Origin of the sequence: Pseudoxanthomonas sp. UTMC 1351 (assembly GCF_040948865.1) — a bacterium.
Classification (GTDB): Bacteria; Pseudomonadota; Gammaproteobacteria; order Xanthomonadales; family Xanthomonadaceae; genus Pseudoxanthomonas_A.
In genome coordinates, this window is record NZ_JAVGJT010000017.1 from 1 (window position 1) to 205912 (window position 205912).

163 protein-coding genes, 1 pseudogene and 1 riboswitch are annotated in these 205912 nt (G+C 62.2%); of the genes and pseudogenes, 71 read left to right on the top strand and 93 right to left on the bottom strand.

Annotated elements, in window-relative coordinates; all coding sequences use genetic code 11:
* Positions 1-161: 161 nt before the first annotated feature.
* The 3 genes from AB6O04_RS12185 to AB6O04_RS12195 form a co-directional block, all read right to left on the bottom strand.
* Positions 162-839: a type 1 glutamine amidotransferase domain-containing protein gene (locus AB6O04_RS12185; RefSeq protein WP_368564236.1), complete on the bottom strand. Its 678-nt coding sequence runs from the start codon at positions 837-839 to the stop codon at positions 162-164.
* A gap of 237 nt (positions 840-1076) precedes the next feature.
* Complete coding sequence (gene gnd / locus AB6O04_RS12190) at positions 1077-1982, bottom strand: phosphogluconate dehydrogenase (NAD(+)-dependent, decarboxylating) (protein ID WP_368564237.1); 906 nt, start codon at positions 1980-1982, stop codon at positions 1077-1079.
* Positions 1983-2032: 50 nt separating this feature from the next.
* Entirely contained in the window at positions 2033-2737 is a 705-nt protein-coding gene (locus AB6O04_RS12195; protein WP_368564239.1) for an alpha/beta fold hydrolase, read from the bottom strand.
* Positions 2738-2910: 173 nt separating this feature from the next.
* Here AB6O04_RS12195 and AB6O04_RS12200 point away from each other — a divergent pair, with 173 nt between their 5' ends.
* Together AB6O04_RS12200 and AB6O04_RS12205 are read left to right on the top strand one after the other, a co-directional pair.
* Entirely contained in the window at positions 2911-3795 is an 885-nt protein-coding gene (locus tag AB6O04_RS12200; RefSeq protein WP_368564240.1) for a TIGR01777 family oxidoreductase, read from the top strand.
* A gap of 378 nt (positions 3796-4173) precedes the next feature.
* Positions 4174-5034 carry an SDR family oxidoreductase gene (locus AB6O04_RS12205; protein ID WP_368564241.1) on the top strand — a complete coding sequence of 287 codons (861 nt, stop codon included), beginning with the start codon at positions 4174-4176 and terminating at the stop codon, positions 5032-5034.
* Positions 5035-5172: 138 nt separating this feature from the next.
* Here AB6O04_RS12205 and AB6O04_RS12210 read toward each other — a convergent pair whose 3' ends face one another.
* Together AB6O04_RS12210 and AB6O04_RS12215 are read right to left on the bottom strand one after the other, a co-directional pair.
* Positions 5173-5574 (bottom strand): low affinity iron permease family protein, encoded by a 402-nt coding sequence (locus AB6O04_RS12210; protein ID WP_368564242.1) that lies wholly within the window; start codon positions 5572-5574, stop codon positions 5173-5175.
* A 106-nt stretch (positions 5575-5680) separates the two neighbouring features.
* On the bottom strand, positions 5681-6295 hold the full coding sequence (locus AB6O04_RS12215; protein WP_368564244.1) for a DUF892 family protein: 615 nt from the start codon (positions 6293-6295) through the stop codon (positions 5681-5683).
* A 170-nt stretch (positions 6296-6465) separates the two neighbouring features.
* Between AB6O04_RS12215 and AB6O04_RS12220 the strand changes: the two genes are divergently transcribed.
* The 5 genes from AB6O04_RS12220 to AB6O04_RS12240 all read left to right on the top strand — a co-directional run bounded on the left by AB6O04_RS12220 (position 6466) and on the right by AB6O04_RS12240 (position 10121).
* Positions 6466-6852, top strand: a complete 387-nt coding sequence (locus AB6O04_RS12220) for an MmcQ/YjbR family DNA-binding protein (protein ID WP_368564246.1) — start codon at positions 6466-6468, stop codon at positions 6850-6852.
* A gap of 433 nt (positions 6853-7285) precedes the next feature.
* On the top strand, positions 7286-7708 hold the full coding sequence (locus tag AB6O04_RS12225; RefSeq protein ID WP_368564247.1) for a YciI family protein: 423 nt from the start codon (positions 7286-7288) through the stop codon (positions 7706-7708).
* A 62-nt stretch (positions 7709-7770) separates the two neighbouring features.
* Positions 7771-8184, top strand: coding sequence for a VOC family protein (locus tag AB6O04_RS12230; RefSeq protein ID WP_368564249.1), 414 nt, complete (start codon positions 7771-7773; stop codon positions 8182-8184).
* Positions 8185-8284: 100 nt separating this feature from the next.
* Positions 8285-8704 carry a YciI family protein gene (locus AB6O04_RS12235; protein WP_368564250.1) on the top strand — a complete coding sequence of 140 codons (420 nt, stop codon included), beginning with the start codon at positions 8285-8287 and terminating at the stop codon, positions 8702-8704.
* Between the two features lie 142 nt (positions 8705-8846).
* On the top strand, positions 8847-10121 hold the full coding sequence (locus tag AB6O04_RS12240; RefSeq protein ID WP_368564251.1) for an RNA polymerase sigma factor: 1275 nt from the start codon (positions 8847-8849) through the stop codon (positions 10119-10121).
* A 387-nt stretch (positions 10122-10508) separates the two neighbouring features.
* Here the strand turns inward: AB6O04_RS12240 and AB6O04_RS12245 are convergent, their stop codons facing one another.
* Positions 10509-11024: a DUF1993 family protein gene (locus tag AB6O04_RS12245; RefSeq protein ID WP_368564252.1), complete on the bottom strand. Its 516-nt coding sequence runs from the start codon at positions 11022-11024 to the stop codon at positions 10509-10511.
* Positions 11025-11342: 318 nt separating this feature from the next.
* Here AB6O04_RS12245 and AB6O04_RS12250 point away from each other — a divergent pair, with 318 nt between their 5' ends.
* Both AB6O04_RS12250 and AB6O04_RS12255 read left to right on the top strand, forming a co-directional pair.
* Positions 11343-11876, top strand: a complete 534-nt coding sequence (locus AB6O04_RS12250) for an outer membrane beta-barrel protein (protein WP_368564253.1) — start codon at positions 11343-11345, stop codon at positions 11874-11876.
* Positions 11877-12157: 281 nt separating this feature from the next.
* A complete protein-coding gene (locus AB6O04_RS12255; RefSeq protein ID WP_368564254.1) occupies positions 12158-12676 on the top strand; it encodes an adenine phosphoribosyltransferase in 519 nt (172 codons plus the stop codon).
* A gap of 119 nt (positions 12677-12795) precedes the next feature.
* Here AB6O04_RS12255 and AB6O04_RS12260 read toward each other — a convergent pair whose 3' ends face one another.
* Both AB6O04_RS12260 and AB6O04_RS12265 read right to left on the bottom strand, forming a co-directional pair.
* Positions 12796-13014 (bottom strand): hypothetical protein, encoded by a 219-nt coding sequence (locus AB6O04_RS12260; RefSeq protein WP_368564256.1) that lies wholly within the window; start codon positions 13012-13014, stop codon positions 12796-12798.
* A 282-nt stretch (positions 13015-13296) separates the two neighbouring features.
* On the bottom strand, positions 13297-13722 hold the full coding sequence (locus AB6O04_RS12265; RefSeq protein ID WP_368564257.1) for a thioesterase family protein: 426 nt from the start codon (positions 13720-13722) through the stop codon (positions 13297-13299).
* Between the two features lie 265 nt (positions 13723-13987).
* Between AB6O04_RS12265 and AB6O04_RS12270 the strand changes: the two genes are divergently transcribed.
* A complete protein-coding gene (locus AB6O04_RS12270; RefSeq protein ID WP_368564258.1) occupies positions 13988-14881 on the top strand; it encodes an endonuclease/exonuclease/phosphatase family protein in 894 nt (297 codons plus the stop codon).
* A gap of 208 nt (positions 14882-15089) precedes the next feature.
* On the opposite strand, the gene AB6O04_RS12275 is transcribed toward AB6O04_RS12270, so the two are convergent.
* Entirely contained in the window at positions 15090-15461 is a 372-nt protein-coding gene (locus AB6O04_RS12275) for a glycine zipper 2TM domain-containing protein (protein WP_368564259.1), read from the bottom strand.
* Between the two features lie 313 nt (positions 15462-15774).
* On the opposite strand from AB6O04_RS12275, the gene AB6O04_RS12280 reads away from it, so the two are divergent.
* Positions 15775-16251, top strand: a complete 477-nt coding sequence (locus tag AB6O04_RS12280) for a VOC family protein (RefSeq protein ID WP_368564260.1) — start codon at positions 15775-15777, stop codon at positions 16249-16251.
* A gap of 57 nt (positions 16252-16308) precedes the next feature.
* Here AB6O04_RS12280 and AB6O04_RS12285 read toward each other — a convergent pair whose 3' ends face one another.
* The 7 genes from AB6O04_RS12285 to AB6O04_RS12315 form a co-directional block, all read right to left on the bottom strand.
* Entirely contained in the window at positions 16309-16518 is a 210-nt protein-coding gene (locus AB6O04_RS12285) for a hypothetical protein (protein WP_368564262.1), read from the bottom strand.
* Between the two features lie 152 nt (positions 16519-16670).
* On the bottom strand, positions 16671-20774 hold the full coding sequence (locus AB6O04_RS12290; RefSeq protein WP_368564263.1) for a CheR family methyltransferase: 4104 nt from the start codon (positions 20772-20774) through the stop codon (positions 16671-16673).
* A gap of 450 nt (positions 20775-21224) precedes the next feature.
* The gene (locus tag AB6O04_RS12295; RefSeq protein ID WP_368564265.1) at positions 21225-22391 is read right to left on the bottom strand and encodes a response regulator; all 1167 of its coding nucleotides are present in this window, start codon (positions 22389-22391) and stop codon (positions 21225-21227) included.
* Entirely contained in the window at positions 22388-23494 is a 1107-nt protein-coding gene (locus AB6O04_RS12300) for an HDOD domain-containing protein (protein ID WP_368564266.1), read from the bottom strand. Before AB6O04_RS12300 ends, AB6O04_RS12295 begins: the two co-directional genes overlap by 4 nt.
* Before the next feature lie 5 nt (positions 23495-23499).
* Entirely contained in the window at positions 23500-24654 is a 1155-nt protein-coding gene (locus tag AB6O04_RS12305) for a sensor histidine kinase (RefSeq protein WP_368564267.1), read from the bottom strand.
* Between the two features lies 1 nt (position 24655).
* Positions 24656-25768: an FIST N-terminal domain-containing protein gene (locus AB6O04_RS12310; RefSeq protein WP_368564268.1), complete on the bottom strand. Its 1113-nt coding sequence runs from the start codon at positions 25766-25768 to the stop codon at positions 24656-24658.
* A gap of 357 nt (positions 25769-26125) precedes the next feature.
* Positions 26126-26449: a thioredoxin family protein gene (locus AB6O04_RS12315; protein WP_368564269.1), complete on the bottom strand. Its 324-nt coding sequence runs from the start codon at positions 26447-26449 to the stop codon at positions 26126-26128.
* Between the two features lie 125 nt (positions 26450-26574).
* Between AB6O04_RS12315 and AB6O04_RS12320 the strand changes: the two genes are divergently transcribed.
* Together AB6O04_RS12320 and AB6O04_RS12325 are read left to right on the top strand one after the other, a co-directional pair.
* Entirely contained in the window at positions 26575-26748 is a 174-nt protein-coding gene (locus AB6O04_RS12320) for a hypothetical protein (RefSeq protein WP_368564270.1), read from the top strand.
* A 334-nt stretch (positions 26749-27082) separates the two neighbouring features.
* The gene (locus AB6O04_RS12325; protein WP_368564271.1) at positions 27083-27526 is read left to right on the top strand and encodes a hypothetical protein; all 444 of its coding nucleotides are present in this window, start codon (positions 27083-27085) and stop codon (positions 27524-27526) included.
* Here the strand turns inward: AB6O04_RS12325 and AB6O04_RS12330 are convergent.
* The 4 genes from AB6O04_RS12330 to AB6O04_RS12345 form a co-directional block, all read right to left on the bottom strand.
* Entirely contained in the window at positions 27471-27833 is a 363-nt protein-coding gene (locus AB6O04_RS12330; protein ID WP_368564272.1) for a hypothetical protein, read from the bottom strand. The two genes, AB6O04_RS12325 and AB6O04_RS12330, sit on opposite strands and share 56 nt — an antisense overlap.
* 232 nt (positions 27834-28065) lie before the next feature.
* Positions 28066-28671, bottom strand: a complete 606-nt coding sequence (locus AB6O04_RS12335) for an HD family hydrolase (protein ID WP_368564273.1) — start codon at positions 28669-28671, stop codon at positions 28066-28068.
* 25 nt (positions 28672-28696) lie between these two features.
* Positions 28697-30067 (bottom strand): FAD-containing oxidoreductase, encoded by a 1371-nt coding sequence (locus AB6O04_RS12340; protein ID WP_368564275.1) that lies wholly within the window; start codon positions 30065-30067, stop codon positions 28697-28699.
* On the bottom strand, positions 30064-30525 hold the full coding sequence (locus tag AB6O04_RS12345; RefSeq protein WP_368564277.1) for a DUF4126 family protein: 462 nt from the start codon (positions 30523-30525) through the stop codon (positions 30064-30066). Before AB6O04_RS12345 ends, AB6O04_RS12340 begins: the two co-directional genes overlap by 4 nt.
* A gap of 245 nt (positions 30526-30770) precedes the next feature.
* Between AB6O04_RS12345 and AB6O04_RS12350 the strand changes: the two genes are divergently transcribed.
* The gene (locus AB6O04_RS12350; RefSeq protein WP_368564278.1) at positions 30771-31736 is read left to right on the top strand and encodes a S41 family peptidase; all 966 of its coding nucleotides are present in this window, start codon (positions 30771-30773) and stop codon (positions 31734-31736) included.
* Between the two features lie 180 nt (positions 31737-31916).
* Here AB6O04_RS12350 and AB6O04_RS12355 read toward each other — a convergent pair whose 3' ends face one another.
* A complete protein-coding gene (locus AB6O04_RS12355) occupies positions 31917-32906 on the bottom strand; it encodes an alpha/beta fold hydrolase (RefSeq protein ID WP_368564279.1) in 990 nt (329 codons plus the stop codon).
* Between the two features lie 173 nt (positions 32907-33079).
* Here AB6O04_RS12355 and AB6O04_RS12360 point away from each other — a divergent pair, with 173 nt between their 5' ends.
* Entirely contained in the window at positions 33080-33880 is an 801-nt protein-coding gene (locus tag AB6O04_RS12360) for a helix-turn-helix domain-containing protein (protein ID WP_368564426.1), read from the top strand.
* A gap of 69 nt (positions 33881-33949) precedes the next feature.
* Here the strand turns inward: AB6O04_RS12360 and AB6O04_RS12365 are convergent, their stop codons facing one another.
* The 11 genes from AB6O04_RS12365 to AB6O04_RS12415 form a co-directional block, all read right to left on the bottom strand.
* A complete protein-coding gene (locus AB6O04_RS12365; RefSeq protein ID WP_368564280.1) occupies positions 33950-34435 on the bottom strand; it encodes a heme-binding protein in 486 nt (161 codons plus the stop codon).
* 463 nt (positions 34436-34898) lie between these two features.
* Positions 34899-35531, bottom strand: a complete 633-nt coding sequence (locus AB6O04_RS12370) for a hypothetical protein (protein ID WP_368564282.1) — start codon at positions 35529-35531, stop codon at positions 34899-34901.
* 334 nt (positions 35532-35865) lie between these two features.
* Positions 35866-36426 carry a molybdenum cofactor guanylyltransferase gene (locus AB6O04_RS12375; RefSeq protein ID WP_368564283.1) on the bottom strand — a complete coding sequence of 187 codons (561 nt, stop codon included), beginning with the start codon at positions 36424-36426 and terminating at the stop codon, positions 35866-35868.
* A gap of 2 nt (positions 36427-36428) precedes the next feature.
* Entirely contained in the window at positions 36429-37682 is a 1254-nt protein-coding gene (locus AB6O04_RS12380; protein ID WP_368564284.1) for a molybdopterin molybdotransferase MoeA, read from the bottom strand.
* Between the two features lie 40 nt (positions 37683-37722).
* On the bottom strand, positions 37723-38514 hold the full coding sequence (gene cobA, locus AB6O04_RS12385; protein ID WP_368564285.1) for a uroporphyrinogen-III C-methyltransferase: 792 nt from the start codon (positions 38512-38514) through the stop codon (positions 37723-37725).
* 152 nt (positions 38515-38666) lie between these two features.
* Positions 38667-41438 carry a molybdopterin-dependent oxidoreductase gene (locus AB6O04_RS12390; protein ID WP_368564286.1) on the bottom strand — a complete coding sequence of 924 codons (2772 nt, stop codon included), beginning with the start codon at positions 41436-41438 and terminating at the stop codon, positions 38667-38669.
* Positions 41438-41797 carry a nitrite reductase small subunit NirD gene (gene nirD / locus AB6O04_RS12395; protein ID WP_368564287.1) on the bottom strand — a complete coding sequence of 120 codons (360 nt, stop codon included), beginning with the start codon at positions 41795-41797 and terminating at the stop codon, positions 41438-41440. Before nirD ends, AB6O04_RS12390 begins: the two co-directional genes overlap by 1 nt.
* Positions 41798-41813: 16 nt before the next feature.
* The gene (nirB, locus tag AB6O04_RS12400; RefSeq protein ID WP_368564288.1) at positions 41814-44270 is read right to left on the bottom strand and encodes a nitrite reductase large subunit NirB; all 2457 of its coding nucleotides are present in this window, start codon (positions 44268-44270) and stop codon (positions 41814-41816) included.
* Between the two features lie 32 nt (positions 44271-44302).
* Positions 44303-45472 carry a nitrate/nitrite transporter gene (locus tag AB6O04_RS12405; protein ID WP_368564427.1) on the bottom strand — a complete coding sequence of 390 codons (1170 nt, stop codon included), beginning with the start codon at positions 45470-45472 and terminating at the stop codon, positions 44303-44305.
* Positions 45473-46090: 618 nt separating this feature from the next.
* Complete coding sequence (locus tag AB6O04_RS12410; protein ID WP_368564290.1) at positions 46091-47167, bottom strand: CmpA/NrtA family ABC transporter substrate-binding protein; 1077 nt, start codon at positions 47165-47167, stop codon at positions 46091-46093.
* 7 nt (positions 47168-47174) lie between these two features.
* Positions 47175-47747 carry an ANTAR domain-containing response regulator gene (locus AB6O04_RS12415; RefSeq protein ID WP_368564429.1) on the bottom strand — a complete coding sequence of 191 codons (573 nt, stop codon included), beginning with the start codon at positions 47745-47747 and terminating at the stop codon, positions 47175-47177.
* A 103-nt stretch (positions 47748-47850) separates the two neighbouring features.
* Between AB6O04_RS12415 and AB6O04_RS12420 the strand changes: the two genes are divergently transcribed.
* The 5 genes from AB6O04_RS12420 (at position 47851) to AB6O04_RS12440 (ending at position 51355) form a co-directional block, all read left to right on the top strand.
* Positions 47851-48843 (top strand): NAD(P)-dependent oxidoreductase, encoded by a 993-nt coding sequence (locus AB6O04_RS12420; RefSeq protein WP_368564291.1) that lies wholly within the window; start codon positions 47851-47853, stop codon positions 48841-48843.
* A gap of 140 nt (positions 48844-48983) precedes the next feature.
* Entirely contained in the window at positions 48984-49457 is a 474-nt protein-coding gene (locus AB6O04_RS12425; RefSeq protein ID WP_368564292.1) for a DUF1456 family protein, read from the top strand.
* A gap of 333 nt (positions 49458-49790) precedes the next feature.
* Positions 49791-50168: a VOC family protein gene (locus tag AB6O04_RS12430; protein WP_368564293.1), complete on the top strand. Its 378-nt coding sequence runs from the start codon at positions 49791-49793 to the stop codon at positions 50166-50168.
* Between the two features lie 366 nt (positions 50169-50534).
* Positions 50535-50732: a hypothetical protein gene (locus AB6O04_RS12435; RefSeq protein WP_368564294.1), complete on the top strand. Its 198-nt coding sequence runs from the start codon at positions 50535-50537 to the stop codon at positions 50730-50732.
* A 332-nt stretch (positions 50733-51064) separates the two neighbouring features.
* On the top strand, positions 51065-51355 hold the full coding sequence (locus tag AB6O04_RS12440; RefSeq protein ID WP_368564295.1) for a hypothetical protein: 291 nt from the start codon (positions 51065-51067) through the stop codon (positions 51353-51355).
* A gap of 50 nt (positions 51356-51405) precedes the next feature.
* On the opposite strand, the gene AB6O04_RS12445 is transcribed toward AB6O04_RS12440, so the two are convergent.
* Positions 51406-51738: a hypothetical protein gene (locus AB6O04_RS12445; protein WP_368564296.1), complete on the bottom strand. Its 333-nt coding sequence runs from the start codon at positions 51736-51738 to the stop codon at positions 51406-51408.
* 192 nt (positions 51739-51930) lie between these two features.
* Entirely contained in the window at positions 51931-52671 is a 741-nt protein-coding gene (locus AB6O04_RS12450; protein ID WP_368564297.1) for a 3-oxoacyl-ACP reductase family protein, read from the bottom strand.
* 97 nt (positions 52672-52768) lie between these two features.
* Here AB6O04_RS12450 and AB6O04_RS12455 point away from each other — a divergent pair, with 97 nt between their 5' ends.
* Together AB6O04_RS12455 and AB6O04_RS12460 are read left to right on the top strand one after the other, a co-directional pair.
* Positions 52769-53434, top strand: a complete 666-nt coding sequence (locus tag AB6O04_RS12455) for a TetR/AcrR family transcriptional regulator (RefSeq protein ID WP_368564299.1) — start codon at positions 52769-52771, stop codon at positions 53432-53434.
* Between the two features lie 235 nt (positions 53435-53669).
* Positions 53670-56006 (top strand): winged helix-turn-helix domain-containing protein, encoded by a 2337-nt coding sequence (locus AB6O04_RS12460; RefSeq protein ID WP_368564300.1) that lies wholly within the window; start codon positions 53670-53672, stop codon positions 56004-56006.
* A 761-nt stretch (positions 56007-56767) separates the two neighbouring features.
* On the opposite strand, the gene AB6O04_RS12465 is transcribed toward AB6O04_RS12460, so the two are convergent.
* Complete coding sequence (locus AB6O04_RS12465; protein ID WP_368564301.1) at positions 56768-57664, bottom strand: LysR substrate-binding domain-containing protein; 897 nt, start codon at positions 57662-57664, stop codon at positions 56768-56770.
* A gap of 170 nt (positions 57665-57834) precedes the next feature.
* Between AB6O04_RS12465 and AB6O04_RS12470 the strand changes: the two genes are divergently transcribed.
* Positions 57835-58674: an N-acyl homoserine lactonase family protein gene (locus AB6O04_RS12470; protein WP_368564302.1), complete on the top strand. Its 840-nt coding sequence runs from the start codon at positions 57835-57837 to the stop codon at positions 58672-58674.
* A gap of 444 nt (positions 58675-59118) precedes the next feature.
* Positions 59119-62493, top strand: coding sequence for an autotransporter outer membrane beta-barrel domain-containing protein (locus tag AB6O04_RS12475; RefSeq protein WP_368564303.1), 3375 nt, complete (start codon positions 59119-59121; stop codon positions 62491-62493).
* Positions 62494-62611: 118 nt separating this feature from the next.
* Here the strand turns inward: AB6O04_RS12475 and AB6O04_RS12480 are convergent, their stop codons facing one another.
* Together AB6O04_RS12480 and AB6O04_RS12485 are read right to left on the bottom strand one after the other, a co-directional pair.
* The gene (locus AB6O04_RS12480) at positions 62612-63151 is read right to left on the bottom strand and encodes a DUF2867 domain-containing protein (RefSeq protein ID WP_368564304.1); all 540 of its coding nucleotides are present in this window, start codon (positions 63149-63151) and stop codon (positions 62612-62614) included.
* Positions 63152-63174: 23 nt separating this feature from the next.
* Positions 63175-64644, bottom strand: a complete 1470-nt coding sequence (locus tag AB6O04_RS12485) for a phytoene desaturase family protein (RefSeq protein WP_368564305.1) — start codon at positions 64642-64644, stop codon at positions 63175-63177.
* A 104-nt stretch (positions 64645-64748) separates the two neighbouring features.
* Here AB6O04_RS12485 and AB6O04_RS12490 point away from each other — a divergent pair, with 104 nt between their 5' ends.
* Together AB6O04_RS12490 and AB6O04_RS12495 are read left to right on the top strand one after the other, a co-directional pair.
* Positions 64749-65351, top strand: a complete 603-nt coding sequence (locus AB6O04_RS12490) for a TetR/AcrR family transcriptional regulator (RefSeq protein WP_368564306.1) — start codon at positions 64749-64751, stop codon at positions 65349-65351.
* 99 nt (positions 65352-65450) lie between these two features.
* A complete protein-coding gene (locus tag AB6O04_RS12495) occupies positions 65451-65888 on the top strand; it encodes a hypothetical protein (RefSeq protein ID WP_368564308.1) in 438 nt (145 codons plus the stop codon).
* Positions 65889-66374: 486 nt separating this feature from the next.
* Here AB6O04_RS12495 and AB6O04_RS12500 read toward each other — a convergent pair whose 3' ends face one another.
* A complete protein-coding gene (locus AB6O04_RS12500; protein ID WP_368564309.1) occupies positions 66375-67799 on the bottom strand; it encodes a nicotinate phosphoribosyltransferase in 1425 nt (474 codons plus the stop codon).
* A 194-nt stretch (positions 67800-67993) separates the two neighbouring features.
* Positions 67994-69091, bottom strand: coding sequence for a LacI family DNA-binding transcriptional regulator (locus tag AB6O04_RS12505; RefSeq protein ID WP_368564310.1), 1098 nt, complete (start codon positions 69089-69091; stop codon positions 67994-67996).
* Positions 69092-69520: 429 nt separating this feature from the next.
* On the opposite strand from AB6O04_RS12505, the gene glk reads away from it, so the two are divergent.
* Together glk and AB6O04_RS12515 are read left to right on the top strand one after the other, a co-directional pair.
* Positions 69521-70522, top strand: coding sequence for a glucokinase (gene glk / locus AB6O04_RS12510; RefSeq protein WP_368564312.1), 1002 nt, complete (start codon positions 69521-69523; stop codon positions 70520-70522).
* 145 nt (positions 70523-70667) lie between these two features.
* Positions 70668-73235: a TonB-dependent receptor gene (locus AB6O04_RS12515; protein WP_368564313.1), complete on the top strand. Its 2568-nt coding sequence runs from the start codon at positions 70668-70670 to the stop codon at positions 73233-73235.
* On the opposite strand, the gene AB6O04_RS12520 is transcribed toward AB6O04_RS12515, so the two are convergent.
* A complete protein-coding gene (locus AB6O04_RS12520) occupies positions 73225-73488 on the bottom strand; it encodes a hypothetical protein (RefSeq protein ID WP_368564314.1) in 264 nt (87 codons plus the stop codon). The two genes, AB6O04_RS12515 and AB6O04_RS12520, sit on opposite strands and share 11 nt — an antisense overlap.
* 75 nt (positions 73489-73563) lie before the next feature.
* Here AB6O04_RS12520 and AB6O04_RS12525 point away from each other — a divergent pair, with 75 nt between their 5' ends.
* From AB6O04_RS12525 to AB6O04_RS12570, 10 genes are all read left to right on the top strand, one after another.
* Positions 73564-75978, top strand: a complete 2415-nt coding sequence (locus tag AB6O04_RS12525; RefSeq protein ID WP_368564315.1) for a beta-N-acetylhexosaminidase — start codon at positions 73564-73566, stop codon at positions 75976-75978.
* Between the two features lie 12 nt (positions 75979-75990).
* Positions 75991-78675 (top strand): glycoside hydrolase family 2 protein, encoded by a 2685-nt coding sequence (locus AB6O04_RS12530; protein ID WP_368564316.1) that lies wholly within the window; start codon positions 75991-75993, stop codon positions 78673-78675.
* Between the two features lie 116 nt (positions 78676-78791).
* On the top strand, positions 78792-81383 hold the full coding sequence (locus AB6O04_RS12535; RefSeq protein ID WP_368564317.1) for a glycoside hydrolase family 3 C-terminal domain-containing protein: 2592 nt from the start codon (positions 78792-78794) through the stop codon (positions 81381-81383).
* 117 nt (positions 81384-81500) lie between these two features.
* Positions 81501-82949, top strand: a complete 1449-nt coding sequence (locus tag AB6O04_RS12540) for a glycoside hydrolase family 125 protein (RefSeq protein ID WP_368564318.1) — start codon at positions 81501-81503, stop codon at positions 82947-82949.
* Positions 82950-83070: 121 nt separating this feature from the next.
* Positions 83071-85413, top strand: a complete 2343-nt coding sequence (locus tag AB6O04_RS12545) for a GH92 family glycosyl hydrolase (RefSeq protein ID WP_368564319.1) — start codon at positions 83071-83073, stop codon at positions 85411-85413.
* A gap of 230 nt (positions 85414-85643) precedes the next feature.
* Positions 85644-87479, top strand: coding sequence for a beta-galactosidase family protein (locus AB6O04_RS12550; RefSeq protein WP_368564320.1), 1836 nt, complete (start codon positions 85644-85646; stop codon positions 87477-87479).
* Between the two features lie 203 nt (positions 87480-87682).
* A complete protein-coding gene (locus AB6O04_RS12555) occupies positions 87683-89047 on the top strand; it encodes an alpha-L-fucosidase (RefSeq protein WP_368564321.1) in 1365 nt (454 codons plus the stop codon).
* A 157-nt stretch (positions 89048-89204) separates the two neighbouring features.
* Positions 89205-90290 carry an exo-alpha-sialidase gene (locus AB6O04_RS12560; protein ID WP_368564322.1) on the top strand — a complete coding sequence of 362 codons (1086 nt, stop codon included), beginning with the start codon at positions 89205-89207 and terminating at the stop codon, positions 90288-90290.
* Positions 90291-90662: 372 nt separating this feature from the next.
* The gene (locus tag AB6O04_RS12565) at positions 90663-91703 is read left to right on the top strand and encodes a LacI family DNA-binding transcriptional regulator (protein ID WP_368564323.1); all 1041 of its coding nucleotides are present in this window, start codon (positions 90663-90665) and stop codon (positions 91701-91703) included.
* A gap of 36 nt (positions 91704-91739) precedes the next feature.
* Positions 91740-92735 (top strand): carbohydrate kinase, encoded by a 996-nt coding sequence (locus AB6O04_RS12570; RefSeq protein WP_368564324.1) that lies wholly within the window; start codon positions 91740-91742, stop codon positions 92733-92735.
* A gap of 91 nt (positions 92736-92826) precedes the next feature.
* Here AB6O04_RS12570 and AB6O04_RS12575 read toward each other — a convergent pair whose 3' ends face one another.
* Complete coding sequence (locus tag AB6O04_RS12575) at positions 92827-93573, bottom strand: copper homeostasis protein CutC (RefSeq protein WP_368564325.1); 747 nt, start codon at positions 93571-93573, stop codon at positions 92827-92829.
* Between the two features lie 277 nt (positions 93574-93850).
* On the opposite strand from AB6O04_RS12575, the gene AB6O04_RS12580 reads away from it, so the two are divergent.
* The gene (locus AB6O04_RS12580; protein ID WP_368564326.1) at positions 93851-95290 is read left to right on the top strand and encodes an alpha-L-fucosidase; all 1440 of its coding nucleotides are present in this window, start codon (positions 93851-93853) and stop codon (positions 95288-95290) included.
* A gap of 275 nt (positions 95291-95565) precedes the next feature.
* On the opposite strand, the gene AB6O04_RS12585 is transcribed toward AB6O04_RS12580, so the two are convergent.
* The 4 genes from AB6O04_RS12585 to AB6O04_RS12600 form a co-directional block, all read right to left on the bottom strand.
* On the bottom strand, positions 95566-96204 hold the full coding sequence (locus AB6O04_RS12585; protein ID WP_368564327.1) for a hypothetical protein: 639 nt from the start codon (positions 96202-96204) through the stop codon (positions 95566-95568).
* A gap of 122 nt (positions 96205-96326) precedes the next feature.
* Positions 96327-96869, bottom strand: coding sequence for a hypothetical protein (locus AB6O04_RS12590; RefSeq protein ID WP_368564329.1), 543 nt, complete (start codon positions 96867-96869; stop codon positions 96327-96329).
* 240 nt (positions 96870-97109) lie between these two features.
* Positions 97110-100049 (bottom strand): TonB-dependent receptor, encoded by a 2940-nt coding sequence (locus AB6O04_RS12595; RefSeq protein WP_368564330.1) that lies wholly within the window; start codon positions 100047-100049, stop codon positions 97110-97112.
* Positions 100050-100914: 865 nt separating this feature from the next.
* Positions 100915-101910 carry a N(4)-(beta-N-acetylglucosaminyl)-L-asparaginase gene (locus AB6O04_RS12600; RefSeq protein WP_368564331.1) on the bottom strand — a complete coding sequence of 332 codons (996 nt, stop codon included), beginning with the start codon at positions 101908-101910 and terminating at the stop codon, positions 100915-100917.
* Between the two features lie 204 nt (positions 101911-102114).
* Here AB6O04_RS12600 and AB6O04_RS12605 point away from each other — a divergent pair, with 204 nt between their 5' ends.
* A complete protein-coding gene (locus AB6O04_RS12605; protein ID WP_368564332.1) occupies positions 102115-102483 on the top strand; it encodes an L-rhamnose mutarotase in 369 nt (122 codons plus the stop codon).
* Positions 102484-102660: 177 nt separating this feature from the next.
* On the opposite strand, the gene AB6O04_RS12610 is transcribed toward AB6O04_RS12605, so the two are convergent.
* From AB6O04_RS12610 to AB6O04_RS12655, 10 genes are all read right to left on the bottom strand, one after another.
* Positions 102661-103875: a CaiB/BaiF CoA transferase family protein gene (locus AB6O04_RS12610; RefSeq protein WP_368564333.1), complete on the bottom strand. Its 1215-nt coding sequence runs from the start codon at positions 103873-103875 to the stop codon at positions 102661-102663.
* A gap of 195 nt (positions 103876-104070) precedes the next feature.
* Positions 104071-105963 carry a glycoside hydrolase family 127 protein gene (locus tag AB6O04_RS12615; RefSeq protein WP_368564334.1) on the bottom strand — a complete coding sequence of 631 codons (1893 nt, stop codon included), beginning with the start codon at positions 105961-105963 and terminating at the stop codon, positions 104071-104073.
* Positions 105960-108140, bottom strand: a complete 2181-nt coding sequence (locus AB6O04_RS12620) for a formylglycine-generating enzyme family protein (RefSeq protein ID WP_368564335.1) — start codon at positions 108138-108140, stop codon at positions 105960-105962. Before AB6O04_RS12620 ends, AB6O04_RS12615 begins: the two co-directional genes overlap by 4 nt.
* 43 nt (positions 108141-108183) lie before the next feature.
* Positions 108184-109143 (bottom strand): ribokinase, encoded by a 960-nt coding sequence (locus AB6O04_RS12625; protein ID WP_368564336.1) that lies wholly within the window; start codon positions 109141-109143, stop codon positions 108184-108186.
* A complete protein-coding gene (locus tag AB6O04_RS12630) occupies positions 109140-110375 on the bottom strand; it encodes a serine hydrolase domain-containing protein (RefSeq protein ID WP_368564337.1) in 1236 nt (411 codons plus the stop codon). Before AB6O04_RS12630 ends, AB6O04_RS12625 begins: the two co-directional genes overlap by 4 nt.
* Before the next feature lie 128 nt (positions 110376-110503).
* Complete coding sequence (locus tag AB6O04_RS12635) at positions 110504-112741, bottom strand: TonB-dependent receptor (RefSeq protein WP_368564339.1); 2238 nt, start codon at positions 112739-112741, stop codon at positions 110504-110506.
* A gap of 283 nt (positions 112742-113024) precedes the next feature.
* The gene (locus AB6O04_RS12640) at positions 113025-113924 is read right to left on the bottom strand and encodes a LysR substrate-binding domain-containing protein (RefSeq protein ID WP_368564341.1); all 900 of its coding nucleotides are present in this window, start codon (positions 113922-113924) and stop codon (positions 113025-113027) included.
* Between the two features lie 185 nt (positions 113925-114109).
* The gene (locus AB6O04_RS12645; protein WP_368564342.1) at positions 114110-116497 is read right to left on the bottom strand and encodes a sodium:solute symporter; all 2388 of its coding nucleotides are present in this window, start codon (positions 116495-116497) and stop codon (positions 114110-114112) included.
* Between the two features lie 181 nt (positions 116498-116678).
* On the bottom strand, positions 116679-117575 hold the full coding sequence (locus AB6O04_RS12650; RefSeq protein WP_368564344.1) for a CoA ester lyase: 897 nt from the start codon (positions 117573-117575) through the stop codon (positions 116679-116681).
* Between the two features lie 617 nt (positions 117576-118192).
* Positions 118193-119212: a sugar kinase gene (locus AB6O04_RS12655; RefSeq protein ID WP_368564345.1), complete on the bottom strand. Its 1020-nt coding sequence runs from the start codon at positions 119210-119212 to the stop codon at positions 118193-118195.
* Positions 119213-119452: 240 nt separating this feature from the next.
* Between AB6O04_RS12655 and AB6O04_RS12660 the strand changes: the two genes are divergently transcribed.
* From AB6O04_RS12660 to AB6O04_RS12675, 4 genes are all read left to right on the top strand, one after another.
* The gene (locus tag AB6O04_RS12660) at positions 119453-122251 is read left to right on the top strand and encodes a TonB-dependent receptor (RefSeq protein WP_368564346.1); all 2799 of its coding nucleotides are present in this window, start codon (positions 119453-119455) and stop codon (positions 122249-122251) included.
* A 166-nt stretch (positions 122252-122417) separates the two neighbouring features.
* Positions 122418-123773, top strand: a complete 1356-nt coding sequence (locus tag AB6O04_RS12665; protein ID WP_368564348.1) for a polysaccharide lyase family 1 protein — start codon at positions 122418-122420, stop codon at positions 123771-123773.
* Positions 123774-124063: 290 nt separating this feature from the next.
* Complete coding sequence (locus AB6O04_RS12670) at positions 124064-127261, top strand: TonB-dependent receptor (RefSeq protein WP_368564349.1); 3198 nt, start codon at positions 124064-124066, stop codon at positions 127259-127261.
* 178 nt (positions 127262-127439) lie between these two features.
* On the top strand, positions 127440-129602 hold the full coding sequence (locus tag AB6O04_RS12675; protein WP_368564350.1) for a hypothetical protein: 2163 nt from the start codon (positions 127440-127442) through the stop codon (positions 129600-129602).
* A 189-nt stretch (positions 129603-129791) separates the two neighbouring features.
* Here the strand turns inward: AB6O04_RS12675 and AB6O04_RS12680 are convergent, their stop codons facing one another.
* From AB6O04_RS12680 to AB6O04_RS12690, 3 genes are all read right to left on the bottom strand, one after another.
* Complete coding sequence (locus tag AB6O04_RS12680) at positions 129792-130694, bottom strand: rhamnogalacturonan acetylesterase (RefSeq protein WP_368564351.1); 903 nt, start codon at positions 130692-130694, stop codon at positions 129792-129794.
* Positions 130695-131025: 331 nt separating this feature from the next.
* Entirely contained in the window at positions 131026-132030 is a 1005-nt protein-coding gene (locus tag AB6O04_RS12685; RefSeq protein ID WP_368564352.1) for an alpha/beta hydrolase, read from the bottom strand.
* Between the two features lie 10 nt (positions 132031-132040).
* Positions 132041-133339, bottom strand: coding sequence for a polysaccharide lyase family 1 protein (locus AB6O04_RS12690; RefSeq protein ID WP_368564354.1), 1299 nt, complete (start codon positions 133337-133339; stop codon positions 132041-132043).
* 389 nt (positions 133340-133728) lie between these two features.
* Between AB6O04_RS12690 and AB6O04_RS12695 the strand changes: the two genes are divergently transcribed.
* From AB6O04_RS12695 to AB6O04_RS12740, 10 genes and pseudogenes are all read left to right on the top strand, one after another.
* Positions 133729-134580, top strand: a complete 852-nt coding sequence (locus AB6O04_RS12695; protein WP_368564430.1) for a 2-keto-4-pentenoate hydratase — start codon at positions 133729-133731, stop codon at positions 134578-134580.
* The gene (locus tag AB6O04_RS12700) at positions 134577-135572 is read left to right on the top strand and encodes a TRAP transporter substrate-binding protein (protein WP_368564355.1); all 996 of its coding nucleotides are present in this window, start codon (positions 134577-134579) and stop codon (positions 135570-135572) included. The genes AB6O04_RS12695 and AB6O04_RS12700 overlap by 4 nt, the downstream gene beginning before the upstream one ends.
* A gap of 10 nt (positions 135573-135582) precedes the next feature.
* Positions 135583-136104, top strand: coding sequence for a TRAP transporter small permease (locus tag AB6O04_RS12705; protein WP_368564356.1), 522 nt, complete (start codon positions 135583-135585; stop codon positions 136102-136104).
* A gap of 3 nt (positions 136105-136107) precedes the next feature.
* Positions 136108-137388: a TRAP transporter large permease gene (locus AB6O04_RS12710; RefSeq protein WP_368564358.1), complete on the top strand. Its 1281-nt coding sequence runs from the start codon at positions 136108-136110 to the stop codon at positions 137386-137388.
* Positions 137385-138530 carry a pectate lyase gene (pelA, locus tag AB6O04_RS12715; protein ID WP_368564359.1) on the top strand — a complete coding sequence of 382 codons (1146 nt, stop codon included), beginning with the start codon at positions 137385-137387 and terminating at the stop codon, positions 138528-138530. Before AB6O04_RS12710 ends, pelA begins: the two co-directional genes overlap by 4 nt.
* Positions 138531-138677: 147 nt before the next feature.
* A pseudogene (locus tag AB6O04_RS12720) lies at positions 138678-140177 on the top strand (family 43 glycosylhydrolase); the annotation flags it as partial.
* A gap of 55 nt (positions 140178-140232) precedes the next feature.
* The gene (locus tag AB6O04_RS12725) at positions 140233-141291 is read left to right on the top strand and encodes a LacI family DNA-binding transcriptional regulator (protein ID WP_368564360.1); all 1059 of its coding nucleotides are present in this window, start codon (positions 140233-140235) and stop codon (positions 141289-141291) included.
* Between the two features lie 239 nt (positions 141292-141530).
* On the top strand, positions 141531-142379 hold the full coding sequence (gene kduI / locus AB6O04_RS12730) for a 5-dehydro-4-deoxy-D-glucuronate isomerase (RefSeq protein ID WP_368564361.1): 849 nt from the start codon (positions 141531-141533) through the stop codon (positions 142377-142379).
* A 143-nt stretch (positions 142380-142522) separates the two neighbouring features.
* Complete coding sequence (gene kduD, locus AB6O04_RS12735; protein ID WP_368564362.1) at positions 142523-143281, top strand: 2-dehydro-3-deoxy-D-gluconate 5-dehydrogenase KduD; 759 nt, start codon at positions 142523-142525, stop codon at positions 143279-143281.
* 317 nt (positions 143282-143598) lie between these two features.
* On the top strand, positions 143599-144690 hold the full coding sequence (locus AB6O04_RS12740) for a cupin domain-containing protein (protein ID WP_368564431.1): 1092 nt from the start codon (positions 143599-143601) through the stop codon (positions 144688-144690).
* Between the two features lie 163 nt (positions 144691-144853).
* Here AB6O04_RS12740 and AB6O04_RS12745 read toward each other — a convergent pair whose 3' ends face one another.
* From AB6O04_RS12745 to AB6O04_RS12790, 10 genes are all read right to left on the bottom strand, one after another.
* The gene (locus AB6O04_RS12745; protein WP_368564363.1) at positions 144854-145333 is read right to left on the bottom strand and encodes a hypothetical protein; all 480 of its coding nucleotides are present in this window, start codon (positions 145331-145333) and stop codon (positions 144854-144856) included.
* Between the two features lie 208 nt (positions 145334-145541).
* Positions 145542-145994 (bottom strand): hypothetical protein, encoded by a 453-nt coding sequence (locus AB6O04_RS12750; RefSeq protein WP_368564365.1) that lies wholly within the window; start codon positions 145992-145994, stop codon positions 145542-145544.
* Positions 145995-146331: 337 nt separating this feature from the next.
* Entirely contained in the window at positions 146332-147069 is a 738-nt protein-coding gene (locus AB6O04_RS12755) for an HAD family hydrolase (RefSeq protein WP_368564366.1), read from the bottom strand.
* Positions 147070-147205: 136 nt separating this feature from the next.
* On the bottom strand, positions 147206-147538 hold the full coding sequence (locus tag AB6O04_RS12760) for a hypothetical protein (RefSeq protein WP_368564367.1): 333 nt from the start codon (positions 147536-147538) through the stop codon (positions 147206-147208).
* 124 nt (positions 147539-147662) lie between these two features.
* Entirely contained in the window at positions 147663-147980 is a 318-nt protein-coding gene (locus AB6O04_RS12765; protein WP_368564369.1) for a hypothetical protein, read from the bottom strand.
* A gap of 106 nt (positions 147981-148086) precedes the next feature.
* Positions 148087-148500: an EF-hand domain-containing protein gene (locus AB6O04_RS12770; protein WP_368564370.1), complete on the bottom strand. Its 414-nt coding sequence runs from the start codon at positions 148498-148500 to the stop codon at positions 148087-148089.
* A 206-nt stretch (positions 148501-148706) separates the two neighbouring features.
* Positions 148707-149102 carry a hypothetical protein gene (locus AB6O04_RS12775; protein ID WP_368564371.1) on the bottom strand — a complete coding sequence of 132 codons (396 nt, stop codon included), beginning with the start codon at positions 149100-149102 and terminating at the stop codon, positions 148707-148709.
* Positions 149099-150112, bottom strand: a complete 1014-nt coding sequence (locus tag AB6O04_RS12780) for a cysteine synthase A (protein WP_368564372.1) — start codon at positions 150110-150112, stop codon at positions 149099-149101. Before AB6O04_RS12780 ends, AB6O04_RS12775 begins: the two co-directional genes overlap by 4 nt.
* A 336-nt stretch (positions 150113-150448) precedes the next feature.
* A complete protein-coding gene (locus AB6O04_RS12785) occupies positions 150449-150952 on the bottom strand; it encodes a hypothetical protein (RefSeq protein ID WP_368564374.1) in 504 nt (167 codons plus the stop codon).
* 115 nt (positions 150953-151067) lie between these two features.
* Entirely contained in the window at positions 151068-151853 is a 786-nt protein-coding gene (locus AB6O04_RS12790; RefSeq protein WP_368564376.1) for a lytic transglycosylase domain-containing protein, read from the bottom strand.
* Positions 151854-152037: 184 nt separating this feature from the next.
* Here AB6O04_RS12790 and ppa point away from each other — a divergent pair, with 184 nt between their 5' ends.
* Positions 152038-152571 (top strand): inorganic diphosphatase, encoded by a 534-nt coding sequence (gene ppa, locus AB6O04_RS12795; protein ID WP_368564378.1) that lies wholly within the window; start codon positions 152038-152040, stop codon positions 152569-152571.
* A gap of 358 nt (positions 152572-152929) precedes the next feature.
* On the opposite strand, the gene AB6O04_RS12800 is transcribed toward ppa, so the two are convergent.
* The 9 genes from AB6O04_RS12800 to AB6O04_RS12840 form a co-directional block, all read right to left on the bottom strand.
* Positions 152930-153790 carry a sulfotransferase gene (locus tag AB6O04_RS12800; protein ID WP_368564379.1) on the bottom strand — a complete coding sequence of 287 codons (861 nt, stop codon included), beginning with the start codon at positions 153788-153790 and terminating at the stop codon, positions 152930-152932.
* Complete coding sequence (locus AB6O04_RS12805; protein ID WP_368564380.1) at positions 153787-154806, bottom strand: aspartyl/asparaginyl beta-hydroxylase domain-containing protein; 1020 nt, start codon at positions 154804-154806, stop codon at positions 153787-153789. The genes AB6O04_RS12800 and AB6O04_RS12805 overlap by 4 nt, the downstream gene beginning before the upstream one ends.
* Positions 154807-155037: 231 nt before the next feature.
* Positions 155038-157971, bottom strand: coding sequence for a TonB-dependent receptor plug domain-containing protein (locus AB6O04_RS12810; RefSeq protein ID WP_368564381.1), 2934 nt, complete (start codon positions 157969-157971; stop codon positions 155038-155040).
* A gap of 53 nt (positions 157972-158024) precedes the next feature.
* Complete coding sequence (locus AB6O04_RS12815; protein ID WP_368564382.1) at positions 158025-158942, bottom strand: helix-turn-helix domain-containing protein; 918 nt, start codon at positions 158940-158942, stop codon at positions 158025-158027.
* 132 nt (positions 158943-159074) lie between these two features.
* Positions 159075-161414, bottom strand: coding sequence for a winged helix-turn-helix domain-containing protein (locus tag AB6O04_RS12820; RefSeq protein WP_368564383.1), 2340 nt, complete (start codon positions 161412-161414; stop codon positions 159075-159077).
* 324 nt (positions 161415-161738) lie between these two features.
* Complete coding sequence (locus AB6O04_RS12825; protein WP_368564384.1) at positions 161739-161909, bottom strand: hypothetical protein; 171 nt, start codon at positions 161907-161909, stop codon at positions 161739-161741.
* Positions 161906-162505, bottom strand: coding sequence for a DUF4136 domain-containing protein (locus AB6O04_RS12830; RefSeq protein ID WP_368564385.1), 600 nt, complete (start codon positions 162503-162505; stop codon positions 161906-161908). Before AB6O04_RS12830 ends, AB6O04_RS12825 begins: the two co-directional genes overlap by 4 nt.
* Before the next feature lie 102 nt (positions 162506-162607).
* Complete coding sequence (thiC, locus tag AB6O04_RS12835) at positions 162608-164485, bottom strand: phosphomethylpyrimidine synthase ThiC (RefSeq protein WP_368564387.1); 1878 nt, start codon at positions 164483-164485, stop codon at positions 162608-162610.
* A 98-nt stretch (positions 164486-164583) separates the two neighbouring features.
* A riboswitch (TPP riboswitch) is annotated at positions 164584-164683 on the bottom strand.
* Between the two features lie 123 nt (positions 164684-164806).
* Positions 164807-166642 carry a methyl-accepting chemotaxis protein gene (locus AB6O04_RS12840; RefSeq protein WP_368564433.1) on the bottom strand — a complete coding sequence of 612 codons (1836 nt, stop codon included), beginning with the start codon at positions 166640-166642 and terminating at the stop codon, positions 164807-164809.
* A gap of 141 nt (positions 166643-166783) precedes the next feature.
* Between AB6O04_RS12840 and AB6O04_RS12845 the strand changes: the two genes are divergently transcribed.
* The gene (locus tag AB6O04_RS12845; protein WP_368564388.1) at positions 166784-167332 is read left to right on the top strand and encodes a hypothetical protein; all 549 of its coding nucleotides are present in this window, start codon (positions 166784-166786) and stop codon (positions 167330-167332) included.
* A gap of 288 nt (positions 167333-167620) precedes the next feature.
* On the opposite strand, the gene ilvD is transcribed toward AB6O04_RS12845, so the two are convergent.
* The gene (gene ilvD, locus AB6O04_RS12850; RefSeq protein WP_368564389.1) at positions 167621-169462 is read right to left on the bottom strand and encodes a dihydroxy-acid dehydratase; all 1842 of its coding nucleotides are present in this window, start codon (positions 169460-169462) and stop codon (positions 167621-167623) included.
* A gap of 427 nt (positions 169463-169889) precedes the next feature.
* Here ilvD and ilvC point away from each other — a divergent pair, with 427 nt between their 5' ends.
* The 8 genes from ilvC to leuB all read left to right on the top strand — a co-directional run bounded on the left by ilvC (position 169890) and on the right by leuB (position 178883).
* Complete coding sequence (gene ilvC / locus AB6O04_RS12855) at positions 169890-170915, top strand: ketol-acid reductoisomerase (protein WP_368564390.1); 1026 nt, start codon at positions 169890-169892, stop codon at positions 170913-170915.
* Positions 170912-172642 (top strand): acetolactate synthase 2 catalytic subunit, encoded by a 1731-nt coding sequence (gene ilvG / locus AB6O04_RS12860; RefSeq protein WP_368564392.1) that lies wholly within the window; start codon positions 170912-170914, stop codon positions 172640-172642. The genes ilvC and ilvG overlap by 4 nt, the downstream gene beginning before the upstream one ends.
* Positions 172626-172880 carry an ACT domain-containing protein gene (locus AB6O04_RS12865; RefSeq protein WP_368564393.1) on the top strand — a complete coding sequence of 85 codons (255 nt, stop codon included), beginning with the start codon at positions 172626-172628 and terminating at the stop codon, positions 172878-172880. Before ilvG ends, AB6O04_RS12865 begins: the two co-directional genes overlap by 17 nt.
* Positions 172881-173072: 192 nt before the next feature.
* On the top strand, positions 173073-174194 hold the full coding sequence (locus AB6O04_RS12870) for a threonine dehydratase (protein WP_368564394.1): 1122 nt from the start codon (positions 173073-173075) through the stop codon (positions 174192-174194).
* A complete protein-coding gene (locus AB6O04_RS12875) occupies positions 174191-175747 on the top strand; it encodes a 2-isopropylmalate synthase (protein ID WP_368564396.1) in 1557 nt (518 codons plus the stop codon). Before AB6O04_RS12870 ends, AB6O04_RS12875 begins: the two co-directional genes overlap by 4 nt.
* Positions 175748-175799: 52 nt before the next feature.
* Complete coding sequence (leuC, locus tag AB6O04_RS12880) at positions 175800-177224, top strand: 3-isopropylmalate dehydratase large subunit (protein ID WP_368564397.1); 1425 nt, start codon at positions 175800-175802, stop codon at positions 177222-177224.
* Positions 177224-177805: a 3-isopropylmalate dehydratase small subunit gene (leuD, locus tag AB6O04_RS12885; protein ID WP_368564398.1), complete on the top strand. Its 582-nt coding sequence runs from the start codon at positions 177224-177226 to the stop codon at positions 177803-177805. Before leuC ends, leuD begins: the two co-directional genes overlap by 1 nt.
* Positions 177795-178883, top strand: a complete 1089-nt coding sequence (gene leuB, locus AB6O04_RS12890; protein WP_368564400.1) for a 3-isopropylmalate dehydrogenase — start codon at positions 177795-177797, stop codon at positions 178881-178883. The genes leuD and leuB overlap by 11 nt, the downstream gene beginning before the upstream one ends.
* Before the next feature lie 222 nt (positions 178884-179105).
* Here the strand turns inward: leuB and AB6O04_RS12895 are convergent, their stop codons facing one another.
* Positions 179106-182270 (bottom strand): efflux RND transporter permease subunit, encoded by a 3165-nt coding sequence (locus AB6O04_RS12895; protein WP_368564401.1) that lies wholly within the window; start codon positions 182268-182270, stop codon positions 179106-179108.
* 3 nt (positions 182271-182273) lie between these two features.
* The gene (locus AB6O04_RS12900) at positions 182274-183410 is read right to left on the bottom strand and encodes an efflux RND transporter periplasmic adaptor subunit (RefSeq protein ID WP_368564403.1); all 1137 of its coding nucleotides are present in this window, start codon (positions 183408-183410) and stop codon (positions 182274-182276) included.
* A gap of 81 nt (positions 183411-183491) precedes the next feature.
* Between AB6O04_RS12900 and AB6O04_RS12905 the strand changes: the two genes are divergently transcribed.
* From AB6O04_RS12905 to AB6O04_RS12915, 3 genes are all read left to right on the top strand, one after another.
* Complete coding sequence (locus AB6O04_RS12905; protein ID WP_368564404.1) at positions 183492-184157, top strand: TetR/AcrR family transcriptional regulator; 666 nt, start codon at positions 183492-183494, stop codon at positions 184155-184157.
* A 165-nt stretch (positions 184158-184322) separates the two neighbouring features.
* Positions 184323-184979 carry a protein-L-isoaspartate O-methyltransferase gene (locus AB6O04_RS12910; protein ID WP_368564406.1) on the top strand — a complete coding sequence of 219 codons (657 nt, stop codon included), beginning with the start codon at positions 184323-184325 and terminating at the stop codon, positions 184977-184979.
* Positions 184980-184999: 20 nt separating this feature from the next.
* Positions 185000-186355 carry a TolC family outer membrane protein gene (locus AB6O04_RS12915; RefSeq protein WP_368564407.1) on the top strand — a complete coding sequence of 452 codons (1356 nt, stop codon included), beginning with the start codon at positions 185000-185002 and terminating at the stop codon, positions 186353-186355.
* Positions 186356-186568: 213 nt separating this feature from the next.
* Here the strand turns inward: AB6O04_RS12915 and waaA are convergent, their stop codons facing one another.
* Positions 186569-187858 (bottom strand): lipid IV(A) 3-deoxy-D-manno-octulosonic acid transferase, encoded by a 1290-nt coding sequence (waaA, locus tag AB6O04_RS12920; RefSeq protein ID WP_368564434.1) that lies wholly within the window; start codon positions 187856-187858, stop codon positions 186569-186571.
* Between the two features lie 180 nt (positions 187859-188038).
* Here waaA and AB6O04_RS12925 point away from each other — a divergent pair, with 180 nt between their 5' ends.
* Positions 188039-188953 (top strand): LpxL/LpxP family Kdo(2)-lipid IV(A) lauroyl/palmitoleoyl acyltransferase, encoded by a 915-nt coding sequence (locus AB6O04_RS12925; protein ID WP_368564409.1) that lies wholly within the window; start codon positions 188039-188041, stop codon positions 188951-188953.
* On the opposite strand, the gene AB6O04_RS12930 is transcribed toward AB6O04_RS12925, so the two are convergent.
* The 5 genes from AB6O04_RS12930 to AB6O04_RS12950 form a co-directional block, all read right to left on the bottom strand.
* Entirely contained in the window at positions 188944-190305 is a 1362-nt protein-coding gene (locus tag AB6O04_RS12930) for an O-antigen ligase family protein (protein WP_368564410.1), read from the bottom strand. The two genes, AB6O04_RS12925 and AB6O04_RS12930, sit on opposite strands and share 10 nt — an antisense overlap.
* Positions 190277-191416, bottom strand: a complete 1140-nt coding sequence (locus AB6O04_RS12935) for a glycosyltransferase (protein WP_368564412.1) — start codon at positions 191414-191416, stop codon at positions 190277-190279. Before AB6O04_RS12935 ends, AB6O04_RS12930 begins: the two co-directional genes overlap by 29 nt.
* 68 nt (positions 191417-191484) lie before the next feature.
* Complete coding sequence (locus tag AB6O04_RS12940; RefSeq protein WP_368564413.1) at positions 191485-191682, bottom strand: zinc-finger domain-containing protein; 198 nt, start codon at positions 191680-191682, stop codon at positions 191485-191487.
* Between the two features lie 157 nt (positions 191683-191839).
* Entirely contained in the window at positions 191840-192418 is a 579-nt protein-coding gene (locus AB6O04_RS12945) for a YceI family protein (RefSeq protein WP_368564414.1), read from the bottom strand.
* 36 nt (positions 192419-192454) lie between these two features.
* Positions 192455-193048, bottom strand: coding sequence for a malonic semialdehyde reductase (locus AB6O04_RS12950; protein ID WP_368564415.1), 594 nt, complete (start codon positions 193046-193048; stop codon positions 192455-192457).
* Between the two features lie 123 nt (positions 193049-193171).
* Between AB6O04_RS12950 and AB6O04_RS12955 the strand changes: the two genes are divergently transcribed.
* Positions 193172-194149, top strand: a complete 978-nt coding sequence (locus AB6O04_RS12955; protein WP_368564416.1) for a mitochondrial fission ELM1 family protein — start codon at positions 193172-193174, stop codon at positions 194147-194149.
* A 147-nt stretch (positions 194150-194296) separates the two neighbouring features.
* Here the strand turns inward: AB6O04_RS12955 and glnE are convergent, their stop codons facing one another.
* The 3 genes from glnE to AB6O04_RS12970 form a co-directional block, all read right to left on the bottom strand.
* Positions 194297-197110 (bottom strand): bifunctional [glutamate--ammonia ligase]-adenylyl-L-tyrosine phosphorylase/[glutamate--ammonia-ligase] adenylyltransferase, encoded by a 2814-nt coding sequence (glnE, locus tag AB6O04_RS12960; protein WP_368564435.1) that lies wholly within the window; start codon positions 197108-197110, stop codon positions 194297-194299.
* 206 nt (positions 197111-197316) lie between these two features.
* Positions 197317-197973 (bottom strand): lipoyl(octanoyl) transferase LipB, encoded by a 657-nt coding sequence (gene lipB, locus AB6O04_RS12965; RefSeq protein WP_368564417.1) that lies wholly within the window; start codon positions 197971-197973, stop codon positions 197317-197319.
* A complete protein-coding gene (locus AB6O04_RS12970; protein WP_368564418.1) occupies positions 197970-198248 on the bottom strand; it encodes a DUF493 family protein in 279 nt (92 codons plus the stop codon). Before AB6O04_RS12970 ends, lipB begins: the two co-directional genes overlap by 4 nt.
* Before the next feature lie 129 nt (positions 198249-198377).
* Here AB6O04_RS12970 and AB6O04_RS12975 point away from each other — a divergent pair, with 129 nt between their 5' ends.
* Together AB6O04_RS12975 and AB6O04_RS12980 are read left to right on the top strand one after the other, a co-directional pair.
* On the top strand, positions 198378-199319 hold the full coding sequence (locus AB6O04_RS12975; RefSeq protein WP_368564420.1) for a CsgG/HfaB family protein: 942 nt from the start codon (positions 198378-198380) through the stop codon (positions 199317-199319).
* A gap of 211 nt (positions 199320-199530) precedes the next feature.
* Positions 199531-200400, top strand: a complete 870-nt coding sequence (locus AB6O04_RS12980; RefSeq protein ID WP_368564421.1) for an EamA/RhaT family transporter — start codon at positions 199531-199533, stop codon at positions 200398-200400.
* A 235-nt stretch (positions 200401-200635) separates the two neighbouring features.
* Here AB6O04_RS12980 and AB6O04_RS12985 read toward each other — a convergent pair whose 3' ends face one another.
* From AB6O04_RS12985 to rodA, 4 genes are all read right to left on the bottom strand, one after another.
* Complete coding sequence (locus tag AB6O04_RS12985; protein ID WP_368564423.1) at positions 200636-201835, bottom strand: D-alanyl-D-alanine carboxypeptidase family protein; 1200 nt, start codon at positions 201833-201835, stop codon at positions 200636-200638.
* Between the two features lie 116 nt (positions 201836-201951).
* Positions 201952-203220 carry a septal ring lytic transglycosylase RlpA family protein gene (locus tag AB6O04_RS12990; protein ID WP_368564424.1) on the bottom strand — a complete coding sequence of 423 codons (1269 nt, stop codon included), beginning with the start codon at positions 203218-203220 and terminating at the stop codon, positions 201952-201954.
* A complete protein-coding gene (mltB, locus tag AB6O04_RS12995) occupies positions 203217-204377 on the bottom strand; it encodes a lytic murein transglycosylase B (RefSeq protein WP_368564436.1) in 1161 nt (386 codons plus the stop codon). The genes AB6O04_RS12990 and mltB overlap by 4 nt, the downstream gene beginning before the upstream one ends.
* A gap of 244 nt (positions 204378-204621) precedes the next feature.
* Positions 204622-205740 (bottom strand): rod shape-determining protein RodA, encoded by a 1119-nt coding sequence (rodA, locus tag AB6O04_RS13000; RefSeq protein ID WP_368564425.1) that lies wholly within the window; start codon positions 205738-205740, stop codon positions 204622-204624.
* Positions 205741-205912 lie beyond the last annotated feature (172 nt).

Sequence of the window (205912 nt, forward strand, 5' to 3'; positions counted from 1 at the left end):
CATCGCGACTCACGTCGCTCCTACAAGGGTTGATCCGCGCTCCTCGTAGAGCCGAGCTTGCTCGGCTGAATGCTTCCGAAGATCCGTAAGCCTTATTGCCATTGGCTGTGGGCTATCGCGGGGCGCAGCTCCGCTCTACATTGTGATCCTGGATACGTGGATCATTTCAACAACGCCAACACCGCATGCGCGGCAGCTTCTGACGATGCGGGGTTCTGCCCGGTCACCAGATAACCATCAGTGACCACATGGCTCTGCCAATCCGCGCCACGGGTGTATTGGCCGCCATTAGCCTTCAGCACGTCCTCCAACGAGAACGGCACGACATCGGTCAGGCCTACCGCCGCTTCCTCGCTATTGCTGAAGCCGGTTACCCGCTTGTCCTTCACCAGGGACTCGCCAAGCGCTCCCTTGGCGTGGCGAAGCGCCGCCGGACCATGGCAGACGGCAGCCACCGGCTTGCCGGCGGCGAATGTATTTTCGATCAGCCGAATCGAATGTTCGTCCTCGCTCAAATCCCACATTGGCCCATGGCCGCCGGGATAGAACACCGCGCCCACGTCTTCATCGATCACATCGGCCAGCTTGCGCGTTTGCGCCAACGCTGCAATGGCATCGGCATCGCCGTTGAAGCGCACGGTGGCTGCGGTCTGTGCGTCGGGGGCGTCGCTCTTGGGGTCCAGTGGCGGCTGTCCGCCTTTGGGCGATGCCAGCACGATCTGCGCACCGGCATCCTTGAATACGTAGTACGGCGCAGCGAACTCTTCCAGCCAAAAGCCTGTTTTCTTGCCGCTGTCGCCCAAGCGGTCGTGCGACGTCAATACCATCATGATCTTCATGCATCGGCTCCTGCGTGGGACGCGGAATCTAGCAGGCTGGCTGCTAAATTTCGGTGATATGTCTGCATTCAAAGTCTGTCGTTCGCCATCCGGTCGCGCTGCGGCGCGTTCTTTGATTGCGCGCCCTGAACAACTATCGGGGCGCGGAGCGGCGTCCCGCCGCGAGCTCTTCCCCCAGATCGCGATAGAAGCGAAGAGCTCGCGCCGGGACGGCGCTCCTACAAGAGCAATGGTTTCTTAATCCGTCTTGATGCGGTGCCCGCCGAATTCATTGCGCATGGCCGCCAGCAGCTTGTCGGCAAAGGAATCGTCGTCGCGTGAGCGCAGACGTTCCAGCAGCGACAGGGTGATGACCGGTGCGGCGACGTTGAGGTCGATGGCCTCGGCCACGGTCCAGCGGCCTTCACCGGAATCCTCGACGTAGGGCGCGATGCCCGCCATCGTGGGATTTTTCTTCAATGCATCCGCGGTCAGATCCAGCAGCCACGAACGCACCACGCTGCCGTCGCGCCAGATATCGGCGATCTGGTGCAGGTCCAGGCCGAACTCGGTCTTGTGCTGCAGGATGGCGAAGCCTTCGGCGTAGGCCTGCATCATTCCGTACTCAATGCCGTTGTGGACCATCTTGCTGAAGTGACCGGCACCGCTGGGCCCTACCCGCCCCCAGCCCTTGTCCTTGGCAGGCGCCAAGGTCGCGAAGATCGGCTGCAGGCGCTCCACGGTGGCGGCTTCTCCACCAATCATCAAACTGTAGCCTTCCGCCAATCCCCACACGCCGCCGCTGGTGCCGCAATCAACATAGTGGATGCCGTTTTCCGTCAGTTGAGCGGCGCGCCGCGTCGTGTCTTTGTAGAACGAATTTCCGCCGTCGATCACAGTGTCGCCAGGCGACAGCAGCGGCACTAATGCCGCCAAGGTTTGGTCGACGATGGTGCCCGCGGGCACCATCATCCAGAGCACGCGCGGTGCCGGCAGCGCACCCACCAGCTCCGCCAGCGAAGCCGCAGGATGAATGCCGCGCGATGCGGCCGCCTCGCGCGCGGGCCCACCCGGATCGTAACCGGCGACGCGGTGCCCACCTTTCGCCAGGCGCTCCGCCATGTTGGCGCCCATACGTCCCAGTCCGATCATTCCCAATTCCATACCTAGATCCTCACTGTTGAATGCGATATCGCCGCGCGTCGACTGGCTTCTTAATCAGTCAACCAATCGCGCAGCATGGCTGTGGTTTCCTGCGGCAGTTCCATCGCCGGCAAGTGGCCGCACTGGCGGAACACATGCAGACGGGCGTTTGGGATCGCGGCATGCAGAATGCGCGATTCCTCCGGCGGCGTCATTCTGTCGTCATCGCCCACCGCGATCACCGTCGGTTGATCGATGGCGGGCAATAACGGCAACGAATCCGGCCGCTCAAGGATGGCACGCTGCTGGCGAATGAAGGCTTCACGGCCGACACGCGCCGCCATGGTCATCACCTCCTCGCCAATGGGCAAGCCGACCCGGCTTTCATGGATCAGTTGCGGCAGCAGCTTGTTGGTGACGCCGGCAAAGCGGCCGCGTTCGGCCAGCGCCAACCCGGCACGCCGCACGGCCGCCCGTTTGGGTTCGTCCTGGCGAGCACTGGTGTCCAACAGCGCGAGCCGCATTACGCGTTCTGGCGCCTGCCGCAATATCTCGAACGCCACGTACCCGCCCATCGACAATCCCGCCAGCGCGAATCGTGGCGGCGCGGTGGCCAATGTGCGCGTCGCCATCGCTGAAACGCTGTCATCGAGGGTCAGATCCGGCACCTGGATAGCGGCGATTCCCTCCAGCCCCACGATCTGGTCTCGCCACAGCCGTCCATCGCACAGCAGTCCTGGCAGCAACAACAACGGAATACGGTCATCCGGTGTCATGCGGGACTGCTGAAAACGGTGCGTATTCTGATCATGGAAAAATGCCATTGGCGCCGGCGGATTGGCGCAAGTTTAATAGCCGGTAACCCGAATCGCCGAACACGGTCTGTTCCACAAGCAGGACACGGTGTGAGGCGTACACTGCCGCTCCCTCGGCAAGACGCATCCATCCAATGCATGTGCTGATCACCGGCGGCTCCGGCTTCATTGGGCGGGCGCTATGCCAGCGGCTTTTGCAGGTCGGCCACACGCTCAGCGTGGTGACGCGTCACCGGGAACGCACCGCAGCGCTGCTACCGGCGGTGCGTGTGCTGGGCGACATCAGCGAGGCGTTCGATGTGGAAGCGGTCGTCAATCTGGCCGGGGAACCCTTGATGGAAGGCCGCTGGAATGCGCGGCGCAAGCAGTTGATCCGTGAGTCTCGGCTGGGGACCACCCAGCGCCTGGTGGCCTGGATGGCCACGCAACTGGTTCGGCCCCGCGTGCTGGTTTCCGGTTCCGCTGTCGGCTACTACGGTCCGCGCGACGACACGCCGTTGGATGAATCCGCCGCCGCCGGCGACGACTTCGCTTCCCACCTGTGCCGCGATTGGGAGACCGAAGCACTCGAGGCCGAAGCCCTCGGGGTGCGGGTTTGCCGCCTGCGTACCGGCATTGTCCTGGGCCCTGACGGTGGCGCGCTGGCCAAGCTGCTGCTGCCCTTCAAGTTGGGTTTGGGCGGCCCCATCGGCGATGGCCGGCAATGGTTGAGCTGGGTGCACCGCGCGGATCTGGTTTGCCTGATCGAATGGCTGTTGGAAAACGACGCCGCCGGGGGCGCCTACAACGGCACTGCTCCGGAACCGGTCACCCAACGCGAATTCGCCCGTACGCTGGGACGTGTGCTGCATCGCCCGGCAAAGCTGCCCACGCCGGCTTTCGCGATGAAGCTGATGTTCGGAGAGATGTCGAAACTGTTGCTGACCGGACAACGCGTGCTTCCGACGCATGCTTCCACGGAAGGTTTCAAGTTCCAATATCCCGAACTCGAAGGTGCGCTGGAGAATCTGTTGAGTTGATGGTGGTAGCTGTTCGTAGAATCGAGATCCCATGTTGGCGGGCAACCCGACATGGCGACGGCATCGACATAGCCAACCTTGTGGGAGCGACGTGAGTCGCGACCGGAAACAACAACGTCGCGACTCACGTCGCTCCCACAAGGAATTCATCCGTGCTTTCGTGGAGCCGAGCTGCGCCCCTCGATAGACCCGAGCCGGTAGCAATATGGCCGATGTTCTTAGCACCTCGTGACTTCTGTAGAGCGGAGCTCGCTCCGCTCCACGCGGTATACGATTGCAGACGGTTTCCCGCGAGGGCCGCGGCTTCATCCAGTGAGCACGTATGCATAACGCTTGAAGCCTTACTTTTTCCGGATGCGACCGCTGATGGAGCGAGACATGGCAAGCAAGAAACCCGTCAATCCGCCGCAGAAACAGGAGCGGCAACCCGGCCGGCAGAAGTTGATGCATCCGGAACCGGTCACCATTCGCGATGATTATCGTGGCAGCGGAAAACTGCAGGACAAAGTCGCGCTGATTACCGGCGGCGACAGCGGCATCGGCCGCGCGGTGGCGGTGCATTTCGCCCGCGAGGGTGCGAAGGTCGCCATCGCCTATCTTTCGGAAGACACGGATGCGGCGGAAACACAGCGACTGGTGGAAGCCGAAGGCGCAGTTTGCCTCACGGTACGCACCGATCTTTCATCGGCCGCCAACTGCCGCAAGCTGGTGGAAAAGGTGGCGGCGAAGCTAGGCGCCTTGGACGTGCTGGTCAATAACCACGCCCAGCAATACCCAGTCGAAGAAGCGGAGGAACTCACCCCCGCTCGCGTGCGCAAGACTTTCGAGAACAACCTGTTTTCGTTCTTCTATCTGACCGATGCCGCGCTTGAACATCTGCCAAAAGGTGGATGCATCATCAATACCGGCTCGGTCACCGGCGCGCGCGGACATCGCACGTTGCTGGATTACGCCTCCACCAAGGGCGCCATCCACGCCATGACGTTCTCGTTGGCGCAGTCCTTGGCCGAGCGCGGAATCCGCGTGAATGCGGTGGCACCTGGTCCCATCTGGACACCGCTGATTCCGGCATCATTCGACAGCAAGCAAGTGGCGGAATTCGGATCCGATACGCTGCTGAAACGCCCAGGGCAGCCGGCCGAAGTCGCGCCGGCCTATGTGTTTCTTGCCAGTCAGGATGGCAGCTTCATCACCGGTCAGCTGATACACATCAATGGCGGCGGGTATATCTCGGCGTAGGGCGGGCCCGGGCCCGCCATTGCCATCTCAACGCGTGCACAGACAACTATCGAAAGCGCGTTGCGTGTTGCATGTCGGCCCCATTGGTTGTCGTCGTGTGTTCATGCATGGCAATGGTGGGCCGGGGCCCACCCTACGTCATCTAGATGTTTGCGGCGCGTTCTTTTTCCCATTTTTGGCCCGGCGCGCGATCTCTTCGTAATGCCGGCGGAGTTCGTTGAGATCCGTTTCCTCCATATCCTCCAGGTCCAGCAACTGATTGTTGGCACGGCGGGTGACATGGATCAGCTCGTCCAGCTTGATATGCATCGCCTCGGTGTCTCGATTCTGCGTGTTCTGGATCAGGAACACCATCAGGAACGTCACGATGGTGGTGCCGGTATTGATCACCAACTGCCAGGTATTGCTGAATCCGAACAGCGGTCCACTGATAGCCCATGCCACCACGGTCAACACGGCCAACGAGAAGCACAGCGGCCGCCCGGTGAAGCTGGAGGCGGCTTTTGCCATACGGGTAAAAGCGTTCGGCGAGGTGGACATGACGCAGCTCCTTTTGTGGAATGGCGACTGACTAGGAATTCGAAGCGCAACGTGAAGACAGCGCCCGTAGGCGCTGTCGTTTCGTTGGCCGCGATGCTCCGCGCATTTACATCATGCGCTCGCGTGCCTGTTCGGCGCGAGCGGCCTCCATCTTTGATTCGACGTTCTTGATCTCTTCCGGTGGCGGCAGCATCGCGGGGAAGCCCAGCGACTGTATCCACAGTTCGCGCGTCCAACCGGTGGTGTGGTACAGGTGATGGTCTTCGTCCTTTTCCACAGCCTCGTAGGCGGACTTCAGCACCTTGGCCGAGTCGGTATTGGAGTGGTTGGCGACATGGCCGATCAACTCCCAGTTAAGGTGATCCTTGGTTTCCGCCAGCACCACGCACTCGCCCGCGACCAGTTCGGCGGCGGCTGCATCCGCGTTCTCACGTGCCATCTGCATGGCCATGACCAGGGACTCGCCCAGATGGGCGACCACTTGGCGGCCAGGGCTGGTCATCTCGGTATCGATCTCCAACAGTTCGAAGACGCGCGTCAGCACTTCTTCGTGCTTGCGCGTTTCCTGCAGGTATTCGTTCCATTCCTTTTTTAGGTCAGGATTCACCGCGCATTGGATGGCGTTCTCGTAAATCTTGATGCCGCCGCGCTCGGTCTCCAATGCCTGCAGCAGCAATTCACGGACCTGCGTTGCGTCGTACTCTTGCGCTTTTCTAGCCATCGTTTTGTCCTTTTGGCGAAGTTGCAATTACCTTGCGCGTGGCAGCGTTCAACAGTGGTGAAGCGGCGGTTAACCTCGCCATCACGGCGTTTCGAATGCGCGTGCTGTCAAGCAGTGGTTATCTTTGTCGCCGGCGAGCAACGGCTCGCGCCGACGGTTACGATGCCACCATGAATACGGAACAACTCAAGGATTTCTGCCAGCGTCTGCCGGGTGCGGAAGCGGTGCTGCATGGACCGCCCGCCAACATCCTGACGTATGCGGTGGGTGGCAAGCGCTTCGCCCACTTCAAGACCAGCCAGCCCGAACGTTGGCGTTTCAGTATCAAGGTCACGCCGGAGCGCTTTGTGGAACTGACGGATGTCCCTGGCATCAAGCCGGCACGCTGGCTGGGACGTTACCGCTGGATCACGATCGTTGACGTGGCCAGCGTGCCTACCGCCTATTTGTCCGAACTGGTCCGCTGGTCCTACGATCACGCATTGGCTACGCTCAGCAAGGCGCGCCGGGCGGAAGCGTTGAAGGCCTCGGCGCCGCAACATCACACCGTCCGCTGACAAGCGCACGGGATCAGGTAGGAGCGCCTCGCCTTTGTAGGAGCGCCGTCTCGGCGCGAGCTCTCCGCTTCTATCCCGATCTGACAGAAAGAGCTCGCGGCGGGACGCCGCTCCGCGCCCCGATTGCCCCTTAGTACGCGCGATCAAGAACGCGCCGCAGCGCGTCCGGGTGGCGAACAGACGGCTTCGATTGCTCTTGGCTTCTATCCCAATCTGACGGGAGAGCTCGCGGCGGGACGCCGCTCCCACAACCGCGAACACGGTCTGCGGTTCGCTTGGGAACGTATGGATTCGTGCCGGAACCGGGCCATGAAAAATCTCTTCCGCCCTGTCGATTTCCTCGTCCCCGGTTCGTCGTACGGGTAAGAGCACGCTTTCGGCCGCTATTCCAGGCCGGTACGCGCTTGAACTCCATTTACCAAGAGCACAGCCCATGCGATTCATGATCCTGCTGAAGTCCGACGTCACGGCCGAGGCCGGTGCGGCACCGGACAAGACGTTGCTGGCGGAGATGTGCCACTACCACCAGGCCCTGGCGAAAGCCGGCGTGCTGCTGGCGGCCGAAGGGCTGCACCCCAGCGTCCACGGCGCGCGCGTCCGCTTCAATGGCCATCAGCGTACGGTGACCGAAGGACCCTTCACCGATAGCCAGACACTGATTGCCGGATTCTGGCTGATCCAGGCCAAGTCTCGCGAAGAGGCCATCGAATGGGTGAAGCGTTGCCCGAACACCGGCGATGCCGAAAGGGAAATCGAAATCCGCCAGGTATTCGAGGCGGCCGATTTCTGCGACGCATTCACGTCCGAACCGATGGAACCGGAACTTCTACGCACGCGGTCCGGCACTTCGCATTGACCCGCTCTGCCAACACGTCATCCATCCAAGCGGCACTCGGACACACTTCCAAGAGAGCAATGATGATCATCAATCCATACCTGATATTCGATGGCCGCTGCGAAGAGGCCTTCAAGTTCTACGCGCAGCGCCTGGGTGGCGCATTGGAAATGATGATGCCGTTCGGTGACTCCCCGGCATGCGACTCCATTCCAGTGGACCATCGCGACAAGATCATGCATGCCCGACTGGTGGTGAATGGACAGGCGCTGATGGCGTCCGACAATCATCCGGATTACCCCTACGAGGGTGTCAAGGGTTGCTCGATTTCGTTGAACGTGGACAGCATTGCCGAGGCTGATCGTATTTTCGTCGGGTTATCCGACGGCGGCAACGTGCAGATGCCGCTGGAGAAGACGTTCTGGGCCGCCCGTTTCGGTATGTTGACCGACCGCTTCGGCGTGCCGTGGATGATCAACTGCGAGCACGACCGGTGAACGCGGGTTATTCAAAGATCAGAGCGATGCCGGAGAACGAGCTATTCATTGGCACCGCGAAAATTGCTGCAAAGCCACTGTGATCAGGAGGAAAACCACCATGCGATTCATGATGCTGATGCTCCCCAAGGGCTACGAAAGCGCCGCGCCGGGCACCATGCCCGAGGCCGACGCCGTGGCCGCGATGATGAAATACAACGAGGAGCTGCAGAAAGCCGGCGTGCTGATCGCGCTGGATGGCCTGCACCCGCCATCGATGGGCGCCCGTGTGTCGTTCGAAGGCGGTAAACCGAAGGTAACGGACGGTCCCTTCGCGGAGGCCAAGGAAGTGCTGGGTGGCTACTGGATGATCCGGGTTAACTCCCGCGAGGAAGCCATCGAATGGGCCAAGCGATGCCCAGGGTCCGACAACGAAACCATCGAAATCCGGCAGGTGATGGAGTTCGAGGACTTCCCCGTCGATGTGCAGCAGGCGGTCGGGGACGATTTCCGCCAGATGCAGGGCACGACCGCCCGCTGAGCGCCGGCCCCCCTGAATAGGTCATACCGCGATGCTCTCACCCACCACTTTCGACACCGCCTCCTCTGACGCTGGCTATCTGGCCGGCACTGGGCCGGGCCAGCCACTTCCTTCCTCCGCGCCCTCGTGGTTTGATGCGCGGATGACTGATTCGGCCACGCACCGCGCCATCGATGCTGTCTGGCGCATCGAATCCGCCCGTCTGATCGCCGGCCTGGCGCGCATGGTCCGCGGCGACGTGGGCCTGGCGGAAGAACTGGCACAGGACGCGCTGGTCGCCGCGCTGGAAACCTGGCCCGACAACGGCGTACCCGACAATCCCGGCGCATGGCTGATGGCGACTGCCAAGCGCCGCGCCATCGACCGCCTTCGCCGGCATACGCTGCAAGCGCGCAAGCACGAGGAAATCGCGCGCGAACTGGAAGAAGTGCAGGCCGACACCGCGCTGGCGCCGGAAGCGGCGGCCGACGACGATATCGGCGACGACCTGCTGCGGCTGGTCTTCGTCGCCTGCCATCCTGTGTTGTCGATGGAGGCACGGGTGGCATTGACGCTGCGCCTGCTGGGCGGCCTAACCACCGATGAGATCGCGCGGGCGTTCCTGGTGCCGGAACCGACCGTGGCGCAGCGCATCGTCCGCGCCAAACGCACCCTGGCCGACGCGCAGGTGCCCTTCGAAGTGCCGCGCAAGGAGGAGTTGGCCGAGCGCCTGACCGCCGTGCTGGGCGTGGTCTACCTGATCTTCAACGAAGGCTATTCAGCTACCGCCGGCGACGACTGGATGCGTCCGGCGCTGTGCGAAGAAGCTCTGCGCCTGGGCCGCGTGCTGGCCGAGCTGACGCCTGCCGAGCCGGAAGTGCACGGGCTGGTGGCGCTGATGGAAATCCAGGCCTCGCGGGCGGCCGCGCGTACAGGGCCTTCCGGAGAACCGGTGCTGCTGCTGGAACAGGATCGCGCGCGCTGGGACCAACTGTTGATCCACCGAGGCTTGGCGGCACTGGAACGTGCGGAAAAGCTGGGTGGTGCGTTCGGTCCCTATGCCTTGCAGGCCGCTATCGCCGCCTGCCATGCGCGTGCGCGCACCGCGGAAGCAACGGATTGGACGCGCATCGCCGCGCTGTACGAAGCGTTGTCGCAGCTGACCCCATCGCCGGTGGTGGAGTTGAACCGCGCAGTGGCACTGTCGATGGCATTCGGCCCTGCGACTGGATTGCAGCTAGTGGACCAATTGACTGGTGAAACCAGCCTGCAGCGCTATCACCTGCTGCCTAGTGTGCGCGGCGACTTGCTCTACAAGCTGGGCCGAATGGAAGAAGCCCGCGAAGAGTTCCTCCGCGCTGCAACACTGACCCGCAACGAACGCGAAAAAACCCTATTGCAGGAGCGCGCCGCAGCGTGCGCGGCGAACGTCAACTGACGTAGAGCGGAGCTTGCTCCGCTGCTTTTGCTTCATGCACGTGGAACGAAGAGCAGCCGAGCAAGCTCGGCTCTACGAGAAGCGCCTTACGTGGTTATTCGCTATCCCCTACCGTTGCGACGGCCATATTGCTACTAACTCGGCACCATCGCGAGGCGCAGGTCCGCTCTACGTAGAGCGGAGCTTGCTCCGCTGCTTTTGCTTCATGCACGTGGAACGAAGAGCAGCCGAGCAAGCTCGGCTCTACGACGAGCGCGGATAGCTATGTCGGCACCATCGTCATGAAGGATTGACAGCCAACATAGGATCTCGGCTCTACGAGTCCCCAAGGAACGGGAAACCAGCTCCGCTATCTTGATTGAACTTCGGCCAACATCGACCTCCCGCTCAATTACCGCTCAGATAATCCGGCTTGCCCAACGGCACGCCGTTGTGGCGCAGGATGGCGTACGTGGTGGTGACGTGGAAATACACGTTGGGTGCGGCAAAGCCGAGCAGGTAGCCGCGGCCGTCGAACTCCAGGTCGCCACGGTTGCGGGTCGGCACTTTAATTGCGCGGCCTTCGCTGCCGTCGATCTGTTCCGGCGTGAATGTACCCAGGTATTCGATGGCCCGATCAAGTCTTGCGTACAGCTCGGCGTACTCGTTCTCGTTGTCTTCGAAGCGCAATGCTTCCACGCCAGCCAAACGCGCGGCGGCATTCTTGGCCAGATCGGTAGCGATCTGCACCTGCCGCAGCAGCGGCAACATGTCCGGGTACAGCCGTGCTTGCAGCAGCACACCCGCATCGTAACCCTGTGCTTCTGCGTGCGTTTCGCTCTTTTTCAGTATGTGCTTCAGGCTGCGCAGCGCCCGCACGAACACGGGGACAGACGCTTGGTACATCGAGATCGAATCGCTCATGGGCTTGGGTTCGCAAGGAAAGTGGGCTCAGCTTAGCCGCACTGGGCGCGTTCGATTAGATGGCTGTGGCGGGAGAAACTATCCCGAATAACGCACTGTCGCTCCGGCGCCGAGACGCCTTGTCTTCATCAAACGGAAAACGCCATGACGCGCGTTCCACTGATAGGAAGCTGCGTCGCTGCTTTCCCCATTTGATCCGCGCAAGCCGTTCCCATCTTGGTACCACGACGATGGCCGTCCAAGCATTTCGCCGGGGCCCATCGTCAATTGCATCGCCGCTCCCTCCCCCTTGCGCGGTGCCTATAGGAGTCATGACGCATGAAGAAGAACAAGATACTGGTCCATACCCTTTCAGCCGTATTGTTCGGCGCCGCCGCGTTCGGTGCGCAAGCTCAGGAAAACAAGGGCTTCTACGCCGGCGCCGGCGTTGGCCAGTCCTACGTTGATGAAGCGACATACGATGACGAAGACACTGCTTTTTCGGTGTTCGGCGGTTATCAGTTCAACAAGTACTTTGGCCTGGAAGCCGGCTACGTGGATTTTGGCAAGCTGGAATCCGACGGTGTAGGCCGCGACCTGGAAGCCAATTCTGCCTACTTGACCGCTGTGGGTAGCGTGCCTTTTACCGATAAATTTTCCGGATACGCCAAGGCCGGCTTCCAGCGTTGGGACCTGGACACACCCATCGCCGCCACCGGTACCCGGGACGACACCGGCACCGATCCCACGTACGGCGTAGGCGTGCAGTACCAGTTCACCGACGCCTTCGCCTTGCGCGGCGAATACAGCCGGTTCGAAGTGGAAGATGCGGATCTTGACTTGGCACAGGTGCAGGTCCGCTACAACTTCTAAGAACCTTAAGACGCAGGAAGTGTATGGAAAGCCGCCAAAGAGATTCGGCGGCTTTCCTGTTTGGTATCAATAAGAATCCGTCGTCCCGACGCAGGCTGAGAGAGCGGCTTTTAAGCGCCGCATAGCGGGTCATCCGGCGACTTCATCAGCTCGCTACTATCTGGACTGCACGGCACTGGGTCCCGGCCTGCGCCGGGATGACGATAAATCATCTGTCCCGGCAACTCGCTGACGCAAAAACGATTTAGGATCATCGCAACGACCCATACAACGCACTCACCATGGCCGACTGGCACACCCTGATCCGCGACGTACCCGACTTTCCCAGACCGGGCATCCTCTTCAAGGACATTACTCCCTTGCTGGCCGACGCTGACGGTTTCGCTGCCGCGATCGATGCCATGGCCGCACCTTGGCGAGGCATTCGGCTGGATGCGGTGGTGGGCGTCGAATCGCGGGGTTTCATCCTGGGTGCGGCGTTGGCACATGCGCTGGGCACCGGCTTCGTGCCCGCACGCAAACCCGGCAAACTGCCGGCACGCACGCTGGCGCTCGAGTATGCGTTGGAATACGGCAGCGACCGTCTCGAAATCCACGCCGACGCGCTACCCGCCAATGCGCGAGTGATCGTCGTCGACGACGTACTGGCGACCGGCGGCACGCTGAGGACCGCCCTGGCATTGACGCGCGCGCAAGGCGCCCAGGTATTGGGCGCCGTGGTGCTGGTGGAACTGGGGTTCCTCAGCGCGCGCGAGCGCTGGGATGACCCGGCACCGCTGGTCGCGTCAGTGGCGTACTAACGTCAATATGCCCGCGGACATAATCGAATGGGCATGGGACTCGAATAGCGCAACACGCACACGGCGGGCAGAATCACGGCATGTCGCCGCCACGCGCCCCCGTATTGGTTATCGCGATCTCAGTCGCGCACCAACGTGACATAGGCGCCGGTGGGAACGACTTGGAACGTCTCCATATCCACACGACGGACCCGACTGCCGTCTTCGAGCGCGTAGATCGGTGCGATATCGCGGTCGTTTGCCCCGTTCTGCTTCGCGCCTTCCGTCGGTCCGCGAAACACATTGATCTTGCAACGGTTTCCCGCTTCGTCCTGGGCGAAGAAGCAATATGTGCTCATGACTTTCCTCCTGTGCCGAGTCCGCGTGAGCCTACGCCTGCCGATGTTAAGCAGGCCGTAGCGAAACCTTAAATTTATTAGTGGCCTGATAGTGGAGCATCGCACCGCGATAGCCCGCTTCTCGTAGAGCGGAGCTTGCTCCGCTGCTTTTGGGCCTCACCCGCATCGAAGAGCAGCCGAGCGAGCTCGGCTCTACAAAAGCACGGATCAATTCCGCGTCCCGTAGAACTGAGCAGCCTTGGGCTACCGCAGGGCAGGGCTTCGTCGCAGGCCGGAGACCGGTTATCGGGTATATCGTGTTTCCAGCCGGGACATGAACTTCGCCACATCGATCAGCGCGCGCCGATGCAGCCCGCCGCCGATCACGCCGGCATCATCACTGGCTTCCACTGCGAACGTGAGCATGCGTGCTTCGACAGCGATCAGTTCAACCTTGGCCTTGACTTGGCGGCCAGCGGCAGTCGGCGCATCGTGCGACATCGCGATCTCGGTGCCAACGCTGTGCTGCCCGGGAAGATAGTACGGGCGCAGCAGCTCGATACAGGTTTGCTCTATGAAGCCCACCAACATGGCCGTGGCGAATACTGGCGGCATATCCGCAAAGCCCGGCCATCCGGATCCTACCGAAGGCACCAAGTGGCGCGTTTCCACCGTCATCGCCGCCTCATGCGTCAGACCTACTGCAAGCTTGCTCAATGCACTGGACATGGTAACCCTCTCGCCTGTCGCGACTAACGATGGAAGCGTAGCGCAGCCGATTAGCTCAGCGCCGTTAGCCATTCGTCTATGCTTGGTGCAATGGCGAATCGCCTGCGGCCGCTCGCCAGACCCCGGGAAATCCCGCGCACCCACGGGTGCTTGCTCTTACCGAGCCATGGAATCGCATTCACTTACTGAGAGCCCAGCCGCAGACACAATCCCGCAATCGGCCGACGACTACACTGCTCGTCCGAACACAAACAAAGATTCGTCGATGTCCTTGCTCCGTTCACTGCTACTGGCCTTCTTCCTGATCGCTACGCCCTTCTCCGCTTCGTCCGCGGAGACGCAAACGCTGCGCGTAATGTCGTTCAACGTACGGCTACCGGCCCAAAGCGATGGTCCCGACTACTGGGAACTACGCCGCGAACAGGTAGTACGGATGCTGCACGAACAGGACGCCGACGTAATCGGCACACAGGAACTGTTTGCCGAGCAAGGCGAGTATCTGGCTGCGCAGATGCCGGAATATGCTTGGTTCGGGCGCGGCCGTGAGGACAATGGCGGCGGTGAGCACATGGGCGTGTTCTATCGCCGCGACCGCCTGCGGGTGATCGAATCCGGGGATTTCTGGCTGTCCGACACGCCGGAAATACCAGGCAGCATCACGTGGGGCCATCCGCACCCACGCATGGTTACCTGGGCGTTGTTCGAAACACTGGCGGATGGACGACGATTCTATCTGCTCAACACTCACCTGCCGTATCGCGGCGAAGACGAGGATGCGCGCCTGCGTGGCTCACAAGCGATTGCACGGCGGCTACGCACGTTGCCGGACGATGTGCCGGTGGTGCTGACCGGCGACTTCAACACTACGCCCAATAGCCCGGCCTATGCGGAGTTCAAGGGGATTCTTCATGATGCCTGGACTGCCGCAGCGCAGCGCAAAGGGCCGGAAGGCACCTTCCATGGCTTTACCGGTCAGCCGCAAAAGCGGATCGACTGGATTCTCGTCCGCGGCTTGGAGGTGGCGCGGATGCGTGTCGTGGACAGCCAGGAGAATGGTCGATACCCATCGGATCATTTTCCATTGGTGGTCGAGTTGAGTTGGCCGGTGGCTGCTGGACGGCTCGGCAAGAATTCTGCTGTCGAGCGAGCGCGGCGTTAGAGCACCTCGTATCGACTCTTTTGATAGCGCACTCGGAAAACTGGAAGTACCTCCAATCGCTCTCGTAGTAACTCGGTCGTCATCCCGGCGTACGCCGGGACCCAGTGCCTTTTCCTCTGGACGGCGGAAGTCGCTGGGTCCCGGCGTACGCCGGGATGACGAGCCGCGAAGATATCCGGCAGTATCTATCGGACCGTGCAATCCGCCATCAGCGCCATACCCGTTCGCATTGACGCTCGACAATACGTTCGCCACGATCTTCCTGGCGGTTGCCTTGCACGTTGCGGCCTATCGCGCCGCCGGCGATGGCGCCGCCCACGGTGGCCGCTTTGCGACCGGAGCCGCTGCCGACCTGGTTCCCCAACAAGCCGCCGATCACTGCGCCGGTTGCGGTGCCGGCGATGCGGTTGGGGTCTTTTGTGCCGCGTTGCACTTCCACGTCCTTGCAGACCACTCGGCTGCCATCTTCAAAGCGGCGGCCTTCGTCCTCCGGGCCATATACGCGATCGCTGGATTGCGCGGCGGCGGCGCCAGCCGCCATTAGCGTGCTTAGGCATAGGAATGTACGGATCGCCTTCATGATGCGTCCTCCGTTTGTGGGACGCGTCGATTATCCGTGCACGTTGCGAATGCCCGGTGAAACACGGTGGCCGGGTATGACGCCGGGCTGAAGATTTATCTTTGGTATAGGAGAATCAAAATGGTAATCCTTCCTTGTGGGAGCGACGTGAGTCGCGACGTTGATGTCTCCGGTCGCGACTCACGTCGCTCCCACACGGTGAAGTTCCCAAGCCCGCTCGCTGTTCTTCTGCATTTTTTTACAAGACGCCATCGCTCTTCTGTCCGACACTTTCCGCGTCCGGTGAAGCCAATGCCGCCAGCAGGAGAAATCAATGAAGCAGAATTCCATTACCAATACAGTCCACGAGGTCTTCCCCTATCTACGCGTACGCGATGCCGCGCGGGCTATCGATTATTACCGCGATGTATTCGGAGCCGAACTGCGGTTGCGGCTGGATGAGAAAGGCACCGGCCGCATTGGCCATGCCGAACTTGTCATTGGCCCGGCCGTGGTGATGGTGTCCGATGAGTATCCGGAGTGCGGCATCCTGGGGCCGCAGTCGCTCGGCGGCACCAGCACAAGCGTGCACCTGCACGTGGACGATGCGGATGCACTGCTGGCGCGGGCGGTCGACGCAGGTGGCACGCTGTTGCGGCCGGCCAGCGATGCTTTCTATGGAGAGCGCTCAGGCACGGTGCGCGATCCTTTCGGCCATGAGTGGTTGATCGGCCACAGCATTGAAGAGGTCTCAGCGCAGGAGATGCAGCGGCGTTACGACGCATTGATGGATGCGGCGACGACCGACTAAGTCTTAAGCGCTGGCACTTCGGGAACTGGACACCCTGCCGAATTCGACGGCCATTGCTCAGCGAATATTTGCGGCATGCACGCTATCCGCGTCGCGGGCGGATTCGATCAGGGCGTTACAGCGTTCGCAGGCCGCAGTGATCTTCGCAAGATTATGAAGCACCACATCGGTGGCTCCCCTTCGACTCGCGCGTTCGGCCATGTCTCTGGCCAACGAAATGACGTTAAGTTCGTTCTTGACGTCGTGGAGCAGCCCCAGAGTATCCATCCCGACCATCCTCTTCGGCGGATGAGTTTCTATTTATACCTCATTAATATCTCCGGGGGCGTTAAATCTCGGCCCCAGGCTTTTCTCCAAGGGAAGCGCCTTCTTGCCCCTTTTGGAATGGAGGGAAAGTCCGCTTAGTCCGGAGCAATGGTTCAGCCTGAAGCAGCCGTCGGCACCAGCAGCTTGCGGATCGTCTCCACCAATCCCGCCCAAGAAACGGGCTTGCTGATGTGCGCAGTAAAGCCGGCTGCCAGGGCATTTTCGATATCCCGGCTGGAGCCGTAGCCGGTCAGCGCAATGGAGGGGGTGTCCGCGTAGGCGGGGCGCTGCCGCAACGCTCTCATGAAGTCGCGGCCGTCCATCCCGGGCATCCCGATATCCGATACCACCAGGTCGAATTGCCGGCGTTCCGTCAGGTCCAGCGCTTCCTGCCCACTGCTGGCGGCCATGACCTGCGCGCCTTCCAGTTCCAGCAGTGCCTGCAACGCCTCGACGGTGTCGGTGGTGTCGTCCACCAGCAGCACCTTCAGGCCCGTCAGCAGATGGTTCTGTTCCTCAGCCTCATTCTCCTTGGGCTTCTCGACGAACAGCGGGAGCCAGACCGAGAACGTGCTGCCGCAGCCGATGCCGCGCGAGGCCACTTCCACCTTGCCGGAGTGATGGTTGACCAGCTTGCGCACCAGCGCCAGGCCGATCCCCAGGCCGGTCTGTTTGCTGGCCGCACGCGCGGCCGCCTGGCCGAACATGTCGAACACCCGCGGCAGGAAGTCGGGATCGATGCCCTGCCCCGAATCCTTGACGGTCAACCGGCCGAATTCGCCTTCCGGCGCGACCCGCACGACGATGTGGCCGGATCCCGGTGTGAACTTGATGGCGTTGCTGAGCAGGTTCCAGACAATCTGCTCGATCCTGTGCACGTCGCCACGGACCACGACCGGACCGTCGGATACGAATTCGATGTTCAGCTCGGCGGCGGAAATGTCGGCACGCGCGCTTTCCACGATGGCCTCGACCAACGAACTCAAATTGACCGGCGCCATGTTCAACCGCAGCTTGCCCGTGCGCATGCGGGAAAGATCCAGCAAGTCATCGATGATCTGCGATTGCCCCTTGATGGCCCGGCGCAGGGTCGACACGATGCGGGCGATGTCGTCGGAAGCCCGCACCTGCGGCATGCGCGCCAGCAACTCGGTGTTCACGCTGATCAGATTGAGCGGGTGCTTGAGTTCGTGCGACATCACCGCCAGGAATTCATCGCGCAACGCGTTGGCGGCCTGCGCATCGGCACGGTGGCTGCGCTCTTCGGATTTGACCTGCTCCGCCGATTCCTGGCGCTGCCAGAGAATCAGCACGAAACCATCCTCGCCGTGCCCGATGGGAGTAGTGAAGGAGTAGCCGAGAAAGCGGCTGCCGTCCTTGCGTGTGTACCACCGTTCGGAGATATCGGTTTCCTTGAGTGCCTGATGGCCCAAGCCGCCAACCGTGCCGAAATCCTGGAATTCCTCCACCGAACAGATCGTGTCCAGGGTCCGTCCCGCCATCTCGCTCTCTTCGAAACCCAGCAGGCGCAGAGCACCCGAGCTCCAACTGCTGACCCTTCCCTGTTTGTCCAACAGGATCACACCCCAGTCGGAACTGTCGCGCGAGGCCAGCTCGATAGGCACCGTATGCGACCTGGCTTGCGCCTCGGCCTGGCGCAGCATGGTGACGTCGACGAAGGTCAGCACCGCGCCGTCGATGCGGTTTTCTGCGGTCCGGTAAGGCAGTACGCGGGAAATGAAGACCCGGCCGTCTGACGCGCGCACTTCGCGCTCGCGTACCTGCAACAGACTGAAGGCCGAAGCTGCGTCATCGGCCAATTCCGGATAGTGCAGGCGATGAGTGATGTCCAGCAGCCGCCGCCCGATGTCGGTCGGAATGATGCTGAAAATATCCTCGGCACGTGGCGTGTAGCGTTTTATCCGCAGATCGGCGTCGATGAAGATCGTCGCGATCTCGGTGGAGGCGATGAAGTTGCGCAGATCGTCGTTGACTTGCGCGGTCTCTTCGACTTTCGCTTTGAGTTCGTGATTGACCGTGGTGAGCTCTTCATTGACCGATTGCAGCTCTTCCTTGCTGGTTTCCAGTTCCTCGGTCGCCGATCTCAATTCCTCATTGATCGCCTGCAGCTCTTCGTTGGACGCCTTCAACTCCTCGGTCGATATCTCCGATTGTTCGACGGTCGACTGCAGCCGCTCCTTGGTGCGCTGCAACTCGTCCTCCAGGTTCATCAGCACCTGGTCCTTCACCACCATCTGCTCACCCTTGGCCAGCGGCGCCGTGGGATGCTCGGTTTCGTCGAACACCACCAGCACGAACTCCGCATCCGCCTGCGCATCCCTGAAGGGACGCGCGGTGATGCTGATATGCACCGCTTCGCCGTCTCTTTCGAAACGGATGTCCTTGGCTTCCACACTCTTCTTGCTGTTCACCGCCTGGATCAGCACGCTGCGCAGCTCCAGGCGCAACTCCGGGTCGATCACCTTCAACAGGTTGTAACTCGGCTCCCCGCCCGTAAAGCGCAAGTAGCGGCCCACCTGTTCCGATGCGTGCACCACGTTGTACTCCGCGTCCACCACCACGCTGGGTGGCGCGTACAGTTCCAGAACGCGCTGGTGAATATCCGCGAACGAAAATCCCTTGCGGCGGCGCGGCGGCGGCGCGGGCGGACTTACCACACTGGGGCGCAGCGGCAACGTGGGCACCTGGACCGACGCGCGCGACTGCGAGCGGGCGCGGAAAATGCGGTTCTTCTTGTCGACCACATCGAAATACCGCGTTGCGGTTTCCGCCGATTCCGAATGGCCCAGGAACAGGTACCCGCCCGGCCGCAATGCGAAATGGAACATCTGCAGCAGCCGCCCCTGGATGTCGCGATCCAGGTAGATCAGCAGATTGCGGCAGCTGATCAGGTCCATTCGCGAGAACGGCGGATCCCGCAGTACGTTGTGCATGGCGAACAGCACCTTGTCGCGCAGGCTTTTCTTCACCCGGTATTGCTGCTGTTCCTTGGAGAAGTACTCGCGCAGGCGGCTGGGCGGTACGTCGGTAACGACCGACGCCGGATACAGGCCGGTGCGTGCGCGGGCGATCGCGCGTTCGTCGATGTCGGTGGCGAAGACCTGCAGCGGGGGCGGCTCGGCCATCCGGTCCGCTTCGTCGCAGAGCAGCATGGCTAGCGAATAGGCCTCTTCGCCCGTCGCGCAGCCTGCCGCCCAAACGCGCACCGGCTCCGTACTGGAACGGGCGGCGAACAGTGTGGGCACGATTTCGCGTTCCAGTGTTTCGAACGCTTCGCGGTCGCGGAAGAAGTTGGTGACGCTGATCAACAGATCGCTGAGTAGCGCTTCGGTTTCGCTATCCGACGCCTCCAGGAAGCTGCGATAGGCTTGCACGTCCCGAAGCAGATTGACCTGCAGCCGGCGCTCGATGCGGCGCAGGATGGTGGCTTTTTTGTAGTGATGGAAATCGTGGCCAGTGCGTTCGCTGAGTATCCGCAGGATGTCCCGGACCGCGTCTTCATCCTCACGGCCGGAACTGATCACCTTGGTGATCGTCGGTTCCGCATCCTCGCCCGCGATGGGCAGCCGTATCTCTAGCGCGTTGAGCGAAAGTTGCACCAGCTTCTGCGGTATCTCCACCGCTGGCAGCACGAAATCGACGTTACCCGTCGCGATGGCGCTGCGCGGCATGTCATCGTACTCGGCGTCCTCTGGCAGCTGGACGATGGTGACGCCGCCCTGCTCCTTCAGTTTGGACACGCCCACTGAACCATCCGAGCCGGTGCCGGAAAGAATGACACCGATCGACCGGTCGCGATGAGTTTCGGCCAGCGTTCGCAGGAACTTGTCGATGGCAACGTGGCGACCGCGCGGCCGTGTGGCCGGTTGCACCTGCAGCCAGCCGTCCACCATCGCAAGATCCACGGAAGGCGATATCACGTAGACGTGGTTCGCCTCGATCCTGGTCGGGTGGGAGACCTGGATCACCGGCATCCGGGTCGAACGCTGGAGCAGCTTGTCGGCACTGCTGTCGTGCTTGGGGGACAAGTGCAGGATCACCACGTAAGCCATGCTGGTGTCAGCGGGCAGGTGATCAAGAAACGTGGATAGCGCCGCCAGCCCTCCCGCGGACGCGCCGATTCCCACTACCGCCAGCTCTTCTTTCTTCTGACGCGAGCGATTCGAGCGGGTCTGGCTAGGGCGGTCGTCGTTCATGAACCGGCGGCTGACTTGAGACGCGACATGCTAGCACCGCGCCCCTTTGCAGACTGTCGTTTTTTGCTTTCCCTTCTCCCTCCGGGAGACAAATCGGCAGGACTGCCGATTTGCACGGCAAAGCCGCCCGAAGGGCGAGCCGCATGGATGTGGCGAGTGCCCGAAGGGTCTGCCCAGTACTTGATACGGGGCGGATGAGGGAATGGCAGTGACTCGCCATCCGAATTTCCTACAAGCGGACACCCCATGCCCTCGTCCGTCGCTGCGCGCCACCCCGTATCAAGTACGGGGCAGGCTCTCGCTTCGCGCCCCGCCCCGCGTAGCACGCAGGGCAATCAGGCATGCACGAGCCGATGGCTCGTAAGCCGCATGCCTTCATCCCGGAGGGAGAAGGAAAAAACCCCGCACCGGCTACTTCAGGCAAAAAGGAGGTTTTGCTAGTCCGCTGCTTCAAGTGCCTACCGTCACCGAAGCTTCCCCACCCCCCGCCTCCATCCCAAAACTAACCAGCAGCGGCTCGCTGATAGCGCCCGTCGCATGCAGATTCCGTAGTGCGACGATCGCGGTGACGCTGAGTTCGCTGCCTTGCGCCAGCAGCATCATGCCGCGCTTGGTGACAACGTCTTGCTCGATCCGCCAACCGGGTATCAGCTCGCGAACGCGCGCCTTGCGCGTGCCGCTGTCGACGCTGAGGCGAAGATCGCCAAGGGCTTCGACAATCTCGTAGGACACGGCCGGGTTGAGCGTCTTCAAGCCTTGGATGGCCTGGGCCATGGGTTGCTTCCGTGCCAGGCAGCGGATCAGGTACTGCGACGCGCGCAGCAGTTGCGCACCACGAGCCACATCGGCCGATGCGTCCGCTGGCGCCGGACGTGCCTGGTACCGGACCATTTCGGCGACGGCTTCCAGGCGCGGAATCGCGGTCAGCAAACGATGCGCCACTTCCGGATGGGCATCGACCAGCTTGCGCTCGTCATCGGATAGTTCGCCGTCGGCGAGATCACGCTGGATGACATCACCGGGCACGCTGACACAGCCGATGTGGCTGAGCGCCGCTGCCGCTTGCACCTCCCAGCGATTCGGCCATGCCAGTTTCTGGGTCGCATGGCGCACGCAGGTTTGCAGCATCGCCGAACGCTGGAAAGCCCAGGGCGCGACCATCGACAACACTTCGCTCAGCATCTTGATGGTGCTGGCGAGCGTGGTGGACAGCAGCTCACGCTCCAGCAGTGTCCGGCGGTGCAGTTCCACCGCCTGTTGCAGCGTGGCGACCAGCTCCTCGGTGGGACACGGCTTGCTCAGGAAGCGAAAAATGGCGCCTTGATTGATTGCGGCAATGGCGGATTCCGCATCCGCTTGGCCGGTCAACAGAATGCGTACCGTATCCGGCGCCCGCTCGCGCGCTAGCGCCAGGAACGCGGCGCCGTCCATGCCGGGCATGCGCATATCCGAGACGATGACGTCGAACGGCGCGCCTTCCGCCATGGCCGCCAATCCCGCTTCTCCGCCATTGGCGGTGGTGACGTCGAACTGATCGAACAAGTTGCGTTCCAATGCCGCCAGCAGATTGGGCTCGTCGTCCACGCAGAGAATGCGGGGCAGTTCCGTCTCGCTCATAGATCGTTCTCGATCAAGTGGTCGGCCTCGCAGGCCGCTTTCCAGCGGGGAAGCTGGTCCGCGACACCCAACCTGCTCAGGTAGTCATGATCCGGCTCGATTCCTTTGGACAACGCCACCGCGACATGGACCACACCGATCGCATCGAAGCTTCTGTGGCTGACACGCTGCGGACAATGGTGATGCGCGACCGCCTCCACGATGGTGCCCGGCAGCCCCCACATTCCCAGCAGGTACGCGCCGACTTCGGCATGCGAAGGAAAGCCCTTGCCTTCGGTGTCCACTTCGCTGCACAGGCGACGGACATCCGGCAATAGCAAACCGATATCCGCGAGCAGCGCCGCCGTGGTGACCGTCTCGCGCGGCGAGTACGGTTTACCTATTTCGCCAGCTAGCCGGGACGCGCGCACGGCGCGGACCCGCATCGCATCGACTTCCACGCAGGCACCGCCGCGGAATACTTCGCTTGCCAGCACCAGGATCCGCAAGGTGTTCAAGCCGATATGGACGACCGCCTCGTTGATGGCGGTGACGTCGTGACCGATGCGGAAGAATGCGCAATTGGCCAGCTGCAGGACCTTGGCAGCCAGCGCCGGATCGCCCTGGATAATCGCGGCGACCTGGCCGATATCCGCCGAACCGTCGAACAACAGGCGATTGAGTTGTTCGTACATGCGCGGCGCCGCCGGAAGGCTACCGATACGTCCCACCACATCCTGGATAGCCCTGTCCCGCAGCAGCGTCTGCAAACCGACGGCGCGGTCGATCGACTGGATGAGCGCGTCGCCTTCGCATGGCTTGGCGAGGAACTGGTGCGCCACATCCAATGAGCGCAATGCCGATTCCTGTTCGGTATGCCCGGAAAGAATGATGCGGATGGCGGAAGGCCAGGTATCACGCACCCGCCGCAACAGTTCCGCGCCGTCCATCAGCGGCATGCGCATGTCCGAGACCACCACGTCCGCCGGTTGCGATGCCAGCCTGTCCAAGGCTTCCGCTCCGCTGGTGGCGAATGCCACGTCCCAATCACGGTCGGCCATGAACACGGTGCGTTCGATCCCGGCCAATACTCTTTCTTCGTCGTCGACGAACAGCACGCGCATGTCGTTCAATTTCCCGTTGTGGCGGTCGCTGGAGCGGCGATCGGCAGGCGCACCACGAAGGTGGTGCCGGCGCCGGCTTGTGTCTCGAAGAAGATCTTGCCCTTGTGCTTTTCGACCACCGTCGTATAGGCGATGGCCAGCCCCTGCCCGGTGCCTTTGCCGACACCCTTGGTGGTGAAGAACGGGTCGAAAACCTTGGTACGGATGGCTTCGGGTATGCCCGCGCCATCGTCGCTGACGCGCAGGTCGACGGCATTCTGGCCGGCCCGTCTCAGTGAGACCACGATCCTGCCTTTTTCCCGTTCGCCGGGAACCAACGTTTCAGTAATGGCATGCGCGGCGTTGACCACCAGGTTCAACAGCACCTGGCCGATCTCATCGCGCAGACAGGCGACTTGCGGCAGGCCCTCTTCGAAATCGGTCTCCAGCACCGACACGTACTTCCATTCGTTGCGGGCCACGGTGACCGTGGTGTTGACCAGCGCGCGCAGGTCCACGGGCTCTTTTTCGCCCGCCGACGGATGCGAGAACTCCTTCATGGCACCAACGATCTTCGATATGCGGTCCAGGCCTTCCAGCGATTGTTCCAAGGCTTCCGGCATTTGCTTGCGCACGTAGTCGAACTTGGCGCGGCGGGTGGCGGCATCGAATTCCGCCAACGGCTCATCCAGTCCGCCCTGAGCACGCGCGGCGGTGATCACGTCGAAGGCCTTGCCCAGCACTTCTTCCAGCAGCGTCATGCCTTTCTGCACGAAGGCCACGTTGTCACGCACGTACTGGGTGGGCGTGTTGATCTCGTGCGCCACGCCCGCGGCCAGGTGGCCGATGGATTCCATTTTCTGCGCCTGCAACAGCATCGCCTGTGCGCGGCCAAGCTCGCCCAGTGCGTGCTCCAGTTCGTGCCGCTCCTCGCTGAGCTCGCGCGTTTTCATCGCGACGATTTTCCCCAGCGCGATGTTCTGCTGCAGGATCGCCAGGGGCGACGCGGCGGTGTCGTCGCGCGACATCACTCGCTTCTTCAGCACCGCGATCACTTTGTCGCGCGCGGCGAGCTTACGCTCCAGTTCCGCCACAGCCGTTGCGCCTGCTCCGGCGGAAACAGCCTCCATTGCGTCGTCTGCCGCGCCGTCTTCTACGGTACCGAGTGATTCGCCGACCATCTCATCCCCCTATCGCCACACCGGTGAACGTCTGGTTCACGTGCAGGCCGTTGAATTGTTCGCCATAGGTCGAAAAGCCGAAGACGCGGTGATGGGCCATGAAGGCGCCTACCTTCACGTCCATGTCGGTCTGTTCGAACTCGACCCGCCGCAGGATGCAGTCGCAACCGATGATCAGCGCCGGGTCCGACACGGCTTTGCGCACGTCGGCAAAACCGTTCTCGAGGGTCTCCATGACGTCGACCGCCTTGCCCACCGACACCACCATGGCCTCGTCCACCGCGCAGTAGCAGGTCAGCGACAGGTCTTCGTTGACCCGCAGGATCGAGCGCACGTACGGCTCCCCCGCGATACTCAGCAACAACGGATAGGTGGAGAACACGGTTGGATTCAAGTCCTCCAGCGTCATGCCGATCGCCTCGGCGTACGCCAACGCCGCTGGCTCGCCATTCATTTCGCGGATCAGGCGCTTGTCCGGATCGGCATCGGTGACCACCAGTTCCACCTCGCTGGCCACGAAATGCTGCAGCTTGAAGGTGTGGAAAGACGTGGCGCATTCGAACAGCGCCAGCACTGCGGCATCGGTCAGGAACTGGCCGTCGTGATAGACGTGGGTGCGCTGGAAGTGCAGGTTATCGCCGGCGGAACCGCCGACCAGCGGGATGTTGCCAGTCATCTGGTACAGCGCGGCGGCCAGGTATTCCTCACGCGTGGACAAACCGTCCACCAGCAGCAGGCCGAAAAAGCGATTGGATGGAGAAGCGGCGGTGACCGATTGCACCGCGTCGGCGGCGATCGCCGCCTGCGCCTGTAAGTCGCTGAGTGGTGCGATCAGGAACGGATTCACCCGCAAAGCACCGCCGCGGATGCCGGCCGCCAGGATGCCGCTGGCCTGGAAACCTTGCTCCCCGATCTGGCCAGAGGAAGTACACCCCACCACGGGGCAGGCGAATGCCGCCTTGATCGCGGGGCCTAGTCGATCGAGGTCGTAGTCCGGGTCGCAGAACAGCAGGACAGCGTCGAGTTCTGAATGCCCCAGTTGCTCCACCAGTTCACGTACGGCGGTGTCGATGTCTCGCGAAGAAGTTTCCGCATGTGTCACGTGAAGCGCCATGTTCGCCATCCCTGTGTGTCCTGACTCCTCTATCGGCCGGCAGGAACGGGCATTGAGCGGCAGCGCGACGGTGTGTGATGGGGTTTGCTAATCGACGTTGCTGAATAGGAAGTGGTCGTACTCAAGCTATTCCTTCTCCCCTCGGGAGAAGGTGCCCGAAGGGCGGATGAGGGAACGGCAGTGACTCGCCATTAAGTTCGCACCAAGCGGAAATGTCATGCCCTCATCCGTCGCTGCGCGCCACCTAGCTATTCGCCCCGGCCCTGCGCAGCACGCAGGGCGTTCAAGCATGCACGAGCCGGTGGCTCGTAAGCCGCATGCTTTCACCCCGGTGGGAGAGGGGAAAACAAGGGCCACTCACCCCAACACCGCCAACGCACGTTCAATCTCCTCAGCGCTCGAAGGCCTCACTACCCGCGCGAGTTCTTCGCCGTCGCGCACGACCACAAGGGTCGGCCAGAGCTTGATCCGGAACGATCGTCCCAGCGGCTGCCCTTTTCCATCCTCCACTTTGATGTGGCGAAGGTCGGTGCGGCTCGCCATGGCGTTCGCCAACAGCGGCTGTGCCGCCATGCAATAACCGCACCACGGCGCACCGAATTCCAGCAGTGTGTCCCCGGGCGAGACGTCGATATCCGACCGGGTCGGTTCCTGCGCCATGTAGTTGCTAGTGAAAGCCATCGCACTCTTCCTCGCTGCCAAGGTCGAGGACCGAGCCTACGCTTTTTTGATGATGGAATCCCCAACGGTGATGACGAGTGGGGCGCTCCACACGCTGTTAGTGACACAGGGCGTACGGTGCCGCCATGGACGGCAATCCCGGTGAGCATGCGTGCTATGTGGCCAGCCGCACGCCCCCGATCGGCGTGCCGCTGGCCATCTATGCGCGGTCGACGGATGGATTTTCGGAATGGTTCGAAGGCGATTTCGATAGATCGCATTGGCGCACACACGATCTACCCCCGCGACCGCCGGAGTAGCGAACGGTCAGTGCCACCACCCTGGGAGCGGCGTCCCCGCCGCGAGCTCTTTTTGTCAGGTCGCGATAAAAGCGAAGAGCTCGCGGCGGGACGCCGCTCCGCGCCATGGTGACCGTTCATTGCGCACGATCAGGAACGCACCGCAGCGCGCCAAGATGGGGAACGGGCGGGCTTCAATCGCTCTTGGCTTTATCGCAGAGCTCGCGGCGGGACGCCGCTCCTACAACGATTTGCGAAGCGAACGCTCACCAATCCCCTGTCATATTTATTTCACATACCGTTCCCCCCGGCTCCGTAGGCTTGCTGGTAGTGCTTCTCGCCAGGGCCGGTGTCTATGCGCCACTATCACGTTCTTGTCGAATTTTCCGAACCTGTTGGTCATGCGCGGGCGTTCGCCCACATTAGCGAATCGCAGGTCAGGCACAATTTCATTTTTCCCTGGACAACAGGCAACCTGCCGATCGGTCCGGATCGCGATGTCATGGCCAGTCAGGTGTCGCGCCTGCGGGTCTTCCGCGCGGCGGGACCAGAGGAACTGGGATCAGTGGACAACGCCACCATGAGAGCCGTGGGCCGTGATGTGACCGATCGTTTCCTGTCGGAACTGGGCATCCGAGCCAAGTCGCCCACGACGGGCCGGCCGCTGTTGTACGTCATGGCAGCCGCCGTGGTCGCCGGCACGCGGGCGCTGCTTCATCTACGAAAATCAGATGCGGCGAATGTCAGCCGGCGTGACGTAAGCGGCTCGCCGAGCCAGCCTCGCGTATCGCACGTATGACGCTGGCGATGCGTGCGCCACCCCGCTGTTCGGCATGCGGTGCCGCGACACCGGCTTCGCGGGTCTCGAATTTGCTAGGGCGTTCGCGGAAGCCGTTGCGGCGCGCATAAAGCGCGCATAGGCGCGCGAAGACATAAGGTTCGTCTTCCGGCAAGGCTCGTGCGCGGATGGCGGCACCACGTACGCCAAATTCGCGGCAACGCGTCTCGGCCTCCGCATAGTGCTGATAAAACGAACGCGTTTCCCGCTCCAACTGCGCAATCAGCCTATCCAGTTCCGCTCTGGGCAGGGGCGTCTCGTCTTTCATGTGGCTCCTCCTGCGACTCCGGGGGAAGGAAGCATCGCAGTGCCGGGTTCCCCGTTGAACCGGCTTGAGAAGAAGGGGAATGTGGAACATATCCCTTTGCTGTCAACGTGATGTCAACGGCGCGATGCAGGCCAGGACACGGGATTGCCGGACCACCATCCGCCCGTGAAAACCGGTGTCATCGGTGAGCTCACCGTGTCGGAGCCGAGCCGCCTGCATCTTGTCAGCCCATTTATGCGCCAAACCAACCTTGCCTGCGCGCCTCTTCCAGCCGGGTTTCTAGGTATTTCCACATGGCCGGACAGCCAGCCTGAATAGGCGGGCCGATCCGGCCGACCACGCGCTCATGGCTGATCCCGTTCTCGCGCCAGCTCTGGCCATTGTTGGCCAAGTTGAGCAGCACGGGCATGGCGCGGTCGGCGGCGTGCGCGAAGCGGGCTTCCGCCGATTTGCCTTCATCGAACTCCCGCCATAGCGCCAGGAACATCGCACTCTGCGGTTCCGGCAGCACGCCAAAGATTCGTTCCACCGCAATCTGTTCGGCCGCCTTGCGTTCGTCCCAACCGCTTTCAGCAAACACCATCGTATCGCCGGTATCGATCTCGCCGATGTCGTGCACCAGCAGCATGGCGATGACGCGATTGATGTCGATGGCCGGCTCTGCGAACGGCGCCAATGACGCTGCCAGCATGGCGATTTGCCAACTGTGCTCGGCCGAATTCTCGTAGCGGTCCAGCCCCAGCGGACGCACCTTGCGCGTCACGCCCTTCAGTTTGTCCAATTCCAGAATGAAATCGACGATCTGCTGCATGCCGGTGTTCGCGTGCAAAGAAGGCATTCTATCGGCACTGGCACCCTGCCAGTCATGCATCGACAGGGTGCAGCCCGGACAACAGTGTCGGGATCAGTTCCGATACGGTCGGGTGGACGGGAACGGCCCATGTCATTTGCGCGACCGTCGCACCGACGCTCATCATGTCGATGATGCCGTGGATCGCTTCGTCGCCACCGGTGCCGAGGATGGCGGCACCGAGAATCTCGCCGCTTTTTGCATCGGCGACCACCTTCATGAAGCCTTGGGTTTCGTCCTTTTCCACCGCCCGGCCCACCCGCGTCATCGGTCGCTTGTTGACCAGCACGGATTTTCCACTGGCCGACGCTTGATGTTCACTCATTCCTACCCGTCCCAACGGCGGATCGATATACAGCGCGTATCCCGCGATGCGGTCGTCCACGCTTCTGGATTCGCCGTCCAACAGATTGGCGGCGACGATCTCGTAGTCGTTGTACGCCGTATGAGTAAACGCGCCTCGGCCATTGCAGTCGCCCAGCGCCCAGATGCCCGGGGCACTGGTGCCCAGCTGGCCGTCCACCTGGATGTAGCCGCGCGAATCGGTCGCCACCCCTGCACGTTCCAGTCCCAGGTCGCTGGTGTTGGGAACACGGCCCACCGCCAGCAGCACGTGACTGCACGCGATGTTGTTCTGATCGACTTGGACGGTAATGCCGTCGCCCGCCTTGGCGAAGCCGATTTCGCGGACGTGGGTGTGAATATGGATGCCTTCGGCTTCGAGTATGTCGCGCACTGCCGCGGAGACATCTTCATCCTCGCGCCCGATCAGCGCGGGACCTTTTTCGATGACAGTGACCTGGGTACCGAAGCGCCGGTACATCTGCGCGAATTCCAGCCCGACATAGCTGCCGCCGATGATTACCAAGTGCGCCGGCAACGTATCCAACTGCAAGATCGACGTGTTGGTCAGGTAGGGAATATCGCGCACGCCGGGCAATTCGGGAACCAGCGCTCTACCGCCGACATTGAGGAATATCCAATCGGCCGCCAGCGTTTCCTCGCCGACACGAACCATCCCGTTGCCTTCCAGGCGCGCGTGGCCGCGGATGACCGTACAGCCCGGCATGCCGTCGAGCCAGGTGGTCACGTTCTGGCGCGCGTTGCCGGAAATAGTGGCGGCACGCGCTTTAACCTGCGTCATGTCCACCGATACCGGGCCGACGCCGCGCACCCCGAACTCGCCGGCACGACGCGCCACGTGGGCGACCCGCGCAATCGCCACCAGCGCCTTGGTCGGCATGCAGCCGGTGTTGACGCAAGTGCCGCCCAACCATTTCCGTTCGATCATCGCGACGGTCTTGCCGCTCTTGGTCAGCCGATCCGCCAACGCGGGGCCGGCTTGACCGGCGCCGATGATGATCGCGTCGAACCGGCGGGTCATCGCAGCACCGCCAGCACCAGCAACGCAAGAACGAAAGCCAGGCCGTCCTCGATCAGGGCCGCGGGCAGGTCACGGCCGAAGCGGCGTGCCAGCGATGCTCTGGCCGTGTGGCCTCCCAAGGTACCCGCCACCGCACCCAACAGGCCCACGATCAAACCGATAAGCCATTGGCCGTTAGCCAGCGTCAATGCGATGCCGCATACCGCCCCCATCAGCAGGCGCGTGCCGAACTGGATCGGCACTTTGCGGCTTGGGGTTTTGGGTAGCTGATCGGCGATCAGTTCACCGATGGCTAGCGCTGTCAGTATCCAAGGGGTGTAGGGGTACGCCAGAAAGGCCAGGAAGGTTCCTTCCAGCGAAATCCACCCCGCGTACGCTGCCCAGCTCACCGCTGCCGGCGCCATCATGGCTCGCAGCCCTGCCACCACCGCAATCAGGAACGCACACAAATAAATCATGCTTGCCTCCACGTCGGCTATCCCGAGTGAGAAGATCCCCGCCGGTAGCGATGGTACCGCGTGCCGGCAGGGAAACGGATCGATTCGGGCAATCCCGCACGCAGGTACCAAAGCGAACGTCTCACGCCCTTTCCCAGGCCAGGCGGTTGAGCGGGAAGTCTCCCTTCTCGGCGGGCCCGCGGCACTGCGACGCATTCGACGCTTACCGCATCCTAGGAAGAACTCGCCTTTTTTCCGGAGTTTTCATGCGCGCTCTTTTCCGTATCGCCCTGGTGTGCCTGCTGCCGGGGATCGCTCTCGCCGCGCCGGCGCAAACGAGCCATCAGACCGCGGTCGATGGCATCGCACAGACCATCCAGGATCATTATTTCGATGCTGATCGTGGCCGTAAGATCGCCGCCGATCTGCGTGCTTCAACTAAGCAAGGGGAATTCGACGCGTTGCCGGACCAGACAGCGCTGGCAACCGCACTGACAAAAAAGCTCAAGCCGCTGGATGGGCATTTCCGCGTGCACTGGTCGACGGATGCCGTCGCTTCCGGTGATGCGGGACCCGTGCCACGTCCGCGACGTCCATCCGCGCCGCGAGCAGGAGACGCCGCCAACGATCACGGCATCTGCGACGTGCAAGTGCTCCCGGACAACCTCGGCTATCTCAGCCTGGGCCAGTTCATGCATTTCGAATTCGGCAGTGACAAACAGCCGGCACGGCAAGCCATCGATGCCGCGCTGCAGCGGCTTTCAGGAACCCGCGCGATGATCATCGACCTGCGCGGCAACCGCGGCGGGTCGCCGCACATGGTCGGCTATCTGGTCAGTGCCTTCACCCCGCCTGGTGCCAATATCTACAACACCTTCCATTCGCGTGAAAGCACGCTCAGCGAAGCGCCGCAAGAGCGATATGCCAATCCGCGTCTGGAAGTACCGCTCTACGTGCTGATCGATGCCCGCACCGGATCGGCTGCCGAATCGTTCGCCTATACCCTCAAGAATGCCAAGCGCGCCACCGTGGTGGGAGAAGCCAGCGGCGGCGCGGCCAACCCTGGTGGCGAAATGGCGGCAGGCTCGGGTTTCTTTGTCTTCGTCCCCACAGGCTCTCCGGTGAGTCCGATCACTGGCACCAACTGGGAAGGCACCGGCGTGCTGCCCGATGTGCGCGCGTCGTCGCCCATGGCGCTGGAGGTGGCACTTGGATTGGCCAAGGCGCGCTAAAAGATCCTGTAGGAGCGACGTAAGTCGCGACCAGAAATCCAAAGCCGTAGACACGGATTAACACGGAAAAGGCGGATAAAGAAATGTAAGTTTTCATCCGTGTTTATCTGCGTTGATCCGTGTCTAAAAGCTCTAAGTTTCCGGTCGCGACCCACGTCGCTCCTACAACGGCAAGGTCCTCTACACACCCCACAGCCGCCGGGCCTCTTCCGCGATCAGGTCTGGGAACTCCTCCGGAAAGAACAGCTTCGCGTCCGGCACGCGGCGAACGCCTTGCGAGTTTCCGAAGGTCTTGTCCAGGTAACCGGGACTTTCCGCGGAAAAGATGGTGTCGCCGGTTCCCCAGATGATCCGTGTCGGAGTGTTGCGCTGCTTCAGCGTCGCCTCCACACCGGCCAACACATTGGCGTCCAGGCCCAAGGCATAGGCGTGCGTCTGGTCCGGGTGCTCGACCAGCGGCCGCAAGTACATGTCGATAGCCTCGCCGCTGGGATTCTGCGGATAGGTGAAGGTCATGCCGCCTAGTCCCTGCGGTGACCGTGCCAGCACGTGATCAGCCAACCATGGCGTCAGCCACTGCGCGACGAACTGACCCTTGCGCGCCAGTTCAATCACTGGCTTCAATGCCGGCGGCGGACAGTCGATCTCGGCATCGCAATTGGTCAGCAACAACGTGCGCACACGTTGCGGGTAGCGGACCAGCAGCAGCTGCGCGACTGCTCCACCGCTGTCGTTGGCGACCACGTCCACCTGCCCAATGTCCAGCGTATCCAGGAACGCAATCAGCATTTCCACTTGCGCATCCGGCGCCGCACTCTGGCCTTCGGTTACCTGGGTATAGCCGAGCCCGAGGAAGTCCGGCGCCATGCAACGCCGATAAGGCGACAGCCGCTCCAGCGCCCCGCGCCACTGGAATCCGTTCAATGGGAATCCATGCAGAAACAATGCCACCGCACCTGCCCCTCGCTCCACGTAGGCGATGCGACCTTGCGGCAGCTTCAGGTAACGCCGCGCGGCATGCCATGCCACGGCATCGAGTGGCGTATCGATAACCATGGCCGCAGCTGCCTCTGCATCGGCTTTTGCTTCCGCCACATCCGGCCTTAGGCCAGCCAATACACCCGTCGCCAACGTGCCAATCGTCAGTTTCAGCCATTCTCTGCGTTGCATGGTGTGCCCTCATAGGCCCGTCGTCAGTGGGCGCCATGATTCGCATTCGTCCGGCTGGTCTCAATAACCTGGGAGGTCATGGCGGCACTAACCGGGCGAACGGTATTCTCTGCCGCATGGCAACGCTCGGATCCAGCACGAAACCCTCTCCAGCCCCTGCCAGTGTCGGTGCAATGTTGCGCGAGTGGCGGTTGACGCGCCGCCTTAGCCAACTGGACCTGGCATTGGCGGCCGAGGTCTCGACACGGCATATCAGCTACGTGGAAACTGGCAAGGCGCAGCCCAGCCGCGAGATGGTGGCGCGCTTGGCCGACACGCTGGAGATGCCATTGCGCGAACGCAATGCACTGCTGATCGCCGCCGGCTACGCCCCGCAATATCCGGAAACCGCCTTGGCGGCACCGGAGTTGGCACGCATTCACCGCGCCATCGATTTCATGCTGGCGCAACAGGAGCCCTATCCTGCATTCGTGCTTGATCGCCATTGGAACATCCTGATGGCGAATCGCGCTGCGCAGCGTGTCAACCATTTCTTGCTGGGAGGCCGCGCCAGCCCACATGCCAACATGCTGCGGCATGTGTTCGATCCCGATGATCTGCGCGCGGTGCTGGTCAACTGGGAAGAAGTAGCCGGTGATCTGATCCGCCACTTGCACAACGAAATTGCCGCGGCGCCCACCGACGCCACGGCTCGGGCTCTGTTGGACGAAGCATTAGCCTACCCCGATGTACCGCAACGCTGGCGCACACGCGAATTGGCTACGGCGCCATCACCTTTGCTGACCACTGCGTTCCGCCGAGACGGGCAAGACTTGCGCTTCTTCTCCAGCATCACCATCTTCGCCGCGCCGCGTGACATCACCCTGGACGAACTGCGCATCGAGTGTTGCTTTCCCATGGACGATGCCACGGCCGCTTTCTGTCGAAAGCGGCAACAGGAGGATTCCGGCGAAGCATCGATTTCAATGCCATGACAGATGCCTATCCGGCGATGTAGCCTGGATGCAGGTACGCGTGGTCGACCCAGGCAAAACTCCGTTGGTCTATTTTCCCAACAGATCCGCAGCGGCTTTGGCGATCTGGCCATCTTGGCTTGAACGTACACCGGATACACCAATGCCGCCGATGGTTCTGTCCCCCACCATCAACTGCAATCCGCCTTCGATAGGCATGCTGTCCGGGAGTGCCAATATCACGTTGTTGCCCTTCTCCAGTAGCTCCTGGTGAAAGATCGTCGGACGCCGATAGTTGGCGGCGTGGCGCGCCTTGGCCATGGCCACATCCACGCTGCTGTTGCCGCTACCGTCCATGCGTTGGAAGTAGAGCAAGCGACCGGCGTCATCGACGATGGCGATCGATACGTTCCAGTTGTTCCGCTTCGCCTCGGCTTCCGCGGCTGCCATCAACTCCTTGGCCACTGCCAGCGTCAATACCGGCTTGGTGTCCAGCTTTGCCGCCAGCGGCGTTTGCGCCAGGCTCGTCCAAGACAAGGTAACGGCCAACAGTACCGTCCATTTCAGTCGCTTCATGGAATCTATCCCTTCAAAGAATTGGAGTCGCGGCATTCGGCAGCCGCCAACGGCACAAGTAATCTCGTTGTTTCGTTTGACGCTTTCGTTACGATTTTCCAGCCCGGCACTCGGCCACAACATCCTCTGGACTAGGATTGACCTTGGCGCGCGCGGACGAAAACCACCGGAATGCCGCCTTCCATGACTGACGTCAGCTGTTTATCTTCCTCCTGCGACCTAACGTTCATTCCCCTGATCCTTACGTATTAGACAACTCTTTCTTACGGCGTCCCGTGCGATCACTGTAGATGGATCGTCATGCCTCGCGGCTTCTTCCACACGCGGCACAAGCGCCAGGGTAGAAGGTAGGATGCGATAAGCCAAAGGCGCACCGCATCATTCGTGCGTTGACGCTCGCGATCGATGCGGTTCGCCACGCTCACCGCATCCTACAGGCTACGGGCATGTGCCGATCTGCGCTTTACTTTGCTACGAACTTCAGCGGGCCGCTGTAATTTGGCCATGCAATCGAACGCTCTCCACGGACATTAAGGGCCTTTTCCTCCGCCGGTCCCGAATCGCTCGCAATGCTGGCCATCAATGTAGGCATCCAGAAATTGACGACGAACGCGTTGTCGCGCTTGATAGCCGGATCAATGGTAATCGTGGTGGTTTTCCCCTGCTCTACCCGAAACGCGGCAACGTCCTCATTAACGAAAGCGCCGCGATCGAGAATCTTTTGCACGTTGAAGCCGGCGGTCATTTCCAAGCCGATACCGGTGATCCGGTACTCGCCAGCCGGCAGCGTCAGCGACTCGCTTTGACCATAACGGGTCATATGGTTGATCGGAAAATCGATGAACTGCTTGTTCACCATGGTAAAGACAATCAGGCCGTCCCGGATTCCCCATTCCAGGCCGCCATTCTTCAGCTGCTTGTCCACTTTCTTCGGAAGCTCCTTCTCACTGGAGAAAGGCTTGATATCCACCACAAGCGTACCCGTGCCAGTCGCGGCAACGGCCTCTGCAGGTGCGGCGACCTGTTCTTGTGCCGACGCTGCAGGTGCCCATGTGACGACGAGCGACAATGCAATGCTCCCCAACAGATTTCTCATATTGTTTTCCATCCCCAGAGTGAAAACGTGCGGCCGCCGCATCCTCCTAGCGGATAAAGCGGCGATCCGATTGTGATGATTCATCATTACAGGCGGGCAGACGAACGCCACCAAAACAGTTTTTGGGTAACGCCAAACCCACCATTCCATATTCCCGCGCGGTCCAGCCCATGGATCTCACGGCCCCAGGACAATCTCCCACGTCTGCCCTGACCGGTGCAAGCGGCGTCGCAATGGAAAGTGGAATACGGCAGGCCAACGCGGCACGTCTTGTCGTCGCGGACCTCTCGCGACCGAAGCGGTTGGCTGTGCTCACCGCATCCTGCGAGTAGTACTAGGTACCCGCTATCGCGCGCCAATCGGCGGGCGTATCGGTATCTTGCAGCTGCGCCTGCCATTGAATGGGTAGCGCCAAGCGTTCGCCATGCAAAGCGGCGTGCAGCGCGCGCAATGACCGGCCCGATGCGGACCCTTCTAGCAATGCCGCCAATACCTGACGCGACGACGCATCCAGACGAAAACGCAACGGCAGCGGTTGACCCTGGAAACAAACACAGTCTGCGGCCGGCGATGCGCGCAAGTGCCGCAGCACTTCGGCGCTGATCAAAGGCATGTCCACGGGCACGACCAGCAGGACCGTGTCCGGCAATGCAGCCGCGACGCTGGCCAGGCCACCCAGTGGCCCCAGATCGGCGAATCGATCAGGCACCGCTTCGCAATCCGGATACGCACCGCTAACGATCACCCGCGATACGCCCGACGAGCGCAAGCACCTCTGCATATGTGCCAGCAGCGTGTCGCCGCGCCAGGACAACATAGCCTTGTCCCGGCCCATGCGGCTGGAACGACCGCCGGCCAGCACCACTCCCACCACCGCTTCGTCTGCTCCAGTCACGGCTAGGCATCCGTACCGATCAACGGCTGCTCGTGGCCCAGGCTGTAGACCTGTGCCGGGTCGCCAGCTTGAAAGGCATCTTGCCCCTCTGGCAACACCAGCCAGGCGTTGGCTTGCGCAAGCGGCAGGATGCGGAAGGACTCCTGCCCCGGCAGCGCCGAAACAACGCAGCGCCCGCCGCCGTCCAACGCCACTCTTCCTTTGAGGTAGTGGCGGAAAGCAGGACGATGATTGCGGGTGGCCGATGACAGCGGCAACCAGCACGGCGTCTCGGCTGGCATGCCCAGCATGGCGCGCAATGCAGTCTCCACGAAGAAACGGAATCCCACTGCACACGCCACCGGATTGCCGGGCAGGCCGAAATACAAGGTGCCGTTGGGAAGACGAGCAAACAACACCGGCTTGCCTGGCCGGATCGCAACCTTGTGGAACAGGATCTGCGCGCCCTGCTCCGCCAATGCGGCAGGAACGAAATCATGCCGGCCCATCGACACTCCGCCGGTAGTGACGATCACTTCGGCACCGGCATCCAAGGCGCGCCGAAGTGCCGCGCGCCAATTCTCGACATCATCGTCGACCGTATCGGCACGGACCAGTTCGGCGCCGGCCGCAGCTACCCGCGCGCACAGGTAAGGGCGATTGGCGTTGCGTATCTGCGCCTCACGCAGCGCTTGCGCGGGGTCGTCGACCAGCTCTTGGCCGGTGCTGATCACCGCCACTTTTGGACGCCGCGCCACGGTGGCGGTAACCACGCCCAACGCAGACAGCAGCATCAGCTGCGGTGCGCGCAGCCAAGTGGTGGCGTCCAGAACCGCCTGCCCGGCGGCGACGTCCTCACCGATACAGCGCACGTGTTGGGCATGGCGTGCCGACGCACGCAAACGGATGCGCGCGGGTTCGCCAGCGGGATCGTGCGACACCACCTCGACCTGCTCCACGGGCACGACGGTCGACAAGACACCGGGGATACATGCGCCGGTAGTCACTTCCCAGGCGGTATCTGGACTTGCCTCGGTTCCACGTTCGCCGGCGGCCTGCCTGCCTTCGACCGCGAATTCCGTCCCAACCGGAAAGTCCCCGGCCGGCAGCGCATATCCATCGAGTGCCGCATTGTTGAACGATGGCAGCGCTTGGGGACTGAAGACCGGAGCGGCCAATACCCGCCCCACTGATTGCGAAGCTGCGCAACGTTCCGGAATGGCTGCGGGTGAAGCCTGCAGAATCAGTTCCAGCGCTTGCGCATAAGAGATCGGCACTGGGAAGTCATCATCGGATGCGGATAACCAACAGCATAGATCAAGCTTGCGTCACGGCCCGTATTGGCGCATCGGCGGGCGCGGCCGACAGCGTCGCCGTGGCCAAGGCAGCGCCTACCAGGATCACACCCGGGCTTCCCAGGCCCGTGCGCTGCGCGTCGGCGGTGAGCCGGCCGAGCGTGGTGAGCAATTGCGCTTGGTCAGGCTGGCTGGCCGATTGCACGATGGCGGCCGGCGTGTCTGCCGGCAGGTGCGCCAGCAACGAGGTCGCCAGCGACGCCATCCGGTTCATGCCCATGTAGATCGCTAGCGTGGTCCCGGTGGCGGCCAGCGCCCCCCAATCCGGTTCGCCATGATCGTGAGTGTGTGCGGTGACGAAGGTGATGCCATGGCAGTGGTCGCGATGGGTCAACGAAACGCCCAGGCTGGCAGCAGCGGCGAAGCCGGCGCTGATGCCGTTGATGATGCGCACCGGGATGCCGGACTGGCGCAGGAACTCGATTTCTTCGCCAGCACGGCCGAACAGCAGCGCATCGCCACCTTTCACCCGTACCACGCGCGCGCCTTGCAGCGCGTAGCGGCGCATCAGGCGGCAGATGAATGCCTGCGGCGTGGAACGGCAGCCACCGCGTTTGCCCACTCGTATCACGCGCGCCAACGGTGCCAATTCCACGATCTGCGGATTGACCAGTTCGTCCAGCAGCAAAATCTCGGCCGCCGCCAGCGCTTTGGCTGCCTTGATGGTGAGCAGTTCCAGATCGCCCGGGCCGGCCGACAGCAGTACGACTTCGCTAGGAGCGCGGCGCGATTTTGTGTTTGATTCGCTATACATGGATGCCTCGCTCAAAAGTTGCTGTTTGTGGAACCGAGCTTGCTCGGCTGCCTTTGCCTTGCCTTTGTAGAGCCGAGCTTGCTCGGCTGCTCTTGCACCGGTGGGTAAAAGCAGCGGAGCAAGCTCCGCTCTACGTCTTTCCCATCTTCCCGTCACGCCCGCTGCGGTTGCCGGCACAACTGCGCCAACTGCGGCAAACACGATCCGCAGACCGTGCCGCAACCCAGGCGTTCTTTCAGTTCGACCACTCCGGCGCCCTGCGCCACCTGGGTGCGAATTTGCGACTCGCGGATTCCCATGCAGTTGCAGACGACGGCATCGCGTGCACCGCCGCTGCCGGAGTGCGCGAATACCGCCAGGCGCGAACCGCTCCACACGCGGCCTGCCAAGGCGGTATCCAGCAACGACTCGCTATTGGGGTCGCGTTGCGCATCCGTAAGCAGCAGGCCGTCGATATGGCTGCCATCGGCGTCCGTGCGCCAGCCCACGCGCTTGAGCAAGCCGCGGCGAGCATCGCGGTATTCCAGCGTGTCTTGACCAGCCGCCAAGTCCAGCGCTTCCACCAGCGTCTCCAGCCATGTTTCCGCGGGCGCAGTTTCCGCGGCGGCGCGCAACACCAGCCATGCTTTACCCGCCGGAGCATCGGTTTCGCCGTACAAGCCGATCGCGGCGAAACCGCAGTCTTTAAGCAACGGCTGCACCGCGGCTTGCAATGCGAGCACATCGCCGCGCCGGGCCGCCAGCAGATGCCAACCGAACTCGGCTTTCTCCACCCGCACGGCCGCGTGCTTGAGCTCCGGCTGCTGCGACCGCGCATCCACCGCCGGCTGACTGACTTCATTGATGCCGCCGCTGGAAAGGAACTGCCCACTCCAATGCATCGCCGCGAACACGGTGCCGGAATTCACTTCGTCCGACAGTTCCAACGGCAGCACCAGCTCGCCGCGTTTACTGATCACGCGCACCAGTTCGCCGGCCACCAGACCGCGGCGTGCGGCGTCTTCCGGTTGCATGCGCAAGCCAGGTTCTGGACTGTTCGCGAACAAGCCGGGCACCCGACCCGTACGTGTCATGCCGTGCCACTGATCGCGCAGGCGGCCGGTGAGCAGGCGAAGCGGAAAGCGCGCGGAGGTCGGTTCGGCGACAGGCTTGTACGGCGTGATGTGGAAACGCGCCTTGCCATTGGCGGTGGCGAATACACCGTCGCCGTAGCGGCGTGCCTGGCCCTGCGTATCGCCTGCACGCAGCGGCCATTGCTGCGGCCCTTGGTTTTCCAGCTTGGCATAGTCGATGCCGCCGATATCCAGATCGCGGCCGATTGTCAGGCTTCTATGCTCATCGAAGATAGCGGATGGCGCCTTGAACTCGAACATCGGCGCGACGCCCGGCGGCGCTAGCCGCGCTTCGATGCGGCGTGCGACTTCGTTGGCGATCCACCAATCCGGCCGTGCCTGTCCGGGCGCCGGTACTGCTTGGCGTACGCGCGAGATGCGCCGTTCGGAATTGGTAACCGTGCCTTCTTTCTCGCCCCAGGTGGCGGCCGGCAGCAGCACGTCGGCGTAAGGCACGGTGTCGGTATTGCGGAAGGCTTCCTGCACGATCACGTATTCGGCGTGCTGCAGGGCTTCGCGTACGCGGCCGATGTCAGGCATCGAGTGCACGGGATTGGTGCAGGCAATCCACACTGCCTTGACCTTGCCGCTGCGCAGCGCGTCGAACAGCGGTACCGCCGACAGGCCGGGCTTGGGCGACAGCGTATTCGCCGGCAGGCCCCATAGTTGTTCCACTTCGGCGCGGTGCTGGTCATCGGCGATTTCGCGGTGCGCTGCCAGCATGGTGGCCATGCCGCCGACTTCGCGCCCGCCCATCGCGTTGGGCTGGCCGGTCAGTGAGAAAGGCCCCGCACCCGGTTTGCCGATCTGGCCGGTGGCCAGGTGCAGATGGATCAGTGCAAGGTTCTTGTCGGTGCCGTGCACGGACTGATTCAAGCCCATGCAGTACAACGAAAGCGCCGCCGGGCTGCGCCCGAACCATTCTGCAGCCTGGATCAGATCTGCGACCGGAATGCCGCACAGGTCCGCGGCCATCCGAGGCGTGTAGTCGCGCACCAGTTGCTTGAGTTCGGCGAAGCCTTCGGTGTTGTTCGCAATGAAAGCCGAATCGATCAGGCCTTCCCAGATCAGGTGATGCAGCATGCCGTTGAACAGCGCCACATCGGTGCCCGGCTGGATCGCCAGATGCAGATCGGACATCACCGCGGTATCCGTGCGGCGAGGATCGATCACGACCCAGCGTATGTCCGGATCGCGTTCGCGAGCATCTTCCAAGCGGCGGAAAAGCACCGGATGCGCATAGGCCATGTTGCTGCCGGCGAACAGCACCGTCTTGGCCAGTTCCAGATCTTCGTAGCAGGTAGGCGGACCATCGGCGCCCAACGCCAGCTTGTAGCCGGTCACCGCGCTGGACATGCACAGGCGCGAATTGGTGTCGATGTTGTTGGTGCCGATCAACCCTTTCGCCAACTTGTTGAAGACGTAATAGTCCTCGGTCAGCAGTTGCCCGGATACGTAGAACGCCACCGCGTCCGGTCCATGTTGCTGGACGATGCCGGCCAAGCGGTCGGCCACGGTATCCAGCGCCACCGCCCAGTCCACCGGATGGCGGGGTTCGTTGCGCAGCCGGCGCAATTCCGGGTGCGTGAGGCGACCCGTCAGTTCGGCGCTGGTCTGCGGCAGCGTACGGCCCTTGGTGCACAGGCGGCCGTAGTTGGCGGGATGTTCCGGATCGCCCTCGATGCCGACGATGCGACTGCCGGCGCCTTCAACATGCTCGGCGTCGATCAGCACACCGCAGCCCACGCCGCAGTAGCAACACGTCGAACGTGTGCGGGTGCGTCGTACGACCGGGGCGCCGGCGCCATCCATCAATCCATGCTCCCAGCGGGCAGATCATCCAGCGACAACCAGACTTCGCCGGCTTCCACGCGCGCCGGATATTTGCGCACGCAGCCCACATCCGGCGCGCAGGCTTCGCCGGTCGCCAAGGCAATGTTCCAGCTGTGAAGCGGACAGGTAACGGTCTCCCCGGCCACGATGCCTTGCGACAAAGGTCCGCCTTTGTGCGGGCAGCGATCGAGTACGGCGTACACCTTGTCGGTCGCGGTGCGGAACAGCGCGATGTTGTCCTGGTCCGCGCGTTCCAGCACGCGCGCACCCAGCGCAGGGATGTCATCCAGCCGGCAGATGCGCACCCAGGTGTCTTTCTCCTCGATGACATTACTCATGGCAGCAGCACTCATCTCAGCCCTCCACTTCGGCGGGGATGCGTTTGTCCAGACGCAACGGCTGGTACTCGCGCGGCTTCTCGCCGGCGATGCGCGCGGCCCACGGATCGGGCAGGCCTTCCAGTGCGAATAACAAACGCTCGAACAAGGCCTGGCGAGTTTCCGCATCGTCGACCACGCGCTTGCGGATGTAGTCCATGCCCACGCGATCGATGTAGTGCACGGTGCGGTCCAGGTAATACGCCTCTTCCCTATACAACTGCAGGAAGGCGCCGGTGTACTGCTTCACCTCGTCGCTGGTCTTCACCTTGACCAGGAACTTCGCGACCTCGGTCTTGATGCCGCCGTTGCCGCCGATGTGGATTTCCCAGCCCGAATCTACGGCGATGATGCCCACATCCTTGATGCCGGATTCGGCGCAGTTGCGTGGGCAGCCGGACACCGCCAGCTTGACCTTGTGCGGGCTCCACATGTTGGCCAGCATGGTTTCCAGATCGATGCCCATCTGCGTGCTGTTTTGCGTGCCGAAGCGGCAGAACTCGCTGCCCACGCAGGTCTTAACGGTGCGGATCGATTTGCCATAGGCATGACCCGACTTCATGCCTAGATCTTTCCAGACGTCGACCAGGTCTTCCTTCTTCACGCCCAGCAGATCGATGCGCTGGCCACCGGTCACCTTGACCATCGGCACGGCGTACTTGTCGGCGACATCGGCAATGCGGCGCAATTCGGAGGCATTGGTCACGCCGCCTTTCATCTGCGGTATCACCGAGAACGTGCCGTCCTTCTGGATGTTGGCGTGCGCACGTTCGTTGATGAAACGCGACTGCGGATCGTCCACGGCTTCGCGTGGCCAGGTGGAAATCAGGTAGTAGTTGATGGCCGGCCGGCAGGTCGCGCAACCATTGGGGCTACGCCATTCCAGGAACGAGTACACGGCCTGGTGGGTCAGCAGCTTGTGCTCGCGGATCGCCTGCCGCACTTCTCCATGAGTGCGATCGGTGCAGCCGCAGACCGCCTTGGTTTTGGGTGTTTCCTGGAAGTTGGAACCCAGGCTGTTCATCAGTATCTGTTCGACCAGACCGGTACACGAACCGCAGGAACTCGCCGCCTTGGTGTGCTTCTTGACGTCGTCGATGGTGAACAGGCCTTGCTCGTTGATGGCCTTGACGATGGTCCCCTTGCACACGCCATTGCAACCACAGACCTCGTCGCTGTCGCTCATCGCGCTGGCGCGGTCCTGTCCGGCCGTGCCGGAATCGCCCAGTGCTTTTTCGCCGAACATCAATTGATCGCGACGCTCATCAACGCGGGCGCCGTCCTTGAGCAGCTTGAAGTACCAACCGCCGTCACCGGTATCGCCGTACAGGCACGCACCAATCAGCTTGTCGTCCTTGATCACCAGTTTCTTGTAGACGCCACCAGCCGGGTCCGACAACACGATTTCCTCGCTGCCATCGCCGCCCATGAAATTGCCGGCGGAAAACAGATCGATGCCGGTTACTTTCAGCTTGGTCGAAGATACCGAGCCGCTATAGATGCCGATGCCATAACTGGCCAAGTGGTTTGCACAGATCTTGGCTTGTTCGAACAACGGTGCGACCAGGCCATAGGCGATGCCGCGGTGGCTGGCGCACTCACCCACGGCGTATACGCGCGGGTCGAAGGTCTGCAGCGTGTCGCTGACCACGATGCCGCGTGTGCAATGGATACCCGCCGCCTGCGCGAGCTGCGTGTTGGGGCGAATGCCCGCGGCCATCACCACCAGATCGGCAGGCTCTTCGCTGCCGTCCGAGAACTTCACCGCTCGCACTTCGCCATTCTCGTTGCCCAGCAGTTCGGTCGTGGACGTGTTGAGACGGAACTTCAGGCCGCGATCGGTCAATGAGCGCTCCAGCAGCTGCCCGGCCACGGGATCCAGTTGGCGCTCCAGCAACCACCCGGCCAGATGCACCACGGTGACGTCCATGCCACGCAGCTTCAAACCATTGGCGGCCTCCAGGCCCAACAGGCCGCCGCCGATCACCACCGCATGCCGCTTGGTCTTGGCGGTTTCGATCATGGTTTGCGTGTCGTAGATATCGCGATAGCCGATGACGCCTTTCAGCTCCTTGCCAGGCACCGGCAGAATGATCGGCAGCGAACCGGTCGCCAGCAGCAGGCGGTCGTATTCGGCCTCGGTGCCGTCAGCGGCGATCACTCGCCGCTGCACGCGGTCGATCTTGGTTACCTCCTTGCCCAGATGCAGACGGATGCCATTTTCGGCATACCAGTCCAGCGAGTTCAGCACGATGTCGTCGAAGGTCTGTTCGCCGGCCAGTACCGGCGACAGCAGGATGCGGTTGTAGTTGGGATGCGGTTCGGCGCCGAAGACCGTGATGTCGTACATGTCCGGTGCCAGCTTCAGCAGTTCTTCCAACGTGCGGATGCCCGCCATGCCGTTGCCCACTACGACCAATCTTGGCTTCTTCATCGTTTTGCTCCGGGCAGATGGTGTTTCAAATTTCAGACGCGCGCGGCGCTGACGGCCGACCATTTGTTGCGCCATTGGTGCTTGATGCCGGACAGGAATCCCCATGCCAGCAATGCGACGCCGGCAAACAGCCACAGGCCCAGCGAGTAGCTGCCGGTGTGCTGCTTCACCACGCCCATGCCTGCCGCCAGCAGGAAGCCACCGATGCCGCCGGCCATGCCGATCAGTCCTGTCATCAATCCGATGTCGGTACCAAAGCGCTGCGGCACCAGTTGGAACACCGCGCCATTACCTGCACCCAGGCACAGCAGCGTCAGCACGAACAGCGACACGGTGGCGACCGATCCGCCGATGCCCATGCCCGCCGTCGCCACCAGCACCGCCACCGCCAGATACACCGCCAGCAACGTGCGGGTGCCGCCGATGCGATCAGCGATGACACCGCCGATCGGGCGCATCACGGAACCGGCGAGCACGCAGGCAGCGGTCGCCCAGCCCGCGATCTTGGGATCGAAGCCGAACTGGTCGTGGAAGTAACCCGGCAACGCACTGGCGAAACCGGCGAAGCCGCCGAAGGTTATGGCGTAGAAGAACATGAACCACCATGAGTCGCGATTACCCAGCAACACGCGTCCGTAGTCGGACAGATGCTTGCGTGGTGTGGTCACCGGTGCATCCTTGGCGAAGACGGCGAACACCAGCAACGTCAGCACCAGCGGAATGCAGGCCAAGCCGAACACCGCCTGATAGCCGAACGCCATCGCCAGCATCGGCGCGAACAAAGCAGCGAACACCGTGCCCGAATTGCCGGCGCCGGCAATGCCCATCGCCGTGCCCTGGTGTTCCGGCGGATACCAGCGCGAGGCCAGCGGCAGCGCCACCGCGAACGAGGCGCCCGCCACACCCAGCATCAGGCCCAGCAGCAACACCTGTCCAAAGCTCTGCACGCCCAGCTGCCATGCCACCGCCAGGGCAGCGATCACCAACGCTTGCGCCAGCAAGCCGGTACGTTTGGCACCGATGCGGTCGGCCAGCATGCCCAGGAACAGCCGCAGTACCGCGCCGCACAAGATCGGCACCGCCACCATCATCGCCCGCTGCTGCGTATCCAGTTGCAAGGCCGCAGCCAACTGCACCTGCATGGGACCCAGCAGGTACCACACCATGAAACTCAGATCGAAATACAAAAACGCCGACAACAGCGTGGGCGTGTGTCCGGCTTGCCAGAAAGATCGGTTCATCCGCGCAGTCTCCGAAGGGTTACCGCTGCAACATGCGATCCATCGCGGGCCACGGCGGCTAGTGAGGGGGGAGAAACGAAAAACGGCGTCATCCGATTCGCACCGGAAAGACGCCGTTGTCTTGGTGTTGCCTTGGTAACGCTTGGCGAGCCGCCGTTGGCTTGCCTACAGAATGATTTTTATGGGCACGCCGTTGTGCCCACGAGTTATGGATAGCAATCGCCGTGCCAACTGTTGGCGGCTGCGTCACCGCTCGATCATTGATAACGAATTCAATGGCTTGGGTGAGAAGCGCGGAGTTCAGGGCGAGTCGAACAGCCCATGCGCGCACGCTGCTTGCACAAGCAGCGTGCGTGATTGCACTTTAGTTGTGCGTTGCATCAATGCGGCGCAGAAGACGCTTCTCGTAGAGCCGAGCTTGCTCGGCTGCTCTTCTATCCGAGTGCAGATGGCTTAAAGCAGCGGAGCAAGCTCCGCTCTATAACGCCTCGCCAGGGGACGCTCCTGGTAGAGCCGAGCTTGCTCGGCTGCTCTTCTATCCGAGTGCAAACGGCTTAAAGCAGCGGAGCAAGCTCCGCTCTACGAGGAGCGATCGCCGTCGAACAGAAGATTGGGACGGGTATCGGCGCCCGGCAACGGTACGCCCACCTGCTCCGCCGCTTGGCGGTACGTATCCAAACGGTGCACATTCGCAAGCAATGCATCGTCTTCGCCGGAATCATCCGTCAACCAACCCCAACGCCGGAACTGCTGCAAGAACCAACGGCCATCCGATAGCCAGGGGAAATTGACCTGGCCATTCGCATGGAATCGCAAGCGATGTTCCGCATTGCCGCCGTCGGCCGGCAGCAAGCAGGCGGCAATGCGTTCGGCGGGCAACCCGATCACGTCCGGGTCGGCCAGCCACGCCACCGCTTGCTTTCGGTTTTCAGGTTCATCCAACCAGCGGCACGCCTCCAGCAGCGTGGCCGTCAGGGCGACCGCCAAGTCCGGTTGAAGGGCCGCGAATTCACGCCGGCAGGCCAGCACTTTTTCCGGATGCCCCGGCCAGATCTGTCCGCTACGTATCACGCGTGCGCCAGCGCCCAGCGCTTCGGCCTGCACCGCCCAGGGCTCGCCTGCGCAATAGCCATCCAGTTCGCCACGCGCCAACGCATTGGGCATTTGCGGCGGCGGCAGCGTCACGCCCTGGATCGACGTCATCGGGTCTACACCCTGCGCCGCCAGCCAGTAATACAGCCACATGGCGTGGGTGCCGGTGGGAAAGGTCTGCGCGAACACCGGTCGGCGCGGCAGTGCCGCCAACAGCTCCGGCAACGGCGTGCCCCGTTCCAGTCCCTGCACCAACGGCGGCGACAGCACGATCGCCTGCCCATTCTGATTGAGCGTCAGCAAGATGGCCAACTCGGCTTGCGGTCCGCCAATGCCGGCTTCCACGCCGTAGACCAGACCCGCCAACGCGTGCACCGCATCCAGTTCCCCCGACAGCAGCTTGTCGCGGATCGCCGCCCATGAGGCCTGGCGATGCAACTGCAACTGCAAGCCATGGCGGCGATCCAATCCCAGACGTACCGCCGCGATCAGCGGCGCGCAGTCGATCAACGGCATGAACCCTACTTGCAGGGTTCGCAGTTCACTGTTTTCTTGTCGGGTCATGCGCGTCTCATCCCAGCAGGTCGGCCATGGCGATGATTCGGCGCGCCACGTCCGCCAGCTTCAATCCCTGTTTCATTGCCTGCTGCCGCAGCGCTGCATAGGCTTCGTTTTCGCTCATGCCGCGTTTCTCCATCAGCAGGCCTTTCGCCTGATCGATCAGCTTGCGATCGCCCAGCTGCTGCTGCACTTCGTCCAGCCGACGGCGCATATTCGATTGCTGTTCGAACCGGGCCAGCGCCACCTGGATGATGGGCGACAAGCGCCCGGGCGCCAGACCGTCCACCACATAAGCGGTCACCCCGGCCCCGACTACGGACCGGATCAGCTGGTCGTCGCTGTCGGCCGAGAACATCACCACCGGCCGCGGTGCGTGGTCGTGCATCACCGCCAGTTGCTCCAGCGTGTCGCGCGAAGGTGAGTCGACGTCGATGATCACCACGTCCGGCTGCTGCGATTCCACGACCTTGAGCAAGGTGCTGGCCGAAGCGACTTCCGGCAACACGTCATAGCCGGCCGCCAGCAGCGCTTCGCGCAACTCGCCGATCGGCTTTTCGGTATCGTTGACCAACAGGACGCGCAGCATTGCCAAGGGGGACCAGAACAGGAGTTCGCTCCATGTTGCCATGCAGCATCCCCCGGTGGCGAGCCACCCCTCCCAGTCCCTCAACCGCTCAGGAGCCTTCATGCCGCTGTTTCCGTTGTTCGCCGATCTCTCCGGCCGCGAAGTGCTGGTGGTGGGCGGTGGCGAGGTCGCTCAGCGCAAGATCGAAGCGTTGCTGCATGCGGGTGCGCAAGTACAGGTTCACGCCCATGCGCTGACCGACACCCTGGCGCAATGGCTGGCGCAAGGCCGGCTGCGCCGCCGCGAAGGCGCTTTCGACCCGGCGTGGCTGGGCGAGGTCTGGTTGCTGGTCGCCGCCACCGACGACCACGCCTTCAATGCCACGCTGGCCTCCGAAGCCGGGCAACGCCGACTCCTGGCGAACGTCGTCGACGATGCCGAACTCTCCACCTTCCAGATTCCCGCCGTCGTCGACCGCGAACCCTTGCTGGTGGCGATCTCCTCCGGTGGCGCGGCCCCTATGCTGGCGCGCCATTTGCGCGAGCAGTTGGAAACCCAATTCGATCATTCCCTGGGCGACTTCGCGCGCCTGTTCGCGCGCCACCGCGCGGATATTCGCCGCGCGTTGCCGCAACTGGCGCAACGCAGGCGCTGGTTCGAACGCGTCATCGACGGCCCAGTGCTGCAACTTCTTCGGACTGGACAACCGGAAGCGGCCGAACAGGCTTTCCAATCCGCCCTTCATAGCAGCCAGGACACACCGGCCGCCGGCAGCGTGATGCTGGTGGGCGCTGGCCCCGGCGATCCGGGACTGCTGACACTGAAGGCACTTCGAGCTTTGAACCAAGCCGATCTGTTGGTCTGCGATGCCGCCGTCGGCGACGCCGTGCTCACGCTGGCGCGGCGCGATGCGACGCGGATACCGATGCCGGCTGATGAAGAAACACGGCGAGCTCTGTTGATCCACCACGCCAATGCCGGTCAGCGCGTGGTCTGCTTGAAACCGGGCAATGCCTTTCAGCACGCCCCCAATGATCGCCTGCCACGCGAGCTAGTGGCGCAAGGCATCGCTTGCGAGGTGATCCCCGGCGTTGAAATGGCGGAGCGTAGGTAGCGTGCGCTGTGCGCACGACTGGCATCGAACGCGATCGGCTTCGTGCGCACAGCGCACGCTACTTTCTGACGCACTGCCGGGAAGGACGCGATAAAGTAGTCGCCGGTCGATCAACGAATCGACAGCAGAGAAGAACAACAATGATCAACAACGATGTCATGCGCAGCATTCGCTACATGCTGGACCTGAGCGACAACAAGATTGTCGAGATAACCCAGCTGGTCGATCCGGAATTTCCCATCGACAGAGCGGATGTTCCGGCGTACTTGAAGAAGGAAGAAGAGCCGGGTTTCATCCCCTGTAGCGATCGCGTGCTCGCGCATTTCCTGGATGGACTGGTCATCCACTATCGCGGCAAGGACGAAAGTCTGCCGCAGCGTCCGGTGGAAGACCGCATCACCAACAATGTCGTCCTGAAGAAACTCCGCGTTGCCTTCCAGCTGAAAGACGTGGACATGCATCAGATCTTCGAGGATGCCGGCTTTCCCGTTTCCAAACCGGAATTGTCCGCGTTGTTCCGCCAACCCGGCCACAAGAACTACCGCCCCTGTGGCGACCAGATGCTGCGCAATTTCCTGAAAGGATTGACGCTACGTTTTCGCGGAAACAGCTGAGCAGAAGGGTACTAACCCACCAACGATCCATTGCAAGCGTCGCTCAGGCGCTGCTCGATAGCAAATATGGCGATTACGCCATGGCCAGGAACGACGCGAACCGAAGCCCAAACAGCAACCCGGCGCCGCTCTTCTTTCTCAGACTTACCTTCCATCGGCCTTGTCTTGCAGATGCGCCGGCAGGCGGCAAACCTCGGCCGAACCCGGCGACTTTGCACTGATCACAGCTCGGATTCATGACGAAAGATTTCCTATCGGTGGAGTACAACCCAAGTGTCGGCTGGGTCGCTCCGAGCCATCCGTTCATGTTCATGCCGACGAAAGGAGTTCGCCATGCTGCAGAACCATCCTCTCTACGCTTATCTGCCTGCGAGCGACGTTGCCAGGGCCCGCCGGTTCTATGAGGACACGCTGGGATTCACGCCGGGCGAGGAGCAAGCCGGCGGCGTGACTTACCATTTCGGGGTCGGCACTGCCTGCTTCCTGTACCCCACGCCCAACGCGGGCACATCGCAAGCCAGCCAGGCGTTCTGGCAGGTCGAGGACATCGAGCACGAAGTCGCGGACTTGAAGAAACGCGGCGTGACCCTTGAGCATTACGACATGCCGGGAGCGACCCCGGACAGCGATATCGTGACGGCCGGCGGCGCCAAGGCCGCCTGGTTCAAGGACAGCGAAGGCAACATCCTGGCAGTGATCCAGCAACTCTAGGTGAGGCATGCCTCGGCCGCGCGGGTCGAGCTACGCAATTTCCGCTCCGTAGTTGTCTCGCGAGCTTTCGCCATCTGGAGTGCAAGGCGCTGGGCGCTGGGCCCCGGCCCCCGGCCCCCGACTACGGCATTCGAGGGCAAGCTCTACGCCGGGGTGACGATGGGTTTATTCCGAATAACCCAATCGGTGCGCAATGCCCGAGTTCCCGTTCACTTTACCGTGATCTCGACTCTCGATCCCCGACTCTCGGTTCCCGGCTTTTTCACCGGCGTTTCGCGCCCGCCGCGTAGAGTCGAGGCTCCTCTCTCCAAAGGAGCCCATCATGTCGTTCACTTTCACAGAAGCGCGGTCTGGCGCGTTGCCCTCATGACGCCGCTGGACAAGCCGCTGCGCCGCGAAATCGTCGTTGGCGACATTCACTACACCCTGGTGATCGATCCGGACGGTCTCAAACTTACTGAGAAAGGCAAGCGCAAGGGTGTCGAATTGAGCTGGAAGGACCTGACTTCAGGCGACGCCGCATTGGCCGCCGCATTGCAGGCGTCCGTGCCTACTTCGCGTTGAGTGGCGCTCGCTATATAGGACAAGATTCCGGTGCGCGCACCATGGGATGACGGTGTGCATCACCGCCGTCTGGAAAAATCCGCTCTCGTAGGATGTGATGAGCGCAGCGAATCGCATCTGTCGCGAGCAGCATCGGTGCACTTCTTTTTCCTGCCGCACCTGATGTACTCGCATATCGCCGCTCCGTAATTCTCACTATCTGCGTGACGATTAGAGCCGGGGCAGATCGTGTACCACTAACAGCTGTCGCGCTATTCCAGCGCGCACAAGGAGAGAACTCTCCGTCCTTAAGGAATAGGACCATGGCACGTCATGTGAGCAGGACGGGATACTTGCTTCTGGTGCTCTTGGGATGCATAGGAAATGTCCAGGGAGGCGACACTGCCGGCAAAAGCCCGAACGGCGTCCGCTATCACGGCGGCGACGAGATCGTCCTTCAAGGTTTCCACTGGAACGTGATCCGCACCGTGCCGGCGGGTGCGCAGTTGAAGACCGCGGCTGCGGCGTTGAACCAAGCCAAGGTCAAGCCGATCTACGACATCGTGCCGAATCACAACAACCGCGGCATCGCGTCGTTCCCATGGCGTCGTAGGGCGGGTCGAGACCCGCCGCTCCTGACCTAGGTAGCCGATGGCCGCCCGCACGAACTTACTGCGGCGGGTCGAGACCCGCTCTATGGAAGCGTGAACTTACGCGTGGAGCGTAGTGGCCACAGTGAAGTGAAACGCGCGCCACCTACCAACCGGTAAGCCGCTGACACGCCGTGCACGAGGCCAAGTTTTTCCAGGACGCTCCGCACGCGCCGGAAGGTATCTTTCGGCTCGGCCGTCATCATGAAGAGATTGATCTCTTTTGGACTCTTGTCATAGCCCTCCAGCTCGACCTTATCGCCTAGCGCCTGCTTCAACTCGGCCTCGATGGTCGCGAGAAATCCTTCGTCAGTAAGGGATTTACGCCAGAACTTGATGATGAGTTGATATTGCATCGGCGGATTGTAGCGCGCCACGCAGCTCTTGGCGGCGCCACGTAGAGCGGAGCTGCGCCCCGGGATAGTGCCGCGTCAGTAGCAATGGGGCCGTGGCAACGGGAGGCGATAGCGAATAGCTGCTTAGCGCGCTTCTCGTAGAGCAGAGTTTGTTTCTATCCTCTTGAGCAGCTCCGCTCTACGTCAAACAACCGAGGCGGCGCTTCCCGCTCGTCAGGCGCTAAAACCACCATCGACCGCGATCGCGGCGCCGGTGACGAAGCGGCCACCCTCGCCCGCCAGCAGCGCCACCATGGCGGCGATGTCGTCGACATGGCCATAGCGCCGCAATGCCAGCCCTTGTCGCGCCGCTTCGGCGTCCGGCCCGTTGGCGGGATTCATATCGGTGTCCACGGGTCCTGGCTGGACCACGTTCGCGGTGATGCCGCGGGGACCCAGGTCCTGCGCCAGCCCCTTGCTGAGCCCGACCAGTGCGGCCTTGCTGGCGGCGTATACGGTCATGTTCGGACCGCCGACGCGTTCTCCCAGGCAACTGCCGATGTTGATGATGCGGCCGCCGTCGTGCATATGGCGCGCCGCCGCCTGGGCAGCGACGAACGAAGCGCGCACATGAATTGACATCGTGCGGTCGAAGATTTCCAGCGTGACTTCATCCAGCGGTCCGTAAGGAAAGATGCCTGCATTGTTGACCAGGATATCGATACGGCCAAGTTCTGCCACGGTCCGCTCTACCGCGTCGATGACCGCCCGCGGATCGGCACTATCGGCAGCGATCGCCAGCGCCCGGCGTCCGTATTGTTCGATTGCCGCGGACACGATGCGGGCGTCGTCCGCGGCGCTGGCGTAGGTCAAGGCAACGTCAGCCCCATCGCGCGCCAGACGTTTTGCGATCGCCGCTCCAATGCCGCGGCTGCCGCCGGTTACCAGCGCAACTTTCCCACTCAGTTCTGTCATGTCGCTTCCTTTATGTACCGGTTGGTATCTAATAATGATCGATTGATCTCCAGCGTCAAGAGATTTATGTTCCAACCAGTATGAAAAGGATCGTTCCATGAACGTACGCGGCCGACCCCGCAGCTTCGATCGCGACGCCGCGTTGCACGCGGCAATGCTGGTGTTCTGGCGGCGCGGCTACGAGGGCGCTTCGCTCGGCGCACTGACGGAAGCGATGGGTATCAATAAGCCCAGCCTGTACGCGGCGTTCGGCGACAAGGAAGCGCTGTTTCGCGAAGCGATTGCGCTGTACGAGCGCGAAGAGAACGCAACTGCCCGTGCCATGCGCGAGCAACCCACCGCGCGTGCGGCGGTGGAGGCGATGTTGCGCGACAACGCCGATGCCTATTGCAGTGCGGGCACTCCACGTGGCTGCCTGGTGGTACTGTCGGCGGCCAGCTGCGCGCCAGAACACGAATCGGTGCGAAAGCAACTGGCTGGCAGCCAACGCACAGTGTTCGAAGCATTGCGGCGCCGGCTAAAGCGCGCGGCGAGCGATGGCGAACTGCCGGCGAATACCGATGTTTCGTCGCTTGCAGCCTATTGCGAAACCGTATTGCAGGGTTTGTCACTGCAAGCACACGCTGGCGCAACGCGGGCACGCCTGCAACGTATCGTCGATTACGCCATGGCCGCGTGGGACGTCATGGTTGCCAGCGCTGAACAGCCACCGTTGAAAGCGATTACATCGGCGACCCGCGCCCGGCGCAAGCCAACCCCATAGTATTTCGAAGCGTGGGTGCACCAATCGCGTGCATCACCATGCGCTTCGGTTACCGCATCCGGGGTTCCTGAATCTGCAAGCCGTTTAGTTGCATCCGTCCCTGTTTTGTTCGGCTTCCCTGCTTACACTTGGACTTGGCGCATGGATGCTATAACGCTCCAGCCGGCACCATCGTGTGTACAGGCGGTTGCTCCAGCGCGTGGTGTGTCTCCGGGGAAAATACAAGGCGTCGATGTTGATCAAGAAGAGAAGCTATCGGTTCGGCGATTTCGAACTGGATACGCGTGCGCGTGAGTTGCTTCAGGACGGCCAGCCGGTGGCGTTGGCCATGGTCGCTTTAGATTGCCTGGCCTATCTGATAGAGCACCGCGATCGTCCTGTCGGTCGCGACGAACTCATCTCCGCCGTGTGGGGCCGCACCGATGTCAGCGAATCCACGCTTGCGCACACCATCGTGCGCTTGCGCCAGGTACTTGGCGACAACGGCAACGATCAGCACAGTATCCGCACCGTTCCGCGCCTTGGTTTCCGCTGGATTGCCAACGTTGAAGAAATAACGGAAATCGCCGATACAGCACCCATCAAAGTCCCGGTGCAGGACGTTGCACCGGCCGGCGCGCAGCCGAGTGGCGCGCAGGTGTCCGAACCTAGACGGTCGCTGCCATCGATGCACCCTCGCTGGCGCTGGCTGATGGCGGCACTGCTGGTAGTCGTCTCCGTTACCGCCCTGGTAACGACCAGGCCGCGCCCCGTTCCAGCTCCACGCGTATCCGCACTGGCGCCTGCCGAGCCGTACACGGCATGGGTGATGGTGGCTGAAGTCGACGCGCCAGAGGATTGGGCCTGGTTGCGCCTGGGCCTGATGGACCTGGTGGCGAACCGTCTGCGGCTCGGTGCGTTACCCACCGTACCCAGTGAAACAGCACTGGCGTTGTCGAAGCAGAAACAGGACTCCCGCGGCGCCGCGCCCGATGCCCGGCTCGGCATCTCCCTGCGCGTGCAGCCGCAGGTCGAACACGACAATGGTGTCTGGCGGGTACGTCTGACGGCATATCCGGAGAAGGGCAGCGTTTTGCATGCCAGCGCCCAAGCCAGTGATGTGCTGGTGGCGGCGCGCGAGGCCACGGACGATCTGCTGATCGCGCTTGGACATTCGCCACCGGCGGATGATCGCCGCTCACCCGCGGATCCGGAGAAACTGCTGCAGCAGGTCACCGCGGCGCGGTTGGGGGGCCACTTGCCCTTGGCGGTGGAACTACTGCAGCAGGCTCCGCCGCAATGGCGGGAGCAACCGGAAGTAGCGCTGGTTGCCGCCAAGGTCGATTGCGATCGCGGCGAACGCGAAGCGTGCGAGCAAGGCTTAGCGGCGCTGCTGAAGCAGCTTCCGGCCGAAAAGAACCCGGTGCTGCGTGCCCGCGTGCTGACATCAGTAGGCTGGCTGCACGCCAATCGCGCCGAGTACGATCAAGCCGACAATGTATTGACCGAAGCGCTGGGCCTGTTGCGCGGCCAGAACGCGCCTGGCGTGCTCGGCAATGTCTATTCGCTGCGTGGCTGGGTACGACTGACGGTATCGCGCCTGGATGAAGCGGTGGCGGATCTGAGCCAGGCGCGCCTGGCATTCGTCCGCAGCGGCGACATCCGCGAGATCGCCCGCACGGACCAGCGCCTGGGCGTGGTCGCCGGTCGGCGCGGCCAACCCGGAACAGCACTGGCGTTGCTGCAACGTTCCGCTGACCGTTTTGAAGCTGTCGGTGCCGAAACCGATCTCGCCATAACCTTGATCGCAACCGCCGAAGTCCAGGAGCATCTGCTCGAATTCGAGCAGGCATTGGCAACGACCGACCGCTTCTGGTCGCCACAGTTCGCGCGCGATTGGGGGCGCGCCATCTGCCGCGCTTGGGTGCTGGCGCAGAATGGCCGGCTGCAGGAAGCCGCCGCGATGGCCGAGTTCATTCTTGCCGAAGCGGATCCCACTGAAGAAGCGGCCTTGCGTGCCGAGGCGCAGGTATTGCTCGCCCGGATCGCACTGCTGCGTGGGCAGGTGGACGACGCGATACGGTTAGCCAGAAAGGCCTCGACACCGGTGCTGGAAGACGGCGACCGGCGTGAGTACATGGGCAATTGGATAGTGCTGATCCGCGGCCTGCGCGGTGCCGGTCAGACAAAATCCGCACGGCGCGAAGTCGAGCTTCTACGCGCCTGGGTCGGTACCGCACCGGACGATTGGCAGCGCACCGGCATGATGTTGATGGAAGCGGAACAGGACTGGCTCGAAGGCCAGCGTGAGCCGGCACTGCGTCACTACGCCGAGGCAATGGCCAGCGCCGAACGCCTGGGCGTTCCGGAATGGCTGGTGGCAGTGAGCTATTCGTACGCGCCGGCATTGATCGCGTCAGGACATCTAGAACAAGCCGGCGTGATTGGCGGCCGCATCGGGTCATGGGCCGACCAGGACATGCGCGCGGCCTGGGTGCAGGCACGCCTGCATCAGGCGCTTGGCGATGTGGAGGCCGCGCAGGCTGCGCAACGGGTGGCGAAGCGGTTGGCGGGTGAGCGGAGGCTTCCGTAGCTGTTTTTTATTCTCTTTTTTATTCTCTTGGTGCTGCGGACAGTTCATCGAATCGGATGATCTACGCGCCTGCCGCGGGCCCTACTTTGCTTTGCTCGTGCAAAGAAAGTAGGCAAAGAAACACGCCCCTGGCAGCGCGCCCTTCGGGTGCGTGTCGCCGGTGGGAATTTTCGGAAGGTACATCCATGTACCTGCCGAAAACGCCGCGCGTCCTGCGCGGCGCCCCAAGGGGTTGTACCCACCGGCGCCACCGCGCCTTAAAGGGGACCCCAAGAAGCGAAAGGCAACAGCGAGAGCAAGAGCAAGAGCGAACGGCAAAGTGTCTGCTTTTTGTTGCTGTTGCTCTGGCTTTGCTGTTGCTGTTGCTGTTGCTCTGGCTTTGCTGTGGCTGTGGCTGTGGCTGTGGCTTTTGATCTTCGGGGCCCCGTTTAGGCGCGGCAAGCGGGACGGGTAAAACCCCACAGGGGCGGCGCACAGGATGTGCGTCGTTTTCGGCAGGCACATGGATGTGCCTTCCGAAAATTCCCGGCCCGATTGCGAACCCGAAGGGCGCGCTGCCTGGGGTGTGTTGACCAGCCATTCGGCTGTTGAAAAGCACCTCTTTTGGTTACTTTTCTTTGCACAAGCAAAGAACAGTGACGCCCGCTGCAAGCGCGTAGATCATCAGCCCCGGTGAACGGTCCGCGCCAGCGCCAATAACTAAGAACCAAGAACCACAAGAGCGAAGGGCGAAAAAACCTAGCGCCACCCCGCAACCACTTTCATCCCAGAAAACCCTTCAACCTCTCCTCAACAAAATCCACAAACAACCGCACCTTGCTGGCTGCGTTCTGCCGAGCCGCGGTAACCGCATGAATCGTATGATCAGCCAACCGATAATCCGGCAACAGCTGAACCACCTGACCATCAAGCAGCTCCCGCGTCCAGAACCAGGCCGGCATCACCGCCACACCCAATCCGGCAAGCACAGCATCCTGAAGTGCATCGACCGTGGACAGCGCCAAGCGGCCTTGCACTCGCACACTTACTTTGCCATTAGGCCCTTTGAAGTCCCACACACCCGGGCGCTCGGTGCCGGTGAATATGAGGCACTGATGCCCCGGTAAATCTTCTGGCGCTTTGATTCGACCATCCCGCCGGATGTAATCGGGCGAAGCCACCACGATGCGCCGCGAGATCCCGATGGGCCTGGCGATGAGGTTGGAATCCTTGAGCGACGCCATGCGAAATGCGACGTCGACGCGATCCTCGATCAGCTGCGATAGTTGATCGGATAGCACCAGTTCCATTGAAAGCTGCGGATGTTCCTTCTGCCAATCGCGAAGCGCCGGAATCAGCAGCTTGCGGCCAAAGCCATTCGAGCACGCAATCCGCAACCGACCGCGAAGCCTTCCACGCTCCTGCAATGCGGACTCGCTCGCGCGCTTGAGTTCGAGCATGCGCAATGCGTGCTGCAGGTAGGTTTCGCCCTCTTGCGTGAGACTGATCGCACGCGTGGAGCGATGAAGCAGGCGGCAGCCCAGATGCTTCTCAAGCGCGGCAAGTTGCCGGCTGAGCGTGGCCTGTGTCGTACCCATTGCGATCGACGCGGCCGTGACACTGCCGGATTCCGCGATGGCGACGAATGCCTCGATGTGTTCGAGCAGACCGTTATTCATACGTTTTACTCATAAGTGTTACCCGCCGACGCCGTTGTAATGCGTGTCTTCCGTTTCTACCGTTTCGCCCACCGGGAAACGGACATGTGCCGCGCCCGACTCCACTCGCTTGCGCAAGGCTTACCGCCTGTGCACGAGCTCCATTCCTAATCAATGACTTCGAGTTACCCATGCGCCCACTGATCGGATTGATAGCCGCTCTCGCTTTAAGTTTTGACGTTGCGGTCGCAGCTCCGTCGCCGAGTCCGCAGCTTCGTCTCTACGTTATGGATTGCGGCCGGGCCGAGTTCAAGGATCTCGGGCCGTTTTCGGATACGGGCGATTATGACGGGCATCCCGGAACGCTGATGACCCCGTGCTTTCTCATCCGGCACCCGAAAGGCGACATGCTCTGGGAAGCAGGCCTGGGCGACAAGTACGCGGCGGACTCCGCTGGCGTCGCGCTGCCCAACTACCGCGCCGTCGTGCCCAACACAGTGGAGAGCCAACTCCGCGAGTTGGGGATTGGGTTCGCCGATATCGACTACTTCGCGTTCTCCCACGGCCACCCCGACCATCTGGGCAATGCCCACAAACTGGGAAACGCCACCTGGGTGGTAAATGCGAAGGAGTTGGCCTGGATCGACTCCAAACCCGCTCCGCCGCGTACGAACGCCGCGTTGATCGCCGCGCGTCCTGCGGATAGGACTGTGCTGATCGAAGGGGATCACGATGTGTTCGGCGACGGCTCCGTCCGCATCCTGGCCGCACCCGGACACACGCCTGGCCATCAGGTCTTGCTGGTGCAGCTGCCAAGGCACGGCGCCGTGCTTCTCTCAGGCGACCTGTACCACAGCGAAGAGAACCGGCAGCAACGGCGGATGCCGGTCTTCAATGTGAGCCGGGCCGACACGTTGGCATCCATGGAGCGGATCGAACTCATTCTGCGCAACCGCCCCGCGAAGCTTGTGATTCAACATTCCGTCGATTCCGTAAAATCGCTGCCGCATTCACCGCAGTTCATCGACTGATAAAACACGGTAGGAGCGGCGTCTCGCCGCGAGCTCTTTCCGTCAGATCGCGATGAAAGCGAAGAGCTCGCGCCGAGACGACGCTCCTACATGATTTTTCTGCAGCGCTCCTGGATGGTCGTTGACCGGTCCTGCACTGTCGCGGCGCTCGCCCATCAGTGACTCCGGTGCAGACCAAAGTGTGCCGTCGTTCGAACAATGAGCACATTCCAGCCGCCCTGCATGAGTTCTGCGCCTAGGATGCATGCGTCGCTACCGTGGTCCGGGCCAGGCTAGGACATCTGTTGCGGTCTGCAGGACCGCTCGCCCAGGTTTTTGCTCGCCATCCGGCGCAGGTCAGGATGAGGGGAAGTGCGCTTAAGCATTCCGGGGAGTGCTCCCGCTTCGATTGATCGCGCGCGGATCGCGTGCTCGCACCCGTTTTGAACACAATCAAGGAAATCCATGCCTTTCTCGCGCTCCGCCTTGGGCGGCAACGAAGATATTTCGCAGCTACCGCCGCTATGGCAGCAGTCGATCGTCGATAACGCGCGCGAAGAGGCCGAGCGCGCCCTCGCCCAGCGACGCCTCAAGACGCTTTCTTTCTCCATCGTCACGGCCTTGGTGGCCGGGGTGGTGGCGCGGCCTGCCGCGGTGCAGGCGACCGACTACAAGGATGCGATCACCGGCGTTGCTGGCAATGACAGGACTGGCGGCACGGGTAATTACAATCCTGGCTACGACATCGTCGAACAGGACAGCACGCTGCATTACCGCCTCGCCAACGGCGACAGCGTGGCGCTGGAAGGCGTCGACGGCGACGTGCGGGCAATGTCGATCACCAGCGGCAACCCGCCGGTGGTGATCGACGTGGCCGGCGATGGCTGGCTGGATCTGTCGGCGATCCGCGGCGAGAGCAGCACCGTGGGCAGCGCGGTCGGCATCCTCAACGACGGCAATACGGTCACCGTCAACGGCAACACCAGGATCTCCACCAACGCCGACGACCTGGATTTCGGCATGGTCCGGGGTAACGGTGCGCAAGGGGTGATTGGACGCGGCCGCAGCACCACGATCTTCAACGGCGCCACCGACATCCACGCCCGTACGCAGGGCCATGCGCGTGCGGTCTGGGCCGATAGAACCAGCACCATCATCTTCAACGGCCCGACCACGATCCTGGCCGAGAGCCGCGGCACGCTCGACGCGGTCTACAGCTTCGATGGCCGCATCACCTTCAACGGCGACACCACCATCTCGGCGCTGTCGATCTGGCCCAGCGATAACGCCCATGCCATCTACAACGACGGCGTCGGCAGCCGGCTCACGGTGAACGGCGACCTGTCGCTGACCACGGTCGCGATGGGCTCGACCGCGTTCGGCGTGCGCAACCAGGGGAACATGGAAGTCACCGGCGACACCACGGTCAATGTCCAGGGGCCGCGCTCCACGCACGGGATCGCCAACACGCATTGGCGGGCGCGGATGACCTGGAACGGCGATGTCGACGTGCGCGTACGCAGCGAGGGGCCGGAAAACGGCTACACGCCGTTCGGCAAGCCCTCCGGCCTCAGCAACGACCGCTCGCCCGGTGCGGTGATGACGTTCAACGGCGCCGTCAATGTCGACGTCGCCTCGGAAACGGAAACCTACGGCACCGTCAACAGCGGCCTCATCGACTTCACCTCGCCCACCGCGCCGGTGTCGTTCACCGTCGCCAACGTTTGCAACCCGCCCAACCACCCGAATTGTGCTGATGTTGACGTGTACGGCATCCGCAACTTCGGCACTGTCAACGTCGCCGGCGGCCTGACCGTGTCGACCATCGCTGGCGGCACCGGCGCTGCGTATTCGATCTGGAGCGTGCCGATCGACATCCAGGACGCCAGCGTCACCGTCAACCAGACCGGCGGGCAAAGGGTGCAGCTCGACGGCGACATCCTGACCGCGTCCGATGCGGTCAACGGCCGTACCGGTTCGGTCGACATCAACTTCGACACCGCCGACTCGTGGCTGCGCGGCCTGATCGGCGGCCATCAGACCGATGCCGGCTACACCGTCGGCAAGGCCGACCTGGCGTTTTCCAATGGCGCGGCGTGGGTGCCACAGGGCACCGGTACGCTGAACAACGATTTCGGGTCGGGTTCGCTGACGCTCGGCGGCAATGGCGCGATCGACATGGCGGGCTACTGGGGCAGTTTCGTCCCAGGCGCCGTGCCGGGGCATGGCTATCGCCGCGTGATCGTCGATAGCAGCAATAGCATCACAGGCGCGACCGTAGCGCTCGCCGACGGCGCGACGTTCAAGCTGCTCAGCGATATCACCGGCAAGTCGGGTGCAGCCACCGCCGACCAGATCGTGTTCGGCAGCGGGATCAAGAATTTCTCCGCAACCGGCACTCAAAGAGTTCAGATCGTCTACGACCCCGTGCTGGACGACACTTCGTGGGTCAACGCCGCAGCGATCCGCGACGGAAAATCGATCACTGCCACTTCGCCCATCGACATCGTTGATGCCAGCGCGGCCGCAGGCGGTACCGCTACGTTCTCGGCGGCGGCGGGCGTGAATGGTCAATGGAGCGGTACCTACGAAAACGCCCTTGTGCAATTCACCTATGTGCCGCAGGTGGCCTTGACTGCTGACCGAAAGAAGATAGTGCTGGCCGGCATCAATGTCGTGGGAACCGGCGGTACAGGCGGCACGGGGACTGATCCTGGCACCAATCCTGGTACTGGCACCGGCACTGATCCTGGTACAAATCCTGGTACCGGAACTGGCACCGATCCCGGTACTAACCCTGGCACCGGAACCGGCACCGATCCTGGCACCAATCCTGGCTCTGGAACCGGCACCGATCCTGGCACCAATCCTGGAACTGGCACTGGCACGGACACAGGTGCAGGCATCCTGCCGTCGCAAACAGTACTAACCGCAGCCGACGCCGCGGATAGCGTCATGAATCTGTGGAAGATCAGCGGGCAAACTTCATTGCAACACCTGCGCAATCAGATGCGCGAAGCAGACGCGGATCAGTCCAACGTCTGGGCGAAAGCCACCACCGGCGAACTCACCGCGAGAACCGCGTATTCCCGCCGCTATCGCCAGGACTACAGCAGCGTGACGGTCGGTGCGGACCGCAGCTTCGTGCTGGATTCCGCGTCGGGTTCGCTAGGCTTCACCGCCGGAAAGATCCACTCGACGGCCGATTACACTCAGGGCCGAGGCGATCTGACGGGAACCACGCTGGGGTTTTACGGCCAGTGGAGCGCAGGCAACGGCGCCTATATGCTGCTCGGCGCCAATGCTTCATCGTTGAAGAACCGATACAGGGCAACCGACTCCGAAGGCCGCGCGATCGCCGGCGAGTATCGGACTGAAGCGGGCCAGGTCTATGTTGAAGCTGGCCGCACATTCAAGCTTGCGAACGCCTATTACATCGAACCCCAACTCGCACTGTCCGCCAGTGCGATCCGCGGCAACAAGCACACCACCAGCAATGGTGTGCAGATTGATCAGGACAGGCTCGATACTTCATTCGCACGGGCGGGCGTTACCTTCGGCAAGGCGCTGCACGGGGAGCGGCTCAACGGCAATGTTTATGCGCGGGCATCAGCGCTGCACTACCTTGGCGACAACGTGGACATCACCGCATCCCGGGACGGGGGCAGCATCGTCCCGGAGTCGCTCGACCGAAAAGGCACCGAGGGCGAGCTGTTGGTAGGCGGCGACATCGTCCTGGGCAACGGGCGTACCGGGTTGTTCCTGGAGGCGGCTGGCACCACCGGCGCGGAGACGAAGCAGCATTGGACCATCCAGGCAGGATTCCGGCATAGCTGGTAAGGCGCGTTCAAGCCCGCCTTCATTGAGCATTGAAATCCATCCGGCGGGCTTGAGCCCGCCCTATGATCCTGCCGTTCGTCGAAGTCGCTGCACACGCTCGCATCTCGATGCCGTTAGCCTAAGCAGCCTGGGGCCAACCCCTACGGGAAGCATGACGCATGCTGGATTGGACGAGAAGTCGATGAAACGGCGCAATAATGAAGATGTACAGGCGGCCCATACGATTGTGGCAATGCACGACGGTCGACAAGGTAAGACGTTGCTTGCCTGATGGCGGTGCAGCCTCCGAGTGCAGTACGGAAAGCCTGAAATCGAGGTGTTTGTCGTCCTCGCCAAGAATCAGCTCTGCCGCTTCCTTGCCATAGATCTTGAATATTCCAACGCGATTCTCGTTGTTCTTGGCATCGACAGCCTTGAGATGCTTCGTGGTCTTCAGACCTACACCTGCCACCACCATGTCCCGGATTTTCATGAGGCCGAACATCCAGGGCGGAAGCTGCGAGAAAATGAATCTCGCCAGCACTTCAGGATCCTTCGACGTCCCGCTTGGGAGTTCTATCGAATACGCGTCCGCAAGGTTGACCGTCGCATACAGGGTGGTGACGCGGGATTCGGGTGGAAGCGGTACGGTAGCAACATGGTGCGGTTTGTGCGACATGGCGGGCCCTTGGTGGGTTTGTTTTATGATTTGCCCGAATCGCGCAGCAACGCATCGGACGCCTGGATGCCGGACAGCATCGCCGACGGCACGCCATAGCCGGGAAATGTGGTTTGGCCGGCTAGATACAGGCCGTTGATATGCGTCCGATGAGAGAAGAATTGACCCGGAGCGGCACCAGGCGCGATCCCATATAGCGCACCCTCGTAGAGATGTCGATCTCTGGCGAAGGCATTCGGGTCAATCACACGCACTGTGTCGATCAACAAGGCGGGGAGCTTCTGTTTGAGCCCTCCGATGTGGTTTGCCACAGCCTGCTCCGTCATCGCATCGGTCCAGTCCGATGCCGACACGATGCCACTTACGGGCGCAAAGAATTCGATGACGCCTTTATTTTCCGGGGCGAGCTCCGGAATGGTCGCGGTTGGATTCGTATAGGCCAGCCATCGCGGGATGCCGAGCGCTGCCGCATGCATTCGTCCTTGCTCGGACATCTCCGGAACATGGTTGACGATGAAGGCATCATTGCCGACGCCTTGGCAGCCTATCTGTATCGCTATGGCCCGATGCGACAACGGTGAATGACGTACGCGCTTCAGAAGTGATGCAGGCACCGCATCTTCAGGCAACAGTCGCATCGCCAGTTCAAACCCGGAACAGGTCGCGACGACCTGGTTCGATTCGATCACTTCGCCTGTCGACAGTTCAACGCCGCGTAATTGCCGGTTGGACACCCGCAATCCGCTGACCTGTGCGCCGCAACGGATCAGCACGGAATGCTTTCTTGCCGCCCGATAGAGCGCCGCGGGAATCACCCCCATGCCGCCGCGCGGCAGATGAAATCCTTCTTCCATCAACGCCATGAAGCCGATGATCTGAGTGGCCGGCAAGCGCGCCGGTGCCGTGCCGGTATAGAGCAGCGTCGACGCGACTGCGGCTTGCACATCGGGGTCCCGGAAGTGAGCGGATATCAATCGCTCGACACTGCCGCGCATATGCGGCAGGTATTTCCATAGCCGGCCCAGCACACGTGGCAATGAGGGTTCTGCAGGCAAGACGTCATGGACAAGAGTCTGATAGATCGGGCTCCAGCGCTTCCTCAATCTGGCGAGCTCTTCTCGCAGCTTGAAGGTCCTTTCCCGTGCATTGACGCCCTCCACATAGGATCCGTCCACGCTTGAGAGATGAACCGTAGTGCCATTGTCGAGAACGGTGCGCTGGGGGTTCGCGATGGAAACCAGCGACACTTCGCTATCGAAGTCGATCCCCAACCGACCGAACGCTGCCCTCAGCAAAGAAGGCACTGCAACGTACAGCGCGCCATTGTTGAACGTATATCCATCCATGGTGCGGGTCGAACAGCAACCGCCAATGGCATCGGACGCTTCAAGCACAGTGACCCGCCGCCCCGACCGCGCCAGGTGAAGTGCGGCACTAAGCCCGGCCAAACCGGCTCCCATGACCACCGCTGGGGATTTGTCGCTGCTGGACATTCCTTGAGATTCCCTGGGTACTGTCGGGGCGCGTGATTCCTCTGCGCTTGACCATTATTGAACAATGTTCAACAATGTACATTGTTCAATTTTGAGAAACAAGCATGCCGTCTGTCACTCGGCAGGAGCGCAAGCGGCAACAGACCCGCGACCGCATCGCCAAAGTAGCTTTCGACCTGTTCGAAACGCACGGCTATGACGCGGTCACCATGGATCACATCGCGACAGCCGCCGACGTTGCGCGAGGCACGCTCTACAACCACTTCGCCGTGAAGGAAGCAGTGCTGGCGCACTGGATGCATGCACAACTCAAAATCGATCTCGCACCATTGGTGGTAGAAGTGATGCGCAAGAACAGCTTCAATGGCCGGGTTGCCACGCTGCTGGAAGCATCGGCCGCCTGGTGGGAACAACACCGTCGCTACCTTGCGCCATACATTCGTTACCGGTTCCAAGGTGTCGGGCAGGTGCCGCGAGGCGAAGAGCCGACTTCCAGCCTGGTGACGGCCTACACGATGCTCATCGAACGCGGGCAACAGGATGGCGAAATCCGCCAGGACGCATCAGCCCCGAGGCTCGCACACTATCTGCATTTTCTCTACTTCTCCGCGCTGATGCGTTGGGTGGATGACGGCGATCTTTCGTTGGCGGACGAGTTCGCGGATGTGCTTGAGTTCTTCAATGAAGGTGCGATGGGAACGCGGTGACGCGGCGGCTGCATGCTGGTCAGCGCCTCCAAAGAAGTTCCTCGATCGCCGGCGCTACAAGGTCGCGCCGGCGCGCAGTGATCAAACGGAGATTACTTTATGGTTTTTCGCTTCTACCGTACTGGCGCTTGGTTATGGATCATTACCGGCATCACACACAATCTGTTCGACCTTTTATCGCGCCTGTTCCCATCCGCAGCCAAGGAACCGGTTCGCACCGCTCTGCACAACCTATCCTTTGAGTTTCTCGGCATGCATAGCGACTACTACCAGCTGACCATGGGCTTCAGCCTGGCGATGGGTACATCGATCGCGCTGGCTGGTGTCTTGTTCCTCCTGATCGCTCGCCTGACGACGGATACCGCCGTCAGGGCGCGCCCAGCCTGCGTTGTGGGCCTCGTCGCATCGATGGTCCTTCTCGCACTTTCGGTTACCGTGCTGCAGCTCCCTCCACCCATGGTCACCTTCGCATTGGCAACTCTCGCCTTCGCGGCTGCACTGTTTACTTCGGCACGGAGCGGCGCCATCAGTGCGTAGTCATGGGCCATGTCTGTGAGCCGGGCACAGCCACCCAGAATTTCTTTCCAACATGCCGCCGCCATCACCGCCTTGGGATCTTCCGGCGCGCTTGCGTTCCGCGATTCGTACCCGAGTTGCGATCGGACCGAGCTCACCACGGGCGGCGGCACATTGACCCACTATCGACAGCGCCAGAACTGTCCAGGTGAGGTCAATCGCCTGCAGTGGGGATCGCATCCGGACGGCTCTCCCGACGGCTTGGGCTGGGCGGAACGGTGAGTCGTCAAAGTACCAAAGCTTGAGCTCCGCAGCTGCTCCCATAGGGCGGGCTCAAGCCCGCCGAATGGGAATCATAGGATGTGGCAAGCCGCAGGCGCGTCGCATCGCTCGCGAGTTGATGGTGAGGAGATGTTTCCCTGCTTCGACCATTCGCGATCGATGCGGTTCGCGTTGCTCACCGCATCCTACATAGACGATATAGGCAGGCGAATCCATCGCAACGGCCTAGAGGCGGACAGCGTTAGCGCGGGCGCGGATGTCGGCGAAGGTGTCGTCGTGGAGGATCTTGCCGTCCTCCCAAATCGTCACCATCGCGTCGTCGAAACCGATCGGCTTGTCGACCTGTGCCAACGATTCGGCGTCGGTTGGCACCGGCACGGTACGAAAAGTGCCGTACTCGCGGTGTCGCAGCAGCGTCATGCGGCCGCGTTTACTCTGCTTGTCCTTATCCGTCACCGGATCTTTGTAGACATCAATCCATTGCCCGTTGATACGGACCGCTGAGCACTTGAGTGCGAACTTCTGCGTATCGCGATCCAGCCGCTGCAGCAGCGCGCCTCCCATGCCGAACGCCACGTTGTCGGTGGCATAGCCGGCGCTGGTGATGCGCTCGAGGATGGCGCGGATGCTGGTCGGGTTGATGCCGTCGCCCTGGATCACACGCACGTGGTTGAGCACCTTGTAGCCCTTGCCATTGACGGTGTGGCCGAAGGCTTCATCTAGCAGCTCCAGGCACTGATGCACCACAGCGACCGGGTCGCCCGAGTCGGGGCGGATCACGACGGTGGCGCCGGAGTCGATGACTTCCTGCTTCAGCGTCTTGCCCCAGTGCTCGCGGATGGCGTGGTAGATGTCGTAACTGTCCGACACCACCGCGACGATCGAACCGGGCTTGGCGAACTGTTTCAACATATTGCGGTAGGCCTGCACCTCGTTCTCGCGGCCCCAGCTGGTGATGGTGCTGTGTTCGGCAGCGGGGATGGAGTAGCCAGCCATCGGCTCGTGGTAGTAGGCCTTGGCCACTTGCAGGCCCGACACCGTGTCGGTGCCCAGGAAGTTGACCAGGTGCGCGGCACCGCCGATGGCGGCTGATTCCACGCTGGAAACGCCACGGCTGCCAAAGTCGTGCAGCTTGAACGGCAACTGCCCTTCTGGATCGTCGCTTGTGCGTTCCAGGAACTGGCGGATGGTCTGCTTGGCATGCCAGCTGGTCGTGGCGACGGTCACCGGATACCAGATGCGCAGCAGCATGGTTTCCAGGTAGGACGGAACCCAGTAGGCCTGCGGGTCGGTCGACTCGATGGTCATCAGCGCGTTGTGCGTGGGCACCACCGTTCCCTCAGGCACAGCACGGATGCGGATCGGCAACAAACCGCCGTGATGATCGACGATGTAGCGCCAGCCCGACTCATTGAACGGCTCGCCATGGGCCGCGAACAGATCACGCGCCTCATTGACGTCGGCATGGGTGATCGGCTTGGCCAGGTATTCCTTCAGGATCGCCTGAAGCCCGAAGAAGACAGTGCGGTCGTAGGTGCCACCACGTGATTCAACATAGAAAAAGGTGGCATCGGTTCCCGGCGGATACTGCAGCCAATGGCTGGCTTTGTAGCTGTCGGTGTTGAGCAGCAGGTTATCGAGGCATTGCATGACGGAGGCTCCTTCGCATGAAGTCGAGCATCGTTGTGCGAGCACTTCATTTCAAGTCGCCGATCGATCAGACCAATAGGATGCGGTGAGCAAAGCGAACCGCATCGGTCGCGCCTGCGGAGCACGGAACCTTCCTCCATAACACTGTACGAACGATGCGGTACGCCTGCGGCTTACCGCATCCTACGCCCGCCCTACGAACGCGGGCGCAGCGGTGCGGTCGATCCGCGCACCACCAGTTGCGGCAAAAAACCTTGGTTGCGGGGCGGTGTGGAGTTGCTGCCATAGGCCGGCTGGCGCAAACCGGCGATCAGCAGGCGGGTGGCCTGCCGGGCGATGTCGTCGGTGGCCTGCTTGGCGGTGGTCAATGGCGGCCACGATTGGCGCGAGAACGGACTGTCCTCGAAACCGGCAATGGAAAGCGCATATGGTACGTCGACGCCTGCGGACTTGGCCGCGGCCAGCACGCCGGCGGCGATTTCGTCGTTGCTGCCGAAGATCGCGGTGGGCGGCTCCTGCAACCCGAGCAGCTGCCGCGCGCCACGAAAGCCGTCGTCGAAAGTGAAATCACCGGGCACCACCAACTGCTTGTCGACGTCGATGCCGTAGTCCTCCAGTGCTTTTTCGTAGCCGGCATAACGCTCGCCGCTGGAACGGTGCTGCGGTCCGCCCCATAGAAAGCCGATGCGCTGATGGCCAAGCTGGATCAGATGCTCGGTGATTTCGTAAGCGGCGCCACGATCATCGACGTAGACACACGGCAGGCCGTCGTCCGGCTCCTCGGTCGCGGCGATGATCCGCACCAGTGCGATGCCACGCTCGGCCAACGTGTCGACCAGGTCCTTGCGCTCGGACATCGGCGCGGTCAGCACCAGCCCGGCCAGGCGGGAGCGCTGTACGAATTCGACCAGTTCGTCGGCCAGTGATGGCGAAGTCGAGTCGACCGGTTGGATCTGCAGGCCGTAACCGGTCTCGCGGCAAGCGGCCAGCACGCCCTTCTGCATCGCAATGATGTGATGCGGGTTGGGGTTGTCGTAGACAAGGCCGATCACGAACGACATGCCGTTGCGCAGGTTTCGCGCCGCCGGATCGGGCTCGTAATCGAGCTCGGCGATGGCCTGCGTCACCCGCGCGCGCGTCGCCTCCGCCACCGATGGTTCGTTGTTGATCACCCGGGACACCGTCTTCAGCGAAACCTCGGCGCGTTCGGCGACGTCCCTGATGGTGAATCTGCGCCGGGCGATATCGACGGGCGCTCCCGTTTGGTTCGGGGGCTTGCTGCGTGGGGTCATGAGTTCACGTCCTCAGCAAGCGGTCGCCGACAGCCCCGGCATGCACGGGACGTGCAGATAGATGCCGCAGAAATGCAGCTCTGACCTACGTTGTCATCGCTTCCCACTTTCATCTGCTTCCACTCTCCCTCCAGCGGCGTCCGCGGGCTTGCTTGCGGGGCTTCAACGGATGTTCTGAGGTGTCTACCCTACCGCAAAATGTGAGATTGGAACGATCTAATTCACCTAACTACCAACAAATTTGAGTCCAATTGGCGCTTTCATGTATCTGAACAGGGAACGTTGCTACTTATCCGGTGCTTCCTAGCAAGAACCCATGACAGGTGATTGACAACGTTGTTTAGATCGATCCAAACTCGGGCCAATTATGTGAGAAGCGCCTTTTCGGGCGTCATGGCGGATGCGGGACATGGGAGGAGTTTGTTCGCAATGGTGGGTCCAGCCACAACAGGTTCGCTGGTGAACGGCACGCCTTTCCTTGCCGCTGATATCGGCGGCACCCACGCGCGCCTGGCGCTGGTACGTGCCGGTTCCGCTGGGCAGTCCGTCGAAGTGCTGGCGTTCCAGAAGTACGACTGCACCGACCATCCGTCGCTGGTCGACTTCATCGCCGACTTCCTGGCCGCACATGACGCCAAAGAAGTGGACCATGGCGTGGTCGCCAGCGCCGGCTACGAGTTGGACGACGGCACTGTCATCACCACCAATCTGCCCTGGCCGCTGTCGATCCGCGAGACACGCGAGCACCTCGGCTTCGCCGACCTCCGCCTGGTCAACGACTTCGAAGCCGTGGCTTATGCCGCGGCCGCTCTCCCCGCTGCGGAGACCACTCGCATTGCCGGACCGGACGAAGCCCCAGTGCGCGGTCCGGTACTGGTGCTGGGTCCGGGCACCGGCCTTGGCGCGGCAGTGTGGATTCCCCGCGGTGATCGCCCCTTCGTGCTGGCAACCGAGGCCGGCCAGGCTTCACTGGCGGCCAACAATGGACTCGAACTGGCGCTGGTGGCGCAGCTGTTGAAAGAGCATCAGCACGTGACGATCGAACACGTGCTGTCCGGCCCCGGCATCCTCAATCTGTACAACGCACTAGCGGTGCTGCGCGACGCGGAACCCGTGTGGTCCACGCCAAGCGAGATAACCGCTGCAGCGCAAGCCGGCAGTGACGCGCTGGCGCGCGAAACCCTGAAGACCTTTTGCAGCTTTCTCGGCAGCGTTGTTGGCGATATGGCGCTGACCTACGGCGTGCAAGGCGGCATTCGCCTGGCCGGCGGCGTCCTGCCTCAGATCCGCGACTTTCTTTTGAACAGCGACTTCGTCTCGCGCTACCTCAACAAGGGGCCCATGCGCGCGGCGCTGGAGCGCATTCCCGTGCGTCTGGTCGAACACGGGCAGCTGGGCGTGGTCGGCGCAGCGCACTGGTATCTGAACTAAGCGACATCCGAAACAAGACTTTCAACCGCAACACCACAGACACGGAGGGGGCGCATCCGGCGCCCGGTGGAAATCTAAGGAGCAACAACAGCTCGGCAACAACACAACCACCGCAGCAACCAACAGTATCGATCGGGAGAGTGGCATGAAGTACCGTAAGTCAGCACTATCGGCAGCCATCGTTGCCTGCATAACGTTCAACGCTCACGCGCAGGATGCCACCAGTACCAACGAGCAAGTCCAGCAGCTGGACGCCATCACCGTTACCGGTTATCGCGTCTCCCTTGAAAAGAGCCAGGCGGTCAAGCGCTCGGCCAACTCCATCGTCGACGCCATCAGCGCGGAAGACATTGGCAAGTTCCCCGACACCAACGCCGCCGAATCGCTGTCGCACCTGCCCGGCATCACCGTCGACCGTCAGTTCGGCGAAGGCGAGAAGGTCAGCATCAACGGCACCGATCCTGCACTGAACCGCGTGCTGGTCAACGGCCAGACCATCGCTTCCGGCGACTGGGGCGGCAACCCCACCGACACCAGCGGCCGCACGTTCAACTACACCCTGCTCTCGCCGGAGATCATCAGCTTGATGGAGGTCTACAAGACCCCGGAAGCACGCATCGACGAAGGCTCGATCGGCGGTACCGTGATCGTGCACACCCGCAAGCCGCTGGACCTGCCGAAAAACACCATCCGCGGTTCACTCGGCTATACCTACAACGACCGCTCGGAAGAAGGCAATCCACGCGGTTCGGTGCTGTGGAGCTGGAAGAATGATGCGGAAGACCTCGGCTTCCTGATCTCGGCCACCCGCGACGAACAAAGCATCGCGCGCGCCGGCATCGAATATTGGGGCTACGTCACTGGGTTGCCTGCGACCGCCACGATTACCGGTGAAGGCGACCCCGCCGCGGCAAAGCTGCCGGTTGGCATCAGCAGCTCCTATTTCCGGCAGGATCGCAAGCGCGACGGTCTGCAGACAGCCCTGCAGTGGAAACCCAATGAGCGCAATGAGTTCAATCTGACTGGCATTTACGTCAAAGGCAAATACGACAACTTCAGCCAAGCGCGCTATGTCTGCCCGGCTTGCAGTTTGAGCCAGATCACCAGCGCCACCATTGAGGACGGTTACGTGGTTGCCGCCGATGTCGATGGCGACGCCTATGCGCAGCACGATTTCAACCTGCGCAAGAGCGAAGTGGAGACCCATAGCCTGAACCTGCGCCACGACTACTATGGCGACAACTGGGTGTTCACTACCCAGGGCGGAACCACGGCCGCCAAGGGCGGCAAGGATCCGGAGTACCTGATGAAGACGTTGCTGCTCAGCGGCGGCTTCGACTTCGAATACGACGCCAACCACACGATCGTCAACTACGACAACAACGATGCATCCAACTGGGGTCTGACCCCAGGGCAGCAGTACGGTGGCCAATACTACGAAACCAGCCGCGACAAGGAGCGCTACTTCCAGTTCGACGCCGAGCGTGACGTGGCATGGGGTGCGTTCAACAAGATCCAGATGGGCTACAAGTACACCAATCACGACAACAGCGTATCTTCACGCGGTAACGCGGTGGATGTGGTCAATGCGCTCAATCTCACTGAGATCGCCGGCGGCATGTCACCGGGCGGTCTCTACGACGGCCTGGGAGCCAGCGGAGACTTGACGGATTGGACGACGGCCGATTTGGGCAAGGCGATCGCCTACTTCAATACGCTGACGCCACGCGGTCCTTACAACTACAACTACGGTCCTTCGTTCAGCGTCAAGGAAATCACCACCGCTCTCTACGCGCAGGCGAATTTCGAGGCGGGCAAATGGCGCGGCAACCTCGGCTTGCGTTACGTCGATACGTCGGACAAGTCGCTTTACTGGGTCAACCGCTCCACCGGCGGCTACGATCGCGCACTGGCCAACCGCGACTACAAAAAGGCGCTGCCCAGTTTCAACGTGGCCTACGAGCTCACCGACGACACCGTGGCACGCTTCTCTGCCGCGAAGGTGATCGCACGTCCCCGCTATGGTCAACTGGCAGGCACGCTGGACCTCAATGACGCGGACTTGACTGGTGGTGGCGGCAACGTCGACCTGAAACCCTACGAAGCGACCAACTATGATCTGGCGTTCGAATGGTACTTCGCTCCAAGCAGCATGCTTGCCGCCGAAGTGTTCCGTCGCGACATCACTAACTACGTCGTGACCACCACCACCCGGCAGCAGCTGACGAATCCGATTTCCGGTGTGTCCGGCGTCTATAACATCAGTCGTCCGGTCAATGTCTCCGATGCCACGGCAACCGGCGTTGCGCTGATCTACCAGCACGCGTTCGACAATGGTTTCGGTATCAACGCCAATTACACGTATACCGACACCAGTACCAGCAGCGATCTGTTCTTGCCGTACGTTTCGAAGAACGCTTATACGCTGACGCCGTACTTCGAGAAAGGCCCGTTCAGCGTGCGCGTGAACTACAGCTATCGCTCGGAGTACTTCACCCAGATCGGGCGCGAGCAAGCCACCGTCATGACCGACACGTACAAGCAGTTGGACCTGATCGCCGGCTACGACATCAACGAAATGTTCGGCGTCACGTTCAGCGCAACGAACCTGCTTGACGAAACCTACTACTGGTACGACACCCAAAAGCGCACCCCGCTTGGCCTGTACAAGAGTGGTCGCAACTTCCAGGTAGCCTTCAACTTCAAGTTCTGATGCGGTTCGGGCGGGCCATCGTTCCTTCTACGATGGCCCGCTCTTTTTGTAGATACTGGTACAAACCTTCTTGCCGCTTTTCCATGAGGAGTTCCGTCTGCTTGAGGATTGCTGCCCATGAAGTCGTCTTACGCAGCGTCTGCTGCTGCCATGCAACAACGCGGTTACGCTGCAGCACTGGATTCGTATGCCAGAGGCCGCCCCGCTCGCATTTCCCTCTTTTCCGCCGCCGCGGCAGGATCATCGTCTCCATGAGGCGACTGCCAGCGCATACCGCTGCCAGACCATCGGCCGCAACAAGAACGATGAAGAAGGCGATTGAATGATCATGTCCCCCGTTGATCCCGCACGCACCGGCACACTGGTACGCGTATTCACCCTGCTGCTGGCCGCCGGCATGTTGCTGCCGGGCTGCACGGAGCGCGCCACACCGGCAGCCGCGGCTGCGCCCACGCACGCCGAAACGTTGCCGCTGATTCCCGCGCCGGTCGAAGCCAAACGCGGTGAAGGCCACCTTCAGATCACCGCCAAAACAATCGTATCCATCCCCCAGAACGATGCCCCGGCGCGCGACGCCGCGAATCATTTTGTCCGGCTACTGCACGACACCCATGGTTTGAACCTGAGCGTGCGCGAGGAACCCGCTCCATCACCAGCCAGCATCCGCCTGCAGCTGGACCCACAATCGCCGGTGACCCAGGCCGAAGGCTATGCGCTGGACGTCGATGCGCAGGGCATGCGTATTCGCGCGCGCGACGCCGCCGGTCTGTTCTACGGCGCGATCAGCGCCTGGCAACTGGCGAGCGCTGACCTCGGTGGCGACGCCGCCAAAGCAGGCAATATCGAAATACCGGCCGTGACCGTCCACGACTGGCCGCGCTTTGGCTGGCGTGGCCAGTTGCTCGATGTCGCTCGCCACTTCCATGATGTGGGCACGGTCAAGCACGTGATCGATGCGATGGCTCAGCACAAGCTCAACGTGCTGCATCTGCATCTCACCGACGACCAAGGCTGGCGCATCGAGATCAAGCGCTATCCGAAACTCACCGAGATAGGCGCCTGGCGCACGCCACCGGGCGCGGGCCGCCACGGTACACCGCAGCGCTACGGCGGCTTCTACACGCAGGACCAGATTCGCGAATTGGTGGCCTACGCCGCCGCGCGTCACATCACCATCCTGCCCGAGATCGACATGCCCGGCCATGCACAGGCAGCCGTGGCAGCGTATCCGGAAGAAGTCGGCGTCACCGGCGAACGCCCGCAGGTGGGCGTGGATTGGGGCGTCAATCCCTATCTGTTCGACACCGACGAACGCAGCATGAAGTTCATCGAAGGCGTGCTGGACGAAGTGCTGGAACTATTCCCTTCGCCCTACATTCACATCGGTGGCGACGAAGCAGTCAAGGACCAGTGGGAAGCGTCGCCTGCGGTCCGCGCGCAGATGCGGCAGCTCGGCGTGAAAGACGCGCACGCGATGCAGGGCTGGTTCAACGAACAACTCGCGGCGTATCTGACCGGCAAGGGCCGGCGCCTGATCGGTTGGGACGAGATTCTGGAAGGCGGCCTGCCGGAGAGCGCCTCGGTGATGTCCTGGCGCGGCGTGGAAGGCGCCATTGCCGCCGCCAAGCTTGGTCATGATGTCGTACTCGCGCCGGCTGGCTGGATGTATCTGGACAATCTGCAGACTGACCGTAGTGATGAACCCAACGGCCGCTTGGCGATGTTGTCGATGTCGCGCGTGTATGAGTTGGATCCGGTGCCCGCGGCGCTGACCGCCGACCAAGCCAAGCACGTGCTTGGCGCGCAGGGCGCACTATGGAGCGAATACATTCCGTCGGCCCGCCACGTCGATCATGCGTTGTTCCCGCGCTTGGCGGCGGTAGCCGAAGTGGCCTGGTCACCGATGGCGGCACGCGATTGGAAGAGCTTCCTCGCGCGCCTGCCGGCGCAACTGCAGCGTTACCGTGCGCTGGGGATCGGCTACAGCGATGGTGCTTTCGCCGCCGACATAAAAATCGACGGTGGTCCCAACACCGTGTTGAGCGGCGGCCCGGCCAAGATCGCACTGGGCAATCAGACCGGTTTTGGTCAGTTTCGCTACACCATCGACGGCAGCGAACCGACGCTGAAATCCTCGTCATACAGCGCGCCGTTCCCCGTGACACTACCGGTCACCGTCAAAGCTTCCGTATTCACCGAGGACGGACGACCGCTGGCAGCGACACGCAGTCGAGAGTTCGACCGCCAAGCGCTGCTGAGCGTCGACACCCAGGGTATGCGCAACTGCCATGACGGCGGTCCGCTGGGCCTGCGCGTGCCGCTGCTGCCGGACATGCCGGGCATGGACACACCGGTCTACAACGTCGACCTGTTCTACGCGTGCTGGACCTATCCCCAGGCGCGACTGGACGGTATTGCGAGCATTCGCGTCGATGCCGCGCGACTGGCACGCAACTACGGACTCGCGCACGATCAGTCGAAGGTGCATCAGTATCCGTCGACTACGCCCCAGGGCGAGCTTGAAGTGTTGCTCGGTTGCAAGGGCGAGACGCTGGCCAAAGTGCCGCTACCGGCCGGCGATACCTTGGGCGAACAGTTCGATCTGGAAGTACCGCTGCCGCCGCAAAAAGGCGTCCACGATCTGTGCCTGCGCTTCACCGCACCCATCAAAGGCCCGCTGTACGCGATTGGAGCAGTCCAGCTGATCGAGGCCACCGCACAATCACCACCCGCCCGGCGCTAATTAGGAGCCCGCATGTTCCCGCTACGCCATCGTTCCCGTTTCTGTCGTATTCCGCATCTGGCCGCACTGCTGTGCCTGGCCTTGGCAACCCCGGCCTGGGCCGCGCCGCCCACCACGCGGAATCTCGATGAAGGTTGGCAGATACGGTTGCTACCGGGACAAACGCAGGCGACGGAACATCCAAAAGCAGCAACGTGGCTGCCGGCGCGAGTGCCGGGCACGGTACAGACCGATCTGATTACCGCCGGCGTGGTGCCCGATCCGTTCGTCAGCAACAACGAAGGTGCGATCCAATGGGTCGGCCTGACGGATTGGCAATACCGCGGCCGTTTCAAGGTCGATGCGGCGACCTTGGCGCGCGAGCATGTCGAACTGGTGTTCGATGGTCTGGACACCTATGCCGAGGTCCGCCTCAATGGCAAGCCGTTGTTGAACGCCGACAACATGTTCCGGCGCTGGCGTACTGATGCCAAACCGCTGCTCAAGCGTGGCGAAAACCTGCTCGAAGTGACCTTTCGCTCGCCAATCAAGAAGCTGCAGCCGTGGCTGGCGAAACAACCGTATGCGCTGCCGGGCGGGTACGACTCGGCGTTCGGCGACGAGCCGGATGGTCGGCTGGTTACCACCTACGTTCGCAAGGCGCCGTACCACTTTGGTTGGGACTGGGGTCCGCGCATCGTTACCGCCGGCATCTGGAAGAACGTGCGTCTGGAGGCCTGGGACACGGTGCGCGTGGAAAGCCTGCACATCGCACAGCAACGGGTGGATGCACAGTCGGCACAACTCGAGGCGCAGATCGAACTGGACGCCGGCGTCAGCGGACCGGTGCAGATCGCGCTGGAAGTGCGCGGCCCGGACGGCGCCACGGTGGCGCAAATCGAACGCGATGCGGTGGTCGACCCCGGCAGCAACCGCATCGACCTGCCGCTGCGGATCGCTGATCCCAAGCGTTGGTTCCCGTTCGGCTATGGCGCCCAGGATCGCTACACGTTCACCGCAACGCTGCGCGACGCCGCTGGCGACTCGCACACCATCCAGCGCACGACCGGTCTGCGCACCGTCGAATTGCACCGCGAAAAGGACAAGTGGGGCAAGAGCATGGAGCTCGTGGTCAACGGCATTCCGATCTTTGCCAAGGGCGCCAACCTGATTCCACTGGACAGCTTTCCCCATCGCGTCGACGAAGCACGCATGCGCCGCACGCTGCTCGATGCGCGCGACGCCAACATGAACATGTTGCGCATGTGGGGCGGCGGCCACTACCAGGACGACCGCTTCTACGAACTCGCCGACGAACTGGGCGTCATGATCTGGCAGGACTTCATGTTTGGCGGCGCGATTCCGCCGTACGACGTCGACTTCCGCGAAAACACACGGCGGGAGGCGATCGAACAGGTCAAGCGCCTGCGCGATCATCCCAGCATCGTGATGTGGTGCGGCAACAACGAGGTACAGACCGGTTGGGACCACTGGGGCGATCGGGTCAAGTTCAAGCAGTCGATCGATCCCGAAGAACGCGCCCGCATTGAGCGCGGCATGGTCACGCTGTTCGGCACCGTGTTCCAAGAAGTGGTCGTCGTGCATGATCCGGACGTGCCGTACTGGGCAACATCGCCTGGCACCAATTTCGATGGTGGCGCGGACCTGAGCAACGACGGCGACATGCACTACTGGCAGGTCTGGGGCGGCGACGCCAAGCCAGTCGAAGCGTTTATGGAGGTCAACACCCGCTTCCTGTCCGAGTACGGCCTGCAATCCTTTCCCGACATGCGCACCATCCGGTCATTCGCCGGCCCGCAGGACATGGACCCGGAATCGCCGGTGATGCGCGCGCACCAGAAGTACGACAAAGGCAACGGCAACAAACGCCTGCTTCTCTACATTCGCCGCGAGTTTGGCGAACCCAAGGATTTCGAAAGCTTCGTCTACCTGAGCCAGCTGATGCAGGCCGAGGGCATTGGCCTGGCCGCCTCGTACCTGCGCGCATCGCGCCCGCAGGCGATGGGTTCGCTGTATTGGCAACTCAATGACGTGTGGCCGGGTGCATCGTGGTCCAGCGTGGACTACTACGGGCGCTGGAAAGCACTGAACTATCACGCTCGCCGCTTCTACGCACCGGAGCTTGCCGCCGCGCTGCGCAAGGATGGCAAGACCACGCTGTCACTGGTCTCCGACCGCACCGCCCCGCTCGCCGCACGTTGGCGGCTGCGCGTGCTGGATTTCAGTGGAAAGGAACTGAGCCGCCGTGAGAAGACCACCAGGTTGCCGTCGCTAAGCAGCACACGCGTGGGCGAGTTCACCGATGCGCAACTGCTCCGCCGCGCCGATCCGAAGCGGACTTTTGCAGTGTTCGAACTGCTCGATGGCGAGCGAGTGCTGTCGCGCCAGCTGGTGTTCTTCGACGTCGCCAAAGAACTTTCACTGCCCCCGCCGCAAGTGAGCAGTGAATGGAACGTCGACGGCGACGGCTTTGCGCTGACGTTGTCCAGCGACACACTGGCACGCGATGTCTGGCTGTCGTTTGGCGATCTGGACGCGAGTGTCACGGACAATGCCTTCGACCTGCTGCCAGGCGAACCGCTGACCGTGCGTGTGAGCGGCGAGGTGACGTTGGAACAACTGCGTGCTGCGCTGGAAGTGCGGGATCTGGCTTCCACACTTTCCGGTGCGCCTGCTGAACCTGAGGAGGCAAAATAATGATCCAGTCGTCATCCCCGCGCAGGCCGGGACCCAGCGACTTTGCGCGCGGGAAGAGCAAAAGGCACTGGGTCCCCGCCTGCGCGGGGATGACGGTGTGGGTTGCCGCGCTGACTATGGCATCCACGCCCGTCCACGCGGATGAAGCCGAGACCCGCGCTGCCGCCTTGATAGCCAAGATGACGCGCGATGAGAAAATCGCGCAGACCATGAACGCCGCTCCGGCGATTCCGCGTTTGCGCGTGCCGGCTTACGAATGGTGGAACGAAGGTCTGCACGGCGTTGCCCGCAGCGGCCACGCCACGGTATTCCCGCAAGCCATCGGGTTGGCGGCGACCTGGAATACCGATCTGCTTGAACAAGTCGGTACTGCGACCTCCACCGAAGCGCGCGCCAAGTTCAACATGGCGGGTGGTCCGGGCAGCCATCACAAGCGTTACGAAGGCCTGACCATCTGGTCGCCGAACATCAACATCTTTCGCGACCCACGCTGGGGCCGCGGCATGGAAACCTACGGCGAGGATCCCTACCTCACCGGGCAACTGGCGGTCGGCTTCATTCGTGGCCTGCAGGGCGACGATCCGCAACACCCGCGCACGATCGCAACGCCCAAGCATCTGGCCGTGCACAGCGGTCCTGAGCCGGGCCGCCACGGCTTCGATGTCGACGTTTCCCCGCGCGACTTGGAAGCCACGTATCTGCCTGCGTTCCGCGCAGCGCTGGTCGAAGGCGAAGCAGGCGCGGTGATGTGCGCCTACAACTCCCTGCAAGGCACACCCGTGTGCGCCGCGGACTGGCTGCTCAACGGTCGCTTGCGCAAAGATTGGGGTTTCAAAGGCTTCGTGGTCTCCGACTGCGATGCGCTCTACAACATGACCCAGTTCCACTACTACCGCGCCGACGATGCCGGCTCAGCCGCCGCGGCATTGAAAGCCGGACACGACTTGAATTGCGGCACCACGTACCGCGCGTTAGGCCAGGCGATCGATCGCGGCGAAGTCGATGAAGCACTATTGGACCAGTCGCTGGTACGCCTGTTCGCCGCGCGCTACCGGCTGGGTGAACTGGAGCGGCCGCGACAAGATCCGTACGCGAAGTTAGACGCGGATGACATCGTCACGCCCGCCCACCGCAAGCTGGCGCTCGACGCTGCGCTGCAATCGCTGGTGCTGCTTAAGAACCAGGACGCGACGTTGCCGCTGAAACCAGGCACGCGGTTGGCGGTGATCGGCCCCAACGCCGATGCGCTCGGCGCACTGGAAGCCAACTACCAAGGTACGTCGGTCGATCCGGTAACGCCCTTGCTCGGTCTGCGGAAGCGCTTCGGCCATCAACGCGTGAGCTATGCGCAAGGTGCGCCGCTGTCCTCCGGGGTGCCGGTGATGATCCCGGAAACCGCGCTGCGCAGTGACGGAAAAGTCGGTTTGAAGGGCGAATACTTCGACAATCCCGACTTGGCCGGTAAGCCACGCGTGGTGCGTCAGGATCGCGTGGTCAGTTTCAACTGGGACCAGGTGGCGCCGTCTCCCGGCGTGGACAAGGATCGCTACTCGGTGCGCTGGACCGGCGAACTGCTGCCGCCCGGTCCCGGCGACTACACGTTGGCCGTGCGCGTGGCACGCTGCTTCGACTGCACCGGCCACGACCCCGTGCGCCTGTATGTGGATGACGAACTGGTGATCGCTGGCAACGCGGAAGACAAGCACGTTGCCGCCGGCGTGCACAACGCCGACGGTCGCAACGTCGAAGCGCAACTGCATTTCGACGATGCGCGGCCGCGGCGCATCCGCTTGGAGATCGAACACCAGGGTCAGGATCAAGGACTGCGGCTCGAATGGTTGGCACCGGCGGACGCGCAACTGGCCGAGGCCGAGCGCACTGTCGCACAGGCCGACGCCGTGGTGGCTTTCGTTGGTCTGTCGCCGGATGTCGAGGGCGAGGAACTGAAGGTGGACGTGCTCGGTTTCGACGGCGGCGACCGCAATGCGATCGGTCTTCCACCGATGCAGCAGGCCCTGCTCGAACGCGCCAAGGCCGGCGGCAAGCCGCTGATCGCGGTGTTGATGAGTGGCAGCGCAGTGGCGCTGAACTGGGCACAGAAACACGCCGACGCGATCCTTGCCGCGTGGTATCCCGGCCAATCGGGCGGTACCGCCATCGCACAGGCACTGGCCGGTGATTTCAATCCTGGCGGTCGCCTGCCGGTGACTTTCTACCGTTCGACGAAGGATCTGCCGGCCTACGTGAGCTATGAAATGAAGGGGCGCACGTATCGGTATTTCACCGGTACGCCGCTGTATCCGTTCGGGCATGGCCTGAGCTACACCCACTTCGCCTATGACGCGCCTCAGCTGTCGACGCAGGTATTGAAAGCGGGTGAACCATTGCGTGTAAGCGCGCGAGTGCGAAACAACGGTGAGCGTGCTGGCGACGAAGTGGTACAGGTCTACCTCGAGTACCCGCAACGACCACAGTCGCCTATCCGCAATCTGGTGGGCTTCAAGCGCGTGACGCTGCAACCTGGCGAGTCTCGCGAGGTGGAATTCGAGCTGGATGCACGCAAGCTCAGCGACGTGGATCGCGCAGGTCAACGCGCGGTCGAAGCCGGTGAGTACCGCGTCTTCGTCGGCGGTGGTCAGCCCGGCACCGGCGCACCGGGCGGCGAAGCAGCATTCTCGATCGAAGGCCGGATGCCGCTTCCCAAGTAACTAGGCTCTATCGCGTGCCCTTGTAGAGCCGAGCTTGCTCGGCTGGAGCTTTCCCGGCAAAAAGCAGCCGAGCAAGCTCGGCTCTACAGGGAGCGCGGCAACAGGAGATTTTCCGATATGCCCACCCGTCGCGACATCCTTCAACTTCTTGGCGCCAGCGCAGGCGCCGGTATGCTTCCTGGTGCATTGCCCGTCCTCGCCACTGCGTCGGCTGCGAAAAAGGGCGCTTTCCCCAGCAAGCGTCCACCGAAGGGCGAACGCCGCTTCGTCAGCGCCGCAGTGGAACGCCAACTAGCGCAGATCAAGACACAGATCAGCGATCCCGAGCTGGCGTGGCTGTTCGAGAATTGCTACCCCAACACGCTCGATACCACCGTGCAGACCGGCACACGCGACGGCAAGCCGGACACCTTTATCGTCACCGGCGATATCGACGCGATGTGGCTGCGCGACTCTTCGGCGCAGGTGCATCCCTACCTCCCGCTGGCGAAACAGGACCCGGCGCTGCGGCGGATGCTGCATGGACTGATCCGGCGCCAGTCGTTCTGCATCCAGCTGGACCCTTATGCCAACGCGTTCCTTCCCGATGGCGTGACCCAGCGCCTGGAGTGGTCGGTCAACGACATCACCGAGATGAAGCCCGGCGTGGGGGAGCGCAAGTGGGAAGTCGATTCGTTGTGCTACCCGATCCGTTTGGCGCACGAATACTGGCGCGCCACCGGCGATGCCGCGCCTTTCGATGACAACTGGCGCGAAGCGATGCGCGTCGTGGTGCGCACTTTCCGCGAACAGCAACGCCTGCACGATCGTGGCCCATACAAATTCCAGCGGCCTTCGCCGTTCGCTACCGAAACTTTGGTGTTGGGAGGCTACGGCCAGCCGACCCGGCCCAACGGCATGATCCATTCGATGTTCCGGCCGTCGGACGACGCCTGTCTGTATCCGCTATTCGTGCCAGCCAACCTGTTCGCGGTGACGGTGCTGCGGCAGCTGGCGACGATGAGCGAGGTAATTCATCAGGACAACGACTTCGCTTCAGACTGCCGCGCTCTCGCTGATGAAGTGGAAAAGGCAACGCGCCAGCATGGCGTGATGCGCGACGCCGATGGTCGGCCGTTCTGGGCTTATGAAGTGGACGGATATGGCAACCAATTGTTCATTGATGATGCCAACGCACCCGGCCTGCTGAGTTTGGCCTACCTGGGCTGCTGCGACCGCGACGACCCGATGTTCCAGCGCACTCGCCAACTGGCCTGGAGCGAGCGCAATCCCTATTTCTACCGTGGGCGCGCCGCGCATGGCGTCGGCAGTCCGCACAGCGGCATGGGCACGATCTGGCCGATGGCGATCGTCCAGTACGCACTCGCCAGCGACGACGATGCACAGATCCGCCAGTGCCTGCATTGGCTCAAGACCACTCATTCCAACACCGGCTTCATGCACGAAGCCTTCGATAAAGACGATCCGACGAAGTTCACCCGTGATTGGTTCGCCTGGGCGAACACCCAGTTTGGCGAATTGATTGTGGATCTGGTGCAGCGCAAGCCGCACCTACTTCGCGGTTAACACGCCGTCGGGTTTTGTAGAGCGGAGCTTGCTCCGCTGGGGCATTCCCGCGAAGAGCAGCGGAGCAAGCTCCGCTCTACAAGAACCAAAACACGTACTCAATGCACCACGGAGACATCCAATGACAACCCGACGCGGATTCCTGCAAAGCGCCATCGCTCTCGCGCTGTTTGGCGGCAGTGGGCTGTCCGGTCTCGCGCTCGCGCGTGCCGGCGGCTATGCGATGCCGGCCGACGCGCGCGCCAAGGCCGACCTGACTCGCCATGTCGATGTGTTCATCGGCACCGGTGGTCACGGCCATACGTTTCCCGGCGCCACGCTGCCGTTCGGCATGGTGCAGCTCAGCCCGGACACCTACAACGCGGTCTGGGATGCGTGCAGCGGCTACCACGAGTCGGACGGCTCGATCATGGGCTTCACGCATACGCATCTGTCCGGCACCGGCATTGGCGACATGCTCGACTTCCTGGTCATGCCGCGCACTGGCGAGGTCAGGCTGCAACCTGGCCCGTTGAATGCGCCGGAGACCGGTTACCGCTCGCGCTTCGACCGCGCCGATGAGTCCGCATCACCCGGCTATTACCGGGTGCGCCTGAAAGACACCGGCATCCATGCCGAACTCACCGCCACCGCGCGCGCCGGCCTGCACCGCTATCATTTTCCCAAGGGCAAGCCCGGACACCTGCTGCTGGATCTGTGCCACGGCTTCCAGGACAACGCATCCACGCCGACGCGCGCCACCGACGTGCAGCTGCATGTCGTCGACGAACGTACCATCACCGGCGGCCGCCGCGTCCATCAATGGGCAAAGGGGCGCTACATCTTCTTCGCAATGCGGCTGTCGCGGCCGTTCGCTCGGGCGCAGTTGTATAGCGATGAGAAGCCGCTGACCAAAGAAGCGCGCCAAGCCGGCGGCACCCAGCTGAAGGCGGCGCTGCACTTCCCGGATGCGGGCGATGCGCCGTTGCTGGTCAAGGTCGGAATCTCCGCGGTGAGTGCAGAGAACGCGCTGGCGAATCTCGACGCCGATCTGACGGATTTCGATTTCGCGCGCGTGCACGCCGATGCGGTCGCCGCATGGGAGAAGGAACTGGCGCGCGTGCGTATCGAAACCGACGATGACGCACAAAGGCGCATCTTCTATACCGGTCTGTACCACTCGCTGCTGGCACCGACACTATTCAGCGACACGGACGGCCGCTATCGCGGCATGGACCTGCAAGTGCACACGGCGCCCGAGGGCTACCACAACTACAGCACTTACTCGCTATGGGATACCTATCGCGCACTGCATCCGTTGCTTACCTTGGTGCAGCCCGAACGCGTGCCTGATCTGATGCAGGGCCTGGTGCGCGGCGCGGCGGAATGCCCCGACGGCGTCGGTATCTGGCCACTGCAGGGCGTGGAGACCGGCACCATGATCGGCTACCACTCGGTAGTGGCGCTGGCCGAGGCGCACGCCAAAGGCTTCGACGGCATCGACTACGCCGCCGCTTGGCCGTTGTTCCGCAAGCGCGCGATGGAAGACGACTTCCATGGCCTGCCGTACTACCGCAAGCTCGGCTACGTCCCCAGCGACAAGGTCAGTGAAGCGGCCAGCCGTACCCTGGAATACGCCTACGACGATTGGGCGGGCGCGCACTTGGCGCGTGCGGCCGGCGCCGAAGACGACTATCGCGCACTCGTGGCCCGCTCGCGCAACTACCGCAACCTGTTCAACAAGGACAGCGGCTTCATCCAGCCAAAACTGGAAGACGGCAGTTGGGCTAAGCCTTTCGACCCGCGCGCACTCGGCCATATGAAGCGTTGGCACGACTTCACCGAATCAAACGCCTGGCAGGCCACCTTCCTCAATCAACACGATCTGTACGGCTACATGGAACTGCATGGCGGCCGCGACGGCTTCGTGAGCAAGCTGGATGAACTGTTCACTACAAGTTCCGAGCTGCCGGCCGGTGCGCCGCCGGATATCGATGGCATGGTCGGCCAGTACGCACATGGCAACGAGCCCAGCCATCACGTTGCCTATCTTTATGCGTACGCCGGTCAACCGTGGAAGACTCAAGCGATGGTGCGCCGGTTGCTGCGCGAGCAATACCGCGACGAGCGCGACGGTCTTTCCGGCAACGAGGATTGCGGGCAGATGAGCGCGTGGTACGTGCTCAGCGCGCTGGGCTTCTACCCGGTGGATCCGGTCAGCGCCAACTACGTGATCGGTAGTCCGTTATTCCGCCGCGCCGAACTGGATGTCGGCGGCGGCCGCGTCCTGCGTATCGTCACCCGCCGCAACAGCGCGCAAAACATGTATGTGCAAAGCGTGCGGTGGAATGGCAAGCCGTATACGCGCAGTTGGCTGCGGCACGCCGACCTTGCCGCGGGTGGCACGTTGGAATTCGTGATGGGACCGGAGCCGAATCGGGAGTTTGGATCTGCGCCTGATGATTTGCCGCCGTCGTTTGTTTGAAGGCCGGGAGGTGGGAATTTGGAACCGTCATACCGTGCTTCCCCTTCTCCCTCCGGGAGAAGGTGCCCGAAGGGCGGATGAGGGAATGGCAATGACAAGCGAGCCGAACTCACTACAAGCGGACACGCCGTGCCCTCATCCGTCGCTGCGCGCCACCTTCTCCCAGGGGGAGAAGGCAACATAAGCCGTCAAGTAGTCCATCACTTATGCACAACATCGTAGAGATTTCTATGCGCAACATCCTCATTTCACTCGCCATGGCGCTCGCTCTGACGGCACCGGCCACGGGCACCGCTGCAGACGCCTGGCCCGTGTTCTCCACCCAAGCCACCGACTTCACCCGCGACGGCAAGCCGTACCAAATCGTCTCCGGCGCGATTCATTTCCAACGCATACCGCGCGAGTATTGGAAAGACCGGCTGCAGAAGGCGCGTGCGCTGGGTCTGAACACGGTGGAGACCTACGTCTTCTGGAACCTGGTGGAGCCGCGCCGCGGCGAGTTCGATTTCCAGGGGAACAACGATGTCGCCGCCTTCATCCGCGAAGCCGCCGCGCAGGGCTTGAACGTGATCCTGCGTCCGGGCCCCTACGTCTGCGCCGAATGGGAAGCGGGTGGCTATCCGGCCTGGTTGTTCGCTGAGCCTGGCATGCGCGTGCGCAGCCGTGACCCGCGCTTTCTCGCCGCCAGCGGTGCGTATTTGAAAGCCGTCGCCGAGCAGGTGCGTCCGCTGCTCAATGGTAATGGCGGTCCGATCATCGCAGTGCAGGTCGAAAACGAGTACGGCTCCTTCGACAATGATCGCGCTTATATGCAAGCCAATCGCGATTTGTTCGTGCAGGCCGGCTTCGACAAGGCGCTGCTGTTCACCTCCGATGGCGCCGACATGCTCGCTAACGGCACGCTGCCCGGCACTTTAGCGGTGGTGAACTTCGCCCCAGGCGAAGCCAGGAGCGCCTTCGAAAAACTGGAGAAGTTCCAGCCGGGCAAGCCGCGCATGGTCGGCGAGTACTGGGCGGGATGGTTCGACCATTGGGGCAAGCCGCACGCCAATACCAACGCGAAACAGCAGGCAGAAGAACTGGAATGGATGCTGCGGCAGGGTCATTCGGTGAACCTGTATATGTTCATCGGCGGCACCAGCTTCGGCTTCATGAATGGCGCCAACTTCCAGAACAATCCCAGCGACCACTACGCACCGCAGACCACCAGCTACGACTACGACGCGGTGCTGGACGAGGCCGGGCGGCCGACGGCGAAATTCGCGCTGTTCCGCGAAGCCATCGCACGCGCCACCGGCGTACAGCCGCCGCCGCTGCCGGCATCGCTGCGCTTCGCCACATTGCCACAGGTCGCGCTGCGCGAATCAGCTTCCCTATGGGACAACCTGCCCGCGCCAATCGCCAGCGAAACGCCGCTGCCCATGGAAGCCTATGGCCAGGATTACGGCTACATTCTTTACCGCACCACGGTGACCGGCCCGCGCAAAGGCGAGTTGTACTTGGGCGACGTGCGCGACTACGCGCGTGTCTATCTCGACCGCAAGCCAGCCGGCAGCGTTGAGCGGCGATTGAAGCAAGTATCGGTGGCGCTGGACGTACCGGCGGGAGAACACACCATCGACGTACTGGTGGAGAACAGCGGACGCATCAACTACGGCACGCGCATGGTCGATGGCCGTGCAGGCTTGGTCGATCCCGTGCTGCTGGATGGCGAACGATTACTGGGCTGGCGGGTGTTCCCGCTGCCGATGCAATCGCCCGACACGCTGCGAGGCTGGACCAGGAACAAAGTGGAAGGCCCGGCATTTCACCGTGGTGCTTTGCGCATCGCCACGCCGGCTGACACTTGGCTCGACATGAGCGCGTTCGGCAAAGGCTTTGCCTGGGTCAATGGCCGTAACCTGGGCCGCCACTGGAAAATCGGTCCACCGCGCGCGCTGTACTTCCCAACACCCTGGCAGCGGACAGGCGACAACCAGGTCGTGGTGTTCGATTTGGACAGCGTCGATGACGCCAGTGTGCACGGTATGACAGATCCGATATGGAGCAAGCCTGGAAATGATTGAGGGCCGCATCGAACCTTCGAACCCCAGCGCGGGCTGCCAAATCATCACAGCTCGTCATCCCGGCGCAAGCCGGGACCTAGCGACTTTCCGCCCATCTGGAACGTAAGACACTGGGTCCCGGCTTGCGCCGGGATGACGATAGATTGTTGAGTTCGATTATTTGCGGCCCGTGGCCGCTCCGTCATCAATGAGGTAATCCCCCGATGAACCGTTCCTTCCCATTTCGCCGGCTAACCGCGCTCGCCTTGTACCTCCTGGCCCTGCCACTGGCCGCGGCGCAGAACTTCTCCGATGTGCGGCCATCGCCACAACAGGTGGCGTGGCAGGAGCTGGAATTTGGCGTGATCGTCCACTTCAATCCCAACACTTGGCTGGACCAGGAATGGGGCGACGGCACCGCCAAACCGTCGGTGTTCAATCCAAGCCAAGTCGACCCCACGCAATGGGCGCGCGCCGCCAAGGCCGCCGGCGCCAACTACCTGATCCTGGTCGCCAAACACCATGATGGCTTCGCGTTATGGCCGACCGGGCAGAGCGAGTATTCGGTCAAGAAGAGTCCCTGGCTGGATGGCAAGGGCGACCTGGTGAAGATGACCAGCGAGGCGGTTCGCAAGGAAGGCATGGGCTTCGGCATCTATCTGTCGCCCTGGGACCGGCACGAACCGAAATACGCGGACTCCAAGGCGTACGACAAGTTCTATGCGGCGCAGCTGGTGGAACTGGCGCTCAACTACGGACCGATCACCGAGTGGTGGCTGGATGGTGCCGGCAGCGCCGGCCATGTCTACGACTTCGACAAGTACATCGAGGAACTGCGCACCTACCAACCGAATGCGATGGTGTTCGCCGATACCGCGCTGTTCGAGTACGGCGACATCCGCTGGGTCGGTAACGAAAGCGGTTTTATCGAAGGCGAAAACTGGAACGTGATCGATCGCCACGGCTATCTGCGCTGGCGGCCGGTGGAGGTGGATACGCCAATGCATCACTTCCAATGGTTCTGGCATCCCAACAGCGACAAGACCCTCAAGAGTCTGGATGAGTTGGTGGAGATCTGGGAGAAGAGCGTGGGCCTGGGCGGGCAGTTGGTGCTGGGCATCGCGCCGGATACCCGTGGTCTGCTACCGGATGCCGACGTGCAACGGCTGCGCGAACTGGGCGAAGCAATCCAAGCGCTGTATGGACCGGCGAAGAACTTGGTCCCGGGCAACTTAAAAAGTGCGGGCAACATCGCCGCCGCGGTCGATGGCGACCGCGACACGTTCTGGAGCGCGCCAGACGGTTCGCACCACGCAACGCTGGAGTTGAACTTCAAGCAGCCGGTGACCTTCGACAGTGCCATGAGCATGGAGTGGATCAACGCCGGCCAGCGCGTGCAGAAATACGCGGTGGAAGCGTGGCAGGGCGGCCGCTGGGTGCGGCTGGCGCAGGCGCAAGCCATCGGGCGAATGAAGATCGATCATTTCGCCTCCGTCACCACCTCGCGCGTACGCCTGAACATCCTGTCCAGCTCCGATCCGGTGCACATCCGCGAGTTCCAGCTGTTCAATACGGGCAGGAAGCAGTGAGGTGGGAGGAGATCGGAAAAGACTTCTCGTTTTCGCCCACTTTTTGCGCTCTTCAACAGCCGAATGGCTGGTCAAGGGGGAGGTAAAAGCCGGAGACTTTACCCATTCCCCGTCGCCGCCATTCCTCCTCTCCGCCCTTCTATTTCCCATCTGCATGATGCTCGCGTCTTGCGCCACCCCGCGCGCGTCTCCACCATCACCCATCGTGCTGGAAGAATTCATCGCCGCGCATCCGCCAACGCCGCAAAGCCATGCCTCCACCTTGGTCGAAACCCGCGACGGCACTCTGCTCGCCGCGTGGTTCGGCGGCGAACACGAAGGCGCGGCGGATGTGGGCATCTGGCTCGCCCGTCGTGACACCGGAGGCTGGCAACCACCGCAGCGCGTCGCCGATGGCGCGCAGGACGGCGATCCACCGCAGCCGGCATGGAATCCGGTGCTGTTCCAGCCCGAACAAGGCCCGTTGCAGCTGTACTACAAAGCCGGACCGAATCCTCGGCAATGGTGGGGAATGCTCACCGTATCCGACGACGATGGCACGCACTGGTCGGCGACCAGACGCCTGCCGGACGGCATCCTCGGACCGATAAAGAACAAGCCGCTGCAACTGCCCAACGGCCGCATCCTTGCCCCGAGCAGCAGCGAAGATGAAGCCGGCGGTTGGCGCGTGCACATCGAAACCAGCGACGACAACGGCCTGCATTGGCGGCGCAGTGCCGCGCTCAACGATCCCGCGCAGATCGGTGCGATCCAACCCAGCCTGCTGCGCCATCGGGACGGCCGCCTGCAGGCGCTCGGGCGCAGCAAACAGAATCGCGTGTTCAGCGTCTTCTCCCGCGACGACGGCACCACCTGGGAACCGATGACGTTGCTGGATATCGAAAACCCAAACGCCGGCACAGACGCGGTGATGCTGCGCGACGGCCGCGCGTTACTGGTCTACAACCCAGCAACGAGTGGCAAGGAATGGTGGGACGGCCGCAGCGTGTTGGCGGTGGCGCTGTCGAATGACGGCGTGCATTGGCAGCGTGTACTGACGTTGGAGAACAGTCCCGAGGACGAGTTCTCCTATCCGGCGGTCATCCAGACACGCGATGGATTGGTACACATCAGCTACACGTGGAAGCGGCAGCGGATCAAGCATGTGGTGTTGGATCCTTTTTTGTTGGCACCGTCGAAGGCAAAGGATTTTTCCCTTCTCCCGGGGGGAGAAGGTGGCGCGCAGGGGCGGATGAGGGAATGAGGTATCCGTTTGTAGCAGACTTGGATGGCGAGCTATTGCCATTCCCTCATCCGCCCTCCGGGCACCTTCTCCCGGGGGGAGAAGGGAAAAGACATACAGCCTCTTCTGCGGTAAATCGCTTCCACAAGCGCCGGATGCCGGACCCAATTGGTATGCTCCCGCTCGCTCACGAACGACGCCTGACCACCCGCTTGTTTGGCGGTTATGCTTTGGCAGCCGGGGCTCAGCCGCGCAAGGCCAGTCGGGCCAGTGACGTACGCCACAGAAGCACACCGGCACCCCGCAATAACGACCGCACACGACTTGCAGGCATGTCTTGTTTGCCGCAGGATGTGAGAGATTGGATCGATCTAAAACGGACTTGGTGACGCTTTGGACAAACCGCGCAGAATCACCCTGAACGACATCGCACACGCCTGCGGGGTTTCCCGCGCAACGGTGTCGCTGGTGCTGCGCCGCAGTCCGCTGGTGCATGCCGACACACGCCGCCGGGTCGAGGCAGAAATGCAGCGTCAGGGCTACGTTTACAACCGCGCCGCCGCCAACCTGCGCCAACGCGTCTCCACCACGGTGGCGCTGATCATCAATGATCTGTCGAACCCATTCTTCGCCGAGTTCGCTGCAGGCGTCGACGAGGCGCTCGGCGCCAAGGGCTACGTCACCCTGCTGGGCAGCAGCAACGAGTCGCCCGCACGGCAACGGCAGCTACTGGGTTCGATGGTGGAGCATCATCCCGCCGGGATTATTCTGTCGCCCGCCGAGAACAGCGACGTGGCCGATGTGGAATTGGCGATTGGCCGGCACGCGCCGCTGCTGGTCTTCAACCGCGAACTGACCGGCACGCCGGTTCCGGGTTTCGAATACGACTTCCTGGGTCTCGACAATCGCGCCGGTGCCCGCTTGGCGACCAAACGATTGCTGGAACTGGGGCACCGCCACATCGCCTTCTACGGTGGCCACGCCAATTCCAGCTCCTGTCGCGGACGCCGGCTGGGCTACCAGGATGCGCTGAATGAAGCCGGCATCGCGGCCGATCCACGCTGGATGATCGAAACCACGCCCACCCGCCTCGAAGCCAGTGCGCACGCCGATGCGTTGTTCGCTATTGATCCGGCGCCGACCGCGGCCGTTTGCTACAACGACGCGGTAGCACTGGGCCTGATGCTTGGGCTGACTCGTCTGGGCCGCCATCCCGGCGTCGACTTCGCCGTCACCGGCTTCGACAACATTCCCGAGGCGGCGGTGGGTGTTCCGCCACTGACTACGCTGGATGCCGATCCGCGCGCGCGCGGGCGCCAGGTCGCCGAACTTGTTTTGCAGCGCGCCGCCATGCCATCCATGCCGCGGCGATCGGTGATCGTGCCCGTGATGCTGACCGAACGAGAGAGCACCCCGCATGCGCTCAGCGCCTGAATTTTCCCACCGGCAACAAGAAGTGACCGCCGATCAATGAGCAACGCCAACAACACCATCATCTGCTTCGGCGAAGCGCTGATCGATTTCCTCGCCAGCGAGCCCTCGGAAGGCGAAGCCCGAAGTTTCCGTCAGTTCGCCGGCGGTGCTCCGGCCAACGCCGCGGTCGCCGTGGCGAAACTGGGTGGTCGATGCGAATTCGTCGGCATGCTGGGGGAGGACATGTTCGGCGACTTCCTGCTGCAGAGCCTGCGCGAAGCCGGCGCCGGCGTACGCTACGTCCGCCGGACCGCCGCGGCGAAGACAGCGCTTGCTTTCGTTTCGCTGGACGCGCATGGCGAACGCAGCTTCAGCTTCTACCGTCCGCCCGCGGCGGACCTGCTGTTCCGCGACGAGGATTTCGATGCTGACTGCTTCGCCTCGGCCGGCATGTTCCATGCCTGCAGCAACAGCCTGACCGATGCCGGGATCGCCGAGGCGACGCTGTCGGGCATGGCCCGCGCGCGCTCGGCGGGCGCGCTGGTCAGCATCGACCTCAACCTGCGCCCCGCGCTATGGCCGGACGCAACGCCATCGCTGCCGGTACTCTGGCGCGCACTGGAAGCCGCCGACCTGATCAAGCTGGCGCGCGAGGAACTGGAATACCTGAAGGAAGGTCGCTTTTCCGACGACGACATCGTCACCCGCCTGCTGCGCAATGCGCGCCTGGTGCTGATCACCGACGGCGCCGCGCCGATGCGCTGGTTCGCGCGCGAACGCAGCGGTGAAATGCCAACCATCAAGGTCAAGGCGGTGGACACCACGGCCGCTGGCGATGCCTTCATCGGCGGTTTGCTATTGCGTTTCCAGCGCGAAGGCGTCGATGCGCGCACGTTCGACGCCTTCCTCGCACAGCCGGCGGAACTCGAACGCTGTCTGCGTTATGCCTCGGCCTGCGGTGCGCTGGCGGTCACCCGGCACGGCGCGTTCGCCGCGCTGCCCACGCATGCTGAAGCGGTCGCCCTGCTGGGTGCTTCCGCGGTGAACGCATAGCAATGAGGCCAATCCTGCCGCTGCTTGCATCCAACGATGCACGAACGCGGCAGGTTGTGCGCTGTGGCGTGGGCGACGACAACGTCATCGCCTACGTTCCCGCTGCGGCCGCTCGCATCGCATCAACAAGGCGATGCACCTGGGCGCTGTCGCTACGGGTTTCACCACCCGCCATACCCAACGAGTCCGATGGCGCGAAGCTCATCCGCGTGGGTAACGTTCGCTTGGCCGACGCGTGGAATTCACGTGCGCCAGTCGCTGCCATGAGCGCGCCGATGTTGGCCGCGTCGATGCCAGCGCCCGGCATGATCTCGATACGTCCAGCGGCTTGTTCGATCAATCGCCGCAGGTTGGCGCTACCTTCCATCGCGCTCGCCGCGCCACCGGAACTGAGAACGCGCGTGAAGCCGAAGCCGATGACCGCCTCCAGCGCCGCCGCCGGATCACGGCAGACATCGATGGCACGGTGGAAGGTCAGGTCGAGCTGGCCGGCGGCTGAGACAAATTCACGGCAGCGCGCCACGTCGACGTCACCGTCCGCGGTCAGCGCACCGACCACCACGCCGTCGCAACCGGCGGCGGCACAGTGCGCAATATCAGCCAGTATGGTCGCGTGCTCTTCGCCGGTGTATGCGAAGTCACCAGCACGCGGCCGCACCAGCACATGCATTGGAATGGACAGCTTCTCGCGCACCAGCGCGATCTGTCCTGGCGAAGGCGTCAGCCCACCGAGTTCGAGTGCGGTGCATAGTTCGATACGCGAAGCGCCGCCCGCCTGCGCGGCCAGCGCGGAAGCGAGCGAGTTGGCGGCGATTTCGAGCACATATGTCGCGCTCACTGGGCGCACTCCTGTTCTGCTGGCGTTCCGTTCACTGCGTATCGGCTCTCTGTTGTGGTTCGGATTACGATGATGCCACTGCGGCAGGTGCAACAGGCATTCGCTGGCGGAGATCGGTGATTATGCAGAAGAAGCGCAAAAACAAGGTCCTTTTCCGGATCGATGCTGGCGCCATCCAACACCGGTGCACGGACAAGACCGGCTCGACCATCGCTGCAGCCGCCCTGGATTCGGCTGAGCCATGCAGCGCAAAGTACCAACCAATCGGGAACGACGAATGAAACCGCTACGACTTCTATTGACCGCGCTGCTCTGCGCTGCGCCCTTTTCCGCCGCCCATGCCGATAGCCCAGGCGATTATGTGCCGGAAACCGATCCGCTGGTGGTGCGAAAGCTGGAGCAATGGCAGGACTGGAAATTCGGCTTCATGATGCACTGGGGCCCGTACAGCCAGTGGGGCGTGGTCGAATCGTGGTCGATCTGCTCCGAGGACGTGGAGTGGTGCAAGCGCCCCGAAGGCGAGGCTTACGTGGACTACGTGAAGCGCTACGAGCAACTGCCGACCACCTTCAACCCGGTCAAGTTCGACCCGGAGCGTTGGGCGGATATCGCCAAGGACGCCGGCACGAAGTACGTGGTGTTCACCACCAAGCATCACGACGGGTTCAACATGTACGACACGCGGCAGAGCGATTACCGCATCACCGCGCCGAACGTGCCCTTCCACACCAATCCGCGTGCCGACATCACCAAGGAAGTATTCAATGCGTTCCGCGCTGAAGGTTTCGGTATCGGCGCTTATTTTTCCAAACCCGACTGGAACAACGACAATTACTGGTCGCCACGGTGGGCCACGCCCAACCGCCACAACAACTACGACACACGCAAGCACCCGGAGATGTGGAAGCGTTTCGTCGACTTCACTCACGCGCAGGTCGGCGAACTGACCACGCAGTATGGCCCCGTCGATATCCTGTGGCTGGACGGCGGCTGGGTGCGCCCGACCAGGAATGAAGCATCGAAGGACGCGGCTGGCGTGGCGTGGCCGCAGGACATCGACATGCCGGCAATGACGGCGATGGCGCGCAAGAACCAACCCGGCCTGATCGTCGTCGATCGCGCGGTGGGCGGTCGCTATGAAAACTACCGCACTCCGGAGCAGAAGATTCCCGACGAACCGCTGCCGTACCCGTGGGAAACCTGCATGACCCTCGGCGACTCGTGGTCGTACACGCCGAACGACAACTACAAATCCTCCCGCAGCGTGGTGCAGATGCTGGTCGATGTGGTCGCGAAGGGCGGCAACTACCTGCTCAACGTCGGTCCCGACGCCAACGGCGAACTTCCGCCGGTCGCAGTGGAACGCCTGAAAGAAATCGGTGCGTGGATGAAGGTCAATGGCGAGGCGATCTACGCCAGCCGGTCCGTCGCACCGTATCGCGACGGCAAGTTCCGTTACACGCGACTGAAGGACGGCACTGTGTATGCGATCTATCTGCCAGATGCGAAAGAAACGAAGCTGCCGGCAACGCTGCGCATTCCCGGCCCCGCGCCTGCTGCCGGCGCGGAGGTGAAGCTGCTCGGCAGCGACGCTACGTTGACCTGGCGTCGTGATGGCGACATTACCGTGGTCGAGGTTCCCGCAACGCTGCGCAAGCAGACCGTCAATGCTTATGCCTGGGCTATTCGTTTGCCTGGTGCGGTGACGTCCAACTGAGTCGCGACGGGGGCGTAGCTCGGCAGCGCGCAAGCTGAAGTGCGTCGCACGAAGAGAGCCCGGCTAACGCCGGGCTTTTTTTTGAACCTTGTTTCCTGCGGTGCTCTGGCGGGTAATCGGAAATTCAGCGGAGGCGATGGATGACTTGTGGGAGCGACGTCAGTCGCAACCGGAAACTTCAACTCATGACTGACCAATGGCCGCATGCCATCACCACTCCTACAAGGCAGTCACTGCAAATATCGAAATTCCCACATGCCACCACGAGACTCTCATCAGCACCCTAACGGCACCAAAAACTCCACCGTGGTGACTTCCACCCACTGCCCTTTGCGTAGTGTTTCCACCTGCACGCGAACCTTGCTGATGCCCACATACGTCGGCTGATCGCCTGCCTGCTTCACTGACGCCAGCAGGCCCAACCAATGCGGCGCCGAATCTTCCATTCCCGCGCGCACCAAAGCCGCCTGCGTCGCGACCTTGATCTCTGTCGCACGCGCCGACGGAAAACAACCGGACTCCTGCTCGGTCGGCGAAGGCAGAATAAACGCGTGTAGCCCGGCGGAATCCGCCGGCCTCCATTCCGAAACGCAGTGCTTCCAGTCCACCAGATCGATATGCGGACCGTCATCACCTACGGCGAGGCTGGTTTCGAACTGCACGCGCACGCGGTATTCGCTGCCGGCACTGGCTGGCGTCAGTCGCAGCAACGCGCCGTAGACCTCATCGCCTACTTCCAGCGGCACCTGTTGCGTGCGCGGTACCGGCGCCGCCTGGCGCCAACCGGAGAACACGTGCTCGGCGCCCGGCAGCGAAGGCGAAATCTCGATGGCGGCCAAGTCCGATGCGTGTCCCGAGAACACGGCGCACAACATCGCCGTGCCCAGCATCAGCCGATGGACAACCCGCGACATGGACATGCTCCCCTCCTTCCAGAGTTCCCCGGGCGCATAGTAGCGCGAACCCTAAGGGGGCAGCGCTCCCACAAGGTGGCCGTCTTAGGGCATGATCAAAGAATTCCTGCTTGGAACTCCGGTTAGATCGGCTGCCCCCGATCGACGAGCAAGTAGGACACGAAACCAGTTCTTTCGCTGTCGACGCTGGTCGTCAGCACCATGCTATCCGCCACACTTACACCGAGCTTCTCCGATTTTGTCAGCTGGACAAGCAGAACCTGCCAGTTAGTACGAAGGTTTTCCGTGCCAGCCGCATTCTGGACTGTCATTATTTCGCAGACGTTTGTGGCGCACCGGACAACAGGCCGTGACAAGCCGGAGCTTTCCAGGGGCAAGGCGGATAGGCTTCGGGCAATCGCAAACTCTGCTTGAGGAGCCCATGCTTCATCGCGGGACTCGCGTTGAAACAATGCTATGTAGTCGATGTGACCGGCTTTAGAGCCCTTCTTGTAGTCATCCCTGTTTTTGGTTCTATCCTTGAGTTTTTCGAGCTTCTCAATCTCAGCAACGCTGGGGTCCGCAACGGTACCGGCCCGTTCCAACCCTGACGCTGGAAAGAGAAAGCTCCAGAAGAATGATGCAATCAAGGCTCCGGCAACCTTGTTCCTGGACAGAGCGCTCATCAACGGATCCTCCAACGGACGGCCGCTAAAGCTAGATCGGCGAACGATAAGGCCATGTCAAAGGGTGATTTGGTTGTAGGAGCAACGTCAGTCGCGATGCTTTTAGATGAGGCGGATCCTGATCGCGCCCGAGCGAGGCGATGCGCGATCGCGACTGACGTCGCTCCTACATGTTCATGCAAAAAGAGCCCGGCTCACGCCGGGCTCTTCCTTATGGCAACAACTGATCCAACTACCGCATCAATCAAAGCGGTAAACAACCTCCGCAGCCACCTCACGACCCACTGGATTAGCCACGCAGAAGGCAAAGCCGCCGCACCACTTATCCTGATAGTGATCGTCGAAGATGTTGTTGACGTAGAAATTCAGACGCAACGCGTCCGTGGCCTGGTAGCCGAGACTGGCGTTCCAATAGAACCTGTCCTGGTTGTAGTACTTCACCAGTTCGCTCTGCTGGCCGTAGCTGATGCTGCGTTCGCCTGCGCTGTTCGTGCGCAGATCCGTGCAGTCGGTGGCCACATCGGGGCGGAAACCATTGGGCAGTGCAGTGCAGCCGTTGAAACGGTCGCTGCGGGTGCCCGCGGTCCAGTCCACATACAGCACTGCGGTCCAGGGATCCAATGTCCAGCTGGCGCTGGCGCGGCCGCGATAGCGTATCTGGCGTTCCTGGTCGCGCGTGTTTTCGAAGAGATCGCCCGGGAACTGCGCGATCTTGTAGCTCAGCTGCCGGGTGTAGTTCAACGCGAAGTCGAACGTTCCCAAGCTCTCGGTCTGCAGGCTGTAGCGCGACGCCACATCGACGCCGCTAACGCTTTGCTTGGCCCGATTGATCGGACCGATTTCAACGCGAGTGACCACGCCATTGGCGTCACGCGTCACGCGGCTCAGCTGCAGGTCGCACAGCGCCTGACTGGGCGGTGTCCGCGCCGGCTTGTCGGCGGGCTGCTCACCGGTGATGCAGTAGGCCTCGTCCAGCAGTACCTGATCGGCGCCGACATCGTCGATCGCATCCTCAATGTTGATCCGCCAATAGTCGGCGCTGACGGAGAAATTCTCGAACGCATCCCATACGAAGCCGTAGGTGAGCGAATCGCCGGTTTCGTACAGCAGGTCTTCGGAACCCTGTCGGGCGATCAGCGGATTGTCGATGTGGTATGGGTCGCCTACACCACCCGGGCAATTGCTGGTCTGGCGGTTGGGATCCTGCAAACAGGTCAGGTAATCGACTTGGTCGGCCACGCTTTCACTGGGATCGGCGTAGACGTAGTGCATGTCCGGCGCACGGAAGCTGGTCGCATAGCTGCCGCGCAGCAGCAAGGTGGAGAATGGACGCCATTCCAGACCCACGTTGTAGGTGTTGGCGGCATCGTCGGCTACCGCGTCGTAGCGGTCGTAGCGGCCTGCGGCCGACATAGTCAAACTCTTGAGCAACGGAATCTTGAATTCCACGCCCGCCGCATAGCGCTTGCGCTCGCCGCCGCCAGTCTCGACGTTACCGAACGGCGTTTCGTACGCGGGATTGAGGCCCATGGTGTTGGGATCGGGAGTCAGTTTGTAACCCTGCTCCGCCGCTTCCAGCACGCCGGCGAAGCCGATCGGGCCGGCCCAACCCTCGAACAGATCACCGCTGAGTACAGCGCTGGCCTGGGTGAGCCAGGTGCGTGACTTCTTGTCGCCGACGGCGCGAACGCCTTCATAGTCACTGCGGGACGCGGGGTTCCAGAGCCGGTTGTAGTCGGGTGCGTGGATTTCCAGGCCGCTAGCCGCATCAGTGCCCAACGATGGGCCCAGGAAGAATTCCGTGGCGCGTGTGTTGTGAACGATCGGGAAGAGCTCCTGGATCTCGTACTCGGCGCGGCCGGCCATCACTTCCCAGTCGAAGCGATCGCTGAAGACGGTGCCCCGCAGGCCGGCACTGAAATCCCAGTTGGTTTCCTTGGACTTGGTCAACGCGCGGTCTTCGCCACCGATCTCGCTCGGTGTGAAGTAGCGCAGCAGGCTGCGCTCCTGACCGCTGTCGCGGTCGATGTAATTTTGGCTGCCCCAGGCCGGCATGAAGGTGTTGCTCTTGCCGGTCGAGTCCCAGTACCCATAGGTCGCCCAGGCTTCGACGTTGCCGAACTGCTTGGTGCCGTACAAGTAGAGCGAGAGGTCCTTGCTGGCATTGCGCAACGTCCAATGCTGGAACACGGAACGGTTGGCGCATTGCCAGCCGGTATCGGTTTGCGCACCGCTGAAATCGCTGTAAAGCACGCGGTTGTGCTCGTAAAAATCGCCGCCGAATTGGTCGCAGGCGCCCGTCGGCGGCCTGAGCCGCTGATCATTGGCCACGTCGTAAAGGCGGATGCCGACCTGCGGCGTGTTCGTCGCGCCGCCTTCCCGCACGCCGCCATAGCTCCAAGTGCGGCGCGGCGCATCGTTTTCCTCATCCATGAACGGCCGTTCGTGCGACCACAGCGGCTCGCGGTCGAAGTATTGCAGCGTGTAGACCACGCTCCAGTCCTCGCCAGACCGGCCGCCGGACCAGGAGACGTCGCGTACGTCGCGCCCGCCCTCAGTCGTGGTGCCGTAGCGCGCGCGCAGGGTGTCGCCATCGATGTCCGTCTTCAGGATGACGTTGACCACGCCGGCCACCGCGTCGGAGCCGTAGATCGCGGAGGCACCGCTGGAGAGCACCTCGATGCGATCAACGATGCCGGTGGGGATGTTGTTGTAGTTGGCGAAATTGCTCTTGCCCTGGTACGGCATCGGGTAGTCGGCCACGCGATGGCCGTTGATCAGCAGCAGGCTGCGGCCGGGGCCGAGATTGCGCAGGTTGAGCGGACTGGCGTTGACCGAGCTTTGGCCCCAGTCGTAGTCGTTCTGCACGTTGCCGGTGACCTCGGTCAATGAGCCGAGCGCTTCATAGACCGTGGTGAAACCTTCCCTCCTTATCTGGTCGCCAGTGATGATCGTCACCGGCGCCGGGCCTTCGACCTCCGCGCGCTTGATGCGCGAGCCGGTGACCAGGACTGAGTCCAGCGTCCTCGCATCGTTGCCTTGCGGGGCCGGGGCCTGCTCCTCCGTCGGTTCCGCAGGCGGTTGCTGCGGCGCGTCCTGCGCCAGCGCCATGAACGGTGAAAACAGCGCGACTGCGAGCGCACTCGCCAAGGCGTTGCGATGGAAGATTGAGTGCTGCATGAGTGCCCCCTCCGGACGTTGAAATAGGTCTAAATGGTCAACGCGATGGACAGAATTCCGACCCCGGAACCATCGCGTTCGCTCGACTTAGCGAGATGTCAGCCATGTGACATCGATCCCTCGATGTGGAACATACGCGACAAGATCGTTAAAAAAATGTGGCGTGTATCACCGTTTTAGAACGATCTAAAAACGAATTTCACCAGTGAAAATTTCCAAGCCACCGCCACGTTTCCGCTCACGCGACGTAGACATGCAAGATAGGCAAGCTATGTCTTTCTGTGTCTGTAGGACGCCGCTCCGCGCCCCGGTGGTCCCTCGGTGCGCGCGATCAAGAACGCGCCGCAGCGCGTCCGGGTGGCGAATCGTAAGCACGCATGCGTCGGCCACGCGGGGCCGACCGACGATCCGGAAATCCTTGTAGGAGCGCCGTCTCGGCGCGAGCTCTTCGCTTCTGCCGCAATCTGACAGAAAGAGCTCGCGGCGGGACGCCGCTCCTACAATGTCCTGTAGCGAATCCGCGTAGGTCGGGGATCACGCCCCGACGCCACCACCGCACTCGTGCATGCGTCGGCCACGCGGGGTCGACCTAAAATCCGGAAATCCTTGTAGGAGCGCCGTCTCGGCGCGAGCTCTTCGCTTCTGCCGCAATCTGACGGAAAGAGCTCGCGGCGGGACGCCGCTCCTACAAAATCCTGTGGCGAATCCGCGTAGGTCGGGGCCTCGCCCCGATGCCACCGCGCCCCGTGGCCCCTCGGTGCACGCCGATCAAGAACGCGCCGCAGCGCGTCCGGGTGGTGAACCGTAGCCACGCATGCGTCGGCCACGCGGAGCCGGTCTACGTCCGCCCCGATGCGATCAATGTCTACTTCGTTCCATAAACCGACTTCGCATCCAACAACGCGTCCTGCTTCCCCGCATCGCAAACCGCATAAACAAAACCCGAGTGCAGCGCGAACGCGCCCACCTCGCCCCCCTTGTTCATCGCCAGGAAGCACACCTGCAAGGTCTTGCTGGCTTCCGGGCGCTTGCGCACCACGCGCTCGATCGCCTCGCGGCAGGCATCCATGGGCGAACGGCCCTGGCGCATCAATTCGACTACCAGGAAGCTGGCCGCGTTGCGGATCATTTCCTCGCCAACACCGGAAGCGGTCGCAGCGCCGACCTCATTGTCGACGTACAGCCCGGCGCCGATTATCGGACTGTCGCCAACCCGGCCGTGCAGCTTCCACGCCATGCCGCTGGTGGTGCATGCACCAGCAAGATGGCCGTTGGCGTCGAGCGCCAGAATGCCCAGGGTGTCGTGGTTGTCGCTATTGCCAGGCGTCTTCGCGCGCTCGGCGTTGATCTGGGGCTGGTACTTCGCGGTCTTCAGCCATTCGCGCCAGGCCTGCTTCGCTTCCGGCGTCAGTAGCGCTTTTTTCTCGAATCCCTGTTCGACGGCGAACTGCTGCGCACCATCGCCGACCAGCATGACGTGCGGCGTCTTCTCCATCACCGCGCGTGCGACCGAGATCGGGTGCCCGATATCCTCGAGCGCGGCCACCGCACCGCAGCGGCCGTCGCCATCCATGATGCTGGCATCCAGCGTCAGCACCCCATCCCGGTCGGGATAACCGCAACGGCCCACGGTGCTGTTGCACAACGTACCCTCCGCCCAGCGGGCGCCGGCTTCCACCGCATCCAGGGCGCTGCCCCCGCGCGTCAATACCGGCCACGCCGCCTGATTGGCGCCGACACCAAAGTCCCAAGTCGACACTACCCGCGGGCGCGGCGACGTGGTTGCGGCGGCACCATGTGGCAGCGCCAGCGCGCCACCGGCGAGCAGGGTTGAATGCAAAAAGCGGCGGCGCGTGGTCATGCGAATCTCCGGGGGTGCAGATTGTCTGGGGCGTCCGCAAGCGCGGACGATGAGCCTTGCCCGGCTCATCGTAACGATACTGCTTTTGCTCGTCATGCCCGCGAACGCGGTTGAGAACACAGCGCATGGTTCGAGATTCGGGATTCCCCGGGTTGGATCTCTAGGCTAGCATCGGCCAATCACTGACCACTTCGCAGGTACACCATGCGCCATTGCCTTGCCCTCGACCTGCAGGATGATCCTGATCTCATCGCGCAGTACGAAGCCCATCACCGCGATGTCTGGCCGGAAGTACTGGCACACCTGCGCTCGCACGGTATGCGCGAGCTGGAAATCTTCCGTCTTGGCACCCGCATGGTGATGATCATGGACACCGACGATGCCGTGTTCGACGCCGAAGCGATGGCCGTTGCGGAACGTGCAAATGCGCGTTTGCGCGAATGGGAAACGCTGATGTGGCGCTTCCAGAAGGCGACACCGTGGACACCGGCCGGACAGAAGTGGACGCCGATGACGCCGATCTTCCGTCTATCGGATACGGACGAGAGGCGCGGCACACCATCGGAAAATTGATTTTCGCCGAATCGATTTTCTATCGCTCAAAGCGCTCGCCCATGCTTTAAACCGCCTCCGCGATCACGTGTGCCGGAATGCGGCGACTACCGAGCCGCGACTTTCGTTGCCGCACGGATAGAACGCAAGCTGGAGCAGCAAAGGGCGCGCTGTTCTTTCGTATGTGCCCGGAGAAAACTAAGCGCCAGAACCGCTTTGCTTGGACGGCGCATTGTCATCGTACGACGCCAAAGCCTCCGCATCCTGATTGAACACCGGCGAAGCGAACGGCGCCGGGCCCGGAGTCCTGCCGAACTTGATGGGCCGTGTGACACCTCGATAGGCGCCGACCACCGGGTGTTCGATGGTGGCCACAATGTCTTCCGCCAGCACTTGCGGGTGTTCGAACATGTCTTCCACCCGGCGCGCCGCGGCGCACGGCACTTCATCGCCGAACAAAGCCTCCCATTCCATCGCCGTGTGCGCCGCCAGTGCGACGTGCAGCTGCGGCACGATGTCGGCGGCATGCTCGGCGCGCTTGCGGACGCTGTCGTAGCGCGGATCCTCGGCCAACGCGTTCAGGCCGACCTTGCGGCAAAGCGCCTGCCAGAAACGCGGCGTGTTGGCAGAAATATAGAGATAGCCCTCGCGTGCCGGGTGGATGCCGGTGACTCCGCCAGAACGCATGTCGCGACCGATATCCAAAGACTCGCCTTCCACCCAGATCATCCGCGCCGACTGCATGGTCAACGCGCTGCGCAGCAACGAAACGCCGACGAACTGGCCCAACCCGCTGCGCTCGCGTTCGTACAGCGCCGAAGACACGCCTGCCGCCAACAATGCCGCGGCGTAGTAGTCGACCACCGAGCCGTAGATGATTTCCGGTGCGCCACCACGCTTCCCCTGCAGCGTGCACATGCCGGTCATGGTCTGCAGCACCTGGTCGTAACCGGCCTTGTCCTTCATCGGTCCGGCTTCGCCATACCCGGTCACCGCGCAATAGATCAGGCGCGGATTGAGAAGATTGAGCCGCTCATGATCGATGCCCAACCGCTTGGGTACCGCGGGGCGAAAGTTGTGTACCAGCACATCGGCTTCGCGCACCAGGCGCAGCAGCTTCGCCAGATCCTGAGCATTCTTCAGGTCCAATGAAACGCCGCGCTTGCTGCGGTTCACGCCCATGAACGCGCGGCTTTCGGCCTGCAAGGTGGAAGGATATTGGCGCAGGTTGTCGCCGTCGGGCGGTTCCACCTTCAGCACGTCCGCGCCCTGGTCGGCCAGCAGCGTGCAGCCGTAGGGACCGGCGATGTAGGCACTGAGATCGAGCACCTTGATACCGCTCAGCGGGCCGGCCGGACCCTGGCGCTGGGCGGAGCCAAAAAGCGATGCGTTGTCCGGAGACGTCTTATCCATTAGCGGTAGATCCATCAACCATTGCGACTGTGTCACTGGGCAGTCTGATGCAGGAGTAGACAGCGAAACAGTGCGAATTCATATGTTCTGCTGCCATAAATTCTTGGTATTTGGCTGGTGTGCCACGTAGGAACGCTGTCCTGGCGCGAGCTTCTGCTTTTCCGCCCCGTCGAATGCATGAGCCTGTGCGCGGTGTTACGCCAACGGCGGCACCTCTGCCGACGATGTGCCCGGCGCCAGCGATAACCACGTCAGCCGCCAGGCGCCATCCTCGCGTCCACCGACGCGGTAGTACGGCCAGAACACCAATTCCGGCCGCCCTTCCAGTTTCATGCGAATACCGGGTCCTTCTTCACCCGGCTGCATCGGCAGGACTTCCAACCATTGACCGCTGGGCGCCGAGGGAAGACGCACCGTCTCCTCGGTCTTGTAGCCGTCGACCAGGCCGGTGGCATAGACCAATGGGCCGCGTGTGAGGCCGACGTATTCGTAGCGGAGCACTTCCTGCCTTACCGGCGAGCCATCGGGTGCGCGCGATTCCTGCACATTGCGATGAACGCGACGATGCAGCGTTGGTTGCATCGGGAAGTCGAGGACGATCTCATCGCCTGTTTTCCATTCGCGTTCCAGCCGTACGTAGGTGCCCGCTTCAGCAAAGCTCCGGATCGCCGCACCGTTGATCGCAATGCTCGCATTCGCCGCCCAGGACGGAATCCTCACATCGATTGCGAACTGTGCCGATTGCTCATGCGTCACGGTAATGCGAATGCTGCCATCGAAGGGATAGCCCGTGTCCTGCCGCAGCTCAACGCCACCCGCTTGAGTCAACGCCAGTCGAGCGCGGCCAGGACCGTAAAGATTGATCCGCGCCGCGCCGTCAGGAGAAACGGCATAGGCGATCGCCGGCAGTTCTTCCAGCGCCATGGCGCCGCTGGATTTGCAGCAGCGCCAGTATGTGGTGTGCACGCGCTTGCCGTTGGGAAACGAGTAGTAGCACCAATCCTCGCCATTGGGCGCGTGAGCTCCCAACAGGTCGTTGTACGCGGTGCGTTCTATTTCTTCGGCGTACTTGGCTTCGCCGGTGATCGCCAGAAGTTCGCGGTTGAGCTGGATCCAGGCGAGTATCGAACAGGTTTCAACGTAGGCTTGTGGAAAGAACGCGCCTGCCGGGTTGAAGACTTCACGCGACCGATGCGCCACGCCACCCCAGGGACCGCCGCCCAGCGTGAGGTGGTGGTCGCGGATGTTGTGCCACAGGTGATCCACGGCCTGCGCCAACGCCGCTTCGCCCGTGGCCTTGTGCAGCTTGGCCAACCCCACCAGATTCCACGCCAGTTGGTATGCCTTGCCGGTGGCGATCTCCGATGCATCGGCGCCGGACAACGCGCGCGCCAGCAGCGCCAACATCGGGTTGCGGTCGGCCTGTTCGAGTACGCGTTTTGCCAAGTCCAGGTAGCGTTCTTCGCCGGTGGCGATGTACAGCTCCACCGCCGGGTCCATCAACACCGTCGCGGACATGCCGTGGTGATTGCCCAGGTTGGTGATATCGATGCCGCCTTCGGTCAGCGCATGCCAGCACAGATCGCCGATCCTGCACGCGGCTTGCAGGTATTCCGGTCGCGGAAAATGCTTGTGGACTTCCAACAGTCCGAGAATCAGATAGCTGTGCGTCCAGATATCCCAGGTGCGCACGCTGGGCGCACCGTCCCAGCTGACCGGCTTCGGCGGCTGCGGGCGCATGAATCGACGCTCGGGCGCGTAATTGCCCAGGTATCCGTCGGCTTGCTGCACGCTCACCAGATAGCCGGCGACGCGGTGCAGGTTGTCGATCAGCGCAGCATCCTGTGATCGCGCTGCCGCCTTTGCGGCGGCGTACAGCCATTTTCCAGCGTGTTCGCCGTACCAATCACCTTCCTGGTTATGGGCGGTATGCGCAGGACCGAAGATGGCGATGGCGGGGCTGGTTTCGTCGACGATGAAATGACTGAGCCGGCCGCTGCGGTTGGCTTCCAACGCCGTGCCCAACGGTCCTTCCAGGCGCACGTCGCTCGCGGCCGCAACGCGATCATGGCGATGCGGGCTACTCATTTCGCATCCACCACGCAGCGGAAACCGACCATGCCGGAACGATCCTTGCTGGGCGCCATCAGCAGGTACTTGCCGTGCTGATCCAAGCGGTACGCTTGCGGAAAATACCAATGCGACGTCTGCGGCTGATACGCACTGCCGCCGCGCAGAACCGCAGCGCGGGTGTGGTCGTCGGCGTATTCGTCGGTCCATTGCCACACATTACCCACCAGATCCAATACGCCGAAGGGACTGGCGCCCTGCGGGTGCGCATCCACGTCCGCCGGCGGTCGCAGGCGGCGGCCGCGATTGGTTTCCGGCACGGCATCAGCGCGCCAATCATTACCCCACGGATACAGGCGACCATCGGTTCCCTGGGCGGCGTACTGCCATTCCCACTCGTGCGGCAGTCGTTTGCCGGCCCAGGCGGCGTAGGCGCGTGCGTCTTCGATGGACACCCAGGTGACGGGCTTGTTCTCCCAGCCCGGTTGCGGTGTGCCATCGCGCCAGTCGCGCCAGTCGCGCAGGAAGTTGTGCGTGTCGCGCGGCCGATAGCCGCTGGCGTCCAGGAATACCTTGAACTGAGCGTTGGTCACCGGAACGCGATCGATGTGGAAGGCCTTCATCGCCATGCGCTGACGATGATGGCGACGGGCACTTTTCTCCCAGGGATACTGGAAATCGACGCCTTCCCATGTCTGTCCTTCGATCTCCACACCACCGACGACGAACAGATACTCGCCGGCAGGAATCGTGACCATGCCTTCCGGCGCCTGCGCGGCGGGCGATGTCGCTGCGATGGGCGTGATCTGCTGCGGGATGGCTTGCCAGTGGTTGGATAGCGTGCGCAGCGGCACGCGGGCGAAACCGGCCATCAGCGCCAGGAACGACGACAGGCCTTCGATCTCAACGCCGGCATCCAAAGCGAGCAGTGCGCCAAAGCCGCGTCCCTCCAACGCCATCTCGATGATGGCTCGGCCATCGATCACGCGCGGCTGCAACTCGGCGCCCTGCCAGAGATCGTAGTAGCGCACGCCTTCGCGATGCGGCAGCGCGATCTGCTCGCCCGCCACGTCGTATTCGTTGCGATTGACGATCGTCCACAGGACTTTCCCTTCACCGGGGAAGCGGCTGGCGAACACGCCAGCCTGCAAGGTGGGGAAATACGGCGTCCAATCCTGGCTGACCATCAGCGGCGCGAACTGCCGCTCGATGGTGGCAATGCGGCGTAGCGATTCTGCGTCGCGCGGGGTGAACTGGTTCCAGATGCCCCAGACGTTTTCCCAAGCGTTGTAACCGATGCCGTTGAAGAAGATGTATTGCAGGTCGTGGTTGCGGTCGCGGCCCCAGCGGTTCTCGTAGTTGATCATATGGCGCGGCTCCAGCCACTTGAACTTGGCCACTGGAGGAATCACTTCGTTCGGCGCTTTCTTGCCCCAGCTCTGCACGTTCCAGATCAGGTGCTCTTCCGCGCTGATGGTGGATTCCGGCTGCACCACCACCGGACGGCCGAGCGCATCGCAGGCATCGAAGAACGCACGCGGCACGCCGTTGTAGGTGTCGCCGTTGATGCCGTCCGCGCCGACTTCCTTCACCAGTTTCGCCACCGCGTGCCAATCCGCCTCACCTTGCTCGCGGGTGCCGTTGTCCCACGGCATCGTCGGCAGGAACACCTTGACGCCGCGGCGGTGGAAATCTTTCACCGCGCCACGCAGTCCTTCGATACCACCGGGCAGGTCACGCGCCATGTCGAACTGATTGCGGTCGTCGATGCCGATGTTCGGATAGACGTACCAGAGCAGCACACTGTCCAAGCCGCCGAAACGCTGTTCCAGATCGTCGAGATATCGGTCCACGGTATAGCAGCCGGCCTCCACATCGTAGAAGTAGCGGTCCTCCACCATCATCTGCGCGTGCACGAAATTGCGCTGCGCCCATTGCAGTTCGGGCCGGCGGTAGTTCGCGTCGTCGTAGCCGATCCGGCTGAGGTGTTCGCGCCGCCAATCGCGCAACTCGCTGATCCAGTCGGCGGAGGTGGCGTTGACGTCGATCTTCCAATGGCCGATCTCGGCGAACGGCCAACCCGGCGCCTTGCCCGGGGTAGGCAGATAGCGGCCCGTGGTGACGTGGGAAAACTTGTATTCGGTTTTCACCGGCGGGCGTTCAGAAGCGGGGGTTGAATCCGTGGGGGCGGTCATATCGGAGATTTCTATCGGTCAATTTTTATGGAGTTTGATGAAACTAGGCCATGCCGCAGTATGCGGCCAACCTTGCATAAGCGTCCGGCGAAGGTGCAGGCGCGGTCCGCAGGAAATCCTCAACCTGCACCCGCGTGGGAATGCTGGACTGCGCGCCCAAACGGGTACACGCCAAAGCGGAGGCGGCACTGGCATGGCGCAGCGCATCGGCCAGCTCGGCACCCTGCCCCAGATGAGCCGCCAACACGCCGCAAAACGTATCGCCGGCCGCAGTGGTGTCCACGGCATCGATGACGAAAGCCGGCTGCAGAATGACGCGGCCCTCAGCGCGGGCGTAGCAGCCTCGCGCGCCCAGCGTCACCACCAGGCACGGCACCTGGATACGGGCAATGCCTTCGGCCAAGTCGTTGGTGCCGGTCAGTGCGGCGAGCTCGCCTTCGTTCACCACCAGCACGTCCACCGCTTTCAACAGTTGCGCAGGCAATACTTGCGCCGGCGCGGCATTCAGCAGCACGCGTACGCCTGCGGCGCGCGCAGCCAGCGCGTAAGCCTCCACTGTTTCCAGCGGGGTTTCGAGTTGCAGCAATACATGGCCGATGCTCTCCAGCGCGGGCAGATCCGCCGGGCCCAGCAGCGAGTTGGCGCCTGGCGCCACGGTGATGGCGTTCTCGCCATCCTCCGCCAGACAGATGAAAGCCATCCCGGTCGAAGCAGCCGAAGACCGCACAACGCTCAATGCGACACCCGCCTCGCGCAGCGATGCTTCCAGCGGCGCGGCGAATGCGTCTTCGCCTAACGCCAGCAGCATGCGTGTAAGCGCACCGCCGGCCTTCGCGCAGGCGACGGCCTGGTTGGCACCCTTGCCACCGGGGAACGTTGCGAATTCGCGCCCCAGCACCGTCTCACCGGGCGCGGGCACATGCGGCGTGAGCATGACGAAATCCAGGTTGGCCGATCCGGCAACCAATATATTTTTATGGCGGTCGGCGTGATGCTCGCTCATGGTTCCAAGGCTTCGTAAACCCGGTTATAGAAATCCACGGCGATACGCGGCAGATCGTTCTTCTCGCCATTGGGCAGGTGCTGCATCAACAAGATGGCGATCAGCGTTTCTTCGCGATCGATCGTGAAAGTGGTCGACGCCGCACCGGACCAACCGAACGCCCCGACCGATCCCGCGCGACCACGCTTGGCAGAATCGATGACCACGTATCCGCCAAACCCGAATCCTTCGCCGTCGCTGAACTCGTTGACAGGTGGATCCAGTTGGCCTTGCAACTGATTCGCCATCATCAGGTCGACGGTCTTCCGCTTCAGGATGACGGCACCTTCCAAACGCCCGCCATTCATCAGCATCTGGCAGAACCGCGCGTAATCGCCGGCGGTGGAATACAGGCCGCCCGCGCCGCTGGGATACGGATTGAGCCTGGCGCCGGGGTTGATGGCGCTCGGGCCGTCGTCCAGCATCAACGGGCCGTCGTCGCTCATGCGAGTGATGTCGGCGATGCGATGGCGGTACCGTTCGCGAACCGCGAAACCGGTATCGCTCATCTTCAATGGATCGAGGATGTGATGCTGCAGGTAGGTATCGAAGGATTCGCCACTGACCACTTCGACCAGCCGCGCCAGGACTTCGATGCCGGTGCCGTCGTACTTGAAACGCGTGCCCGGCTCGGTTGCCAGCGGCACCTGCGACAATCGCGACACGAACGTCTTCAGGTCCGGCGAACCATGCAGGTCCGCACGCTCCAGCAGGCGCGTGGCTTCTTCGTACCCCGCGCCTCCGGTGGCAAACCCGGCGGTATGGGTCAGCAGTTGACGAACCGTGATGGGCCGCTGGGCAGGTTCGGTATGCGGCGCGTCCGCGGTGCCGCCGACAAAACGCTGCATCTTCGCGAACTCGGGAAGATGGTGCGAGATGGGATCATCCAAACCGATCCGGCCTTTCTCAACCAACTGCAACACCGCCACCGAAGTGACGGGCTTTGTCATGGAATAGATGCGGAAGATGGTGTCCTTGCGCATTGGCGAAGAACGGACCAGGTCCCGGTGACCATAAGCCTGATGGTCGATGATCTTTCCGTCGCGGATGATGAGCGCCACGGCGCCCAGGTAGCCCTTGTCGCCCACCGCGTTCCGCAGGAGATCGTCCAGGCGCTGCAAGCGTTCAGACGACACCCCTGCGGCTTCGGTCTTGGAGATCGGCAAGGGCGATGTGGATGCAAGCGCTGGCACACAGAGCGCCAGCCCCAGACTAAAAGAGAAAAATCTCGTCTTGCCGGAAGCCCGAAGCCGCCCCCATGCTGGCAGGGCGGCTCCGGCACCGGCAGGCTTAGCCGCCTGCACTGTGAATTGACCGTATCTCAGAAAGTGAGCTCATGAGTGAATGAGATCATGCGCCCGCGGCCGGCGAAGTAGTTCTTGTAGAAGTCCACCTGCGACCAGCTCAGGATGTACTGCTTATCGGTCAGGTTCTCGATACCCAGCGAAAACCGGCCGTACTTCTCCGTCTGATAGTTCACGCCAAGATCGACCAGCGTGTAGCCGTGGGTCCGTTCGGAATACTCGTACTCCGCCCCATCAAACTCACGCACATCGCTGCCGGAAATGCTGCGATCGAGCAACTTTGTCGCGCCCAGCGTGATGTCGCCATTGGGGATGAACTTCCAAACCACCGAGGCCGATATCTTGTCGGGGTTGATGTCGGACACGCCCATCGGCTTGGTCAAACCACCCGCCGGGTAGCGCCCTTCCGAATCGGCGTTCCAGAACGATGTTTTGCCGCGAATGCGCGAGTAGAGCGCGCTTACCTTCCACGCCTCGTTGAATCTCCAGTCGCCGCTGACCTCGACGCCCTTGATGCGGGTTGGCGCACGATTGAGGATGTAGTCCTCGGTAACCGGATCGACGGCCAGCGAAGTACCGAAGTCCGATCTTGAATCATAGTGCGACGCGCTTAGTGAGCCCTTCTCGCCACGCCAATTGAAGCCGAACTCGCGATTGTCGACCACGATGGCCTGCAAATCCCGAATGCGGTCGACCGATTGTCCGGGCTCATTGATATTGCGCAAGGGAATGCCGATATTGGGCAAGCCAAAGCCTTCACCATAGGATCCGAATACCGACCACTCGTCGGTGATACGCCAGATGGCGCCAAGGTTGACCAAGCTTTCGGTGTACTCCACGCCGCCGCCTTGGACAAAGACACTGTTGCGGAACGGTGTGGTGGTGTAGCTGTCGACATGCAGTTCGCCGTCTTCGCGCCGGTATCCTCCGCTCAAGGTCACCGGGCCCAGGTCGTAACTCAGCTGCATGTATGGCGCGGTGCTGGTGTACTCCATCGGCGGCACCCAAACACGATTGGTCAGTGCCAGCCGTTGTTGTGCTTCGTCCTTGACGTAGTCGACACCAACGCGCAATTCCAGTCCAGACACATCGAACAGCGACGAACGGGTCCAGGACGGCCGGACTCCGTACTTCTTGCTGGTGATCTCCGACTGGTCGAAGATCCGCTGCTCTTCGTCGGGAAGCGGCCAGACAAGTTGCCGATCATCGCCATCCTCAGGCAGGTAGCGCATCGCCTGGTCGGCCCAATAGCCGTTGATCATGAAAGTGCCGCCGAACAGATCGCCATGCGTGTACATGAGATTGAATTGTTCGAAGTTGTTGAATTCGGCCTTGCTACCGAAGATGTGGCCGCGTTCAGACGTTATGGGCATGGGCACCGGACATTCCACCGGGTCGTAGCGGCACCCACCGGTCTGGACGTAGTCGCCATTGCCTTCGATCTTGAAGCGGCTATAGCTGGCCTGAAGACGCTGGATGCCGTCTTCGCCAAAATTGATGCCACCCTTGATGAACAGATTGTCGGCTTGCGAGTCGGAGACAGAACCACTGGTGTTCATGCCGATACGGCGGCCGTTGCCGTCGTACGACATGCCGCGGTCGATCACCGAGGCGCCCACGACGAGATCGTAATCATCCTGCTTGCGCATGAAGTTCAGGCCCACCTTCCAGCCCGAACTGTCGCTGGCGAACTGAGTGGAATATCGCGTCAACAGCCGGAACTCGTTGCCTTCCTTGCGCGGTACCGTGGAGAGATAGTTGATGATGCCGCCGGCCGCGCCGATGCCTTCCGACGCCGACGGACCATTGATGACTTCGATGCGCTCGACGATGCCCATGTCGGTGAACGTGGCGCTGCGGCCACCTTCGCGTAGCGGCGATCCCTGCGGCACGCCATCAAACAGCCTCAACGCGATGCGCCCGCGCAGAGTTTCACCGCTGTTGCTCATGGCTTGCGATGATTCGGCGTAGCCCGGCACCGTCCGCGCCAGCACCGCGGTCGCATCTTCGGTGATCAACAGGCTGTGCTTGATTTCTTCTTTCGACACCAGGGTGACCGCGCCTGGAATTTTATCGACCGCCTTGGGGGAGCGAGTGCCGGTGACGATAACCGTATCCAGGTCGGTGGCGGACCGATCTTCATTGCTTTCGCCAGCTGGCTCAACATCGGCAACGGTCGCCTGCTGCGCATGGACACTGGCGCTGACGGCGGCCGCCAGCAGGAATACGCCGAAAGCGGCGGGGACTTGCTTCATGGTCTTTGTCTCGTGATTTTTATGATGGCTATGGAGACGCAGATAACTGAGGTGCGTCTCACCAGTGCGGCATGCGCAAAAAAACAGGCGGCGACGATACGCGCCGATGTGCCAAGCGTTCCTCCCAGACGCTCCAGCCGACAATGCGTAGAGCCTAGGGATTCAATCGAAGTAAAAGAACGGGTCGCGCGTATGTTCAGAGGCTAGTTTTTGTTGCTTACCAAGGTATTTTTGGTTGCGTTGCAGCATTAACTAGCCAGCGATGCCCGCTTGATGATTGTGACTATGCGATGGCCGCCGATATCAGCCCGGATTTCCGCATGGCGGCGCGGCTTTCCTGCAAGAGCACCGTCACCAGGCGAATACGAACAGTTGATCTCGACCACACCATGCCTATCCGGCGTGGCACGCATTCCTGCGGCAGCGGCAGGCGTACCAGGCGCAAACCTTCCGGCCATGGCTGCGCCCAATCGGGTACCAGCGATACGCCCAGCCCGCGGTCGACCATCACGGCGATGGCATTCAAGGCGTTCAGTTCAAAGCGCTCGTGCGGCACGATGCCGACCTTGCGCAGGTATTCGTCCGCCTGCCGACCACCCCATTGATAGCGGTCGTAGCGGATCAGCGGCTCATTGGCCAACAGCTCGTGAGGGTCCCTGTGCGCCATGCTCTCTGGTGCCAGAACGACCAGCGGTTCTTCGCGCAGCAACTGCCAGTTGCAGGTCTTGGGCAACGGGAATGGCGCCTGCAGCACGATGGATGCGTCGAGTTCGCCAAGCTCAACCGCGCGATACAGGTCCGCCGAATAGCCCGGCTTTATAAAGACGTTGATCTGCGGGAACTTGTCCACCATCCGCGCCAGGATGTCCGGCAGCATGCCGGCCAGCGCGGTCGGACAGGCACCCAGGCGCAACTCGCCGGATACCGAACTGTCGTTAGCCACGCTGCGCATATCGGCGACATCGCGCAACAGATCGCGGGCGCGCTGCAGAATGCGGTCGCCTTCTTCGGTCACGCTGACAGTGCGGCCTACCCGGGCAATCAGCGCCACGCCCAACTCCCGCTCCAGGGTGCGTATCTGCTGCGCCACCGCAGCAGGCGTGATATTCAGCAGGCGCGCGGCCGCCGCCATCGATCCACGATCGACAACGGTGACGAAGGTGTTCAGAAACTGGGTATCCACGTCATTCCCCTTAGGGGCTAACAAACCTGATGAAGTATGCCGCGTTGCTTCCCATGGGAACCATGGGTGCCCTTTCTTGTGGGTGATTTTTCCCGCGTGATGTGATGGGAAGGCTTCGCGCCCACGGGACGCTCCTACAAAAAGCGAGTTACCGGCTATTCGCTATCGCCTCCCGTTGCGACGGCCTAATCGCTACCGGGGCTCGGGATTATCGCGGGGCGCGGCCCGATGTCGCGATAGATGGTCAGCCCATCCAGCGAGCGGCGCGGTGCCGGGAACAGCAGGCTGGCGCCGTAGCCGATGACGATGCACAGCAGGATGGAGATGGCCAGATAGAAATACGGATGCACCAGATTGACCGACCACGCCAAGGTGGTCAGCACGATGCTGCTGCCGATGCCGATGGCCACGCCGGGCGAGTTCGCGCGCCGGGTAAACATGCCGAGCGTATAAGCGCCCGCGAATCCGCCACCTAACAGTCCTGCCAGTTCGATCGACACATCGAACAGAGAATGGATGTCGTAGCGCGACAGCAGCAGCGCGATGCCGATACCGAACAGACCGACCAGGACGCCCATGATCTCGGCGAACAGCACGCTCTTCTTCGGTGTCGGGTTCTTGGCCAGCTTCTCGTAGAAATCCACCGATACCAACGTGGAAACGCTATTGATGATGCTGGACAGCGTGGACATGGCGGCAGCGAAGATGCCGGCGATGATCAGCCCGGTCACGCCCATCGGCAGTTCGGCCGCGATGAACAATGGGAATGTGGCGTCGATGGGCAACAGTGGATTCATCCGCTCCGGATGCGTCTTGTAGTAGACGAACAACGCGGTGCCGATCATATAGAAGAAGAATCCGCCGGGAATCATGATGGCGGCGAAGGTCCAGATGGAGCGCCCGGCTTCCTTGTCCGACTTGGTCGACAGCACGCGCTGCATCAGCACCTGGTCCTTGGGGAAGGTGAGCACCACATCGAACACCACCAGGAAGATGAATCCCCACACCGTGGCCTTGGTCAGGTCGAAGCTGAAATCCAGCACTTTCATCTTGTCTTCGGCCAGCGCGGTGGTGAGGAATTCCGGCACGCCGCCGTTGAGGTTGTAGATGATGAAGCCGATAGCGAAGATCGCGCCGCCGAACATCACGAACACCTGCACGAAGTCCGTCCAGATCACCGCTTTCATCCCACCCAGCGTGGTGTAGATGATGGTGAAGACACCCATGATCATGATGCTCCACACCACATCGATACCGGTGATGGTGGCGATGGCCAGCGACGGCAGGAACAAGATGATGCTCATGCGGCTGCCGATCTGCATCAGGATGCAAAGCGCACTGGCCAACATGCGGATCGCCGGATGGAAGCGGGTTTCCAGATAGGAGAACACCGACATCAGATCCAGCCGGCGCAACAACGGCACGATCCAGATGGCGACGAACATCAGTCCCAGAATGGCGATGAGATTGTTGGTCAGGTACTGCCAGTTGGTTTCGAACGCTTTTGCAGGAATCGCAATGAAACTGATGGAGCTGGTGTTGGTGGCGTAGAGGCTCACACCGGCCGCCCAGAACGGAATGGAGCGGCCACCGACGAAAAAGTCGGAGGTCGAATTACGCTTCTCGTGCAGATAGAAGTACAAGCCGATGCCCACCATGGCGGCCAGGTACAGCACGATCACCACCCAGTCGAGCCACTTCAGCAAATACTTGCCCGATTCAAGTTCGGCATAGCGGAATTCCATCTGGCTTGGGTTGCCTCCGGGTACGGCCCATAGCAGTCCGTTACCCCATGCTGCGGCGACAGTGGCATTGGCCGCTTGTGCGTCGGGCATCGCTGCCCATGCGCTGGTGATGGAGTGGAACGTCATCAACGCCGGCGCGGCGTTCGGCGCTCTTTCCACCAGATACAGCACGTGCGCCTGCCCAACGGAGCGCGCCGAACCCGGCATCACTCGCCCTGTTACGGGCGGCTGGCTTTGCCAGCCACCGTCGGCCGACCAGCGCCACAGACGTTCGCCTTGGACGGTGGAATCCGGCACCGTCACGAACAAACTGCCTTTCTGGGCTACCAACGTGCTCGCTGCGCCACCGCTTGGCCAACCGGCAACCGCAGCCCAGGCATTGCCCGAAGGGCCGGTGTCGAGACGAAACAACTGAGCGCGCCCTTCAGGATTCCTTCCCGACAGGTACGTGGCCTCGCCAAGCGTCGTCATCCGTACTTGCGCCAGCGGCGAGGGCAACGCCGGCAGATCGGTTGTCTTCAACGATCCGCGTTCCACCTGCACGCGGCTGATGCTTTTGACCGCACCATCCACGCCACTTCCCAGCAGCAAATAAGCGCGCTGGCCGTCGCCGCTGATGCCCTTTATGGTTTCGTTCTTCTGCTGCCGCTGCCAGGAAGCGGGCCGCCAGGATTTGTCCGCCAGCAACCACACTTGCGTTGGGGTGACCGCCACCGGTACACCGTCGACATTCGCCAGGCTTGTCAATGGCGTATCTGTTTCCAGCGCTGGCAGCGTTCCGGTCCGCACCGACGACAGGTTTTGCGCTGCCGCTGGGGTTACCAGCAAGAGCCATAGCAGTATCAGCAGCCAGCGGATGTAGCTCGGCCTCCCGAACCTTGCGGACGGCATGGGGAGGCAACGGGATTCTTGGAAGGTATTCGTCATGCGTTCGGCGCAAAGTTCCTGGTCGCAACGCGGGACGGCATCACGATATGGCGAATGGAAAGGATAGGACCTGTCACGTTGTTCAGTGCGTTCCATCAGCATCGCGGTTCGCAAGCGGATTGGCGAGCGCCTGGTCTTCAGCCGCCACGATTGCCTCGGCCCGCTTGAGAAAAGGCAGGTCGATCATCCGCCCATCCACGACAAATGCACCATGGCCGCTCGCCTCCGCTTGCCGCGACGCCTCGACGACGCGCCGTGCGGCTTCGATTTCCGCGCCATCAGGCCGGAACACCTCGTTGGCCAGCGTAATCTGGCGGGGATGTATGCAGCTCTTGCCGACAAAGCCCAGGCGCCGCGCCATCTGCGCTTCGGCCCGGTAGCCTGCATCATCCTGGATCTCGGCAAAGGCACCATCGCAGGCGAACACGCCGGCTTCAGCCGCCGCCATTCGCACGGCGAACATCGCGGCATGCACATTCGACTCATCATGCCGCGCCAGACCGAACGGTTCGAACAGATCGCCCAATCCCAATTGCAGGCCCATCACACGGGGATGCGCATGGGCGATCTCCGCCGCGGCCCGCAAGGCGCGTGGCGTTTCGATATTGATCAGCAGTCCGATGGGACTTTCCACGCGATTGGCTGCTTCCGCGCACTCGATCTCCGCGACGGCGGTGAGCACGTCGTCCGCCGACTCGATCTTCGGAAGATTGATCAGCGCCACGCCGTCTACCGCGATGGCACCCAGGTCTTCGGAGAAGTGCCGCGTGGCGAGCGGGTTGGACCGCACGATGATCAGCTTGGCGGCCGCACGCACCTCGGAGCGGCGCACGAACGCGGCGATCTGGTCGCGCGCTTCCGACTTGAGGACTTCCGGTACCGAATCTTCAAGATCGAACGACAAGGCGTCGGCCTGGCTCGCCAACGCCTTGGAAAAAAGCTCCGGGCGTATGCCGGGCACAAACAGTTTGCTACGCATGGGCCGCGCTCATCATGGCGCGCAGTGTGAGCGAAGCAAAAACAAAGAAAAGTCGCTGCAGACATATTCAGACGCAACTTTTAGTTGTGACTGCCAGGCGGTGGTCATGCTGCGTTGCAGCTTGGATAGCGGCGGTCAATCCTTTGCTTCATATCTGGAGAGCCAATATTGCCCCGCTTCGCTGTTGTAGGAGCGGCGTCCCGCCGCGAGCTCTTCCCGCCTGGTCGCGATAAAAACCAAAGGCTCGCCCGTTCACCACCTCGACGCGCTGCGGCGCGCTCGTGATCGCGCATACCGGAAGGCTACCGGGGCGCGGAGCGGCGTCCCGCCGCGAGCTCTTCCCGCCTGCCCGCGATAGAAACCAAAGAGCAATAAAAGCTCGCCCGTTCACCATCTGGACGCGCTGCGGCGCGCTCATGATCGTGTATACCGGAAGGCTACCGGGGCGCGGAGCGGCGTCTCGCCGCGAGCTCTTGCTGTCGGATCCCGACAAAGCGAAAAGCTCGCGCCGAGACGGCGCTCCTACAAAGCGAAGGCCGCTCCTAAAGAAGAGGTAGGCCGGCCCCATGTGGCCGACGCACGCAGAACAGACAATGGTTATCTCGGACGGAAACGCGCTAGCGCTTCACGTCGAAGCCACCTTCGCTCAGGAATGCCATGACATCGCCGACGCTGACAAGATTGAAATCGCCGGGCAGTGAGTGCTTCAAGCAGGCCGCGCCCAGGCCGAAGTGCAGCCCATCGGCTGTACTCATCCCCGCGATCTCGCCATGCAGCACGCCCGCTGCGAACGCATCGCCGGTTCCGATGCGGTCCACGATCGATGCCACCTCGTAAGTCGGCGTCGTATGCAATTGCCCACTGCGCAGCGCTGTGATCGCCGACAGCGCGTGATGGTCCACGTTTCGCTGCACGCGAATGGTCGCGGCCATTTGCTGCAAATGCGGAAAAGCTTCGAAAGCGGCAGCGGCGCCAGCGGCGAAGCGTTCTTGAGCGGTGGCTTGCGAGAAAGACCGGCCCAACACCACTTCGATATCCCGATGGCTGGCGAACATCACATCCGCCTCAGCCATGATGCCGCGCAAAATGCCTGGCGCATCGCCATGCCATGCCTCCCATAGCTTGGGTCGGAAGTTGCCGTCGAACGACACCCGGACACCCGCCGCGCGCGCCGCGCGCATGGCAGCCAACGTGCCGTCTGCCGCGGCCTGCCCCAGCGCAGGCGTAACGCCCGACACGTGTAGCCAATCGACACCCTGTAGCAAGGCCGGCCAATCGTGCTGTCCGCCGCCGGCGCGGGCGAATGCGGAGTCCGCGCGGTCGTACAACACCTCGCTCGGCCGCTGAATGGCTCCCGGTGTCAGAAAATACAATCCCATCCGGCCGTCGACTGCCTGCACCGCACGCGCGTCCACGCCGTACCGGCGCAGTTCGCCTCGCGCGGCTTCACCCAGCGAATTGTCAGGAACCACACCAACCACGCGTGCGTCGTGCCCGAAACGCGCGAGCGACACCGCCACGTTCGCTTCCGCACCACCGACATGGACTTCCAGCTGCGGAGACTGCAGCAACAGCTGACGTCCCGGCGGTGCAAAACGTAACAGCAATTCTCCGAAACAAACGACCTTTCCCCGCATGACTCCGCTCCCGTAATGTCCGTGGTGATGGCAATAGTGGCGGCCGCGCCCTGTTGTCCTGGGGACACGATACGGCCTCCCGAGGAATAGTTGTTGCTGCACTGCACACTCTGTTAGCGTTTCGTTTGACCAGCGGTGTCATTGTATCGCTGGACAGCCTGCAAAAGGCGATTGAAAGTCGTTTTACGCATTCAAAACAGCCGTTTTTAAGCGGCCATGGTCCCTTGAGGAGGGGAAGACATGTCAACTCGCAACACTTACCGGAAGACACCGGTTACCTTGCTGGCCCTTTCCATTGGATTGGCGCTGCAGATGAGCGTCAATGCATCCGCACAGGAAACCCCACAAGCGCCTGCCACTGGCGCCGCCGAAACGCCGGAAACCGTGGACACGCTGGATACCATCAGCGTCACCGGCTATCGCGCCAGCGTGGAAAGAGCGCTGGACATCAAGCGTGGCGAGGCCGGCGTGGTTGACGCCATCGTCGCCGAGGACATCGGCAAGTTTCCGGACCTCAACCTGGCCGAATCGCTTCAGCGCATCCCGGGCGTAGTGATCACGCGCGATGCTGGCGAAGGCCGCAATATTTCGGTTCGCGGCCTGGGCCCCGACTTCACCCGTGTGCGCATTAACGGCATGGAAGCGCTGACCACCGTTGGCGCCTCCGATCAGTCTGGCGGTTCCAACCGCGGCCGCGGCTTCGACTTCAACGTGTTCGCTTCGGACCTGTTCTCGCAGCTGATCGTACGCAAGACCGCATCGGCCGAAGTCGAGGAAGGCTCGCTGGGCGCCACGGTCGATCTGCGCACTTCGCGTCCGTTCGACTACGACGGCTTCACCTTGGCCGCGAGTACCCAGGCCAGCTACGGCGAGCTGGCCGGCAAAGCCGACCCGCGCATGGCCGCGCTGATCTCCAACACCTGGGCCGACGGCAAGTTCGGTGCATTGTTGTCCGTGGCTTACTCGGACCGCCGCACGCTCGAGGAAGGCACCGGCAGCGGTCGTTGGGCCAACGGCACCAGCAACGGTGGTTTCAATGCCGCGTCGCCGTTCGCCGCAGCCCGATCGGTCGATACCTATCACCCCCGCTTCCCACGCTACACGCTGATGGAGCACGATCAGCAACGCCTCGGGGTGACCGCCGCGCTGCAGTTCAAGCCAACGGATCGCACACAGTTCTCGTTGGACGCGTTGTACTCCAAGATCGATGCGATCCGTGATGAAAGCTACATCGAGGCGATCTCGTTCAGTCGCAGTGGGGCCGGTAAGCCTCAAACCATCGTGCGCGATGGTGCGATCGAGAACAATGCCCTGGTCTATGGTTTGTTCGACGATGTGGATGTGCGCTCGGAGAGCCGCCATGACGAGTGGAATACGGTGTTCAAGCAGCTCGGCCTGGAGGGCGAGCACGAATTCACCGACAACTTCAAGATTTCCGGCAAGGTCGGCACCTCGAGTTCCGAACATGAGAACCCGATCCAGACCACGATCATCATGGATAAGCTGAATGTCGATAACTACAGCTACGACTATCGCGGCAATCCTTATGCGCCAGTAATCAACTACGGTATCGACCCGACCAGCGGCACCGGCTGGACACTGGCTGAAATTCGCATCCGCCCGCAATGGGTGAAGAATGATTTCGACACCGCTCAACTGGACTTCAACTGGAATATCAGCCCCGGTTTCCGTTTGAAGGGCGGTGTGCAAGCCAAGGACTATGAGTTCGCCACAAAAGAGTGGCGGCGTAGAACAGAGGGACTGGGAGCGTCGGGTGGTTCGCCGGCCGTACCGAACTTCAGCGATGGGACGCGTATCGTGCCGGAAAACCTGACGGAACTCGCCAGCCTCAGCGGCGTGTCCGGTTCGCCGGGCACCTGGATCATCCCGGACTACAACGGCGTCGCCGACCTGTTTGACATCTATAGCAACAGCGGCGCGTTCGCTGTGTTCGAGCGTCCAGCGAATACTCGTAGCGTCAAGGAAGAGGACCGCGGGGTCTATTTGCAAGGCGAATTCTCGACCGACCTGGGCCCAATTCCGTTCTCCGGTAACTTCGGTGTCCGCTATGTGCGCACCAAGCAGATATCCACCGGCACGGCCACTACCAGCGGTACGCCGGTAGTGTCCACGGTTTCGCGCGAGTACAGCGACACGCTGCCCTCAATGAACCTGGTGGCCGAAGTCATGCCGGACTTCCTGATCCGTCTGGCTGCTGCCAAGGTGATGTCGCGTCCCGGCCTGGGCTTCCTGACTCCCGGCGTTACCGTCAACGTCAGCGGTGGCGCACGCACGGTCACTGGCGGCAATCCGAACCTGGATCCGATCCGTGCCGATACATTCGACCTGGGCTTCGAGTGGTACTTCGACGAAGGCGCGATGCTAGGCCTTGGCCTGTTCTACAAGGACATTGAAAGCTTTGTGCAGACCACTCGCGAGGTGCGCAGCTACGCATCCAGCGGTCTGCCTGCCAGCCTGCTGGAAGGTACCGGTGCCACAGTGAACGACGACTTTGTCTTCAATGTGCCAGTCAACACACCAGGCGGACCGCTAAAAGGTCTTGAAGCCAACTACGTCCAGCCATTCACGTTCCTACCGGGCTTCTGGAGCGACTTTGGTGTGCAGCTGAACTACACCTACGTCGATTCGAAGATTCAGTACGTCACCAGCACCGGCGCCAACGTGTTCAAGACCGACCTGTTGGGCCTGTCCAAGCACTCATGGAACGCTACGGTGTTCTATGAAGGTGATCGCTTCTCCGGGCGTGTTTCGGCCACCAACCGCGATGACTTCCTGCTGCAGGCCCCAGGCACGGAAGCCGGTTACAACTTGAACGGCGTGCATGGTCAGACCGGCACCACCACGATCGATGCTTCATTGCGCTGGAAGATCGACGACCAGTGGGAAGTCAGCCTGGAAGGCATCAACCTGACCGACGAGCCGCAGGAATCGTGGGTATCCAACGCCAACGGCGAGCTGCCGCTGGACTACAGCGAAACCGGCCGCCAGTACCTGCTGGGCCTACGTTATAAGTTCTGATGTTGTCCGGCCCGGGCGGGCAATCCGCCCGGGCTTTGTTTCTTCTGCCATGGGTGCTCGTCCTGCTTCAGCTGACGAGCCGACGGCGTCCTCATTCCGATTCGCGATCCGCTTGGCTATTCGTTCCCGCACGCGTCCGTGTGCGTCCGTTCAGAAGGAGCTTCTCATGCGTCGCTTTCATTCTTCCGTGCTTATTGTGCTCGCGGCATGCACGTTGTCCTCCGCGGCGGCCAATGCCGGCCATGTTCCTGATCTGAGTCGCGAAACCCTGCCCGCCGGCGATGGCTGGGCTTCGCTGCCCACCACTGCATTACCCCAAGGTACGACCGGCGGTTCCGCCGCCAGTTCGGCCCGCGTGCATACCGTTCGCGATCGCAATGCTTTGGTGGCCGCGCTCGCCTTTCCTGATGCCACACCTAAGATCATCCTGGTTGAAGGCGTGATTGATGCCAACGTCGATGCCGACAACCAGCCACTGACCTGCAGCGAGTATCAGCGATCCGATCCACAGAGCGGCACGCCATATTCGCTGGAAGCATTTTTGGCTGCCTACGATCCGGCGACCTGGGGCCGGGTTGCACCCAGCGGCCCGTTGGAACGCGCGCGTCTGGCTTCCGTGGCTGCACAGCAGGCGCGCGTGCGAATTCGCGTGCCGGCCAATACCACGATTGTCGGCGCGACCCGCGATGCAGGATTCCGCGGTGCCTGGTTGGATATCCGCCCCAGTAGCAGCAGCGGCAACCAGCCGATGAACGTGATCGTCCGCAATCTGAGTTTCGAAGATACCTACGACTGCTTTCCGCAGTGGTCGCCCACCGATGGCGCGCAAGGCAATTGGAATGCGCAGTACGACGCGATTTCGATCCGCAACGCCACTCATATCTGGATCGACCACAATCGCTTCCGCGATGTCGCCACCGCCGATGAGCTTCTGCCGATGCACTTCGGGCGGCTCTATCAGGTGCACGATGGCTTGTTGGATGTGACCAATGAATCCGACCTGGTTACGATCTCCTGGAACCGCTTCAGCCACCACGACAAGACGATGCTGGTGGGATCGTCCGACAGCGCCGTAGCCGATCGCGGAAAATTGCGGTTGACGCTGCATCACAACCTGTTCGAGGACGTGGGCCAGCGCTCACCGCGCGTTCGCTACGGGAAAATCCATCTCTACAACAATCATTACACCGTCAGTGCCCAGGCTGCGGAGAACTACGGCTACAGCTGGGGCGTAGGCATCGAGTCGCAGATCTATGCGGAGAACAATCACTTCCGCGTGGGCGATGCTGTACTGCCGGAGTACTTCATCGATCGATTCAACGGACAGCGGATACACGCCAGCGGCACGTTGTTGAATGGTGTTTCACCCAACAGCGCTGTCGATCCGGTGGCGGAATTCAACACGGCCAATAGCAACACTTTGATTGGAACCGTGGACTGGACGCCTACGCTGCACGGTCCTATCGAACCCACACGCACCGTGCCTGTATCGGTGAAACAGGAGGCGGGGCCCTTTAAATGAGCAGTAAGAAATAGCCCTCTTAGTAAAGGGCGGGCCCGTGCAGCGAGCAGCGGGGGGATTTTCTTTTGCCGTTGTTAGAGCAAGAGCGAATCCTCTCTCGGCCCCCTTTTGCTCTCGACAGCCGAATGGCTGGTCAAGCGAGATTGAAACAGCAGCCCGTCCACTTACCACGTACCACTTATTGCTTATTGCTTACTGCCTCTTGCGTATTGCTTATTGCCTATCGCTCACCATGCACTTTTCTTCTGCACACGTCCCACATCGACTCACCACCCTGGGAGGGGAAACTAATGCCAATTCGGCACTATTCGCGTCAAAAAAAGACACCGGTTACCTTACTGGCTTGCGCGGTCGCGCTGGCATTGCAAATCAACGTCACCGCAGCTGCCCAGCAGGCCGGAGAGACGCCCGATGCGCCACAACAGGCGGCCACCAACCTGGACGTCGTTGAGGTCAAGGGCGGTTACCGGGCAAGCCTGCAGAAATCGCTGGACGAGAAGCGCTACAGCGTGGAACAGGTGGACGCGATCTTCGCCGAAGACATCGGCAAATTCCCAGACCAGAACCTGGCCGAATCGATGCAGCGCATCGCGGGCGTTTCGATCGACCGCGAAGGCGGTGAGGGCCAGCGCATCTCTATCCGCGGCCTGGGTTCGGACTTCACCCGCGTGCGCATCAACGGTTTGGAAGCACTGTCCACTGCCGGCAGCGGCAGCGCCGGCGTCAACCGCAGCCGCGGCTTCGATTTCAATACCTTCGCCTCCGAATTGTTCAGCCAGGTCAAGGTCAACAAGACCCAGTCGGCGCAAATGGACGAAGGCTCTCTGGGCTCCACGGTCGACTTGCGCGGCTCAAGGCCATTCGACTTCGATGGCTTCCAAGCATCGGCGAGCGGCCAGTACGGTTATAACGAACTTTCCGAAAAGAACGACCCGCGCATCTCCGGATTGATCAGCAACAGCTGGGGCGATGGCCGCTTCGGTGCGTTGATGTCCGTGGCCTACAGCAAGCGCAACATCTATGAGGAAGGCTACAACCCGGTGCGCTGGGAGCACGGCAACCACCGCAATTCCAACCAAAGCAATGCCAACAACAACGGCACCTACGGGTTCTGCAGTCCCGTTGGCTACGACCCGCAGACGCCGCGCAATCCGCTATCCAATGAGACCCCCGCAGGCACCGGCAGCACCGCCAATCAGAACCGCAACAATGGCTGGGGCAGCTACGGCATCGACGCAGAGAACTGCGGCACCGGCCTGCCCCGTCCTGCCAACACACCCGAGAATATCGCCGCCTACGAGACCGCAACCAACGCGTGGATACCGCGCTATCCGCGCTATATCCGCACCCACCACGAGATCGAACGACTGGGGGTGACCACCGCGCTGCAGTTCAAGGTCTCCGACGACACGCTGCTCAGCTTCGACGGCATGTACTCCAAGCTGGAGAAGAATCAGCGCGAGGATTCGCTGGGCGCCAACCTGCACCGCACCGCCAACCTGGGCGGTAAGACCCAGATCACGGTGCGCGAGGCCCAGGTCGACGATATGAACCGGCTGGTCTACGGCGTGTTCGACAACGTCGACTTCCGCACCGAGTCTTCCGTTATCGAGGAGAGTACGGAGTTCAAACAGTTCAGCTTGACGCTGGAACATCAGTTCAACGATGACGTGCGCTTGGATGCGGTGATCGGCCATTCCGCTTCCGACTACGAACGCCCGGTGTTCTCGTTGGTCAGCTTCGACAATTCCAACCTGGACGGCTTTGTGCTGGACATGCGCGGCGGCGGCGGGATGCCAAGCATGACCTTCCCGTTTGCGCTGAATGACCCTAATACCTGGTCGTGGCTGGGCTACGACAGCGTGCCCGTCAACAGCAACGGCACCGCGCGCGGCACCAACATCAGCGAAGTGCGGCTCAACCCGAGCTACGTCGAGAATGCTTTCGACACCGCCAAGGTCGATCTGCAGTTCAACATCAATCCCACTTTCACCTTCCGCACCGGCCTTGCGTACAAGGACTACGACATGAGCTCGGAGGAGTACCGCCACATCAGCTACGGTCGGTTGGCGCAGGCGTTGCCCGGTGGCGTCACGGTGGCGGACATGAGCACCACGCTGTCCGGCTTCGGCAGCGGCCTTGACGGCAATGTTCCGAGCAGTTGGCTGATTCCGGACTTCGACAAGGTCGCCGATTTGCTGGACATCTACTGCAATTGCGACTCCGGAGCGCAGGGCGGCGACTACCGCCTAGCCGGTCTCGGCCACTTCGGCGCCTCCAACAACAACTTCCAGGTCAACGAGAAGACGTTGGGTACCTACCTGCAATTGGACTTCAACACCGATCTGCTGGATCGCCCGTTCCGCGGCAACATCGGCGTACGCGTGGTCGATACGCAGATCACCGCCTCCGGTTATGCGCCGTGCACGGCCAGCAATGCGGCCAATCGTTCCAGCGCCTGTGAGAGCTTCTTCGGCGTGGCCAGCAACACCGCTGACCCCGGCGAGCGCCTGCTGGTGCGCAGCGAAGTCAATCACTCCTATACCGATGTGCTGCCTTCGCTGAACCTGGCCTGGAACCTGACCGACGAGTTCGTGTTGCGCTTCGGCGCTGCCAAGACCATGGCACGGCCCACGCTGACCTACATGTCGCCAGGTGTCAGTGGCGGCCCCACCAACTACTTCGACGACGGTCGGGTGTTCTCAATCAACCTGGGCAACCCCAAGCTGGACCCGTTCCGTTCCACCAACTACGACCTGAGCGCGGAGTGGTATTTCAGCGAAGGCGCGCTGCTGTCGGCCGCCGTGTTCTATAAAGACATTGAAAGCTATATCCAGCGCACCCGCCTGCTGTCCACTTGGGCCGATCTGGGCTATTCGCTGGACCTCCTGCCGGCCGGTTTCACCGCCGATACGGTGTTCAACGTGCAGAGCTACTACAACACCCCAGGCGGCCCGCTGAAAGGCTACGAACTTACCTACCAACAGCCGTTCTCGTTCCTGCCCGGCTTCTGGCGCCACTTCGGTGTGCAGTTGAACTACACGCATGTCGAGTCGGACATCCAGTACATGTTCAGCACCGCAGCCAGCAACAACACTGCGGTCGTCACCCGGTTCACTGAAAACGACTTGGTCAACCTTTCACCGAACTCGTACAACGCCACGCTGTACTTCGACAACGACACGTTCAGCGCACGCATATCCACCAGCTACCGCGACGGCTACATCGGCGAAGTACTCAGCCGGGAAAACGTCTGGGATCTGGATGGCAATCAGCTGACCACCGCCGACGTGACTGGCAAGTACGACGTGCGCAATGTCGACTTCAACATGTCCTACCGCGTCAACGACAACCTGTCGCTGACATTCGAAGCCATCAATCTTCTGGATACTGAAGACAGCCGGTATGTCGACTCGGAACTGTCGCTGCAGGACAGGTACACCCACACCGGACGGCAGTACTACCTAGGGGCGCGCTACAAGTTCTGACACATGGCGGCCGGCCGGCACGTCCGTCGTTGACACGACGGACGTGCCGGTCCGGCTTCCAATTCCAAACCCAGGGGATAAGGGCGATGTGGAAAACGTAACGCGCTCCACCAGGATGGTGCGAGCGACAACCGCCTGGATGGCATGGCTCTGATTGCTAACCATAGAGGGACCGAACATGAAGACATCAGCATCGCGCTGTCTGTTGACTGCTTTACTCTGGATCGGTATCGGAATGGGAACCCCGTTTTCCGCGTACGCCCAGAGTGGCACCAACCTCAGTCTGGGGGCTGGCAGCGACGGCTCAAGCAAGGCCAGTGGCACCAGCTACGGCAACGTTCTTGACGGCAACATGAGTACGTATTGGTCGCCGGCCGGTTCGACCGGACGCGTTTCGGTCAAATGGGGTTCGGCGGTTACGGTGGGCACCGTGATCATCCGCGAGCCCTCGGGTTTTACCGGCCGCATCGGCACATGGCGCTTGGTGAACAACAGCAATGGCGCGGTACTGGCGACTGGTACGGGTGCTGGCACGATCAGCTTCACGCCTGTTTCGCTGACCAAGATCAATTTCGAAATCACCGGCTCAAGCGCCACGCCGGCAGTCGCTGAGTTCGAGACCTATGCCGACGGTGGAGGTACCACTCCCACGCCTCTAAGCGTCTCCCTGAGCGCGGCGGCGGCCGGCACCAATGCGAACCTAAGTTGGACGGTCAGCGGCGGCACCGCGACCAATCAAGAGGTCTATCGCGACACCGACAGCAATCCCACCGGCCGCGTACGCATCGCCAATGGCGTGACCGGCACCAGCTATTCCGACACCGGCCTTGCCAGCGGCACTTACTACTACTGGGTGAGAGCGATCAACAGCAGCGGCACCGGCTACGATTCCTCCGCGGTAGGCGTGACCATCCAGCCGAGCAGCGGTGGCGGCGGCGTGGTGGAGGCCTGCCGCACGCTGATCAACGATCCCAATATGAACTGGCGCGAATCGCCGGTGCTTACCACTGACCAGCAGATCGTCGCCTGCCTGGCCGATTCGCTCGGTGGTCCGGTGGGCTTCGGCTACAAGGCGACCGGCGGCTACGACCCCAACGGCGGCAGTCGACTGGTCGTGATCACGAAGAACGGCACGACCACTCCGGAAAAGCAGATCCTCGATGCCATCAGTACACCGGACCACAAGTGGATCGTATTCGACAAGCGCAACTTCGCCGCTGCAACCGATGTTGCCATGTATCGCAACGGGTGCACCAACTCAGCCGTGTTGACGGCGCTGGACAATGCCACCGTGGCCGAATGCATGGACCACCGGCTGTGGTGCACCAACCACGACGTGTCGAGCGCGACGTGTGAGAACACCTTCTTCAACAACCGACTCAACAACAGCAGCCTGAATGCGATCAAGCTCCCGATGATCGACTCCAACACCACCATCGACGGCCGCGGCAGCAACGCCACGTTCCTGTTCAGCGGCTTCAAGATCGGCGCCGACAGCTCGGGTGCGAGCACGCACATGAGCCAGAACGTGATCATCACCAACAATCGCTTCATGGGGGTTGGCCATGTCGAAGACCACGACCTCGACCCGGACATGACCCGTTCCACCGGCGCCTCACGCGACATCTGGATCCACCAGAACACGTTCGAGAACACCGGCGATTCAGCTTTCGACGTAAAGGTGGGTGCCAACAGCATCACCGTTTCTTTCAACAAGCTGCTCAACGTCAAGCGTGCATCGCTGCACGCATCAGGCGACAGTGAGCCGATGGCCGCGAACATCACCACCACGATCCACGACAACTTGTTCGTCACCACGGACGCGCACTACGGCGAAGCCGCCTACAACGGCCTACGCCGCGTGCCGTTGTTACGCCGTGGCCAGTCGCACATCTTCAATAATGTCTTCTACGGGTATCGCAAGGACTTGTTGAGCATCCGCGTAGGCGGCCGTATCGCGTTCGAGGACAACATGTTTCTCAACAACGTCGATAACAGCGAAGGTGACGACATGGCTTACTGGGTCGCGACCCTGATCCGCGACTACAGCGGCGGCAACATCAGGACCACCGGCAGCTACGTGTGGTACGCCAACACTGCCTGCCAGGCGACCGGCGCACCCGGCGATCTGACACTTTCCTACGGCACCACACCGGATATGTTCGCCGGCTACGACGCGCTGTCGAAGGATCTGATCACAGCCAACCGGCTGCCGGCCGGCATGGATCTGGCGCGATATGTCTTCGCCACCGCGGGCAAGGGTGGAAAGGTGCCGTATGTTTCGCCGGAGACGGCTGGGATCGCTGCGATCATTGCGGCGGCACCGGCGAGTTGTCAGTAAGAAGTGCTGAGCAACGTCACCCATGACGGTCTAATAGCCGCAAGCTAGAAGGTTGTATGCGATCAGAACCCCGGCATATGCCGGGGTTCTTCTTTGTGTCGTAGGATGGGTCGAGCGCAGCGACACCCGTCGGCTCGGATAGCTTGACGCGAGCGATGGGTGTCGCTGCGCTCGACCCATCCTACGAAATCAGGGAATCAACTGCTTCCGCAACTGCGGCACCGCACGCGCCAACTCATCGGCGACGATGGCGGCGAAGAAATTCGCGCCTTCCTGACCCAGATGCGTGTAATCGAACGCAAGCTTGGCTTGTCCCATCGGCTCGGTCGCTACGTTGTCCTGCGGCGTAGCCGTGGCCGCCGATGAGGCCCGCGCCGGGCTCACGGCAGCCTGACTGCCGCCGGCAGGCGTAGGCATATGACCAATAGTCGTGCCCTTCTGCGCAGCGCTCACTTGCTCGGGCGCGGCCGGCAGCTGCGCGAAACGCATCGCCTGCACCGGCCCCATGCCCTGCACCGCATCGCGACTACGCACATGTAGATCCACTAAAGGAACTTTCAGCTCGTTGGCGACGCTGCGCACGGCGTCCGCCCATGGCGCCAGATCGTCGATTACCTGCCCGTCCTTGAACTGGCGTCGCGTCAGCGGCGTCAGCAGGACGGGATGTGCACCTGCTGCGCGGATCTCTTCCACATAGCGGCGCAGGTTGGCTGGGAACTCGGTCGCCAGGTCGGTGGAACGCCCTGGCTTGCCGGGCTGATCGTTATGTCCGAATTGCACCAGTACCCATACATTGCGATAACCGCCGGAGCGCATCTCGCGCTGGACGATGTCCCACGAACCTTCGGCGCGGTAGTTGTAGGTGCTACGACCACCGCGCGCCAGATTGACGCAGGCGAGGAACGAAGTGACGTGCTTGGCGCAGAAGCTCGGCCCCCAGCCGCCCAGCACCGCGGTGGTGGAGTCGCCCACCAGTACGATCTTGTCGGCTTGGATCGGTTTGACCGGCGGGCGTGCTTCCTGGGCTGAGGCGAAACCAATCGCGGATATCGAACTGAGGAAGATCAGAAGTGAAAAGTGACGTTTTTTCATGGTTGATGTTGTCTGGCAGCGGGGAACGATATTCGAACCGCTATGCGGCTGTGATGACAGCAAGATTCACGTAGAGCGGAGCTTGCTCCGCTGCTTTTGGCTCTGCCGGACGCCGGGCCGAAGAGCAGCCGAGTAAGCTCGGCTCTACAACGAGCGGACGGCTTCCTTGTGGGAGCGACGTAAGTCGCGACGTTTGATGTTTCCGGTCGCGACTTACGTCGCTCCCACAAGGATTGCCATGTCGGCATCTTCGGCAGGACGGTTTGACAATCAACATAGGATCCGGCTCTACGAGAATCACGGTATTTGGCCACCGGCCATCTGCGTGCGCTCAGCGATCACTGCGTTGCAACGTGGTGGCTTGCGTCTGCAACGATGACATCCACGTCAGCGCCAGCTGCGGCCATTCCTCCAGCGACAACCCTCGCGTACCGCGGATGCCAAAGCCATGACCACCCATCGGATACACGTGCAGCTCCGCCGGCACGTTCGCGCGGCGCAGCGCATCGAAGAAGAGCAGGCTGTTCTCCACTGACACCACATCATCATCGCTGGCGTGCAGCAAGAACGTAGGCGGGGTGGCGGCGGTAATGCGGTTCTGGAGCGAATATGCGGCGATGCCTGCGGATGCTGGCAGTGCGCTTAGCAGCCGAACGCGAGAGCCTCCATGCGCGTGTTCGCCCATGTCGATCACCGGATACACCAGCGCCATGAAATCCGGCCGAGCGCTGTTCCGGTCGTACGCGTCGACAGGCGTGTACACGCTTTCATCGAAGCGGGTGCCAAGGCTGGCGGCGACATGCCCGCCCGCGGAGAATCCCATCACTCCAATACGCGTCGGATCGATGCCCCATTCCGCTGCGCGTGTGCGCAGCAAACGCATCGCACGCTGCGCGTCGGCCAGTGGCGCATTCGCGCCTTCGGCGTGCGCGGGATCGGGTAAGCGATAGCGAAGCACGAACAGCGTCACGCCGCCTTCGTCCACGAAGGGAGGCACCAGTACCGTGCCTTCCTTGTCCAGCACAATGCGCTCGTAACTTCCCCCTGGCGTCACCAGCAGTGCGGTGCCGTTAGACCGTTTTGGCCGGTAAACCACCAGATAGGGTTGGCTGACGCCGGTGATGATGCGATCAGGTACCGAAGGGTCCTTGCTGCGTTCGGTGATCGCTTGCGTCTGCCCCAAGCCTAGCGAACCGGGTGCTGTGCGACCCGGCCACAGATAGATTTTCTCCTCGTTGTCTTCCAAAGTGACCGCAGCGCCAGCAAACGGCGCGGCGATCAACGCCAGCATGGCAAGCAATGGGGCGACGAAACGCCGGTTCCGGGTAGCCGTCATGAAGTCGCTCTCAGCGCAGTGGTTCGCCGCGCTCGTACGGCTTCAGCGGCTCCATCGTGTCCAGATCCCAATCCGATTCCACGAAAGGCCTGCGCGTTTCCTTGTGCTTCGGATAGCCGCCCACTTCCTGTTCGCTGTCGATGATGTCGCCACGCCCCTCGATCACGTCTGCGACGATGCGGCGATCGATGGGGTCGCGGTCCCAAGGGCGAGCGCCAGCGGTTGCGATCACCGCATCCTGTACCTGTGCCGAAGGCAGCATCTGGACGCCGAGCGGCAAGGCCGGCGCGCGCTTCAGCTCGGTGAGCTTGACCGGAGCAGTCGTATAACGGCCTTGTTGCGGCAGTGCATTGCCAATGCGGTCGACCACCAGATTGTCTTCCGCGTAAAGCTCCATATCGCCGGAGCCGCCGATCATGAAGAACGCCAACGTCTCGGTGTCCTTGCCGGCACGCATCACGTTGCCGCGCAGGATCATCTGTCCGGTGGAATACGGCGTGTGACCAATCCACTCTTCTCCGATCAGGTTGTAATGCACGGCACGCTGGCCCGGGTTGTAGATCAGGTTGTTCAGCACCTGGCCGCGCGCACCACCTTTGAACAGCGGATTACGCTCGTAGTTGTGCGCGTACAGATTGCCGACGATCAGCACGTCGTTGACATGGTCGTGGATCAGTGAGCCCTTGGAATGCTCGCCTTTGCCATGCGTGGCGTTGGCCAGGCCTTCGGCCAGCAGGTTGTTGCTGAAAGTGATGCGGCGCGAGGCATTCTGCATCCACTCCTGCTCGCTCTCGCCGACGAAGCGCGTACTGGAAGCGGACAGGTTTTCGTCGGTAGCCCACGTCAGCGAGCAATGATCGACGATGACGTTGTAGGCGCCGCGGACGGTATTGATGGCATCGAAGTCGGCACCGGCGCGTTTGGGCAGCCCGGCTTCGCCCGGGCGCACCGCGATATGGCGGATGACCACGTCATGCGCGGCGATGGCCAGGCCGCCGCGGATGAAGGTAATCCCGGGCGCCGGTGCGGTCTGCCCGGCGACGGTCAGGAAGGGCTCGGTGATCTTCAGTTCCTTACGGTCCAGGTCGATCACACCACCAACCTCGAACACCACGATGCGCGGGCCGGGCGTTTTCACCGCTTCGGCGAACGATCCGGGGCCGTCGGCTTTCAGGGTGGTAACCCGGATGATCTTGCCGCCGCGCCCACCCGGCGTATGAGCGGCCCAGCCCTGCGCGCCTGGAAACGCCAGGGGGCCGGCAGACTCGGCCGCGCAAACGGCTGCTGTGGTGCAAGACAAAAGAACCATGAAGGCGGCGCGGACGAATCGGCGACGGATCGCCTTCGTAGAATCTGTCCACGATCCGTCGCGAGCGAAGGCTGGCGGGCCGTGGCGGAGCAGAGCAAGCGCAGCGTATGTGGGATACGTGAGCATTGCGAGCACCGCACGCGGGCCGCCTGCCGAGCGCAGCAGGTTCGTGGACAGGTTCTTAGGAACAGCGAAACGGAGCATTGGCTCCCTCCCAGGAGTGGTTGGCGCTTCCGCGCCAGGCAATGGATCGGGCACTCGACTTTGCGGCAGTGCACATTGTAAATGACACCGGTTTACCATATACCTTCCACAGGACTGCGTTGTCACTCGGCAGTGCAGCAAACTGAATTACGGGGAGAGCCCACTTGAGCATCAACGATCGAGCCATGGAAGTGCCGCAAGGAAACCCCTCGGAGGAACTGACCGCCATTGCGGATCGGTTCGTCCAAGCCAGGCGCCAGGGCCACTCGCTGCCTGATTTCCCGGGCCAGATTCCCGATGACCTGGTCACCGCCTACCGCGTACAGGACATCGCTATCGCGCAATGGCCGGACCGGGTCGTGGGCTGGAAAGTCGGTTATATCGCTCCGGAACGTCGCGACGTGTCCGGTGACGAGCGCCTGCTCGGCCCGATCTTCGAGCGCGCGCTGCAAATGGCTACCGGTAGCCATCCGGGGGATTCTCTGGATTTCCAGGTGTTCTCCGGCGGCTTTGGCGCGGTGGAGGCCGAGTACGTACTGCGCCTGGACGCCGACGCGCCTGCCGACAAGGTCGACTGGACACCGGAAGAAGCCGCCGCGGTTGCATCCACCTTGTACACCGGCATGGAAGTGGCCAGCAGCCCCCTGGCCACCATCAACCTGCTTGGCCCGCGCGTGGTGATCTCGGATTTCGGCAACAACAACGGGCTGATCCTGGGCGAAGAGATTTCCGATTGGACCTCTCGCCCGGAAAGCGAACTGATCTGCGAGACCCTCATCGACGGACAACAGGTCGGTAGCGGCGGCGCCACGACGCTGCCAGGCGGGCTACGGGCCGCATTCGCATTCGCGCTGTCGCGGTCGGCAAAACGCGGCCGGCCCCTGAAAAAAGGCGACCTGATCGCCACCGGCAACGCCACGGGTATCCACGATATCCGCGCCGGCCAGCAAGCGCGCATCCGCTTCGCTGGGTTCAACGACATCGTCTGCCGCGCCGTCGCCGCCACGCCGCGGGAGACCGGAGAAGCCAACGCATGATCAGTCGCCGTACTTTCCTGACCGCAAGCGCAGGCGCGGCGGTCACCGCATCATGGGCAGCTGCTTCGGCAACTTCTGCTACGGACACGCGGATACTGACTGCCACCGACGTGCATGTGAAGGACTACCCCACCGTTGAAGCGGTGCGCTGGATCGGTGAAACGCTGGAGCGCGAAACCGAAGGGCGCCTGAAGATCCGTCTCTACCACGCCGGTCAGTTGGGCCGCGAATCCGAAGCCATCGACATGGCGCGCTATGGCGCCATCGACATGACCCGTGTTTACTCGGGCGCGTTGAACAATGCGTTTCCGCTGACCCAGGCGTTGTGTCTGCCCTACGTGTTCGATTCGGTGGAACACCTGCGCCGCGCGATGGACGAAGGCGTGGGCGAGGAAGTGCTGCGCGGATTCGAAAAACGCGAACTGGTGGGACTGGCGATCTACGATTCCGGCGCACGCTGTTTCTACAACACCCGCCGCCCCATCCAAACCCCTGCTGACTTGCATGGATTGAAGATCCGCGTGCCTGCATCGGACATTTTCATCCGAATGATGCGTATGTTCGGCGCCAATCCCACGCCGCTGTCGCTGGGCGAAGTGTTCTCCGGCATGGAGACGCACATGATCGATGGTGCCGAAAACAACATGCGTAGCTTTCACTCCAGCCGCCATTTCGAAGCGGCCAAGTATTGGTCGCAAAGCGAACACTCCTATGCGCCGGACGTGCTGCTGATCTCCCGCCGCAGTTTCGATTCGCTCTCTCCTGCCGATCGACAGTTGCTGCTGGAAACCGCGCGGCAATCGGTGTCGGTCATGCGCCAGCACTGGGATGAGTCGGAAAGCGCCGCACGCAAGGCGGTCATCGATTACGGGGTGAAGATGAACGATGTCGACATCGGCGCGTTCCGCACAGTCGCTGAGCCGCTATTGGCCGATTACACGCAGCGCGCCGACATAGCTCCCCTCTACCGTCGCATACGCGACCTCGCCTGAGATCATTGCGATGTCCGAAAACACGGCAATCACTTCGTCTGCCAGCGGCGCACAGCGCGCGCTGGACCTGCTTTCAAACACTGTCATAGGCATTGCCGCCACCGCCCTGGTGGGCTTGGTGCTGGTGCAGGGCTGGCAGGTAATCGCACGCTATGTGCTCAACGATTCACCCAGCTGGACCGAACCGGTCACGCTGGTACTACTCAGCACCGCCATGGGTTTGGCCGCCGCGTCCGGCGTGCACACGAACAAGCACTTCGGCTTTTTCCTGTTGGCCGAAGCGCTGGGCCCGCGATCCAAGCGCCTGGTCCACGCGATATCGCCGCTGGTGATAGCCGTCATTGGCGCGGTGATGGCGTACTGGGGATGGGTGCTGTTGCTGGATGGCCTGGATATCCGCATGGCCGGTGCGCCGATTCCACAAAGCCTGCCGTACTTGCCGTTGTCGGTGGGGGGATTGCTTATGGTGGTGTTTGCATTGAATCGATTGGTGCACGCATTGGCCGAATCTTCCGAAAAAGGAAACGACTGAACCATGGCGATCGCACTTCTTTTTTCAGTTTTTGGAATATTGCTGTTGATCGGCGTACCCGTGGCGTATGCGCTGGCCGCCGCCGCCCTGGCGACGCTGTTCTACCTGGATATTCCGTCCATCGTGCTGGTGCAGCAGATCTCCGCGGGTGCTGGCTCGCCGTCGCTGATCGCGATTCCGCTTTTCATCTTCGCTGGCGAGATCATGTTGCGCGGTGGCATCTCGGAGCGCCTGATCAGCCTGGCCGCTTCACTGGTCGGACGTGTGCGTGGTGGCCTGGGGCAAGTCAGCATCCTGTCTTCCTTGTTCTTCGGCGGCGTTTCCGGGTCGGCGATTGCCGATGTGTCCGCCGTGGGCGGCACCATGATTCCGCAGATGATCCAACGCGGTTACGACCGTGATTTCGCGGTGAACGTCAGCATTACCGCTGCGTTGGTCGCGTTGCTGGTACCGCCGTCGCACAACCTGATTCTGTATTCAGCGGCGGCCGGTGGCGGGCTGTCCATCGCCGATCTGTTCGCAGCGGGCATCGTACCGGCGCTGCTGATGACGGCGGTATTGATGTTCACAGGCTGGATAGTGGCGCGCCACCGCGGCTACGGCGTTGAAGCGTTTCCCGGCATGCGCGCGGTAATGACGCGGCTGATCTCCGCCCTGCCCGGTCTTGGCCTGGTGGCGTTGATCTTCTTCGGTATCCGCGCGGGCATCTTCACCGCGGTCGAGAGCGCCGCCATCGCCGTGGTCTACGCGTTGCTGGTAACCGGCGTGCTGTATCGCCAGTTGAAGCTGCGCGACTTCTTCGCGACGGTCGCTCACGCGGCGCGCACCACCGGCGTCATTCTGTTCGTGATAGCGACCGCCGCAGTATTTGGTTGGCTGTTGGCCTACCTGCAGGTGCCCGCCGCGGCGGTCGAAGCGCTGCAATCGATCGCCGACAACAAGTACCTGGTGCTACTGCTGATCATCGTGGTGCTGCTGCTGTTGGGTACCTTCATGGACCTGGCGCCGATGATCCTGATCTGCACGCCGATCTTCCTGCCGGTCGCCAAGGCTTACGGTATCGACCCGATCCACTTCGGCCTGGTATTGGTCCTGACCGGCGGTATCGGCCTGGTCACGCCGCCAGTGGGCTCGGTGCTGTTCATCGGTACCGCCATCGGAAAGATTTCCATTGGAGAAAGCATGCGGACGATCTGGCCGTTCTGGCTGGCTGGGTTGGCGGTGCTGTTGATCGTGGCGTTCTTCCCCGGACTGTCGCTGTGGCTGCCGGCGTTGCTGAAATGATCAGCAGCCGGCGCTTGGCGGTTGCGCTGCTCGCGACGGCAATGGCCGCTGCCATACCGGTTTGTGCGCAATCATCGCCGGCCGCTGCTCCGGTACTGGATGGCTTCGAAGATGCCATGCATCACTGGCAGAACACGCACGGCGACGACTATCCCCGCTATGCGCCGGAGCAGGTGGCGCAGATCGCGGACAACATCCTGCGCTATCAGCGGAAGGATGGCGGCTGGATTCAGAATCAGGACCCGGCGCGCATCCTGGACGCCGCAGGCCTGGCGCAGTACGCGCAAGAAGCGGCCAAGACCGGCGGCAGTTTCGACAATCGCAACATCTACACCCATGTCGATTATCTCGCTGGCGCGTACGCGCAGACCGGCGACGCGCGCTACCGCGACGCCAGCGTACGTGGCCTTGAGTTCATCCTGGCGCACCAGAATCCCAGGTGCGGCGGCTGGCCGCACAGCGTGCCGGGTTCCGAGTCCTACCACCCGTTCATCACCATCGCCGATGACGTCACCGCGGGTGTGCTGGGTACATTGCGCGCGGCCGCAAGCGATGCGCCCCGCTTCGACTTCATTGAGGCACCGTTGCGCGAACGCATCCGCAAGGCGGTCGTTGACGGAGATGCCTGCCTGCTGCAACTGCAAGTGCGTCAGGGCCAGACGCTGGCGGGATGGGCGGGACAATACGACGATCAGACGTTGCAGCCGACCCACGGCCGCCGTTTTGAACTGCCCGCCATGGCGACACAGGAAACCGTGGGCGTCGTGCGTTACCTGATAAGCATTCCGAATCCGTCGCCTGAAGTGGTTGCGGCGATTGAAGGCGCGGTCGCTTGGCTACAGCGGGTAAAACTCGAAGGTTGGCGAATCGAAACGTTTGAAGCCGAACCCGAGCAGTACCGCTATCACGCATCGAAGACGGATCGCCGTCTGGTACGCGACGCATCTGCATCAAACCTATGGGCGCGCTTCTACGATCTAAGCGATAACACCGTGGTGTTGGCCACACGAGATGGTGTGCGCGTGAAGGACTACGCCGAAATCCCACGCGAACGCCGCACCGGCTACGAGTGGTATGGCCAATGGCCGAAGCAGCTGCTGTCGAAAGACTATCCGAACTGGAAAGCACGGTTGGCGCACTGACGCCGCCGTGTCTCTTCTTTGTATTTGAAAAGCACACGGAAAATACGAGGAACGCAACGTATGCAAATGAAGTCGTGGTACGCCATCGCCGTCGTCACCCTGCTATCGATCGCGCCGGCCCTCGCCGCCGATGACAATGCTGGCGGCTGGAAGCGCGGAATCGAAAACCAGCGCCAAGCCGATCTGGGCGACGGCCGTTTTCTCAATCCCGTGCTCGCTGGCGATCATCCCGATCCGTCTGTCCTGAAAGACGGCGAGGACTATTACCTCACGCTGTCTTCGTTCGACGCGTATCCCGGTCTGCCGCTGTGGCATTCGCGCGATCTGGTCAATTGGAAGCCGATCGGTCATGCGATTACCCAGAATGTCGGCGCGATCTGGGCGCCGGACCTGATCAAGCATGAAGGGCGCTACTACATCTACTTCCCGGCGCGGCATGGCGAAACCGGCACACGGAGCAACTTCGTGGTCTGGGCCGACGACATCAACGGGCCGTGGAGCGATCCCATCGATATCGGTTTGAGCAAGCACATCGATCCGGGACATGCCGTGGGCGAAGACGGCAAGCGCTACCTGTTCCTCAGCGGTGGCGACTATGTGCCGCTGTCCGATGATGGCCTGAAGGTGACGGGCGAACCCAAACACGTCTACGACGGCTGGCGGTACCCGGAAGAGTGGGATGTGGAGGGCTATGCGCAGGAAGGCCCGAAGATCACCTTCCACAACGGCTGGTACTACATGACCACCGCCGTGGGCGGCACCGCAGGTCCACCCACCAGCCACATGGTCATCTCCGCCCGGTCGCGTTCCATCCATGGCCCGTGGGAGAACTCTCCGCACAATCCGATCACGCGCACGCGTTCGGCGAAAGAGCCTTGGTGGTCGCGCGGTCACGCCACACTGGTGGAAGGTACCGACGGCCGTTGGTGGATGATCTATCACGGTTATGAGAACAGCTTCTGGACGCTGGGCCGGCAAGCCTTGCTGGAGCCCATCGAGTGGACCGCCGATGGCTGGTTCATCGCCAAGGGCGGCGACCTGGGGCAACCGCTGGCGAAACCCAGCGGCACTTCTGTCGGCCAGCACGGCATGGCGCTGTCGGATGATTTCCGCAGCGGCCGTCTGGGACCGCAGTGGTCGTTCTTCAACCCGGCGGCCGACGAGATGAAGCGGTTGTCGTTCGGCGACGGCGTGATGACCCTGCAAGGCAAAGGCAGCGCACCGCGAGACGCATCGCCGCTGACCGCCATCGCTGACGATCAGGCTTATCAGTTCGAAGTGGAAATGGAGATCGAGCCCGGTGCCGTCGGCGGGGCGCTGCTGTTCTACAGCGACCGGCTTTACGCGGGTGTCGGCAGCAATGGCGAACAGTTCGTCATGCACCGCTATGGCGACGAGCGCCCGGCCAAGCTGGCGGCCAGCAAGCGCGGTGGCAAGCTGTGGCTGCGGGTGACCAACAACCGCCACATCGTCACCATCCACTCCAGCCAGGACGGCAAGCAATGGACCAAGTACCCGGTGCAGATGGAGGTTTCCGGCTATCACCACAACGTGGCCGGCAAGTTCCTGGCGCTGAAACCGGCGATCTATGCCTCCGGCACCGGCGCCGTGCGGTTCCGGAATTTCCGTTACCGGGCGCTGGACTGAGTTCGTAAACCGCTAGAATCCCCGCAATCACCGCCCTTTTCCTGTAGACGCTCCCATGCCCGTGCGCAAGAAGCCCGAAAGTTCCGCCACCCCGCCGGCTTCCTCCGGTAAAGCGGCGACCATCAACGACATCGCGAGGCTGTCGGGCGTCTCCAAGAAGACCGTCTCCCGCATCATCAACCACTCGCCGCTAGTCCGTAAGGACACGCGCGAGAAGGTGGAAGCGTTGATGCGCGAGGTCGGCTACGTACCCGACCCGATGGCACGCGGCCTGGCGTTCCGCCGGTCGTTCCTGATCGGCATGGTCTACGACAACCCGACCGCGCAGTACATCGTCAACATGCAGTACGGCGCGCTGGATGCATTGCGCGACTCGGGCTTCGAGCTGGTCGTGCATCCCTGCGACAGCCGCAGTCCCGGCTATATCGATGGCGTGCGGCGGTTTGTGCAGCAGCAGAAACTGCATGGCGTGATGCTGATCCCGCGCGCGTCGGAAGACCAGGCGCTGGCCGATATGCTGGCCGAAATCGGCGTCCGCTATACGCGTATCGCGTCGGTATCGATGGACGAGCCGTCGCGCATGGTCGTTACCCACGACCGCAACGGCGCTGCTGAAGCCGCGGAATACCTGCTGTCGCTGGGCCATACCGACATTGCACTGATCACCGGTCCCAGCGCGTACCGCTCGTCGCACGAACGCACCTCCGGCTTCGTGGAGGCGTTGGCGCAGCGCGGCATCGAGTTGCCGAAGTCACGCATCATCGAAGCCGGCTACACCTTCGAGTCGGGCGTGGCCGCCGCGGAAAAGCTGCTGTCGGGCAAGCAGCGCCCCACCGCCATCTTCACCGGTAACGACGAAATGGCCGCCGGCGCCTACAAAGTCGCCCTGCGCGCGGGCATCAACATCCCGCGCCAGCTGTCCATCGTCGGCTTCGACGACAGCCCACTGGCTTCGCGCTTGTGGCCCGCCCTGACCTCCGTGCGCCGCAACACCCGCGACACCGGCCGCATCGCCGCCGCCATGCTGATCCATCCGGATACCGTTGGCGCCCTGTCGGCCGCCAGCATCCGTCCGCACCTGGTCATCCGCGACTCCTGTCAGCCGCCGGAATGAAGCCGGTAGCCGGTAGCCGGTAGCCGGTAGCCGAGAAATGTTTTCCGGAGTTCCCTACTCCAGCAAGATCTTTACGCGTCCGTTTCCTTTCATTCCCTGCTCCCGGTTCCCGGTTCCCGCTCAGCTTTTCGTCCTGCCGCACCGCGCAATGACACCGGTTACCAAAGCCGTTAGAATCCCTGCACCCCACGTCGCGGATGCGCCTTCCGCGCCCGCCTGAGCCTTCACGGAGCCAAGCCATGTTCTGCAAGACCTATCACGCCACCCACCCCGACATGATGGACGGTGCCAGCAACGACCAGCTGCGTGACCGCTATCTGATCGGCAGCTTGTTCGTAGCCGATACGGTGCAGCTCAACTATTCGCACAACGAGCGCTTCGTCATTGGCGGCGCCGCACCGGTGTCGAAGAAGGTCGAGCTGCCACGCCAGACCGAACCCGCCTCCGCTGCCGGCAAGCCTTTCCTGGAGCGGCGCGAACTGGGTGTGATCAACGTGGGCCAGGGCGCGGGCAAAGTCACGGTCGATGGGGCGGTGTACCCGCTGGGTCCGAAAGACGGCTTGTATGTGGCGATGGGCAGTGCCGATGTGTTTTTTGAATCCGACAATGCCGGCACGCCTGCCAAGTTCTACCTGACGTCCACGCCTGCGCATGCGCGCTTCGAAACCAAGCCGCTGGCGATCGCCAATGCGGTTTCGCTGGAACGCGGCGCGCTGGAGACCAGCAACGAACGCACGATCTACCAGTACATCGTGCCGGCCACCTGCCAGTCTTCGCAGCTGTTGCTGGGCCTGACCGTGCTGAAGCCCGGCAGCGTGTGGAACACCATGCCGCCACACCTGCACGATCGCCGCTCCGAGGTCTACTTCTACTTCGACCTGGGTGACAACGATCGCGTCTATCACTTCATGGGCGAACCGGAAGCGCAGCGCCACATCGTGGTGCAGAACGACGAAGCCGTTGTGTCGCCGCCGTGGTCGATCCACATGGGTTCCGGCACCAGCAACTACTGCTTCATCTGGGCGATGGGCGGCGAGAACCTGGACTACACGGATATGCACGTGCTGGATATTTGCCAGCTCAAGTGAGCTTTAGGCGATCCGCTTTCCGCATCGCAAGTCATTTTTTGTAGAGCCGAGCTTGCTCGGCTGAAATTTACCGAAGTCCAGAGCAAAAGCAGCCGAGCAAGCTCGGCTCTACAACAACGCCGTAGCACCATAACGAGGAAACCATGGCAAGCAACGCATTCAGTCTGCAAGGCAAGGTCGCGCTGGTCACCGGCGCCAATACTGGTTTGGGCCAGGGCATCGCATTGGCATTGGCGGAAGCAGGCGCGGACATCGCCGCCGCCGGCATCGTCGCTGCGACGGAAACCGAAGAAAAAGTGAAGGCATTGGGCCGTCGCTTCCTCAACATCGAAGCCAACCTGATCACCATCGAGCCGGTGGAGCGCATCGTGGCCGAGACCGTGAGTGGTCTGGGCGGACTGGACATCCTGGTCAACAACGCTGGTCTGATTCGCCGCGCCGACGCGGTGGAGTTCAGCGAAAAAGACTGGGACGACGTGATGAACGTCAACATCAAAAGCGCGTTCTTCATGTCGCAAGCCGCAGGCAAGCATTTCATTGCGCAGGGCTCCGGCAAGATCATCAACATTGCCTCGATGCTGTCGTTCCAGGGTGGCATACGCGTGCCGTCGTACACCGCCAGCAAATCGGGCATCGCGGGCATCACGCGCCTGCTGGCCAACGAGTGGGCCAGCAAGGGACTCAACATCAACGCGATTGCGCCCGGCTACATGGCCACCGACAACACCGCCCAGTTGCGTGCCGATGCGGAACGCAACAAGTCCATCCTGGATCGCATTCCGGCCGCGCGCTGGGGCGAACCTTCCGATCTGGGCGGTACCGCGGTGTTCCTGGCCTCGCGCGCGTCGGACTACGTCAACGGTGCCGTTATCCCGGTCGACGGCGGCTGGCTGGCGCGTTGAAGCATCCCTGACGTAGGTAAAGAATCTCTTGTAGGAGCGCCGTCCCGGCGCGAGCTTTTCGCTTCTATCTCGATCAGACAGAAGAGCTCGCAGCGGGACGTCGCTCCTTGCCCCGATAGCCACGCGGTGAACACGATCAAGAACGCCCCGCAGCGCGTCTGGATGGCGAATGGCGGGCTTCGGTCGCTCTCCGTTCTGCGAAAGCTCGCGGCGGGACGCCGCTCCTACAAAAGCAAAGATAGCTCCTACCGCTATGCTGTTATTGACGAGATACCGTCATGCCTAAATGGTCCGTCATCATTTTTGTTTCTGCCTTCATGGTGTTCGCCGCGGAGGCTCGCAATCCTCCGCCTCGCCAAGTCTTCATCGCGGGCGACTCCACCGCTAGCGAATACGGTCCCGAGCGGGCTCCGCGCCAGGGTTGGGGTCAGGCGCTGGATTCCTTCCTGGACGACAGCTTCATGGTGCGCAATCACGCAAAAAGCGGACGCAGCGCGCGCAGCTTCATCGAAGAGGGTTGGTTCAAAGGTATCGCCAAGGACATTCGTGCGGGCGACGTAATGCTGATTCAGTTCGGCCATAACGACCAAAAGATCGAAGATCCCACGCGCTACAACGAGCCGAAGGATGCTTTTCCGCAATGGCTGATGCGCTACGTGACGCTGGCGCGCGCGAAGGGCGCGACACCGATTCTGATCACACCGGTAGCGCGCCGCACGTTTGACCATGGCAAGCAGTTGCTGGACACGCATGGCCTGTACACACAGGCCGTACGCGATCTGGCGCAGCGGGAGAACCTTGCCTTGATCGATCTCAACGCCCGCAGCATGGACTGGCTGCGCGCGCTGGGCGATGGGCCGTCCAAGGCCTACTTCATGCACGTACCGGAACAGCAACAAGCCGACGACACGCACCTGTCTTCGCAGGGTGCGGTGGCAGTTGCTTGCCTGGTGGTGGACGAATGGAAGCGCTTGGACGAATCCCTGGTTGCGCACGTCGTGCGCGATACCGATTGCGGGGCATCGGCCAACGCGCTAGCCGATCTGCGCGCGCAGGCCCACCCTTCCCTGATCGCGCATGAGCGCGACATCGCCGCCGAACAGGTAGGCCCGCACGGCGGCGCGGGTACGACCACGGCCTATCCCTTCTTCCGCGATGCGCCGGCGCTGGGATTCGAGTTCCGCAGGCGCGTGCTGCACAAAGGCGCGGGAATCGGCTTGCACCAGCACCACAAGGACGAGATCTATTACGTACTCAGCGGACGCGGGGTCTATGTACTCGACGGCAAAGCACATGAAGTACGAGCAGGCGACGCCATGCTGACCCGCACCGGCAGCACACATGCGATCCGGCAGGATGGTGAAGAGGATCTCGAATTGCTGATTATGTATGGGAAGAAGCGGGATTGAGGCGGGGCCAGGGACCAGGGACCAGGGAAAAGCGCGCGGCTTCGCCGCCTTTGTAAAGAGGAAGCAAAAGTTTGGGGCTGTCCTGGATAAGCAATTTATCTAGGACAGCCCCAAAGTTTTCCTGGCCTCCGACCTCTGGCGCCTGACCTCTAACCCCAGCCCCTCAATCAGCAGCTGGCGCGGGCCTATCCCAGCGGCCATACGTTTCATCGATGCCCTTGCGCAGCCTGCGGTACTGGGATGAGCCTGGTTTGACGTCCAGGCGTTCCGCCACCGACTTCCAGCCATCGCTGTGATCGCGCGACCACTCGCGCACGACGGCCCGGCAGGGCTGGCCAGCTACACGCGCCAGGGCGCAGGCCATGTAGATATCACCCGCGGTCCAGTTGGGCTGCTGCAGCATGGCTTCCACATAGGGCCGCGGCACCGTGTAGTAGCGCGCCATTTCATCGACAAAACTCGCTGGGTAGCGGCCGGCGTAGTCATTGATGTCCGCCAGGTGGCGGTCAATCCTGGCATCTCCGCTGCGTGGCTCGTATCCGCCTTCCGCTGTCTGCGCGGTAGCAACGATGACCCCGGAGAGCCCAGCAAAGAGCAGGATCAGCAGAAAAAGCATCTTCCAGTGCGGGCGGGAGATCAGCATCGGCGCATTGTGCCGCACTCCTGCTGCTTTCTCACCTCGCAGGCGTTTGGAGCTTGGGGTCAAAACCGTAGGAGCGCCGTCCTCGGCGCGAGCTCTTCGCTTCTATCGCAATCTGACAGGAAGAGCTCGCGGCGGGACGCCGCTCCTACAACAGCCGTCCGCCCCGCAAAGCCGGTACGACCTGAAACAAGTCGCTCTAGCGTGGCCCTCAATCGTCGTAGTGGCGGCGGCCTTTCTTGTGATGACGGTCACCACGATAGTCGCGGCGGTCGTCATCCCAGCGGTCGCGGTCGTGGCGATCGTAGCGGTTGCGATCGTACCGGTCGTAGCGGACGTAGTGCTTGTCGTACCGCGGCGAATTCCGGTAATAGCCGTGGGCCCGGCCATACGGCGGCGGTGAGCGGTAGACCACTCGCGGAGCGTAGCGGTAGTAGGTCGGGCGATGGTAGCGGTCGCGTACGATGATCACGCGATCGTTGTACCCGTACCGCCCATGGCGGTAGTAGGGTTGGCCTGAGTGATAGACAACGTCCGCAACGTCCACCAGGACGCGAATCAGATCGTCGCTGGCGCGTGCGGTCGACGGCGCGAAGGCCGCCAAGCCCAATCCCATGGCAAGTACGGCAGGTGCAAAAAACCGCGTGAGGGAAAAGCTTGTCATCTCGTTCTCCGTTCACCCGCAGGTGCGGGCATGTGACGAAAATGACGCGTATCGGGTGAACCTTGATTTAACCTTTCCCACTGGAAACGTTACCAACTCAAGTGCGTACAACTGTCGTTTATCCGGCGAGGAAGGCCTGAACAATTCGATTCTGATGTCACCCCCGCGTAGGCGGAAACCTAGTGTCTTTGTTTTTCAATGCGGTGAAGTCGCTGGATGACCAGCCATTCGGTTGTTGAGAAGCGTTTCCCGCCTTCGCGGGAGGCGCTCTTCAACAGCCGAATGGCGGGTCATGACGGCAATTGTTCAGAGGTTCCTTAGGTGGGCAAGCCAAAAGCTAAAGCGGGCCCGCGGCAATCTTTGCTAACGCATCAGGAATCTGTGCTGGGAGTTCGACCGTCAGTAGCCGGGGCTCGTCATCGAGCACACTGTGTTCGGCTTCATGGGCCCAGGTCACGTGATAAGGCATATGAATACCCCAACCTCCCAGCTCTATCACCGGTGCGATATCGGAGCGCAGCGAATTGCCCACCATCACAAACGCGTCCGGCACCGTCCCTAGCTCGCGCAGCACGCGCGCATAAGTAGGTGGGTCTTTTTCGGAAACGATCTCGACGCGGTGGAACAGATCCGCCAATCCCGATTGAGCGATCTTGGCTTCCTGATGAAAAAGGTCGCCTTTGGTGATCAACACAATCTCGTACCGGCCCGCGATGCGCTCAACCGCCTCGCGCATGCCCGGAATCAGCTCCACAGGATGCTGCAGCGTGTCCCGGCCGATCTCGATCACCCGATGCAGGTCACGCGCGCTGATGCGTTCTTCAGTCAACTCTATGGCGGACTCCAGCATCGACAGCGTCATGCCTTTCACGCCGTAGCCGAATATCTTCAGGTTGCGGCGCTCAACCGCCAGCAAATGCTGCTGCGTACGGGAATCGGCCAAGTCGATGTACGCACTCAAGATGCGTTCGAAATCCGCTTCCGCCTGGCGGTAGTAGTCCTCGCTCCGCCACAGCGTGTCGTCGCCGTCGAAGCCTACCCACCTTATGTCACCGAGCATGTCGTTGCCGTCCATCTGCCGCCGCCCATTTCGACTCCCTATCCGGATCAAGGCGCAGCAGCATACCAGCGGCGCAGGCACGGAGGATGCACTTCCTCCGTGCCTGCGCCATCACGTCGTTACTCAGTCACAAGAACTCGCCTATTGCTTGTTAGCCACTGGGCGGCGTGCTGCCATCCGCCGGAGGAGGCGGTGTTTCGCTAGGCGTGGTCTGCGGCGCGTTGGGGTTGGCCGGATCCGGCGTGGTCGGATCGGAGCCCGGAGGCGCATTCGGATCGGCCGGCGGTGTGGTTTCGGTTGGCGGCGGCGGGGTGTCCGTCGGAGGCGGAGTGGTCTCGGGCGGAGTGGCTTCCGTTGGTGCTGGCGGCTCGACGTTGGTGGTGTCGTTATCGGACGGGTTGCAGCCAGACAACAACGCTGCACCGGACAGCAACGCGGCCAAGGCAACGACCAAGCTCAAGGATTGGGGCTTGACGACTTTCATGGTTCTTCTCCTCAACAAGGGGGATCTTTCAACACTTTTGTCAGCTCAATTTGGATCAGCTCAACTTGAATCAGCGTGCGTCCAAGCTTCGCGCAGACGCTGTTAAGAACAGATGTCGGCGATTTCAGGTTTTACCTCCGCCCGCTACGTTGTAGGCCGCATATTCGGCCGGGGACAACTTGCCGTCAGCATCCTTGTCCAATGTGTCGAATGCTTGAGCCAAAGCAGGATCGACGGCCGCTTCGTCCTTACTGATTGCGTTATCGCCATTGGCATCCAGCTCTTCGAACCTTGTGGGCGCTGGCGCAGTGCTGTCACGGGCAGGGGACATGGATTCAGGAGGAACGGCTTCCGTCATGGTTTGCCCGGAAGCCATGGGCGCCGCAAGCACGGCACACAAGATGATGAGGATCAGCAGACGATGTTCAATTTGTCGCCGCATAGCATCTCTCCTTGTATTTCTTCTCCTCCCTGAAAAGAAAGGGCGGCACCGCCGCCCTTCCTTGTTCGACCGATCTATTGCCGAACGAACATCGGTACGCCCGCGCTTACTTCTGCGGCTCGCCGTAGTTCTTGCTTACAAACTCGTTGTATTCCGCGGCTTCCAGCTTGCCATCGGCATTGGCATCGGCCTTATCGAATACCTGCGACAAACCAGCATTGGCCGAAGCTTCTTCCTTGCTGATCATGCCGTCGGCATCCAGATCGAGCGAAGCCCAATCCTGCTTACCACCCTGTGCGCTGGCCGAACCAGTCGCCTGCGACGATGACTGTGTGGTCGCGCCGGTTGCGCTTGTCGCATCGGTGGATGTTGCGTCAGTCGCATCTTGTGTCTGCGGATCGGTCTGGGTCTGGGCTGATGCGCTGCTGTCGGTGGTTTCCTGCGCAAGCGCCAATGGCATCGCCAGGGCGGCGGTAAGAGCGATCAGGCCAATCAGCGGTTTACGGTTTTGGTTGTTCATCGTCATTGCTCCGTCGGTTTGGGAGTGCGTTCCGTCACGCACGGCCCAACGATGCAAATGTTCGCCTGAATCGCCTATGCGACGCAAAACGCGCGTGCACGCCGGTTTAACCACCTGATTGATTTTTTCTTATAAACCTTCGTTACCGAGCCGTGAGGACGATGTGAGCGTCTCATCTGTTGCGTGACGCTTTCGGAATTTTACCGTTACGCGCCTGTCGATTCGTCGCTGTTTGAAACATCCTCTTCACGTCTGCGATGGCTGAACCATTGCCAACCCATCACGACGCCGGACAACGCACCGACGATTTCGCAGATCACCCGTGCACCCAACCCGTCGGGATCGTGGATGCCCTGCAACGCCAACCGTGCATACAGGGGCGACTCCAGTTTCATCATGCCCAGGTAAAACATGCTCCATGCATCCCATCCCGCGCCGATTACCACCGCCATGACACAAGCCCAACCGATGGCGTGACCGATGGACCAATCCAGCATTCGGCATAGCCACTGCCAGAGCGCGTAGCAAAGCACGCCAATCACGAAAGCGATCAATCCGGCTTCCAATGCGCCGAGAAAACCGAAATGCAAAGGAAGATTCATGGAAACGCGCGCTCCAGCCATGCAGGCACAGGCAGTCCTTTCGAACGTAGGAAAACAGGATTGAACAGTTTGGCTTGGTAACGCGTGCCTGGATCGCACAACAAAGTGACGACCGTATGCCCCGGACCCAATGCGTTCGCCAAGCGGATCGCACCGGCGATATTTACACCGCTCGATCCACCGAGGTTCAGACCTTCACTGATCATCATCGCATGTACCCACGGCACCGATTCCTCATCGGGAATCGACCATGCCAAATCGATCGGTGCGCCATCGAAGTTGGCGGTGACGCGGCTTGATCCGATGCCCTCGCTGATGGAACCGCCCTCGGCCTTCAGTTCACCGGTGTGGACGTAGTGCGCCAATGCTGAGCCCGCAGGATCGGCCAGCGCGATCGTCACTTTCGGATTTCGCATCTTCAATGCACGGCCTATGCCGGCGAGCGAGCCAGCGGTACCGGTGGCACAGACGAATCCGTCAATGCGGCCATCGGTCTGCTCCCAAATCTCAGGGCCGGTGGTGGCTTCGTGGAAATCGCGGTTTGCGATGTTATCGAACTGATTGGCGAACCAGGCGCAGCCGGGATCCGCTTGGTTCATGGCTTCGCACATGCGGCGCGCGACGTGCGCGTAGTGGTCGGGATTGGCGTAAGGAACCGCTGGCACCAAGTGGAGTTCCGCTCCGGTGACACGCACGGCGTCGATCTTTTCGCGGCTCTGCGTTTCCGGCATGACGATGATGGTGCGATAACCGCGACTGGCACACAGCAGCGCCAAGCCAATACCGGTATTTCCAGCCGTGCCTTCCAGCACGGTACCGCCAGCGCACAGCCATCCGCGGCGTTCGGCATCCAGCAACAAGCCCAACGCCGTGCGGTCCTTGATGGAGCCACCAGGATTGAGGAATTCGGCTTTGCCCAGGATCTCGCACCCGGTCAACTCGGATGCTTGCCGCAGGCGCAGCAACGGCGTGCGGCCAATGGCGTCGGCCAAGTCGTGGTGGATATCCAAACAGCGGTCCCGGATGCCAGCGCAAATCGATGCGTCAATCCGGAGAAGCGTAACTCAATCGGGGAGCGGTAGCGGGATCAGCGATAGCACATGGGCCGCATGCAGCTTTAGATTGTGTAGGAGCGACGTCCCGGCGCGAGCTCTTCCGGTGGGATGGCAGCACCCAAAGACAGAAAAGCTCGCGCCGGGACGGCGCTCCTACATGAGTTCTTCCTCGTTGATCGTTCCCGCATGAATTCACTTCCCCACGGTTCCCAGCCCGCGGAAGATCACGTTCGATCAATAAAGTCTCAGCGGGTGGTATCTATTCGACCAAGAAGTGCCGGCCACCATTACTCAGTGCAGCAACCCATGGTGGACCATCTTCAGCCGTTCCGTGCCGGTCGCCGCCACCGCTTCACTGGCGCGTTCCAGAACGGTTTCATCCTCTTCATCAATGACCACCAGCAGCCGACCGGCTTCGATCTCTTTCTCGTAGTCGCGGCGGATATCGCTCGGCACGGCAGAACCGGCCAATGCCGCGGACCACCCACCCACCGTCGCGCCGACCAAGGTGGTCAGTACGACGCCAGTCACCGGAATGGCTACTGCGGGAATCGCCATGCCCAGCAACCCTCCAAGCAGTCCGATGGCGCCGCCGCCGGCGATGCCGCGCAGTGCGGCCGGAACGAAGTCCGTGGGCGAGGCTTCTTTCTGCGAGTCGGGAACCAGCGCCATCTCCACCGCCGATTGACCCACCAGTGCAGTGTGATCCGGCCGAATACCAGCCCGGATAGCCGCGTTCAGGGCCTCTTCCGCGGTATTGATATCGGGTGCGCTGAATACGCGTCGGGTTTTCATGACAAGCCTCCTCGCATCTACATGCCGTGGTGGAGTCATGGACCACGATAGGCGCCCTGCGTCGCAATCGCGTGAAAAAAGCCTAAAAAAGCTGGAAAATTCTATCTTGAGACGACTATTCCGCAGGTCGTTCCGCAATGCGCTTGCCCATGGCTTGCAGGTAGCGTTCGTGGAGCGCGCCTACTTTCTCCACGTACGCCTGCGTCTCCGTATACGGTGGAATGCCGCCGTAGCGCGTCACGGCACCCACGCCAGCGTTGTAGGCCGCGGCTGTCAGTTTCAGATCGCCTTTATAACGGCGTATCAGCGACTTCAGATGGCGCGCGCCCGCGCGAATGGATTCCGACGATGAAAACGGATCGGTTACTCCGTATTCCTTAGAAAGTTCCGGCATTAGTTGCATGAGCCCTTGGGCGCCCTTGGGCGACACCGCTTTGGCGTCGAAATCGCTCTCGGCGTGTGCGACCGCGCGCAGCCATGCGTCTTCGACACCGGTCTGCCGTGCCGCAGCGGCGAATTCCTTTGAGTACATATTCAAGCGCGGTGCACTCACCTTGCCCAGGCCAGGATGAGCGGGCTCGCCTGGCGGAGTTGCCACGGTGAACTTCAGATAGGGCCGCGAACCGGGCAGGTTGCGGGTGCTGTAGACCAGCTGGCCATCCTGCTCCCGCTCGTACAAAGTGCCGCTAAACACGCCCATCGAACCCCAGAGATTAGGGGTCTGGACGGCGTTGTCGTCCAGCTCCTTAGCGGTGCAGCGGGACCCGGGCTCCGGCGCAGTCGCCAGGCTGACCGTGCCTTGGCGGACGCAGCGGTACACCGTCCGTGCCTCCAGCTCGGCACTGGAGACAGTGATCAGCAAGGCGAACAACGGCAACAGGCAGCGGAGACGGGGGTTCATGGGCGTGCGGGATTGTGGGGTCTGGAACCTGAGCGCTTGGCTACAAACACGCCGTCCGGCGCTCACCCAGGCCGCTTAGCCGACAAACGGCACCCTTCAGCCTGCAATCCGCCCTGCTGCGGCGCAACACCCATGTGCGTAAAATACCGGCCTTCTATCACCTGCACCCCTCTGGAGCGAGCGAATGGGCCTGGACCTGGTCACTTCCGGCAAGAACCCGCCTGACGAAATCAACGTCATCATCGAAATCCCGAAAGACGCTGAACCCGTCAAGTACGAAGTGGACAAGGCCAGCGGCGCGATCTTCGTCGATCGCATCCTCTCCACGCCCATGCGTTACCCCTGCAACTACGGCTACGTGCCCAACACACTGTGCGGCGACGGCGATCCGGCCGATGTGCTGGTGGTGTTGCCGCTGCCGCTGATTCCCGGCTCGGTCATCCGCTGCCGCCCGGTCGGCGTCTTGCGCATGAGCGACGAAGCCGGCAGCGACGAAAAGCTGCTCGCGGTCCCAGTGGACAAGGTTTTCGCCGGCTATACCCATATCCATGACATCCATCAGGTCAGTTCGCACTGGCTGGAGCGCATTGGCCATTTCTTCGAGCACTACAAGGATCTCGAGAAAGGCAAGTGGGTGAAGCTGGATGGTTGGGGCGACGCCGCAGCCGCCAAGCAGGTGTTGGTGGAAGCGATTGAGCGGTGCAAGCAAGAGGGGTGATGCCATATTAGCTTGGGGAAAATTCGACTCGGAATTAGCCGAATCAATTCCCCACACTTGCCAGTCCGGCTCCGCGCAGCACCGGATGGGCGGAGGCTGTTTCCTTCTCCCACCGGGAGAAGGTGGCGCGAAGCGACGGATGAGGGCATGAGGTATCCGTTTGTAGCGAATGTCACTACCGAGTCATTGCCATTCCCTCATCCGCCCTTCCGTATCAAGTACAGGGGCAGGCTCTTGCTTCGCGCCCCGGTCCTGCGCAGCGCGCAGGGCGTTCAGGCATGCACGAGCCATTGGCTCGTAAGCAGCATGCCTTCCCCCAAAGGGAGAAGGAAGCTGAGATTCGCCGCTAGTCAGACATCTATAACGCCGGCATTGTCCTTCCGGCCTCCACCGCTCGACGCGCACGCTCAACAGTCGGAGCCAACCCCGGCAACAACGGCTCAATCAACTCAGCATGCCTGCGCCATTTGTCAGGCTCGGGCAAGGTCAGGGTGTAGCGCGACAGCGGCAGCGTTTGACTCAGTTCGCGATCCCATTTCAGGTCCAACGCAGCGCAGATGCGCTGGATCTCGGTCGCTGGATCTTTGAGAAAGTCCGCATAGTCCAGCGTGGTCCAGCGTTCGCGTGGCAGCGGCTCAAGCTGGTCCAGGATGTGGTTCAAAGTGCGCTCCCACTGCACGCGGACCACATGATGCAGCGGCTGCGTAATCAACTCCCTCCAACCTGGCACCAGCAGCAGCGACCAAGGTTGGTGACCGGGCCAGCCCGGCAATCCGGGGTACGTCCTGAAGCGACCGGATTTCCACGCGTCGATCATGCTGCCCAGCGTTTCCCGCACATCGCGATAAAGAAAAACGAACCGGGCTTCCGGAAATATTGATTGTAGGAAACGAATTCGCAGAGCGTTCTTGGGTGTCTTTTCCAGCATCCGCACCTTATCCGCTGTCGGCGGTCGCCCTGCACGGTCATGAAGCCCCGCCCAGAATCGGTTCCGCAGCAGCTGCGCTCTCTCCGGCGAGGCGTCGGCTTCGGTAAGCACGTTCGAATCGAACCCTCGGTCCCTTGGCGCCAAGCCAGGTACCTGTTCGATCAACTGGTGACTCTCGCCGCCAATGGTGAAAAATTCCGGCGCCTGTGCCAACGTCTCGAACAGCAGGGTTGAACCGGACCGCGGAGAGGAAAGAATGAAAACGGGGCGGTCGAACAACGGATCTTTCATGCGCGGGCCGGCGTCCCTGATTGCCGCATGGGTTCCGCCGGCAAGGCCGAGCCTATCTCGGTGGTCGGCACCGCTTTCGGTTCGTTCAAGGCTACGGTGAATACGTGGGCGTTGAGCGCCTGCATCAACCTTCCCCCATTGCGGAGCGCGATCTGAGCGACGCCCTTGCCGACGATATCCTGCTGGGTTCGCTCCAGCAGCTCTCGATATCGGGGAAAGCTGGCAGGGTCAGTACCGTGGCACGACCAAAGCGCGTGCCAACAGTGGGCGAATCGCTGCAGTGCGATCTGGATGGGCGCTAGTTGCGGAACGTGCTCCGCATCATTCAGAAGAAACACGATGTGTTCGCGTAGCTCCCACGGGCTCATCACCACCGGCACGTTAAACGATTCGAAATCCAACGCGGGCATATCACCGCCGGCGCGAGGATCCAGGCGCTTCGGCTGCCATCCAGGCTCACGCTGTTCCGGGGTGCGGCCTTGCGCCACCAGGTCCCAGAAACGTCCGCCACCGACCGTGTCCGCGACCAGATGGATGCGAGTGTCATCGCCATGGTTCAGCACGCAGTGCCGGCGCCAGGTATCAAAAATCCAGCACTCTCCGGCGGCCATGTTGACTTCGCTGTCGCCGCAATGGAAACGCACCGAAGGGGTCGTGATGATCGGCACGTGCACGCGCATGCGTTCGCGCCAGTAATAATTGACGTCCACATGCGGGGAAACTTCCGACTGCCCGGAAAGCCGCATCAGCCGTGACCGCCCCCAGGTGGCCCCCAGCGCTTCCAGCACCTGCATCAGATAAGGCAACCGCAGCAACCACGGCGTCGGCCGCATGAGCCCGGCGGTCTCATCACTGTCCGGATCGCCATCGGTCGTGATCAAGGTCAGCGCGCTGTTGCCCGGCATACCGCCCGGATGCGGCCGCCAATGAGCGTCTTCGATCTGGGAGATTTCCCGCGCCAGAGCGGCAGCGTCGAAGCTGATGGGCAATTGGATGAACGGGGCCGGCAGTTTCATGTGTGTCTCAGCGACAGCTACCCGAGCAAGTGTGAGGGGGGCTTTGCTGGGAGTAAAGGCTGAAGCTCTCTAATAGCGCGAATTCGCCAACCCCACGGCGCGTTTAAATGGCTTCGACTTCGGCTACCTGCCCGCAGAATGTCGCAACGCGAGCGGCGGATAGTCTTCCACAAAAAAACTACGGCCCCTTGCGGGGCCGTAACGGTGTAGCGACTGGTGTTCGATCGAGGATCAGAACGTCTGCTTGTACTGCATGTAGATAAAGCGACCGATATCGAATCCGCCGTAGTACGAGTACTGCGAATTCGGTGCCGAATACGCCGGAGCGGCGTAGTGATCGAACACATTGTTCGCGCCCACCGAGATGGTGGCATTCCACGGGGCATTCCAGCGGACCTGGATGTCGTGGAACGTGTTGGCGCCCATGCGATTCATGCCGTAGTTCTTGGTGGGATCCGGCGACTGGTAGCCCGGATCCGTGCACTCATCCGCGTAATAGCAGCGTTCTTTCGTGCCGGAGTAATAGCGCATGTTCCAGCCAACGCCGAACTCACCCAGCGTCCAGTTGGTGCTCAGGTTCGAGCGAACGCGGAAGTAGCCGCCGAAGCCATTCTCGACGGTTACGGGAACCCCGCTGTCGTTGGTGGTTTTCAGGTGGTACTTGGAGACGTACGTGGTTTGCCAGTTGAAATCGAAGCGGCCGAAATCGCTGTCCCAGCGGTACGCTGCTTCCATGTCATAACCTTCGGTGTCCAAGTAACCGGCGTTGCGGCCGCCATAGGACAGGTTATTGACGTAACCGCGGGTGGGATCGCGGGTGAAGCTGTTACAACGCTCGGCAATGCCAAGGATGTAGCAGTCGTTCAGCTGATCCGTCGGGGTGTCGTCGACGATGGTGTTTTCCACCTTGACCGCCCACCAGTCCAGCGACAGGTTCAGCCCTTCAGCGAAGGTTGGACTCCAGACAACCCCCAGGGTTTTGGAAGTGGAGGTTTCCGGCGTCAGGTTTGGATTGGAACCGGAGTTGAACGGAACCGGGCTCTGTTCATCCGGACCTTCCGCCTCCACGAAACCTTGCCTCAGCTGACGGAAATTCGCTGCATTGGCGATGTCTTGCGCGCAGCGGGCCAAGGTTACAGGATTGGAAGCGGCATCGCCGAACAAGGTGTCGCACGGATCGGTGAAGTACTCGAACGATTGCGATCCGCCGCCATACAAATCGGCGATGGTCGGAGCACGGAAGCCCTCGGCCCAAGTACCGCGCACCATCAACTGGTCAATCGGCTTCCACTTGAAACCAAACTTGTTGTTGAGCGTGTCGCCGAAGGTACTGTAGTCGGAATAGCGGGTTGCGACGCTCAGCGTGAGTTCCTGTGCGCCCGGCAGATCCGCCAGTACCGGGATGCTCAGCTCAGCATAGAGCTCGTTGACGTCGTAACCGCCTCGGGTCGGACCAGCGGCCAGATCGGTGGAGTCGCCCGTCTGTGAAAGCGCGTCCGGATTGAATTCGCCCTTTTCCTTGCGATATTCGTAACCGACTGCGAAACCCAGGTCACCGGCCGGTAGCGCGAATAGCGAGCCCGTCAGGTTAGCGAAATAGCTGTTGGTTTCCACTTCGCCACGATTGTGGGTGGTGGGGAACAGGAACGCGATCAGCTCGTCGTTGCCCGTGATACCGCCATCACCCGCACGACCGGCAGCAATGAACGGATTCCACGGCACGCAGCCACCTGGGCCCGCGCCATAGGCGGGATTGGTACCTGCCGCCAAACCGGCGGCGCTACCGCATTCCACGCGTCCCGTATTCGGGTTGAGGAACGATTCCCCCGTCGCCGCGCGCACTGCGGAGATGCGGAAGTTGCCGGTCTGCATCTGGATGTTTTCGGCATTGTTGTACAGCATGCCGACATCCCAGTCGAAGTACTTGTCGGCAAACTGGAACGAACCTTCCAAGGCGCCAGTGAAACGGAACGTGGTGAGCTCGTTGGTAGAAACGCGGGGCATTTCCCAGCCGCGGTGAACGAAGCCCACTTCCTGGCCTGCACCTGGATTCCACTGATTGCCAAGCGGGTTGTAGTAGCTATCGGCCGACATCATCAGGTCATACGCGCCCGACTGCATCGGGTAGCCAGCCACCTGCGCCTCCGACGAGCGCTTGGTGTAGAGCAGATCGGTAACGAAGCGGACGTTTTCCGTGATGTCGAACTTGCCGTTAACGAATACCGAACGACGCTCCGTCGGCGTCAGCAGGTGCATCTGCTCATTCGCATTGCTGACGTCACCAGTGATAGGTGTGGGGTCCAGCAGATGGTAGTTGGCGAAGTTATAGGGATTCGCACCGCGATCCAGCACATAAGCGATGTCATCATCCGGGTTCGTGGGATCTTGAGGATCAATCAACGAGCCCCATTGGCTGACGGTTGTCCAGCCCTGGGTAGGATGACGATTGGTGCGCGAGGACTGGCTGAACCAGCGGTCCTTGGCCCACACGCCTTTTTCTTTCGAGTACTCGGCGCCAACGGTCAGCGAACCGCGGTCGCCGGAAAAACCCATTACGAAATCGTAGGCTTCTTTATCACCATCGCCCTGGCTGTACTGACCGTAGTAGACGCTGGCTTCCGCACCTTCGAAGTTGCTGCGGGTAATGATGTTGATCACACCGGCCATGGCGTCAGAGCCATAGATCGAGGAAGCGCCGTCTTTCAGAACCTCAATACGCTCAACCATGACCGTCGGAATCTGCGAGACGTCCTGCCAACCGCTTACGCTGGCGCCCAGGCGCTTGCCGTTGACCAGCACCAACGTGCGCTGGGTGCCCAGGTTGCGCAGATCGATGTAGTAGCCGCCGACCATTTCACCGGAAGAGAGAGGCTCTGAGCGGCTGATCGCTGGCGACCCAGCGGCAGAGATGTTCTGCAGGATGTCGGCGACCGATCGGAAGCCCTGCTTTTCGATTTCATCGCGCGAAATGCTGAGCACCGGTTGAGCGGTCTCAGTATCGACCTGTCGGATACGCGAACCGGTGACTTCAATTCGATCCAAGGTGGTGGGGGCACTGCCCTCAGTCTGCTCCTGAGCGCCGGCGAATGCCGGTGCCAATGCGAGCGCGATACCAGCCGGCAGCAGGCCGGCTCGCACCGCGAAACGCGGATTGCGATAGTTCATTGAATCTCTCCTCCGGAGTAATCGTTATTGGCGTGTTAAAACACGCTCCAAAGTTACGTTCCGGTGAGGATCTCTGCTTTGCGTGCGCGGCCCGGTGACTTTGCCGAGTCTGTCCTGGAGTGGCTCAATGCGATTCGGTAGCGCGATGCCGACACACCAAAGCGCGCGCGGAAAGCGCGGGCGAAGCTGCAGCAGTTGTCGAAACCGGAAGCGGCGGCTACTTCGCCGATCATCATCGACGTGCTGCCCAGCAACTCCGCCGCGCGCTCCAGCCGCATACGCGCGGCGGCGGCCTGCGGGCTTTCTTCATACAAGGTGTAGAAGGTGCGCGAGAAATACCAGCTGGAGAAACTGGTCAGCTCCGCCAACTCGCTGATTCGCACGACACGATCGCAGTTTCCTTCCAGATACAGCCGCGCGCGCTGCAACCGGCCGAACACCTGCCGTTTGCGGCTGCGCGAGCGACCGGGACAGCGTTGTATGTAGGCATCCAGCTCCTGCTGGATAGCGACCATGTGCAACAGAATCGGCCGCAACGCGGCCGCATCGCTTTTTTCTTGCTGATCGGCCAGGCGCGCCGCGGCTTGGCGCCACAACTTCAATGCGATGCGGCCATCACGCCGGGGAATCCGTCCACGACCGGCGTACAGCGTGCTGTCGGCCAGCGGCACCATGCCTCGAAGCACCTCTGCGCTCAGGGTCAATCCGATACAAACACCGTGACGGTCGGTCTGGATCAATGGCTTGGAATCGCGCTCGAGCGCAATCCACTGTCCGGGGCGCAGGCGGAACTTGCCTTCCTTCGCCTCCACCCACGAGGCCCCCCGCAGCTGTATCCAGACCGAGAACATGTCTCCGGATACCTGGACGCTGCCCAGGCGGGAAACACCCACGCAGCTGCTCCGACCCGTCGGCTCGGACTGCTCCAGCCGGATTTGCTGGCCACGGTCGCTCCACTGCTTTTGCTCCATCGCTCATTCCACTTTGCACAAATCGAACATTCCATGTGCCCGATTAGCGAACCCAGTTCAGGAAATTTGCGGGAGACTTGTACGAAATTTTGGCGAGAACTCTTCCGAAGGAATTACGAAAGGTATTTTTCATTACGGATCAGCAAGTTGCTCCTCCTCCGAACGCAGCTCCATTAGCGACGGCAACGACATGAATCCAATGTCCGCGCCATCATCCTGCGCCATCGCCACGTATACGGCCCGATTGCGCGCACTGCTACTGAATCCGTTTACTGATGACAGGTGAGCCGGTTGAACACAGCGAGGAGCCGGATGGGAACGCCCGACCCCGATGTGACGCAAGCTGACGAAGCAGCCAGCAAGCTGCTCCAGGTACTCGATGTGCCCATCTTCAGATACGGACCAGGTGCGGTAGCGCTGGCTGGAAGGATAGGTACCATCCACGCGGCGCAGACTATCGGGCGACAGCGCCAGATCCGTCTGCCACAGCCCCTCGCGAGCGGCATAGGTGAGCAGTATTCGGCCTTGCGACGGATCCAGCTTTGCCAATGAGACACCTTCAAGCGTCGCCAGCAGCCGCCATTTGTCGTCTCCGCGATCAAACAACGTCAGTCGTTGCCCACCGTCGCTACTCCCCGTTATCACCAGCAATCGTTTCGGGTCCGGCAGATAGGCGGCGGTCAGCAGATCACCGGCAGATTGCGGAACTTGAAGTCGTACCACTTGTCCATTCGCGGGATTGATCTCGTACAGGCCAAAATTTCCGGCCGCATCGCTTCCGATCACCAGCACCCGGCGGCTTTCAGGCGACCACACCGGCAGATATCGCGATTCCGGCCGGATACCTTCGATGACGTGTAACGAGGTAGGCCGCTCCATGTCGGCCCACCACAAGGCGAACTCACCCGACCTGTCGGAAGTGAAGACGATCTGCCGTCCGTCCGGCGCCACGGAAGGCAGAGTGTCCCGGCCAGAAGACGCGAAGAGTCGCTGCGGCCCCGAAAGATCGCCCGCGTCGGTACTGACGCGGTAGATACCGAAATGCGGTTTGCGTTGTACGAATGCCAGCGCATTCGCCCGGTCCGCTATGGTCGGGGCCTGCGCGTCTTCGATTCCCAAATCGCGAATCTGTCCGTTGGCCACCGACAACCAGTACAACCGTGTATGGCCGTCGACGCGTCGGCCATAAACAATGGCGCGGCCGTCCGGCGTCCAGTCCCAACCGCGAAGTTCCGCATACTGGCGAGTCAGCCGCTCGGCACCGCCGCCACCGGCCGGGATACGCCAGAGATCACCAAGCGGGGTGCTGCGTATGAAGACGATCCAGCGTCCGTCGGGCGAATAGCGAGGCGCAAAATCCACATCGTCCTCGGTTGCGCCATACTGCAAATGGCGCCATCGCCCTGTCTTAAGATCGAGCACCCGCAGACCTGGCGAGCCTGCGCTGCGTGCCGCGCTACTGAAGATCAACCCGCTGCCATCTGGCGTCCAATCAAAGCTCGGACGATTGCCGGGATCGCAATCGCCCAGGACCCGTTCGTCGCCGCCGGCAACGGACACGGCCATGATCCTGCAATCTTCTCCAGGGACGCGCCGCAGGAACGCGATCTCCCGCCCGTTCGGCGACCATTCGGGGTTGCTGTCCCACGCACCTGTCGGCGGACGCGTCAACTCACGCGGCTGACTCTGATTGGTCGCCTGTACCAGGATCGAGGACCCCACGATTTCTTCGGCGGGGCTGGACAAATACGCCACCAACGATCCATCCGGGGACAAAGTAGGCGAGAACTCGAAACCTGGTGCCGAGGTGATCAGTTGGTACGGACGTGTAGGAGCTGTCAGTTGCTGCTTGATGGCTGCGGCCGAGCCAAGACCCTCGGCGGACTGCCACCGCCATCCAGCCCAGACAAGCGCCGCAATCAGTGCAACGCCGCCGACCAACAATACCCGTTGCTTCCAGCGCAAAGCCTGCTTCTGCACAGGAGGCTGCTTCGGCACGGTGACGACAGTAGCGTCCGCGCGCAACTGCGATGTGGGTGCTGTTTCTTGCCGCGCCAACGGTTCTTCCGCAACCTTGGCCGGCGCAATCCTCAGCGGGGCCTCGATCATCTCTGCCGCCAGCCACTCCACCGGTGCCAGCAACCGGTATCCACTCTTGGCGATGGTCTCGATGTAGTTGGGATGGTCGCGGCCTACCGCGAACGCTTTGCGCAACTGCGTAATCGCTTGCGTGACCACATCGTTGGTGGGCAGCGTGTTCGGCCAGACTTCAGCGAGCAATATGTCGCGACTTACTACTTTGCCGGCGTTCTCCACCAAAACCAGCAATACACCCAACGATTTTGGCGTGATCCGCACGGCCCTGCGCGAGCCAGGCGCTCTCACCTCGCGCAGCGGAATATCGACCACGCAATCTCCCACCTGCAGGCGCTCGGAGAGCAAAGGGGCGAGAGGATCGGTAGGCTTCGACATGGGGGAATATGGTGCGCACGGCATCCCCACTCGTCATGTGTCTGAATGCCTATCGGCAATCAATTCGACAAACTCGGCAAACCATGACAGCGATGGGGGGAAAGCGCCGTTGGCCGGCGCATTTTACAGTTCTCTGTGTGTTCCCCCTGAACGGGAGCAACACACAGGCTATCCCTCTCTCTCGCCGACGTCCTATTACAAAAGTCTCAACATTCGCGCCCTCCGGCGCGAATTTTTTGCCTGCCGTCCGCAATGACCCTGGAGCGGCGAGTGTCGCCTGACGCAATTCGGCAGCGGCGAGCCGGGTGAACTGCCAAAGGCCTTCTACTTGAAGTGGTAAACCAGCGCGTAGTACGCCACGTATATCCACGACAGTACGCCGTGGATGATCGCCCACAGTAGTGATTTATTGGCGCTCCAGGAGATTGTGATAGCCAGCGCTGTGCCGAATCCGATGCCTGCCTTGGCCACGGAAACCCCGCCACCGCCCCTCATGGCGCCACCGCCGGCGCACCGGAACCGGCGCGGTATGGAAAGCGCGCGAAGATGTCGGCAATGGCCGAATCGATGCGCGCGGCGCGCTCTTCCGGTTTGGCGCGGGCGACTCGCCCCACCGCAACGCCTTCCCATACCAAACGGTTATGCCGCGCATCGACGAGATCAACGTTGAGCGTGCCTTCGGTATAACGATAGACGTCCGTCCGATCGCGCCAATACGGCACCGCGACATAGCGTCGTGCGCGGTAGCTGTAGTAGTAGTCGTAGTCGACCTCCGGCATGCTCACCACATCGGTTTTTTCCTGCATGAAGGCGTTCAGGTTGACCCAAAGGTCCGGCGATTTCTCGTCATAGACGTAACCGCGGGATTCCATCTGCGCATGCGCGGCCGCCTTCATTCGGCCACTGACCAAGGTCGTATAGCCCTGGCTCTCAATGGCGAGCGGCGAATAGAAAGCGAAGCTGCGATAACGCGAAAAATCGGCCGTCGGATCCACATCGCTACTGATGCGCGGACCGGTGGCGCAACCCGCCAACAGCGCCACGGCCGCAATGGCCAAGCAGAGAATAATGGAACGGTATGAGACACGCATGATCTTCACCCTCCTGTTAGAAACCGCCCTCCCGGCGCACGCCGGGAAGGCCAACATCATGACAGTCCCATGGCAACAAAATATGTAGGTCGCCGCCCGGGTTCAGCTGGGGCGATATACCTGAGCGCCCTGCGCCAGGAACTCGGCGGACTTCTCCGCCATGCCGGCGTCCAGCGCCGCGGTTTCGTCGACGCCGTGTTCGGCAGCGTAGTCGCGCACATCCTGGGTGATCTTCATCGAACAGAAATGCGGACCGCACATCGAACAGAAATGCGCCACCTTGTGCGCGTCCTTCGGGAGGGTCTCGTCGTGGAATTCCTGGGCTTTTTCCGGATCCAGGCCCAGGTGGAACTGATCTTCCCAACGGAATTCGAACCGTGCCTTGGACAGCGCATTATCGCGAACCTGGGCGCCTGGATGGCCCTTGGCCAAATCGGCCGCGTGCGCGGCGATCTTGTAGGCCATGATGCCGTCGCGCACGTCCTGCCGGTTGGGCAGGCCCAGGTGCTCCTTGGGCGTGACGTAGCACAGCATCGCCGTGCCGAACCAGCCAATCATTGCCGCGCCGATCGCGCTGGTGATGTGGTCGTAGCCCGGGGCGATGTCAGTGGTCAGCGGCCCCAGGGTGTAGAACGGTGCCTCGCCGCATTCGCGCAGCTGCTTGTCCATGTTTTCCTTAATCAGCTGCATCGGCACGTGGCCGGGGCCTTCGATCATGGTTTGCACATCATGCTTCCAAGCGATCTTGGTCAACTCGCCCAACGTCTCCAGTTCGCCGAACTGAGCAGCGTCGTTGGCATCGGCGATACAGCCGGGGCGCAGACCATCACCCAGCGAGAAGGCCACATCGTAGGCCTTCATGATTTCGCAGATGTCCTCAAAGTGGGTGTAGAGGAAGTTTTCCTTGTGATGCGCCAGGCACCACTTCGCCAGGATCGACCCGCCGCGAGAAACGATGCCGGTGACGCGCTTGGCCGTCAGCGGCACATAACGCAGCAGCACGCCCGCATGGATGGTGAAGTAATCCACACCCTGTTCGGCTTGCTCGATCAGGGTGTCGCGGAAGATTTCCCAGGTCAGTTCCTCGGCGCGACCATCGACCTTTTCCAATGCCTGATAGATCGGCACGGTGCCGATCGGTACTGGCGAATTGCGGATGATCCATTCGCGGGTTTCATGGATGTGCTTGCCGGTGGAGAGGTCCATCACGGTGTCGCCGCCCCAGCGGATCGACCACACCAGCTTCTCCACTTCTTCTGCGATGCCGGAGGACACCGCGCTGTTGCCGATGTTGGCGTTGATCTTGGTCAGGAAGTTGCGGCCGATGATCATCGGCTCGCTCTCGGGATGGTTGATATTGTTCGGCAGGATGGCGCGGCCGCGTGCGATCTCGTCGCGGACGAATTCCGGCGTGATGATGTTCTGGATGCTGGCACCGAAGCTTTCACCCGGATGCTGCGCCAACAGCAACGCATCGCGCACCGCCTCCAGCCGTTGGTTTTCGCGAATGGCGACGAATTCCATCTCCGGCGTCACGATGCCTTTTTTTGCGTAGTGCATCTGACTGACGTTGGCGCCGGCTTTGGCGCGGCGCGGCAGAAGGCGACCAGGAAAACGCACGGCCGCCAGCTTCGCATTGGTTTCGCGGCCACGACCAAACTCCGAACTCAACTGGCTCAGCGGCTCGGTATCGCCGCGTTCTTCGATCCAACGAGCGCGCAGCGCGGGCAAGCCGGTGGACAGATCGATCTGGGCATCAGGGTCGGTGTAGGGACCGGAGGTATCGTAGACAGTGATCGGGGGATTCTCTTCGCCGCCAAAGATGGTCGGCGTCTGACTCTGCGCGATCTCGCGCATCGGCACCCGCAGATCCGGGTGGGAACCTTCAACGAAGATCTTGCGCGAACCGGGGATCGGCCGGGTAACGGATTCGGAAAGCTGCTCGGTTTGCTGAAGCAGGCTGCTGGGGATGGCATTCATGGCGTTCGTCCAAAGGCGGCGGGACGAAGCGGCGGCGCATGGAAGGCATGGGAGAAGGGCTTCGGCCCCCGCGCGCCTTTCAAGGCGACGGCTCCTCACAACTATCCTGCGAAGCTTCCCTACGCCGGTCTTAACCGGATCAGGTTCGAAGGGTCTGTCTCAATCGTGGCGTCAAGCCCGATACCCCCGCTTCGGGGAGCATTGAATCATGCTGTCCGGCTGGAGCCAAGCGGCCGCGAGCGCTTCCCGGGTGTCTCGCGCACTTTCGGAGGCCGGAGAGATGCTGAATCGGGTGGATCCGCCATGTAGCGTCAAAATCCGCTATTCCAGCGAATAACCCACCCGAAAGCCGCCCCAATGCCGGTCAGCGACAAAGATGGGGACGGACAGATCGAACATGATCTGCCCGGTGTCGCGGCGGTAGATCTGCAGCCGGTACGGGTCGGTGTGTGCGCCAACGCTGCGGCCGACGCGGTCGGCGAATATGCGTTTGGTGCGGTTGCCCACCAGATCGACGGCCGCGTCGCCGGTCAAAGGTTGGCTGAAACGCAGGTTGTGTGTAGGCACGTAGCCATCGGGGTTGGCGCAAATGGCGAAGACGAACCACGGGTGCATCGTGGCGACGCGCTCTTGCACCTCCGGCAGCAGTTCATCGCAAATTGCATCGAAAGCGGTGGTGAACTTTGCCGGCTCGATACCCGGCATTGGAACGTACTGGCGCGAAAACAGCGCCCCCTCGTCGATTCGACCGTCCTCGATCGCCGCTTCCAGCGTTTGTCCGATTCGGGCGACCGCGTTCTGCGCCAGTTGATACACCCGTGCGTGGCGGCGGACGCGCATTGGATCCTCGGGGAGTCGAAACAGGCCCACGCAGTCGTGCAACGTGCCAGTGCCCTGTGCCAGCGCCTCGCTGCGTTCCGCGACCTGGCCGGCATGCTGCAGATTGCTGCGGCTCAATCCCACCACATCTTCCACCGCACGGTCGATGGCGGCGATTTCGTCGCCTTGTTTGGCTACCCGCACCGCCACGGACTGCATCGCCGTACTTGCACGCGCCAGTAGCTGCCCGATGCCACCGAGTACATTTTCAGTGGACTGCGCCGCAACGGCGCTTTCCTCCAGCGCCGCATGGGTTTCACCGACTATTGCGCGTACGTCCCGCGCTGCGGAGGCGGCGCGCTCGGCCAGCCGGCGAATCTCCACCGCGACCACCGCAAATCCGCGCCCTGCCTCTCCCGCGCGCGCCGCTTCGATGCTGGCGTTGATCGACAGGATATTGGTCTGGAAAGCCACCGAATCGATGACCTCAATCACCTCGTCCGCCCGCTGCGAGCGACGCTCGACTTCGCGCATCGCCGTACTCAACTCGCGCGCCGCATCGGCGCCCTGGCGTGCGCTGGCGTCCGCATTGGCGGCCACCGCGATTACGGTCCGCAGCTCCTCGGCGGCGCCCTGCAGTCCTTCCATCAATCGACGGCTTGCCTGCAGCACCGTTTCCAGTGCCGAGAGCTGCGCTTGTGATTGGCGTAGCAGCTCGTCGTTTTCGCTGACCAGATGCGGCACCTCGGCCGCAATCTGCTGCGACAGCGCCACCGCCTGGCGAATGGCTTCGGCCAGATTGCCGAAGCCGGCGGACAACCGGCGTTGCAACGGTGAAACTGGCTGCCCGGCGGGCAGGACCAGTTCGAGATCGCAATTGCTCAGTCGCTCGCCGACATCCTCCAGGAGTTGCCGCTCGCTGGCGGCTTCCTGCAAACGCTGGGCCAGCGGATGTACCGGCAATACGCCGCCCGGCTGTGCCTGGCTGGCACCCAGCATCGCTACATCACGGAGCAATGCCGCGGTTTCCGAGTGTGGCAGCGACAGCATCCAGCCTTCGCCGTCGCGCTGGAAGCGCACCCGTCGCGCCGCATCCTCGCCCGGCGCCACCCAGACACCTTCGTCCATGCACAGTGCATCGACCGGCAATCCCCAAACGCAGGCGCTACCTGTCTGCCACGACGCATCCGTCAGTTCCAGCAAGTCCCGCGCGGCGCGATTGGCCGCGGCCAATCTGCCGGCGGCATCCAGCCGAAGCAGACCCACGGGGGCGTCAGGCAGCCAGCCGAGCACCACGGGATCTTGGCTGACCGGATCGATGGCTGCGGATAGCGGCATGGTGTTTCCTCGGATGTCGCTATCGATAGCGGCCAGGCCGGCGTGGAATTGAGCATCGCCTTGGCTCGTAACCTCCACCGAAGTGGAGAGACTCATTGACCACCGGTATCATCGGCTCAAGACCGCCTATCGGAGCCTGTCATGACCACTCGCCCCACCCGCACCATCCTGGTTGTCCTGCTTCTGTCATTGGCGGCTTGCGGCAAGCCGCCCGCCCCCACCGAGCAGACCGCTGGCGCACCCTCCACCCGCGTGCAGGCCACGGGAAAGCAAGCTGAAGACCTTGCGAGTGTTCCTGTCGAAGTTTTGGCAGCGGCAAAGGCCGCTCGTCCGCAGTTGCAAGTGACGGCTGTCGAACACGAGCAGCGCGATGGCAACGACTACTACGACGTTGCGGGCATGCTGGACGGCGCCGAGCTGGAATTGGATATCACCCGCATTGAGGGTAAGTGGACGGTGGTCGAAGTACAACGCGACCTAGTTGCCGAACAGGTGCCCGCACCGGTCGCCACAGCGCTAGCGAATGCAAATCCCGGGTTCAAAGCCAACCGCATCATCGAAAGCGATCAAGGCGATGGCATCGTCATCTACGAGTTCTTCGGTCCCGGCGAAAACGGCCCGGACACCAAGATCGAAGTTAAGAGCGACGGCAGCAAGGCCGAGGTGCTGACTTCGGAGTGGATTCATTGAGTCTACCGTCTGGTGGGTAAACGGCATTATTTGATTGGTAGGAGCGGCGTCCCGCCGCGAGCTCTTGCCGTCAGGTTGCGATATAAGCGAAGAGCGATTGAAGCCCCTTTGTTCAGCATATGGACGCACTGCGGCGCGCTCTTGATCTCGCACACCGAAGCGCTACCGGGGCGCGGGCGCGGAGCGGCGTCCCACCGCGAGCTCTTCGCTTCTATCGCGATCTGGCAGGAAGAGCTCGCGCCGGGACGGCGCTCCTACGCAATCATCCTGGAACGGTGACAATCGCCGTCAAACGCTGTCCAGCAGCGCACGGTCTCGCACCGCTCCCTTGTCGGCACTGGTAGCCAGAAGCGCATACGCCTTCAATGCCGTAGTGACCTTGCGGGTGCGCGGGTGCGCCGGCTTCCAGCCCTTCGCGTCCTGCTCCACACGTCGAGCCGCGAGCTCCTCTTCCGCAACCAGCAGATTGATGCCACGTTGCGGGATGTCGATGCGAATGCGGTCGCCGTCACGAACCAAACCGATCTCACCGCCGCCGGCCGCTTCCGGCGAAACATGGCCAATGGACAAGCCCGACGTACCGCCTGAAAAACGGCCATCGGTGAGCAGCGCACATTGTTTGCCCAGGCCCTTGGATTTCAGATAGCTGGTGGGGTACAGCATTTCCTGCATGCCCGGGCCGCCCTTGGGGCCTTCGTAACGGATCACCACCACGTTACCCGGTTTCACTTCATCGCTCAGGATGCCCTTCACCGCCGCGTCCTGACTCTCGTAAACACGCGCTGTGCCTTCGAAGACATGGATGGACTCGTCCACGCCCGCGGTCTTCACCACGCAACCGTCACGCGCGATGTTGCCGTACAGCACCGCCAGCCCGCCTTCCTGCGAGTACGCATGCGCCACATTGCGAATACAGCCTTCCTCGCGGTCGATATCCAGCGATGGCCAACGCGTCGATTGGCTGAAAGCGACTTGACTGGGAATGCCGGCGGGTCCAGCTTGATAAAACGTACGCACGTCCGCGTCCTGCGTGCCGGTGACGTCCCATTGCGCGATCGCTTCGCGCAGCGTCCGCGCGTGCACCGTGGCGGCATCGGTATGCAGCAGACCACCACGCGCCAGTTCGCCCAGGATCGCCATGATGCCGCCGGCGCGGTGCACGTCTTCGATGTGGTACTTCTGCGTGTTCGGCGCCACCTTGCAGAGTTGCGGTACGCGCCGCGACAAGCGGTCGATATCGCGCATACCGAACGGCACTTCGCCTTCCTGAGCGGCCGCCAGCAAATGCAAAATGGTGTTGGTGGAACCGCCCATGGCGATGTCCAGCGTCATCGCGTTCTCGAATGCCTCGAAGGTCGCGATGCCACGCGGCAATGCCGTCGGGTCCTCGGCGCCATACCAGCGATGACACAGTTCGACCGCAACACGCCCGGCGCGCAGGAACAACTGCTCACGATCCGAATGCGTCGCCACCACCGTGCCGTTGCCCGGCAACGACAAGCCTAATGCTTCAGTCAAACAGTTCATCGAGTTGGCGGTGAACATGCCCGAGCACGAGCCGCAAGTGGGACACGCGCTGCGTTCGACCGCAGCGACCTCTTCGTCGGATGCGTTGGGGTCGGCTGCCATCACCATCGCGTCGATCAGGTCCAGCTTGTGGTCGGCCAACTTGGTCTTGCCGGCTTCCATCGGTCCGCCGGATACGAACACAGTGGGAATGTTGAGCCGCAACGCGGCCATCAACATGCCCGGAGTGATCTTGTCGCAGTTGGAGATGCACACCAGCGCGTCCGCGCAGTGCGCGTTCACCATGTACTCCACCGAATCGGCGATCACCTCGCGGCTTGGCAGCGAATAAAGCATGCCGTCGTGGCCCATCGCGATACCGTCATCCACCGCGATGGTGTCGAACTCCTTGGCCACGCCGCCGACGCGTTCGATTTCACGTGCAACCAATTGCCCCAGATCCTTCAGGTGCACATGGCCAGGAACGAACTGGGTGAACGAGTTGGCGATGGCGATGATCGGCTTGTGGAAATCGCCGTCGGTCATGCCGGTGGCGCGCCACAGCGCGCGGGCACCGGCCATGTTGCGCCCGTGGGTAGAGGTCTTGGATCGGTATTCAGGCATGGTCTTCGTGTGGTGTTGCGAGGCATTGCGGGGCCGCGATTCTGCGGGTTTTTCATGGTTGCATTTGCAACCATCACCCAGCAAATAAGCCGGTCGTCAGGACATTACAGAAAATCGATCCGACTTGCTTGACAAGACGCAAACGGGCGTGTTTCTCTTGTCGCATGTTGCAACGCCACACGCTACTGCCCGACGCCGTGAAGACCGCGATGCCTGCGACCTCCATTCTCGTCCTCGTCCTTATTACCTTGCCCACAGGTGCGGGACGAACAGGCGTGTAAGCAGAAAACAACGCCAGATTCGCAAAACCCCGCACCGAAAGATGCGGGGTTTTTTATTGCCGCCAGTTTCTGTCCAGCAATCTGTTCAGCAATCACTATCCAACAACTTCTATCCACCAACTCGCGCTTCCAAGGAACTCCACGACATGACCACCGCCAACTCCCTCCCGCAACCCAAGATCGCCATCGTCGGCTACGGCAGCCAAGGCCGCGCGCACGCGCTCAACCTGCGCGAGTCCGGCTTCGATGTCACCGTCGGTCTGCGTCCCGGCGGCCCGACCGAGGCGAAGGCTCAAGCCGACGGTTTCGTGGTGAAGGCGCCCGCCGACGCGGTGAAGGATGCTGATCTAGTCGCCGTGCTGACGCCGGACATGGTGCAGAAGAACCTGTACTACGACGTGCTGGCGCCCAACATGAAACCCGGTGCCTGCCTGTTGTTCGCCCATGGCCTGAATGTGCATTACGGCCTGGTCACACCACGCGAGGATCTGGATGTGGTGCTGGTGGCACCGAAGGGTCCCGGCGCGCTGGTGCGTCGCGAATACGAAATCGGCCGTGGCGTGCCCTGCATCTACGCCGTCCAGCAAGACAAGAGCGGTACCGCTGAGCAGCTGGCATTGGCCTACGCCGCCGGCCTGGGCGGTGCGCGCGCCAACATCATCAAGACCACCTTCAAGGAAGAAACCGAAACCGATTTGTTCGGTGAACAGGCAGTGCTGTGCGGCGGCGCGTCCTCGCTGGTGCAGGCCGGTTTCGAAACGCTGGTGGAAGCCGGCTATCAGCCGGAAATCGCCTACTACGAAGTGCTGCACGAGCTGAAGCTGATCGTCGACCTGTTCTACGAAGGCGGCATCACCCGCATGCTGGAATTCGTGTCCGAGACCGCTCAGTACGGCGACTACGTCAGCGGCCCGCGGGTGATCGACGCTGGCACCAAAGCGCGCATGAAGGACATCCTGACCGACATCCAGGACGGCACGTTCACCAAGAATTGGGTCGCCGAATACGAAGCCGGCCTACCGAACTACAAGAAGTTCAAGCAGGCCGACCTGGACCACCCGATCGAAGTGGTCGGCAAGAAGCTGCGCGCCAAGATGGTGTGGCTGCAGGCCAATGCCTCGCAGCCGGACGCCGATGACGCCACAGCTAGCGCCCGGGCCGCCGCCGCATGAACGCCGCCGCTGCCACTGCCACGATCCCGTGCAATGGCGCCCGCTGGCTGACCCGCGCCCTGGAAGCCGAGGGCGTGGAGACGCTGTTCGGCTATCCGGGCGGCACCATCATGCCGTTCTACGACGCGCTGGTGGATTCCAAGCTGCGCCACATCCTGGTGCGGCATGAGCAGGGCGCAGCGCTGGCAGCGAACGGTTACGCACGGGCCAGCGGCAAAGTCGGCGTCTGCGTGGCCACGTCCGGCCCGGGCGCATCGAATCTGGTCACCGGCATCGCCGACGCGATGCTGGATTCGGTGCCGATGGTCTGCCTGACCGGACAAGTGGCCACGGGATTGATGGGCACCGATGCGTTCCAGGAACTGGACGTGTTCGGTCTGACGCTGCCCATCGTCAAACACAGCTTCATCGCACGCCGGGTGGACGATCTGCCGCGGATCGTGAGCGAAGCGTTCCGCATAGCGCGCGAAGGCCGGCCGGGCCCCGTGCTGATCGATCTGCCCAAGGACGTGCAGATGACCGATGCCTCGCATCTGCCCGACCACGTGCCCGCGTCGGTGGATCCGCCAGCGGCACCGGAGGATGTGGCGCTGGCCGAAGCCTTGGCGGCGATCGCCGGTGCTGAAAAACCGGTGATTTACGGTGGTGGCGGCATCGCGTTGGCCGAAGCAGTAGATGCCTTCCGCCAGTTCGTCGACGTCACCCAGATTCCCACGGTGCTGACGCTGCGCGGCTTGGGCGCCCTGCCCAGCCAGCATCCGCATTACCTGGGCATGCTGGGCATGCACGGCACGCGCGCCGCGAATATGGCAGTGCAGGAGTCGGACCTGCTGATCGTGGTGGGCGCGAGATTCGATGATCGCGCCACTGGCAAGCTGGCCGAGTTCGCGCCTTTCGCGCGCGTGCTGCATCTGGATGCCGACGCATATGAGATTTCCAAACTGAGGAAGGCCGACATTGCCGTTCCTGGCGATGTCGCCATCAGCCTGCGTGCATTGTCCGCCGCACGCAGCACTTGCGAAGACTGGCGCAAGCGCTGCTATCAGCACCGCGAGAAATTCGGTTTCCGCTACGACGCTCCGGGTAGCGACATCTATGCGCCTGGCCTGCTGAAGCGGCTGAGCGAAGTGGCGCCTGCCGACACGATCATCGCCTGCGACGTCGGCCAGCATCAGATGTGGGTGGCGCAGCACTGCAAGTTCGAGCATCCGCGCAATCACCTGACCAGCGGCGCGCTGGGCACGATGGGTTTTGGCCTGCCGGCCGCGATGGGCGCGCAGTTCGCGTGTCCCGATCGCACCGTCGTACTGGTCAGCGGCGACGGCAGCTTCATGATGAACGTGCAGGAGCTGACCACCATCGCCCGTTGCAAGCTGCCGGTGAAGATCGTGCTGTTGGACAACAGCGCCTTGGGCATGGTGCGCCAGTGGCAGGAACTGTTCTTTGCCGAGCGCTACAGCGAGATCGATCTTTCGGATAACCCCGACTTCGCCGCACTGGCGCAAGTGTTCGGCATACCGGCACGCAGGATCGATCTGCGTAGCCAAGTCGAAGATGGTTTGAAGGAATTACTGGCTCAGCCCGGTCCCGCCTTGCTGCACGTCGCTATCGACATCAAGGCCAACGTCTGGCCACTGGTGCCGCCCAACCACGCCAACAGCTCGATGCTGGACGCCAACCCCGCCAAACCAAACCCGGAGCCGACGACTCATGCGATACCGGCTTGACCTGGTGTTGAAGCCAGCCGAAGGCGCGTTGACTCGCGTGATCGGCATGGCCGAACGCCGCGGCTTCACCCCGCAGGCGATCAGCGGCGAACCCGCGGCCGCGGATGGCCGCTGGCGCTTGCAACTGGTGGTGGACGGCAACCGCCCCGCCGAAACCCTGCGCCTGCAGATGCAGAAGATCTATGACTGTGAGTCGGTGGAGATCACGGTGGTGGAGATGGCGGAGGCTGTGCTGTGACTGCGTGCAGAAGCGGGAACGGGGAACAGGGAACAGGGAATGAAAGTTTCCGTGTTGCTGAGGCGATGCGTGCCCGTCCAGGCGCATACAAGGCTTTCGCGTTTGTCGCTCCTACCGTCCGGAGGAGTCTTCTCCAACCGTTACCCGTACGCTCCCATTCCCCGTTCCCCGTTCCCCGTTCCCGGCTTCCCAGTGCCTGACAGCCAAGCCCCCGCCAGCAACGACCCGGACGTCGGCGACGTCGTCGTTACCGTGGGTGATGTGCTGGCGGCGCAGGCGCGGTTGCGGCGGTATCTGCCGCCTACGCCGCTGCATCACGCTGAACGCTTCGGCGTGATGTTGAAACTGGAAAACCTGCAGCGCACCGGTTCGTACAAGGTGCGCGGCGCCTTGAATGCGCTGCTGGCAGGACGCGAGCGTGGCGACCGCCGCCCGGTGATCGCCGCTTCCGCCGGTAACCACGCGCAGGGATTGGCTTGGGCTGCGTATCGTTTGGGTGTGCAGGCCATCACCGTAATGCCGCATGGTGCACCGGAAACCAAGATCGCCGGCGTGGCGCATTGGGGCGCCACCGTGCGCCAGCATGGCAACAGTTATGACGAAGCGTTCCAGTTCGCCAAAGAATTGGCCGAACAAAATGGCTATCGGTTCCTGTCCGCGTTCGACGATCCGGATGTGATCGCCGGGCAAGGCACTGTAGGCATCGAGATCGCACCGTATGCGCCGGACGTGGTCATTGTTCCCATTGGCGGCGGCGGCTTGGCATCCGGTGTCGCCCTGGCGCTGAAATCGCAGGGCGTTCGTGTCGTCGGCGCGCAGGTGGAAGGCGTGGACTCGATGGTGCGCGCACTGAAAGGCGATACCGCACCGAAAGATCCTGTGGCTTCACTGGCCGACGGCGTGCGCGTCAAGGTCCCCGGCTTCATCACCCGCCGCCTGTGCGCCAATTTTCTGGACGATATCGTCATCGTCCGCGAAGCAGAATTGCGCGAGACGCTGGTGCGTCTGGCACTGGAAGAACATGTCATCGCCGAAGGTGCCGGTGCACTGGCGTTGGCTGCTGGACGCCGCGTCGCCGGACGCCGCAAATGTGCGGTGGTCTCCGGCGGCAACATCGATGCGTCCGTTTTGGCGCGTTTGCTGTCGGAAGTCCGTCCGCGGCCGCCGCGCAAACCGCGCCGGCGTACCGCAGAAGCGGAACCATCGCTTACGGCTTCCACTCCTATCCCCCTATCCCCCATCCCCGCAGCACCGCCGAAGGCCCGTCGCCTCTCCGTCGCAGTAGCAGCAGTAGAAGAGGAATCTACCTGGTGAATACATCATCGCAAACGCCAAACCCCGCCCACGTCCGTATCTTCGATACCACGCTGCGCGACGGCGAACAGTCCCCCGGCTGCAGCATGCAGCCTTCGCAGAAGCTGGTGATGGCACGCGCCCTGGCTGATCTTGGCGTGGATGTCATCGAGACAGGCTTCCCCGCCAGCTCGCAATCCGACCGTGAAGCCGCTGACCTGATCGGCAAGGAACTGCGTGATACCACCTTGTGCGTGTTGTCGCGCTGCCGCGAAAACGACATCCAAGTGTCCGCGCGCGCGCTGGAAGGCACGGCCAAGCCGCGCATCCATCTGTTCCTGTCCACCAGTCCGCTGCACCGGGAACACAAGCTGCGCATGAGCAAGCAGCAGGTGCTGGACTCAGTAATCAAGAATGTCGCCTACGCGCGCACCTTCGCCGAGGATGTCGAGTTCTCCGCCGAAGACGCGCTGCGTACCGAAGAGGACTTCCTGGCCGAGGTTATCGCCGCGGCTATCGCGGCGGGCGCCGGCACCATCAATCTGCCGGACACCGTCGGTTACACCACACCGAACGAAATCCGCGGCTTGTTCCAGCGCATGATCGCCACTGTGCCAGGCGCCAAGAACGTGGTGTTCAGTGCGCACTGCCATAACGATCTGGGCCTGGCCGTCGCCAACTCACTGGCCGCCATCGAGGGCGGTGCGCGGCAGGTGGAATGTGCGGTCAATGGCATCGGCGAGCGCGCCGGCAACTGCGCGCTGGAAGAAGTGGTCATGGCGTTGAAAGTACGCGGTGCCTTTTTCGATGCCGATACTCGCATCGACACGCAGCGCATCGTGTCCACCTCGCAGTTGTTGTCGCGGCTGGTCGGCATGCCTGTCCAGCGCAACAAGGCGGTGGTCGGCGCCAATGCGTTCGCCCACGAAGCCGGTATCCATCAGCATGGCATGCTGCGTCACCGCGGCACCTACGAGATCATGCGCCCGGAAGATGTGGGCTGGCCGTCGTCGCAAATGGTCCTGGGCCGCCACAGCGGCCGCGCCGCGGTCGAGCAACGGTTGCGGGCGCTGGGTTACCTGCTGGAAGAATCGGAACTGGATCTGGTCTTCGCCGATTTCAAAGCACTGTGCGAACGCCAGCGCGTGGTGGAAGACGCCGACCTGCAGGCGATGATGCAGGACGGCGCCAACACCGAAGGCTATCGCCTGGCCTCGATGACCGTCAGTGATGTCGGTCACCGGGCCAGCGCGCAGGTCGAATTGTCGGCGCCGGATGGTGAGCGCGTAGCGGAATCGGCCGAGGGCGATGGTCCGGTCGACGCATTGTTCGCCGCATTGTCCTCGGCGACCGGTGTGGACCTGAAGCTGGAAAGCTATCAGGTGCACAGCGTCGGCCTTGGCGCGGATGCGCGCGGCGAAGCCAACCTCAGCGTTCGCTACGAAGATCAGGAATACGAAGGCACTGGCACCAGTCCCGACATCATCGAAGCCAGCGCCCTGGCTTGGTTGGACGTCGCCAACCGTCTGCTGCGTCAGCGTCGCGCTGCGCAGCAAGAGATGGTGGCGGCGTGATGGAAGGTACTTTCATCGCCTCCGCAAACACTCGTTCGACCGGATCCAACTCATGAGTTCGCTACCACGTACTCTGTTCGACAAACTGTGGGACGCCCACGTCGTCACCCCCGAAAGCGACGCCGCGCCCGCCGTGCTGTACATCGACCTGCACCTGATTCACGAGGTCACTTCGCCGCAAGCCTTTACCGAGCTCGCCTCGCGCGGGTTGAAGCCGCGTCGCCCCGATCTGACCAAGGCGACGATGGACCATTCCACCCCGACGCTGCCGGCCGGCGCCGACGGCAAACTGCCGTACTACACGAAAGCGTCGGAAGCCCAGGTGGATATGCTGGCGCGCAATTGCGTCGAATACGGCATCGAGCTGTTCGACCTGGGTTCGGCCCATCGCGGCATCGTCCATGTCATTGCGCCGGAATTGGGTTTCACCCAGCCCGGCATGACGATCGTTTGTGGCGACAGCCACACCTCCACACATGGTGCGTTCGGCGCCCTGGCGTTCGGTATCGGCACCAGCGAGGTCGGCCACGTGCTGGCCACGCAATGCCTGCTGCAGCGCAAGGCCAAGACCATGTCGATCACGGTCGACGGTGAATTGTCGCCTGGGGTCGGCGCCAAGGACGTCATCCTGCACATCATCGGCGTCATCGGCGTCAACGGCGGCACCGGTCACGTCATCGAATACGGCGGGTCGACCATCCGTGCGATGGACATGGAGCAGCGCATGACACTGTGCAACATGTCGATCGAAGCCGGCGCCCGCGCCGGCATGGTGGCGCCGGACGAGACGACGTTCGCATGGTTGGCCAACGCCCCGCGCGCGCCCAAAGGCGAAGCATTCGAAGCAGCCAAGGCACGCTGGTCGCAGCTGCACAGCGACGATGGTGCGCACTTCGATGTCGAAGTCCGGATCGATGCGCGCGACATTCGCCCGACGCTGACATGGGGCACACATCCCGGCACCGCCATCGCAGTGGATAAACCCATTCCGGCCGCGAATGACGCCGCTGCGCAGAAGTCGTTGGACTACATGGCGTTCGAATCCGGCCATGCATTGGAAGGCACGCCGGTGGACGTGGTGTTCGTAGGCTCTTGCACCAACGGCCGCTTGACCGACATGCGCGAAGTCGCTTCGGTGCTGAACGGACGCAAGATCGATGCGCGCGTGCGCATGCTGGTGGTGCCGGGTTCGGAACAGGTCAAGCGCCAGGCCGAAGCCGAAGGCATCGATGTGATCGTCCGCGCCGCGGGTGCGGAATGGCGCGAACCCGGCTGCTCGATGTGTATCGCGATGAACGGCGATCTGGTGGCGCCTGGCCAACTGGCGGTCAGCACCAGCAATCGTAATTTCGAAGGCCGCCAAGGGCCCGGTTCGCGCACTCTGCTGGCGTCGCCTTTGACAGCGGCATGGGCGGCAGTGAATGGCCGCGTCAGCGACCCTCGCGAGTTGTTCGCCGGTCAGAAGGAGGTAGCGTGATGTCCGGCTTCAAGGCACTGAAATCTAAAAGCGTGGTCTTGCGCGAAACCAACATCGACACCGACCAGATCATTCCTGCCCGCTTTCTGTCCACCACCGAGCGCACCGGCCTGGGCAAGCACGCCTTCAACGATTGGCGTTGGCAGGCCGATGGTTCGCCCAATCCGGTTTTTCCATTCAATCAGCCTGAGAATGCCGGCCGCAACATTTTGTTGGCCGGGCGGAATTTCGGCTGCGGCTCCTCGCGCGAGCATGCGCCCTGGGCGCTCACCGACCTGGGTCTGCGCGCGGTGATCAGCAGTGAGATCGCCGACATTTTCCGCAACAACAGCCTGAAGAACGGGCTGCTGCCGATCGTGCTGGAGGAGGAGATCGTGCAATCGCTGATGGCGCGGCCCGACGATGAGCTGGTCGTTGATATCGCCACGCGCGAACTGCGTGCTCCTGACGGTTCCATATTTACTTTCCCGCTGGATTCCTTTGCTCAGACCTGCCTGATCGAAGGGGTCGACGAAATGGGCTATCTGCTGGCCCGCCATTCCGATATCGCAACCTATGAGGCAACCCGCTATGCACGCTGAGATCGCCGTTCTGCCGGGCGATGGCATCGGCCCCGAAGTCGTCGCCGCCGCGCTGTCGGTGCTGCGCACCGTCGCGCGCCGCTACGGCCATACTTTCGAATTCGGGGAATACGATATCGGTGGTATCGCCATCGATAGAACCGGCGAACCCCTGCCCGCGGCCACGCTGGAGGCATGTCGCAAGGCCGACGCAGTGCTGCTCGGTGCGGTAGGCGGTCCCAAGTGGTCCGATCCCAACGCCAAGGTCCGTCCGGAACAAGGTCTGCTTGCGTTGCGCAAAGGCTTGGGCCTGTTCGCCAATCTGCGGCCGGTACGCCCGCATGCCGCTGCCTTGAACGCGTCGCCCATCAAGCCGCACCTGCTCACCGGCGTGGACATCATGGTGGTGCGCGAGCTGACCGGGGGCATTTATTTCGGCGAGAAGACGCGCAGCGCGGAAAGCGCCAGTGACCTGTGCACCTACAGTAAGGCCGAGATCGAACGCGTTGTCCGCAGCGCGTTCAAACTTGCGCGCCAGCGCCGCGGTTACCTGGTATCGGTCGACAAGGCCAACGTACTGGAAACCTCGCGCCTGTGGCGCGATGTGACCGCACGCATCGGTCGCGAAGAGTTCCCCGATGTGAAACTGGAACACGTGCTGGTGGACGCCATGGCGATGCACCTGCTGTCCAAGCCGCGCGAGTACGACGTGATCGTCACCGAGAATATGTTCGGCGACATCCTGACCGACGAAGCGTCGATGCTGGCCGGTTCGTTGGGGCTACTGCCCTCGGCATCGCTAGGCGATGGCAAGATCGGCCTGTACGAACCTATCCACGGTTCCGCGCCGGACATTGCCGGCAAGGGCATCGCCAACCCTTACGCCACCATCCTGAGCTGCGCCATGCTGCTGCGTCATTCTCTGGGTCTGTACGACGAAGCCGAATGCCTGGAACGTGCCGTGGATGGCGCATTGAATGCCCAGGCTTTCACCGCCGACTTGGCGTCGAACGGCCGTGGCATTTCCACCAGCGCCGCCGCGCAGGCCGTCATCGAACAGATGCAGGCGCATTGTTATGTGGCGGAGCTGCGGGACTGATAGCTTGTAGGTGGCGGAGTCCGCCACCTACATCGGAGCGCTTCACATAGAGCCGAGATCCTATGTTGACCGTCAACCGTAATGGCGGCACAGCGTCCTTGTGGGAGCGACTCCGAGTCTTTCTAGAGCCGAGCTTACTCGGCTGAGTGTCTTCTGAGCCATTGCGCTAAGCGCAGCGGAGCAAGCTCCGCTACGTCGCTCCGACCACAGGTACGGAATTCCTCAGCCCACCGCCTCATCCGGCTTCACCTTGAACCAAGCCGCGTACAGCGCCGGCAGGAACAACAGCGTCAGCACCGTTGCCACGGTAAGACCACCCATGATCGCCACCGCCATCGGCCCGAAGAAGGCGCTGCGCGACAGCGGGATCATCGCAAGCACCGCCGCCAGCGCCGTCAGCACGATGGGACGGAAGCGGCGCACGGTGGCATCAATGATCGCGTGCCAACGGTCGTGGCCGGCATCGATATCCTGCTGAATCTGATCCACCAGGATCACCGAGTTGCGCATGATCATGCCGGCCAATGCGATGGTTCCCAGCAGGGCGACGAAGCCGAATGGCACACGGAAGATCAGCAGCGCCAACGTCACACCGATCAGGCCCAGCGGGGCAGTCAGCATCACCAGGGCCATTCGCGAGAAGCCACGCAGCTGCAGCATCAGCAAGGTCGCGACCACCAGCAGGAACAGCGGCATGCCCGCCTGGATCGAGTCCTGGCCGCGCGCGGAATCTTCCACCGTTCCACCAGTCTCCAGCAAGTAACCCTGCGGTAGCTGTGCGCGCACTTCTTCCAACGTGGGCAGTATCTGCGCCACCACCGTGGGCGGTGTCAGTCCGTCCCTGATGTCGGCGCGGACAGTGACCGTGGGCAGGCGATCGCGGTGCCAGATGATGCCATCCTCGAAGGCGTACTCCAGATTGGCGATCTGCGACAACGGCACGCTGCCGCCGGTACTGGTCGGCACCGCCAGACTACCCAGCAAATCCAGCCGTGTGCGTTCCTCTTCCGGGCCCCGCAGCAGGATTTCAACCAGTTCGTTGTCTTCGCGATACGTGCTGACCGACAGGCCCGACAGCGAACTTGTCAGGAACTGCGACACATGGGCGGTACTGACACCCAAAGCACGCGCGCGCTGCTGATCGATGTTCAGGCGCACGATCTTGCTCGGCTCGTCCCAGTCCAGATTGACGTTGGACACATGCGCATTGGCACGCACCTTCTCCGCCACCTGTTGGGCCAGCGCTTGCACCCGCTCGATATGTTCACCGGACACACGGAACTGCACCGGATAACCGACCGGCGGCCCGTTCTCGAGCCGAGTGACGCGGAACTGCAGCTCCGGGAATTGCCGCGCCACGTCGTTGATCAACCACTCACGAATTTCCTCGCGTGCAACGGCGTCGCTCGTCAGCACTACGAACTGGGAGAAGTTTGCTTGTGGCAGCTGCTGGTCCAGCGGCAGGTAGAACCGCGGCGAACCGGTGCCCACGTAGGCGACGTAGTTCTGGATGCCGTCGCGCTTGGCCAGCAGTTTCTCAAGTTGCTTGGCTTGCGCTTCCGTGGTCCGCAACGAACTGCCTTCGGGCAATTCCAGGTCCACCATCAATTCGGGCCGGACCGAATCCGGAAAGAACTGCTGTGGCACGAAGCGGAACATCACGATGGACAACACGAACGCGGCCACGGTCAGACCAATCACCAGCCATCGATGGCGCAGGCAGGCATCGAGCAGTTTGCGGAAACGCTGGTAGAACGGCCGCTGATATGGATCATGGTCGTGTGCGTCATGAGCCTTGGGCGCCAGCACGCCGGAAAAAGCCGGATAACGATCGGCCAGATTCGTGCGCAGCGAGTGCCAGCGCGCGGCCAGCGAACCCGGCTTGGGCGGCCGCGGCTGGCCCATATCCGGCAACATCTTGTCGCCCAGGTATGGAATGAACAGCACTGCGGCAATCCACGACACCACCAGCGCAATCGTCACGACTTGGAATAGCGAGCGCGTGTATTCGCCGGTACTGGACGCCGCGGTGGCGATCGGCAGGAACCCGGCCGCGGTGACCAAAGTGCCAGTCAGCATCGGGAATGCGGTCGACTCATAGGCAAAGCTCGCCGCCTTCAGGCGGTCGAAGCCCTGCTCCATTTTTATCGCCATCATCTCCACCGCAATGATCGCGTCATCCACCAGCAAACCCAGCGCCAGCACCAGCGCGCCCAGCGAAATCTTATGCAGGCCGATGCCGAAGTAATGCATCACCGCGAATGTCATCGCGAGCACCAACGGAATCGACACCGCCACCACCAGGCCGGTCCGAAGACCCAGCGAGAAGAAACTGACCAGCAGAACGATCACCACCGCCTCGGTCAGCACCTTGACGAACTCGCCCACCGACTCCTGGACCGCGTGCGGCTGGTCGGACACCTTGCGCAGCTCCATGCCCATCGGCAGCGTCTTCTGCAGGCGCTGGAACTCCTGCTCCAAGGTCTCGCCCAGCCTCAAAATGTCGCCGCCGTCTTTCATCGCCACCGCGATGCCAATCGCTTCCTGGCCCATGAAGCGCATTTTCGGCGCGGCGGGATCGGCGAAGCCACGCTTCACCTCGGCAATATCGCCCAAGCGAATGGTGCGATCACCGGCACGGATAGGAAAATCGCGAATCTCTTCCACCGATTCGAACTCGCCACTGACGCGCAACCGCACGCGGTCGCTGACCGTTTCGAAAAACCCCGCGTTGGTGACGGCGTTCTGTTCATCGACAGCCTGCTGGACCGCCGTCAGCGGAATGCCGAGCGTGGCCAGCTTGGTGTTGGACAGCTCGATCCAGATCTTCTCGTCTTGCAATCCGACCAGCTCGACTTTGCCTACGTCATCGACGCGTTGCAGTTCCAGCTGCACGCGATCGGCGTAATCCTTCATCACCGCGTAGTCGAATCCTTCACCGGTCAGCGCATAGATATTGCCGAAAGTGTCGCCGAACTCATCGTTGAAGAACGGCCCCACCACGCCTTGCGGCAATGTCGCGCGGATGTCGCCGACTTTCTTGCGCACCTGGTACCAGAGCTCGGGTATGTCTTTGGCCCCCAGGGAATCGCGGGCAGCGAAGATCACCTGCGATTCGCCCGGGCGCGAGTACGAGCGGATGAACTCGTACTTGCCGGTCGTCATCAACGCCTTTTCCACGCGCTCGGTGACTTGCCTGGAAACTTCCTCCGCCGTGGCGCCCGGCCACACCGTCCGCACCACCATCACCTTGAAGGTGAAAGGAGGATCTTCGGACTGGCCCAGGTGCCGATACGACCAGGCACCGATCAGGCCGAGCACGATCATCGCGAACAGCACCAGGCTGCGATTGGTCAGCGCCCACTCGGAGAGATTGAAACGGCGCATGGCTCATTCCGCCTTTACAGAAGCGGTTGCGTTAGCCGCTGGTTTCAGCAGCGGCCGATTGTTCCGATCCACCGGGGTCACCGGCTGACCCTCGCGCAACAGATGGCCGCCGCCGGCAACCACCCAATCGCCCGCCGTGACGCCCGACAACACCGGCGCGCTGGTTTCGCCATAGCGCCCCAGCTTTACCGGCCGCTGGCTGACCTTGCCGGTCTGCCGTTCGACCACCCACACCGCCGTGCTGCCGTTCTTTCCACGCTGCACCGCCGACAATGGCAACGTCAGCGCGGCCTTGGTGCCGTTCTCCTGCACGTAGACGCGCGCGCTCTGGCCAAGCTCGACCGAATCGGCGGCATCGCTCGCCAAGCTGACGCGCGCCGCATATGTGCGTGTCTGCGGATCGGCAGCGGGAGAGATTTCGCGAATCACACCGGACAGGCGGCGGTCCGGGTCGTTCCACAATTCCACCATCACCGGCTGGCCCACGCTGAAGTCGCGGATGCGGTTTTCCGGCAGGCCGATCGCCACCTCGCGACTGCCATCCGCCGCCAAGGTGTAGATGGTCTGGCCCGCGGCGACCACCTGGCCCGCTTCTACCTGACGGCTGGCGATCACGCCATCGCGTGGCGCCCGCAGCTGCGAGTAAGCGGCTTGATTCTCGGCGACATCCATCTGCGCGCGCGCCGCGCGGGCCTGGCCTTCCGCCGCCTTGTAGGCAGCTACTTGGGCGTCATAGGCGGAGCGGCTGACCATTTGCTGGTCGACCAACGTGGCGAAGCGGTCGCGATCGCCGCGAGCGCGGGCCAGATCGGCTTCGGCGGCTGCCAGTTGGGCTTGCGCGGCTTGCGCCTGCAGGCTCAGGTCATCCGGATCCAGCAGCGCCAGCACTTCGCCACGCCGCACTCGCGCGCCGGTGTCCACATTGCGCCGGACCAGATTGCCACCGACGCGGAAGGACAACGCGCTCTCTTCCCGTGCACGGATCTCGCCGGCGTAAGCCGAGAGCGCCGCTTCGGCGCCGCCGCCCGGCGTCACCACCAAGGCCGGCCGCGGGGCTTCCGCCGTCTTGTCGCCGCCCCCGCAAGCGGAGAGTCCTGCCACGATGAATAAGAACAAACTGTTCCAGCGCATGCTTGGCATAACCGCTCCGTCGCGATTCGATAATTAGTGGACTTGGCGGTATAGTATAAATATCGAACCGAGTAGTCTAGTATTCAATTCATGGTCAGTCCCATCTCCCCCGCCAATCGCAAGGCCGACATCAAATCCGCCACCGGACCCGGCCGACCCAAGGACTTGAGCAAACGCGCATCCATTCTGGAAGCCGCCAAGCGCCTGTTCGCGCGCGAGGGTTTTGCCGGCGTCAGCATGGATCAGATCGCGGCCGAGGCCGGCGTATCCAAGCTGACCGTATATAGCCATTTTGGCGACAAGGAAGCGTTGTTCCGCGCCGCGATCCAAGCCAAATGCGAAGAGATGCTGCCCCAGGACCTTTTCCAACTGGAGCTGAGGGGCAGCCTGCGCAATCAGCTGAAAGCCATCGCGACCGCGTTCTTTGCGCTGATCACCAGCGACGAGGCCATCAGTACCCATCGGATGATGCTGACGCCGGGCAATACCGACGACACGCTGAAAAGGATCTTCTGGGAGGCCGGCCCGCAACGCACCCACGATGCGTTTTCGGCATTTCTGCAGGCGCGGGTGGACAACCGGGAATTGGACATCCCCGATGTGAGGCGTGCATCGGAACAGTTTTTCACCCTGATCAAGGGCGAACTGCATGGCCGGATGATGTGCGGCCTGTGCGACAAGCCGGCGCGCGGCGACGTCAGCAGCCATATCGACGCTACCGTGGATATGTTCCTGCGGGCCTATGGACCTCGCTGAGACCCTCCAGGCGCTGTTTCCGGAAATGGATCCGAACATGCCCCCGGAGGTGGCGGTGACTTCCGGCACTGCGCGCCTTGGGTTCCAGCCGCGATCCTTGCGCAGCGCCATGAAGGCTGTGCCCGGTAAACTGTGCGGCCCAGCTCCCCGCGTCGGATAACCCTTATGACGATCGATTACACCCTAGCCCGCGAAATGATGGTGGAACAGCAGGTGCGTCCCTGGGACGTACTGGATGGCCGCGTGCTGGAAACGCTGTCCACCGTGCCGCGCGAGATATTCGTGCCTGAAATACATCGCGCACTAGCGTATGCCGACCTGGAAATTCCGCTGGGCCACGGCGACAAGATGATGAAGCCCGTCGTCGAAGGGCGCACCTTGCAAGCGCTGAAACTGCAGGCCGATGAGGATGTGCTGGAAATCGGCACTGGCAGCGGTTATCTCAGCGCATGTCTGGGCAGCCTGGGCCGTGAAGTGGTCAGCCTGGAGATTCGTCCCGAGTTCGCTGCAGCTGCGCGCGCGCGGCTGGATGCGCGGCAGCTGGGTGGCAACGTCCGTATCGAGATCGCCGACGCTCTCCAGTACGAAACGGACCGCCGTTTCGACGCGGTCTGCGTGACCGGCGCCGTGGCGGCCATTCCAGCGCGGTTCGCACAATGGCTGCGGCCTGGCGGCCGCTTGTTCGTCGTCCGCGGCCATTCGCCGGCCATGGAAGCGGTGCTGCAGGTCAACGATGTCAACGGACCGCGCATCGAATCGTTGTTTGAGACCGATATCCCCTACCTTGTCGGTGCCGCCCCGGCCCCACAGTTCGTTTTCTAATAAAGACAAAAGGAAACCGCATGAGCCGTCGCCCCCTCGTACTCGCGCTCGCCCTGGCATTGCCGTTTACCGCCAACGCCGCCGATCTGTTGCAGACCTATGAATTGGCCCGGACCGGTGATCCGCAGCTGTCCGTCGCAGAGTCCAACCGGCTGTACAACAAGGAAGGCGCGGTGCAGGCACGCGGAGCTTTGTTGCCGCAGATCAGCGGCGATGCGAGCCTGACCCGCAGCAAGTCCAAGCCCGATGGCGGTTCCTGGACCGACAGCAGCACCTCGCGCTCCTACGGCCTGGTCGCGAGTCAGACATTGTTCGATTGGAGCCGTATCGCCAACCTGAAAGGCCAGAAGGCCATCAGCCAGGCGGCCGATTACGACTTGGCTTCCGCCAACAATGAGCTGATCACCCGGACTTCGGCGGCTTACTTCAACGTTTTGGTGAGCATCGAGTCGCTTGCTGCCGCCGAGACCAACGAGGCGGCGTCGAAGAAGCAGTTCGACTACGCGCAGAAGCGTCTTGACGTTGGCCTTGCCCCGATCACCGACGTGCACGAAGCGCGCGCGCAGTACGACAGCGCGCGAGCCGACACGATCCTGGCGCGCAACGCGCTGGATGATGCCTACCGTGCGTTGACCGAGATCACCGGCCAGCCCCTCGTCAACCTCAAAGGTCTGCCCGACGACTTCCGTCCCGAGCTGCCACCCGAACAAAATGCCGAGAGCTGGGTTGCCCGCGCGGTCGAGCAGAACCCGGCGTTGAAGTCCAGCGAATATCAGGTGCAATCCGCCGAGTACGGTGTCTCCAGCGCACGCGCCGGCCACTACCCAACCCTCGCCTTGCGCGGCACCTACGGTCGCGATGCGGCTTGGGGTGGTTCCAGCCCGGTGGGCAACCAGTCCTTCGACGGCGATTCGCAGTCGATCGGGGTGACCCTCAGCGTGCCGATTTTCTCTGGCGGCATCACCCAATCGCAGGTGCGCCAGGCGCTGGCCCAGCGCGATATCGCGCAAGACCAGTACGAACAGCAGAAACGCGCACTGGTCCGCAACACCAGCAACGCTTATCAAGCGCTGGTGGCCGGCGTGAGCGAAGTGGAAGCACGCCGTCTGGCCGTGGTGTCCGCGCAGGCTGCACTGGATGCCTCGCAGGTGGGCCTGGAAGTGGGCACCCGTACCGTGCTGGACGTGTTGCAGAACCAGCGCACGCTGTTCCAGGCACAAGTGGAGTATGCAAGCTCCAAATACCAGTTCCTGCAAAATCGCCTGTCGCTCGAGCAAGCGGCCGGCACGCTGGACGTCAACGATCTGCAGGACATCAACCGCCTGCTTACCGCCGATGCCGAAGCGCGGTTGGCGCCGATTCCGGTCGTCCAGTAAGGCACTACGCTGCGGCTGAAGCGCGTTTCGAATGCGGTATTCAACGGCGAGCCTAGGCTCGCCGTTGTCGTTTGAGGCGGGGACCGGAGGCCGGGGATCAGGGGCCAGAGAAGGCAAAGGCAAAGGAAAAGCAAAACAACAGCAACAGCGGCAGCAAAAAGAGGAATCGATTAGACAGGAAGACACGCTCTTCCTGGCCCCTGGTCCCTGCTTCTAGGGCAAATCAGGTGCAATCAGTTCCAACGTGCGCGGCAAGGCACCGCGTCCATGCTCCACCAGCGAGCGCCCTGCCTTCGCCATGGCCGTGCGTAGTTCAACATCAGCCAATAGCCGTTCAAGCGCTTTCGCAATTCCCTTCGCATCGGGTTCGATATCCAGCGCACCGGCTTCCCGCAACTGCTTGGAAATCTCGGCGAAGTTATGCAGATGCGGGCCCGTCACCATGGGTGTTCCGACCGCCGCCGGTTCCAGCAGGTTATGTCCTCCGATCGCCTGCAGGCTACCGCCGACGAAGGCGACATCGGCGCAGGCATAGAACGCAGTCAGTTCGCCCAAGGTGTCGATGACAAAAACGTCGGTCGTCTCATCCGGCCAGCCGGACGCACGCCGGGCGGCGGTATGCAAACCGGCCTCCTGCGCCTGTTCCATTACGCGCGGGAACCGCTCCGGATGGCGCGGCGCCCATAACATCAACAAATCCGGCCAGCGTTTGCACAGCTTGCGGTGGACTTCCAGTACCGCCGCTTCCTCGTCCTCATGCGTGCTGGCGGCGATCCATACCGGCCGTGCGCGTCCCATATGTTGGCGAAACTCAGCGGCCAACGCGTCAACGTTGTCCGGCACGCGCACGTCGAACTTGAGGTTGCCGATATCGGCCACCTGTCCCGGCGCGGCACCCAGTGCGACGAAACGCTCGGCATCGGCAGCCGATTGCGCGGCAATGCGCTTGACGGTGCGCAGCGCGCGCGCGATCAGTGGTCGCAGAATGCTGTAGCCACGCAGCGAACGCGCTGACAGCCGCGCATTTAGGATATAGGTAGGAATGCCACGATCCTGGCAGCCGAACAACAGATTCGGCCACAGCTCGGTTTCCATCACCAACGCCACTCTTGGCTGGTAGTGGTCCAAAAACCGACCTACCGCGCCCGGCAGATCGTACGGCGCATAGACATGCTGGACGCCATCGTTCCATAAAGCGCGCGCACGGTCCGAGCCAGTCGGCGTGATGGTGGTGACAACCCAGCGCAGATCCGGGCGGTGGCGGCGCAAGGCGTCGATCACCGGTGCGGCGGCGTTGACTTCGCCCACCGACACCGCATGCAACCAGATGTCGGCCTGTGGCGGCGTTTGATCGTAGACACCGTAACGTTCGTCCCAGCGCTGGAAATATTCACGAAAGCGAAAGCCGCGCCAGATCAGGTGATACACGGTGACCGGAAGCAACAGATACAGCACGACCGAATACAGGCCGCGCAGCAATCTTTCGGTCAGGTCGTTCCCCATCGGGATAAGGATAGGTAAGAACCTGTTCAAAGTCTTGCTGCGCTTGCCAGCTGGCGCGCGTGCGGTGCTCGAAATGCTCATGTACCCGTACGTACACTGCGCTTTCTGCGCTCCGCCACGCGCCACCCGGCTGCGCTCGCGACAGACTTTGAACAGGTTCTAAGCCGCTAGAATTACGCCATGGCCGATGCAAACAAGACTGAACGCGCCCCCTTATCTCCCCGGCACTGGCCCATGTGGTTGGCGCTCGGTGTCATGGTCGCCGCAGCGCATCTGGCGTGGCCGTTGCAACGGCTCCTTGGGCGGCTCGTCGGTTGGCTGGCGCCCTATCTGGCGTCCTCGCGAAGGCGCGCCGCCGAGGTAAATCTGCGGTTGTGCTTTCCCGATTGGGACGAGGCGCAGCGCAAACAGTTGCTGGATGAAAGCTTCGAGGCGTTGGGAATCGGACTGTTCGAGTTCATCCGTGCCTGGTGGGGTCCGGTTGCGCCAATGCGGCGCGGCCTGCACATCGAAGGCTTGGAGCATCTGCAAGCGCTACGCGATCAGGGTCGCGGCGTGCTGATGGTGTCAGGCCATTTCATGACACTGGAGTTGTGTGGCCGGCTGATGTGCGACTACGTGCCATTGGCCGGCATGTATCGGCGCCACCGCAATCCGGTGTTTGAATGGGCGGTCAAGCGAGGCCGCCTACGTTATGCGGTGCATATGTTCACCAACGAAGAGATCCGCGGCGCCGTGCGCCATCTGAAGCAAGGCGGGTTCCTGTGGTATGCGCCGGACCAGGACATGCGCGGCAAGGACACGGTATTCGCACCCTTCTTCGGCGTGCCTGCGGCTACGATTACCGCCACACATCAGCTGGCGCGTCTGACCGGATGCGCGGTGGTGCCGTTCTTCCATCGCCGTGAAGGCGGCCGCTACATACTGCGCGTAGCACCACCGCTGGAAAATTTCCCCTCGTCCGATCCCGTAGCCGACAGCGCGCGAGTCAACGCGCAGATCGAGGCGATGGTGCGGGAAGCGCCGGCACAGTATCTATGGATCCACCGCCGCTTCAAGCGCCAGCCGGGTGGGCGCAGCGCGTTTTACGATTGAGGTTGAGACTGCGCGCTATTCGACTGAGGCGCTTCTTCATCGCGCGCCAGCAGGCTGCCGGCATATAGCGCGGCCAGCATCAGCGACAACCCGCCCCAGAAGGTGGAATAGAACGCCAGATGAGTATTGAAGGGAAACACGGTGACGGCCAGCGCCAGCATCGCCGGACGCGCGCGCTCCTTTGCCACCGGCGTCGCAAAGCGCCAGGCACGCCAGGCCAGCGCCGCACCCGCCAGCCATAACAGCAAACCGATCGCACCGGTTTCACTGAGGATTTCCAGCACGATCTGATGCGCATGCAATGCGGGGCCGCCTCCCCAGATCGGGTTGCCGCCGGGCGCGGGATCGCAGGCCGGATAAACCTCGCGGAAGCTGCGCGCGCCCACGCCATTGATTGGATGCTGCTGCACCATGCACCACGCGGCGCTCCAAATCTGGCCGCGTCCCGAGAGTGCCGCGTCGACACCTGCTTCGTCCGCGGTCAAGGCATGCGTTGTGCGCTGCAGGCGCTCCCGAAACTGCGCCGATGTCAGGCCCAGCACGGCCAGGACCAAGGCGCCAAAAACAAACACCGAAAGCAGCCGCTTCCAACCCAATAGCCGCCAGCCTGAAAACAACAACACCAACGCATAAGTGATCCAAGCAGCGCGCGCGCCCGCCAGCAGCACGACGACTCCAATGGCGGCCGCCGACAACAACCAACCCACCGTACCAAAGCGCTTGGCGGCCGCGAACAGCAGGAAAGGCGACATGCTGGCCATCACCACGCCGAGCTTCAGATTGCACGGGCCCATGAAACCGCTGAGGCGATCGAGCTGCTCCACTTCTTCCGGCGTGCACATGCCGTGGTCGCTAACCAGTTGCTTCAACTGGTCCAGCCCCCAGAACAGCGGACTGGTGCCAAACACCACCTGCAACAACGCATCCAAGGTCCAGACAGCGACGATGACGGCCAGGCCACCCAGCGTGACGCGACGGCCACGTGAGTTGGCTACTGCGGCAGCCGTCAGCCACAGGAACGGCAGATAGCGCAGATCCACCACCGACTCACGCAAGGCGCGGCCGATGTCCACCGAATCGATCGCCGAGATCGGCTGCGGGAGCCAGTAGGCGAAGAACAACGCGCTGGTCAGCGCCCAGGCCGGCCCGCTCAGCAACTGCGTGCCGCCGCGGAATCGTGCGAACAACAACCGGACGATTGCCGCCATCGCCCCCAGTACCATCACCCCTTCTGCGTAGCCTGGCGCAGGCCACAACGCCACGAAGGTCAGCACCCACGCCGGTGCCCAGCGCCATCCCTGCGCGGGCCGGCGAGCAACGGAATCAGCGGGAAGGACTTGGCTTTGGGTCATTGGCGAGTTCGCAGTAGAGGGCCAGCGTAGCGTCCTGCATCGCACGCAACGTATAGGCGTCCATCGTAGCCAAAGGCGATGGCGGATGCTTTAGCAATGCTTGGCAGGTCCTCAGCAGGGCGTTTTCGTCGAATGCGGGCACCGCGCCCTGCGGCTGCAACTCCGCCAGCAACTCGCCGACACCGCCATGCGCCCAACCCACTACCGATCGGCCCACCGACAGCGCTTCGATGACCGTACGCCCGAAGGCCTCTGGCTTGCGCGACAGTTGCAGCACCAGATCCGACGCCGCATAAGCTTCGGCGATGCGCGAGGTAGGCGCTGCGAACAGGGCTGCTTCGGCAATACCCAGTCGGCGTGCTTCTTCTTCCATCTCTTGGATGTACGCCTCGCGTCCCGGCTCGCGCGCACCCGGCAGCCACAGACGCGCATCACTGCCGGCCTGCCGAAGCCCTGCCAGCAAACGCAGCGCATCCGCGTGCCCTTTCAGGCGCGTGCCGCGACCCGGCAACAACAGCAACGGTCCGTCGCCGCCAAGTTGCGGAAACTGATCTGCGATCCGCGCGCGCGTAGCGCGGTCAGGCCACGGCGCACATGGAAACTGCGTGGTATCAATGCCGCGCGGGATAACCCGGAGTTTCTCGTTCCGGCTGCGCGGATAATGCTCCCGCACATAACGGCGCACGGTATCGGATACGCAGATCACTCGTTCGCCATAGGTCATCACGGCGCTGTATATGCCCGGGGAATTGAGCCCGTGCACGGTGGTGACGAAATGCGGCCGTTGCGGCGACGGAATCGCATTCACCGCCTTCCATCCCAACCAGGCAGGCAAGCGTGAACGTGCGTGCACGATATCCACGTCTTCCCGCAAAAAAACGCTGCGCAGTGTTCGAACATGGCGCAGCGTCAGCAGCGACTTGCGGCCGATATCCAGCGTGATGTGTTCCGCGCCGGCCTTTTCCACCAGAGGCAGCAACCGCCCTCCGGCCGATACCACGATGGCTCGGTGACCCGCGCGTACCAGCGCTTCAGCCACCTCGATCGTGGATCGCTCGACACCACCGGACTCGAGCGCCGGCAGCAGCTGGACGACCGTTAGGCGACGCATCGGCGCTTGGTCCGTCGCCAGGGCTTACCAACGCTTAGAGCGGTGTACGCCATAAGCGTTAGCGGGCCCTAGTCAATCAGGACGAAGTGCGAGCCACAGTAGGGACATAGCACGTCGCCACCGGGCGCATCTTCGATGGCCAGATAGACGCGCGGATGCGAGTTCCACAGCGCCATCGACGGCAACGGGCAGCTCAGCGGCAGGTCGGCGCGGTGCACGGTGTAGCGCTTCTCGGCATTGGCGGGCGCGTTGGCGGTCTGGCTCATGGCGGCGTGGGAGCTGGGAAACGAGGACCGCGAGTTTACCACCAGTGCCGAGTTGCCTCCGGTAAGCACGTGCAGGCAAAGAAAAGCCGCCCCGCGAAGATCGGGGGGCGGCGGAAAAGCAGATCGTGGAGCTGAGAAGGGGCGCTCAGCAGGAGACTTACTCGGCCTTTGGCACGAGGGCCTCGGTGGTGATTCGCAGCTTCACTTCGTCGCTGACGTTGGGCACGTACTTGCCCACGCCGAACGCGGTGCGGCTGACGGTGGCGGTGGCGTCGAAACCGATCGCGGCGCGCTTGGCCATGGGCTGCTCACCGGCTTTATTCAGCGTCACATCCAACACCACCGGCTTGGTGACGTCCTTGATGGTCAGATTGCCGGTGACCTTCAGCTTGCCCTTGCCAGCGGATTCCACCTTGGTGCTCTTGAAGGTGGCCGCCGGAAACTTCTCAGCGTCGAAGAAATCGCCGCTGCGCAGGTGTGCGTCGAAATCGGCGACGAAGCTGTTCAAACCGGACATCGGCAAGGTCACCTGCACGCTGGAAGCGGACACGTTTTCGGCGTCATACACGATGGTGCCGTCGGCCTTGCCGAAGTGGGCACTGGGATTGGAGAAGCCGAAGTGGCTCCACTGCGCCAGCACGTCGGTATGGTTGGGATCGATCTTGTAGGTGACCGGAGCGGCGAAAACGGAACCGGCAAAGGCCAGCAGTGCAGCGGCGAGCAGGGTCTTGCGCATGGGGTGTCTCCTTGGAGTTGTGGTGTGTGGCGCGGGTCAATCGATGCGGCAGGCTTCGTCAAAACCGAGTCGTGGCAGGCGCGGGAACACACCCACGGGGTCGCCATAACCCAGGTTGACCAGAAAGTTGGACTTGATAGCTGTGCCGGCGAAGAATGCTTCGTCGACCTTGACGTTGTCGAAGCCGGACATCGGCCCGGCGTCCAGGCCTAGCGCACGTGCCGCCAGGATCAGATAGGCGCCTTGCAGGCTGCCGTTGCGAATCGCGCGCTCGTAGCGGGCTTCACGCGGACCGGCGAACCAATCCTTGGCATCCGGCGCGTGCGGAAACAGATAGTTGATCTTCTCGTGGAAATCCAGGTCGTAGCCGACAATCACAGTAACCGGCGCGGCCATGGTTTTCTTGTAGTTGCCCGCATCCAAGGCCGGGCCCAGCTTGGCCTTTGCAGTCTGCGACTTCACGAACACGAAGCGCGCCGGTGTCGAGTTGGCCGCGGTGGGGCCCCACTTCAACAGGTCGTACAGCGCACGCAGCTGCGAGTCCTCTACCGGCTTATCCAGAAAAGCGTTCTGAGTGCGAGCGGTGCGGAACAGCTGATCCAACGCAGAGGAGTCGAGGACTTCTGACATGCAATTTCCTATGGAGTGGGCAAATGAGGCGATCGGATTGGCGACCACCGCAAACAAGCGGCCAGTGTAGAGTGTCCCGGCTATGGCAAGATGCAACCGCTCCGGAACGGATTGTTTTAATAAATGGAACAAATCCCTGCCTTTGCCTTGGATTCCGCACGTCTCTGGACGTTGACGGACGGCAACGCTGGCAATCTGCGGCAAGCAGAGGCATTGGCGCGTGCATTGAAGTTCGACGGATCCGCCAAGCACTGGAAACTGGCTCCGCATGCGCCGTGGCGTTGGTGGGCGCCTCGGCTGGGTCCGGCGGCGGGGCACGCATTCGGCACGGCCTTCGCGCATGCGCTCGCGGTGCCGCCGCAAGTCGCCATTGGATGTGGCCGCCAAGGCGCGTTGGCTACCCGGCTGCTGCGCCGGCAAGGTGCCAAGACCGTGCAGATCCTGGACCCGCGGATCGATCCGCACCATTGGGATCTGGTGATCGCACCGGAGCACGATGGCCTGCAAGGCCGCAACGTGGTGCAGGTGCAAGGCAGCCTGAATCCCGTGGACGATGCGTGGCTGATGGAAGCGCGCCAACGCTTCGCCACTTTTGCCGACCTGCCGCAACCGCGAACCGCTGTTTTATTGGGCGGCAACAGCGCGCATGCGCGTTTCGACCGCGGCGCCTTCGAAGTGCTGGCGGCGAAACTTGAAGTCGCCTTGGCGCGCGAGGGTGGCAGCTTGCTTGTCACCACCTCGCGACGCACCTCCGAGAAAGTAATTGCACCGCTTCGTCATCGTTTCATCGAAACGCCGGGCGTGGTGTGGTGCGGCGAAGCCGACGGGGAGAATCCGTATGCCGGCTTGCTGGCCTGGGCGGATCGGATCGTCTGCTCGCCGGATTCGGTAAACATGATTTCCGAAGCCTGCGCCACACGTGTGCCCGTGCATGTCTTCGATCCCGCCCGAGTCCGCGGTCGCCCGCGCCGCTTTCTCGATGCGCTGCTGCGCAGCGGACGCATCCGTGCGGTGGATGGCGCGCTGGCCAATTTCGATGTCGAGCCGCTGCGGGAAACCGCACGCGTTGCGGCTATCGTGCGGGAGCGGCTGGCGCTGTAGATGCCTCCAACATTTTAGAGCTTCACTGTGGGAGCGACGTAAGTCGCGACGTTGATGTTTCCGGTCGCGACTCACGTCGCTCCCACAAGGATGCTATGTCGGTACCGCCGCCATGACGGGTTGACACCTGAATATAGGATCTCGACCCTACGACAGAGCAAACTCCAAGTCATGCGCGTGCAGCGCATTCCTTACCGCCGTGCGCGCTGTGGCAATGGCATCGTTCTCCGGCACCAATCGCGGGCGGCGATCGAGCGCACAGGCCAGTCCTTCCGCCAGGAACACCGCATGCGCGTCGGTCAGCGCGCGTGCGGTTGCCTCATCGAAGTAACCGCCCGCGTGCAAAGCCGCAATCAGCGAACCGGTGTTACGAGGCGCCAACAGCGCCGATGCCGAAGACGAATCCCGCAGCACGCAGTACTGCAACAGGAATTCCAAATCAACCAAACCGCCCTCGCCCTGCTTCAGATCGAAACGGGCAGCGTCGGTGCGGTCCAACTCTCCGCGCATGCGCGTGCGCATCTTCATCACGTCATCGCGCAGTTGCTGCGGTTCTCTTGGCCGCGACAGGGTAAGGCGACGAATATCCTCGAAAGCCGCCAACAGATCCGCGTCGCCCGCGATGCCGCGCGCGCGAACCAGCGCCTGGTGTTCCCAGGTCCAGGCGCGATCACGTTGATAGTCGCCGTAGCTGGCCAGCGAAGAGACCAGCAATCCCTTGGCGCCATCCGGCCGCAGACGCACATCCACTTCGTAGAGACGCCCGGCGCCAGTCTCGGCACCGAGCAGCGCCACGATCTTCTGCGCCAAGCGCGCATACCAGCGACCCGCTTCCAACGGCCGAGCGCCATCGGACACCGTCGTGCTGTCGGCGTCGTAGAGGAACACCAAATCCAGATCGGAGCCGAAGCCCAGTTCTTCGCCGCCCAAGCTGCCATAGCCGACGATGGCGAAGCGGCCATCCGGCATGCGGCCGTGCGCCGCGGCGACTTCGGCCTGCGCCATTCGCAGCACCACGCACACGACCTCATCGGCCAGCCACGCCAGCTGGCGTGTACTGTCGCGTGGCGATTGGCGTTGGTCGAGCGTGGCCAACGCGGTGCGAAAACTCAGTGCCAACCGCCGCTCGCTGAGCGAACGCAGCGCGAGTTCCGGATCTTCCTCGCGTGCCGCGCTCTCGCACTCGGCACGCATCTGCGCGCGGTCCGGCATGGGTCCGGACACACGGATATCCAGCAGCTCGTCCAGCAACACGGGATGCAATGCCAGCCGCTCCGCCAGCAACGCACTGCGTGCCAGCACATCGACCAACCGCGCCAGCGCGCTGGGTTGTTCGTCGAGCAAGGCAAGATAACTGGCACGCCGCAGGATCGCCTGCAGCAGCGTCAGTACGCGCCTCAATGCTGCATCGGGATGCGAGGACCGCACGGCGGCTTCCAACAATGCCGGCACTACGCGGTCCAAACGCGAGCGCGCCGAATCGGACAAGCCGCGCACCCCTGAAGATTGAGCGAAATCGCGCAGCACGGCATCGGCGCCGGCAGCGTCCACAAAACCTGCCGTGGCCAACGTCTGTACTTCGCCATCCTCCGGCAGTGCCCGCCAGTACCGGTTCCATGCGTCGGGAGCGGCTTCGTGCCGCTCCACAGCCAGCAACTCGCCGAATTCACCGGTGACACGTTCGCGATGCATGTCCAACGCGGCCATGAGCGCCTGCCAATCGCTGTAGCCAAGACCGCGTGCAATGCGCTCCCGGTCGGTGGCGTCTTCCGGGAGCGCGTGCGTCTGTGCGTCGCGCAGCATCTGCAGGCGGTTCTCCAGGCGGCGCAGGAAACGATATGCCTCCGCCAGCACCGCGCCGTCCTCTGGCAGCACCTGCCGTGTTTCGACCAAGGCGTGCAGCGCGTGTTGCAACCGGCGTTCGCGCAGTGTGGCCTCGCGGCCGCCACGGATCAGTTGCAGCGCCTGCACCAGGAATTCGATTTCACGAATGCCTCCCGGACCGCGTTTGATGTCATCGGCCAATTCTCGCCGTGCCACTTCGGCAGCGATAGCTGCTTTCATGTCGCGCAAGCCATCCAGCGCGGTGAAATCCAGGTAACGGCGATAAACGAATGGGCGCAGCGATTGCAGCCAACGTTCGCCCGCTTCGATATCGCCCGCGACAGCGCGCGCCTTGAGCCAAGCATAACGTTCCCAATCGCGGCCTTCGCGCTGGAAATACTGGTCCATGCCGGCGAACGACAAGGCCACGCGGCCAGCATTGCCAAAGGGGCGCAAGCGCAGGTCGACGCGGTGGCAGAAGCCGTCCACGGTCGGTTCGTCCAACAGCTTCGCCAAACGTTGACCCAACCTCGCGAAATAGTCTTCGGCCGCCAGCGGTCGCGCACCATCGGACTCGCCGCCTTGTGGGTAGGCGTAGACAAGGTCGATATCGGAAGAAAAATTCAGTTCGCCGCCACCCAGCTTGCCCAGGCCGAACACCACCAGGCGCTGCGCGCTGCCATCGGCAGCGCGCACCACGCCATGTCGCTCGGCGAACTCGCGCTCCAACGCTTCCAACCCGGTTTGCAGGCAGATTTCGGCCAGCCGCGTACTGCCCGCCAAGGTCGCATCGACATCGTCCAGGTCATGCACGTCGCGCCAGATCAGGCGCGTGGATTCGGCGGTGCGGTAGCGGCGGAGCTGTTCTTGCCAGCGTGGGGATTCGTCGGGGTGCAATACCGGCGGCGTGACCGGTGCGGCGCCGTCGGTGTCCAGGAGAGACAGCAATAATTCCGGCTGCTTGTGCAGAGTCTCCAGCGCGAAGTCGCTGGCAAGGACAAGCTTCCCGACGCGCCCGGCAAGGCTCGCATCATTCAGACATGAGGCAACGGCCGGCGATATTTCGTGCAGGCGCGCCAAGCCGCGTTCGATCAGCGCTTCAGTGGAATCTTCGATGTATGGGATGGCGTCGTTCATGCCCGGAGATTGTGGCATGGCCAACTCTCGTGAAGTCGTCGCTCCGCGCCCCGGTAGCCCTTCGGTATGCGAGATCAAGAGCGCGCCGCAGCGCGTCCATGTGATGAACAAAGGGGCTTCGATCGCTCTTCGCTTTATCGCGATCTGGCAGGAAGAGCTCGCGGCGGGACGCCGCTCCTACATGGGCAAAGGCTGCCCTACCACCGCTACGCGGCTAGCGACAAATCCGGCAGTGCGTCTTCGCGTTGCAGCTGCAGGCCGAACTGCCTGGCGAGGTTTTCCAGCAACACCGTCTTCACCGCGTCCATCCCGGATGGGCCGCCGAGATCAGAAAGCGACGTGACTTGCAAACCCTGGTAGCCGCAGGGATTGATGCGATGGAAAGGTTCCAGGTCCATCGCGATGTTGAACGCCAGACCGTGGAAGGTGCAGCCGCGGCGCACGCGGATGCCCAATGCACCGATCTTGGCGCCGGCCACATAGACACCTGGCGCGCCGTCTTTTCGCAGGGCTTCGATGTTCCATTCGGCCAAGGTGTCGATCATGGCTTGTTCGATCTTGCACACGTACTCGCGCACACCCGTCTTCAGCCGCTTCAGATCGAATAACGGATACGCGACGATCTGGCCAGGCCCGTGATAGGTCACCTGCCCGCCGCGATCCACGTGCACCACCGGGATGTCGCCGGCCGCCAGAACATGTTCGGGTTTGCCGGCCTGTCCCAGGGTGAAAACCGGATCGTGCTCCACCAGCCACAACTCATCGGTGGTCGCTTCGCCACGTGTGTCGGTGAAGCGCTGCATGGCGCGCCATACCGGCTCGTAAGGCTGCCGGCCCAGTTCGCGGACGATGCAGGGACTCATATGGTCCACTTCACTTCCGGGTGATCGCGCATGGCGGCATGCGCCGCGTCATATTGCGCGCGGGTCTCGGCGCGGAACGCAATGCGTATCGATACAAATTTGCCGCTGGACGAATGCTTCCACGAAATTTTCTCGTGCAGCACCTCTATGCCGGCCACGTTCAACAGCCGGGGCAGCTCTGCCTCCAGGCCCATATCGGCGGTACCCATGGCGCTCAGCTCGAAGGTGCCGGGGAACTGAAAGCCGTGCTCGGGGTTATCGGATTTGATTTCCATGGGCCGATTATTGGGATGAACCGGCGCAAATCCAAGCGGAAGCCGGCCAATACCACCAGTACCGCTGGCCTGATCGGTGCCCCGCCGGCGTTATTGAGGGCTACATCCCGATGAAGACAGAACAAACCCATGAAACCGCAGTCCCTTGCCACGCTGGCCTTTGCGCTCTGCGCCGGCGCCAGCCTTGTGTCCCATCCGGCACACGCCCAGTCCGCACAGGCCCAGCGCGCCCAGAAGACCGCCGAAATCCCCACCTGCTCCCGCAGCCTGGGAACCCTGGCCGTCCTGGAGCCGGAAACCAACTGGTGGAGTTCCTATCAGCTGTCCTCGCCGGCTGCGCTGATCAAGGTCTTCGTCAGCAAATCGCGTTGCTTCACGCTGGTGGACCGCGGCAAGGGCATGGCGGCCATGCAGTCCGAACGCGCATTGGCTTCCGACGGCGACCTGCGCGGCGGTTCCAACTTGGGCAAGGGCCAGATCAAGGCGGCCGATTACGCGCTGGTGCCGGATCTGATCTCGCAGAATGCCAACGCCAGCGGCAACAATTTTGGTGGCCTGTTGGGTGGCCTGGTCGGCGGCCGCGCTGGCGCGGTGATTGGCGGCGTGAACCTCAAAAAGAAAACCGCGGACGTGGTGCTGACGGTCACCGACATGCGTTCGTCCGAACAAGTAGCGATGAGCGAAGGCCATGCCACCAAGACCGATTTGGGCTGGAGCGGCGGCGGCGCTATCTGGGCCGGTGGTCTGGCGGCCGGCGGTGCCAGCGGCTACTCCAATACCGAGGTGGGTCAGGTGATCACGCTGGCTTATCTGCAGGCGTACACCGATCTGGTCGGCCAGTTGGGCGGAATGCCGGCCAATGCGTCGGCAGCCAACGTGCAGCAAGCGGTGACGATGAACAAGCCCGGACGCCTGTTCACTTCGCCCGATGGCAAGACCGCGACACGTCCGCTGGATGCCGGCGCCATGCTCTACCCCACCGGCGCCAAGCAGGGCCAGATGTGGGAAGTGGAAGACGAACTGGGCAACAAGGGTTGGGTGTCGTCATTGCTGTTCGGACTCAGCAGGTAGGAGCAGCCGTCTCGGTGGTCGGAGCGCGCCAATCTTTGCTTATCTGCTTCTGTAGGAGCGCCGTCTCGACGCGAGCTCTTCGGCGCTTGTTTCCGTAGGAGCGCCGTCTCGGCGCGAGCTCTTCGCTTTCATCGAGATCTGACAGGGAGAGCTCGCGGCGGGACGCCGCTCCTACAAGCGATAATCGCGTTCCGCTTTCCTCCGGCGCGCCATGCTCTTCCTCATCTTCAGCGTCATCTGCAGCGTACTGGTTTCGGTGCAGCTGAAACTCGCTCAGCGCAAAGGCATCGCCACCACCGAGGCGATCGCTTGGAATTATCTGGCGGCAGCAAGCTTGTGCTGGCTCCTCCTGGATCCGCCCCTGAATGGTCCGGCTTTGAATCAGGCGCCGGCGGTATCGCTGGCAGCCCTGGCGCTGCTGTTGCCTGGGATATTCCTGGCGATGGCGGCATCGGTGAAGGTCGCCGGCATCGTGCGCACGGATATCGCGCAACGGCTATCGCTGGTGTTGTCGCTATTGGCGGCTTTTCTGCTGTTTGGCGAAAAGGCCGATGCGCTGAAGATCACCGGACTGGTGCTGGGTCTGGCGGCCATCGTCTGCCTGGTGGCGCGCAGCGAACCATCACCTGATGCCGCCCGTTCCTCCTCGCACTGGCTACTGCCGCTGGTGGTCCTGGTGGGCTATGCCAGCGTCGACATCCTGCTCAAGCGTATTGCCATCTCGGGCACTCCATTCGCCGTCTCGTTGCTGATCGCTTTCGCGGTGGCATTCGTGTTGATGATGGCGATGTTGATATGGCGACGCGTGCGTCACGGCCATCGCTTCACCCTGCCGGGGTTGCTGGCAGGACTGCTGTTGGGCGCCACCAACTTCGGCAACATCCTGTTCTATGTCCGTGCCCATCAAGCGCTTCCCAACAATCCCGCAGTGGTGTTCTCGATGATGAACATCGGCGTGGTCGTGCTGGGCACATTGGCGGGCGTGGTGGGCTTCGGCGAGCGTCTGAGCAGGCTCAACAAGCTGGCGATTCCGTTGGCCGTCGTGGCGATCCTGTTGATTGCGATGAGCTTGCGTGGGTAGTGATGCCTGCCCTTGCAGGAGCGACGTGAGTCGCGGCCGGAAACAAAAACAGCTTGGACACGGATCAACGCGGATTGCCGCGGATAAAGCATCTGAGGCTTTTATCCGTACCTATCCGCGTGATCCGCGTCTAAGACTTTCAATGTGTACGGTCGCGATTTGTGTCGCCGCCACAATGAAGATAGCGCGGGCATAAAAAAGCCGGCTTGCGCCGGCTTTTTTGATGCGGATCGGATCACTCCGATTCCCACCACATCCAGAAGCTGTCCCACAGACGCTTGAAAAAGCCCGCTTGTTCGACCGCGGCTACCGCCACCAGCGGAGCCTGCGATACGACCTTGCCGTCCAACCTCACCGTAACGGTACCGATGGCCTGGCCTGCGGCGATAGGGGCGACCAGTGTCTTGGGTACGTCCATGGTCGGCTTCAGCTGCTCGTACTTGCCGCGCGGCACGCTGACCAGCAGCGGTTGCGCCACGCCCAACTGCACTTCCTTGCTCTTGCCTTTCCAAACGTGCTGCGACGCTATGGCCTTGCCCACGTCGTACAGCCGGTGGGTTTCATAGAAGCGGAATCCCCAGTTCAACAGCGCCAGGCTGTCCTCGGCGCGTTGCTTTTCTGAGGTGGAACCCATCACCACGGCGACCAGGCGCTGATCGCCGCGCTGCGCGGAGCTCATCAGACAGTAACCGGCGCCGGAGTGGTGGCCGGTCTTGATGCCGTCGACGCTGCTGTCGCGCCATAGCAACAGATTGCGATTGGGTTGCGGGTTCATCCCGCCCACCTTGAATTCCTTGATCTTGTTGTACGCATACGCTTCCGGGTAATCGCGGATCAACGCGCGGCCCAGCAGCGCCAGATCGTAGGCGGTGGAATAGTGCTCAGGAGCGGACAGGCCGTGCGCATTGACGAAATGCGAGCCCTTCATGCCGATTTTGGCCGCGTAATTGTTCATCAACGCAGCGAAGGCCTCCTGGCTGCCGGCGGTGTGCTCGGCCAGTGCGATGGCGGCATCGTTGCCGGACTGCACCGCCATGCCCTTTTCCATTTCCACCAGCGGCGCGGTCTTGTTGACCTCGAAACCGCTGTAGCTGCCGTCGGTACCGGCACCACCTTCACGCCAGGCACGCTCGCTCATCATCACCTGGTCGTCGGAACGGATCTTGCCGTTCTTCAGCTCGGCCGCAATGGTGTAGGAAGTCAGCACCTTGGTGATGCTGGCGGGCTCGACGCGCTCGTTATAGTTCTCGCCGGCGAGCACCTGGCCGGTGATGTAGTCCATCAGCACCCAGGCGTTGCCTACCGGCTTGGGCGGAGGCGGAATGGCTACCGGCGCTTCAGCGCTTGGCGGAGCAGGTTGCGGCGCCGGTGTCTGTGCGAAGACGAGGCCCACTGCGGTAGTGGCCAGTGCGGCAAGGGCGAAACGGAACTTCATCGGATGCGAACTCCTGGGCAAGGCCGAGGCCTAATCGAATAAGGGGCAATTGTAGGGACGCTGGGCGCGAATAGGTCGCCATCCGCAAAAAGCGCTGAAAACCATGCGGCGACGGTTTATTCCCGCACCACCTGCGGGCGCTCGAAACCCAGACCGGCGATACGGCCTGCGAGTTCCGCTGCAGCGCTCAGGTCGGGCGCACCTACCCGAAGCCGCCAAAGCTTGCGGCCTTTGCTGTCCACGTCGCTCACGGTGGCACCGCCAATACCGGCCGCGGCCAGTTGCGCCACGGCGCGGTCTGCATTCTCGCGGCTGGCGAAACTCGCGACCTGCAGCTGGACCGACGGCGATGAAGACGGCGCAGCCGTTGCAACGGCTGCGGCAGGTGCCGCTGCCCGTGCGGACGCGCCTTTAGCCGGTGATTTGCCCGGCGCGGCGGTCGCGGTCGCGGCCACGGTCGCGGGCACTCCGGGCTTGCCGGTCGCCACGCGCACACCACGGGCTCTCATCCACGCGTCGAAGCTATCCGCGCTGGGCGAACCCTGGGCGTCGGGAGTGACGTGATAGCGCTGCGACGTGGCTGTCAGGGCGACTTCGGCCGCGGGTGCCGATCTTGGCGAAGCGGATTTCGGCAGCGCACTCACCAACTGATCCATGGCGCTGTCCTTGGCCGCGGGTATTGCGGATGGCGACTGCGATGCGGTCAGCGTACCGGTGTCGCCAGGCTTCAACGCACGCACTTCCACCCGGCCGGTGCCGCGTTGGGTGATGCCGAGCTTGACCGCAGCGGCATAGCTCAGATCGATGACCCGGCCTTCGTGGAAGGGGCCGCGGTCATTGACCCGCACGACCACCGAACGGCCGTTGTCGAGATTGGTAACGCGAGCGAAGCTGGGCAACGGCAACGATTTATGCGCGGCGGTGAAGGCGTACATGTCGTACACCTCCTGGTTGGAGGTGCGCCTGCCATGGAACTTGGCGCCGTAGTACGAGGCCGTGCCCCGCTCCACATAGCCATCCACGCGATCCATTACCCGGTATTGCTTACCCAGCACGGTATAAGGCGAACGATTGCCGACGGGCGAACGCGGTTCGTTGGTGACCGCGGGTTCGGTGATGCAATCCACATCCGGCACGTAGTCCGGCGTGGTGTCCGAAACGCCGGGAGCGTACAGCCCGCCCGCCTTGTAGTCCCCGCGCTTGCTGGGATCTTCCTGCGCTGGCGCATAGACACGGGCGCACTTTTTCGTGCTCCCTGTCGTTGAGCCCTGTCCCGGCGAGGGCATCGTCTTGCTGCCTTGGCCGAGTGGCTGTGATGGTTTCTTGGGTGCCGTGCCGCAGGCCGCCAAACCGGCCACCAGCAGAGGCAGCGCCAACCACCTCATGCCGGCGGAACCTCTTTACCGGCAATGGCTTGCGACAACTGATAGACGGCCATCGCATACATCTTGGAGTTGTTGTAGCGGGTAATGGCGTAGTAATTCTGGAAGCCCAGCCAATACTGCTTGCCGGCGCTGCCTTCCAGCGACACCAGCGTGGCGGTCGAGTCGGGGGCCACTGGCTCTACCGGGCGATAACCGCGCTGCGCCAGATCCGCCAGGGTGTAATCCGGCGTCCAGGTGTCCGGATTGAATTCCTGGAAGCCCTGCTGCAGTTCAGCGCGTGCTACCACCGGTCCACCCGGCACCCAGCCACCGCGCTCACCACCTTTCTTGCGGAAATAGTTGGCGATGGAAGCGAAAACGTCATCGAGGCTGCCGAACAGATCGCGCCGTCCGTCGCCATTGCCGTCTATCGCAAACTCGCGATAGCTGGACGGCATGAACTGGCCCAGTCCCATGGCGCCGGCATAGCTGCCAGTCAAGTTGGCGATGTCCAGCTTCTCTTCGCGGCCCAGGGCGAACAGCTGCGCCAGTTCGTCGCGGAAGAATTGTTCTCGCCGGTGTTCATAGGCCGCACGTTCCGGGTTGCCGCTGCGCGGATAGCGAAAGGCCAGCGTGTACAGCGCGTCCAGCACCTTGTGCCGTCCAGTGAAGCCGCCATAGCTGGTCTCCACACCGATGATGGAAACGATCATCTCGGCAGGCACGCCGTACTGCTGTTCCACTCGCGTCAATGCTGAGCGATGTTGCTCCAGGAACTTTCGTCCACCATCAACGCGTGCGGTCGTGAGAAAGCCGGTGCGGTACTCGCTCCACGGTTTCACTCGCTCGGCGGGACGCGACATGGCGGCCACGACGCTATCAAGGAACTGCGCTTTGGCCAGCGTCGATTCTATATAGGCCGGATCGATGGAATAGCGGGCTGCCGTGTCCCGAATGAAGTTTGCGCGTGCCGTAGCAAAATCGACAGGAGCCAGATTCTCCGGCGCCACTTCCGCCACCTTCTCCACCGACGTTTCCGCGGGCGTCACCGGCGCAATGGGCGGCGTCGGTGGCTTGCTGCCATTGACCGCTTGCGGCGTTGAAGTCGAAGACTGCGGCGGCGTCGCACAAGCGACGAGGCCGAACGTGAAAAAACAGACAAGTGCAGGCCGGATCATCGGCGCGAGGGTAGCATGGTGCATGAGGTGAAGCGTGAATCGTTGTTACGGGCAAAAGCGGGAACGGGGAACCGGGAACGGGGAATGATGGATCTTGTGATCGGGAAGATCACTAGCCACCGATGACATCAAAAGCACGCTTCCGCTCTTCTTTCTACCTGAGTACGCATACCCTGTGAAAGTCCGTGCTCGGTGCGCGAACGGAACAATTCATTCCCCGTTCCCCGCTCCCTGTTCCCCGCTCCTAATACCCATGCACCGGCCGGTGCGCGCGCACGGCCATCACCAGTCCCAAGCCGGCCAGCAGCGACACCGCTGAAGTACCACCGTAACTCAGCAATGGCATGGGCACGCCTACCACCGGCAACAATCCGGAAATCATGCCACCGTTGACGATGACATAGACGAAGAAGGCCATACTCAAGGATCCGGCCAGCAATCGGGAATACGTATCGCGAGCATCGATGGCGATCCACAGGCAGCGGCCGATCACGAACAGGTACAGAGCCAGCACCACGGCCACACCCACCCAGCCGAATTCCTCGGACAAAACGGCGAAGATGAAATCGGTGGTGTGTTCGGGCAGGTAGTCCAGATGCGACTGCGATCCCTGGCCCCAGCCTTTGCCGGTCAGGCCCCCGCCACCGATGGCGATCTTCGACTGAATGATGTTCCAGCCGGTGCCCAGGGGATCGTTCTCGGGGTTCAAGAACGTCAGGATGCGGTCCTTCTGGTAGGGACGCAGCAGCCAAAACCACGCCACCGGCGCCGCCGCGGCCACGCCGCCGACCGCAACACCCACCCACCACCAGGGCAGGCCCGCCAACAGCAATGCGAACACGCCGCTGGCGGCGACCAGCATGCCGGTGCCGAAATCCGGCTGTTGCAGAATCAACAGCGTGGGCAAGCCGATCAACACGGCGCAAATCACCACGGTGCGGAAGCGTGGCGGCAGCGGTTCGCGATGCAGATACCAGGCCATCATCATCGGCAGACTGATCTTCATCAGCTCGGATGGCTGGAAATAGAACAGCTTCAAGTCGATCCAGTGCTGGCCGTGCTTGCCGGTGCCAATGAACAACACCAGGATCAATGGCAAAAGCGATATGGCGAACACCCCCGGTGTCCACGAGCGCAACCGCGTCGACGGGACCCGCGACAATGCCCACATCGCCGCCAGCCCCACCGCGAAGCGCGCGCCTTGCTGCAGCATCAATCGGCTGCCCTGCGCCTCACCGCCTGCGCTGTAAAGCACCGCCAAGCCGATGCCCATCAACGCGGACAATGCGATCAGCAACGGCCAATCCAGTGTGCGCAGGAAATAGCGCAGCAGATCGACCAGCCAGCGCAGGATTTCGGTCATGAGAGCGGGGAACGGGGAATGGGGAACGGGGAATGGAGGTTGGCCGCGATCGGAATGTCGGCGCGGCAACGTTTAAGCCCCTCTCCCTTTGTTGCGACGGCGTACGGCATGCGCGCCATTGGCGCGCGTACGCCAGAGCGCCCGCGCAGCGGGCCGGGGCGCGAAGCGGGGG

Coding starts and splice junctions, on each gene's coding strand:
- AB6O04_RS12185 (WP_368564236.1), bottom strand. CDS start 839: ATGAAGATCATGATGGTATTGACGTCGCACGACCGCTTGGGCGACAGC.
- gnd (WP_368564237.1), bottom strand. CDS start 1,982: ATGGAATTGGGAATGATCGGACTGGGACGTATGGGCGCCAACATGGCG.
- AB6O04_RS12195 (WP_368564239.1), bottom strand. CDS start 2,737: ATGACACCGGATGACCGTATTCCGTTGTTGTTGCTGCCAGGACTGCTG.
- AB6O04_RS12200 (WP_368564240.1), top strand. CDS start 2,911: ATGCATGTGCTGATCACCGGCGGCTCCGGCTTCATTGGGCGGGCGCTA.
- AB6O04_RS12205 (WP_368564241.1), top strand. CDS start 4,174: ATGGCAAGCAAGAAACCCGTCAATCCGCCGCAGAAACAGGAGCGGCAA.
- AB6O04_RS12210 (WP_368564242.1), bottom strand. CDS start 5,574: ATGTCCACCTCGCCGAACGCTTTTACCCGTATGGCAAAAGCCGCCTCC.
- AB6O04_RS12215 (WP_368564244.1), bottom strand. CDS start 6,295: ATGGCTAGAAAAGCGCAAGAGTACGACGCAACGCAGGTCCGTGAATTG.
- AB6O04_RS12220 (WP_368564246.1), top strand. CDS start 6,466: ATGAATACGGAACAACTCAAGGATTTCTGCCAGCGTCTGCCGGGTGCG.
- AB6O04_RS12225 (WP_368564247.1), top strand. CDS start 7,286: ATGCGATTCATGATCCTGCTGAAGTCCGACGTCACGGCCGAGGCCGGT.
- AB6O04_RS12230 (WP_368564249.1), top strand. CDS start 7,771: ATGATCATCAATCCATACCTGATATTCGATGGCCGCTGCGAAGAGGCC.
- AB6O04_RS12235 (WP_368564250.1), top strand. CDS start 8,285: ATGCGATTCATGATGCTGATGCTCCCCAAGGGCTACGAAAGCGCCGCG.
- AB6O04_RS12240 (WP_368564251.1), top strand. CDS start 8,847: ATGACTGATTCGGCCACGCACCGCGCCATCGATGCTGTCTGGCGCATC.
- AB6O04_RS12245 (WP_368564252.1), bottom strand. CDS start 11,024: ATGAGCGATTCGATCTCGATGTACCAAGCGTCTGTCCCCGTGTTCGTG.
- AB6O04_RS12250 (WP_368564253.1), top strand. CDS start 11,343: ATGAAGAAGAACAAGATACTGGTCCATACCCTTTCAGCCGTATTGTTC.
- AB6O04_RS12255 (WP_368564254.1), top strand. CDS start 12,158: ATGGCCGACTGGCACACCCTGATCCGCGACGTACCCGACTTTCCCAGA.
- AB6O04_RS12260 (WP_368564256.1), bottom strand. CDS start 13,014: ATGAGCACATATTGCTTCTTCGCCCAGGACGAAGCGGGAAACCGTTGC.
- AB6O04_RS12265 (WP_368564257.1), bottom strand. CDS start 13,722: ATGTCCAGTGCATTGAGCAAGCTTGCAGTAGGTCTGACGCATGAGGCG.
- AB6O04_RS12270 (WP_368564258.1), top strand. CDS start 13,988: ATGTCCTTGCTCCGTTCACTGCTACTGGCCTTCTTCCTGATCGCTACG.
- AB6O04_RS12275 (WP_368564259.1), bottom strand. CDS start 15,461: ATGAAGGCGATCCGTACATTCCTATGCCTAAGCACGCTAATGGCGGCT.
- AB6O04_RS12280 (WP_368564260.1), top strand. CDS start 15,775: ATGAAGCAGAATTCCATTACCAATACAGTCCACGAGGTCTTCCCCTAT.
- AB6O04_RS12285 (WP_368564262.1), bottom strand. CDS start 16,518: ATGGATACTCTGGGGCTGCTCCACGACGTCAAGAACGAACTTAACGTC.
- AB6O04_RS12290 (WP_368564263.1), bottom strand. CDS start 20,774: ATGAACGACGACCGCCCTAGCCAGACCCGCTCGAATCGCTCGCGTCAG.
- AB6O04_RS12295 (WP_368564265.1), bottom strand. CDS start 22,391: ATGAGCGAGACGGAACTGCCCCGCATTCTCTGCGTGGACGACGAGCCC.
- AB6O04_RS12300 (WP_368564266.1), bottom strand. CDS start 23,494: ATGCGCGTGCTGTTCGTCGACGACGAAGAAAGAGTATTGGCCGGGATC.
- AB6O04_RS12305 (WP_368564267.1), bottom strand. CDS start 24,654: ATGGTCGGCGAATCACTCGGTACCGTAGAAGACGGCGCGGCAGACGAC.
- AB6O04_RS12310 (WP_368564268.1), bottom strand. CDS start 25,768: ATGGCGCTTCACGTGACACATGCGGAAACTTCTTCGCGAGACATCGAC.
- AB6O04_RS12315 (WP_368564269.1), bottom strand. CDS start 26,449: ATGGCTTTCACTAGCAACTACATGGCGCAGGAACCGACCCGGTCGGAT.
- AB6O04_RS12320 (WP_368564270.1), top strand. CDS start 26,575: ATGGACGGCAATCCCGGTGAGCATGCGTGCTATGTGGCCAGCCGCACG.
- AB6O04_RS12325 (WP_368564271.1), top strand. CDS start 27,083: ATGCGCCACTATCACGTTCTTGTCGAATTTTCCGAACCTGTTGGTCAT.
- AB6O04_RS12330 (WP_368564272.1), bottom strand. CDS start 27,833: ATGAAAGACGAGACGCCCCTGCCCAGAGCGGAACTGGATAGGCTGATT.
- AB6O04_RS12335 (WP_368564273.1), bottom strand. CDS start 28,671: ATGCCTTCTTTGCACGCGAACACCGGCATGCAGCAGATCGTCGATTTC.
- AB6O04_RS12340 (WP_368564275.1), bottom strand. CDS start 30,067: ATGACCCGCCGGTTCGACGCGATCATCATCGGCGCCGGTCAAGCCGGC.
- AB6O04_RS12345 (WP_368564277.1), bottom strand. CDS start 30,525: ATGATTTATTTGTGTGCGTTCCTGATTGCGGTGGTGGCAGGGCTGCGA.
- AB6O04_RS12350 (WP_368564278.1), top strand. CDS start 30,771: ATGCGCGCTCTTTTCCGTATCGCCCTGGTGTGCCTGCTGCCGGGGATC.
- AB6O04_RS12355 (WP_368564279.1), bottom strand. CDS start 32,906: ATGCAACGCAGAGAATGGCTGAAACTGACGATTGGCACGTTGGCGACG.
- AB6O04_RS12360 (WP_368564426.1), top strand. CDS start 33,080: ATGTTGCGCGAGTGGCGGTTGACGCGCCGCCTTAGCCAACTGGACCTG.
- AB6O04_RS12365 (WP_368564280.1), bottom strand. CDS start 34,435: ATGAAGCGACTGAAATGGACGGTACTGTTGGCCGTTACCTTGTCTTGG.
- AB6O04_RS12370 (WP_368564282.1), bottom strand. CDS start 35,531: ATGAGAAATCTGTTGGGGAGCATTGCATTGTCGCTCGTCGTCACATGG.
- cobA (WP_368564285.1), bottom strand. CDS start 38,514: ATGTATAGCGAATCAAACACAAAATCGCGCCGCGCTCCTAGCGAAGTC.
- AB6O04_RS12390 (WP_368564286.1), bottom strand. CDS start 41,438: ATGGATGGCGCCGGCGCCCCGGTCGTACGACGCACCCGCACACGTTCG.
- nirD (WP_368564287.1), bottom strand. CDS start 41,797: ATGAGTAATGTCATCGAGGAGAAAGACACCTGGGTGCGCATCTGCCGG.
- nirB (WP_368564288.1), bottom strand. CDS start 44,270: ATGAAGAAGCCAAGATTGGTCGTAGTGGGCAACGGCATGGCGGGCATC.
- AB6O04_RS12410 (WP_368564290.1), bottom strand. CDS start 47,167: ATGACCCGACAAGAAAACAGTGAACTGCGAACCCTGCAAGTAGGGTTC.
- AB6O04_RS12420 (WP_368564291.1), top strand. CDS start 47,851: ATGCCGCTGTTTCCGTTGTTCGCCGATCTCTCCGGCCGCGAAGTGCTG.
- AB6O04_RS12425 (WP_368564292.1), top strand. CDS start 48,984: ATGATCAACAACGATGTCATGCGCAGCATTCGCTACATGCTGGACCTG.
- AB6O04_RS12430 (WP_368564293.1), top strand. CDS start 49,791: ATGCTGCAGAACCATCCTCTCTACGCTTATCTGCCTGCGAGCGACGTT.
- AB6O04_RS12435 (WP_368564294.1), top strand. CDS start 50,535: ATGACGCCGCTGGACAAGCCGCTGCGCCGCGAAATCGTCGTTGGCGAC.
- AB6O04_RS12450 (WP_368564297.1), bottom strand. CDS start 52,671: ATGACAGAACTGAGTGGGAAAGTTGCGCTGGTAACCGGCGGCAGCCGC.
- AB6O04_RS12455 (WP_368564299.1), top strand. CDS start 52,769: ATGAACGTACGCGGCCGACCCCGCAGCTTCGATCGCGACGCCGCGTTG.
- AB6O04_RS12465 (WP_368564301.1), bottom strand. CDS start 57,664: ATGAATAACGGTCTGCTCGAACACATCGAGGCATTCGTCGCCATCGCG.
- AB6O04_RS12470 (WP_368564302.1), top strand. CDS start 57,835: ATGCGCCCACTGATCGGATTGATAGCCGCTCTCGCTTTAAGTTTTGAC.
- AB6O04_RS12475 (WP_368564303.1), top strand. CDS start 59,119: ATGCCTTTCTCGCGCTCCGCCTTGGGCGGCAACGAAGATATTTCGCAG.
- AB6O04_RS12480 (WP_368564304.1), bottom strand. CDS start 63,151: ATGTCGCACAAACCGCACCATGTTGCTACCGTACCGCTTCCACCCGAA.
- AB6O04_RS12485 (WP_368564305.1), bottom strand. CDS start 64,644: ATGTCCAGCAGCGACAAATCCCCAGCGGTGGTCATGGGAGCCGGTTTG.
- AB6O04_RS12490 (WP_368564306.1), top strand. CDS start 64,749: ATGCCGTCTGTCACTCGGCAGGAGCGCAAGCGGCAACAGACCCGCGAC.
- AB6O04_RS12495 (WP_368564308.1), top strand. CDS start 65,451: ATGGTTTTTCGCTTCTACCGTACTGGCGCTTGGTTATGGATCATTACC.
- AB6O04_RS12500 (WP_368564309.1), bottom strand. CDS start 67,799: ATGCAATGCCTCGATAACCTGCTGCTCAACACCGACAGCTACAAAGCC.
- AB6O04_RS12505 (WP_368564310.1), bottom strand. CDS start 69,091: ATGACCCCACGCAGCAAGCCCCCGAACCAAACGGGAGCGCCCGTCGAT.
- glk (WP_368564312.1), top strand. CDS start 69,521: ATGGTGGGTCCAGCCACAACAGGTTCGCTGGTGAACGGCACGCCTTTC.
- AB6O04_RS12515 (WP_368564313.1), top strand. CDS start 70,668: ATGAAGTACCGTAAGTCAGCACTATCGGCAGCCATCGTTGCCTGCATA.
- AB6O04_RS12520 (WP_368564314.1), bottom strand. CDS start 73,488: ATGGAGACGATGATCCTGCCGCGGCGGCGGAAAAGAGGGAAATGCGAG.
- AB6O04_RS12525 (WP_368564315.1), top strand. CDS start 73,564: ATGTCCCCCGTTGATCCCGCACGCACCGGCACACTGGTACGCGTATTC.
- AB6O04_RS12530 (WP_368564316.1), top strand. CDS start 75,991: ATGTTCCCGCTACGCCATCGTTCCCGTTTCTGTCGTATTCCGCATCTG.
- AB6O04_RS12535 (WP_368564317.1), top strand. CDS start 78,792: ATGGCATCCACGCCCGTCCACGCGGATGAAGCCGAGACCCGCGCTGCC.
- AB6O04_RS12540 (WP_368564318.1), top strand. CDS start 81,501: ATGCCCACCCGTCGCGACATCCTTCAACTTCTTGGCGCCAGCGCAGGC.
- AB6O04_RS12545 (WP_368564319.1), top strand. CDS start 83,071: ATGACAACCCGACGCGGATTCCTGCAAAGCGCCATCGCTCTCGCGCTG.
- AB6O04_RS12550 (WP_368564320.1), top strand. CDS start 85,644: ATGCGCAACATCCTCATTTCACTCGCCATGGCGCTCGCTCTGACGGCA.
- AB6O04_RS12555 (WP_368564321.1), top strand. CDS start 87,683: ATGAACCGTTCCTTCCCATTTCGCCGGCTAACCGCGCTCGCCTTGTAC.
- AB6O04_RS12560 (WP_368564322.1), top strand. CDS start 89,205: ATGCTCGCGTCTTGCGCCACCCCGCGCGCGTCTCCACCATCACCCATC.
- AB6O04_RS12570 (WP_368564324.1), top strand. CDS start 91,740: ATGAGCAACGCCAACAACACCATCATCTGCTTCGGCGAAGCGCTGATC.
- AB6O04_RS12580 (WP_368564326.1), top strand. CDS start 93,851: ATGAAACCGCTACGACTTCTATTGACCGCGCTGCTCTGCGCTGCGCCC.
- AB6O04_RS12585 (WP_368564327.1), bottom strand. CDS start 96,204: ATGTCGCGGGTTGTCCATCGGCTGATGCTGGGCACGGCGATGTTGTGC.
- AB6O04_RS12590 (WP_368564329.1), bottom strand. CDS start 96,869: ATGAGCGCTCTGTCCAGGAACAAGGTTGCCGGAGCCTTGATTGCATCA.
- AB6O04_RS12595 (WP_368564330.1), bottom strand. CDS start 100,049: ATGCAGCACTCAATCTTCCATCGCAACGCCTTGGCGAGTGCGCTCGCA.
- AB6O04_RS12600 (WP_368564331.1), bottom strand. CDS start 101,910: ATGACCACGCGCCGCCGCTTTTTGCATTCAACCCTGCTCGCCGGTGGC.
- AB6O04_RS12605 (WP_368564332.1), top strand. CDS start 102,115: ATGCGCCATTGCCTTGCCCTCGACCTGCAGGATGATCCTGATCTCATC.
- AB6O04_RS12610 (WP_368564333.1), bottom strand. CDS start 103,875: ATGGATAAGACGTCTCCGGACAACGCATCGCTTTTTGGCTCCGCCCAG.
- AB6O04_RS12615 (WP_368564334.1), bottom strand. CDS start 105,963: ATGAGTAGCCCGCATCGCCATGATCGCGTTGCGGCCGCGAGCGACGTG.
- AB6O04_RS12620 (WP_368564335.1), bottom strand. CDS start 108,140: ATGACCGCCCCCACGGATTCAACCCCCGCTTCTGAACGCCCGCCGGTG.
- AB6O04_RS12625 (WP_368564336.1), bottom strand. CDS start 109,143: ATGAGCGAGCATCACGCCGACCGCCATAAAAATATATTGGTTGCCGGA.
- AB6O04_RS12635 (WP_368564339.1), bottom strand. CDS start 112,741: ATGAAGCAAGTCCCCGCCGCTTTCGGCGTATTCCTGCTGGCGGCCGCC.
- AB6O04_RS12650 (WP_368564344.1), bottom strand. CDS start 117,575: ATGCGTAGCAAACTGTTTGTGCCCGGCATACGCCCGGAGCTTTTTTCC.
- AB6O04_RS12655 (WP_368564345.1), bottom strand. CDS start 119,212: ATGCGGGGAAAGGTCGTTTGTTTCGGAGAATTGCTGTTACGTTTTGCA.
- AB6O04_RS12660 (WP_368564346.1), top strand. CDS start 119,453: ATGTCAACTCGCAACACTTACCGGAAGACACCGGTTACCTTGCTGGCC.
- AB6O04_RS12665 (WP_368564348.1), top strand. CDS start 122,418: ATGCGTCGCTTTCATTCTTCCGTGCTTATTGTGCTCGCGGCATGCACG.
- AB6O04_RS12670 (WP_368564349.1), top strand. CDS start 124,064: ATGCCAATTCGGCACTATTCGCGTCAAAAAAAGACACCGGTTACCTTA.
- AB6O04_RS12675 (WP_368564350.1), top strand. CDS start 127,440: ATGAAGACATCAGCATCGCGCTGTCTGTTGACTGCTTTACTCTGGATC.
- AB6O04_RS12680 (WP_368564351.1), bottom strand. CDS start 130,694: ATGAAAAAACGTCACTTTTCACTTCTGATCTTCCTCAGTTCGATATCC.
- AB6O04_RS12685 (WP_368564352.1), bottom strand. CDS start 132,030: ATGACGGCTACCCGGAACCGGCGTTTCGTCGCCCCATTGCTTGCCATG.
- AB6O04_RS12690 (WP_368564354.1), bottom strand. CDS start 133,339: ATGGTTCTTTTGTCTTGCACCACAGCAGCCGTTTGCGCGGCCGAGTCT.
- AB6O04_RS12695 (WP_368564430.1), top strand. CDS start 133,729: ATGGAAGTGCCGCAAGGAAACCCCTCGGAGGAACTGACCGCCATTGCG.
- AB6O04_RS12700 (WP_368564355.1), top strand. CDS start 134,577: ATGATCAGTCGCCGTACTTTCCTGACCGCAAGCGCAGGCGCGGCGGTC.
- AB6O04_RS12705 (WP_368564356.1), top strand. CDS start 135,583: ATGTCCGAAAACACGGCAATCACTTCGTCTGCCAGCGGCGCACAGCGC.
- AB6O04_RS12710 (WP_368564358.1), top strand. CDS start 136,108: ATGGCGATCGCACTTCTTTTTTCAGTTTTTGGAATATTGCTGTTGATC.
- pelA (WP_368564359.1), top strand. CDS start 137,385: ATGATCAGCAGCCGGCGCTTGGCGGTTGCGCTGCTCGCGACGGCAATG.
- AB6O04_RS12725 (WP_368564360.1), top strand. CDS start 140,233: ATGCCCGTGCGCAAGAAGCCCGAAAGTTCCGCCACCCCGCCGGCTTCC.
- kduI (WP_368564361.1), top strand. CDS start 141,531: ATGTTCTGCAAGACCTATCACGCCACCCACCCCGACATGATGGACGGT.
- kduD (WP_368564362.1), top strand. CDS start 142,523: ATGGCAAGCAACGCATTCAGTCTGCAAGGCAAGGTCGCGCTGGTCACC.
- AB6O04_RS12740 (WP_368564431.1), top strand. CDS start 143,599: ATGGTGTTCGCCGCGGAGGCTCGCAATCCTCCGCCTCGCCAAGTCTTC.
- AB6O04_RS12745 (WP_368564363.1), bottom strand. CDS start 145,333: ATGCTGATCTCCCGCCCGCACTGGAAGATGCTTTTTCTGCTGATCCTG.
- AB6O04_RS12750 (WP_368564365.1), bottom strand. CDS start 145,994: ATGACAAGCTTTTCCCTCACGCGGTTTTTTGCACCTGCCGTACTTGCC.
- AB6O04_RS12755 (WP_368564366.1), bottom strand. CDS start 147,069: ATGGACGGCAACGACATGCTCGGTGACATAAGGTGGGTAGGCTTCGAC.
- AB6O04_RS12760 (WP_368564367.1), bottom strand. CDS start 147,538: ATGAAAGTCGTCAAGCCCCAATCCTTGAGCTTGGTCGTTGCCTTGGCC.
- AB6O04_RS12765 (WP_368564369.1), bottom strand. CDS start 147,980: ATGCGGCGACAAATTGAACATCGTCTGCTGATCCTCATCATCTTGTGT.
- AB6O04_RS12770 (WP_368564370.1), bottom strand. CDS start 148,500: ATGAACAACCAAAACCGTAAACCGCTGATTGGCCTGATCGCTCTTACC.
- AB6O04_RS12775 (WP_368564371.1), bottom strand. CDS start 149,102: ATGAATCTTCCTTTGCATTTCGGTTTTCTCGGCGCATTGGAAGCCGGA.
- AB6O04_RS12785 (WP_368564374.1), bottom strand. CDS start 150,952: ATGAAAACCCGACGCGTATTCAGCGCACCCGATATCAATACCGCGGAA.
- AB6O04_RS12790 (WP_368564376.1), bottom strand. CDS start 151,853: ATGAACCCCCGTCTCCGCTGCCTGTTGCCGTTGTTCGCCTTGCTGATC.
- ppa (WP_368564378.1), top strand. CDS start 152,038: ATGGGCCTGGACCTGGTCACTTCCGGCAAGAACCCGCCTGACGAAATC.
- AB6O04_RS12800 (WP_368564379.1), bottom strand. CDS start 153,790: ATGAAAGATCCGTTGTTCGACCGCCCCGTTTTCATTCTTTCCTCTCCG.
- AB6O04_RS12805 (WP_368564380.1), bottom strand. CDS start 154,806: ATGAAACTGCCGGCCCCGTTCATCCAATTGCCCATCAGCTTCGACGCT.
- AB6O04_RS12810 (WP_368564381.1), bottom strand. CDS start 157,971: ATGAACTATCGCAATCCGCGTTTCGCGGTGCGAGCCGGCCTGCTGCCG.
- AB6O04_RS12815 (WP_368564382.1), bottom strand. CDS start 158,942: ATGGAGCAAAAGCAGTGGAGCGACCGTGGCCAGCAAATCCGGCTGGAG.
- AB6O04_RS12820 (WP_368564383.1), bottom strand. CDS start 161,414: ATGTCGAAGCCTACCGATCCTCTCGCCCCTTTGCTCTCCGAGCGCCTG.
- AB6O04_RS12825 (WP_368564384.1), bottom strand. CDS start 161,909: ATGAGGGGCGGTGGCGGGGTTTCCGTGGCCAAGGCAGGCATCGGATTC.
- AB6O04_RS12830 (WP_368564385.1), bottom strand. CDS start 162,505: ATGCGTGTCTCATACCGTTCCATTATTCTCTGCTTGGCCATTGCGGCC.
- thiC (WP_368564387.1), bottom strand. CDS start 164,485: ATGAATGCCATCCCCAGCAGCCTGCTTCAGCAAACCGAGCAGCTTTCC.
- AB6O04_RS12840 (WP_368564433.1), bottom strand. CDS start 166,642: ATGCCGCTATCCGCAGCCATCGATCCGGTCAGCCAAGATCCCGTGGTG.
- AB6O04_RS12845 (WP_368564388.1), top strand. CDS start 166,784: ATGACCACTCGCCCCACCCGCACCATCCTGGTTGTCCTGCTTCTGTCA.
- ilvD (WP_368564389.1), bottom strand. CDS start 169,462: ATGCCTGAATACCGATCCAAGACCTCTACCCACGGGCGCAACATGGCC.
- ilvC (WP_368564390.1), top strand. CDS start 169,890: ATGACCACCGCCAACTCCCTCCCGCAACCCAAGATCGCCATCGTCGGC.
- ilvG (WP_368564392.1), top strand. CDS start 170,912: ATGAACGCCGCCGCTGCCACTGCCACGATCCCGTGCAATGGCGCCCGC.
- AB6O04_RS12865 (WP_368564393.1), top strand. CDS start 172,626: ATGCGATACCGGCTTGACCTGGTGTTGAAGCCAGCCGAAGGCGCGTTG.
- leuC (WP_368564397.1), top strand. CDS start 175,800: ATGAGTTCGCTACCACGTACTCTGTTCGACAAACTGTGGGACGCCCAC.
- leuD (WP_368564398.1), top strand. CDS start 177,224: ATGTCCGGCTTCAAGGCACTGAAATCTAAAAGCGTGGTCTTGCGCGAA.
- leuB (WP_368564400.1), top strand. CDS start 177,795: ATGCACGCTGAGATCGCCGTTCTGCCGGGCGATGGCATCGGCCCCGAA.
- AB6O04_RS12895 (WP_368564401.1), bottom strand. CDS start 182,270: ATGCGCCGTTTCAATCTCTCCGAGTGGGCGCTGACCAATCGCAGCCTG.
- AB6O04_RS12900 (WP_368564403.1), bottom strand. CDS start 183,410: ATGCCAAGCATGCGCTGGAACAGTTTGTTCTTATTCATCGTGGCAGGA.
- AB6O04_RS12905 (WP_368564404.1), top strand. CDS start 183,492: ATGGTCAGTCCCATCTCCCCCGCCAATCGCAAGGCCGACATCAAATCC.
- AB6O04_RS12910 (WP_368564406.1), top strand. CDS start 184,323: ATGACGATCGATTACACCCTAGCCCGCGAAATGATGGTGGAACAGCAG.
- AB6O04_RS12915 (WP_368564407.1), top strand. CDS start 185,000: ATGAGCCGTCGCCCCCTCGTACTCGCGCTCGCCCTGGCATTGCCGTTT.
- waaA (WP_368564434.1), bottom strand. CDS start 187,858: ATGGGGAACGACCTGACCGAAAGATTGCTGCGCGGCCTGTATTCGGTC.
- AB6O04_RS12925 (WP_368564409.1), top strand. CDS start 188,039: ATGGCCGATGCAAACAAGACTGAACGCGCCCCCTTATCTCCCCGGCAC.
- AB6O04_RS12930 (WP_368564410.1), bottom strand. CDS start 190,305: ATGACCCAAAGCCAAGTCCTTCCCGCTGATTCCGTTGCTCGCCGGCCC.
- AB6O04_RS12935 (WP_368564412.1), bottom strand. CDS start 191,416: ATGCGTCGCCTAACGGTCGTCCAGCTGCTGCCGGCGCTCGAGTCCGGT.
- AB6O04_RS12940 (WP_368564413.1), bottom strand. CDS start 191,682: ATGAGCCAGACCGCCAACGCGCCCGCCAATGCCGAGAAGCGCTACACC.
- AB6O04_RS12945 (WP_368564414.1), bottom strand. CDS start 192,418: ATGCGCAAGACCCTGCTCGCCGCTGCACTGCTGGCCTTTGCCGGTTCC.
- AB6O04_RS12950 (WP_368564415.1), bottom strand. CDS start 193,048: ATGTCAGAAGTCCTCGACTCCTCTGCGTTGGATCAGCTGTTCCGCACC.
- AB6O04_RS12955 (WP_368564416.1), top strand. CDS start 193,172: ATGGAACAAATCCCTGCCTTTGCCTTGGATTCCGCACGTCTCTGGACG.
- glnE (WP_368564435.1), bottom strand. CDS start 197,110: ATGAACGACGCCATCCCATACATCGAAGATTCCACTGAAGCGCTGATC.
- lipB (WP_368564417.1), bottom strand. CDS start 197,973: ATGAGTCCCTGCATCGTCCGCGAACTGGGCCGGCAGCCTTACGAGCCG.
- AB6O04_RS12970 (WP_368564418.1), bottom strand. CDS start 198,248: ATGGAAATCAAATCCGATAACCCCGAGCACGGCTTTCAGTTCCCCGGC.
- AB6O04_RS12975 (WP_368564420.1), top strand. CDS start 198,378: ATGAAACCGCAGTCCCTTGCCACGCTGGCCTTTGCGCTCTGCGCCGGC.
- AB6O04_RS12980 (WP_368564421.1), top strand. CDS start 199,531: ATGCTCTTCCTCATCTTCAGCGTCATCTGCAGCGTACTGGTTTCGGTG.
- AB6O04_RS12985 (WP_368564423.1), bottom strand. CDS start 201,835: ATGAAGTTCCGTTTCGCCCTTGCCGCACTGGCCACTACCGCAGTGGGC.
- AB6O04_RS12990 (WP_368564424.1), bottom strand. CDS start 203,220: ATGAGGTGGTTGGCGCTGCCTCTGCTGGTGGCCGGTTTGGCGGCCTGC.
- mltB (WP_368564436.1), bottom strand. CDS start 204,377: ATGATCCGGCCTGCACTTGTCTGTTTTTTCACGTTCGGCCTCGTCGCT.
- rodA (WP_368564425.1), bottom strand. CDS start 205,740: ATGACCGAAATCCTGCGCTGGCTGGTCGATCTGCTGCGCTATTTCCTG.